The organism is Saccharothrix sp. NBAS 001 (genome assembly GCF_056640475.1).
In genome coordinates this window covers 8,662,639-8,889,317 of sequence record NZ_CM153251.1, presented here as the reverse complement: position 1 = coordinate 8,889,317, position 226,679 = coordinate 8,662,639, and the positions used below count along the sequence as shown (strand labels likewise).

At 71.5% G+C, this 226,679-nt stretch carries 229 protein-coding genes, 3 tRNA genes, 1 pseudogene and 1 riboswitch (2 of these 234 only partly in view); of the genes and pseudogenes, 110 read left to right on the top strand and 123 right to left on the bottom strand.

Annotation, left to right across the window (positions count from 1 at the left end):
* Window positions 1-958, bottom strand: the 5' portion of a protein-coding gene (gene dapC / locus AC0HI0_RS39750) for a succinyldiaminopimelate transaminase (RefSeq protein ID WP_480928620.1). Its footprint begins 125 nt before the window's first position; only the first 958 of its 1,083 coding nucleotides appear in the window; it begins with the start codon at window positions 956-958; its stop codon lies beyond the left edge, outside the window.
* Window positions 955-1,281, bottom strand: a complete 327-nt coding sequence (gene fdxA, locus AC0HI0_RS39745) for a ferredoxin (protein ID WP_480928619.1) — start codon at window positions 1,279-1,281, stop codon at window positions 955-957. Before fdxA ends, dapC begins: the two co-directional genes overlap by 4 nt.
* A gap of 147 nt (window positions 1,282-1,428) precedes the next feature.
* On the opposite strand from fdxA, the gene AC0HI0_RS39740 reads away from it, so the two are divergent.
* Window positions 1,429-2,160 (top strand): GNAT family N-acetyltransferase, encoded by a 732-nt coding sequence (locus AC0HI0_RS39740; RefSeq protein WP_480928618.1) that lies wholly within the window; start codon window positions 1,429-1,431, stop codon window positions 2,158-2,160.
* Between the two features lie 11 nt (window positions 2,161-2,171).
* Here AC0HI0_RS39740 and AC0HI0_RS39735 read toward each other — a convergent pair whose 3' ends face one another.
* The 10 genes from AC0HI0_RS39735 to typA form a co-directional block, all read right to left on the bottom strand.
* Window positions 2,172-3,026 carry a hypothetical protein gene (locus tag AC0HI0_RS39735; RefSeq protein ID WP_480928617.1) on the bottom strand — a complete coding sequence of 285 codons (855 nt, stop codon included), beginning with the start codon at window positions 3,024-3,026 and terminating at the stop codon, window positions 2,172-2,174.
* Entirely contained in the window at window positions 3,010-3,369 is a 360-nt protein-coding gene (locus AC0HI0_RS39730; protein WP_480934492.1) for a hypothetical protein, read from the bottom strand. The genes AC0HI0_RS39735 and AC0HI0_RS39730 overlap by 17 nt, the downstream gene beginning before the upstream one ends.
* A 92-nt stretch (window positions 3,370-3,461) precedes the next feature.
* Window positions 3,462-4,298: an N-acetyl-1-D-myo-inositol-2-amino-2-deoxy-alpha-D-glucopyranoside deacetylase gene (gene mshB / locus AC0HI0_RS39725; protein WP_480928616.1), complete on the bottom strand. Its 837-nt coding sequence runs from the start codon at window positions 4,296-4,298 to the stop codon at window positions 3,462-3,464.
* Between the two features lie 130 nt (window positions 4,299-4,428).
* Window positions 4,429-5,481, bottom strand: a complete 1,053-nt coding sequence (locus tag AC0HI0_RS39720; RefSeq protein WP_480928615.1) for an ABC transporter ATP-binding protein — start codon at window positions 5,479-5,481, stop codon at window positions 4,429-4,431.
* Entirely contained in the window at window positions 5,478-6,638 is a 1,161-nt protein-coding gene (locus AC0HI0_RS39715) for an ABC transporter ATP-binding protein (RefSeq protein WP_480928614.1), read from the bottom strand. The genes AC0HI0_RS39720 and AC0HI0_RS39715 overlap by 4 nt, the downstream gene beginning before the upstream one ends.
* A gap of 14 nt (window positions 6,639-6,652) precedes the next feature.
* Window positions 6,653-7,609, bottom strand: coding sequence for an ABC transporter permease (locus AC0HI0_RS39710; protein ID WP_480928613.1), 957 nt, complete (start codon window positions 7,607-7,609; stop codon window positions 6,653-6,655).
* Entirely contained in the window at window positions 7,602-8,600 is a 999-nt protein-coding gene (locus AC0HI0_RS39705) for an ABC transporter permease (RefSeq protein ID WP_015098290.1), read from the bottom strand. The genes AC0HI0_RS39710 and AC0HI0_RS39705 overlap by 8 nt, the downstream gene beginning before the upstream one ends.
* A gap of 147 nt (window positions 8,601-8,747) precedes the next feature.
* The gene (locus AC0HI0_RS39700) at window positions 8,748-10,520 is read right to left on the bottom strand and encodes an ABC transporter family substrate-binding protein (protein WP_480928612.1); all 1,773 of its coding nucleotides are present in this window, start codon (window positions 10,518-10,520) and stop codon (window positions 8,748-8,750) included.
* Window positions 10,521-10,875: 355 nt separating this feature from the next.
* Window positions 10,876-12,564: an ABC transporter family substrate-binding protein gene (locus tag AC0HI0_RS39695; protein WP_480928611.1), complete on the bottom strand. Its 1,689-nt coding sequence runs from the start codon at window positions 12,562-12,564 to the stop codon at window positions 10,876-10,878.
* 216 nt (window positions 12,565-12,780) lie between these two features.
* Window positions 12,781-14,682 carry a translational GTPase TypA gene (gene typA, locus AC0HI0_RS39690; RefSeq protein WP_480928610.1) on the bottom strand — a complete coding sequence of 634 codons (1,902 nt, stop codon included), beginning with the start codon at window positions 14,680-14,682 and terminating at the stop codon, window positions 12,781-12,783.
* A gap of 145 nt (window positions 14,683-14,827) precedes the next feature.
* Between typA and AC0HI0_RS39685 the strand changes: the two genes are divergently transcribed.
* Entirely contained in the window at window positions 14,828-15,004 is a 177-nt protein-coding gene (locus AC0HI0_RS39685) for a hypothetical protein (RefSeq protein ID WP_480928609.1), read from the top strand.
* Window positions 15,005-15,047: 43 nt separating this feature from the next.
* On the opposite strand, the gene AC0HI0_RS39680 is transcribed toward AC0HI0_RS39685, so the two are convergent.
* Window positions 15,048-15,347: a YciI family protein gene (locus AC0HI0_RS39680; RefSeq protein ID WP_480928608.1), complete on the bottom strand. Its 300-nt coding sequence runs from the start codon at window positions 15,345-15,347 to the stop codon at window positions 15,048-15,050.
* Window positions 15,348-15,543: 196 nt separating this feature from the next.
* On the opposite strand from AC0HI0_RS39680, the gene trpS reads away from it, so the two are divergent.
* Window positions 15,544-16,509 (top strand): tryptophan--tRNA ligase, encoded by a 966-nt coding sequence (gene trpS, locus AC0HI0_RS39675; protein WP_480928607.1) that lies wholly within the window; start codon window positions 15,544-15,546, stop codon window positions 16,507-16,509.
* A gap of 76 nt (window positions 16,510-16,585) precedes the next feature.
* Here trpS and AC0HI0_RS39670 read toward each other — a convergent pair whose 3' ends face one another.
* Genes AC0HI0_RS39670 through AC0HI0_RS39660 form a run of 3 tightly spaced genes read right to left on the bottom strand, consistent with a single transcriptional unit; the run spans window position 16,586 to window position 19,412 of the window.
* Window positions 16,586-17,407 carry an NUDIX domain-containing protein gene (locus AC0HI0_RS39670; protein ID WP_480928606.1) on the bottom strand — a complete coding sequence of 274 codons (822 nt, stop codon included), beginning with the start codon at window positions 17,405-17,407 and terminating at the stop codon, window positions 16,586-16,588.
* A 17-nt stretch (window positions 17,408-17,424) separates the two neighbouring features.
* Window positions 17,425-18,693: a sensor histidine kinase gene (locus AC0HI0_RS39665; protein ID WP_480928605.1), complete on the bottom strand. Its 1,269-nt coding sequence runs from the start codon at window positions 18,691-18,693 to the stop codon at window positions 17,425-17,427.
* Window positions 18,690-19,412 carry a response regulator transcription factor gene (locus AC0HI0_RS39660; protein ID WP_480928604.1) on the bottom strand — a complete coding sequence of 241 codons (723 nt, stop codon included), beginning with the start codon at window positions 19,410-19,412 and terminating at the stop codon, window positions 18,690-18,692. Before AC0HI0_RS39660 ends, AC0HI0_RS39665 begins: the two co-directional genes overlap by 4 nt.
* Window positions 19,413-19,568: 156 nt before the next feature.
* On the opposite strand from AC0HI0_RS39660, the gene AC0HI0_RS39655 reads away from it, so the two are divergent.
* The 4 genes from AC0HI0_RS39655 to AC0HI0_RS39640 all read left to right on the top strand — a co-directional run bounded on the left by AC0HI0_RS39655 (window position 19,569) and on the right by AC0HI0_RS39640 (window position 24,279).
* Window positions 19,569-20,699, top strand: coding sequence for a LolA family protein (locus AC0HI0_RS39655; protein ID WP_480928603.1), 1,131 nt, complete (start codon window positions 19,569-19,571; stop codon window positions 20,697-20,699).
* Window positions 20,700-21,598: 899 nt separating this feature from the next.
* Window positions 21,599-22,609 carry an ABC transporter ATP-binding protein gene (locus tag AC0HI0_RS39650; RefSeq protein WP_480928602.1) on the top strand — a complete coding sequence of 337 codons (1,011 nt, stop codon included), beginning with the start codon at window positions 21,599-21,601 and terminating at the stop codon, window positions 22,607-22,609.
* Window positions 22,609-23,442, top strand: coding sequence for an ABC transporter permease (locus AC0HI0_RS39645; protein WP_480928601.1), 834 nt, complete (start codon window positions 22,609-22,611; stop codon window positions 23,440-23,442). The genes AC0HI0_RS39650 and AC0HI0_RS39645 overlap by 1 nt, the downstream gene beginning before the upstream one ends.
* 294 nt (window positions 23,443-23,736) lie before the next feature.
* Window positions 23,737-24,279, top strand: coding sequence for a GNAT family N-acetyltransferase (locus AC0HI0_RS39640; protein ID WP_480928600.1), 543 nt, complete (start codon window positions 23,737-23,739; stop codon window positions 24,277-24,279).
* Between the two features lie 28 nt (window positions 24,280-24,307).
* Here AC0HI0_RS39640 and AC0HI0_RS39635 read toward each other — a convergent pair whose 3' ends face one another.
* The 3 genes from AC0HI0_RS39635 to AC0HI0_RS39625 form a co-directional block, all read right to left on the bottom strand.
* Window positions 24,308-25,459 (bottom strand): ABC transporter ATP-binding protein, encoded by a 1,152-nt coding sequence (locus tag AC0HI0_RS39635; protein WP_480928599.1) that lies wholly within the window; start codon window positions 25,457-25,459, stop codon window positions 24,308-24,310.
* Window positions 25,460-27,043 (bottom strand): ABC transporter permease, encoded by a 1,584-nt coding sequence (locus tag AC0HI0_RS39630; protein ID WP_480928598.1) that lies wholly within the window; start codon window positions 27,041-27,043, stop codon window positions 25,460-25,462.
* 254 nt (window positions 27,044-27,297) lie between these two features.
* Window positions 27,298-28,332 carry a thiamine ABC transporter substrate-binding protein gene (locus AC0HI0_RS39625; RefSeq protein ID WP_480934491.1) on the bottom strand — a complete coding sequence of 345 codons (1,035 nt, stop codon included), beginning with the start codon at window positions 28,330-28,332 and terminating at the stop codon, window positions 27,298-27,300.
* Between the two features lie 137 nt (window positions 28,333-28,469).
* Here AC0HI0_RS39625 and AC0HI0_RS39620 point away from each other — a divergent pair, with 137 nt between their 5' ends.
* Window positions 28,470-28,763 (top strand): 4a-hydroxytetrahydrobiopterin dehydratase, encoded by a 294-nt coding sequence (locus AC0HI0_RS39620; RefSeq protein WP_480928597.1) that lies wholly within the window; start codon window positions 28,470-28,472, stop codon window positions 28,761-28,763.
* On the opposite strand, the gene AC0HI0_RS39615 is transcribed toward AC0HI0_RS39620, so the two are convergent.
* From AC0HI0_RS39615 to ychF, 4 genes are all read right to left on the bottom strand, one after another.
* Window positions 28,719-29,909, bottom strand: coding sequence for a mannosyltransferase (locus tag AC0HI0_RS39615; protein WP_480928596.1), 1,191 nt, complete (start codon window positions 29,907-29,909; stop codon window positions 28,719-28,721). The two genes, AC0HI0_RS39620 and AC0HI0_RS39615, sit on opposite strands and share 45 nt — an antisense overlap.
* Before the next feature lie 342 nt (window positions 29,910-30,251).
* Window positions 30,252-30,506, bottom strand: coding sequence for a Txe/YoeB family addiction module toxin (locus AC0HI0_RS39610; protein ID WP_480928595.1), 255 nt, complete (start codon window positions 30,504-30,506; stop codon window positions 30,252-30,254).
* Window positions 30,503-30,784: a type II toxin-antitoxin system Phd/YefM family antitoxin gene (locus tag AC0HI0_RS39605; protein WP_480928594.1), complete on the bottom strand. Its 282-nt coding sequence runs from the start codon at window positions 30,782-30,784 to the stop codon at window positions 30,503-30,505. Before AC0HI0_RS39605 ends, AC0HI0_RS39610 begins: the two co-directional genes overlap by 4 nt.
* Window positions 30,785-30,866: 82 nt before the next feature.
* Window positions 30,867-31,946 carry a redox-regulated ATPase YchF gene (gene ychF, locus AC0HI0_RS39600; protein ID WP_480928593.1) on the bottom strand — a complete coding sequence of 360 codons (1,080 nt, stop codon included), beginning with the start codon at window positions 31,944-31,946 and terminating at the stop codon, window positions 30,867-30,869.
* A 79-nt stretch (window positions 31,947-32,025) separates the two neighbouring features.
* Between ychF and AC0HI0_RS39595 the strand changes: the two genes are divergently transcribed.
* From AC0HI0_RS39595 to AC0HI0_RS39585, 3 genes are all read left to right on the top strand, one after another.
* Complete coding sequence (locus AC0HI0_RS39595) at window positions 32,026-33,294, top strand: DNA-3-methyladenine glycosylase 2 family protein (protein ID WP_480928592.1); 1,269 nt, start codon at window positions 32,026-32,028, stop codon at window positions 33,292-33,294.
* Window positions 33,291-33,797 (top strand): methylated-DNA--[protein]-cysteine S-methyltransferase, encoded by a 507-nt coding sequence (locus AC0HI0_RS39590; protein ID WP_480928591.1) that lies wholly within the window; start codon window positions 33,291-33,293, stop codon window positions 33,795-33,797. Before AC0HI0_RS39595 ends, AC0HI0_RS39590 begins: the two co-directional genes overlap by 4 nt.
* A gap of 115 nt (window positions 33,798-33,912) precedes the next feature.
* On the top strand, window positions 33,913-35,811 hold the full coding sequence (locus AC0HI0_RS39585) for an ABC transporter ATP-binding protein (protein WP_480928590.1): 1,899 nt from the start codon (window positions 33,913-33,915) through the stop codon (window positions 35,809-35,811).
* A gap of 50 nt (window positions 35,812-35,861) precedes the next feature.
* Here the strand turns inward: AC0HI0_RS39585 and AC0HI0_RS39580 are convergent, their stop codons facing one another.
* Window positions 35,862-38,756, bottom strand: coding sequence for an AAA family ATPase (locus tag AC0HI0_RS39580; protein ID WP_480928589.1), 2,895 nt, complete (start codon window positions 38,754-38,756; stop codon window positions 35,862-35,864).
* A complete protein-coding gene (locus AC0HI0_RS39575; protein ID WP_480928588.1) occupies window positions 38,753-39,892 on the bottom strand; it encodes an exonuclease SbcCD subunit D in 1,140 nt (379 codons plus the stop codon). The genes AC0HI0_RS39580 and AC0HI0_RS39575 overlap by 4 nt, the downstream gene beginning before the upstream one ends.
* A 99-nt stretch (window positions 39,893-39,991) precedes the next feature.
* On the opposite strand from AC0HI0_RS39575, the gene AC0HI0_RS39570 reads away from it, so the two are divergent.
* Together AC0HI0_RS39570 and AC0HI0_RS39565 are read left to right on the top strand one after the other, a co-directional pair.
* Window positions 39,992-40,927 carry a DNA recombination protein RmuC gene (locus AC0HI0_RS39570; RefSeq protein ID WP_480928587.1) on the top strand — a complete coding sequence of 312 codons (936 nt, stop codon included), beginning with the start codon at window positions 39,992-39,994 and terminating at the stop codon, window positions 40,925-40,927.
* A 41-nt stretch (window positions 40,928-40,968) separates the two neighbouring features.
* Entirely contained in the window at window positions 40,969-41,691 is a 723-nt protein-coding gene (locus AC0HI0_RS39565) for a DUF6542 domain-containing protein (RefSeq protein ID WP_480928586.1), read from the top strand.
* Window positions 41,692-41,878: 187 nt separating this feature from the next.
* On the opposite strand, the gene AC0HI0_RS39560 is transcribed toward AC0HI0_RS39565, so the two are convergent.
* On the bottom strand, window positions 41,879-42,823 hold the full coding sequence (locus tag AC0HI0_RS39560) for a 4-hydroxy-3-methylbut-2-enyl diphosphate reductase (RefSeq protein ID WP_480928585.1): 945 nt from the start codon (window positions 42,821-42,823) through the stop codon (window positions 41,879-41,881).
* Window positions 42,824-42,887: 64 nt separating this feature from the next.
* Between AC0HI0_RS39560 and AC0HI0_RS39555 the strand changes: the two genes are divergently transcribed.
* From AC0HI0_RS39555 to AC0HI0_RS39520, 8 genes are all read left to right on the top strand, one after another.
* Window positions 42,888-43,487: a lipid droplet-associated protein gene (locus AC0HI0_RS39555; protein WP_480928584.1), complete on the top strand. Its 600-nt coding sequence runs from the start codon at window positions 42,888-42,890 to the stop codon at window positions 43,485-43,487.
* Complete coding sequence (xseA, locus tag AC0HI0_RS39550) at window positions 43,484-44,737, top strand: exodeoxyribonuclease VII large subunit (protein WP_480928583.1); 1,254 nt, start codon at window positions 43,484-43,486, stop codon at window positions 44,735-44,737. The genes AC0HI0_RS39555 and xseA overlap by 4 nt, the downstream gene beginning before the upstream one ends.
* Window positions 44,718-45,125 (top strand): sugar ABC transporter substrate-binding protein, encoded by a 408-nt coding sequence (locus tag AC0HI0_RS39545; protein WP_480928582.1) that lies wholly within the window; start codon window positions 44,718-44,720, stop codon window positions 45,123-45,125. The genes xseA and AC0HI0_RS39545 overlap by 20 nt, the downstream gene beginning before the upstream one ends.
* The gene (locus AC0HI0_RS39540) at window positions 45,122-45,331 is read left to right on the top strand and encodes an exodeoxyribonuclease VII small subunit (RefSeq protein ID WP_015098253.1); all 210 of its coding nucleotides are present in this window, start codon (window positions 45,122-45,124) and stop codon (window positions 45,329-45,331) included. Before AC0HI0_RS39545 ends, AC0HI0_RS39540 begins: the two co-directional genes overlap by 4 nt.
* Before the next feature lie 49 nt (window positions 45,332-45,380).
* On the top strand, window positions 45,381-46,436 hold the full coding sequence (glpX, locus tag AC0HI0_RS39535; RefSeq protein ID WP_480928581.1) for a class II fructose-bisphosphatase: 1,056 nt from the start codon (window positions 45,381-45,383) through the stop codon (window positions 46,434-46,436).
* Between the two features lie 119 nt (window positions 46,437-46,555).
* Window positions 46,556-47,323 (top strand): S1 family peptidase, encoded by a 768-nt coding sequence (locus tag AC0HI0_RS39530; protein ID WP_480934490.1) that lies wholly within the window; start codon window positions 46,556-46,558, stop codon window positions 47,321-47,323.
* A 480-nt stretch (window positions 47,324-47,803) separates the two neighbouring features.
* Window positions 47,804-48,166 carry a L,D-transpeptidase gene (locus AC0HI0_RS39525; protein WP_480928580.1) on the top strand — a complete coding sequence of 121 codons (363 nt, stop codon included), beginning with the start codon at window positions 47,804-47,806 and terminating at the stop codon, window positions 48,164-48,166.
* Between the two features lie 56 nt (window positions 48,167-48,222).
* Window positions 48,223-48,648: a L,D-transpeptidase gene (locus tag AC0HI0_RS39520; protein WP_480928579.1), complete on the top strand. Its 426-nt coding sequence runs from the start codon at window positions 48,223-48,225 to the stop codon at window positions 48,646-48,648.
* A 15-nt stretch (window positions 48,649-48,663) separates the two neighbouring features.
* Here the strand turns inward: AC0HI0_RS39520 and AC0HI0_RS39515 are convergent, their stop codons facing one another.
* Window positions 48,664-49,635: an NAD(P)/FAD-dependent oxidoreductase gene (locus tag AC0HI0_RS39515; RefSeq protein ID WP_480928578.1), complete on the bottom strand. Its 972-nt coding sequence runs from the start codon at window positions 49,633-49,635 to the stop codon at window positions 48,664-48,666.
* Window positions 49,636-49,716: 81 nt separating this feature from the next.
* Here AC0HI0_RS39515 and AC0HI0_RS39510 point away from each other — a divergent pair, with 81 nt between their 5' ends.
* The gene (locus tag AC0HI0_RS39510) at window positions 49,717-51,111 is read left to right on the top strand and encodes a class II fumarate hydratase (RefSeq protein WP_480928577.1); all 1,395 of its coding nucleotides are present in this window, start codon (window positions 49,717-49,719) and stop codon (window positions 51,109-51,111) included.
* Here the strand turns inward: AC0HI0_RS39510 and AC0HI0_RS39505 are convergent.
* Window positions 51,050-51,949, bottom strand: a complete 900-nt coding sequence (locus AC0HI0_RS39505; RefSeq protein WP_480928576.1) for a DMT family transporter — start codon at window positions 51,947-51,949, stop codon at window positions 51,050-51,052. The genes AC0HI0_RS39510 and AC0HI0_RS39505 overlap by 62 nt on opposite strands.
* 47 nt (window positions 51,950-51,996) lie before the next feature.
* Here AC0HI0_RS39505 and pdxR point away from each other — a divergent pair, with 47 nt between their 5' ends.
* The 5 genes from pdxR to AC0HI0_RS39480 all read left to right on the top strand — a co-directional run bounded on the left by pdxR (window position 51,997) and on the right by AC0HI0_RS39480 (window position 58,416).
* Window positions 51,997-53,367, top strand: coding sequence for a MocR-like pyridoxine biosynthesis transcription factor PdxR (gene pdxR, locus AC0HI0_RS39500; protein ID WP_480928575.1), 1,371 nt, complete (start codon window positions 51,997-51,999; stop codon window positions 53,365-53,367).
* A gap of 93 nt (window positions 53,368-53,460) precedes the next feature.
* Window positions 53,461-54,993 carry an ATP-dependent DNA ligase gene (locus tag AC0HI0_RS39495; protein ID WP_480928574.1) on the top strand — a complete coding sequence of 511 codons (1,533 nt, stop codon included), beginning with the start codon at window positions 53,461-53,463 and terminating at the stop codon, window positions 54,991-54,993.
* 152 nt (window positions 54,994-55,145) lie between these two features.
* The gene (locus AC0HI0_RS39490) at window positions 55,146-56,585 is read left to right on the top strand and encodes a GuaB1 family IMP dehydrogenase-related protein (protein WP_480928573.1); all 1,440 of its coding nucleotides are present in this window, start codon (window positions 55,146-55,148) and stop codon (window positions 56,583-56,585) included.
* A gap of 95 nt (window positions 56,586-56,680) precedes the next feature.
* Entirely contained in the window at window positions 56,681-57,652 is a 972-nt protein-coding gene (locus tag AC0HI0_RS39485) for an ABC transporter ATP-binding protein (RefSeq protein ID WP_480928572.1), read from the top strand.
* Entirely contained in the window at window positions 57,649-58,416 is a 768-nt protein-coding gene (locus AC0HI0_RS39480) for an ABC transporter permease (protein WP_480928571.1), read from the top strand. Before AC0HI0_RS39485 ends, AC0HI0_RS39480 begins: the two co-directional genes overlap by 4 nt.
* An 84-nt stretch (window positions 58,417-58,500) precedes the next feature.
* On the opposite strand, the gene AC0HI0_RS39475 is transcribed toward AC0HI0_RS39480, so the two are convergent.
* Window positions 58,501-59,790, bottom strand: coding sequence for a PhoH family protein (locus AC0HI0_RS39475; RefSeq protein ID WP_480928570.1), 1,290 nt, complete (start codon window positions 59,788-59,790; stop codon window positions 58,501-58,503).
* A 453-nt stretch (window positions 59,791-60,243) separates the two neighbouring features.
* Window positions 60,244-61,482, bottom strand: coding sequence for a DUF885 domain-containing protein (locus AC0HI0_RS39470; protein ID WP_480928569.1), 1,239 nt, complete (start codon window positions 61,480-61,482; stop codon window positions 60,244-60,246).
* Window positions 61,483-61,721: 239 nt separating this feature from the next.
* Between AC0HI0_RS39470 and AC0HI0_RS39465 the strand changes: the two genes are divergently transcribed.
* Both AC0HI0_RS39465 and AC0HI0_RS39460 read left to right on the top strand, forming a co-directional pair.
* Window positions 61,722-62,021 carry a hypothetical protein gene (locus AC0HI0_RS39465; protein ID WP_480928568.1) on the top strand — a complete coding sequence of 100 codons (300 nt, stop codon included), beginning with the start codon at window positions 61,722-61,724 and terminating at the stop codon, window positions 62,019-62,021.
* Between the two features lie 190 nt (window positions 62,022-62,211).
* Entirely contained in the window at window positions 62,212-62,541 is a 330-nt protein-coding gene (locus tag AC0HI0_RS39460; RefSeq protein ID WP_480928567.1) for a hypothetical protein, read from the top strand.
* Between the two features lie 161 nt (window positions 62,542-62,702).
* Here the strand turns inward: AC0HI0_RS39460 and AC0HI0_RS39455 are convergent, their stop codons facing one another.
* Window positions 62,703-63,482, bottom strand: coding sequence for an isoprenyl transferase (locus tag AC0HI0_RS39455; protein ID WP_480928566.1), 780 nt, complete (start codon window positions 63,480-63,482; stop codon window positions 62,703-62,705).
* 133 nt (window positions 63,483-63,615) lie between these two features.
* Between AC0HI0_RS39455 and trhA the strand changes: the two genes are divergently transcribed.
* Complete coding sequence (gene trhA, locus AC0HI0_RS39450) at window positions 63,616-64,242, top strand: PAQR family membrane homeostasis protein TrhA (RefSeq protein WP_480934489.1); 627 nt, start codon at window positions 63,616-63,618, stop codon at window positions 64,240-64,242.
* Window positions 64,243-65,509: 1,267 nt separating this feature from the next.
* On the top strand, window positions 65,510-65,851 hold the full coding sequence (locus AC0HI0_RS39445; protein WP_480928565.1) for a hypothetical protein: 342 nt from the start codon (window positions 65,510-65,512) through the stop codon (window positions 65,849-65,851).
* Here the strand turns inward: AC0HI0_RS39445 and AC0HI0_RS39440 are convergent.
* From AC0HI0_RS39440 to AC0HI0_RS39430, 3 genes are all read right to left on the bottom strand, one after another.
* Entirely contained in the window at window positions 65,829-66,833 is a 1,005-nt protein-coding gene (locus tag AC0HI0_RS39440) for a M1 family aminopeptidase (protein ID WP_480928564.1), read from the bottom strand. The genes AC0HI0_RS39445 and AC0HI0_RS39440 overlap by 23 nt on opposite strands.
* Window positions 66,834-66,878: 45 nt before the next feature.
* Window positions 66,879-67,436: a hypothetical protein gene (locus AC0HI0_RS39435; protein WP_480928563.1), complete on the bottom strand. Its 558-nt coding sequence runs from the start codon at window positions 67,434-67,436 to the stop codon at window positions 66,879-66,881.
* Between the two features lie 126 nt (window positions 67,437-67,562).
* On the bottom strand, window positions 67,563-69,530 hold the full coding sequence (locus AC0HI0_RS39430) for a thioredoxin domain-containing protein (protein WP_480928562.1): 1,968 nt from the start codon (window positions 69,528-69,530) through the stop codon (window positions 67,563-67,565).
* 110 nt (window positions 69,531-69,640) lie between these two features.
* Here AC0HI0_RS39430 and AC0HI0_RS39425 point away from each other — a divergent pair.
* Window positions 69,641-70,375, top strand: a pseudogene (locus AC0HI0_RS39425) (metallophosphoesterase); the annotation flags it as partial.
* A 10-nt stretch (window positions 70,376-70,385) separates the two neighbouring features.
* Here the strand turns inward: AC0HI0_RS39425 and AC0HI0_RS39420 are convergent.
* Window positions 70,386-70,691, bottom strand: a complete 306-nt coding sequence (locus tag AC0HI0_RS39420; protein WP_480928561.1) for a hypothetical protein — start codon at window positions 70,689-70,691, stop codon at window positions 70,386-70,388.
* Entirely contained in the window at window positions 70,688-71,569 is an 882-nt protein-coding gene (mca, locus tag AC0HI0_RS39415; RefSeq protein WP_480928560.1) for a mycothiol conjugate amidase Mca, read from the bottom strand. The genes AC0HI0_RS39420 and mca overlap by 4 nt, the downstream gene beginning before the upstream one ends.
* 111 nt (window positions 71,570-71,680) lie before the next feature.
* Here mca and AC0HI0_RS39410 point away from each other — a divergent pair, with 111 nt between their 5' ends.
* Both AC0HI0_RS39410 and greA read left to right on the top strand, forming a co-directional pair.
* Window positions 71,681-72,091, top strand: a complete 411-nt coding sequence (locus AC0HI0_RS39410; protein WP_480928559.1) for a DUF4307 domain-containing protein — start codon at window positions 71,681-71,683, stop codon at window positions 72,089-72,091.
* Window positions 72,092-72,274: 183 nt separating this feature from the next.
* Entirely contained in the window at window positions 72,275-72,772 is a 498-nt protein-coding gene (greA, locus tag AC0HI0_RS39405) for a transcription elongation factor GreA (protein ID WP_085983579.1), read from the top strand.
* Between the two features lie 70 nt (window positions 72,773-72,842).
* Here the strand turns inward: greA and AC0HI0_RS39400 are convergent, their stop codons facing one another.
* Complete coding sequence (locus tag AC0HI0_RS39400; RefSeq protein ID WP_480928558.1) at window positions 72,843-73,337, bottom strand: Lrp/AsnC family transcriptional regulator; 495 nt, start codon at window positions 73,335-73,337, stop codon at window positions 72,843-72,845.
* A gap of 74 nt (window positions 73,338-73,411) precedes the next feature.
* Between AC0HI0_RS39400 and hppD the strand changes: the two genes are divergently transcribed.
* From hppD to AC0HI0_RS39385, 3 genes are all read left to right on the top strand, one after another.
* Complete coding sequence (hppD, locus tag AC0HI0_RS39395) at window positions 73,412-74,593, top strand: 4-hydroxyphenylpyruvate dioxygenase (RefSeq protein ID WP_480928557.1); 1,182 nt, start codon at window positions 73,412-73,414, stop codon at window positions 74,591-74,593.
* A gap of 142 nt (window positions 74,594-74,735) precedes the next feature.
* Window positions 74,736-74,972: a hypothetical protein gene (locus AC0HI0_RS39390; protein ID WP_480928556.1), complete on the top strand. Its 237-nt coding sequence runs from the start codon at window positions 74,736-74,738 to the stop codon at window positions 74,970-74,972.
* A 90-nt stretch (window positions 74,973-75,062) separates the two neighbouring features.
* The gene (locus AC0HI0_RS39385; RefSeq protein WP_480928555.1) at window positions 75,063-75,332 is read left to right on the top strand and encodes a DUF2277 domain-containing protein; all 270 of its coding nucleotides are present in this window, start codon (window positions 75,063-75,065) and stop codon (window positions 75,330-75,332) included.
* 46 nt (window positions 75,333-75,378) lie between these two features.
* Here the strand turns inward: AC0HI0_RS39385 and AC0HI0_RS39380 are convergent, their stop codons facing one another.
* The 3 genes from AC0HI0_RS39380 to AC0HI0_RS39370 form a co-directional block, all read right to left on the bottom strand.
* A complete protein-coding gene (locus tag AC0HI0_RS39380; RefSeq protein ID WP_480928554.1) occupies window positions 75,379-76,536 on the bottom strand; it encodes a cystathionine gamma-synthase in 1,158 nt (385 codons plus the stop codon).
* Window positions 76,537-76,653: 117 nt separating this feature from the next.
* Window positions 76,654-77,772 carry an RDD family protein gene (locus tag AC0HI0_RS39375; protein WP_480928553.1) on the bottom strand — a complete coding sequence of 373 codons (1,119 nt, stop codon included), beginning with the start codon at window positions 77,770-77,772 and terminating at the stop codon, window positions 76,654-76,656.
* Window positions 77,773-77,877: 105 nt separating this feature from the next.
* The gene (locus tag AC0HI0_RS39370) at window positions 77,878-79,248 is read right to left on the bottom strand and encodes a cystathionine beta-synthase (protein ID WP_480928552.1); all 1,371 of its coding nucleotides are present in this window, start codon (window positions 79,246-79,248) and stop codon (window positions 77,878-77,880) included.
* Window positions 79,249-79,375: 127 nt separating this feature from the next.
* Here AC0HI0_RS39370 and AC0HI0_RS39365 point away from each other — a divergent pair, with 127 nt between their 5' ends.
* The gene (locus AC0HI0_RS39365; RefSeq protein WP_480928551.1) at window positions 79,376-80,164 is read left to right on the top strand and encodes an SGNH/GDSL hydrolase family protein; all 789 of its coding nucleotides are present in this window, start codon (window positions 79,376-79,378) and stop codon (window positions 80,162-80,164) included.
* 63 nt (window positions 80,165-80,227) lie between these two features.
* Entirely contained in the window at window positions 80,228-81,448 is a 1,221-nt protein-coding gene (locus tag AC0HI0_RS39360; RefSeq protein ID WP_480928550.1) for an acetyl-CoA C-acetyltransferase, read from the top strand.
* A 1,482-nt stretch (window positions 81,449-82,930) separates the two neighbouring features.
* Here the strand turns inward: AC0HI0_RS39360 and AC0HI0_RS39355 are convergent.
* On the bottom strand, window positions 82,931-83,731 hold the full coding sequence (locus tag AC0HI0_RS39355) for a Bax inhibitor-1/YccA family protein (RefSeq protein ID WP_480928549.1): 801 nt from the start codon (window positions 83,729-83,731) through the stop codon (window positions 82,931-82,933).
* 284 nt (window positions 83,732-84,015) lie between these two features.
* Here AC0HI0_RS39355 and AC0HI0_RS39350 point away from each other — a divergent pair, with 284 nt between their 5' ends.
* Genes AC0HI0_RS39350 through AC0HI0_RS39340 form a run of 3 tightly spaced genes read left to right on the top strand, consistent with a single transcriptional unit; the run spans window position 84,016 to window position 87,312 of the window.
* Complete coding sequence (locus AC0HI0_RS39350) at window positions 84,016-85,422, top strand: MSCRAMM family protein (RefSeq protein WP_480928548.1); 1,407 nt, start codon at window positions 84,016-84,018, stop codon at window positions 85,420-85,422.
* On the top strand, window positions 85,419-86,120 hold the full coding sequence (locus AC0HI0_RS39345) for a class F sortase (protein ID WP_480928547.1): 702 nt from the start codon (window positions 85,419-85,421) through the stop codon (window positions 86,118-86,120). The genes AC0HI0_RS39350 and AC0HI0_RS39345 overlap by 4 nt, the downstream gene beginning before the upstream one ends.
* 37 nt (window positions 86,121-86,157) lie before the next feature.
* A complete protein-coding gene (locus AC0HI0_RS39340; protein ID WP_480928546.1) occupies window positions 86,158-87,312 on the top strand; it encodes a polysaccharide deacetylase family protein in 1,155 nt (384 codons plus the stop codon).
* Between the two features lie 242 nt (window positions 87,313-87,554).
* Here AC0HI0_RS39340 and AC0HI0_RS39335 read toward each other — a convergent pair whose 3' ends face one another.
* Window positions 87,555-88,577, bottom strand: coding sequence for a PQQ-dependent sugar dehydrogenase (locus AC0HI0_RS39335; protein ID WP_480928545.1), 1,023 nt, complete (start codon window positions 88,575-88,577; stop codon window positions 87,555-87,557).
* A 216-nt stretch (window positions 88,578-88,793) separates the two neighbouring features.
* On the opposite strand from AC0HI0_RS39335, the gene pqqA reads away from it, so the two are divergent.
* The 8 genes from pqqA (at window position 88,794) to AC0HI0_RS39295 (ending at window position 95,773) form a co-directional block, all read left to right on the top strand.
* Complete coding sequence (pqqA, locus tag AC0HI0_RS39330; RefSeq protein ID WP_480928544.1) at window positions 88,794-88,898, top strand: pyrroloquinoline quinone precursor peptide PqqA; 105 nt, start codon at window positions 88,794-88,796, stop codon at window positions 88,896-88,898.
* Window positions 88,899-89,156: 258 nt separating this feature from the next.
* The gene (gene pqqC / locus AC0HI0_RS39325; RefSeq protein WP_480928543.1) at window positions 89,157-89,873 is read left to right on the top strand and encodes a pyrroloquinoline-quinone synthase PqqC; all 717 of its coding nucleotides are present in this window, start codon (window positions 89,157-89,159) and stop codon (window positions 89,871-89,873) included.
* Window positions 89,870-90,139, top strand: coding sequence for a pyrroloquinoline quinone biosynthesis peptide chaperone PqqD (gene pqqD / locus AC0HI0_RS39320; protein WP_480928542.1), 270 nt, complete (start codon window positions 89,870-89,872; stop codon window positions 90,137-90,139). The genes pqqC and pqqD overlap by 4 nt, the downstream gene beginning before the upstream one ends.
* On the top strand, window positions 90,132-91,202 hold the full coding sequence (pqqE, locus tag AC0HI0_RS39315) for a pyrroloquinoline quinone biosynthesis protein PqqE (protein ID WP_480928541.1): 1,071 nt from the start codon (window positions 90,132-90,134) through the stop codon (window positions 91,200-91,202). Before pqqD ends, pqqE begins: the two co-directional genes overlap by 8 nt.
* Window positions 91,199-92,074, top strand: coding sequence for a pyrroloquinoline quinone biosynthesis protein PqqB (gene pqqB, locus AC0HI0_RS39310; RefSeq protein WP_480928540.1), 876 nt, complete (start codon window positions 91,199-91,201; stop codon window positions 92,072-92,074). The genes pqqE and pqqB overlap by 4 nt, the downstream gene beginning before the upstream one ends.
* 129 nt (window positions 92,075-92,203) lie before the next feature.
* Entirely contained in the window at window positions 92,204-93,484 is a 1,281-nt protein-coding gene (locus tag AC0HI0_RS39305) for a sensor histidine kinase (RefSeq protein ID WP_480928539.1), read from the top strand.
* Window positions 93,436-94,083 (top strand): LuxR C-terminal-related transcriptional regulator, encoded by a 648-nt coding sequence (locus AC0HI0_RS39300; protein WP_480928538.1) that lies wholly within the window; start codon window positions 93,436-93,438, stop codon window positions 94,081-94,083. The genes AC0HI0_RS39305 and AC0HI0_RS39300 overlap by 49 nt, the downstream gene beginning before the upstream one ends.
* Window positions 94,084-94,141: 58 nt before the next feature.
* Complete coding sequence (locus AC0HI0_RS39295) at window positions 94,142-95,773, top strand: DUF885 domain-containing protein (protein WP_480928537.1); 1,632 nt, start codon at window positions 94,142-94,144, stop codon at window positions 95,771-95,773.
* Between the two features lie 220 nt (window positions 95,774-95,993).
* Here AC0HI0_RS39295 and AC0HI0_RS39290 read toward each other — a convergent pair.
* The 12 genes from AC0HI0_RS39290 to AC0HI0_RS39235 all read right to left on the bottom strand — a co-directional run bounded on the left by AC0HI0_RS39290 (window position 95,994) and on the right by AC0HI0_RS39235 (window position 105,412).
* Window positions 95,994-96,067: transfer RNA gene (locus AC0HI0_RS39290), tRNA-Leu, on the bottom strand.
* Between the two features lie 87 nt (window positions 96,068-96,154).
* The gene (locus AC0HI0_RS39285; RefSeq protein WP_480928536.1) at window positions 96,155-97,225 is read right to left on the bottom strand and encodes a SagB family peptide dehydrogenase; all 1,071 of its coding nucleotides are present in this window, start codon (window positions 97,223-97,225) and stop codon (window positions 96,155-96,157) included.
* Complete coding sequence (locus AC0HI0_RS39280) at window positions 97,206-98,324, bottom strand: ATP-grasp domain-containing protein (protein ID WP_480928535.1); 1,119 nt, start codon at window positions 98,322-98,324, stop codon at window positions 97,206-97,208. The genes AC0HI0_RS39285 and AC0HI0_RS39280 overlap by 20 nt, the downstream gene beginning before the upstream one ends.
* 2 nt (window positions 98,325-98,326) lie before the next feature.
* On the bottom strand, window positions 98,327-98,449 hold the full coding sequence (locus AC0HI0_RS39275) for a hypothetical protein (protein WP_015098199.1): 123 nt from the start codon (window positions 98,447-98,449) through the stop codon (window positions 98,327-98,329).
* 188 nt (window positions 98,450-98,637) lie between these two features.
* Window positions 98,638-99,963 carry an NAD(P)/FAD-dependent oxidoreductase gene (locus tag AC0HI0_RS39270; protein ID WP_480928534.1) on the bottom strand — a complete coding sequence of 442 codons (1,326 nt, stop codon included), beginning with the start codon at window positions 99,961-99,963 and terminating at the stop codon, window positions 98,638-98,640.
* A 182-nt stretch (window positions 99,964-100,145) separates the two neighbouring features.
* Window positions 100,146-100,694 (bottom strand): hypothetical protein, encoded by a 549-nt coding sequence (locus AC0HI0_RS39265; RefSeq protein ID WP_480928533.1) that lies wholly within the window; start codon window positions 100,692-100,694, stop codon window positions 100,146-100,148.
* Window positions 100,691-102,013, bottom strand: a complete 1,323-nt coding sequence (locus tag AC0HI0_RS39260; protein ID WP_480928532.1) for a DUF58 domain-containing protein — start codon at window positions 102,011-102,013, stop codon at window positions 100,691-100,693. The genes AC0HI0_RS39265 and AC0HI0_RS39260 overlap by 4 nt, the downstream gene beginning before the upstream one ends.
* On the bottom strand, window positions 102,010-102,969 hold the full coding sequence (locus AC0HI0_RS39255) for an AAA family ATPase (protein ID WP_480928531.1): 960 nt from the start codon (window positions 102,967-102,969) through the stop codon (window positions 102,010-102,012). The genes AC0HI0_RS39260 and AC0HI0_RS39255 overlap by 4 nt, the downstream gene beginning before the upstream one ends.
* A complete protein-coding gene (locus AC0HI0_RS39250) occupies window positions 102,966-103,451 on the bottom strand; it encodes a hypothetical protein (RefSeq protein ID WP_480928530.1) in 486 nt (161 codons plus the stop codon). The genes AC0HI0_RS39255 and AC0HI0_RS39250 overlap by 4 nt, the downstream gene beginning before the upstream one ends.
* A complete protein-coding gene (locus AC0HI0_RS39245; RefSeq protein ID WP_480928529.1) occupies window positions 103,448-104,131 on the bottom strand; it encodes a DUF4129 domain-containing protein in 684 nt (227 codons plus the stop codon). The genes AC0HI0_RS39250 and AC0HI0_RS39245 overlap by 4 nt, the downstream gene beginning before the upstream one ends.
* A gap of 152 nt (window positions 104,132-104,283) precedes the next feature.
* Window positions 104,284-104,616: a hypothetical protein gene (locus tag AC0HI0_RS39240; RefSeq protein ID WP_480928528.1), complete on the bottom strand. Its 333-nt coding sequence runs from the start codon at window positions 104,614-104,616 to the stop codon at window positions 104,284-104,286.
* 61 nt (window positions 104,617-104,677) lie between these two features.
* Window positions 104,678-105,412 carry a uracil-DNA glycosylase gene (locus AC0HI0_RS39235; RefSeq protein WP_480928527.1) on the bottom strand — a complete coding sequence of 245 codons (735 nt, stop codon included), beginning with the start codon at window positions 105,410-105,412 and terminating at the stop codon, window positions 104,678-104,680.
* A gap of 30 nt (window positions 105,413-105,442) precedes the next feature.
* Here AC0HI0_RS39235 and AC0HI0_RS39230 point away from each other — a divergent pair, with 30 nt between their 5' ends.
* A complete protein-coding gene (locus AC0HI0_RS39230) occupies window positions 105,443-106,930 on the top strand; it encodes a S10 family peptidase (RefSeq protein WP_480928526.1) in 1,488 nt (495 codons plus the stop codon).
* Window positions 106,931-106,997: 67 nt separating this feature from the next.
* Here AC0HI0_RS39230 and AC0HI0_RS39225 read toward each other — a convergent pair whose 3' ends face one another.
* The 12 genes from AC0HI0_RS39225 to AC0HI0_RS39170 all read right to left on the bottom strand — a co-directional run bounded on the left by AC0HI0_RS39225 (window position 106,998) and on the right by AC0HI0_RS39170 (window position 119,997).
* Window positions 106,998-107,405 carry an SEL1-like repeat protein gene (locus AC0HI0_RS39225; protein ID WP_480928525.1) on the bottom strand — a complete coding sequence of 136 codons (408 nt, stop codon included), beginning with the start codon at window positions 107,403-107,405 and terminating at the stop codon, window positions 106,998-107,000.
* A 30-nt stretch (window positions 107,406-107,435) separates the two neighbouring features.
* A complete protein-coding gene (locus tag AC0HI0_RS39220; protein WP_480928524.1) occupies window positions 107,436-108,503 on the bottom strand; it encodes an ABC transporter ATP-binding protein in 1,068 nt (355 codons plus the stop codon).
* Window positions 108,496-109,476 carry an ABC transporter ATP-binding protein gene (locus AC0HI0_RS39215; protein ID WP_480928523.1) on the bottom strand — a complete coding sequence of 327 codons (981 nt, stop codon included), beginning with the start codon at window positions 109,474-109,476 and terminating at the stop codon, window positions 108,496-108,498. Before AC0HI0_RS39215 ends, AC0HI0_RS39220 begins: the two co-directional genes overlap by 8 nt.
* A 9-nt stretch (window positions 109,477-109,485) precedes the next feature.
* On the bottom strand, window positions 109,486-110,385 hold the full coding sequence (locus AC0HI0_RS39210; protein WP_480928522.1) for an ABC transporter permease: 900 nt from the start codon (window positions 110,383-110,385) through the stop codon (window positions 109,486-109,488).
* Complete coding sequence (locus AC0HI0_RS39205) at window positions 110,378-111,301, bottom strand: ABC transporter permease (protein WP_480928521.1); 924 nt, start codon at window positions 111,299-111,301, stop codon at window positions 110,378-110,380. The genes AC0HI0_RS39210 and AC0HI0_RS39205 overlap by 8 nt, the downstream gene beginning before the upstream one ends.
* Window positions 111,302-111,367: 66 nt before the next feature.
* Window positions 111,368-112,993, bottom strand: coding sequence for a peptide ABC transporter substrate-binding protein (locus AC0HI0_RS39200; RefSeq protein ID WP_480928520.1), 1,626 nt, complete (start codon window positions 112,991-112,993; stop codon window positions 111,368-111,370).
* Between the two features lie 167 nt (window positions 112,994-113,160).
* Complete coding sequence (locus AC0HI0_RS39195) at window positions 113,161-114,111, bottom strand: Ppx/GppA phosphatase family protein (protein ID WP_480928519.1); 951 nt, start codon at window positions 114,109-114,111, stop codon at window positions 113,161-113,163.
* Between the two features lie 644 nt (window positions 114,112-114,755).
* Window positions 114,756-116,078, bottom strand: coding sequence for a lytic transglycosylase domain-containing protein (locus tag AC0HI0_RS39190; protein ID WP_480928518.1), 1,323 nt, complete (start codon window positions 116,076-116,078; stop codon window positions 114,756-114,758).
* 112 nt (window positions 116,079-116,190) lie between these two features.
* Window positions 116,191-116,682: a DUF501 domain-containing protein gene (locus AC0HI0_RS39185; protein ID WP_480928517.1), complete on the bottom strand. Its 492-nt coding sequence runs from the start codon at window positions 116,680-116,682 to the stop codon at window positions 116,191-116,193.
* The gene (locus AC0HI0_RS39180; RefSeq protein WP_480928516.1) at window positions 116,679-117,356 is read right to left on the bottom strand and encodes an FtsB family cell division protein; all 678 of its coding nucleotides are present in this window, start codon (window positions 117,354-117,356) and stop codon (window positions 116,679-116,681) included. Before AC0HI0_RS39180 ends, AC0HI0_RS39185 begins: the two co-directional genes overlap by 4 nt.
* Entirely contained in the window at window positions 117,356-118,642 is a 1,287-nt protein-coding gene (eno, locus tag AC0HI0_RS39175) for a phosphopyruvate hydratase (RefSeq protein WP_480928515.1), read from the bottom strand. The genes AC0HI0_RS39180 and eno overlap by 1 nt, the downstream gene beginning before the upstream one ends.
* Before the next feature lie 86 nt (window positions 118,643-118,728).
* Window positions 118,729-119,997: a cytochrome P450 gene (locus AC0HI0_RS39170; protein ID WP_480928514.1), complete on the bottom strand. Its 1,269-nt coding sequence runs from the start codon at window positions 119,995-119,997 to the stop codon at window positions 118,729-118,731.
* A gap of 14 nt (window positions 119,998-120,011) precedes the next feature.
* On the opposite strand from AC0HI0_RS39170, the gene AC0HI0_RS39165 reads away from it, so the two are divergent.
* Window positions 120,012-120,719, top strand: coding sequence for an alpha/beta fold hydrolase (locus AC0HI0_RS39165; protein WP_480928513.1), 708 nt, complete (start codon window positions 120,012-120,014; stop codon window positions 120,717-120,719).
* Between the two features lie 63 nt (window positions 120,720-120,782).
* Complete coding sequence (locus AC0HI0_RS39160) at window positions 120,783-121,163, top strand: tetratricopeptide repeat protein (RefSeq protein ID WP_480928512.1); 381 nt, start codon at window positions 120,783-120,785, stop codon at window positions 121,161-121,163.
* 227 nt (window positions 121,164-121,390) lie between these two features.
* Here the strand turns inward: AC0HI0_RS39160 and AC0HI0_RS39155 are convergent, their stop codons facing one another.
* On the bottom strand, window positions 121,391-121,972 hold the full coding sequence (locus AC0HI0_RS39155) for a hypothetical protein (RefSeq protein ID WP_480928511.1): 582 nt from the start codon (window positions 121,970-121,972) through the stop codon (window positions 121,391-121,393).
* Window positions 121,973-121,979: 7 nt separating this feature from the next.
* Between AC0HI0_RS39155 and AC0HI0_RS39150 the strand changes: the two genes are divergently transcribed.
* A complete protein-coding gene (locus AC0HI0_RS39150) occupies window positions 121,980-122,306 on the top strand; it encodes a hypothetical protein (protein ID WP_480928510.1) in 327 nt (108 codons plus the stop codon).
* A 29-nt stretch (window positions 122,307-122,335) separates the two neighbouring features.
* On the opposite strand, the gene AC0HI0_RS39145 is transcribed toward AC0HI0_RS39150, so the two are convergent.
* Complete coding sequence (locus tag AC0HI0_RS39145; RefSeq protein ID WP_480928509.1) at window positions 122,336-123,175, bottom strand: lytic transglycosylase domain-containing protein; 840 nt, start codon at window positions 123,173-123,175, stop codon at window positions 122,336-122,338.
* Window positions 123,176-123,359: 184 nt separating this feature from the next.
* Between AC0HI0_RS39145 and efeU the strand changes: the two genes are divergently transcribed.
* From efeU to AC0HI0_RS39120, 5 genes are all read left to right on the top strand, one after another.
* Window positions 123,360-124,181 carry an iron uptake transporter permease EfeU gene (gene efeU, locus AC0HI0_RS39140; protein WP_480928508.1) on the top strand — a complete coding sequence of 274 codons (822 nt, stop codon included), beginning with the start codon at window positions 123,360-123,362 and terminating at the stop codon, window positions 124,179-124,181.
* A 15-nt stretch (window positions 124,182-124,196) separates the two neighbouring features.
* Window positions 124,197-125,309: an iron uptake system protein EfeO gene (efeO, locus tag AC0HI0_RS39135; RefSeq protein ID WP_480928507.1), complete on the top strand. Its 1,113-nt coding sequence runs from the start codon at window positions 124,197-124,199 to the stop codon at window positions 125,307-125,309.
* Window positions 125,306-126,553 (top strand): iron uptake transporter deferrochelatase/peroxidase subunit, encoded by a 1,248-nt coding sequence (gene efeB / locus AC0HI0_RS39130; protein WP_480928506.1) that lies wholly within the window; start codon window positions 125,306-125,308, stop codon window positions 126,551-126,553. Before efeO ends, efeB begins: the two co-directional genes overlap by 4 nt.
* A 65-nt stretch (window positions 126,554-126,618) precedes the next feature.
* Complete coding sequence (locus AC0HI0_RS39125) at window positions 126,619-127,596, top strand: GlxA family transcriptional regulator (protein WP_480928505.1); 978 nt, start codon at window positions 126,619-126,621, stop codon at window positions 127,594-127,596.
* Window positions 127,593-128,204: a DJ-1/PfpI family protein gene (locus tag AC0HI0_RS39120; protein WP_480928504.1), complete on the top strand. Its 612-nt coding sequence runs from the start codon at window positions 127,593-127,595 to the stop codon at window positions 128,202-128,204. Before AC0HI0_RS39125 ends, AC0HI0_RS39120 begins: the two co-directional genes overlap by 4 nt.
* Here the strand turns inward: AC0HI0_RS39120 and AC0HI0_RS39115 are convergent.
* The 4 genes from AC0HI0_RS39115 to AC0HI0_RS39100 form a co-directional block, all read right to left on the bottom strand.
* Window positions 128,171-128,716: a hypothetical protein gene (locus AC0HI0_RS39115; RefSeq protein WP_480928503.1), complete on the bottom strand. Its 546-nt coding sequence runs from the start codon at window positions 128,714-128,716 to the stop codon at window positions 128,171-128,173. The two genes, AC0HI0_RS39120 and AC0HI0_RS39115, sit on opposite strands and share 34 nt — an antisense overlap.
* A 141-nt stretch (window positions 128,717-128,857) precedes the next feature.
* Window positions 128,858-132,043, bottom strand: coding sequence for a S41 family peptidase (locus tag AC0HI0_RS39110; protein ID WP_480928502.1), 3,186 nt, complete (start codon window positions 132,041-132,043; stop codon window positions 128,858-128,860).
* A gap of 36 nt (window positions 132,044-132,079) precedes the next feature.
* The gene (locus AC0HI0_RS39105; RefSeq protein ID WP_480928501.1) at window positions 132,080-132,250 is read right to left on the bottom strand and encodes a DUF397 domain-containing protein; all 171 of its coding nucleotides are present in this window, start codon (window positions 132,248-132,250) and stop codon (window positions 132,080-132,082) included.
* On the bottom strand, window positions 132,247-133,089 hold the full coding sequence (locus AC0HI0_RS39100; RefSeq protein ID WP_480928500.1) for a helix-turn-helix domain-containing protein: 843 nt from the start codon (window positions 133,087-133,089) through the stop codon (window positions 132,247-132,249). Before AC0HI0_RS39100 ends, AC0HI0_RS39105 begins: the two co-directional genes overlap by 4 nt.
* Window positions 133,090-133,180: 91 nt before the next feature.
* On the opposite strand from AC0HI0_RS39100, the gene AC0HI0_RS39095 reads away from it, so the two are divergent.
* Complete coding sequence (locus AC0HI0_RS39095; protein WP_480928499.1) at window positions 133,181-133,390, top strand: hypothetical protein; 210 nt, start codon at window positions 133,181-133,183, stop codon at window positions 133,388-133,390.
* On the opposite strand, the gene AC0HI0_RS39090 is transcribed toward AC0HI0_RS39095, so the two are convergent.
* The 5 genes from AC0HI0_RS39090 to AC0HI0_RS39070 all read right to left on the bottom strand — a co-directional run bounded on the left by AC0HI0_RS39090 (window position 133,375) and on the right by AC0HI0_RS39070 (window position 140,094).
* Window positions 133,375-134,319 carry a nucleoside triphosphate pyrophosphohydrolase gene (locus AC0HI0_RS39090; protein ID WP_480928498.1) on the bottom strand — a complete coding sequence of 315 codons (945 nt, stop codon included), beginning with the start codon at window positions 134,317-134,319 and terminating at the stop codon, window positions 133,375-133,377. The genes AC0HI0_RS39095 and AC0HI0_RS39090 overlap by 16 nt on opposite strands.
* The gene (locus tag AC0HI0_RS39085; RefSeq protein ID WP_480928497.1) at window positions 134,316-135,251 is read right to left on the bottom strand and encodes a SurA N-terminal domain-containing protein; all 936 of its coding nucleotides are present in this window, start codon (window positions 135,249-135,251) and stop codon (window positions 134,316-134,318) included. The genes AC0HI0_RS39090 and AC0HI0_RS39085 overlap by 4 nt, the downstream gene beginning before the upstream one ends.
* Before the next feature lie 13 nt (window positions 135,252-135,264).
* A complete protein-coding gene (gene mfd / locus AC0HI0_RS39080) occupies window positions 135,265-138,828 on the bottom strand; it encodes a transcription-repair coupling factor (RefSeq protein WP_480928496.1) in 3,564 nt (1,187 codons plus the stop codon).
* A gap of 192 nt (window positions 138,829-139,020) precedes the next feature.
* On the bottom strand, window positions 139,021-139,647 hold the full coding sequence (locus AC0HI0_RS39075) for a DUF6928 family protein (protein WP_480928495.1): 627 nt from the start codon (window positions 139,645-139,647) through the stop codon (window positions 139,021-139,023).
* Window positions 139,648-139,662: 15 nt separating this feature from the next.
* Window positions 139,663-140,094 (bottom strand): hypothetical protein, encoded by a 432-nt coding sequence (locus tag AC0HI0_RS39070; protein WP_480928494.1) that lies wholly within the window; start codon window positions 140,092-140,094, stop codon window positions 139,663-139,665.
* On the opposite strand from AC0HI0_RS39070, the gene AC0HI0_RS39065 reads away from it, so the two are divergent.
* Window positions 140,069-140,479 (top strand): DUF4291 family protein, encoded by a 411-nt coding sequence (locus AC0HI0_RS39065; RefSeq protein WP_480928493.1) that lies wholly within the window; start codon window positions 140,069-140,071, stop codon window positions 140,477-140,479. The genes AC0HI0_RS39070 and AC0HI0_RS39065 overlap by 26 nt on opposite strands.
* A gap of 13 nt (window positions 140,480-140,492) precedes the next feature.
* Entirely contained in the window at window positions 140,493-141,587 is a 1,095-nt protein-coding gene (locus AC0HI0_RS39060; protein WP_480928492.1) for a PQQ-dependent sugar dehydrogenase, read from the top strand.
* A gap of 40 nt (window positions 141,588-141,627) precedes the next feature.
* Here the strand turns inward: AC0HI0_RS39060 and AC0HI0_RS39055 are convergent, their stop codons facing one another.
* Together AC0HI0_RS39055 and AC0HI0_RS39050 are read right to left on the bottom strand one after the other, a co-directional pair.
* Window positions 141,628-142,224 carry a TetR family transcriptional regulator gene (locus tag AC0HI0_RS39055; protein WP_480934488.1) on the bottom strand — a complete coding sequence of 199 codons (597 nt, stop codon included), beginning with the start codon at window positions 142,222-142,224 and terminating at the stop codon, window positions 141,628-141,630.
* Between the two features lie 103 nt (window positions 142,225-142,327).
* Window positions 142,328-143,287: an acyl-CoA desaturase gene (locus tag AC0HI0_RS39050; protein WP_480928491.1), complete on the bottom strand. Its 960-nt coding sequence runs from the start codon at window positions 143,285-143,287 to the stop codon at window positions 142,328-142,330.
* A gap of 155 nt (window positions 143,288-143,442) precedes the next feature.
* On the opposite strand from AC0HI0_RS39050, the gene AC0HI0_RS39045 reads away from it, so the two are divergent.
* The 8 genes from AC0HI0_RS39045 to pth all read left to right on the top strand — a co-directional run bounded on the left by AC0HI0_RS39045 (window position 143,443) and on the right by pth (window position 151,083).
* Window positions 143,443-144,588 (top strand): alpha/beta hydrolase family protein, encoded by a 1,146-nt coding sequence (locus AC0HI0_RS39045; protein ID WP_480928490.1) that lies wholly within the window; start codon window positions 143,443-143,445, stop codon window positions 144,586-144,588.
* Window positions 144,589-144,715: 127 nt separating this feature from the next.
* A tRNA-Gln gene (locus AC0HI0_RS39040) sits at window positions 144,716-144,786 on the top strand.
* Between the two features lie 98 nt (window positions 144,787-144,884).
* The gene (locus AC0HI0_RS39035) at window positions 144,885-146,528 is read left to right on the top strand and encodes a GGDEF domain-containing protein (protein WP_480928489.1); all 1,644 of its coding nucleotides are present in this window, start codon (window positions 144,885-144,887) and stop codon (window positions 146,526-146,528) included.
* A gap of 71 nt (window positions 146,529-146,599) precedes the next feature.
* Window positions 146,600-148,078 carry a bifunctional UDP-N-acetylglucosamine diphosphorylase/glucosamine-1-phosphate N-acetyltransferase GlmU gene (glmU, locus tag AC0HI0_RS39030; protein ID WP_480928488.1) on the top strand — a complete coding sequence of 493 codons (1,479 nt, stop codon included), beginning with the start codon at window positions 146,600-146,602 and terminating at the stop codon, window positions 148,076-148,078.
* 13 nt (window positions 148,079-148,091) lie between these two features.
* On the top strand, window positions 148,092-149,063 hold the full coding sequence (locus AC0HI0_RS39025; protein ID WP_480928487.1) for a ribose-phosphate diphosphokinase: 972 nt from the start codon (window positions 148,092-148,094) through the stop codon (window positions 149,061-149,063).
* Between the two features lie 283 nt (window positions 149,064-149,346).
* Complete coding sequence (locus AC0HI0_RS39020) at window positions 149,347-149,949, top strand: 50S ribosomal protein L25/general stress protein Ctc (RefSeq protein WP_480928486.1); 603 nt, start codon at window positions 149,347-149,349, stop codon at window positions 149,947-149,949.
* A 59-nt stretch (window positions 149,950-150,008) separates the two neighbouring features.
* Complete coding sequence (locus AC0HI0_RS39015; RefSeq protein ID WP_480928485.1) at window positions 150,009-150,524, top strand: DivIVA domain-containing protein; 516 nt, start codon at window positions 150,009-150,011, stop codon at window positions 150,522-150,524.
* Complete coding sequence (gene pth / locus AC0HI0_RS39010) at window positions 150,514-151,083, top strand: aminoacyl-tRNA hydrolase (protein WP_480928484.1); 570 nt, start codon at window positions 150,514-150,516, stop codon at window positions 151,081-151,083. Before AC0HI0_RS39015 ends, pth begins: the two co-directional genes overlap by 11 nt.
* Window positions 151,084-151,180: 97 nt before the next feature.
* Here pth and AC0HI0_RS39005 read toward each other — a convergent pair whose 3' ends face one another.
* Complete coding sequence (locus tag AC0HI0_RS39005; RefSeq protein ID WP_480928483.1) at window positions 151,181-152,830, bottom strand: fatty acyl-AMP ligase; 1,650 nt, start codon at window positions 152,828-152,830, stop codon at window positions 151,181-151,183.
* A gap of 105 nt (window positions 152,831-152,935) precedes the next feature.
* On the opposite strand from AC0HI0_RS39005, the gene AC0HI0_RS39000 reads away from it, so the two are divergent.
* The gene (locus tag AC0HI0_RS39000; RefSeq protein WP_480928482.1) at window positions 152,936-154,129 is read left to right on the top strand and encodes a DivIVA domain-containing protein; all 1,194 of its coding nucleotides are present in this window, start codon (window positions 152,936-152,938) and stop codon (window positions 154,127-154,129) included.
* Window positions 154,130-154,195: 66 nt separating this feature from the next.
* On the opposite strand, the gene AC0HI0_RS38995 is transcribed toward AC0HI0_RS39000, so the two are convergent.
* Both AC0HI0_RS38995 and AC0HI0_RS38990 read right to left on the bottom strand, forming a co-directional pair.
* Window positions 154,196-155,995 (bottom strand): ABC-F family ATP-binding cassette domain-containing protein, encoded by a 1,800-nt coding sequence (locus AC0HI0_RS38995; protein ID WP_480928481.1) that lies wholly within the window; start codon window positions 155,993-155,995, stop codon window positions 154,196-154,198.
* A 23-nt stretch (window positions 155,996-156,018) separates the two neighbouring features.
* Window positions 156,019-156,984 carry a 4-(cytidine 5'-diphospho)-2-C-methyl-D-erythritol kinase gene (locus tag AC0HI0_RS38990; RefSeq protein WP_480928480.1) on the bottom strand — a complete coding sequence of 322 codons (966 nt, stop codon included), beginning with the start codon at window positions 156,982-156,984 and terminating at the stop codon, window positions 156,019-156,021.
* 390 nt (window positions 156,985-157,374) lie between these two features.
* Between AC0HI0_RS38990 and AC0HI0_RS38985 the strand changes: the two genes are divergently transcribed.
* From AC0HI0_RS38985 to AC0HI0_RS38975, 3 genes are all read left to right on the top strand, one after another.
* Window positions 157,375-157,599, top strand: a complete 225-nt coding sequence (locus tag AC0HI0_RS38985) for a hypothetical protein (protein ID WP_480928479.1) — start codon at window positions 157,375-157,377, stop codon at window positions 157,597-157,599.
* Window positions 157,596-158,120 carry a HEAT repeat domain-containing protein gene (locus AC0HI0_RS38980; protein WP_480928478.1) on the top strand — a complete coding sequence of 175 codons (525 nt, stop codon included), beginning with the start codon at window positions 157,596-157,598 and terminating at the stop codon, window positions 158,118-158,120. The genes AC0HI0_RS38985 and AC0HI0_RS38980 overlap by 4 nt, the downstream gene beginning before the upstream one ends.
* Before the next feature lie 571 nt (window positions 158,121-158,691).
* Entirely contained in the window at window positions 158,692-159,423 is a 732-nt protein-coding gene (locus AC0HI0_RS38975; protein ID WP_480928477.1) for a DUF4184 family protein, read from the top strand.
* 2 nt (window positions 159,424-159,425) lie between these two features.
* Here AC0HI0_RS38975 and AC0HI0_RS38970 read toward each other — a convergent pair whose 3' ends face one another.
* The 7 genes from AC0HI0_RS38970 to metG form a co-directional block, all read right to left on the bottom strand.
* Window positions 159,426-160,232 (bottom strand): MetQ/NlpA family ABC transporter substrate-binding protein, encoded by an 807-nt coding sequence (locus tag AC0HI0_RS38970; protein WP_480928476.1) that lies wholly within the window; start codon window positions 160,230-160,232, stop codon window positions 159,426-159,428.
* A 27-nt stretch (window positions 160,233-160,259) separates the two neighbouring features.
* Window positions 160,260-160,916 carry a methionine ABC transporter permease gene (locus AC0HI0_RS38965; protein WP_480928475.1) on the bottom strand — a complete coding sequence of 219 codons (657 nt, stop codon included), beginning with the start codon at window positions 160,914-160,916 and terminating at the stop codon, window positions 160,260-160,262.
* A 23-nt stretch (window positions 160,917-160,939) separates the two neighbouring features.
* Window positions 160,940-161,950 (bottom strand): methionine ABC transporter ATP-binding protein, encoded by a 1,011-nt coding sequence (locus AC0HI0_RS38960; protein WP_480928474.1) that lies wholly within the window; start codon window positions 161,948-161,950, stop codon window positions 160,940-160,942.
* A gap of 201 nt (window positions 161,951-162,151) precedes the next feature.
* Window positions 162,152-162,244: riboswitch (SAM riboswitch) on the bottom strand.
* Window positions 162,245-162,333: 89 nt separating this feature from the next.
* Window positions 162,334-163,209: a 16S rRNA (adenine(1518)-N(6)/adenine(1519)-N(6))-dimethyltransferase RsmA gene (rsmA, locus tag AC0HI0_RS38955; RefSeq protein ID WP_480928473.1), complete on the bottom strand. Its 876-nt coding sequence runs from the start codon at window positions 163,207-163,209 to the stop codon at window positions 162,334-162,336.
* A gap of 9 nt (window positions 163,210-163,218) precedes the next feature.
* Entirely contained in the window at window positions 163,219-164,661 is a 1,443-nt protein-coding gene (locus AC0HI0_RS38950; protein ID WP_480928472.1) for a transglycosylase family protein, read from the bottom strand.
* Between the two features lie 275 nt (window positions 164,662-164,936).
* Entirely contained in the window at window positions 164,937-165,776 is an 840-nt protein-coding gene (locus AC0HI0_RS38945; RefSeq protein WP_480928471.1) for a TatD family hydrolase, read from the bottom strand.
* A gap of 28 nt (window positions 165,777-165,804) precedes the next feature.
* Window positions 165,805-167,595: a methionine--tRNA ligase gene (gene metG / locus AC0HI0_RS38940; RefSeq protein WP_480928470.1), complete on the bottom strand. Its 1,791-nt coding sequence runs from the start codon at window positions 167,593-167,595 to the stop codon at window positions 165,805-165,807.
* A gap of 274 nt (window positions 167,596-167,869) precedes the next feature.
* Here metG and AC0HI0_RS38935 point away from each other — a divergent pair, with 274 nt between their 5' ends.
* Together AC0HI0_RS38935 and AC0HI0_RS38930 are read left to right on the top strand one after the other, a co-directional pair.
* Entirely contained in the window at window positions 167,870-168,319 is a 450-nt protein-coding gene (locus AC0HI0_RS38935) for a hypothetical protein (RefSeq protein WP_480928469.1), read from the top strand.
* 2 nt (window positions 168,320-168,321) lie between these two features.
* Window positions 168,322-168,720, top strand: coding sequence for a hypothetical protein (locus AC0HI0_RS38930; RefSeq protein ID WP_480928468.1), 399 nt, complete (start codon window positions 168,322-168,324; stop codon window positions 168,718-168,720).
* Here AC0HI0_RS38930 and AC0HI0_RS38925 read toward each other — a convergent pair.
* The 4 genes from AC0HI0_RS38925 to AC0HI0_RS38910 all read right to left on the bottom strand — a co-directional run bounded on the left by AC0HI0_RS38925 (window position 168,676) and on the right by AC0HI0_RS38910 (window position 170,077).
* Window positions 168,676-168,864: a DUF397 domain-containing protein gene (locus AC0HI0_RS38925; RefSeq protein ID WP_480928467.1), complete on the bottom strand. Its 189-nt coding sequence runs from the start codon at window positions 168,862-168,864 to the stop codon at window positions 168,676-168,678. The two genes, AC0HI0_RS38930 and AC0HI0_RS38925, sit on opposite strands and share 45 nt — an antisense overlap.
* Complete coding sequence (locus AC0HI0_RS38920) at window positions 168,861-169,034, bottom strand: DUF397 domain-containing protein (protein WP_480928466.1); 174 nt, start codon at window positions 169,032-169,034, stop codon at window positions 168,861-168,863. The genes AC0HI0_RS38925 and AC0HI0_RS38920 overlap by 4 nt, the downstream gene beginning before the upstream one ends.
* An 11-nt stretch (window positions 169,035-169,045) precedes the next feature.
* Window positions 169,046-169,159 (bottom strand): DUF397 domain-containing protein, encoded by a 114-nt coding sequence (locus AC0HI0_RS38915; protein ID WP_480934487.1) that lies wholly within the window; start codon window positions 169,157-169,159, stop codon window positions 169,046-169,048.
* Between the two features lie 72 nt (window positions 169,160-169,231).
* Window positions 169,232-170,077 (bottom strand): helix-turn-helix domain-containing protein, encoded by an 846-nt coding sequence (locus tag AC0HI0_RS38910; protein WP_480928465.1) that lies wholly within the window; start codon window positions 170,075-170,077, stop codon window positions 169,232-169,234.
* Between the two features lie 88 nt (window positions 170,078-170,165).
* Between AC0HI0_RS38910 and AC0HI0_RS38905 the strand changes: the two genes are divergently transcribed.
* Window positions 170,166-170,414: a hypothetical protein gene (locus AC0HI0_RS38905; protein ID WP_480928464.1), complete on the top strand. Its 249-nt coding sequence runs from the start codon at window positions 170,166-170,168 to the stop codon at window positions 170,412-170,414.
* Window positions 170,415-170,417: 3 nt separating this feature from the next.
* Here the strand turns inward: AC0HI0_RS38905 and rsmI are convergent, their stop codons facing one another.
* Window positions 170,418-171,272, bottom strand: coding sequence for a 16S rRNA (cytidine(1402)-2'-O)-methyltransferase (gene rsmI, locus AC0HI0_RS38900; RefSeq protein WP_480928463.1), 855 nt, complete (start codon window positions 171,270-171,272; stop codon window positions 170,418-170,420).
* 15 nt (window positions 171,273-171,287) lie between these two features.
* On the opposite strand from rsmI, the gene AC0HI0_RS38895 reads away from it, so the two are divergent.
* Entirely contained in the window at window positions 171,288-172,859 is a 1,572-nt protein-coding gene (locus AC0HI0_RS38895) for a dolichyl-phosphate-mannose--protein mannosyltransferase (protein WP_480928462.1), read from the top strand.
* Window positions 172,860-172,881: 22 nt separating this feature from the next.
* On the opposite strand, the gene AC0HI0_RS38890 is transcribed toward AC0HI0_RS38895, so the two are convergent.
* Window positions 172,882-173,340 carry an Lrp/AsnC family transcriptional regulator gene (locus AC0HI0_RS38890; RefSeq protein WP_480928461.1) on the bottom strand — a complete coding sequence of 153 codons (459 nt, stop codon included), beginning with the start codon at window positions 173,338-173,340 and terminating at the stop codon, window positions 172,882-172,884.
* A 110-nt stretch (window positions 173,341-173,450) separates the two neighbouring features.
* Here AC0HI0_RS38890 and AC0HI0_RS38885 point away from each other — a divergent pair, with 110 nt between their 5' ends.
* A complete protein-coding gene (locus tag AC0HI0_RS38885) occupies window positions 173,451-173,843 on the top strand; it encodes a DUF2000 domain-containing protein (RefSeq protein WP_480928460.1) in 393 nt (130 codons plus the stop codon).
* Window positions 173,840-174,988, top strand: coding sequence for an APC family permease (locus AC0HI0_RS38880; RefSeq protein ID WP_480928459.1), 1,149 nt, complete (start codon window positions 173,840-173,842; stop codon window positions 174,986-174,988). Before AC0HI0_RS38885 ends, AC0HI0_RS38880 begins: the two co-directional genes overlap by 4 nt.
* Here AC0HI0_RS38880 and AC0HI0_RS38875 read toward each other — a convergent pair.
* The 21 genes from AC0HI0_RS38875 to AC0HI0_RS38775 all read right to left on the bottom strand — a co-directional run bounded on the left by AC0HI0_RS38875 (window position 174,939) and on the right by AC0HI0_RS38775 (window position 196,265).
* A complete protein-coding gene (locus tag AC0HI0_RS38875) occupies window positions 174,939-176,912 on the bottom strand; it encodes a serine/threonine-protein kinase (protein ID WP_480928458.1) in 1,974 nt (657 codons plus the stop codon). The two genes, AC0HI0_RS38880 and AC0HI0_RS38875, sit on opposite strands and share 50 nt — an antisense overlap.
* 16 nt (window positions 176,913-176,928) lie before the next feature.
* Complete coding sequence (locus tag AC0HI0_RS38870) at window positions 176,929-177,498, bottom strand: TetR/AcrR family transcriptional regulator (RefSeq protein ID WP_480928457.1); 570 nt, start codon at window positions 177,496-177,498, stop codon at window positions 176,929-176,931.
* Between the two features lie 268 nt (window positions 177,499-177,766).
* Window positions 177,767-178,948: an alpha-lytic protease prodomain-containing protein gene (locus AC0HI0_RS38865; RefSeq protein ID WP_480928456.1), complete on the bottom strand. Its 1,182-nt coding sequence runs from the start codon at window positions 178,946-178,948 to the stop codon at window positions 177,767-177,769.
* Window positions 178,949-179,368: 420 nt separating this feature from the next.
* Window positions 179,369-182,371 (bottom strand): UvrD-helicase domain-containing protein, encoded by a 3,003-nt coding sequence (locus tag AC0HI0_RS38860; protein WP_480928455.1) that lies wholly within the window; start codon window positions 182,369-182,371, stop codon window positions 179,369-179,371.
* Window positions 182,372-182,459: 88 nt separating this feature from the next.
* On the bottom strand, window positions 182,460-182,945 hold the full coding sequence (locus tag AC0HI0_RS38855) for a pyridoxamine 5'-phosphate oxidase family protein (protein ID WP_480928454.1): 486 nt from the start codon (window positions 182,943-182,945) through the stop codon (window positions 182,460-182,462).
* Between the two features lie 10 nt (window positions 182,946-182,955).
* On the bottom strand, window positions 182,956-183,762 hold the full coding sequence (locus AC0HI0_RS38850; RefSeq protein WP_480928453.1) for a PIG-L family deacetylase: 807 nt from the start codon (window positions 183,760-183,762) through the stop codon (window positions 182,956-182,958).
* 183 nt (window positions 183,763-183,945) lie between these two features.
* Window positions 183,946-184,656: a hypothetical protein gene (locus tag AC0HI0_RS38845; RefSeq protein ID WP_480928452.1), complete on the bottom strand. Its 711-nt coding sequence runs from the start codon at window positions 184,654-184,656 to the stop codon at window positions 183,946-183,948.
* A 36-nt stretch (window positions 184,657-184,692) separates the two neighbouring features.
* Entirely contained in the window at window positions 184,693-185,415 is a 723-nt protein-coding gene (locus AC0HI0_RS38840; RefSeq protein WP_480928451.1) for a Crp/Fnr family transcriptional regulator, read from the bottom strand.
* A gap of 180 nt (window positions 185,416-185,595) precedes the next feature.
* Window positions 185,596-186,150: a hypothetical protein gene (locus AC0HI0_RS38835; RefSeq protein ID WP_480928450.1), complete on the bottom strand. Its 555-nt coding sequence runs from the start codon at window positions 186,148-186,150 to the stop codon at window positions 185,596-185,598.
* 84 nt (window positions 186,151-186,234) lie between these two features.
* Entirely contained in the window at window positions 186,235-186,945 is a 711-nt protein-coding gene (locus tag AC0HI0_RS38830) for a Crp/Fnr family transcriptional regulator (protein ID WP_480928449.1), read from the bottom strand.
* Window positions 186,946-187,757: 812 nt separating this feature from the next.
* Window positions 187,758-188,138, bottom strand: a complete 381-nt coding sequence (locus AC0HI0_RS38825; protein WP_480928448.1) for an RNA polymerase-binding protein RbpA — start codon at window positions 188,136-188,138, stop codon at window positions 187,758-187,760.
* A 34-nt stretch (window positions 188,139-188,172) separates the two neighbouring features.
* Window positions 188,173-188,246: transfer RNA gene (locus AC0HI0_RS38820), tRNA-Leu, on the bottom strand.
* Window positions 188,247-188,340: 94 nt separating this feature from the next.
* Window positions 188,341-188,757: a hypothetical protein gene (locus tag AC0HI0_RS38815; protein ID WP_480928447.1), complete on the bottom strand. Its 417-nt coding sequence runs from the start codon at window positions 188,755-188,757 to the stop codon at window positions 188,341-188,343.
* Window positions 188,754-190,157, bottom strand: a complete 1,404-nt coding sequence (locus tag AC0HI0_RS38810) for a hypothetical protein (RefSeq protein WP_480928446.1) — start codon at window positions 190,155-190,157, stop codon at window positions 188,754-188,756. Before AC0HI0_RS38810 ends, AC0HI0_RS38815 begins: the two co-directional genes overlap by 4 nt.
* 246 nt (window positions 190,158-190,403) lie before the next feature.
* Window positions 190,404-190,940, bottom strand: coding sequence for a hypothetical protein (locus AC0HI0_RS38805; RefSeq protein ID WP_480928445.1), 537 nt, complete (start codon window positions 190,938-190,940; stop codon window positions 190,404-190,406).
* Window positions 190,937-191,359, bottom strand: a complete 423-nt coding sequence (locus AC0HI0_RS38800; protein ID WP_480928444.1) for a hypothetical protein — start codon at window positions 191,357-191,359, stop codon at window positions 190,937-190,939. Before AC0HI0_RS38800 ends, AC0HI0_RS38805 begins: the two co-directional genes overlap by 4 nt.
* A 343-nt stretch (window positions 191,360-191,702) precedes the next feature.
* Window positions 191,703-192,899: a helix-turn-helix domain-containing protein gene (locus tag AC0HI0_RS38795; RefSeq protein WP_480928443.1), complete on the bottom strand. Its 1,197-nt coding sequence runs from the start codon at window positions 192,897-192,899 to the stop codon at window positions 191,703-191,705.
* A gap of 588 nt (window positions 192,900-193,487) precedes the next feature.
* Window positions 193,488-193,946 carry a hypothetical protein gene (locus AC0HI0_RS38790; protein WP_480928442.1) on the bottom strand — a complete coding sequence of 153 codons (459 nt, stop codon included), beginning with the start codon at window positions 193,944-193,946 and terminating at the stop codon, window positions 193,488-193,490.
* Between the two features lie 172 nt (window positions 193,947-194,118).
* Window positions 194,119-195,252 carry an MAB_1171c family putative transporter gene (locus tag AC0HI0_RS38785; protein WP_480928441.1) on the bottom strand — a complete coding sequence of 378 codons (1,134 nt, stop codon included), beginning with the start codon at window positions 195,250-195,252 and terminating at the stop codon, window positions 194,119-194,121.
* 4 nt (window positions 195,253-195,256) lie between these two features.
* Window positions 195,257-195,838: an ImmA/IrrE family metallo-endopeptidase gene (locus AC0HI0_RS38780; RefSeq protein ID WP_480928440.1), complete on the bottom strand. Its 582-nt coding sequence runs from the start codon at window positions 195,836-195,838 to the stop codon at window positions 195,257-195,259.
* Window positions 195,813-196,265 (bottom strand): hypothetical protein, encoded by a 453-nt coding sequence (locus tag AC0HI0_RS38775; protein WP_480928439.1) that lies wholly within the window; start codon window positions 196,263-196,265, stop codon window positions 195,813-195,815. Before AC0HI0_RS38775 ends, AC0HI0_RS38780 begins: the two co-directional genes overlap by 26 nt.
* A 380-nt stretch (window positions 196,266-196,645) precedes the next feature.
* Here AC0HI0_RS38775 and AC0HI0_RS38770 point away from each other — a divergent pair, with 380 nt between their 5' ends.
* The 5 genes from AC0HI0_RS38770 (at window position 196,646) to AC0HI0_RS38750 (ending at window position 200,132) form a co-directional block, all read left to right on the top strand.
* Window positions 196,646-196,963: a hypothetical protein gene (locus AC0HI0_RS38770; RefSeq protein ID WP_480928438.1), complete on the top strand. Its 318-nt coding sequence runs from the start codon at window positions 196,646-196,648 to the stop codon at window positions 196,961-196,963.
* Window positions 196,960-197,424, top strand: a complete 465-nt coding sequence (locus tag AC0HI0_RS38765) for a hypothetical protein (RefSeq protein ID WP_480928437.1) — start codon at window positions 196,960-196,962, stop codon at window positions 197,422-197,424. Before AC0HI0_RS38770 ends, AC0HI0_RS38765 begins: the two co-directional genes overlap by 4 nt.
* A 73-nt stretch (window positions 197,425-197,497) precedes the next feature.
* A complete protein-coding gene (locus AC0HI0_RS38760; protein ID WP_480928436.1) occupies window positions 197,498-198,778 on the top strand; it encodes a hypothetical protein in 1,281 nt (426 codons plus the stop codon).
* Window positions 198,775-199,365, top strand: coding sequence for a zinc finger domain-containing protein (locus tag AC0HI0_RS38755; RefSeq protein ID WP_480928435.1), 591 nt, complete (start codon window positions 198,775-198,777; stop codon window positions 199,363-199,365). Before AC0HI0_RS38760 ends, AC0HI0_RS38755 begins: the two co-directional genes overlap by 4 nt.
* The gene (locus AC0HI0_RS38750; protein ID WP_480928434.1) at window positions 199,362-200,132 is read left to right on the top strand and encodes a DUF7341 domain-containing protein; all 771 of its coding nucleotides are present in this window, start codon (window positions 199,362-199,364) and stop codon (window positions 200,130-200,132) included. The genes AC0HI0_RS38755 and AC0HI0_RS38750 overlap by 4 nt, the downstream gene beginning before the upstream one ends.
* A 227-nt stretch (window positions 200,133-200,359) precedes the next feature.
* On the opposite strand, the gene AC0HI0_RS38745 is transcribed toward AC0HI0_RS38750, so the two are convergent.
* Complete coding sequence (locus AC0HI0_RS38745; protein ID WP_480928433.1) at window positions 200,360-200,692, bottom strand: hypothetical protein; 333 nt, start codon at window positions 200,690-200,692, stop codon at window positions 200,360-200,362.
* Window positions 200,693-200,981: 289 nt separating this feature from the next.
* Here AC0HI0_RS38745 and AC0HI0_RS38740 point away from each other — a divergent pair, with 289 nt between their 5' ends.
* On the top strand, window positions 200,982-201,419 hold the full coding sequence (locus tag AC0HI0_RS38740) for a hypothetical protein (protein ID WP_480928432.1): 438 nt from the start codon (window positions 200,982-200,984) through the stop codon (window positions 201,417-201,419).
* 184 nt (window positions 201,420-201,603) lie between these two features.
* On the opposite strand, the gene AC0HI0_RS38735 is transcribed toward AC0HI0_RS38740, so the two are convergent.
* From AC0HI0_RS38735 to AC0HI0_RS38720, 4 genes are all read right to left on the bottom strand, one after another.
* Window positions 201,604-201,987: a hypothetical protein gene (locus AC0HI0_RS38735; protein WP_480928431.1), complete on the bottom strand. Its 384-nt coding sequence runs from the start codon at window positions 201,985-201,987 to the stop codon at window positions 201,604-201,606.
* Between the two features lie 2 nt (window positions 201,988-201,989).
* Window positions 201,990-202,709, bottom strand: a complete 720-nt coding sequence (locus AC0HI0_RS38730) for a hypothetical protein (RefSeq protein WP_480928430.1) — start codon at window positions 202,707-202,709, stop codon at window positions 201,990-201,992.
* Between the two features lie 62 nt (window positions 202,710-202,771).
* Window positions 202,772-203,194 (bottom strand): hypothetical protein, encoded by a 423-nt coding sequence (locus AC0HI0_RS38725; protein ID WP_480928429.1) that lies wholly within the window; start codon window positions 203,192-203,194, stop codon window positions 202,772-202,774.
* Window positions 203,195-203,284: 90 nt separating this feature from the next.
* Complete coding sequence (locus AC0HI0_RS38720) at window positions 203,285-203,737, bottom strand: hypothetical protein (RefSeq protein WP_480928428.1); 453 nt, start codon at window positions 203,735-203,737, stop codon at window positions 203,285-203,287.
* Between the two features lie 596 nt (window positions 203,738-204,333).
* Here AC0HI0_RS38720 and AC0HI0_RS38715 point away from each other — a divergent pair.
* From AC0HI0_RS38715 to AC0HI0_RS38680, 8 genes are all read left to right on the top strand, one after another.
* A complete protein-coding gene (locus AC0HI0_RS38715) occupies window positions 204,334-205,854 on the top strand; it encodes a DUF932 domain-containing protein (protein WP_480928427.1) in 1,521 nt (506 codons plus the stop codon).
* A 673-nt stretch (window positions 205,855-206,527) separates the two neighbouring features.
* On the top strand, window positions 206,528-206,689 hold the full coding sequence (locus AC0HI0_RS38710; RefSeq protein WP_480928426.1) for a hypothetical protein: 162 nt from the start codon (window positions 206,528-206,530) through the stop codon (window positions 206,687-206,689).
* 23 nt (window positions 206,690-206,712) lie between these two features.
* On the top strand, window positions 206,713-207,462 hold the full coding sequence (locus AC0HI0_RS38705; RefSeq protein ID WP_480928425.1) for an adenine nucleotide alpha hydrolase family protein: 750 nt from the start codon (window positions 206,713-206,715) through the stop codon (window positions 207,460-207,462).
* Window positions 207,446-207,859 carry a hypothetical protein gene (locus tag AC0HI0_RS38700; RefSeq protein WP_480928424.1) on the top strand — a complete coding sequence of 138 codons (414 nt, stop codon included), beginning with the start codon at window positions 207,446-207,448 and terminating at the stop codon, window positions 207,857-207,859. Before AC0HI0_RS38705 ends, AC0HI0_RS38700 begins: the two co-directional genes overlap by 17 nt.
* Window positions 207,860-208,574: 715 nt before the next feature.
* Window positions 208,575-209,045 carry a phage terminase small subunit P27 family gene (locus tag AC0HI0_RS38695; RefSeq protein ID WP_480928423.1) on the top strand — a complete coding sequence of 157 codons (471 nt, stop codon included), beginning with the start codon at window positions 208,575-208,577 and terminating at the stop codon, window positions 209,043-209,045.
* A gap of 199 nt (window positions 209,046-209,244) precedes the next feature.
* Window positions 209,245-210,783 (top strand): terminase large subunit, encoded by a 1,539-nt coding sequence (locus AC0HI0_RS38690; RefSeq protein WP_480928422.1) that lies wholly within the window; start codon window positions 209,245-209,247, stop codon window positions 210,781-210,783.
* Between the two features lie 2 nt (window positions 210,784-210,785).
* Window positions 210,786-212,342, top strand: coding sequence for a phage portal protein (locus AC0HI0_RS38685; protein WP_480928421.1), 1,557 nt, complete (start codon window positions 210,786-210,788; stop codon window positions 212,340-212,342).
* Between the two features lie 7 nt (window positions 212,343-212,349).
* A complete protein-coding gene (locus tag AC0HI0_RS38680; RefSeq protein ID WP_480928420.1) occupies window positions 212,350-213,336 on the top strand; it encodes a hypothetical protein in 987 nt (328 codons plus the stop codon).
* Between the two features lie 29 nt (window positions 213,337-213,365).
* Here the strand turns inward: AC0HI0_RS38680 and AC0HI0_RS38675 are convergent, their stop codons facing one another.
* Complete coding sequence (locus AC0HI0_RS38675) at window positions 213,366-213,611, bottom strand: hypothetical protein (RefSeq protein ID WP_480928419.1); 246 nt, start codon at window positions 213,609-213,611, stop codon at window positions 213,366-213,368.
* A gap of 28 nt (window positions 213,612-213,639) precedes the next feature.
* Here AC0HI0_RS38675 and AC0HI0_RS38670 point away from each other — a divergent pair, with 28 nt between their 5' ends.
* Genes AC0HI0_RS38670 through AC0HI0_RS38655 form a run of 4 tightly spaced genes read left to right on the top strand, consistent with a single transcriptional unit; the run spans window position 213,640 to window position 215,953 of the window.
* Window positions 213,640-214,323, top strand: a complete 684-nt coding sequence (locus tag AC0HI0_RS38670) for a hypothetical protein (protein WP_480928418.1) — start codon at window positions 213,640-213,642, stop codon at window positions 214,321-214,323.
* A 16-nt stretch (window positions 214,324-214,339) separates the two neighbouring features.
* Window positions 214,340-215,326, top strand: coding sequence for an SU10 major capsid protein (locus AC0HI0_RS38665; RefSeq protein WP_480928417.1), 987 nt, complete (start codon window positions 214,340-214,342; stop codon window positions 215,324-215,326).
* Window positions 215,323-215,502, top strand: coding sequence for a hypothetical protein (locus AC0HI0_RS38660; RefSeq protein WP_480928416.1), 180 nt, complete (start codon window positions 215,323-215,325; stop codon window positions 215,500-215,502). Before AC0HI0_RS38665 ends, AC0HI0_RS38660 begins: the two co-directional genes overlap by 4 nt.
* Window positions 215,503-215,524: 22 nt before the next feature.
* Entirely contained in the window at window positions 215,525-215,953 is a 429-nt protein-coding gene (locus tag AC0HI0_RS38655; RefSeq protein WP_480928415.1) for a hypothetical protein, read from the top strand.
* On the opposite strand, the gene AC0HI0_RS38650 is transcribed toward AC0HI0_RS38655, so the two are convergent.
* The gene (locus AC0HI0_RS38650) at window positions 215,875-216,144 is read right to left on the bottom strand and encodes a hypothetical protein (RefSeq protein ID WP_480928414.1); all 270 of its coding nucleotides are present in this window, start codon (window positions 216,142-216,144) and stop codon (window positions 215,875-215,877) included. The genes AC0HI0_RS38655 and AC0HI0_RS38650 overlap by 79 nt on opposite strands.
* A 72-nt stretch (window positions 216,145-216,216) precedes the next feature.
* Here AC0HI0_RS38650 and AC0HI0_RS38645 point away from each other — a divergent pair, with 72 nt between their 5' ends.
* The 12 genes from AC0HI0_RS38645 to AC0HI0_RS38590 form a co-directional block, all read left to right on the top strand.
* Entirely contained in the window at window positions 216,217-216,546 is a 330-nt protein-coding gene (locus AC0HI0_RS38645) for a hypothetical protein (protein ID WP_480928413.1), read from the top strand.
* A 3-nt stretch (window positions 216,547-216,549) separates the two neighbouring features.
* Entirely contained in the window at window positions 216,550-216,867 is a 318-nt protein-coding gene (locus AC0HI0_RS38640; RefSeq protein WP_480928412.1) for a hypothetical protein, read from the top strand.
* Window positions 216,864-217,286: a hypothetical protein gene (locus tag AC0HI0_RS38635; RefSeq protein ID WP_480928411.1), complete on the top strand. Its 423-nt coding sequence runs from the start codon at window positions 216,864-216,866 to the stop codon at window positions 217,284-217,286. The genes AC0HI0_RS38640 and AC0HI0_RS38635 overlap by 4 nt, the downstream gene beginning before the upstream one ends.
* 13 nt (window positions 217,287-217,299) lie before the next feature.
* Window positions 217,300-218,004 (top strand): phage tail tube protein, encoded by a 705-nt coding sequence (locus AC0HI0_RS38630; protein ID WP_480928410.1) that lies wholly within the window; start codon window positions 217,300-217,302, stop codon window positions 218,002-218,004.
* On the top strand, window positions 218,001-218,282 hold the full coding sequence (locus AC0HI0_RS38625) for a hypothetical protein (protein WP_480928409.1): 282 nt from the start codon (window positions 218,001-218,003) through the stop codon (window positions 218,280-218,282). The genes AC0HI0_RS38630 and AC0HI0_RS38625 overlap by 4 nt, the downstream gene beginning before the upstream one ends.
* 122 nt (window positions 218,283-218,404) lie before the next feature.
* Window positions 218,405-218,680, top strand: a complete 276-nt coding sequence (locus tag AC0HI0_RS38620; RefSeq protein ID WP_480928408.1) for a hypothetical protein — start codon at window positions 218,405-218,407, stop codon at window positions 218,678-218,680.
* Between the two features lie 117 nt (window positions 218,681-218,797).
* Window positions 218,798-221,602 carry a phage tail protein gene (locus AC0HI0_RS38615; protein ID WP_480928407.1) on the top strand — a complete coding sequence of 935 codons (2,805 nt, stop codon included), beginning with the start codon at window positions 218,798-218,800 and terminating at the stop codon, window positions 221,600-221,602.
* 3 nt (window positions 221,603-221,605) lie between these two features.
* Window positions 221,606-222,409 carry a hypothetical protein gene (locus AC0HI0_RS38610; RefSeq protein ID WP_480928406.1) on the top strand — a complete coding sequence of 268 codons (804 nt, stop codon included), beginning with the start codon at window positions 221,606-221,608 and terminating at the stop codon, window positions 222,407-222,409.
* Complete coding sequence (locus AC0HI0_RS38605; RefSeq protein WP_480928405.1) at window positions 222,396-224,606, top strand: hypothetical protein; 2,211 nt, start codon at window positions 222,396-222,398, stop codon at window positions 224,604-224,606. Before AC0HI0_RS38610 ends, AC0HI0_RS38605 begins: the two co-directional genes overlap by 14 nt.
* A gap of 490 nt (window positions 224,607-225,096) precedes the next feature.
* Window positions 225,097-225,411 carry a hypothetical protein gene (locus tag AC0HI0_RS38600; RefSeq protein ID WP_480928404.1) on the top strand — a complete coding sequence of 105 codons (315 nt, stop codon included), beginning with the start codon at window positions 225,097-225,099 and terminating at the stop codon, window positions 225,409-225,411.
* 77 nt (window positions 225,412-225,488) lie between these two features.
* Window positions 225,489-226,454 carry a GH25 family lysozyme gene (locus tag AC0HI0_RS38595; protein WP_480928403.1) on the top strand — a complete coding sequence of 322 codons (966 nt, stop codon included), beginning with the start codon at window positions 225,489-225,491 and terminating at the stop codon, window positions 226,452-226,454.
* Window positions 226,451-226,679, top strand: the 5' portion of a protein-coding gene (locus AC0HI0_RS38590; RefSeq protein ID WP_480928402.1) for a hypothetical protein. 182 nt of this gene lie beyond the right edge of the window; only the first 229 of its 411 coding nucleotides appear in the window; its start codon is at window positions 226,451-226,453; the stop codon falls past the right edge of the window. The genes AC0HI0_RS38595 and AC0HI0_RS38590 overlap by 4 nt, the downstream gene beginning before the upstream one ends.

The following is a 226,679-nucleotide window of genomic DNA, read 5'->3' as shown; positions in this document are numbered from 1 at the left end:
GCCACCCCACCGTGTCCCACGCGTTCTCGTCGCGCGAAGACCACAGGTACAACCCGGCCTCCGAGTGGTCGACCGCGAACCCGGCCGCCTTCAACGCCGGCAGCAGCAGTTCCCGCCGACGCCCGTACCGCGACCGCTGCACCGCCACGTGCGCGTCGTCGCCCAACGCCGCGGTGATCGCCGCCTGCACCGGCCGGGGCACGATCATCCCGGCGTGCTTGCGCACCTCCAGCAGCGTCGCCACCAACCGGGGGTCGCCGGTCACGAACCCGGCCCGGTACCCGGCCAGGCTGGACGACTTGGACAGCGAGTGGACCGCCAACAGGCCCTCGAACGACCCGTCGCACACCACGTCCCGCAGCACCGACACCGGAGCCGAGTCCCACGGCAGCGCGAGGTAGCACTCGTCGGACGCGACGACCGCACCCACCTCGCGGGCGTCCGCGACGGCCTGCGCCAGCGCGGCGGCCGACTGCACCCGCCCGGTGGGGTTGGACGGCGAGTTGAGCCAGAGCAGCTTCGTGCCGACCGGCGGCGGCTCGCCGTCGGCCAGCCGCGCCACGGTCGCCCCGGCCAGCCGCGCGCCGACCTCGTAGGTCGGGTAGGCCAGGGCCGGGATCGCCACCACGTCGCCGGGGCCGATCCCGAGCAGCGTGGGCAGCCAGGCGACGAGTTCCTTGGAGCCGATGGTCGGCAGCACGGCCCTCGGGTCCAGGCCCGTCACGCCGTGCCGGCGGGCGAGCGCGCCCACGACGGCTTCGCGCAGTTCCGGCGTGCCGTGCGTGGTCGGGTAGCCCGGTTCGGCGGCGACCGAGGACAGGGCGGCCTGGATGATCTCCGGCACCGGGTCGACCGGGGTGCCCACGGACAAGTCGACCACGCCGCCGGGGTGCGTGCGCGCCTTGGCGGCGTGGTCGGCCAGTGAGTCCCAGGGGAAGTCCGGGAGCCGCTTCGTCACTCGTGCGACGCCTGCGGCGGGAGGACCTTCACGAAGTCCGGGTCCGCGCTGACCTTGCCCACCTTGGACGCGCCGCCGGGAGAGCCGAGTTCGTCGAAGAAGTCCACGTTCGCCTTCGTGTACTCCTTCCACTCGTCCGGGACGTCGTCCTCGTAGTAGATGGCCTCGACGGGACAAACCGGCTCACAAGCACCACAGTCGACGCACTCATCCGGGTGGATGTAGAGCATCCGGTCGCCTTCGTAGATGCAGTCGACGGGGCACTCTTCGATGCACGCCTTGTCGAGCACGTCCACGCACGGCTGGGCGATCACATAGGTCACTGCTGCTCTCCTGCTCTTGTTCTGGTCCACACCGCGCAAGCCGGAGAGTACGCGGCGAGTCCGATTGTCCAACGCTCAGGCTTGCCTTATCAGCACCGTGCTCCACCTCACAGGACACCGTCTACCAGGGCGGAGGACGATGCGGGGGTGAATCAGTCGAACGAACTGGAGCACCGGTGCGCGGACGCCTGGCCCGCACTGCGGGACGTGCCCCTGGGCGAGTGGCGGCTGCGCGCCGCCGGCGGTTTCACCGGTCGGGCGAACAGCGCCCTGACCACCGGTTCCCCGGGCCTGCCCATCCCCGAGGCGCTCCGCGAGGTCCGCGAGTTCGCCGCCCGCAACGCCATCGGGCCCACCGCCCACGTGGTCGTCGGCTCGCCCTCCGAGGCCGCGGTCGAAGCCGCCGGGTGGCGGGTCGACGTGGACCACCCCGGTGGAGCGGAATCCCTGGTCCTGACCGGCCGGCCGGATGCCTTCGCCACCCCGAAGGGCCGCGGGGTGGGCGTCTGGACCACCCCGACGTCCGCATGGTGGGAACTCACCGCCCAGCACGAGCCCACGCCCGCCCAGCGGCACGTGCTGGGCAGCGGCGACGTGGTCGGCTTCGGATCGGTGGTGCACGACGGCCGGCTGGTCGCGGCGGCGCGCGGCGCGGTCGTGGGCGACCTGCTGCACATCGCACGGCTGACCGTCCGGCCCGAGGCCCGTCGCAGCGGTGTGGCACGTGCCCTGATGGGCGGGCTGGCGTCGTGGGGCGTGGCGAACGGGGCGGCGCGCTGCGCGCTCCAGGTGGCCGAGCACAACACCCCGGCCCTCAAGCTGTACGCCTCTTTGGGCTGCACCGAACACCACCGCTACCGGTACTGGGTCCCCGCCTAGGGGCGGACCGGCTACTCGGGCTCCGGCTGCTCGGCCTGCGTCCCCGCCTCGCTGACGCCACCCCCGCCGACCACCTCGCCACCACCGGCAGCCGTGTCCACCACCGGGTCCACCACTGGGTCCACCACGGGCTGGGCCGCGAACCACTCGTACGCCGCCGCCCGCACCCGCCGCAGCGCCGACCGCTCCCCCAGGTAGTCGCCCACCACGCCCACCAGCGGCAACATCCCCAACGCCTGGTGGTAGAACCGGCCCTGCGGCCGCTTGTCCAGCTCGTTCTCCAGCCGCCACAGCACCTTGGCGAGCTTCCACACCGTCCGCCCGATGGCCCGCAACGTCGAGCGCCGCCCCGGCTCCGAGGTCAACTCCGAGGTCAGCTCCTCGGTCGCCCGGTCCTCCGCCCGGACGTCCACCGCGAGCCCGTCGACCTCCCGCTGGAACAGCACCCAGGCGAGCAGCCGCACCCGGTCCTCGACCGAGGTGAACCCGTGCTCCCCGGCCATCGCCGACAGCAGCAGCCCCTGCCCGGCGGCCCCGAGCGTCGACTGGATCGGCAACCGGTCGGCCAGCGCACCGCCCACCCCGGGCAGCGCCGCGAGCAGCGACAGCAGCCGCCCCACCCGGTCGAGCCACCAGGAGTCGCGCTGCTCGACGGTCATGGCGGCCCACGCCGCCGTGCCCGGCACCTTCACCTTCGCGAGCTGGTCCCACAGCCGCTCGACGAGCTGCCGGTCCGCCCCGGCCTCCGCCGTGCGGTCGCGCAGGCCGAGCAGGTTGGTCTCCCGGAGGGTGTCCAGCAGGGGCCCGGTCGCCCGCACGAACGGCCGCAGCGCCCGCACCACGTCCCGATCAGTGATCGCCGGCACGGGCCACCCTCCCCAGGAACGCCCCGAGCGCGACCGCGCCCGGCAGCGCGCCGCCCGCGAACAGCACCAGCGTCCGCCAGTCGTTGAGCAGGACCACGTCACCGCCCGGCCCGAACAGCCCGAAGAACAGCAGCGTCGCGAACCACACCAGCAACGGCGCGGCGGCGGTCAGCGCCCGGTCGGCGTACCAGGACGCGAACACCACCAGCAGCGGCGTGGTCACGATCGCCACCAGCACCGTCACCGGGAACTGGTAGTCGGAGACCTTGGGCAGCAACGTGCCGTCGAAGCGCATCGGCAGGAAGAACAGCTCCAGCACGGCCAGCACGAACGCCTCGACCATCAGCACCCCGACGGCCACCCGCCCGCCGACCCGGTCGCCCGCCCGCCGACCCTCGGGCGGCCCGGACCGCTCACCCACCTCGACGCTCCGACTCAATCGAGACCTCCGAACAGGTCCGTCTCCGCTCCGTCCGCCGAGCCCCGCGCGAGCACGTAGTACTCCGCCTGCACGACGGGCTGGGCGATGCCGTTGGACAGCGCGTACGCCGCACGTGCGCCGTCCTGCCACACGCTGACCTGCGTCGAGTGCGCGCGCAAGGCCCGCAGCTTCGCGACCAGGTGGTCGGAGACGTCGATCGTGGTGGTGATCCCGGCGTCGTCGGTGACCGGCAGCTCGCCGGGCTCGGGCAGCCGCCACGGCAGGTCGTCCCAGGTCGCCAGCGCCGCCGCGCCGGCCTCGGTCGCCGACCGGGAGGTCACCGCGTGGAACACCCGGTCCACGTCGCCGGCCGCCGCCGTGGTGATCTCGTGCGCCCGGATGTGGTCCGGGTGGCCGTACCCGCCGAACGCGTCGTAGGTGACGACGACCTGCGGTCTCACCGACGCGATGATCGCCGACAGCTCGGCGGCCTGGTCGTCCAGCGACCCCCGGGTGAACGCGCGCGGGTGGTCGTTGGCGGGCACGCCGGCCATGCCCGAGTCCCGCCAGCGGCCGATGCCGCCGAGGAACCGGTGGTCGGTCACGCCCAGGGCGGCGCACGCGGACCGGAGTTCGGCGACCCGGTAGCCGCCCAGCTGGTCCGCCGCGCCGGCGGCCAGTTCGCCCAGTGCGGGCGGGATGATCTCGCCCTCCTCGCCGAGGGTGCAGGTGACCACGGTGACGTGCACGCCGGTCGCCGCGTAGCGGGCGATGGTGCCGCCCGTCCACAGGCTTTCGTCGTCAGGGTGTGCGTGTACCAGCAGCAGCCGTGGTGGAGCAGTCAGCGTCACCGGATCAGCGTAGAGACCTGGTCCGACAACGACGTCGGGGCCACCGCCAAAAGCGATGACCCCGACATCCGATCCCAACCCGCGCACCGCGCCGACCCGTCGCGAAACGGACCGGCGCGCCACTGCGGGATCAACCCACCACGGAACGCACCTCGGCGAAGTGGCACGCCGACAGCGTGCCGAGCTTGTCGCCCCGCAGCTCCAGCTTCGGCTCCTCGACCGCGCAGATGTCCTGCGCCTTCCAGCACCGGGTGCGGAAGCGGCAGCCCGAGGGCGGGTTCACCGGCGACGGCACGTCGCCGGTGAGCACGATCCGCTGCCGGCGGCGCTCCAGCTTGGGGTCGGGCACCGGCACCGCGGACAGCAGGGCCTGCGTGTACGGGTGCATCGGCCGGGCGTAGATGTCCTCGCGCTCACCGAGTTCGATGATCTTGCCGAGGTACATCACGGCGACCCGGTCGGAGATGTGCCGCACCACCGACAGGTCGTGCGCCACGAACAGGTAGGCCAGGCCCAGCCGCTCCTGGAGTTCCTCCAGCAGGTTGACCACACCGGCCTGCACGGACACGTCCAGCGCGGACACCGGCTCGTCCAGCACGATGAGCTTCGGGTTCAGCGCCAGCGCGCGGGCGATGCCGATGCGCTGCCGCTGGCCGCCGGAGAACTCGTGGGCGTAGCGGTTGCGGTGCTCGGGGTTGAGGCCCACGAGTTCCATCAGCTCGTTGACCCGGTGCTGGACGTTCTGGCCGTTCTCGGTGCCGTGGATCTTGAACGGCTCGGAGATCAGCTCGTTGATCTGCCAGCGCGGGTTGAGCGACGCGTACGGGTCCTGGAACACGATCTGCATGTCCCGGCGCACACCGCGCAGGTTCCGGGCGCCGAGCTTGGTCAGCTCCTTGCCCTGGAACTTGACCGACCCGGAGGTCGGCTTGTGCAGCTGGAGGATCGCCCGGCCGGTCGTGGACTTGCCGCAACCGGACTCGCCGACCAGGCCGAGCGTCTCGCCCTCGCGCAGGTCGAACGACACGCCGGACACCGCCTGCACCTGGCCCACCGTGCGCGGGATGATGCCGCCGCCGCGCACCGGGAAGGACTTGACCAGGTCCTTGACCTCAAGCAGCGGCGCGCCGCCGGCGCCGGCCGGGGTGGCCCCGGCCCTGGGGTGGGATTCCGTGGTGGTCATGAGGTCGGGTTCTCCTCTTCGTGCCGCCGCGCCTCCACGACACCGAGGTCCTCGGCGACGGGGATGTCCGGGTTGGCCATGGTGAGCGACGCGGGGTTCTCCACCACGCCGATCTCCTCGGTCGCGAACAGCCGCTGCGGGTGCTCGATGGTCGCCAGGTGCGCGGACCGGTGGCAGCGCGCGAAGTGGCCGTGCCGGTCGGTCTCCAGCAGCAGCGGCTCGGTCTCGCGGCACTCGTCCACCGCGAGCGGGCAGCGCGGGGAGAACGAACAGCCCTTCGGCAGGTTCATCAGCGAGGGCGGCGCGCCCTTGATCGGGGTGAGCCGCTTGCCGAGCAGCTGCGGGTTCGGGATCGACCCGAGCAGACCGACGGTGTAGGGCATCCGCTGGGCCTCGAAGACCTCGTCCACGCCGCCCTGCTCGACCACCGTGCCGCCGTACATGACCTGCACGCGGTCCACCATGCCCGCCACGACGCCGAGGTCGTGGGTGATGATCATGATGCCCGCGCTCGTCTCGTCCCGGATGCGCAGCAGCGTGTCCAGGATCTGCGCCTGCACGGTCACGTCCAGCGCCGTGGTCGGCTCGTCCGCGATGATCACGTCCGGGTCGTTGATGATCGCCATGGCGATCATCGCGCGCTGCCGCATGCCGCCGGAGAACTCGTGCGGGTACTGCGCCGCGCGGCGGTCCGGCTGCGGGATGCCGACCAGTTCGAGCGATTCGACGGCCTTCGCGAACGCCGCCTTCTTCGACACGTCGTGGTGCGCCAGGTACGCCTCGGCCAGCTGCCACCCCACCGTGTAGACGGGGTTGAGCGACGTCATCGGGTCCTGGAAGATCATCGAGATGCCGTTGCCGCGCACCGGCTGCATCTGCTTGTAGGTCAGACCCACCAGCTCGCGGCCCTTGAACCGGATCGAGCCGCCGATCTGGGCGGTCTTGGGCAGCAGGCCCATGATCGCCATCGACGACACGGACTTGCCGGAGCCGGACTCGCCGACGATGCCCAGGACCTCGCCCGCGCCGAGGGAGAACGACACGTCGCGCACGGCGTGCACCACGCCGTCGTCGGTGGGGAAGTCCACCGACAGGTTCTCGACCTTGATCAGCTTGTCGCCGGTCACGCCGCCGGTGGCGGACTCGGGTTCGTTCATGACATCCACCCCACTCATGCCTTCACCCTCTTCTGGCGCGGGTCGAAGGCGTCCCGCAGACCGTCGCCGATGAAGTTCACCGACAGCGAGATCAGCACGATGAACACGAACGTGGCGATGAACAGCCACGGGTGCAGCGTCAGCTCGTTCTTGTTCTGGCTGATCATGAGGCCGAGCGAGGTGTCCGGCGACTGGACGCCGAGGCCGATGAACGACAGCGCGGCCTCCAGCAGCACCGCCTGCGCGATGGCCAGCGTCGCGTTGACGATGATCACGTCGACGGTGTTGGGCAGGATGTGCCGGAACACGATCCGGAACGTGGACGCGCCCAGCGCGCGGGCGGCCTCCACGAACTCCTTCTCGCGCAGCGAGAGCACCATGCCGCGGATGACGCGGGCGATCGACAGCCACCCGATCAGGCCCAGGTAGAGGGCCACGATCATCCAGTTGGAGCTGCCGCCGTTGCCGGCGACCGAGACCACGAAGCTGTTGCGGACCAGCACCGCCGCGATGACCAGGCTGGGGATGACCAGCAGCAGGTCGATGAACCGGCTGATGAAGGTGTCGACCCAGCCCTTGAGGTAGCCGGCCAGCGCGCCGAGCACGACGCCGATCACGGTGGACAGCACGGCCACCACGAGGGCGATCTGCAACGAGAACTGGGTGCCGCGGATCAGCTGGGCGACCATGTCGCCGCCCAGCCGGTCGGTGCCGAACGGGTGGTCCAGGCTGGGCGGCAGGTACCGGCGGAAGCTCAGGTCGGTGTAGGAGTACTTCCAGATCGCGCCGCCGAGGAACGCGAACAGCGCGAGGATGACGAACAGCACCAGCCCGAACACCGCGGCCTTGTGCCGCAGGAAGCGGCGCAGGATGACCGTGGACTGCTTGCGGGCGGCGGTGCTGTCGAACTGGCTCGCCTCGCCTGAGGTGGGCGCGGGTGCCTGCGCCACGGGGGAACCGATCTCAGTCAAGGCGGATCCTCGGGTCCAGGACCGCGTACATGATGTCCGCGATCAGGTTGAACACGATGATGAACACGGCGGTCACCATCATGAATCCGAGCACCTGGTAGGGCTCGATCTTCGTGATGGCCTCGATCAGGAACTTGCCCATTCCGGACCAGCCGAAGACCGTTTCGGTGATCACCGCGCCGCCGAACTGGGCGCCGATGTTCAGCGAGGAGACCGTGACGATCGGGATGAGCGCGTTGCGGAACGCGTGCCGGAAGATCGCGCGGCCTTCGGAGACGCCCTTCGCCTGTGCGGTGCGCACGTAGTCGGCGTTCAGGGTGTCCAACATCGAAGCCCGCTGGAAGCGGCTGTACAGCGCGAACTGGATGGCCACCAGACAGATCGTCGGGAGGATGAACGCGCCGGTGTACTGGTAGATCTGCTCACCGATGTTGCCCTTGAACCCGTCACCCGGCGGCCCGGCCATGGTGAGCCACCGGCCGGCCCCGATCGACTCCAGCCAGTCGTTGAACTTGATACCGCCCGCCTTGATGATGAGCGCCACGCAGAACAACGGCATGGAGAACATCGCGAAGGCTATGCCCGTCGCCGTGTAGTCGAATATCGAATATTGTCTGACCGCGCCGATGACGCCGACGGCCATACCCAGCACCAGCGCGACGATCTCGGCGATCAAGATCAGCCGCAGGGTGATGCCGAAGGCCGTGATCAGCTCTTCCTTGACCGGCTTGCCCGCGTTGCCGGGGACGACGGACTCGCCCCAGTCGCCGGTCACGAAGTCGCCCGCCCAGTTGACGTAGCGCTCGAAGAACGGCTTGTTGTAACCCGTCCGCTCGTAGGCGGCGGTGATCTCCGCCGGCGTCCGGGGCTTCTGGAGCTTCCACTCGCCGAGGGGGTCACCCATGGCATTGACGAGCCCGAAGCAAAGGAATGAAGCGACGATCAACAGCGGAATCGAGATCAACAACCGCCGGATTATGTAACGGAACATGACAAGTCTCTAGTCTCCCTAGGCGCCCCCGCCGTCCAGCGGGCCAGCCTACCCGACGCGGACACCGCCCGGGGGGCCGGTGCTTGTGGCACCGGCCCCCCGGTCGGATTCAATCAGTTTGGCGTCGCGAGCTGGTGGCAGCTCGACTTACTTCTTGATCTGCCAGGCGTACAGGTTCCAGGTGACGCCACCACCGACACCGATGTAGGAGATCGGGCCGATGTCCGCGGTGCTGGCCGCGAAGTCGGTCAGCTGGAACAGCGGGACGCTGTGCAGGTCGTTGCGCATCTCCTTGTCGATGTCGTTCATCATCTTGGTGCGCTTCTGGAAGTCGAGCTCGCCGTTGGCGGCCTTCCACTGCTCGGTCACGACGGCCGAGTCGTAGTTGTTGTAGTTCGCCGTGCCGCCCTTTTCCTTCTGGGCGTAGTTGCCGTACGCGCCGGCCTTCAGCGGCTGGCCGACCCACGCGAACAGCGCGGCGTCGAACTCCGACGCCGGGAGGCGCTTGTCGTTGAAGTCGGCGGCCTGGTCGTCGACGATCTCGATACCGGCCTGGCGGCACTTGTCCTGCAGGATGCGGACGGTGTCCGCACGGCGCTGGACGATCTTGTGGCCGAGCTTGAACGACGCCCGGTACTCGCCCTTGGTGTAGATGCCGTCGCCGCCCTGCTTCCAGCCGGCGTCGTCGAGGGTCTTCTTGGCCGCGGCCACGTCACCCTTGCCGACGTCGCCGTAGTGGTCCTCGTAGCCGACCTCGGTGGGCATGAAGGTGAACGAGCCCAGCGGCTTGGCGTTCTGGTCGACGTCCTTGACCAGCTTCTCGACCAGGTCCTCGCGGTCGAAGCACTGCGCGATCGCGGTCCGCAGCTCCTTGTTGTTCTTGAACAGCGGGCGCGCCATGTTGAAGTCGACGTGCTCGTAGGTCTGGCCACCGGCCGCGTAGACCTTGAACGCGCTGTCGCCGCGCAGCTGCTGCGCCACGGCCGGGTCGGCCTGCGGCGCGATGACCACGACTTCCTTGTTCTGGAGCTGCTGGGCCGACGACTGGGCGTCGGTGTTGGTCTTGAGCACGACCTTCGAGGCGGCGGGCTTCTCGCCCCACCACTTCGGGTTGCGCACGAGGACCGTCTGGTCCTTCAGGTCCGAGGACTCGATCAGGTACGGGCCACCGGAGAGCGCGACCGAGGCGTCGAAGCCCAGCCAGCCCTTGGTGTAGAACTCCGCGACCTTCTTCACCGTGTCGTCGTTCTGCGACGGCAGCACCTTGGTGATGTCCGGGACGCCGGCCTTCTCCTCCAGGATGTGCGCCGGGAGCAGGCTGTCGCTACCGACCTGGGAGAACAGCGCGCGGTAGTCCGCGAACGGCTTGTCCTTGAAGAAGGACGTGGTGATCGTCTTGTCCTCGTTCGAGCACTCGAGCTTCTCGATGTTCTCGTAGCCCGTGGGGGACGAGTCGAAGATGGAGGCCTCGGAGCCGTCCTCACCCTTGGTCGTCGCCTTGCTGGTCGCCGCGAGCCACTTCAGGTAGAAGTCGTCGCAGTCGATCGGCTTGCCGTCCGACCAGACCGCGGCCTTGTTGACCTTCCACTCGATGACCTGCGGGTCACTCGAAGTGACCTTGATCGACTCCATCAGGTCGCCGTCGATCTTGATGACGAACTTGCCGTCGACCAAGTCGGTGATGTACGGCGAAGGCTGCACGTTCGACAGCGCGATGGTGCTGGAGAAGTTGTTCGTCGCGCCGAGGTTGTTGTTGTAGTTGTGGAAGCCCTCTTCGATCGCGACCGCGATCTCACCGATGTCGTCCACCTTGGGACGCTTGAACAGCTCGTCCTGACCACCGATCTTGCCGGGGTCGGCGTTCTGCTGGCCACCTTGGTCGCCCTCACCGGCACCGCCGCCGCCACACGCACTCAGCAAGAGTGCGGCACCGGTCAGCAGCGCAAGCGCCGAGACAGCCTTTGATCTCCTCATCGACACGTGCCCTCCTAGCACTGGGTTGGAGCGCCCGTTTGGGTCTAACTCCACCCATAACCGTGATGTGCCAAACGCGCCCCGAACCGACACACCGTTGCAGCACGATAAGAACCAGCCGCGATCAGGGTCACGACCCATCGGCCGATCGTGACCAAAGGGTGACACGCTGGTAGCAGCAAGCTACTCCGTCGTTACCGGGCGGGAGCGTTTGTTAACCGGGCGACGGGAATACTGTCAATATTGCCCGGGGAACGCATCCGGAGGCAGGGTGAACTCACCCGATTAGCCGAGTCAACGGTCAACGGCCTTCCCGCCGCCACGTCGCGGCGTCGCTCAACGGCCCCGCGAAGGGGGCCCCGGCGGTCACGTTCTGAGCCTGCGGCAGGACCACCAGCAGGTCTGCTACCTGGAACAACGGCAGTGCGACGGCCTGCTGCCAGAGCACCGGCTCGACCCGGGCCAGCACGTCGGACAGCAGTGCCCGGCCGGCCAGCGCCTCGTCGATCGAGGTCTGCACGGACTGATCACAGAAACCGGAGAGATTCGCCGGAATGGGTGTACTTGAGTCCCCCGACGTGGCGCGGCACCCGAACGAGGAAGCGAGCGTGGTGGCCGAATCACCGGTGTCCACACGCGGCACGACCGCAATGTCGACCACCTCGGCGTTGTTTGTCGCCAGTCCGGAGAGATCGCGACCGAACAACTGATTGGGGGGCGTTGTCAGGAGCCGTCCGGCGATTCCGGACAATGACAGTTGACGTTGCACCTGGCTCGCGACGGTCACATACGGCTCCACGCCGGCGGGTGCGGCGATGGTGAGCGAGAGTTCTTTGCCGTCCCGCACCCACTGGCCGTTCTGCTGGGTGTAGCCGGCCTCGGTCAGCAGCTGGGCGACCGGCGTGGTGTTGGGCTGGTAGGTGGGCTGGTACCCGGCCTTCGTGGGGGGGATGACCTGCGCGTCCGCCCGCAGCTTCGCGCTCGGGCCGTTGCGGCTGCCGATGGCGATCAGCTCGTCCCGGTTCAGCGCGTTGAGCACGGCCTGGCGGACCCGGACGTCGGACATCTGCGGCGCGGCCGGCCGGGCCAGCACCTGCACGACCTCGGCGCGCGGGGCGTCGGCCGTGGTCAGCGGCGTTGTCCGGCCGAGTTCCTCGATTTCTTTCAACGCGATGGCCTCGGCGCGGATCAGCGCGGCCTGGTCGTCACCGGACTTGAGGGCCTCGATCGTGTCGTGCTGGCTCGCCCGGCGCAGCACCACCCGGTCGAGCGCGGCGGGCCGTTCCCAGAACCGGTCGTTGCGCTCCAGGATGATCTCGCCGCGCGGCTGGTCGAGGGTGCGGACGGCGAACGGGCCGGCGCTGGCCGGGAAGCTGTCGGTCAGCGCGGAGGCCCACCCGCCGGGTGCGTCCTTGAGCAGGTGCGCCGGCAGCAGGTTGGCGAACAGGCTCCGCCAGCCCGGGTAGGGCGCGCCGAACACGACCTCCACGACCTTGCCGCCCTCGCGCGAGGCGATGTCGGAGATCAGCCGGTAGCCGGCCGGGTCGACCACGCCGGGCTCCTCGCGCATCCGCTCCCAGAGGTAGACGAAGTCCTCGGCGGCGATCGGCGCGCTGTCCGACCAGGAGGCGTCCCGGCGGATCGTGTAGGTGACGGTGTACGGGTCGGCCTTGGTCACCTCGGCACTGGCCAGCAGGTCGAGGTCCATGCGCGGGCTGCCGTCGGTGTTCGCCCGGAACGCGCTGGGCAGCAGCAGCGAGGACAGCGCCGTGCTGATCGTGGACTGGCCGGCGAACGTGTGCGGGTTGTAGCTGCCCTTGATGTCGTCCACGCCGACGACGACCTCGTTCAGCTTCTCCTTCGGCACGACGGTCATCCCCGGCGTGGACGGCACCAGCGGCGGAGGGGGCGTCACGGAGCACGCGGACAGCACCAAGAGCGCGACCACCGCGACGGCCGCGCGCACGCGGTTCCCCCCAGACCGAGTCATGCGCACGAGACTGCCAGAACGTGTCGACAGTTGACCGAGGACCCCGGGCTTCACACCACTAGGACGCACCCGGGCCCGTTCCGGTTGGGCGCTGTGGCCCGGCGCACGCCTACCTTATTAATGGGGTGCGCTGCGAGCCGCACCGAGCAGAACCCCGCTGAACAGCGAAAACGCCCCCGGCACCGAGGTGCCGGGGGCGTTCGCGCAGACGATCGGTCAGCCGCGCAGCTTGTTGCGGTTGCGCTCACGACCACGCAGGTTCGCGTCCAGGGTGACCTTCCGCACCCGGACGACCTCCGGCGCGACCTCGACGCACTCGTCGGCGGCGCAGAACTCCAGCGCCTCCTCCAGCGAGAGCTTGCGCGGCCGGGCCAGCGTCTCCATGACGTCGGCGGTGGACGTGCGCATGTTGGTCAGCTTCTTCTCGCGGCACACGTTCACGTCGAGGTCCTCGGCGCGCGGGTTCTCGCCCACGACCATGCCCTCGTACGCGTCCGCGCCCGGCTCCACGAAGAACGTGCCCCGGTCGGCGAGCTGGATCATCGCGTACGCGGTGATCGAACCCGAGCGGTCGGCGACCAGCGAGCCGTTGTGCCTGGTCCGGATCTCGCCGGCCCACGGGGCGTAGCCCTCGGACACGGCGTTGGCGATGCCGGTGCCACGGGTCTCGGTGAGGAACTCGGTGCGGAACCCGATCAGGCCGCGGGAGGGCACGACGTAGTCCAGCTTGATCCGGCCGCTGCCGTGGCCGGACATGTTCTCCATCCGGCCCTTGCGGTTGGCCAGCAGCTGGGTGATCGCGCCCAGGTGCTCCTCGGGCGCGTCGATGGTCAGCCGCTCGAACGGCTCGTGCAGCTTGCCGTCGACGGTCTTGGTCACCACCTGCGGCTTGCCGACGGTCAGCTCGAAGCCCTCGCGGCGCATCTGCTCGACCAGGATGGCCAGCGCCAGCTCGCCTCGGCCCTGCACCTCCCAGGTGTCCGGGCGCTCGGTCGGCAGCACCCGCACCGACACGTTGCCGACCAGCTCGGAGTCCAGCCGCGCCTTGAGCACGCGGGCGGTCAGCTTGTTGCCACCGCCGCGACCGGCCAGCGGCGAGGTGTTCACGCCGATGGTCATCGAGATGGCGGGCTCGTCGACGGTGATCCGGGGCAGCGGCTCCGGGTTGTCCACGTCGGCCAGCGTGTCGCCGATGGTGATCTCCGGGATGCCGGCGATGGCGACCAGGTCGCCCGCCCGCGCCTCCTCGGCGGGGACGCGCTCCAGCGCCTCGGTGATCAGCAGCTCGGTGATGCGCACCTTCTGCACCGAGCCGTCCTCGCGGCACCACGAGACCGTCTCGCCCTTGCGGATCCGGCCGGCCTCGATCCGGCACAGCGCGATCCGGCCCAGGAACGAGGACGCGTCGAGGTTGGTCACCAGCGCGCGCAGCGGCGCGTCGGCGTCGCCGGTGGGCGCGGGGATGTGCTTGAACAGGACCTCGAACAGGACGTCGAGGTTCTCCTCGTCCGGCAGGCCGCCGTCCTCGGGCTGGGTCAGGCTCGCCCGGCCGGCGCGGGCCGACGCGTAGACCACCGGCAGGTCGAGCACGGAGTCGTCCGCGCCGACCTCGGTGGCCAGGTCCAGCAGCAGGTCGTGGGCCTCGTCGACGACCTCGGAGATCCGGGCGTCGGGCCGGTCGACCTTGTTCACCACGAGGATCACCGGCAGGCCGGCGGCCAGCGTCTTGCGCAGCACGAACCGGGTCTGCGGCAGCGGGCCCTCGGAGGCGTCCACCAGCAGCACGACGCCGTCGACCATGGACAGGCCGCGCTCGACCTCGCCGCCGAAGTCGGCGTGGCCGGGGGTGTCCACCACGTTGATGGTCACCACGCCGTCCGCCGTGCGGCGGCGCACGGCGGTGTTCTTGGCGAGGATCGTGATCCCCTTCTCGCGCTCCAGCTCGCCGGAGTCCATCACCCGGTCGACGAGTTCGGCTCGCTCCGAGAAGGCTCCGGACTGGCGGAGCATGGCGTCCACCAGAGTGGTCTTGCCGTGGTCAACGTGCGCGACGATCGCGACGTTGCGCAGGTCGTTGCGGACCAGCGTTTCCTTGATCGACGCGGTGGCCGTGGGCACGCGGAACTCCTAGAGCTGTCTGTCGAGGATGGGCAGGCGCCGGACAGAGAACGCGCGCAGCCTCCAGACAGCGTACCGGTCCGGTAGTCAATACCACACACGAGAGCGGGGTGAGGTCAGCCTCACCTAGTGTGAGGTCACCCGGATGAGGGGAAGACGACGCGTGGGCAAGATCAAGGTGAAGAAGAAGTGCTGCCGGTCGAAGCCCCGCTGCAAGCGGTGCCCGGTGACGGCGCTGCTCGACGCCCGCGCGAAGAAGATCAAGAAAGCGGAGAAGGCGGCCCGCAAGGCGGAGCGGAAAGCGGCGAAGAAGGCCGCCTGATCCCACGCCACCCGGTGGACCGGGTGGCGGGTCGTGACGCACGTCAGGCCAACGCGGCTTCGTTGACCTTGGTCAGCTCCGGGGCGGTCCTGGTGGCCTGGAACTCCACCACCCGGTAGCGGGCCAGCTTCTGCACCGCAAAGGGATCGGTCGCGAGCAGCGCGTCGAGCTTCCCGCGCAGCATGGGCCGAGCGATGATGACCCCGCCGACGCGGGGCTTCTGACGGCCGGACGCAAGGAAGTAACCGGCTTGGTACTGCTTGTTCAGCCAGTCCACGTGGTCCGGTAGGGCGTAGTCGACTTCGTCCAGTGGCTTGATGTACTCCAGCAGCACGATGTACATAGAAGAAATGTAGACCCGTGACACACGGGTAAAACACGCTATGATCGCGGCTATGCGCACTCTTTACCCGTTCTGGTGGTCCGCCTCGCGGCGGCCCTAGAACTGTGCGTTGACGAAACGCCGGCCGCCCCGCTCAGGGCGGCCTTCGTGCGTTCGGGGGTCGGTCGGGCGGGCACACCTCGAAGGGAAGCCACCCATGATCCGGCTGTCCGCGATCACCCCGTCCGGTCCCGTCCAGTTGGGCAACTACCTCGGCGCCATCCGCCGGTGGGCGGCCGAGGGCACCGATGAGGACGTGTACTTCATCAGTGACCTGCACGCCATGACGACGTCGCACAACCCGGCCCGGTTGCGCGCCCTGACCAGGGAACAACTGGCCGTGCTGATCGCCGCCGGGGTCGATCCGCGCTCCGTCTCGGTGCAGTCCGACCTGGTCCGCGAGCTGGGCGCGCTGACCTGGGTGCTGGAGTGCACCTGCACCTACGGCGAGGCCGCGCGGATGATCCAGTTCAAGGAGAAGTCGGCCGGCCGGTCGTCGGTCCGGCTGAGCCTGCTCACCTACCCGGTGCTGATGGCGGCGGACATCCTGCTCCAGGGCGCGCACGAGGTTCCGGTGGGCGACGACCAGGCCCAGCACGTCGAACTCGCACGCGTGTTGGCCCGCCGGTTCAACGGGACCTACGGCGAGGTGTTCGTGATGCCGAAGTCCGTGGTCCCGCCCACCGCCGCCCGGGTGCGCGATTTGGCGGACCCTTCCCGCAAAATGGCGAAAACCGCAAAAGACGCGGCCGGCACGGTATTCGTGCTCGACTCGCCCGACCTCGTCCGGCGGAAGATCAAGCGGGCGGTGACCGACGACATCGGGGTCGTCCAGTACGCGCCGGACGCGCAACCGGGCGTGGCGAACCTGCTGGAGATCCTCGCCGCGTGCACCGCGAAGGACCCGGAGGAACTCGCGGCCTCGCTGTCGGGCTACGCCGAGCTGAAGGAGGCCACGGCGGAGGCGGTGGTCGAGGAGCTGCGCGGCGTGCGGGAGCGGACGCAGGCCCTGCTCGACGACCCGGCCGAGCTGGACCGGGTGCGCGCGCACGGCGCGGAGCGGTCGTCGGAGCGCTGCCGGCACCGCCTGGACGCCGCGCTGCGCATGTCCGGCCTGGGCTGACCGGTCGGGCGTTCCCGGCCTGGTTCCTCGGCACCTGCCCCGGAACCAGGCCGGAACGCGCCCGATCGGGTGAACTTCAGGACTGGGGGTCCAGCAGGTCGTGCAGCGCGGGCAGCACCACGCGGTCCGCGGGCAGCCAGCGCAGCCCCGCCAGGTCGCCCGCGCCGACCCACCGCACCTCCGCGTGGTCCAGCGCCCGTGGCTCGCCGCTGACCAGGTCGGCGCGGTACACCCGCAGCAGGTGGTCGGACCTCAGCGGGATGTCCGGGCCGAGCTGCTCCCCCGCCACCACCTCGACGCCGAGTTCCTCGGCGCACTCGCGCGCCACGGCGGCCCGGTCGTCCTCGCCCGGCTCGACCCGCCCGCCGGGCAGCTCCCAGCCGCCGGCCAGGTGCGCCGGGTAGCCGCGCTGCTGCGCGAGCAGCGACCGGTCGCGCACGATCGCCGCCGCGACCACGACCTTGGCGTCCACCAGCTCACGGCTGCGCGCCGACACCGCCTCGGCCCGCGCCTGGAGCACCTTGAGCGCCAGGCCCCGGCCGACGATCACGTCCGCCAGCCGGCCGAACGGCCCGCCGGGGCTGGTCCACTCCACCGAGTCGACCACCATCGTGCCGCCGCCGGTGTGCAGCAGGTCGGTGATCAGCACGAACCTCGGCAGCGGCCCGCCGACCAGCTCCGCCGACACGCCGGTGGTGTCCGCCCTGGTGACCAGCAGCGTCCCGTTGACCGGACCGACCGAACCGGCCAGCTCCGCGCCCGCGTAGAGCACCGGGCCGCCGCCGATCCGCACGCCCAGGCCCCGGATCGACCGGGCCAGCAGCCGGGCGTCCAGCAGGGCCGCGGCGACCGTGCGCAACGGGGCGTCGACCAGCGTGGTCGCTCGTAGCTCGGGCACGGGAGATGATCCTGCCATCACCGGTAGGCGGGCCAGCGCACCTCCAGGCGTGCGCCCCCTTCCGGCGACTCCATCGCCCGGACCGTGCCCTTGCGCCGCGCCACCAGGTGCGCCACCAGCGCCAGGCCCAGGCCGAACCCGCCGGTGGCCCGGCCCCGGTCGGACTCGACCCGGTAGAACCGGTCGAACACCTTCTCCCGGTGCTCGGGCGGGATGCCGTGGCCGTCGTCGTCCACGACCAGCCGGATCTCGCCGGGCGCGGGCAGCACCGAGATCCGGATGAACGTCTCGGCGTAGCGGCCGGCGTTGCGGATCAGGTTGTCGAGCACCAGCTCGACCTCGGACCGGGCGACCTGGATCAGGCACGCGGTCATCGGCGCGTGGACGGAGATCAGCAGTTCGCTCTTGGGCGCGCGCTGGACGGCGGCCTGCGCCTGGAGCACGACGTCGACCGGCTCGGCGCGCGGCAGGTCGCCGGTGTCCGCGCGGGCCAGCATGAGCAGCGCGTCGACCAGGTTCGACAGCCGCTCGGACTCCTCGACCACGGACTCCAGCACCTCGATGGAGAAGTCCGGGTCCGGGTGGGCCACCGCGACCTCGGCCTGCGCGCGCACGGACGTGACCGGGGAGCGCAGCTCGTGCGCGGCGTCCCCGGTGAACCGGCGCAGCCGCTCGCTGGCCTCGTCCCGCCTGGCCAGCAGGGCGTTGAGGGCTTCGGCGAGGGCCTGCAGCTCGTCGCGGGTGGGCGGCACCGGCAGGCGTTCGCCGCCGGGCAGCTCGCCGGCCGCGATCCGCATCCGCTCCACCGGGCGCAGCGACGACCGGACGGCCAGCCAGGTGGCGATCCCGACCAGGCCCGCGACCAGCACCGCGGCCACCGCGAGCCACTTCGTGCCCAGGTCGTTGGCCTGCCCGTAGCCGACCAGGGTGTCGCCCGCGACGTGCAGCCGCGGCGTGCCGTCGGGGGCGAAGACGACCTGGCCGATCCAGCGGTGGGCGCTCGCGCCGTCCAGTCGCAGCACCTTCTCGCCCGCCTTGAGCTGCCGGACGTCCTGCGCGGTGAGGTCGGGGCGCGGGCCGCCGTCGAGCGGGTTGCCGGCGATGTCGAGCACCCGCACGGTCGCGGCCCGCTCCAGCTCGGCGTCCACCGCGCGGACCTGCACCATCCCGATCAGGCTCGGGGCGAGCAGGGTCAGCGCCAGCAGGCACAGCAGCGCCACGCCGGTCGCGACGACGGTGATCCGGAACCGCAGCGTGCGCCGCAGCCACCAACGGCGCGGGCTCACCTGCGGCGGGCCGCCGTCGAGTCCAGCGCCGCGTCCAGGTCGGGCGTCGAGGCCAGGTAGCCGTGACCGCGCACGGTGCGCACCACCTCCCCCGCGCCCATCGCGTCCAGCTTGCGCCGCAGGTAGCCGACGTAGACCTCGACCGCGTTGCGGGTCGCCGCCTGCTCGTCGCCCCAGACCGTGCGCAGCAGCTCGTCCTTGGTGACCACCGAGCCGGCGCGGCTGGCCAGCACGTCCAGCACCGCGTACTCGCGCGGCGACAGGCTGACCGGCGCGCCCGCCCAGCTCACCTCGCGCACCGCGCGGTCCACCACCAGGTCGCCGAGCTTGAGCTTGCGCCGGGCCAGGTCCGCCTGGTTGCGCCGCAGCAGCGCCCGGACCTGCGCGACCAGCACCACGAAGCTGAACGGCTTGACCAGGTAGCCGTCCGCGCCCAGGTCCAGGCCGTCGGCCTGGTCGACCTCGCCGTCCTTGGCCGAGACCATCAGCACCGGGGTCCGCACGCCCTCGGCGCGCATCCGCTGGAGCACCCGGTAGCCGCTCAGGCCGGGCAGCATGATGTCCAGCAGCACCACGTCGAACGCGCCGGTCAGCGCCACCCGCAGGGCGTTCGGGCCGTCGGCGGCGGTGACCACCTCCATGCCCTCGGCGGACAGGCCGCGTTCGAGCGCGCGTCGCACGCCCACCTCGTCGTCTACTACCAGCACCCGTGGCCTCACGCACCACAGGATGCCCGGAAAGGAGGACACTCCGCGCAGGATCCTCAGTCCGTTCTCAGCGTCGGGGCGACTCTCAGCGTGATCTCAGCCCCACCGGAGGAAGGTCTGTGGTGTCGGACCGGCACCCCGTCGGCCGACGCCCTTGGAGGAGGGGACATGAACCGGAGAAGGGTGACCGTGGTCACCGCGGCGGTCGGCGTGCTCGCCGGAGCCGCGGGCCTGGGGGTGCTCGCGCTGCCCGCCGGTGCGGGTCCCGCTCCCGTCCTGCCGGACGTGAGCGCGGAGTCGCTGGTCGAGTCGGTGCTGACCGCGAAGCCGGCGGCGTTCGGCGGCGCGGTCGAGGTCCGCAACGACCTCGGCATCCCCGCGCTGGCGGGGCTGCCGCAGCTGTCGGACGGCGATTCCGGGCTGCGCATGTGGACCGACGGCGAGGGCCGGGTGCGCGTGCAGCTGCCCGCCGGCGACTCCGAGCGCACGTTCGTGGACGACGGGCAGACCGGCTGGCTGTGGAACTCGGCCGACCAGACCGTGACCAAGCTCCCGCACGGTTCCGTGCAGGAGCCCAGGATCGACCTCGACCCGAAGGGCGCGCAGCAGCTCCCGCCGGACCCGGTGTCGCTGTCGCGCGAGGTCGTGGCGAAGATCAAGGAGTACAGCGAGGTCACCGTGGACGGCACCGCCCGCGTGGCCGGCCGCTCGACCTACGAGCTGGTGCTGACCCCGAAGCCGACCGAGCGCACGGTGCTGCGCGAGGTCCGGGTGGCGATCGACTCGGAGCTGCGGGTGCCGCTGCGGCTGGCCGTGCTGACCAACGGCACGAACAACCCGGCGGTCCAGGTCGGCTTCGCGGACCTGAACGTGGGCCCGCAGGACGCCGCGCTGTTCAACTTCACCCCGCCCGCGGGGGCGAAGGTGGAGCAGCCGGAGGTCAAGAAGCCGACCGACGAGGAGAAGAAGCTGGCCGAGGGCCTGCTCGCGGAGGCGTCTCCGCAGGTCCACGGCGAGGGCTGGGACGTGGTGCTGACCGCGAAGGTCCCGGCGGCGGCGCTGAGCGCGCTGGCGGGCCAGGAGCGGCCCGCCGACCGGCCGGGCCGGGGCGAGCGCCCGGAGGGCGTCGACGTCCAGGGCCTGCTCAAGCAGCTGGGCAAGCAGGTCAGCGGCCCGTGGGGGAGCGGGACGCTGATCACCACCCGGGTCGGCGGCGTGCTGCTGGCCGACGACGGCCGGGTGGCGCTCGGCCCGGTGCCCGAGCAGGTGCTCACCGAGGCCATCGCCGCAGTCAAGTGATCAACCAGTAACCACCGGGTGCCGCCCGCCCCACGGCCGGGCGGCACCCGACCCACCACCCAGCCCGACCGCACACCCAGCCCGACCGCACACCCAGCCCGACCGCACACCCAGCCCGACCGCACCAGCCAGCCCGGCCGCACCAGTCAGACCAGCCAGACCAGCCGCACCAGCCAGACATCACCAGCCCGGCGGCACTCGGCCCGGCAACCCGACAGACACCGACCGAAGCCACCCAGGTCACCTGACACCGAGCCCACCGCCCAACCAGGCAACACCCGACCAGGCAACACCCGGCCAAGGAGCCCCCAAACCAACCGACCGACCAGACCCAACATGGGCCAAGCGCCACACAGCCAAGCCGACACTCGACCCGAGCCTGAACGGGCACTGCCCGAAGCCACCCAGGTCACCTGACCACCGAGCCCGCCGCCCAACCACGCAGCACCCGGCCACGCAGCACCTGGCCAGCCGGCACCCCGACCAACTGGCCCGCCAGACTCACCGTGGGCCAAGCACCACCCCAGCCAAACCGACGCTCGACCCAAGACCCGAACAGGCACTGCCCGAAGCCACCCAGGTCACCTGACCACCGAGCCCGCCACCCAACCGGGCAGCACTCCAACCACGCAGCGCCAGCCAGGCAACACTCAGCCACACAGCACTCAGCCAGGCAGCGAACGGCCAGGCAGCGAACGGCCAGGCAGCGAACGGCCAGGCAGCGAACGGCCAGGCAGCGAACGGCCAGGCAGCGAACGGCCAGGCAGCGAACGGCCAGGCAGCTGAACGGGGCGCGGCCGCTGCCACCACCCGAGTCACCCAGACAACCGGGCTCGACACCTCGCCGCTCAGCCGGGGATCGGCCCCCTAGCGCGGACCTAGTTCAAGGGGAGAACCGCATGACCACCTCGACCAGCGTGCGGGCGGAGCCGGCCGACACCGGAGCCGCCCCGGTCCTCGTCGCCCGGACGCGGGGGCTGCGCAAGGTGTACGGGAGCACCGTCGCGGTCGACCGGGTCGACCTCGACGTGCCGAAGGGGGCGGTGCTCGGGATGCTCGGCCCCAACGGGTCGGGCAAGACGACCACGATCCGGATGATGCTCGGGCTCGTGCGGCCGACCGCGGGGGAGGTCGAGCTGCTGGGCAAGCCGCTGCCGGACGGTGCCGCCGCCGCGTTGCCGCACGTCGGCGCGCTGGTCGAGGGGCCGGGGTTCCACCCGTTCCTGTCTGGGCGGGAGAACCTGCGGCGGGTCGCCGCGTTCGAGCCGCTGCTCGCCACCGGCTCGGTCAAGCAGGCGGTGGAGGACGCGCTGGAACGCGTCGGCCTGGCCTCCGCCGCGCACCGCCGGTACCGGGGGTACTCGCTGGGCATGAAGCAGCGGCTCGGCCTGGCGTCGGCGCTGCTGGTCGAACGGCGGCTGATCGTGCTGGACGAGCCGACCAACGGCCTGGACCCGGCGGGCACCCGCGAGGTGCGCAACGTGATCGCCGAGCTGAGGAACAACAGCACCAGCGTGGTGGTGTCGTCGCACCTGCTCAGCGAGATCGAGGCGACGTGCACGCACGTGGCCGTGCTGCACCGGGGCACCGTGGTGGCGCAGGGCGGCCTGGCCGAACTGCTCCAAGCCGAGAGCAGCGCCCTGCTGATCACCACACCGGACTGGTTGCAGGCGCTCAACGTGCTGCGCGACGCCCGGATCTCGGCCCGCGCCCTGGTGGACGGGCTGCGCGTCGAGCTGATCGGGACCACGCCGCCGGCCGTGCTGGAGGCGCTGGTCAAGGGCGGCATCAACGTGTGGGAGGCGCGTCGGCAGCGCACCGGCCTGGAGGAGCTGTTCGCGCGGCTCACCGAGGCCGAGGAAGCCGAAGAGGGGTTGTCCGCGGTGGACACCATCGAGGAGGGGGCGTGATGACCACACTGGTCGCGACTCGGGCGCCGTTGAGCCGCCAACTGAGGTCGGAGCTGCGGTGGATCGTGCGCCGGCCGCGGACCGTGATCGGCCTGTCGGCGCTGTGCCTGGTGCCGATCCTGGCGGGCGTGGGCCTGTGGGTCGCGCTCGACGGCAACGGCCGCGCGGGTCCCGGCCTGGCCGCGATCATCTCCGGCAACGGCCTGGTGCTCCCGGTGTTCACCCTGTTCCTGGCGCTGCCGCTGCTGCTCCCGCTGGTGGGTGCGATCTGGGCGGCCGACGGCCTGGCGGGCGAGGCGCAGCACGGCACGCTGCGCGGCCTGCTGCTGTCCCCGGTGGGCCGGCTGCGGCTGCTGGCGATCAAGACGTTCGGCATCGCGACCATGACGCTGCTCGCGGTGACGCTGCTCGCCGTCGTCGGCACCATCACCGGCGTCGTGCTGTTCGGCGGCCAGGGCATGCTGACCCTGTCCGGCACCACGTTGTCGGTCGGTGCGGCGCTCGCCCGGATCGCGCTGACCATCGTGCTGGTCACCATCCAGGTGTGGGGCGTGGCCGCGATCGCCCTGGCGATCTCCGCGTGCACCGAACACCCCCTGGTGGTGATGGCCGCGACCCTGGCGGGCGTGATCGTCTCCGGCGTCCTGAACGTGTTCAGCGCCCTCGACTGGCTGCACCCGTACCTGATCACCTCGGGCTGGCAGAACCTGAGCGACGTCATGCGCGACCCGCTGCCCACCGGCGAACTCTGGAACAGCACAGCCCTGGCGGGCTGCTACATCCTGATCGGCCTCTCGCTGGCCGCGATGCGCCTGGCGACCAAGGACAACTAGTGCGTTGACCACGGACGTTCGCCAGGTCGGGGACCCGGCACGTGAGGTCCGCGACCGGTAGCAGGGTCGATCTATCTCATGCTCGGTGGTGACGTAGTCGCCACCGAGCATGAGAGGCGTCGTCTGCTACCCCGAGCGGTCAACGCACTAGCGGGCACCGCATGGGTCTGGGGTGGTGGCCACGGTTGCTGCCCGGCCACCGCCTCGGGCATCCGGTCATCGGCCGCCGACCGCCGCCTCCGGTCGCCGAAAATCTCGCGGCGACTCCGGACGGGATAGGGCAGGGTGGGGTCCGTGTTCCTGGAGACCGAACGGCTGGCCCTGCGCGACTTCGCACCGTCCGATGTGGATGCCCTGGTCGAGCTGCACGCCGACCCCGCCGTCATGCGCTACCTGGTCGGTGGCCGCCCTCTCGACCGCGCGGCCATCGAGAACGACCTGCTGCCGCGCTACCTCCGGCGGATCGGGTGGTGGGCGGGGGTGGCGAAGGCGACCGGCGAGCTGGTGGGGGCGTTCGCGTTCCGCGAGACCGAGCCGGGCGTGCGCGAACTCGGTTACCGCCTGCACTCCCGCCACTGGGGGCTCGGCTACGCGCCCGAGGTGTCCCGGGCCTTGGTGGACAAAGGTTTCCGCGACTTGGGCGTGCTCCGCGTGTACGCCACCACGATGGCCGTGAACCACAACTCCCGCCGCGTGATGGAGAAGGCCGGCCTCCGCTTCCGCCGCACGTTCTTCCAGGACTGGCCGGAGCCGATCCCCGGCTCCGATCAGGGCGAAGTCGAGTACGACCTCACTCTCGCCGAGTGGTCGGCCGCCCGATCCGAACCCTCAAGCTGACCGCGCCCTCGGACCGGCCGCCCGCGAGCTACCCGATGACGGCCACGCCGTCGGGATCGACCGACAGCCGCACCCGCGCCCCGACCTCCGGCGGATCCGCGATCGCCGCCACCGCCTCGAACTCCCCGCCGAGCAACCCCTCGGCCCCGGACTCCCCCGCCTCCGAGCCGACCCGCTCGGCACCGGACTTCGCAGCGGGCTCGGCACCGGACTTCGCGCCGGGCTCGGGACCGGACTTCGCGCCGGGCTCGGGACCGGGCTCCGCTCGGTCAGTCGCAGGTGTGGTGGTTGTGGCGGGGGTCGGGGCGGCGGTCAGGCGGACCAGTAGGCGGACGTGGTCGCGGCGGTGGGCTCGTTCGAGCACCTCGGCTTCCAGGGGGCCGTTCGGGTCCGTGCGCAGTGCGGTCGCGCGCAGGCCCACTCGGGCCGGCACGCCCACCAGGCGTTCCGCTTCGCTCGGCCCCAGCACCTTCCCGCAGCCCAGGAACCTCGCCACCTCGACGTCCGCCGGTGAGCGCCACACCTGCGCGGGCGGTCCCACCTGGCGGATTCGGCCCGCCCTCATCACGGCCACCCGGTCGGCCAGGGTGAACGCCTCGTCGTGGTCGTGCGTGACCACCAGCGCGGTCGCGCCCGCCTCCCGCAGCAGGCGCGCCAGGTCCACCGCCAGCGATTCGCGCAGCGCCCGGTCCAGGGCCGAGAGCGGCTCGTCCAGCAGGAGCAGCCTCGGGCGCGGTGCCAGTGCCCTCGCGAGCGCGACGCGCTGCTGCTCGCCGCCCGACAGCTCCGTCACCTTCCGGCGCTGGTAGCCGCCCAGCCCGACCAGCTCCAGCAGCTCCGCGACCCGCTTGCTCCGCGCCTCCCGCTCGACCCGCCGCATCCGCAGGCCGAAGGCCACGTTCCCGGCCACGTCCCGGTGCGGGAACAGCTGGCCGTCCTGGAACACCAGGCCGAACCCGCGTCGGTGCACGGGGGTCCCGGCCAGGTCCTCGCCGTCCCACGTCACCGCGCCGGCCGAGGGCACCTCCAGGCCGGCGACGGCCCTGAGCAACGTCGACTTCCCGCACCCGGACGGCCCGAGCAGGGCGACGACCTCGCCGTCGCCGACCGCCAGGTCGACCTCCGACACCGCCGCCACGTCCCCGTACCGGACGCTGATCCCGTTCAGCCCCAACGACATCTAGAACTCCCCGCCGGCCGGCACCCGCAGCCGCTCGATCAGCAGCACCGCCGCCGTGGTCACCACCATCAGCAGCGCGCACGCCGCGTACGCCATCTGGCTGTTCAACTCCCCCGGCCGCGCCATCAGCCGGGCGATCACCACCGGCAGCGTCGGCGCGTCCGGCCGGGCCAGGAAGCTCGTCGCGCCGAACTCGCCCAGCGCCACCACGAAGCCGAACCCGGCCGCCGCGACCAGCGAACGCGACGCCAGCGGCAGGTCGACCTCGCGCCACACCCGCCACGGGCTCGCGCCCAGCGACGCCGCCGCCTGGCGCAACCGCTCGTCCACCGCCCGCAGCACCGGCAGCACGATCCGCACGATCAACGGCGTCACCACCAGCGCCTGCGCCAACGGCACCAGCAGCGGCGACGTCCGGAAGTCGCCCGGCAACGCGTCCATCGTGATCAGGTACCCGAAGCCGACCGTCACCGCCGACACGCCCAGCGGCAGCATCAACGCCGTGTCCAGCGCCTCGGCGAACCACGACCCCTGGCGGCGCAGCCCGACCAGCACCACCGCCGACACGACGCCGACCAGCAACGCCACCAAGGTCGCGTCCGTGGCCACCCGCACCGAGTTCACCGCCGCCTGCCAGCCGGACACGGCGAGCGTCCCGCGCTCCCCCGTCCCGGCCAGCGCCCGGTACCCGGCCAGGCTCCAGCCGTCCTCGGTGGACAGCGAGCGGACCACCAGGCCCACCACGGGCAGCAGCAACGCGCACACCACCAGCCACGCCGCCGCGACCACGCCCCACTCGCCGCCGACCGGCCGCCGGGTGCTCTCCTCCCGCAGCGCCAGCGCCTTCTCCCGCCGTCTCCGCGCCGCACCACCCAGCAAGAGCACCGCCAGCACCGCCGCGAACTGCAACAACGACAGCGCCGCCGCGCCCGACAGGTCGAACAGCTCGACCGTGCGCAGGTAGATCTCGGTCTCCAACGTCCGGTACCGCGCGCCGCCCAGCACCAGCACCACGCCGAAGCTGGTGGCGCAGAACAGGAACACCACGGACGCCGCCGACCCGATCGCCGGGGCGAGCGCCGGCAGCACCACGGAGGTGAACGCGCGCAGCCGGGACGCGCCCAGCGCACGCGCCGCGTCCTCGGCCCGCCGGTCGACCTTCGCCCACAGCCCGCCCACGGTCCGCGCGACCACGGCGACGTTGAAGAACGCGTTGGCCAGCACGATCGGCAGCACGCCGCCGTCCGGCCACAGCGCCCGGAACGCCAGCCCGACCACCACCGTCGGCAGCACGAACGGCACCATCACCGCCGCCCGCACCACCCCGGTGCCCCGGACCCGGCACCGGGCCAGCAGGAACGCCACCGGCAACCCGGTGACCAGCGCCAACGTCGTGGCGGCGGCGGCCTGCCCGAGCGTGAACCCGATCAGGCCCCACGTGCGCGGGTCGACCAGCGCGGGCCAGACCCCGCCGTCACCGAGACCGAGCCCGATGATCGCGGCCACCGGCCACGCGAAGAACACCCCGAGGAACGCCAGCGGCAGCAACGCCGCGGCCGTCCAGCCCAGCCGGGCCCCGGACAACCCGCGCCCAGACCCGCGCCCAGACCCGCGAACACCGAACAGCCGGCGGCCCGCCCTCCGACCACCGGACGCCGGGCCGTCGGACGCAGGACCACCGGACGTCGGGCCGCCGGACGACAGGCCCCCGGACGACAGGGCTCCGGACGACGGGGCACCCGACGACGGGGCTCCTGACGACGGGGCACCCGACGACGGGGCTCCTGACGACGGGGCTCCAGCCGGGTGGCGATCCGCGGTGGGCGTGCCGTCAGCGCTCAGCCCTGGACCAGGGTGCGCCACTGCTGGACCCACTGCTCGCGGTTGGCGTCGACCTGGCTCGCGGGCAGGGTGCGCGCCTTCGCCGGCAGGGGTGCGGCCTTGGTCCACGCCTCGGGCAGCGCCACGCCCTCGCGCGACGGGTAGACGTACATCTTCCCGGGCACGTCCGCCTGGAACTTCTCGGACAGCAGGAAGTCCACGACCTTGCGCGCGTCGTCGGCGTTCTTCGCGCCGGAGAGCACGCCCGCGTACTCGACCTGCCGGTAGCAGGTGTCGAGCAGCGCCTTGGTGCGCGGGTTGCCGTCGTCACCGATCTCGGCGGACGGCGAGGACGCGTAGGACACCACGGCCGGGCGCGGGCCCTTGCCGCTGGAGCCGGAGAAGTCCTGGGTGTAGGCCTCCTCCCAGCCGCTGACGACCTTGACGCCGTTGGCCTTCAGCTTCGTCCAGTACTCCGCCCAGCCGGATTCGCCGAACTCGGCGACCGTGCCGAGCAGGAACGCCAGGCCCGGCGAGGAGGTGGCCGGGTCCTCCACGACCAGCTTGTCCTTGTACTTCGGGTCGGCCAGGTCGGCGTACGACTTCGGCTCGCCCAGGTCCTTGAACGCGGCGACGTCGACGTTCACGCACACGTCGCCGACGTCCACCGCGTGCAGCCGGTTCGGCGGGTCGAGCTGGTAGCGCTGCGCGCCCTTGCCCGCCTCGGGCGAGGCGTACTCGGCGAACACGCCCTCCTTGAGCGCCCGGGACGCGAAGGTCGAGTCGACGCCGAACGCCACGTCGCCGAGCGGGTTGCCCTTGGTGAGCACGAGCTTGTTGGTCAGCTCGCCGGCGTCACCCGAGGCCAGCGGCTTGACCGTGATCCCGGTCTCGGCCTTGAAGGCGTCGAGCACCTCCTGCGAGACGCCGAACGAGTCGTGGGTGACCAGGGTCACCACCCGCTCGCCGGCCGGAGCCGGGTCGTTCGCGGTCACCGAGCACGCGGTCAGCACGACCCCGGCGATGGCGGCGGTCAGCACGCGTCGAAGCATCATCTCTCCCTACACCGGCATGATCCGGATCAGGTGTGGACGGTCGAGGGCTTGCGAGCCCTCCTCTCAGCCCGGCGCAGCACCGGACTCCCGTGGTGACCTCGCACCCTACGCGACGCGGTGGGACGATCGAGGACATGGCCGAGCTGCTGACCGACGACCAGGTGACCGCTGCCCTGTCCACCCTCCCCGACTGGACCTCCCAAGACGCCGCGCTGGTGCGCACGGCCGAGCTGGCGAGCTTCCCGCAGGCGATCCAGGTGGTGAACCGGGTGGCGGAGATCGCGGAGAACGACGACCACCACCCCGACATCGACATCCGCTGGCGCACGCTCACCTTCCGGTGCAGCACGCACTCCAGCGGCGGGATCACCGCGCTCGACGTGTCACTGGCGGGCGAGATCGACGGCGTGCTCGACGCGCTCGGGTGACTTGCGCCGCAGCGACACGGCGATCGTCACCAGCGTGAGCAGCCCCACCGCCGGGTAGACCCAGCCGAGCAGGGACAGGTACCACGGGCGCGGGATGATCCAGATCGATTCCTGCAGGATCAGCAGGATCGAGATCAGGTAGCTGCCGATCGCCAGCAGCCACGCCCACGCCGTGGCGGTGACCAGCCGGCCGCGGGCCTTGCCGTAGACCAGCCAGAGCAGCGCCGGGATCGCCCACACCCAGTGGTGGCTCCACGAGATCGGCGACACCAGCAGGCCGAGGAACTGCACGACGACGAGCATCGCCAAGGTGTCCTTGGCCTTCACCGCGGCGTGCAGCGCCCACGCCGCGAGCCCGACCGCCACGGCCGCGCCGACCAGGAAGATCGGGCCGGTCTGCACGTCGTAGCCGACGGTCCGGGACAGCGCGCCGCGCAGCGACTGGTTGATCGCCGACCCGACCGGGCCGACCCGGGTGGCGTCGCCGAGCAGCTCGAACCAGAACTGGTCGGACTGGCGCGAGGAGAGCAGGTAGCCGAGCCCGACCGTGCCGCCGAACGCGGCGATGGACCACGCGGCGGCCTTGAAGTTGCGGGTGACCAGGAAGTACAGGCCGGTGATCGCGGGGGTGAGCTTGATGCCTGCGGCGATGCCGACGCCCGCGCCGCCCACCCACGGGCGCGCGCTGACCACCGTGCCGATCAGCAGGGCGGCCAGCACGAGGTTGATCTGGCCGTAGTTGAGCGTGGTGCGGACCGGCTCGACCCAGACGAACAGGCCCGTCCACAGCATCGCGCGGCGCGGGTCGTTGCTGCCGACCAGCGACAGCGATTTGCGCACCAGGAACCACAGGCAGAACAGGCACAGCAGCTGCCAGACCCAGCGCGACGCCTCCCACGAGATCCAGGACAGCGGCAGGAACACGAACGCCGCGAACGGCGGGTAGGTGAACGGCAGGGCGAACTTGTCCGAGAACTCGCTGAGCCGCCACTGGTACAGCTCGCCGGTGAACAGCTCCGGCGACCCGTTGCGGTAGACCATCAGGTCGATCATGGTCATCTGGGTCTGGAACGCCACCATCACCAGGTGGCCGGCCAGCGAGAGCCCGAACAGCCACGGCGCGACGGCGAGGACCCGAGCCTCCACAGCCCGCAGGTTCACAGCCAGTACCTCCACGATCGTGTGAATTGCACGACTGCCGGGCCACGAAACGGGGTACCCGGACGTCAAGACGAGTGGGAGATCAACGCAAGGGGATTCGCATGACCGCCGACATCGTCGTGTTCACCGTCGCAGCACTCGGAATGCTGGCCACCGCCGGGGGCGTGTTCGCGCTCGCCCGGCACAGCCGCAACCAGGTGCGCTGACGCCGCAACCAACCGACATGGCAATCAGGGGCCTCCCGGCGCACGGCGTCGGGGGGCCCGTCTCGGTCACCACGGGTCGTCATCGGGACAGCACGGTACAGGCCGGCGGCCGGACTGCGGATCAGTAGTGGTAGCGAGCGGCCAACACGATGATCTCCTCGTCGGTGACGAGGTAGACGAGGCGGTGCTCGGCGTCGATGCGCCGCGACCAAGCCCCGGGCAGGTGGAACTTCAACGGTTCCGGCTTGCCGATCCCCTCGAACGGGTCCTGCAGGACGTCTTCGACGAGCTTGTTGATCCGGTGGAGCATCTTCCGGTCGTTCTTCAACCAGGACGTGTAGTCCTCCCAGCCCTGGTTCTCGAAACCGAGCCTCACGCGCCGCTGCGCTCCGCATCCGCCTGGTCGGGCTCGATCAGCTCGCGCTCGGACACATCGGCGCGCCCGAGCGCATTCTCGTATGCCTTGAGCAGACGACGGGCGTTCGCCGGCGAGCGGAGGAGGTACGACCCTTCGCGCAAGGACGCGTAGTCCTCGGCCGAGACGAGCACCGCGTTCCCGTGCTTCGAGACGATCTCGATCGCGTCGTGATCCTCGTTGACCTTCTTGATCAGCGGGAACAGATCTCTGCGTGCGTCGCTCGCGGTGATGGACACGACTCGCCCCCTTCGGTGAGTGGTACCACATACCGTACCACTCACCGAAGGGCGTAGGCGTTGCGCGCGGTCGTCCGCTCGATCAGACGTTGAAGCGGAACTCCACCACGTCGCCGTCGGCCATCACGTAGTCCTTGCCCTCCATGCGGACCTTGCCGGCGGCCTTCGCGGCGGCCATCGAGCCCGCCTCCACGAGGTCCGCGAACGACACGACCTCGGCCTTGATGAAGCCGCGTTCGAAGTCCGTGTGGATCACGCCCGCCGCCTGCGGCGCGGTCGCGCCCTTCGGGATGGTCCACGCGCGGGACTCCTTCGGGCCCGCCGTGAGGTAGGTCTGCAGACCCAGGGTGTGGAAGCCGGCGCGGGCCAGGGCGTGCAGGCCGGGCTCGTGCTGGCCGATGGACTCCAGCAGCTCGCGCGCGGACTCCTCGTCCAGCTCCAGCAGCTCCGCCTCGACCTTGGCGTCGAGGAACACCGCGTCGGCGGGCGCGACCAGCTCGCGCAGCTCCTTGACCTTCGCGTCGTCGGTCAGGATGCCCTCGTCCGCGTTGAACACGTAGAGGAACGGCTTGGTGGTCAGCAGGCTCAGCTCGCGCAGCAGCTCGCCGTCCACTTCGGACTGGGCGTGGAACAGGGTGCGGCCGGAGTCGAGGATCTCGCGGGCCTTGACGGCGGCCTCCAGCGCGGGGCGGCGGTCCTTCTGGGTCCGCGCCTCCTTCTCCAGCCGGGGCACGGCCTTCTCCAGCGTCTGGAGGTCGGCGAGGATCAACTCGGTGTTGATCGTCTCGATGTCGGCCGCCGGGTCCACGCGGCCGTCCACGTGCACCACGTCCGAGTCGTCGAAGACCCGGATGACCTGGCAGATGGCGTTGGCCTCGCGGATGTTGGCGAGGAACTTGTTGCCCAGCCCGGCGCCTTCGGACGCGCCCTTCACGATGCCCGCGATGTCGACGAACGACACCACCGCCGGCACCTCGCGCTCGGAGCCGAAGATCTCCGCCAACTTGCCCAGGCGGGAGTCCGGCAGCGGCACCACGCCGACGTTCGGCTCGATGGTCGCAAACGGGTAGTTCGCGGCCAGCACGTCGTTGCGCGTGAGGGCGTTGAACAGGGTGGACTTGCCGACGTTGGGCAGGCCGACGATACCGAGGGTCAAACTCACGGGGGGTGAGTCTACGCGCCCGGACGCCGTGTCCGATTCCCGCGAGACCGCTGGTGCCGGCGGTGGCAGAGTGAGTGCCATGTTGGTCGACGCCGAACGCGCCTACCGGGCCGTCGCCGCCCGTGACGCCCGCTTCGACGGGTGCTTCATCCTCGCCGTGCGGACCACCCGGATCTACTGCCGGCCGTCCTGCCCGGCGGTCACCCCCAAGCAGCGCAACGCCGAGTTCTACCCGACCGCCGCCGCCGCGCAGTCGGCCGGCTACCGGGCGTGCCGGCGCTGCCTGCCCGACGCCGTGCCCGGCTCGCCGGAGTGGAACCTGCGGGCCGACCTCGCCGCCCGCGCCATGCGGCTGATCTCGGACGGGGTCGTGGAACGCGACGGCGTGCCCGGCCTGGCCCAGCGCCTCGGCTACTCCGAACGCCACCTGACCAGGGTCTTGACCGCCGAACTCGGGGCCGGGCCGCTCGCGCTGGCCCGCGCGCACCGGGCGCACTCGGCGCGGCTGCTGATCGAGACCACTGACCTGTCGTTCACCGACATCGCGTTCGCCGCCGGGTTCGCCAGCGTCCGCCAGTTCAACGACACCATCCGCACGGTGTTCGCGTCCACGCCGTCGGACCTGCGCACGGCGCGGTCGGTGGTGGGCGCGGCGGGCCGGATCACGCTGCGCCTGCCCTACCGGCCGCCGTTCGACGCGGCGGGGCTGCTGGCGTTCTTCCGGGCGTCGGCGATCCCCGGCGTGGAGCACGTGACGGAGACCGCCTACGCCCGGTCGCTGCGCCTGGCGCACGGCCAGGCGACGGTGATCCTGGAGCCCGCCGACGGGTACGTCTCGTGCTCGCTGCGGCTGACCGACCTGCGCGACCTGGGCAGCGCGGTGAGCCGGGTGCGCCGGCTGCTGGACCTCGACGCCGACCCGCAGGCCGTGGACGAGTTCCTCGGCGGCGACCCGGTGCTGCGCCCGCTGGTGCTGTCCCGGCCGGGCGTGCGGGTGCCGGGCAGCGTGGACGGGGCGGAGACCCTGCTGCGCGCGCTCGGCCACGTATCGCCCGGCAAGCCGCTGGACGTGCCGGACGGCGAGGTCACCCACCTGTACCCGGAGCCCTCGGCGATCGACTCGCCGGTGGCCGCGGCGCTGGCGGAGGGCAGCCTGGTGGTGGACGTCGGCCGGGACGCCGACGAGCTGCTCGCCGAGCTGGCCGCGTTCCCGGGCGTCGGCCCGGACGTCGCCCGCGTGGTCGTGATGCGCGTGCTGGGCGCGCCCGACGTACCCCAGACCGACGACGACGCGGCGTGGCGCCCTTGGCGCTCCTACGCCGCCATGCACCTGAGGAGGATCGCTTGAGCACCGCACACACGTCCACCCTGGAGACCCCGATCGGCCCGTTCACGGCCGTGGTCGCGGCCGACGGGGCCGTCCTGGCCAGCGGCTGGACCGCGTCCCCGGACGACCTGCTGCCGCAGGTGTCGCCGTCGCTGCGGCCGGTGGAGCTGACCGAGCGCCGCGACCTGGGTCAGGTGACCAAGGCCGTGCGCGACTACCACGCGGGAGTGCTGGACGCGATCACCGACGTCCCGGTGCGCCAGCGCTCCGGCGAGTTCCTGCAACAGGCGTGGGAGGCGCTGCGGGAGGTGCCGGCGGGCAAGCCGGTCAGCTACGCCGACTACGCGCTGCTGGCGGGCCGCCCGGCGGCGGTCCGCGCGGCGGCCACGGCCTGCGCCCGCAACGCGGCCACCCTGTTCGTGCCCTGCCACCGGGTGATCCGGACCGGCGGCGCGATCGGCAACTTCCGCTGGGGCGTGGACACCAAGCGCTGGCTGCTCGACCACGAGCAGCGCGCGGCGTAGCGGTCCGCCGCCAGCCTGCCACAGGGGTACGACAGTCCGGCCCGCACCGGGCTCCTGCCTGCGCCGACCGGGTTACCCGGTTGGCGCGCGCGGGGTTTGCCGGTTCGCTGGCGGCATGAGTCCGGTGTTGATCGGCGTGGAGAACATCGCCACGCCCAAGTGGGCCAGGATGGGGCGGCGGGCCGCTTCGGTGAGCCTGGGCAAGGCGTTGCGCAGCCTGCCCGAGGCCGTCCGGATGGTCCTGCGCCTGGCGTGGCGGACCTCGCCCCGGTTGACGCTGCTGGCGGGGGCGGTGCACGTGCTGTCCGGGTGCGTCACCGCGTTCGGGCTGCTGGCCACGGCGGACGTGTTCGCCGCGCTGCTGCGCGACGGGCCGACCCCGGACCGGGTGGCGGCGTCGCTGCCCGCGTTGGCGGTCGTGGTGGGCTCTTACGCCGCACGGGCCCTGCTCGACGCCGCCGTGGCGGCCGTGGAGAGTTCGCTGCGGCCACGGGTCACGCGGGCCGCCAACGACGAGGTGACCGCCGTCCTGGTGCGGGCCGACCTGCTGGCGTTCGAGGACGCGGACTTCCGCGAACTGGCCCGCCAAGGCGGCCGGCACGGGGTGCGCAGCCTGGAGAACAGCCTGCGGTACCTGGCCGACCTGGTGTCCTCCTGCATCACGATGGTGGCGGCGATCATCACGGTCGGCCTGCTCAACCCGTGGCTCGCGCCCGCGCTGCTGCTCGCCGCGTTCGCGAACGCGTGGGCGTCGGCGCGGGTGTCGAAGCTGCGCTACGAGCACTTCCTCGACTCGGTGACGCGCAACATCCGCAAGAGCGTCGTGGAGGAGGTCGCCACGCACCGCGAGTTCGCGCTGGAACGGCACGCGCTGACGTTGCAGGAGCAGCTGCTGGGCGAGCACCGCCGGATCGCGGACTCGCTGGTGGACGACGAGATCCGGATGGCGCACCGGACGAACCTGGTGCGGCTGGTCGGGCGGGCGCTGGCCGGGCTGGGCACCGGGATCGCGTACGGCGTGCTGGGTCTCCTGCTGCACGGCGGCGGCATGGAGCTGGCGCTGGCGGGCACCGCGCTGCTGGCGATGCGGACCGGGTTCTCGTCGCTGTCGACCACCACCCGCGCGGTGAACTCGCTCTACGAGGACTCGTTCTACATCGACTTCTACCGCAAGCTGCTGGTCGAGGGCGCGGAACGGGCGCAGACCTCGTCGTCGGTGCTGCCGCCGCAGGACCCGGAGCTGATCACGCTCACCGACGTGACGTTCAGCTACCCCGGCAAGGAGACGCCGGCGCTGGACCAGGTGAGCTTGACCGTGCGGCGCGGCGAGGTGGTCGCGCTGGTCGGCGAGAACGGCTCCGGCAAGACCACCCTGGGCAAGGTGCTCACCGGCCTGTACCCGGCGACCGGGGGCACGGTGCGCTGGGACGGCGTGGACCTCGCGGAGGCGGACAAGACGTCGGTGCACTCGGCGATCGCGGTCATCGCGCAGGACCCGGCGCAGTGGCCGATGACCGCGCGGCGCAACGTCACCGTGGGCCGGCTGGACCGCGACGACGAGGACGCCTGGCAGGACGCGGTGGCCAAGTCCGGCGCGGACGAGGTGCTCGACTCGCTGCCCGCCGGGCCGGACACCGTGCTGTCGCGGCGGTTCAACGACGGCCAGGACCTGTCCGGCGGCCAGTGGCAGCGGATGGGCATCGCGCGCGGCATGTACCGGGACGCGGCGGTGCTGATCGCCGACGAGCCGACGGCGGCGCTCGACGCCAAGGCCGAGGCTCGGGTGTTCGAGGGCCTGCGGGAGGCGACCGCGCGGCGCACCACGATCCTGGTCACGCACCGGCTGGCGAACATCCGCAACGCCGACCGGATCGTCCTGCTGGACCGGGGCCGGATCGTCGAGCAGGGCACGCACGAGGAGCTGATGTCCTTGCGCGGCCACTACTTCGAGCTGTTCGAACTCCAGGCGTCGGCGTACCGGGGCGGTCTGCTGGCCCAGCCCGCCCAGCCCTGACCGCCCGACTCCGACCGCCCGACTCCGACCGCCGGGGTCAGGCCGCCGGGTCAGGCGACGACTTCCAGCGACGAGCCGCCGCGCGCCTTGCGCACCCGCAACCGGGTGGGGATGCGCTGGCGCAGCTCCTCCACGTGCGAGACCAGGCCGACCACCCGGCCGCCTTCGCGCAGTTCGTCCAACGTGGACATGACGAGTTCGAGCGCGCCCGCGTCGAGCGTGCCGAAACCCTCGTCGATGAACAGCGTGTCCAGCACCGCCCCGGCCGACACCACGTCGGACAGGCCGAGCGCGAGCGCCAGCGACGCCAGGAACGACTCGCCGCCGGACAGCGTCTTGGCGGGCCGCTGCCGGCCCGAGTAGTCGTCCAGCACGTCCAGCCCCAGGCCGCCCCGGGTGCCGCGCGGCCCGGCCTCGACCGAGTGCACGAACCGGTAGCGCCCCTGGCTCATCCGCTCCAGCCGGGCGCTGGCCGCGACCGCGACCTCCTCCAGCCGGGCGGCCAGCACGTAGGTGCGCAACGTCATCCGGTTGTTGTTCTGCCCCAGGCCGTTGATCACGTCGGTCAGCGCGTCCAGCTCCGCGTACGCCGCCGCCACCGGCTCCAGCCGCACCCACGCGGCGGTCAACCGCCCGGCCAGCTCGTTCGCGCGGGCCAGCCGCCGGGCGGCCGAGGTCCGGCCGGCGGCGGCCTGCTCGGCCTGGTCGCGGGCGGCGTGGTAGCGGACTTCGGCGGCGGGCAGGTCGATCTCGGCGGCCGGGTCCACGTCCGGCAGTTCGGCCAGCACCGCCTCGGCGGTCAGCTTCGCGTCCTCGACCCGGCGGATGCGCGCCTCCAGGTCGGCCACGGCGGTCTCCGGGCGGGCGGCCGCCAGCGCCTCCTCGACGTCGGCGAACCCCGCCCCGGCGGCCAGCCCGGACGCCTCGACCCGCTGTTCGGCGAGCCGTTCCCGGTGCTCGGCCACGGCGGCGCGCCGGTCGGCCAGCGCGGTCAGCGCGTCGGCCAGGTCGAGCAGGTGGGCCCGCCGCGCGGTCACGTCGGCGAACCCGCCGCGCGCGGCCTCCAGCCGGACCTCGCGCTCCCGGACGGTCTCGGCCAGCTCGCGCCGGCGCGCGGACAGCTCGGCGGTCTCGCGTTCCAGCGCGGCCCGGGTCTCCTCGGCCGCCTCGACCTTGCGCTCCAACCCGGCCAGCGCCTCGACGTGCGCCTCCCGTCGGGAAGCCAGGGCTTGCAGCGCGCGGTGCTCGGCGATCAGGTCCGCCGGGTCGTGCTCGCCGACCACCCCGCGCAGGGTCGTCACGCGGCTCGTCGCGTCCTGGAACGCCTTCTCGGCGGCCGTGCGGCGCTCTTGCGCGACCTGTTCGACGGCGGTGGCGCGCTCCTCGTCGGCGGCGGTCACCGCGTCGAGCATCGGCGCGGCGGGCCTGGGGTGCTCGGCCGAGCCGCACACCGGGCACGACCGGCCCGCGCGCAGCTCGGCGGCCAACTCCACGGCCATGCCGTCCAGCCGCTGCTGCCGCACCTGCAACAGCACTTCCTTGGCCTTCTGCTGGGCGTCGACCGCGACGCGCCGGGCGTCGTCGGCCGTGCGCAGCAGCTGTTCGGCCGACGGCAGGTCACCGGCCGCAGCGGCCTTCGCGGCCACGGACTCCAGCCGGGCGGCGGCCAGCGCGGACTCCTCCGCGTCGGCACGGGCCGCGGCCAGCCGGTCCGGCACCGAGGCCAGGTTCGCGACCAGCCGGTCCAGCCGTTCGGCCGCCGTCTGCGCGCGCTGCGCCAGGTCGGCTTCCCGTCGCCGGTCCTCGCGCTGCCGACGGGCCTCGTCGGCCAGCGCGGTCAGCCCGCCCGCCTCCTCGCGCAGGCGCTCGCCGTCCGCCCGCAACTCGGCCACGGCCGCCTCGGCGACCGGCCGGCCCGACGCCGCCACCGCGTCGAGCGCCGCGCGCTCCTGCGCCAGCACCCGGTCCAACGCCTGGTCCAGCCGCCGCACCCGCTCCTGCGCGGGCACCACGGCCGACGCCCGCCGGGCCGCGTCGCGTTCCCGCACCCACGCCACCCGGCGCGGCTCGGCCTCGGCGCACCGCGCCAGGTCGGCCCGCGCGCCGCGCACCCGACGCACCCGGTCGGCCAGGTCCCGGGCCTGCCGCCAGGCCGTCTCGGCGCGGGCCCGCGACCCGGCGGCGAGCACGGCCCGCGCGTCGGCCTCCCGGTTCGCCTCGCCCAGCCGCTTGAGCAGCGAGCTGAGCCACTCCGGGTCGCCGCCGCCCTCCGGCGGCTCCTCGTCGGCGACCTCGGCCACCCGCTGCACCAGGTCGCGGTTGGCCCGGCCGAGTTCGTCCAGCTCACGGCCCTTGGCCTTGCGCCGCTCCCGGAACCAGCGCTCCACGTCGAGGAACCGCTCGGTGCCGAACAGCTTCTCCAGCAGCTTCTCCCGCTCGGCGGTCTCCGCGCGCAGGAAGTTCGCGAACTCGCCCTGCGGCAGCAGCACCACCTGGAAGAACTGCTCGGCGGTCATCCCCAGCAGCGCCTCGACCTCGCGGGCCACGTCGTCGATCCGGGTGTGCCCCTCGCCCTGCCACCCCTCCAGCCAGGTCAGCGACACCTTGGCCGGCTGGCGGGTCACGCCGTCGCCGCGCTTCTTCGGCCGGTCGTACTCGGGGGCGCGCACCACCCGGAACCGCCGGCCGCGCACGGTCAGCTCCAGCTCGACCTCGGTCGGCGTGTCGCGGTCCGCGTAGTCGCAGCGCAGCCGCTTCACCTGGCCGCGCGCGCCCGGCACCTTGCCGAACAGCGCGAACGCCACCGCGTCCAGCAACGTCGTCTTGCCCGCGCCGGTGTCGCCGTGCAGCAGGAACAGCCCGTCCGCGCCGAGCAGGTCGAAATCGACCTCCTCACGACCGGGGTACGGGCCGAACGCGCTCACCGCCAACCGGTGCAGCTTCACGAATCCCCCTCGCGCGCGGCGTCCGCGATCGCTTCCCGCAACAGCTCCAGCTCACGCCCGGCGGGCGGTTCGCCGCGCACGTCCTCCAGGAAGCAGCAGGCGATCTCCTCGTCGCTGCGCCCGCGCACGCGTTCCGCGAACCGCAGTTCGGTGTTGCGCCCGCCTTCCGGACGCCACTCCACGTGCACCGCGTGCGGGAACCGGACCTGCAAGCGCCGCAACGCGTCCAGCGGCCGCACCGGATCGGTCAGCACCACGGACAGGAAGTGGTCTTCCACCGCCGTGTGGTCGGGATCGAGCAGAAGGTCTTCCAGCGCACCGGACACCGCGGACAGCTCACGCGGCACCGGCAGCAGCCGACGCTCCACCCCGGACAGCCCGGAGGCGTCGAGTTCGGCCAGCCACACCGACTTCACGTGCCGCGCCTCGGAGAACGAGTACGCCACCGGGCTGCCCGAGTACCGCAGGTGCCCGGCCAGGGTCTGCTGCCCGTGCAGGTGGCCCAGCGCCACGTAGTCGATGCCGTCGAACACCGCGCCCGGCACGTCCTGCACGCCGCCCACCGCGATGGTCCGCTCCGACTCGGACGGCTCGCCGCCGGTCACGAACGCGTGCGCCAGCACCACCGAACGCCCGCCGCGCGCCGCCAGGTCCGCACGCACCCGGCGCATCGCCTCGGTCAGCACGGCCTCGTGGCCGCGCTTGTCCACGCCCAGCACGTGCCGCGCCGTGTCCGGCTCCAGGAACGGGATGCCGTACACCGCGACCGGCCCGTGCGCGTCCTCCAGCAGCACCGGTTCGTGCAGTTCCGCGACCTTGGTCTTGAGGTGCAGCCCGCCGGCCGCGGCGAACCCGCCGAACAGGCCCAGCCGCGCCGCCGAGTCGTGGTTGCCGGGCGTGATCACCACCCGCGCGCCGGCGGACCGGATGCGCTCCAGCACCCGCGCGCACACCGCGACCGCCTCCGGGTTGGGCACCGCCCGGTCGAACAGGTCGCCGGACACCGCGACCACGTCGACCCGCTCGTCGCAGACGAGGTCGGCCAGCCCGCCCAGCACCGCTTCCTGCTCCGCGAGCAGGTCGCGGCCGTGGAACGTGCGTCCCACGTGCCAGTCGGACGTGTGCAGCAACCTCATGACCGCCCACGCTAGGGGCGATCACCGGCAGAACCCCGCCATCCGACCCGGCGTGTCGCTCGAACGTGTGATCGGGTCGACGTGCGCGATGATCGGGACATGACGGAGGTCCTCAGCACGGCGGCGGTGGTCGTGGCGCTCCTGCTCGCCGGTGCGCTGGTGTTCCTGTGGCGGCTCTACCAGGACGGGGTCCGGCGGGTGGACGCCGCGCTCGCCGCCGTGCAGCGGGAACGCGAGCGCGGCGACGCGACCCGGGTCGCGCTCCAGCGCTACGAGGTGGCGTTCTCGTCCGTCAGCGGACGCGGTGAGCTGGGCGAACAGGTGCTGGTGGAGACCGCGCGGGCGCTCGGGCTGCGCGAGGGCGTGCACTTCCGGCTCCAGGTGGACGTGGCCGGCGGCGGCTCGGTGCGGCCCGACCTCGTGCTCGACGTCGGCGGGGGCCGACAGGTGCCGGTGGACGCCAAGATGAGCATGGCGACCTGGGCGGAGGCGGTGGAGACCGACGACCCCGCCGAGCGGGCCGACGCGCTGCGCGTGCACGTGCGCAACATCCGGTCGCGCGCCGCCGAGCTGGCCGGCAAGGGCTACCAGCGCTGGGCGGACGCCATCTACGGGACGATCATGTTCGTGCCCAACGACGGCGCCGTGGTCGCCGCGCTGGACACCGACCCGGAGCTGCTGCGGTGGCTGCTGGACCGGCGGATCTTCCTGTGCGGGCCGACCGGGTTCGCGGTGATCGCCTCCGCCGCGATGTTCGCGGTGACCGACCGCGCGCTGGCCGACGACGTGGAGCAGGTGCGCGCACAGGCGTCCCGTGCGCACCGTGCGGCGGACAGCGCCATCGACGCGGTGAACCTGTCCAGCACGCACCTCCAGCGCTTCCTTTCGGCACGTCGGCGCGAGCTGGACGCGCTGGAGGGCTTCCGCGCGGCGGTGGAGCCGTTGACGGCGGCGTCGTCCAGTCCGACGCCCATCGGGGTCGTCCGGCGAACCGACGAGGGCATCAGTGCACCCTTGGACGCCCGCGAGGCGTAATAGAGTGTGTGGCCGGAGTCGAAGCCGAACGAGGAGTGGGCGTGACCGCTGCAACGCGCGAGCCGGAGGACGAGGAACTCGACCCCGTCCGCTGGAACGACCGCGCCCTCTTCGGCTCGTTTCGCGGTCTGCCCTGGTGGGCGGCCGTGCTGGGGACGTTCGTGCTGGCCATCGTGGGCACCTACATCGACGTCAGCTCCGCGGCGAAGACGATCGGCTGGGTGTTCGCCATCACGTTCTTCGTGGGCGCGGTGGGCGCGGTGGTGTTCGTGGAGCGCCGCTCGATGTTCGGTCCGGTCGTGCAGCCGCCCCTGGTCCTGGCCATCGTGGTGCCGGCGATGGTGATCTTCACGCAGGGGCTGCCGTCCGGCGGTCTGGCCGCCGTCGGCCTGACGCTGATCGACGGGTTCCCGGCGATGGCGATCACCACGGCGTGCACGGTGATCCTGGGCATCGTCCGGGTGACGATCCAGAAGGACCCGAACCGCCTCACCAAGGACGAGCGCCGCGAGGCGAAGGAGGACGTGCGCGCCGCCAAGCGCAGGCCCGCCCCGGCCGAGGACCGCCCGAAGCGCCCGGCCGCCGCCCGCGAGGCCGCTGCGCGCGACGACGAGGCCCGTCCCCGCCGCAAGCCCGCACCCGCGGGCGACGAGCGCCCCAAGCGCCCCCGCCCGCAGTCCGGCGACCGGCCCCGCCAGCCCCGCGAACCGGGCAAGGCAGGCCGGCCCCCACAGCGCCGTCCACGTCCGCGCGACGAGGACTGAGCCCCCGCCGAGCGCCGGCCGCCGCACAGGCCCGCAGCGCCCGCCTGACGGCCCGTAGACCGCGTGTGGCGAACGACGGGCCCGGCACGAGAACAGCCCGTCGACCGCACGGACCCTGGTCGGAACGGACAGCGAAAGGCCCCCGCAGCGCACGTGGCGTCGCGGGGGCCTGCTGCGTTTCACCGCGTCAGCGCACCATGTCCTTGCGGAGTTCACGGGGCAGCGCGAAGGCGATCTTCTCGTTGGCGGTGGTGATCTCCTCGACGTCGCCGTAGCCGTGACCGGCCAGGAACTCCAGCAGCTCCATCACCAGGATGTCGGGCACCGACGCGCCCGAGGTCACGCCGACCGTCGTCACGCCCTCCAGCCACGCCAGGTCGACCTCGTTCGCGTAGTCGACCAGGTACGACGCCCGCGCGCCCGCCTGCAGCGCGACCTCGACCAGCCGCACCGAGTTGGACGAGTTCTTCGACCCGACCACCAGCACCAGGTCGCACTCGGGCGCCATGGTCTTCACCGCGGTCTGCCGGTTGGACGTGGCGTAGCAGATGTCGTCGGACGGCGGCTCCTGCAAGTCCGGGAACCGCTCCTGCAGCTGCCGCACCCGGATCATCGTCTCGTCCACCGACAGCGTCGTCTGGGAGAGCCAGACCACCTTGGACGGATCGCGCACGACGACCTTGTCCACGTCCGCCGCGGTGTCCACGAGCTGGATGTGCTCGGGGGCCTCGCCCGCCGTGCCCTCGACCTCTTCGTGTCCTTCGTGGCCGATCAGCAGGATGTCGTAGTCCTCGCGCGCGAAGCGCTTGGCCTCGTTGTGGACCTTGGTCACCAGCGGGCAGGTCGCGTCGATGGTGCGGAGCTGACGCGCGGCCGCTTCCTGGTGCACCATCGGCGACACCCCGTGGGCGGAGAACACCACGAGCGCGCCCTCGGGCACCTCGTCGGTCTCGTCGACGAAGATCGCGCCGCGCTTGGACAAGGTCTCCACGACGTGCTTGTTGTGGACGATCTCCTTGCGCACGTACACCGGGGCGCCGTACTGCTCAAGCGCCTTCTCGACGGTGACGACCGCACGGTCCACACCGGCGCAGTAGCCGCGCGGCTTGGCCAGGAGCACTCGCTTGTCCATGCCACCAGGGTACGGGCGGGCCGCAGGTAGGCATCGGCCGCCCGACTGCGGCAGGCTAGAGGCCATGAAGCCACTTCCGCTGCCCGTCCGCCTCGCCGCGGGACTGGCGGTCACCGCCGTCGAGCAGGCCCGGAAGCTCCCGCAGCAGCTGGCGGGGCTGCCGGTGACCGTGGTCAGCGAGGCGTTGCAGCTCTCCATGCGGATCCAGCAGCAGGTGACGGAACTCGCAATCAAGGGCGACGACGCGCTCGCCGGGCTGCGGCCGGTCGAGGAGGAGCCGGAGTGGGCCACGTTCGACGAGGACGACGAGCCCGCCGGCGGCCCCTCGGGCGAAGCGGACGAGGACCCGTGGGAGGCCGAGGAGCACGCGCTGGCCGCCGACGAGCAGACCGCGCCGCCCACCGTGCTGCCGAACTACGACGAGCTGACCCTGCCGCAGTTGCGCGCCCGCCTGCGCACGCTGTCCGCGCCGGACCTGGAGCTGCTCCTGCGGCACGAACGCGCCCACGCGGCCCGGCCGGAGTTCACCGGCATGCTCGCCCGGCGGATCGCGAACCTCGACGCGACCGGCGGCACCGGCGCCGAAGGCCCGGAAGTGAGCCCGGAAGTGAGCCCGGAAGCCGGCCCGGAAGTGAGCCCGGAAGTGAGCACCGACACCCCGTGACCGACGAGAAGTCCAGCCCCGAGAACCCCTGGCCGGTCCGGACCGTCGCGCGCAAGATCTTCGACTGGATCAACCGCCTCGGCGACGTGTGGGTGGAGGGCCAGGTCACGCAGCTCAGCGCGCGCCCCGGCACGGCCACCGCGTTCCTGACCCTGCGCGACCCGTCGGTGGACATGTCCATGACGCTGACCGCGCCGGTCAACCTGGTCCGCGACCTCCAGCTCACCGAGGGCAGCCGGGTCGTGGTGCACGGCAAGCCCAACTTCTTCCCCAACCGGGGCACGCTGAGCCTGCGCGTGGACGAGATCCGCGCGGTCGGCATCGGCGAGCTGCTGGCGCGCATCGAGCGGTTGAAGAAGCTGCTCGCCGCCGAGGGCCTGTTCGACCCGCGCCGCAAGCGCCGGCCGCCGTTCCTGCCGAACAAGATCGGGCTGATCACCGGGCGCGCGTCGGCCGCCGAGCGGGACGTGCTGACCAACGCCCGCAACCGCTGGCCGGGCGCGCGCTTCCGGGTGGTCAACGTCGCCGTGCAGGGCCCGATGGCGGTGACGCAGATCCTCACCGCGCTCTCGACCCTGGACCGCGACCCCGAGGTGGACGTGATCGTGCTGGCCCGCGGCGGCGGCAGCGTGGAGGACCTGCTGCCGTTCTCCGACGAGGCGCTGTGCCGCGCGGTGTCGCAGGCCCGCACGCCGGTGCTGTCCGCGATCGGCCACGAGCCGGACAGCCCGCTGGTCGACCACGTGGCGGACCTGCGCTGCTCGACGCCGACCGACGCGGGCAAGCGGGTGGTGCCGGATGTGGCGGAGGAAACCCAGAAGGTCCGCCAGTTGCGCGACCGCAGCCGGCGCGCGTTGCACGGCTGGGTGGACCGGGAGCGCAAGCTGCTCACCGCGCTGCGCACCCGACCTGCGCTTTCCGACCCGCACGGCCCGCTGGAGCGGCGCGGGCAGGACGTGCAGCAGTGGCGGGAGCGGGGTCGGCGGGCGATCCGGAACCGACTCGATTCAGAGCGGTCCGGGCTGATCGCGACCACTGCCCGCTTGACGACCCTCGGACCGGCCGCCACGCTGGCCCGTGGGTACGCCGTGGTGCAACTGGTCACCCCCGACGGGGTGGACGGTGTGCTCCGGTCGGTCTCCGACGCGCCGGCCGGCGCCCACCTCCGGGTGCGGGTCGCGGACGGCGCGGTGCACGCGGTCGTCCGGGAAGCCGAGGAAGGAGGCGGTGGTGCCGAATCCGGCACGTGAACCCACGTTCCTGCCCTTGACGACGGCCGCCGCCGGCAGCGCGGACGACGACGGGGCGCGCACGGTGCGTGACCGCGCGGAGGCGGCGGACCGCGCCGCGGCGGACTGCTGGCTGTCCCTGGTGGCGGGCTGCACGTCCGGCGGCCAGGTGTTGATCGGCCGGCTCCAAGCCCTCTCCGAGGCGACCTCGGCCTACGCCGGGACGCGCTGGTGGCTCTCGCACGGCTCGGTGCACCGGCGGCGGGTCGCGGAGGCCGAGCGCCGCATCGACGACGCGGTGCGAGAAGGTGACGGCGCCGAGTTCGCGGAGGCGTTCGTCGGCTACGACCAGGCCGTGGCGACCGTCGTGGTGCACGTCCGCAACCGATTGGGGAAGCTGTCCAGGTGAGCGAGCCGGGCTACGAGGAGGCCAGGGACGAACTGGTGGAGGTGGTCCGCAGGCTGGAGGCGGGCGGCCTGTCGCTGGAGGAGTCGCTGGCGTTGTGGGAGCGCGGCGAGGCGCTCGCGAAGACCTGTGAACGGCAGCTCGCGGGAGCCCGTGAACGGATCGATCAAGCACTCGCTGTGACCGAGGAGGACGTGGCCGACGCCTGACACCGTGCGAGGATTGGTCTACCGGCCGGTAATCGCATGGAGGAACGTCATGGTGTCCAGCAGCAGCCCGTCCGAGCGTCGTCGCGAAGCCCCCGACCGGAATCTCGCGCTCGAACTCGTCCGGGTCACCGAGGCCGCGGCGATGGCCGCCGGGCGCTGGGTGGGGCGCGGCGACAAGAACGGCGGTGACGGCGCGGCCGTCGACGCGATGCGCAAGCTGATCGGCACCGTGTCGATGCGCGGTGTGGTGGTGATCGGCGAGGGCGAGAAGGACGAGGCGCCCATGCTGTTCAACGGCGAGCAGGTCGGCAACGGCGACGGCCCCGACTGCGACGTCGCGGTGGACCCGATCGACGGCACGACGTTGATGGCCAAGGGGATGCCCAACGCGCTGGCGGTGCTCGCGGTCGCCGAGCGGGGTGCGATGTTCGACCCGTCCGCCGTGTTCTACATGGAGAAGCTGGCCGTCGGGCCGGAGGCGGCGGACGTCATCGACATCACGGTGCCGATCGGCGAGAACATCCGCCGGGTGGCCAAGGCCAAGCACAGCGACGTGTCCGACGTGACGGTGTGCATCCTGGACCGCCCGCGGCACGAGTCCATCGTGGCGGATGTCCGGAAATCGGGCGCTCGTATCCACTTCATCTCCGACGGCGACGTGGCCGGCGCGATCTCCGCGGCCCGCCCGAACACCGGCATCGACCTGCTCGTCGGGATCGGCGGAACGCCCGAGGGGATCATCGCGGCGGCGGCGCTCAAGTGCATGGGCGGCGCGATCCAGGGCAGGCTGTGGCCGAAGGACGACGACGAGCGCCAGAAGGCGATCGACGCCGGTCACGATCTGGAGCGAGTGCTCCTCACAAATGACCTGGTCAGAGGAGACAACGTGTTCTTCTGCGCGACCGGCGTCACCGACGGTGACCTGGTGCGCGGGGTGCACTACCGCGCCGGCGGGTGCACCACCCAGTCCATCGTGATGCGGTCCAAGTCCGGCACGGTCCGCATGATCGACGGCTTCCACCGGCTGACCAAACTGCGCGAGTACTCCTCGGTCGACTTCGACCCGCACCCCGCCGACGAGTCCGCACTGCCCCCACTCCCGTAACCGTCTGTTAACAGTCAAGGGGGCGTTACCGGCCGAACGGCTGTAGTCACAGAGCGCCATACGTCCCTAGTTTCCGATTCGTGCCCTGGCCTCCCTGCTCCGGGCACGGAGAGGAAATGATGAAGGTTCGTACCCTGCTCACCGCCTTCGCGGTCGCGGCCGGTGCCGCGCTCGCCACCGTCGGTAGCGCGGCGGCGGCCCCGACGACGGACGGCGGCGTGACCCCGTACATCGTCGGCGGCGGCAACGCGACCCAGGTCTACTCGTTCATGGTCTCGCTCCAGAGCACCTCGGGCAGCCACTTCTGCGGCGGCTCGCTGATCAAGGCCAACTGGGTCGTGACGGCCAAGCACTGCCTGCAGGGCCAGTCCGCGTCCGGCGTCCGCGTCCGGGTCGGCTCGACCAACCGCTCCAGCGGCGGCTCGACCGCCTCCGGCGCGCAGATCGTGCTGCACCCGAGCTACGACATCGCCCTGCTGCGGCTGTCCACGAACGTGACCCAGACGCCGATCGCGGTGGCGTCGGCCTCCGGTGCGACCGGCACCGCCACCCGCATCATCGGCTGGGGCCAGACCTGCGCCCCGCGCGGTTGCGGCGGCGCGCCGGTCACCCTCCAGGAGCTGAACACGTCGATCGTGGCGGACGGCAGCTGCCAGGGCATCAGCGGTGCCTACGAGATCTGCACCAACAACCCCGGTGGTCGCGCGGGCGCCTGCTACGGCGACTCCGGTGGCCCGCAGATCAAGCAGGTCGGCGGTGCGTGGCAGCTGATCGGCGCCACCAGCCGCGCCGGCAACAGCAGCTCCACCTGCGCGACCGGTCCGTCGATCTACATGGACGTCCCGTCCTTCCGCTCGTGGATCAGCCAGTACGCGGGCTCGGTGTAACCACGCGGTGAAGCCGTGCACCACAGCTAGACAACCGGTGTCCTGACGAGAGGGCCGTCCCGTCCACGCGGGGCGGCCCTCTTGTGCGGTGCGGAACCGTCGCGTCCCGGCGGCCGATTCGTTATCGGCGCACGGCAACCAACCCCTGATCGATGGCGTCTCCAGGGCAGAACAGCAACAACCTTGGGGGTGCGCGAAATGCGTAAGACAGCGCTGGTGGCAATCGCTTTCCTGGGACTCACCGCGTGCGGTACGGCCCAACCGGCCGCCTCGGGCCCGTCGCCGACACCACCCCCGTCGTCCGACGCGCCCCCGTCCACCTCCCCGGCCGCCACTTCCCCGGCCTCCGGTTCGGCGGAGCAGCCCACGTCGGCTCCCGCCTCATCGGCTCCCGTCCCGACCGCTCCGGTCTCGACCGAGCCCGCGCCCACGTCGTCGTCCGCCACCCCCACGCCCCAGCCCGCTCCGCCGCCTCCTCCGGTGACCGTCGAGGGCACGCCGTGCGACATCACGGAAGGCGCGTGCATCCGGCTCTCGACCAACGAGTCGTGGCTGATCGGCGGCGGCAAGGTGGAATACGGCCCGGTGCCCATCACCTCCGGCCGGCCCGGCTACGAGACGCCCACCGGCTACTTCCCCGTGCTGTACAAGGTGAAGGACGAGTGGAGCCGCCCCTACAACGCACCGATGCCGTACTCGACGTACTTCACGAACTACGGCATCGCGTTCCACGAGGGCAGCCTCACGGACCCGTCGCACGGGTGCATCCACCTGTCGATGGAGGCGGCCATCACCTACTTCGAAAACCTCCGAGTGGGTGAACAGGTTCAGGTGGTCGCGTAAGGCCGCAGGTTGGATCATGCCTCGAACGGGTACACGACGATCGAGGGGTGATTCGGATGAGGAAGCTCGGCACTGTCATCGCCGCGCTGGCCCTGGTATTCGGCTTCGCGGCACCCGCTCAGGCAGCACCCGGCACGCCCTGTTCGATCGACAACGGGGCGTGCCTGAGGCTGTCCACCAACGAGGCGTGGCTGATCTACAACGGCACGTTGAGCTACGGACCGGTCCCGGTCACGCACGGTCGGCCGGGCTACGAGACGCCGACCGGCACGTTCCCGGTGTTGCGCAAGGTGAAGGACGACTGGAGCGTGCCGTTCAACGCGCCGATGCCGTACTCGGTGTACTTCACCAACGACGGCATCGCGTTCCACGAGGGCAGCCTGTCGGACCTGTCGCACGGCTGCGTGCACCTGTCGCACGAGGCCGCGGTGACGTTCTTCGACAACCTGTTCGTGGGTGAGCAGGTCCAGGTCGTCCCGTAGTCGGACCCGGGCCGGTCAGCCCGCGTTGCTGGAGTGCCCCGGGAACAGGTGGGCTTCGGGGTTGAGCGCCACGGCGATGTTGTTGACCGCCGTGGCGGCCTCCCCGAAGCCGGTGGCGATGAGCTTGACCTTCCCGGGGTACTGCGCGACGTCGCCGGCGGCGTAGACCCGGTCGCGGGCGGTCCGCATGGTCGAGTCGACCACGATCGCCCGGTGGTCCAGCTCCACGCCCCACGTCTCGATCGGCCCGAGGTCGGCGGTGAACCCGAGGGCGGCGACCACGGCCTGGGCGGGCAGCACCTTGCGGTCGCCGCCCTTGAGGCCCAGTTCGACCTCGGCCACCCGGCCCTCGCCGCGCAGGGCCAGCACCTCGGCGTCGGTGATGATCTCCACGCCCAGGTCGCGCACCTGCCGCACGGTCGGCGGGTGGGCGCGGAAGGTGGCCCGGCGGTGCACGACGGTCACGCTGGCGGCGATCGGGTGCAGCGCCAGCGCCCAGTCGAACGCCGAGTCGCCGCCGCCGACCACCACGACGTCCTGTCCGGTGTGGACGTTCAGGGTGGGCACGAAGTGCACCACGCCGCGGTCGAGCCAGCCGTCGCCGGCGGGCAGCGGACGTGGCTTGAACTCGCCGATCCCGGCCGTCACGAGCACCGAGCGGGCGTGCACGACGCCGCCGTCGGCGAGCCCGACCGCCAGCCGTTCGTCCACAGTGGACAGCGTGCGGGCCTGGCGGCCGAGCAGGTAGGTGGGCTGCCACTGGTCCGCCTGCCGGACCAGCGCGGTGACCAGTTCGCGCCCGCGCACGGCGGGGAACCCGGCCACGTCGAAAATCATCTTCTCCGGGTACATGGCGGTGATCTGACCGCCGGCCTCCGGCAGCGAATCAACCAGCGCCACGGACAAGTCTCGGAATCCGGCGTAGTAAGCCGCGAACAGCCCCGTGGGTCCGGCTCCGACGATGAGCAGGTCGACCTCTAGGTCCATGACTTCGACCATAGGTGTCGCAGCCCACTGTGCCCATCCTTTACTGGGCCAAGCTCGAAATCGCGGTGCAAACTCGGTGGTATGGCTGAACAGGAGTACCGCGTCGAGCACGACACCATGGGCGAGGTCCGGGTGCCCGCCGCCGCGTTGTGGCGCGCGCAGACGCAACGCGCGGTGGAGAACTTCCCGGTGTCCGGGCGCGGCCTGGAGAGGTCCCAGATCAGGGCCCTCGGTCTGCTCAAGGCCGCTGCCGCGCGGGTGAACCAGCGGCTCGGCGTGCTGGACGCGGACGTGGCCGGCGCGATCGCGGCCGCCGCCGACGAGGTCGCCGAGGGCGAGCACGACGCGCACTTCCCGGTGGACGTGTTCCAGACCGGGTCCGGCACGTCCTCGAACATGAACGCCAACGAGGTCATCGCGACCCTGGCGACCCGCGCGCTCGGCCGTGACGTGCACCCGAACGACCACGTCAACGCCTCGCAGTCGTCCAACGACACGTTCCCGACGACGCTGCGGGTGGCCGCGACCGAAGCCGTGGCGACGGACGTGATCCCGGCGCTGGAGCACCTGGCGGGCGTGCTGGAGACCCGCGCCGCCGAGTGGTCCGACCTGGTCAAGTCCGGTCGCACGCACCTGATGGACGCGGTGCCGGTCACGCTCGGCCAGGAGGCGGGGGCGTGGGCCGCGCAGGTCCGGTACGGGGCCGAGCGGCTCGCCTCCAGCCTGCCCCGGCTGGCCGAGCTGCCGATCGGCGGCACGGCGGTGGGCAGCGGCCTCAACGCGCCCGAGGGCTTCGGCGCGGCCGTCTCGGCGGAGCTGGCCGAGGTGACCGGCCTGCCGCTGGCCGAGGCCCGCGACCACTTCGAGGCGCAGGCCACCCAGGACGGCGTGGTCGAGATCTCCGGCCAGCTGCGGACCACCGCGGTCGGCCTGTTCAAGATCGCGAACGACCTGCGCTGGCTGGGTTCGGGACCGCGCACCGGTCTGGGCGAGCTGGCGCTGCCGGACCTCCAGCCGGGCTCCTCGATCATGCCGGGCAAGGTGAACCCGGTGATCTCCGAGGCCACGATGATGGTGGTCGCCCAGGTCATCGGCAACGACGCCGCGGTGGCGTTCGCGGGCTCGCAGGGCAACTTCCAGCTCAACGTGATGCTCCCGGTGATCGCCCGCAACGTGCTGGAGTCCGCGCGCCTGCTGGCCGCGGTGTCCCGGCTGCTCGCCGACAAGGTGCTGGCCGGGGCCGAACCGCAGGTGGACCGGCTGCGCGAGTACGCCGAGTCGTCGCCGTCGATCGTGACCCCGCTCAACCGCTACCTCGGCTACGAGGAGGCGGCGTCGATCGCGAAGCAGTCCCTCAAGGAGCGCAAGACCATCCGCGAGGTGGTGCTGGAACGCGGCCACGTGCCCGCCAAGCTCACCGAGGCACAGCTGGACGAGGCTCTGGACGTGCTGCGGATGGCGCGGGGCGGTCGCTGACCCGGCGCAGCCCGATCACGCACCCCAGGGCGACCGCCGTCGCGCCCAGCACGGCGACGGCGGTCGGCTCCTGGACCCCCATGACCACCGACGCGGCCAGCCCGGCGATCGGCATCAGCCCGATCAGCACCCCGGCGCGGTCCGCGCCCAGCCGGTCCACCGCGAAGTACCAGAGCCCGAAGGCCACGGCGGTCAGCACGACCCCCAGCACCGCCAGCGACGCGCCCTCGGTCGGCGTCGGCACCTGCCACCCGCCGAAGAACGTCCCCAGCACGCCGCCCGCGACCGCCGCCAGCAGGCAGCACCAGGTGGCCACCGCGACCCCGCCCAGCCGGCGCACGACACCCACCGCGAACAGCGTGAACGACGCCTCGCCGAGCATCGTGAGCACCGCCAGCACCAGCCCCGGCCCGTGCCACGCGCCCCCGCCGGACAGCAGCACCACGCCCGCCACCACCACGGTCGCCCCCACGACGGCGGCGGGCGCGGGCCGCCTGCCCGCCACCAAGGGCGCGACGAGCGCCAGCACCAGCGGGCTCGCCCCCAGCACGGCGGCCACGAAACCGGGTTCGGCGTACCGCTGCGCGTAGAGCACGCACGCGTTGAACCCGAGCATCCCGGTGACCACCAGCGCGCCCAACGCCACCCAGTCGCGCCCGGACGGCACCACGAGCCGTCCGCCGCGCGACAACGTCCACACGAGCAGCACGATCCCGCCCAACGCGTACCGCATGGCCTGACCGGTGAGCAGCGGGTAGTCCTGGAGCAGGCCGGTGACGGGCACGGACGCGCCCACGATCACCGAGGTCAGCGCGCCGGATGCGATGGCGATTCTCATGCCGCTCACCCTCACCGACGAGTGGTCCAGGATTAAGCTCCACTTCGATGGCCACCAACTGGACCACTTATCGCGAGCTGCTGCTCCCCGGGCTGACCGGCCGACGTGCCGTGGAGTCCGGGCTGCGCCGTGCGGTCCGCGACGGCCGGCTGCGGCCGGGCACGCGGCTGCCGTCCAGCCGCGACCTCGCCGACCAGCTCGGCGTCGCACGCGGCACGGTGACCTCCGCGTACACGCAGCTCATCGGCGAGGGGTACCTGGTCGCCAAACGCGGCTCCGGCACCACGGTGACCGCTGCGTGCTCGTGGCCCGACACCTTCGAACGGGCGCCGGACCCCGCGCAGCGGTGGCGGTTCGACCTGCGCCCGGGGTTGCCCGCGCTCAACGCGTTCCCGCGCGACGAGTGGTTGCAGGCGCAGAAGACCGCGCTGCTCGCCTTGTCCACCGACGAACTCGGCTACCCCGACCCGGCCGGGTTCCCGCTGCTGCGCGCCGAACTGGCCGACTACCTGGGCCGGGTGCGCGCGGTCGCCACCCGGCCGTCCGAGGTGGTCGTGGTGAACGGGGCCGCCGAGGGCATCTCGCTGATGGGCCGGGTGCTCAAGGCCGCCGGGCACACCAGCGTGGCGATCGAGGAGCCCAGCCACTTCGGCGCGGCCGACATGCTCGCGTCGCACGGCCTGGCGATCGAGCCGATCCCCGTGGACGACAAGGGGATCCAGGTCGACGTGCTGTCCACGACGGACTGCCGCGCGGTCCTCGTGACCGCAGCGCACCAGTTCCCGCTCGGTGTCGTGCTGCACCCGGAACGGCGGCACGCGCTCTTGGACTGGGCGCGCGCCCACGACGGCGTGGTCATCGAGGACGACTACGACGCCGAGCACCGCTACGACCGTCCCGCGATGGGCGCGATGCAGGCGCTCGACCCGTCCCGCGTGATCTACCAGGGCAGCGCCAGCAAGGTCCTCGCGCCCGCGTTGCGGCTCGGCTGGCTGGTGCTGCCGCCCGACCTGCGCGACACCATCGTGGAGCGCAAACGCCTGGACGACCTGGGCACCGGCACGCTGCACCAGGCGGCGTTCGCGCAGCTGCTCAAGACCGGCGGCTACGACCGGCACCTGCGGCGCACCAGGCAGCTCTACCGGGCGCGCCGGGACGCGCTGCTCGACGAGCTGTCCCGGGTGCTGCCCGACTGGACGCCGATCGGCGTCGCCGCCGGCCTGCACGTGGTGGTCCGGCTGCCGGACGGCGTGGACGACCTGGCGGTCCAGGAACGGCTCGCGCGGCGCGGCGTGAACGCCCCGGCGCTGGCGAACTACAGCCGGCGGCCGACGTTCCCCGGCCTGGTCCTGGGCTACGCCGCGCTCACCCCCGACCGCCTCCGGCAAGCCGTCCACGAACTGCCGGAAGCGCTCTGACCTGCCGAAACCGACCCACCCCCGTAGTTCACCCAGAAGTGTTCACCGGTGCTACGCGCGGAATTGTCGGTACCCCGGTGCACCATGGTCGGTGTGTTGTTCAGCGAGGTAGTCGAGACGTCCGCCACCGTGGGGGCGACGCGTTCCCGCCTGGCCAAGGTCGCCGCCCTGGCCGAGCTGGTGCGCCGGATGAGCACGCCTGCCGTCGTGTCGTTCCTGATCGGCGTGCCCAGCCAGGGCCGCATCGGGGCCGGCTACCGCACCGTGTTCGACATCGCGCCGCCGCCCGCCGCCGAGCCGGGCCTGACCGTCGAGGAGGTGGACGCGGCGCTCGGCGAGTACGCGTCGATCTCCGGCAAGGGCGCGGTGCAGCGCCGCGCCGAGGCGCTGACCGCCCTGTTCACCCGCGCGACCGCCGCCGAACAGGACTTCCTGCGCAGGCTGCTCACCGGCGAGCTGCGCCAGGGCGCGCTGGAGGGCGTCATGGTGGACGCGATCGCGCGGGCCGTCGAGGTGCCGGGCGAGGTGGTCCGGCGGGCGTTCATGCTCTCCGGCAGCCTGCCCGCGACGGCGGTGGCGGCCCGGGAGGGCGAGGCGGCGCTGGCGGCGTTCCGGCTGGAGGTGGGCCGCCCGGTGCGGCCGATGCTGGCCTCCCCCGCCGAGTCGCTGCCCGAGGCGCTGGCCGAGCTGGGCGCGTGCGTGGTGGAGCACAAGCTCGACGGCGCGCGCATCCAGGTGCACCGCGCGGGCGAGGAGGTGCACGTCTTCACCCGCACCCTGCGGGAGATCACCGACACCGTCCCCGAGCTGGTGGAGCTGGTGCGCGGCCTGCCGTGCGAGTCGGTGGTGCTCGACGGCGAGACGCTGGCCCTGACCGACGACGGCAAGCCCAGGCCGTTCCAGGAGACGATGAGCAGGTTCGGCGCGCTGCTCGGGGCCGAGGGCGACACCCGTTCCCTGCTGCTGAGCCCGTTCTTCTTCGACTGCCTGCACCTGGACGGCGTGGACCTGCTCGACGACCCGCTGCGCGAGCGCCTCACCGCGCTGCGCAAAGCCGCCGGCGACCACGTGATCCCGGGCGTGGTCGAGCCCGACGAGCCCCGGGCCGCCGCCGTCCTCGACGCCGCCATGGCGGCGGGCCACGAGGGCGTCATGGTCAAGTCGCTGGACTCGGTCTACGCCGCCGGCCGCCGCGGCCGCGCGTGGCAGAAGGTGAAACCGGTGCACACCCTCGACCTGGTGGTGCTGGGCGTCGAGTGGGGCAGCGGTCGCCGCAAGGGCCTGCTGTCCAACCTGCACCTGGGCGCGCGCGACCCGGAGGGCGGCCCGCCGGTCATGGTGGGCAAGACGTTCAAGGGCCTGACCGACGAACTCCTGGCGTGGCAGACCGGGAAGCTCCAGGAGATCGCCGTGGACCGGGGCGACTGGGTGGTGACCGTCCGCCCGGAACTGGTGATCGAGATCGAGCTGGACGGCGTCCAGGTGAGCCCCCGGTACCCCGGCGGCGTGGCCCTGCGCTTCGCCCGGGTGCTCCGCTACCGCCCCGACAAGGACCCGGCCGAGGCCGACACGATCGACACCGTCCGCGCCCTGCTCCCCCGGGCGGGCACCGCCGCAGCCACCTGACCCCGCCCGGACCGCGAGGGGTGCTCGCGTCCCGGGGCGCCGGCACGCCCCGGCTTGGAGGATCCTCCAATCCCACGCCGGTTTTCCGCGGCCCGAACAGGTGGTCGCGGCCAAGGGCGAAACCGGCCGGCGGCGGGTAGTGTCAAAGTCTCGTGCGATTCATCGAAGGCCATGGGGCCGGCTACGACTTGACCTACGACGACGTCTTCCTGGTGCCCGGCCGATCGGCCGTGGAATCCCGGTTCGGCGTCGACCTCTCGACCTCCGACGGCACGGGAGCCACCATCCCGGTCGTGGTCGCCAACATGACCGCGGTCGCGGGCCGGCGGATGGCCGAGACCGTCGCCCGGCGCGGCGGGCTGGTGGTGCTGCCGCAGGACGTCGCGCCCGACGCGGTCGCCGAGATCGTCTCCTGGGTGAAGGACCGCCACGCGGTCTGGGACACCCCGCTCACCCTGCACCCCGGCGACTCCGTCGCCGACGCCCACAACCTCTTGCACAAGCGCGCGCACGGCGCGGTCGTCGTGGTCGACGAGGACGGCCGGCCCGCCGGCGTGGTGGACGAGGCCGCGCTCTCCGGCGTGGACCGGTTCACCCGGCTGCACGACGTCGCCGACGAGCGGATCGTCACGCTGCCGCTGGACACCCCGCCGCGCGAGGTGTTCGCCCGCCTGCACGGCGGCACGCAGCGGGTCGCGCTGGGCGTCGACGCCGAGGGCCGGCTGCGCGGCGTGATGACGGCGCTGGGCGCGCTGCGCGCCGACGTCTACACGCCGGCGGTGGACACCGAGGGCAGGCTGCGGGTCGCGGCGGCGATCGGCGTCAACGGAGACGTGGGCGCGAAGGCCGCCGAACTGCTGAAGGCGGGCGTCGACACGCTCGTCGTGGACACCGCCCACGGCCACCAGGAGAAGATGCTGTCCGCGCTGCGGGCGGTCCGCGCGGCCTCGCCGACGGTCCCCGTGGTGGCGGGCAACGTGGTCACCGCCGAGGGCGTGCGCGACCTGGTCGAGGCGGGCGCGGACGTGGTGAAGGTCGGCGTCGGACCGGGCGCGATGTGCACCACCCGGATGATGACCGGCGTGGGCCGGCCGCAGTTCTCGGCGGTCGCCGAGTGCGCGGCGCAAGCGCGTGCGCTGGGCAAGCACGTGTGGGCGGACGGCGGCGTCCGGCACCCGCGCGACGTCGCCCTGGCGCTCGCGGCCGGTGCCAGCGCGGCCATGGTCGGGTCCTGGTTCGCGGGCACCTACGAGTCGCCCGGCGACCTCCAGCGCGACGAGTCGGGCCGGCTCTACAAGGAGTCGTTCGGCATGGCGTCGAAACGGGCCGTCAGCGCGCGGACGCAGGGCGACAACGCGTTCGAGCGGGCCAAGAAGGGCCTGTTCGAGGAGGGCATCTCGACCTCCCGGATGCGGCTGGACCCGACCCGCCCCGGCGTCGAGGACCTGCTGGACTCCATCACGGCGGGCGTGCGGTCGGCGTGCACGTACGCGGGCGCGGGCACGCTGGAGGAGTTCCACGAACGGGCGACGTTGGGCATCCAGTCCGCCGCCGGGTTCGCGGAAGGACGGCCGCTGCCCTCCGGCTGGTGACCTCGCGTTCCCCGCCGCTGGTCGCGGGCTTCCCGCGCCGGTCGGGGTTTCGCGATCCCCCGAACCGGTTGCGCCGCCTGCCTAGGCTGTTGCCCGTGGACGAAGCCGTAGTGGTGTCGGACCTGGTGAAGGTCTACAAAGGCGGCCGGAAACCGGCGGTGGACGGCCTCGGGTTCACGGTGCACCGGGGCGAGGTGTTCGGCCTGCTCGGCCCGAACGGGGCGGGCAAGACGACCACCGTGGGCGTGCTGACCACCAGGGTCCGGCCGACGTCGGGCCGTGCCCTGGTGGAGGGCGTCGACGTGGTGGCCGACCCGCAGGGGGCGCGCCGGCTGCTCGCGGTCGTGCCGCAGCGCAACAACCTGGACCGGGCGCTCAACGTCCGGCAGAACCTGCTGTTCCACGCCGCCTACCACGGTCTGGACCGCGCCGAGCGCACCCGGCTGGCGGACGGGCTGCTCGACCGGATGGGGTTGGCCGAGCACGCGAAGTCGCTGGTGGACAAGCTGTCCGGCGGGCAGGCGCAGCGGCTGATGATCGCCCGCGCGCTGATGCACCGGCCGAAGGTGCTGTTCCTCGACGAGCCGTCGACCGGTCTCGACCCGCAGGCCAGGCTGTTCGTGCACGATCGGGTGGCGGCGCTGCGCGGCGACGGCGTGACCGTCGTCCTGACCACCCATGACATGGACGAGGCCCAGAAGCTCTGCGACCGGGTCGGCATCGTGGACCACGGCAAGCTGCTCGCCCTCGACTCCCCCGCCGCGCTCACCGGCACGCTGCCCGGCAGCACCACGCTGAGCGTCACGGTCACCCTCGACGACGCGGGCCACGACCCGCTGAACCGGGCGCTGTCCGAAGTGCGGGGCGTGCGGCGGGTCGAGCGGATCGCCGTCGCCGACGAGCACGCCCGCCTGTTCCGCCTCTACACCGACACCACGCCGGCCGTCGCGCTGCCGGACGTCCTGCGGATCGTCGAGGAGCACGGCGGCGCGGTGGCCGACCTGGCCATCGGCAAGCCGAGCCTGGAGGACGTGTTCATCCACCTGACCGGCCGGGAGCTGCGATGACCGCGCTGCGCACGTTCAACGCCATCCTCTGGCGGGACGTCTTCGTCACCGGCCGGGAACTGCCCGCGTTCCTCGCGCAGGTGATCATCCAGCCGTTCTTCATCCTGTTCATCTTCGCCAAGGTGCTCGGCGACATCGGGTTCGTGCAGGGCGACTTCGCGGCCGTGCTGCTGCCCGGCATCGTGGCCATGAACGGCTTCCTGGGCGCGTTGCAGAACACCACCCTGCCGCTGGTGCTGGACTTCTCCTGGACCCGCGAGATCGAGGACCGGCTGCTCGCGCCCATCCCGATCCCGCTGGTGGCGGTGGAGAAGATGGTGTTCGGGGCGCTGCGCGGGCTGCTCGCGGCGGTGCTGATGATCCCGATCGGGTTCGTCATGCTCGACGTCTCGTGGCCACTGGCCGGGATCGCGCCCGCGCTGCTGGTGATCGTCCTGGGCTCGCTGGCGGGCGCGGCGGTGGGCATGGTGATCGGCACGGCGGTGTCGCCTCGGCACATCAACGTGATGTTCGCGGTGATCCTCACCCCGTTGCTGTTCACGGGCTCGGCGCAGTTCCCGTGGCCGCAGTTGGGGAGCCTGCGGTGGTTCCAGGTGCTGTGCGCGCTCAACCCGCTCACCTACGTCAGCGAGGGCACCCGGGCGGTGCTCGCGCCGGGCGTCCCGCACATGCCGCTGTGGGTGTGCCTGGTGGTGCTGGTCGCGTCGATCCTCGGTTTCGGCGCGCTCGGGATGCGCGGGTTCATGCGCCGCGCCCTCGACTGACCGCGCCCCCGGCTGACCGCGCCCCCGGTGGACGACGGCGGAAGGGGGCTCCCCCGCCGGGGAGCCCCCTTCCGCCAGGTCGGATCAGGACGCGTAGTCCTCCAGCATCTCGGTGACCAGGGCCGCGATCGGCGAGCGCTCCGACCGGGTCAGCGTGATGTGGGCGAACAGCGGGTGCCCCTTCAGCTTCTCGATCACCGCCGCCACGCCGTCATGCCGCCCGACCCGCAGGTTGTCCCGCTGCGCCACGTCGTGGGTGAGCACCACCCGCGAGTTCGTGCCCAGCCGGGACAGCACGGTGAGCAGCACGTTGCGCTCCAGCGACTGCGCCTCGTCGACGATCACGAACGAGTCGTGCAGCGACCGGCCCCGGATGTGGGTCAGCGGCAGGACCTCCAGCATCCCCCGGTCCATGACCTCCTCCACCACGTCCTGGCTGACCAGCGCGCCGAGCGTGTCGAACACGGCCTGCGCCCACGGCTGCATCTTCTCGGACTCGGAACCGGGCAGGTAGCCCAGCTCCTGGCCGCCCACCGCGTACAGCGGGCGGAAAACGACGACCTTGCGGTGCTGGCGGCGCTCCATGACCGCCTCCAGGCCCGCGCACAGCGCGAGCGCCGACTTGCCGGTGCCGGCTCGTCCGCCCAGCGAGACGATGCCGACCTCGGTGTCCAGCAGCAGGTCCAGCGCGACCCGCTGCTCGGCGGACCGGCCGTGCACGCCGAACGCCTCGCGGTCGCCGCGCACCAGCCGGATCCGCTTGTCGGCGGTGACCCGGCCCAGCGCGCTCGACGTGCCCGCCAGCAGCCGCAGGCCGCTGTGGCACGGCAGCTCGGCGACGTGCGCGAGGTCGTACTCGGCCGGGTCGACCACGCTGTCCCGGTAGAGCGCGTCCACCAGGGACTGGTCGACGTCGACGTCCGACATGCCGGTGTGCCCGGACAGCGTCACGTCGTGCGCGCGGTACTCCTCGGCCGCCAGGCCCACCGCGCCGGCCTTGACCCGCAGCGGCATGTCCTTGGTGACCAGGGTGACCGTGTTGCCGTCAGCGGCCAGGTTGAGCGCGCAGGCCAGTATCCGGGCGTCGTTGGAGTCCGTGCGGAAACCCGCGGGCAACACCTCCGGGTCGGAGTGGTTCAGCTCGACGCGCAGGGTGCCACCGAGGTCGCCGATGGCGACCGGGTGGTCCAGCCGGCCGTGGCTGAGCCGGAGGTCGTCGAGCAGGCGCAGCGCTTCCCTGGCGAACCAGCCCAGCTCGGGGTGGTGCCGCTTGCCCTCCAGTTCGCTGATCACCACGAGCGGCAGCACGACCTCGTGCTCGGCGAACCGCGTCATGGCCAGGGGGTCGGAGAGCAGCACGGACGTGTCCACCACGTAGGTGAGGGTCGTCGGCGCGCCACGGCGCCGGGAAGTGCTGCGCGATGAGCCTGAGGAACGGCTCGCGGGTCGTCGTGCGTTCACGGCAACTCCTTCACGAACGCGGCACCCGCGTCCGCTCCTCGCTGGGCCAGGCACCACCCCGATCGACCAGCACGCCTCAGGCGCGCCGACCACGAGGGCCGGGTGCCGGCCCCCTCGTGCTCATCGCCACGTTCGGGGCCTCCCTGCGCGGTCCGCAGTGGACGCGGCCCGCCAGTCGGAAGTTACCTCCGCAAGCACCCGGTTTGCAGGCAGCCACACAGGTGATTCGCCAATTCGTCACGAACCCGCAAATCGGCGGCAAGATCACCGGATCGGCCCTGCGGCTACGGCAACCGGCCGTCACCACCCCCGGACCGGACGTCGTCCACGCAGCTCAGCGGCCATCCGCCGGACGGCAGTCGCCGACTACCCAGGGTCGCGCGGCAGCCGGGGAACCCCCTCCCGAAGCTCCTCCCGCAGGGCTTCGGGAACCAGCGGCTCGTCCAAAAGTCTCAGGTAACGCTCAGCCGGCGTCCCAGTCGGTGGGCGCACGTCCAGCCACGCCCGGACCAGCCGCGCGCCCTCCACGTAGGTGGTGGTGTAGGCCCGCCACAGCGGGTCGCCGAGGAACCGGAGCATCTGGCGCGCCCGGCTCTCCGGGATCAGCAGCCAGTGGCGCAGGAACGCCACCACGTCGTCCTCCGACGCCCGCCGGTCGTGCAGCATCAGCGCCGCGTCCTGGCGCACCCCGACCAGCCCGGACACCGCCTCCTCGACCCGTTCGGCCTGGTCGCCCTCCATCCGCAGGCCCACCCCGCGCAGGATCCGCTCGGTCCAGCGGCCCCAGCCCGGCCCCACCGCGGCGTACAGGCCCAGTTCGGCCATGCCCTCGGCCATCAGGCACTGCGGCGTGTTGATGACGAACAGGGACTGCTCCGAGTGGCCGCGCTCGCCGACCAGCCCGACCTCCTTGCGGCAGTGCTCGGTGTGGTGGCCGGGGTACGCCTCGTGCGCGACCAGGTGCGGCAGGCCCGACATCCGGTGGCCCAGGTCGGCGTTGATCGCCACCCGCGACCGGAAGTCGCCCAGGTAGTAGTTGAACCCGCTCCACGGCTTGTCCTTGACCACCCGGTACTCCACGGCCTCGTGCTCGGGCAGCGCGTAGTGCCGCCGCACCTGGTCGCGCAGGGCCTCGGACAGCTCGCGCACGGCGGCGTCGAGCTTGCGCGGCGGCACCGTCTCGTCCACCCGGTGGTCGGCCAGCCGCTCGCGCAGCGAGCCGTGCCCGGGCAGCACCTCGTCCAGCCGGGCGTGCGCGCGGCGGTACTCGTCCGGGTTGCCGGGCACCACGTCCACCTGGAAGTAGGCCCGCACCTCCTCCACGAACCCGACGCGCACGCCGGCGAGCTTGCGGGCGGTGCACTCCAGGGCGGTCAGGTGGGCGGCCAGGAAGCGCTTGCGTTCGGCCGCCAGCCCGGTGCCGGGCAGTTCGCGGCGCAGCAGGCCGGCCCGTTCGGCGAGCGCGGCGGGGTGCGGTCGGGTTTCGTTGTCGACGGCGCGCCGCAGCGCCTGGTCGCCGGTGTACGAGTCGACCAGGCCGGGGTGCAGCCGGTCCAGGCGCAGCCCGAGGGCCAGGTACTCCCGCACCAGCGCGTTGCCGTCCATGAGCAGAGGAGCTTACGAGTTGATCGGCGGCGGTACCACGGTGAGGTGCGTGGCGGCGAACCGCAAAAGAAAGAACATCCGAACAGGGGACAGTGGCCAATCCCGGGGTCACACAATGGTGTTATAACGCCCCAATCGGCGTTGCCCTTCGGTAACTTTTCCGCCGAGGACCCCAGCGTCCGGAGATCCCCGAAGACTCCGGAAAGGTACGGGGAATTCCCGACACGAAGGAGATTGAAGTGCTGAAGAAGGCAGGCGCTGTCGCCGCCATCGCGGCGGGCCTCATGATGCTCGGCTCCCCCGCGTTCGCCGCGGGCCACGACGCCGAATACGACGTCCACCAGTGGAACAGCGGGCCGCTGATCAGCGCCCTGAACGGCAACAACGTGAACGTCCCGATCGGGCTGTGCGGCAACAACATCGGCGTGCTCTCCGCGATCGTGCCGGCCGCGTCCCCGCAGATCACGGGCAGCTGCGCGACCGGTGGCATCCTCGACGGCGACGACAACAACGTCGGCGGCAACCACGTCGGCGGCTGACTCTCAGCCTCGCGTAGAACACCCGCCAGGGGCGTCCCGGTAATCACCCCGGGTGACGCCCCTGGCGGTCGTTCACAGTCGGCAACGCACGACGCGCCGATATTCACACAATAGTGTTGGAATGCACGGCCCTGCACCGGATGTCGGATATTTTTCCGCCCGGTCGGACAACTACCCCAAGGAGACTGACGTGCTGAAGAAGGCAGGCGCTGTCGCCGCCATCGCGGCCGGTCTGATGATGCTCGGTTCGCCCGCGTTCGCCGGCGAGCCCGCGGACCACGACTGGGACGACTCGACGAGCCACAGCCACTCGGGTGACGCGCACCAGTGGAACAGCGACGGCTTGCTGTCGGTGCTGAACAACAACAACGTGAACGTCCCCGTGGGCGTGTGCAACAACAACGTCGGCGTGCTCGCCCTCGTCGCCCCGGTCGGCTCGCCGCAGGCGGCCCAGAACTGCTCGACCGGCGTCATCATCGACGGCAACGACGGCAACGTGGGTGGCAACAGCGCGGGCTGACCCTCGCGGACAAGTCCGGGGCTCATCCCGGATCACGGAGGGGCGCCTCAGCGGGGCGCCCCTCCGGCGTCCAGCACACCCGGACCCCGCAGCACGCCACACCACCGCACGCCACAGCCCCCGACACCGTCAGCCCCGGACAGCGTCAGGACCCGACACCGTCAGGACCCGAACCTCCGGTGCCGGATCGCGTAGTCGCGCAGCGCACGCAGGAAGTCCGTCCGCCGGAACTCCGGCCAGTACGCCTCGCAGAACCAGAACTCCGAGTGCGCCGACTGCCACAGCATGAACCCCGACAACCGCTGCTCACCGGACGTGCGGATGAGCAGGTCGGGATCGGGCTGCCCGGACGTGTAGAGGTGCTCGGCGATGTGGTCGACGTCCAGCACCTCGGCGAGTTCCTCGATCGTCCCGCCGGACTCCGCGTGCTTCTGGAGCAGCTTGCGCACCGCGTCCGCGATCTCCTGCCGACCGCCGTACCCGACCGCGACGTTGACCTCCAGCCCCGTCCGCCCCCTGGTCCGCAGGGACGCGGCGGACAGCCGGGCCGCCGTCTCCGTCGGCAGCAGGTCCATCGCCCCGACGTGCCGGACCCGCCACGGGTTACCCGGCTCGGCGATCTCGTCCACGATGTCGGCGATGATGTCGAGCAGCGGCCCCAACTCCTCGGCGGGCCGGTTGAGGTTGTCCGTGGACAGCATCCACAGCGTGACCACCTCGACCTCGGCCTCGCGGCACCAGGTGAGCAGCTCCAGGATCTTCCGCGCGCCGGCCCGGTGCCCGTGCGCGACGTCGGTGAACCCGGCCTCCTTGGCCCACCGCCGGTTCCCGTCGAGCACCACGCCGACGTGGCGTGGTCGTTGCTTGCCGTCGAGCCATCGGTTGAGGCGGAACTCGTAACCCTTGAGGAGGACGCTCTTGACCCGTTCGCGAAGACCCACGCTGGAAGAGCGTACGCCGGGTGGGCGCGGTCACGCCGTCGCGTGCTGACCCGCTTCCCTACGCTCCCGTAACCTCGGGCTGGTGACCACGTCGACCTTCCCCCAGCCGCCGGCACCCGCCCTCCGCCCGCGTATGCGGGGTTGGCTGCACTTCTGGTCCTTCGTCGTGTCGGTGGCGACCGGCGCGACCCTCATCGCCCTGGCCGCCGCGACGGTGTCCGCGAAAGCGGCCCTGGCGACGTCCGTCTACGGCGCGACGGTAGTCGGCCTCTTCGGCGTCAGCGCCCTCTACCACCGGGTGAACTGGGTCAGCGTCCGCGCCCGGACGTGGATGAAGCGCCTGGACCACTCGATGATCTTCGTGTTCATCGCGGGCACCTACACCCCGTTCGCACTGCTGGCCATGCCGGAAACCACCGGCAACGTCGTGCTGGCGGTCGTCTGGGGCGGCGCGCTCGGCGGCGTGACCCTGAAACTGGCCTGGCCCCACGCCCCGAGGTGGCTGGGCGTGCCGATCTACATCGCGCTCGGCTGGGTGGCCGTGTTCGTCCTCCCGGACATGCTCGAATACGCGGGCGTCGGCGCCCTGGTCCTGGTCATCGTCGGCGGTCTGCTCTACACGGCCGGCGCGATCTTCTACGCGTCCCGCTGGCCGAACCCGTGGCCCCAGGTCTTCGGCTACCACGAGTTCTTCCACGCGGCGACCGTCATCGCCGCGATCTGCCACTACATCGCCATCTGGTTCGCGATCTACTCCTGACCAGCGCTTTCCCCCTCTCACCCCCCGATTTCCACGATCAGGCCGCCTCCAGGCCGTCAGGCCGCTCTCGCGGCTCGACGCGCCGATCGCGGCCCAGCGGCTCCAGCCGGGCGTGACTGGTCGGCGTGAGGTGGGTGCAGGCGCGGAGCGTGCAGCCCCCGAATCGCGGTGCCCGAGGTTTCAGCGACAGCGCCTTGATGACGACGCCGTTCCCCAACTGACGGGTCGCCCAACTGGCTGGTCGCGCGCGGGTGCCGGAGCCCGCGCGTCCCGCCGTCGTTCGGCCGGGCCGGACCGCCCCAAGGCAAGGCGACCTCAACCGGCAGGCAGGTCGCCACGCGGCCATCTAGGGCGCTTCGAAAAGACCCACGACTTTTTGACGCGTCCGGCACCACCTCGCACACCACCATTGACATCCGGCTCCGTTGGTGCCCGGCTCTGCGGTTGGTGTCCGCGCCGCTGTCAGCCTCCCTGCTCCGCAGACCACGCTCCGCAGAGCACGCCGGTGTTCCGCGCAGGCGGCGACGCAGGCGCGCGCTGAGCTGACCGGAGCCGGATGGGCGGCACGCATCGATGCCCGGTGGCGCGTGCCAACCGTCCGAGCGTGACCGGCGGGCGCATGCCTGGCGGCACGGCCCCGACGGCACGTCCCGCGGCGGCACGTGCCAGCCGAACTGGACGTGTCAGCCGAGCTGGACGTGCCCGGTGACGCGCGCCCGGTGACGCGCGCGAGGGGGTGGTCCGGCGGGGCGGTCCGGCGGGGCGGTCCGGCGGGGCGGTCCGGCGGGGTGCGCCAGCGGGGTCGGTCCGGCGGGGTGCGCCGGGTTCTTGCTGTTGGCGGGCTGGTCCACGTCGGGGCCTGGGGTGTGGGAGTGGTCGGCGTGAGGGTGGCTGGTGGTCGAGTTGGTCGGGGTGTGGGGGTGAGTCAGTGAGTTGCCCAGGGGGTCGTGTGGTCCAGGGGGTCAGTGGGTGGGCGGGGGTCGAAGGTGGGGATGGTCTCGGCTGTGGGTTCGCGGCGTCGGTATACAAACCGAGTGGCGAGAACACTGTTATCGTACGTTTTTCGGGATGATCACTCGATCGTGTGACCACATACCGCAGTTGGTTCGCGGCGGTCCTGGGGAGACGTCGAGGACGTCGACACCTCGCCTGGATTCTATCGTCAAAGTAGACGGCGGACTGCTCAAAGGTTGCGGGAGAACTGGGGGTGTTGCGGGCGGTGGATGGCGTTCATGCTGGTGGGGTGCACTCACCGGGGTTCGTTTCCATGCTTGCCGTCGCCTGGGTGGATGACGGTTTCCCGGGCTGGGTCGAGTTGCGGCTGACGGACGTCTTCGGCGTCGAATGGCGATTTGTCGAGAAAGCGCCTGTCCTCGACGGCGGCGACGTGCTGCGGTCCGATGCCGACTACCCGTTCCCGTTTCCGGTTCGCTGCTTCGTGCTCGGGCGGAAAGCCGTGGACGGGGTCGAGGTGGTGACCGTGTCCACCAACGCGCACGGGGTCGAGGCGGTCGACGGCGGTGTGGAGTTCCAGGTCGATGCGGGACTGGTGACAACGGGGGCGGGCATTTCACAGAATGGCCCGGCTACTCCCGCAGGCACGCCTTGAACTCGGCCCAACCCGCGTTGGTGTGCGCGTACCGGCGAAAGTACATCGTGAGCGCGCGTAACAACGCCGGCCGGCCCAGCGCGTCTTCCATCGCGCGCACGCGGGCCAGGTGCGGGGCGTAAGGGCGGTCCGGCCACGGGGCGTTGTCCGGGATCTGCCACGGGTCCGTGCCGGGGAGCAGTTCCTCGGTCGCCAGCCTGCTCAGGTAGGTGGCCATCGCTTCCACCAGCCACGGCTCGGCGTCCACCAGGTTGCCCGACCACGCGTGGGCGACCTCGTGGCTCAGGACCGTTGTCGCGTACAGCGGCTCGCGGGTGGCCAGGGCGTCGAACACCGCGTCGTCGAACATGATCAAGCCCGGCGACGAGAACGCCAGGTGCGGGATGTCCGGGACGAAGACCGCATCGCACTTGCCGTAGGGGAACGGCACGCCCAGTAATGCCTCGAAGAACGCGATGGACTCGCGGATCCTGCGGGACACCGCAGCGCCGCGCGCCCGCTCGCCCGACCTCGCCCTGGTCACGTAGACCTGTTCGGCGATCTCCGCCCACGGGCCCGCCGCGACGGTCAGCGCGTACGGGGCCATCGGGGTTTCGGTGCTGCTGGCCAGGACCAGCCCCGGTGCGTTGACGGTCAGCGCGAACTCGCTGCGGGCGCGCTGGTCCAGTGCGCAGAAGCTCCACTGCGCGCGGTCGGGGTACTGCAACGTGTACAGGTACGTCGCGCCGTCGACCACCACCCGGCGGAAGCCCCGGTCCTCCGCGTACGCGAAGTCGGCGTCGACCTCCAGCACGCCGGCTTCGTCCAACCGGACCTGCGTGCCGTCCCACGGCACGTCACGTCCGTTGAGCCGGACGTGGCGCACGTCCGCGGCGGCCAGCTCCGCGTGGGAGGTCGTGCCGCGGAATCGCACGGACGTCCGGCTGCGGAAGGTCGGCCGGGTCGGGTCGAGGTCCCACGTGATGTCGTACGAGATGGTCATGATCCCCCGGTTCCCGAAGCTACCAGCGGAACCGGGGGATCGGCATCAGGCCAGATCGGGCCCTTGGTTGCGCAGGTCGTCCACCCGGGTCATGGCTTCGCGCAACTCCGCCAGCCAGGTGTCGGCGTGCTCCCCGACCAGCCGGACGGCCCACGCCAGCGCCTCCGAGCGCGACCGCGCCACGCCGGCCGCGACCAGCGTGTCGAGCACCTTGCGCTCCGGCTGCCGCAGCCGCGTCATGACCGGCACGGACAGCGTGGTGAACAGTTCTTCGGTGCCGCCCAGCCGCGCTCCCCACGCCACCTTGCGCCGGTAGCGGTGTTCGGCTTGGCGGGCGATCTCGATCCGGGCTTCCCGGGTCTCCTCGCGGAACCGGCTGATCCGCCCGGACTCGGCGGCGGCGCGGGCGGCGTCGTCGGCGAACTCGCCTTCCAGCGGCTGGAGTTCGCCGACCACCAGGATCTCCTCGCGGTCGACGGTGACCGCCGGGTGCTCGGTGAACCAGCCTTCCGGGAGCCGGCCCGCGAACCAGGCCGCCGCGTCGTCGGCGGGCGGCTGGTCCGCTTGCTGCCAGCCTCCGCGCCCTCCCCATCCTCGTCGCATCACAACCACCTCGGCATCACGATTACACGATTACAGTGATACTGACGCTACGCCTGCAAAACCGCTGGGTGGTCGGCGTTCGCTACCGGTGAAGGGCCGGGGAGCGGGCAGGTGTTCCGGGGCGGGCTAGCGGTGCAGGGCGGTGGCGAGGGCGTCGGGGGTGGTCACGGGGCGGTCGCAGACGTAGCCGCGGCACACGTACGCCGCTGCGCCGCCGTCGACCAGCGGCCGGTCGGCCAGGAGCGGGGCGGAGTCGGGGGCTCCGGCGACGACCACGCCGCCGCCGTGCACGTCGTGCCACGCGGTGGCGGCCAGCTCCGACGACTCGCCGACGACGGCCACCTGCACGGGGCCCAGGGCCAGGGCTTCGGCGACGCTGAGCCAGTTGCCGGCGAACCGGGGTTCGCGGGCGGCCAGCAGGCCGGCGCGGGTCACGGCGGCTTCGGCGGCGGCGCGGTACTCGGCTTGCCGGGGCGCGCCCAGCACGGACGCGGTGAGCAGGGCGGACGCCAGGGACGACGCGCCGGACGGACTGGCGTTGTCCGCCGGGTCGGAAGGCCGTTGCACCAACGCTTCCGCGTCGTCGGCGGTGTCGTAGTAGACGCCGGGCTCGGCGCCCGCGAACCGGGCGAGCGCGGTGTCCAGGAGTCCACATGCGACGGTCAGCCACCGGGTCTCCCCGGCGGCCTGGTGCAGGGCGAGCAGGCCGTCCGCGAGGCAGCCGTGGTCTTCCAGCACGCCGGCGGCGGTGCCGGCCACGCCGTGGCGGGAGGTCCGGAGCAGCCGCCCGTCGACCAGGTGCACGTCGAGCAGCAGGTCCGCCGCGCGCTCGGCGGCGGCGACCCAGCGGGGTTCGCCGAACACCGACCCGGCTTCGGCCAGGGCCGCGACGGCCAGGCCGTTCCACGCGGTCACTACCTTGTCGTCACGGCCGGGCTGTGGGCGCAGTTCCCGGGCCGCCAGCAGTTTCGCGGCGATCTCCGGGTCGGGTTCGCCGAGCATCCGCAGCGTCGACGTGCCGTGCTCGAACGTGCCGTCCTCCGTGACGCCGTACAGCACGGCGGCCCGCGCGCCTTCGACCGGGCCGAGCACGTCGGCGAGCTGCTGCCGCGTCCACACGTAGGTGGAGCCCTCGACGCCGTCGGTGTCGGCGTCGAGCGACGCGGCGAACCCGCCTTCCGGCGTGCCGAGCGAGCGGATCAGGAACTCGGCGGTCTCGCGCACCACGGCCCGGTACCGCTCGGCCGGGTCGCGGCGGCTCAGGTGGGTGTAGAGGCGCAGCAGCAAGGCGTTGTCGTACAGCATCTTCTCGAAGTGCGGCACGACCCAGCCGGCGTCCACGCTGTAGCGCGCGAACCCGCCGGCCAGCTGGTCGTACAGCCCGCCGTCGGCCATCGCGTCGCAGGTGGCGTGGACCATGGACAGCGCCTCGACCGACCCGGTCCGCTCGTGGTCGCGCAGCAGGAACTCCAGCGCCATCGACGGCGGGAACTTCGGTGCGCCGCCGAACCCGCCGTGCGCGCGGTCGAAGTGGCCCAGCAGCGAGACCACGGCGCCGTCCAGCACGTCTTCGTCCACAGTGGACTGAGGGAGGGGTTTGAACTCCAGCTGGGAGACGATGCTCGCGGCCGACTCGCGCACCTCGTCGCCCTGCTCGTGCCACGCGTGCGTGATCGCCTCCAGCACCTGGCGGAACGACGGCGTGCCGGGCCGGGGCGCGGGCGGGTAGTAGGTGCCCGCGTAGAACGGCTCGCCGGCCGGGGTGAGGAAGCACGTCATGGGCCACCCGCCGTGCCCGCTGAGCGCCTGGGTGACCGCCATGTAGACGGCGTCGACGTCCGGCCGCTCCTCGCGGTCCACCTTCACGTTCACGAAGTGCTCGTTCATGTACTCGGCGGTCACCGCGTCCTCGAACGACTCGTGCGCCATGACGTGGCACCAGTGGCAGGCCGCGTACCCGACCGACAGCAGCACCGGCACGCCCCGCTCCCGCGCCTCGGCGAACGCCTCCGGCCCCCACGGGTGCCAGTGCACCGGGTTGTCGGCGTGCTGGAGCAGGTACGGGCTGGTCGCGGACGCGAGCCGGTTCGTCATGGCACCACAGTAATTCCCGTCCGGATCCCGGACCGGTCGACCAGACTGGTCGCATGGACACCGCCGTGCCCCACGACGACCGACCTCGGCCCGACGGCCCCTTCGCGGGCGAGCCGCTGCCGAACGACCTGCGCCACCTGACCGGGCCGTTCGACGCGATCGGCGACGTGCACGGCTGCCACACCGAACTCGCCCACCTGCTGCGGGAACTGGGCTACCGGGTCGAACCGGACGGCGCGCACCACCCGGAGGGCCGCACCGCGCTGTTCCTCGGCGACCTGGTCGACCGGGGCCCGGACACGCCCGGCGTGCTGCGGCTGGCGATGGGCATGGTGAAGGCCGGCACGGCCTACGCGGTGCGCGGCAACCACGAGGACAAGCTGGTCCGCGCGCTCAAGGGCCGCGACGTCAAGGTCACCCACGGGCTGGAGAAGTCGTTGGCGCAGCTCGCGGACGAGTCGCCGCGGTTCCGCCGCGAGGTGCTGGAGTTCTGCGACGCCCTGGTGCCGCACTACGTCCTGGACGGCGGCCGGCTGGTCGTCGCGCACGCCGGCCTGCCCGAGCGGTTCCACGGCGTGGAATCGGCCCGGATGCGCAGCCTGGCGCTGTGGGGCGTGAGCACCGGCGAGGTGGACGAGCGCGGTTTCCCGGTCCGCCACCCGTGGGCCGAGGAGTACCGCGGCACCGCGACCGTCCTCTATGGACACACGCCGGTGGAGGAACCCCGCTGGGTCAACGGGACCCTCTGCCTGGACACCGGCTGCGCGTTCGGCGGGCGGCTGACCGCGCTGCGCTACCCGGAGCGCGAACTGGTCTCGGTACCCGCCCGCCGCACCTGGTACGAACGCTGACCGGCTACTCGGCGGCCTTGTCGGCGGCCTTGCCCTCCGGTTCGCCGGCGCGCTCGTCCGCCGGCACCGCGACCTGCGCGGCCGGCTCCGCGCCCTGCTCCTCCGCCGGGTCGAACGACGCCGGCAGCTTCTTCAAGTGCTTGTTCATGGACTTGACCAGGAAGAACACCGCGATGAAGAACAGCACCAGGATCAGCAGGCCCAGCGGGGAGGACTTGCCGAAGTCCTCCTGCTGCCCGCCGGGGTCCTTGGTGGTCGAGGGCTGCACCAGCACCATCGCCGTCGTCTGGTCCCAGGGGACCGGGTTCACGCCGTCACCTTCTCCCTCACGCCCGCGAACAGGTCGTCCTCGGGCAACGTGCTGTCGACCAGCGACCGCGCCAGTTCGTACTCCTCGGTCGGCCACACCGCGCGCTGGGTCTCCAGCGGCACGGCGAACCACCGGCTGGTCGGGTCGATCTGCGTGGCGTGCGCCTTGAGGGCTTCGTCACGCTGCGGGAAGTAGTCGGCGCACTCCACCCGGGTGGTGACGCGGTCGATCACGTCCGGCTTGTCGGCGTCCCAGCCGGCCAGCCACTCCGCGTACGGCGACTCCTGGCCGGCCGCGGTCAGCGCCTCGTGGAACGCCACCAGCTTCGCGCGGGAGAACCCGTGCGAGTAGTACAGCTTCAGCGGCTGCCACGGCTCACCGGCCTCCGGGTACCGCTCCGGGTCGCCGGCCGCGTCGAACGCCGCCACGGACACCTCGTGGCACCGGATGTGGTCCGGGTGCGGGTAGCCGCCGTTCTCGTCGTAGGTGACGATCACGTGCGGGCGGAACTCGCGGATCACCTCGACCAGCGGGGGCACGGACTCCTCCAGCGGCACGAGCGCGAAGCAGCCCTCGGGCAGCGGCGGCAGCGGGTCGCCCTCGGGCAGGCCCGAGTCGACGAAGCCCAGCCAGCGGTGCTCGATGCCGAGGATCTCGGCGGCGCGCGCCATCTCCCCGCGCCGGATCTCCGCCATGTTCGCGAGCACCTCGGGGCGGTCCATGGCGGGGTTGAGCACGCTGCCCGCCTCACCCCCGGTGCAGGTCACCACCATCACCTCGTGGCCCTCGGCCACGTAGCGCGCCATCGTCGCGGCACCCTTGCTCGACTCGTCGTCGGGGTGCGCGTGAACCGCCATCAGGCGCAGCTTCTCAACCATGACGGTCGTGGTCCTCCTTGGCCCCTGCCGGACGGAGCCCCCGCGGCCCCTGCGACACTCAACGTGGTTTCGGATGGCCATTGTTCCCCACGGGCAGGAAGGCGTTGGCAAGTGGCACTGCCCGAGGGTCGGTACGGCAGCCCGCGACGCACCCTGCCCAAGTGGGCCCGGTGGTCACTCCCGGTAGTCGGGGTGCTCGTCGGGGCGGTCGTCGCGTGGGTCGGCTTCGAGAACCTGGGCACCAAACCGGTCGAGGCCAAGCAGACCGCGTTCGAGGTGCTCGACGGGCAGTCGGTGGAAGTCACCTTCGAGGTGCTCCGCAAGACGCCGGAGCAGGCCGTGGTGTGCGTCGTGCGGGCCCGCTCGGACGACGGGGACGAGGCCGGCCGGCGCGAAGTGCTGGTTCCGCCGGGCCCCGCCACCGTTTATGCGACGACAGTTGTCCGGACGTCGAAAGAACCGACCACCGGAGAGGTGTTCGGATGCTCCTACCAGGTCCCGGCTTACCTGTCCACGAGGTAGCGGCCAAGCGGGTGATCTGCGGCTTTGTGGTCCCATTCGGGAACAAAACGCCGTAGCCGAACGTTGTAGACGTGTTACTCTGGCCTTTCAGCACGGCCCCGGCGTGGGCCGTGTTTTTCCGTTCCGGGCGCGTGCGTCCGGGAACTACCAGCCCACCGCGTGGGCCTGGAGCAAGACGAGGAGTTGGTGACCGTGAGCGACACTGAGGTGACCTGGCTGACCCAGGAGGCCTACGACCGGCTCAAGGGAGAGCTGGACGAGATGATCGAGAATCGCCCGGTCATTGCTGCGGAGATCAACGCGCGCCGCGAAGAGGGCGACCTCCGCGAGAACGGCGGCTACCACGCGGCCCGCGAGGAGCAGGGCAAGCAGGAAGCCCGGATCCGCCAGCTCCAGGAGCTGCTGCGGGTCGCCAAGGTCGGCGAGGCGCCCACCGTCGCCGGTGTGGCCGCCCCCGGCATGGTGCTCACCGTCCGTTACGAAGGCGACGACGAGACCGAGGAGTTCCTGCTCGCGACCCGCGAGGAGGGCGCGCACGGCGCGCTGGAGGTCTACTCCCCCTCCTCCCCGCTGGGCAAGGCCCTCAACGGTGCCAAGGACGGCGAGACCCGCGAGTACGAGCTGCCCAACGGCAGCGTCCAGAAGGTGACGCTCATCAAGGCCGTGCCCTACGCGGGCTAGCCCCACAGACACGGGGAGGGGCGGCCACCGACGCGAGGTGGCCGCCCCTCCACTGTGTCCGGCGCCCGCACTACCCGATGCGCTCCAGCAGCGGGCGCACCCTGGGCGGCACCGGCGTGGACAGCGCGATCGACGTCGAGAGCCGCTGCACGCCCGGCACGTCGACGATCGAGTCGATCACCTGCTGGAGGTCGGCGTTGGACCGCGCCACCACCCGGACGAACAGGTCGCCCTGCCCGGTGGTCGCGTGCACCTCGCAGACCTCGTTGATCGCCGCGAGCCCGTCGGACACCTCCTGCCGCCGCCCCTGCGCGATCTCCAGCACGGCGAACGCGGTCAACCCGTAGCCCATCGCGGCCAGGTCGAGCGCGGGCGGGAACCCGGTGAGCACGCCCCGGTTCACCAGCCGGTCCAGCCGCGCCTGCACCGTCCCGCGGGCCACGCCCAGCCGGCGGGAGCACTCCAGCACGCCGAGCCGGGGTTCGTCGGTGAGCAGCAGGAGCAGTCGGGCGTCCAACCCGTCGACCACCTGGTCAGAGTGTTCAGCTTGTCCGTCGAAGACCATGGATCACTGTACAACCTGACCAGTGGAAAACGGGACTGTTGCTCATCCTGCTCACCCGACACATGCTGTGAGCCATGACGCAGCAGCTTGACGACGTGAGCTACGACCAGCTCCGCCAACTCGTGGGTCTGGTCGACTACGACGGGACGCGGGACCCGTTCCCCGTCCGCTCCATGGACGCCGTGGTCTTCGTGGTCGGCAACGCGACCCAGACCGCGTGGTTCTACCAGGTCGCCTTCGGGATGCAGCTCGTCGCGTACGCCGGACCGGAGACCGGGCAGCGGGACCACAAGTCCTTCGTGCTCAAGTCCGGCTCGGCGCGGTTCGTGATCAACGGCGGCGTCGCCCCCGACAGCCCGCTGCTCGACCACCACCGCAGGCACGGTGACGGCGTCGTCGACATCTCACTGGAGGTCGCCGACGTCGACAAGTGCGTCGAGCACGCCCGCGCCCAGGGCGCGACCGTGCTCGAAGAGCCCCACGACGTCGAGGACGAGCACGGCGTCGTGCGCCGGGCCGCGATCGCGACCTACGGCGAGACCCGCCACAGCCTGGTCGACCGGTCCCGGTACAGCGGCCCCTACCTCCCCGGCTACGAGGCCCGGGAGAGCACCGTCGTCCGGCCCGAGGGCGCGCCGAAGCGGCTGTTCCAGGCGGTCGACCACTGCGTGGGCAACGTCGAACTCGGCAAGATGGACTACTGGGTCGAGTGGTACAACCGCGTCATGGGCTTCGTGAACATGGCGGAGTTCATCGGCGACGACATCGCCACCGACTACTCCGCGCTGATGAGCAAGGTGGTGTCCAACGGCAACCACCGGGTGAAGTTCCCGCTCAACGAGCCCGCGGTGGCCAAGCGCAAGTCGCAGATCGACGAGTACCTGGAGTTCTACGAGGGCGCGGGCGTGCAGCACATCGCGCTCGCCACCAACGACATCGTCGCCACGCTGACCGCCATGCGCGCGGCCGGCGTCGAGTTCCTGGAGACCCCGGACTCCTACTACGACGACCCCGAACTCCGGGCCCGGATCGGCGAGGTGCGCGTGCCGATCGAGGTGCTCAAGGAGCACAAGATCCTGGTCGACCGCGACGAGGACGGGTACCTGCTGCAGATCTTCACCAAGCCGATCGGCGACCGGCCGACCGTCTTCTACGAACTCATCGAGCGGCACGGCTCGCTCGGCTTCGGCAAGGGCAACTTCAAGGCCCTGTTCGAGGCGATCGAGCGCGAGCAGGAACGTCGGGGCAACCTCTGACTTCGTGCTGACGAAAGCCGGCCCGCCAACCCCGGGCCGGCTTTTCGCATCTGTGAACGGGGATGATGTCGCTCACCGCACCCCGCGCTACCGGTACGCTCGGTGCGGGGACTTTTCACGCAGCACTCACCGGGGAGGTGGCATGGCTCTCACGCGACGGGTGACCACGGTGTTCCCGCTCGTCGGAGCGGTGGCCACGGCCGTGGCGCTGACCGGTGCGGCCTTCTTCACCGTGGCGCACGCGGACGACTGCGCCGACACGGGCCGGTTCGTGGTCCAGGACAACGGGGCGGTCGAACTCGTCGGCGGCTGCGTCGACGGCAAGGACCTGCCGGCCGTGCCGAAGCTGGACAACGTCCGCTACGCCGTCCAGCCCTGACCCGGCACCGACCCGGCCCGCCCCAGGCACAGGCCCCGGCACCGACCCGGTCCCCGCACGCCCGCGCCCGACATCGGCGATAGTGGACGCATGTGCCGAAACATCCGGGTGCTCCACAACTTCGAGCCGCCCGCCACCGAGGACGAGATCCGGGCGGCGGCGGTCCAGTACGTGCGCAAGGTGAGCGGGTCGACCAACCCGTCCACGGCCAACCAGGAGGCGTTCGACGCCGCCGTCGAGGCGGTCACCGAGGCCACTCGGACCCTGCTGGAAGCCCTCGTCACCAAGGCCCCGCCGCGCGACCGCGAGGTCGAGGCCGCCAAGGCCAAGGAGCGCTCCGCCGCCCGCTTCGGCCGCTAGCGACGGCTCCCCCGCCGGACCCCGGGGCCCGGCGGGGGAACGGGCATCAGCCCTGGTCCAGGGCCTGCACCAGGTCGGCCACCAGGTCCTCACCGGACTCGATGCCGACCGAGAGGCGGATCAGGTCGGCCGGCACCTCCAGCAGCGAACCCGCCGTGCTGGCGTGGGTCATCCGGCCGGGGTGCTCGATCAGCGACTCGACGCCGCCCAGCGACTCGGCCAGCGTGAACAGCCGGGTGCGCGAGCAGACCCGCAGGGCCGCTTCCTCGCCGCCGCGCACGGTGAACGAGATCATGCCGCCGAACCGGCGCATCTGCTTGGCCGCGATCTCGTGGCCGGGGTGCTCGGGCAGGCCGGGGTAGAACACCGACGTGACCCGGGGGTGCCGCTGGAGCGCCTCGGTGACCAGTTCCGCGTTGTCCGAGTGCTTCTCCATGCGCACTTCGAGGGTCTTGATGCCGCGCAGGGTCAGCCACGCGTCGAACGGGCCGGGCACCGCGCCCGCGCCGTTCTGGAGGAACCCGAAGGCCGCGTGCAGCTCGTCGTCCGAGGTGATCAGCGCGCCGCCGATGACGTCGGAGTGGCCGCCCACGTACTTGGTGGTGGAGTGCAGCACGACGTCCGCGCCCAGCGCGAGCGGGCTCTGCAGGTAGGGCGAGGCGAAGGTGTTGTCCACCACCAGCAGTGCGCCCGCCGAGTGCGCGACCTGCGCGAGCAGGGCGATGTCGGCGATGTTGAGCAGCGGGTTGGTCGGGGTCTCGATCCAGACGACCTTGGTGTTCGGGCGGATCGCCGCGCGCACCGCGTCGACGTCCGACAGCGCGACCGGCGTGTGCTCGACGCCCCAGTGGCTGAACACCTTGTCGATCAGCCGGAACGTGCCGCCGTAGGCGTCGTTCGGGATCACCACGTGGTCGCCGGGCCGGCACAGGGCGCGCAGCGCGGCGTCGGTCGCGCCCATGCCGGAGGCGAACGCGCGGGCGTGCTTGCCGCCTTCGAGCGCGGCGAGGCACTCCTCCAGCGCGGCGCGGGTCGGGTTGCCGGTGCGCGAGTACTCGAAGCCGTTGCGCAGCCCGCCGACGCCGTCCTGGGCGTAGGTCGAGGTGGCGTGGATGGGCACGATGACCGAGCCCGTCGTGGGGTCCGGGTCCTGTCCGGCGTGGATGGCCCTGGTCGCGAAACCGTAGTGGCCGGTGTCCGTCATGGACTCAGCCTAAGGGAGCAGCGCCGCCCGCCGCCTCCGGTCCACGACGCCCACGACGCGCATCGGCCGGCCGGGGAATCCCCGACCGGCCGATGCCGAACGCGTGTCAGGCCGTGCTCACCACTGGGGCGGCTGCTGGCCGTAGGGGTTCTGCTGCTGGGGCTGGCCGTACGGGTTGGCCTGCGGCTGGCCGTACTGGCCCGGCTGCTGCTGGGGCTGGCCGTAGGGGTTCGCCTGCTGGCCGGGGTAGCCACCGGGCATCCCGCCGCCGGGCATCCCGGTGTCCGGCGCGTTGACCACGATCGTGCCGAGGATCTTGTCCGCCCAGGTCTGCTTCTTGACCTCCCACAGCGGCGCGAACCAGCCCGCGTAGCAGGGCAGCGAGTCGACCAGGTGGCACAGGTGCCGGACGAACGCGTTGCCGAAGCCGATCGGCTGCCCGGTCTCCTCCTTGATCAGCTTGATCTTCGCGATCTTCTTGCCGTACGACTGGCCCGTCGTGCCGGCGAGGTACCACGAGTTGTAGATGATCCAGCCGAGCAGCGCCAGGTAGCCCACGCCGCTGAGCAGCAGCGCGATCGTCGGGTCGCCGGTCGCGGTGCCGATGCCCACCAGCACGCCGACCACCACGCCGGGTGCCGCGTAGTCGATCAGGGCGCCCACCGCGCGGGTGCCCCACTCCGCGTACCCGCCGGCGGGCGGCGCGAACGCGGGCTGGCCGTAGCCGGGCTGCGCGCCCCACGCCTGCTGCTGCGGCGGCTGCGGCTGGCCGTACGGGTTGGCCTGCGGCTGGCCGTACTGGCCGGGCTGCGGCTGGGCGTACGGGTTGCCCTGCGGCGCGCCGTACGCCTGCGGCTGCTGCGGCTGGCCGTACTGGGCGGGCTGCCCGTACTGCTGCTGCGGCGGCTGGCCGTAGGCGGGCTGCTGCTGGGCCGGGAAACCACCGGAGGCCGGCGGCTGCGCCGGGAAACCGCCCGACGCCGAAGGCGGCTGGCCGTAGGGCTGCTGGGTCGCGCCCGGCGGCACGACCTGCGTCGCGTCCGGGTTGCCGCCCTGCGGCTGACCACCTGCGGAGGGCACGACCTGGGTCGCCTCCGGGGGCGGGAACGCGGGGCTCGCACCACCGCTCGGCACGACCTGGGTCGCGTCGGCGTTGGGGGGCTGGGCACCCTGCCCCTGCTCCTGCTGGTATTGGCCGCCGAATTGCTGGTTCTCGGGCGGCTGCGGAGCGTTCATCGGAGTTTCCAACCCCCTTGGCGTGGGCCGTAGGCGTATGAGTCGGGGGCCAACGCTAGCGGATAAGACCACGTCCGCTACCGGCAACCGGCCAATGTGTCGTGATCAGCGTCCGGCGAGGAAACCCAGGATGTCCTGCCGGGTAACCACGCCCGCGGGCTTTCCGTCGTCGAGCACCAGAGCACCGTCCGCCGAGGACAGCGCCTGCATCGCGGCGCTGATCGACTCGCCGGAGCCGATGGTCGGGAGCTTGAGCGACATGTGCGCGTCGAGCCGGTCGGTCAGCTGCGCCTTGCCGGTGAACAGGGCGTCGAGCAGGTCGCGTTCGTTGACCGCGCCGGACACCTCGGCGGCCATCACCGGCGGCTCGGCGTTGACCACGGGCATCTGGGACACGCCGTACTCGCGCATGATCGCCACCGCCTCGGCCACCGTCTCGTTCGGATGCCCGTGCACCAGGTCCGGCATGGTGCCGTCCTTGCGCCGCAGCACGTCGCCGACCGTCGCGCCGGAGGTGTCCGGCGACAGGAAGCCGTACTGGGCCATCCACTTGTCGTTGAAGACGCTCGACAGGTAGCCGCGCCCGCCGTCGGGCAGCAGGACCACGACCACGTCGTCCGGGCCGCAGCCCTCCGCGACCCGCAGCGCCGCCGCGACCGCCATCCCGCAGGAGCCGCCGACCAGCAGGCCCTCCTCGCGGGCGAGCCGGCGGGTGAGGTCGAACGAGTCCTTGTCGGACACCGGCACGATCTCGTCGCACACGGTCCGGTCGTAGGCGGCGGGCCAGAAGTCCTCGCCGACGCCCTCGACCAGGTACGGCCGCCCGGAACCCCCGGAGTACACGGAACCCTCCGGGTCCGCGCCGATCACCTTGACCGCGCCCGACGACACCTCCTTGAGGTAGCGCCCGGTGCCGGAGATCGTGCCGCCGGTGCCCACGCCCGCGACGAAGTGGGTGATCCTGCCCTCGGTCTGCCGCCACAGCTCCGGCCCGGTGCCGTGGTAGTGGCTGGCCGGGTTCTCCGGGTTGGAGTACTGGTTCGGCTTCCACGCGCCGGGGATCTCGGCGACCAGCCGGTCGGACACGTTGTAGTAGGAGTCGGGGTGCTCGGGCGCGACGGCCGTCGGGCACACCACCACCTCGGCGCCGTACGCCTTGAGCACGTTGCGCTTGTCCACGCTGACCTTGTCCGGGCAGACGAACACGCACTTGTAGCCCTTGCGCTGGGCCACCAGCGCCAGCCCGACACCGGTGTTGCCCGAGGTGGGCTCGACGATCGTGCCGCCCGGCTTGAGCTCGCCGGACCGCTCGGCGGCCTCCACCATGCGCAACGCGATCCGGTCCTTCACGCTGCCACCGGGGTTCAGGTACTCGACCTTGGCCAGGACGAGCGGCCGGAGCCCCTCGGCAACCGCGTTCAGCTTCACCAGCGGCGTGTTGCCGACCAGGTCTACGACGCTCTCGACGTACTCCACCGAAGGTCCCTTCCCACCGTGCGAGATGACGGATCGAGAGTACTTGTTGAGGTGCCTGACCGGCGCGACTCGCGGATGGCGGTAATCCGCGCGTCCTTCCGGACGATTGACCCAGGGGGTGGTCGACATGAAGTGGTGGCGTCTCGTCACGGTCGCGGGGGTGGCCGCGGGCGGACTGACCGGGCTGGCGTACGGCCTGTTCACGACGCAGTCCAAACGGGCCAGGGTGGTGATCGGCGTCCCGGACGCGCCCCCGCTGCGCGCCGACGGCGTGTACGGCGACCACGACGGCCGGCCGGTCCGGTTCGCCGTGCTGGGCGACTCGATGGCGGCGGGCCTCGGCGTCGACCACGAGAGCGAACTGCCCGGCGTCCTGCTCGCGCGGGCGCTCGCCGAGGAGATCGAGCACCCGGTCCGCCTGGAGACCTACGCCGTGAGCGGGTCGACCACCGACGACCTGCCGCCCCAGGTGGACCGCGCGCTCGCCGACCCGCCCGAGGTGGCCCTGGTGATCGTCGGCGCGAACGACGTGACCACCCGCTCACCGATCACCAGGTCGGCGGCGACGCTGGGGACCCAGGTGGCCAGGCTCCAGGACGCGGGCGTCGCCGTCGTGGTGGGCACCTGCCCCGACCTCGGCTCGATCCGCCCCATCGCCCAACCGCTGCGCGCGGTGGCCAGTGAGTACAGCCTCCGGCTGGCCAGGGCGCAGCGGCAGGCGGTGATCAGGGCCGGCGGCATCCCCGTCGCCCTCGGTGACCTGCTGGCCGCCGAGTTCAGCACGCGCGGCCGGGACTACTTCAGCCGCGACCAGTTCCACCCCAGCGCCGCCGGGTACGAGGCGGCCACGTCGATCCTGCTCGCGCCGCTGTACGAAGCGGTGATCACGCACCACGACGTGCGTCACGAGTGGTAGCCGGGCTGAACAGGCGTTAACTAGGCTCAAGGCAACGTTGCGGCGAAACAAAGGAGTTCCGTAATGCCTGAGGCCGTCATCGTCTCCGCAGCAAGGTCGCCCATCGGACGCGCGGGCAAGGGCTCGCTCAAGGACGTCCGGGCCGACGACCTGACCGTGCAGGTGCTCAAGGCGGCGCTGGCGAAGGTGCCGCAGCTGGACCCGCACGACATCGACGACCTGATGCTGGGCTGCGGCCTGCCGGGCGGCGAACAGGGCTTCAACATGGGCCGCGTGGTGTCCGTGCTGGCCGGGTACGACACCCTGCCGGGCACCACCGTGACCCGGTACTGCGCGTCGAGCGTGCAGACCACCCGCATGGCGCTGCACGCGATCAAGGCGGGCGAGGGCGAGGTGTTCATCAGCGCCGGCGTCGAGACCGTGTCGAGCTTCGCGCGCGGCAGCTCCGACAGCTGGCCGGACACCCACAACCCGGTCTTCGCCGACGCCGAGGCCCGCACCAGGGCGACCGCCGAGCAGGGCGCGTCCACCTGGACCGACCCCCGCACCGCCGGCAACGTGCCCGACGTCTACATCGCCATGGGCCAGACGGCGGAGAACCTGGCGCTCGCGAAGGGCGTGACCCGCGAGGACATGGACCACTTCGGCGTCCGGTCGCAGAACCTGGCGGAGAAGGCCATCGCGAACGGCTTCTGGGCCCGCGAGATCACCCCGGTGACCCTCCCGGACGGCACCGTGGTGTCCGCCGACGACGGCCCGCGCCCCGGCGTGACCTACGAGGGCGTCTCCGGCCTCAAGCCCGTGTTCCGCCCCGACGGCCGCGTCACCGCGGGCAACTGCTGCCCGTTGAACGACGGCGCGGCCGCCCTGGTGATCATGAGCGACACGAAGGCCAAGGAACTCGGCATCACCCCGCTGGCCCGCATCGTCTCCACAGGCGTGTCGGGCCTGTCACCGGAGATCATGGGCCTGGGCCCGGTCGAGGCGTCGAAGCGCGCACTGGCCCTCGCGGGCCTGTCGATCGGCGACATCGACCTGGTCGAGATCAACGAGGCGTTCGCCGCGCAGGTCATCCCGTCGTACCGCGACCTGGGCATCGACCTGGACCGGCTGAACGTGAACGGCGGCGCGATCGCCGTCGGCCACCCCTTCGGCATGACCGGTGCACGGATCACCACGACCCTGATCAACTCACTCCAGTTCCACGACAAGCAGTTCGGTCTGGAAACGATGTGCGTAGGCGGCGGCCAGGGCATGGCGATGATCCTCGAACGATTGAGCTGACACGCGTCACAGCCGGCCGGAGCCGACGTCCCTACCTATGAGTAGGGGAGGTCGACACCAGATGCCGTACGTGTGGTGGCACAGCGGGTACGACTCGCTGTGCCACGCATTCCCAACAACCCAGCCGTCGGACGCGTACTTCGAAGCCGCGTGCACGCACTCAGTGCCCCCGGAACAGCTTTTACGAGAACCCAACGGCCCGTTATGCGTACCGTGCCTGATCAAAGTCGGCTCGGAACTACCGACAGAAGACCCGACCACCGCAGGCAACACGTGGCGGGACTAAAGCGCAGCAAACACATCTCCCCCCGCGTCGTGTCATCCCCGTATGGCCCGCGCGCAGCGAACCGCGCTTGAGTAGGGAGCGCAAGCACGCTTTTCGCTTGCGCTCCCTACTCAAGGGTGGTTGTCTCCGACCGGGCCGTACGGGGATGACACGACGCCCGCCCGTTCTCTTGTCATCCTTGGCGGCTCGCCCGTCCGGCGAGGACTCTTTCAAGCCAAGACCTCACAGCCAGCCCACCCAGCCCACCCAAGCCCCAGCACCCTCCGCCGGGCGCGGACAGCACGAACTCGGCGCGCAAGACAAGAAAGCCCGTGCCCAGGTGCGGGAAGCGCCCCACCACAGCCAAACAAAGACTTCCAACAGAAAAGCGCTGGTCAACGCCTTGCCGTCGAAGCGACGGCCGGCCTCCGGCCCCCGACACCATTATCCCACGGGGGACCGACAATCATCCCGCACACCCGCCTGCACTCCTGCACGCCCGCTTGCCTGCCTGCACGCCCACACGCCCACACGCCCACACGCCCACACGCCCACCACACTCACACGGCCGCCTGCATTCCCGGCCGCATGCATGCATGCCCGGTCACCGCATTCCAGCCCGCATGCCCGATCTCGCCTGCATTCCCGATCGAGCAAACGGACAGAGTTGACCAGACGGCCAGTCGGCGGTCTGCCGGTCTGGGGAATGGGCGGTTGGGCGGTTGGGCGATTGGGCGATTGTGTGGACGGCGGGCGGTTATCGATCTGTTGGTCAGGCGGCTGGGCGGTCAGGTGGCCGGGCGGTCGGGTGAATGGGCGGATGGGCGGTCGGGCGCGGGGCCTCACAACCGCGCACAGAGCCGATCGCGCAGATCGACCGCGCACAGGCCGGCTCCACGATCAGGCGACCGACAAGCCGCACGAGTCGCCGACAACCCACTCAGATGGATGGCACCGAACCGCCCGCAGAACCGCTTGCCGGGCCGTCCGCGCACCCCGATCGCGCAACGCCACACCGACACCGACAGTAACCGTCAGCACCTGCTCCCACCGCTCCCAACGACGCCAACCGCCCCAACCACGCCCACCACACCGCAGCCAACCGCGACAGGCGTCACAGCACACACCCCGCACACCCGCACACACCCCCGCAAACAAAAACGAAGGGCGCCCGGCACGAAGCCGGACGCCCTCCCCTCAACCCGTGACCGACGAGGTCAGTCGCGCTGGAGGTACGACAGCAGTCGGAGGATCTCCAGGTACAGCCACACCAGCGTGGTCATCAGACCGAACGCCGCCCACCAGGCCCACTTCGCCGGCACGCCGGAGCGGATCATCTCGTTCGCCGCTTCGAAGTCGAGCAGGAAGTTGAACGCCGCGATGCCGATCACCACGAGGCTGAACACGATCGCGAGCGTCCCGCCGTCACGCAGGCCGAGGTTCACGCCGAACAGGCCGAGCACCAGGTTGCCGAGCATCAGCACGGCGGCCCCGACGGTCGCGCCGATGATCCACTTGGTCAACCGGGGCGTGACGCGGATCGCACCCGTCTTGTAGACGACGAGCATGGCGATGAACACACCGAACGTGCCGAGGATGGCCTGCCAGGCGATGCCCTTGAACGCGCCCTCGAACACACCGGTGATCGCGCCGAGGAACAACCCCTCGGCCGCCGCGTAGATCAGCACGAGCGGCGCGCTCGGGGTGCGCTTGAAGATGATGATCAGCGACACGACCAGGCCGACGATCAGACCCGGCAGCATCAGCGCCAACGGCTTGGCCTGGCCGGACAGCACCAGCCACGCCGAGATGAAACCGGTGGCCAGGGTCGTGGCCAGGGTGATCGCGGTCTTGGTGACCACGTCGTCGATGGTGATGGGGCGCTCGCCGGTGGTCGGCGGCGCGCTCTGGTAGCCGCCGTACTGCTGCGCCTCGTACGGCTGGCCGAAGCCCGCGTAGCTCCCGGAACCGCCGCTGGTCGGCAGGTTGCGGAACGCGGGGTTGCTGGTGGTACGCACCTCGTCCTCCTGTGGCGTTTTGACGCCGTCACGGGGTTCAACGACCACACGAGTCGATCGGTTCCCGTCGGGTAAAACTGACTTTACTCGGGCTGTCGATCTCGAATCCACACCCCACGCTGCGGAGCGTAGTCGGAAAGCCCACTCCCTCGGAGGCTTGTCCACACCGGACCCGACCCGTAAGGCTGCCCCAGGCAGCGCGTCGACAGGCTGCCCGCAGCATCCGGTCCCTAAGCTCTTCCCGAAGCTCGTCCCGAACTGCCCGAGGGGTCAGGTTCATAACTATGGGGTGGAGACGACTCGCCGGCGCGGCGCTCGCCGCCGGCGTGGCCCTGCTCGCCGTTCCCGCAACGTCCGACGCCCAGGTCCAGGAGGGCATCGGCTACACCACACCCGCCCAGGGGTACCGGGGCAAGCCCGGCACCACCGACTGGCTCGGGTCCTACATCTGGCAGGGCAAGCACGTCTGGTGCGTGGAGTACTCGCTGCTCGCGCCCGACAGCTCCGAGGAGTACAAGCCCGGCGACGAACTGCGCACCAAGGCGGGCGACGCGCTCGCCCCTGACGTCGCGGCGAACATCTCCTACCTGCTCCTGCGCTACACGACCAACCCGTCCGTCGACGAGGCCGCCGCGCTGGCGCACCTCCTGCACTCCTGGACGGCGTTCCCGCACGGCGGGATCTCGCTCGACCCGAGCAACGACTTCCGCCACATCGCCTACAACGAGCAGTTCCACTTCGACGCGCTGCCGCAGTCCGCCAAGGACTCGGTGACCAAGCTGCGCGCCGACGCCGAGGCGAACCGCGGCCCGTGGACGGCGAAGGTGACCGCGCCCGACAAGGAGCAGCTGATCGGCTCCCCGGGCGACTGGGCGGTGAACATCGCGAAGGCCGACGGCAGGCTGGTCTCCGACGTCCCGGTCACCGTGGAACTCGACCAGGCCACCCTGGAGGACGGCAAGACGACCGTCGAGCTGCGCACGCCCGCCGACGGCAAGCCGCTCAACGTCAAGGTCATCCCGACCGGCGTCAAGCCCACGTTCAAGGTCCGCCTGGACAGCCCGGCCGACAAGCCGGTGGTGCACGTGCCCGGCAACGCCGACATGCAGCGGATCGTGACGACCGGTGGCGAGAAGAAGCTCGCGGCCGAGGCGTCCGGCACCGCCCGCACCCAGCCCGGCATCGTCAAGGTCGGCAAGACCGACTCCGAGACCGGCAAGCCGATCTCCGGCGTGGCGCTGCGGGTCACCGGCCCGGACGGGGTCAAGCCCGCCCTCAAGCAGGACGACTCCCCGCTGACCGGGCCGGACGGCAAGCCGATCGTGCTCCAGACCGGCGCGGACGGCACGGTCGCCGTGCCCGACCTGCGGACGCCGCAGGAGATCTGCGTCGTCGAGGTCGCCGCGCCGAAGGGCTACGAGGAGAACTTCGACCCGAACGCGCCGCCCAAGGCGTGCGGCAAGGTCGAGCCGGCGCAAACGCTTGCCCTGGCGATCGCGAACAAGCCGAACAAGCCGATCGTCCCGATCACGATCCCGGCGGGCGCGGACGGTGCGGGCGTGGTGGCCACCGCGTCCTTCACCACCGAGCTGGACTCCGGCGCGCTGGTCGGGTTCGGCGGGCTGGTCCTGGTGGGCTCCGCCCTGGTCGGCTTCTTCGTCCGCCGCAAGGCAGTGGCTGCCCGCTCGTGATCGGAGCGGACGCCAGATCGATCACGACCGGCGCGGTGGTGGCGGGGCTCCTCGTCGCCGCCGCGCTGGTGTTCGCCCCGGCCGCCGAGGTCGTGCGGGGTTCCGCGCGACCCGGCGACGCGGTCGTGCCGTTCCCGCTCGGCGACAGCATGAGGTCCGGGCGCGGCTCGGACCTGGCCGGGATGCCCGCCGGCGGCAACCCGCCCGAGAACCCGACCACGCCGTCCGCCGAGCAGCCGCCCCCTCCCCCGGCCGTGCAGGCCCCGGGCACGGTGAAGCTGCCGCAGGGCGGGCTGGCCACGCTGGTCCGCAAGGAGGTCACCGCCGACGGCGTGCTGCCGGTCCCGGAGGGCGTCGGCGAGGCGACCTGGTGGGGCGTGGACCTCGGCGCGTCCGAGGGCGCGACGGTGCTCGCCGGGCACGTCAACTGGAAGGGCATGACCGGCCCGTTCGACGAGCTGTGGCGCGCCTCCGCCGGCCAGGACGTGACCGTGGTGGACACCGCGGGCAAGGCGTTCCGGTTCCGGATCAGCCAGGTGATCACCGTCCGCAAGGACGACCTGCCCGCGCGCGCGGTCGAGCTGTTCGGGCCGCGCGGGGAGCACCGGCTGGCGCTGGTGACCTGCGGCGGTCGGTGGGTCGGCGGCAGCACCGGGTACGAGGAGAACCAGGTCGTCGTGGCGACGCCGGTGGCGTAGAGGCAACCGGCGGACGCGCCGAGTCGTCTTGCCCTGTGTGAAGCGCAGGCGTTTGATCACCACCGGTATCGCGATGGCGCTCGTGCTGGCCGTGCTGGCCGTGCTCGGTGCGCGGGAGCCCCGTCCCGACGAGGACTTCGGCGAACTCGCCGCGCCGCTGCCCATCGCGCCCCGCGCGCCGTCCAGCGCGAACGCGCCCACCCCGTCGCTGCCGCCGCCGGCCGCCGCGCCGAAGTGGATGAAGCGCATGCAGCCCGGCGAGAAGCCGCCGCAGTTCGTGCTGTTCTCCTTCGACGGTGCCGCGTCCAAGGAGCACTGGGACCGGGTGATGCCGATCGCGCAGCGGACCGGCGCGCACGTCACCGGCCTGCTGTCCGGGGTGTACCTGGTCGCCGACGCGGACGCCGCGACCTACGCCGGGCCCGGCCACCGGGCCGGGTACTCGGCCATCCAGTTCGGCGGCACCCGCCAGGACGTGGCGAACCGGATCGCCTACCTCAACGCCGCCCTGGCCGCCGGGCACGAACTGGGCACCCACTACAACGGCCACTTCTGCGACACCGACGAGCCGAGCGTGGGCCGGTGGCGCACCGCCGACTGGGACCTGGAGCTGGACCAGTTCTTCGCGATCCTGGACAAGGCCCGCCAACAGGGTTTCACCCTCGACCCGGCGGCCGTGCGCGGTGGGCGCACACCGTGCCTGGAGGGCGACTGGGGGCAGGCGTTCCCGTCCATGCGGGCGCACGGCCTGGCCTACGACACCAGCCACGTGAGCCTCGGCGTGACGTGGCCGACCGTGCAGGGCGGGATGTGGGAGTTCCCGCTGCCCGAGGTCCGGGTGCCCGCGCTGGGCCGGCAGGTGGTGATGATGGACTTCAACCTCTGGTACGCCTTGAACCGCGCGCAGGACGACCCCGGGCCGCCCGGCGAGTACGCCCGGATCGTGCTGGACACCTACCGGTCGGTCTACCAGGCCACGTTCAACGGCAACCGCGCTCCTCTGGTGGTGGGCAACCACTTCAACGAGTGGGCCGGCGGCGCGTTCAGCGAGGCCGTCGAGCGGTTCATGGAGGAGGTGTGCGCGCGCGAGGAGACCGTGTGCGCCACCTACACCGAGGTCATCCAGTGGATGCAACTGCAAGACCCCGTTGTCCTGGAACAGTTCCGCCGAATGCCCGCCTCGCTCAACTGAGCCCACGGCCGAAAAACACCACACACCGCCAAAAACCACACAGGCCAAACACCACTGACGGCGAAACCCAGGCGCACCAACACCACGCACAGCAACACACACCAGCGCACCCGGACCACACCGCACCCAGAACACCACCGTGCCAACGCATCGCACCGTGCCGGGTGCCCGCGACCGAAGCCGCGAGCACCCGGCTCGGCTCAGCCGTCAGTGCTCAGCCGTCAGTGCTCAGCCGTCAGTGCTCAGCCGTCAGTGCTCAGCAGCCGGTCGTCGTCGGCCGCCGGGGTGCCCCGACCGTCCTGGTTCGACGTACCCAGCCACAGCGTCCCGTCCGGAGCCGCACCGGCGGCCCGGACCCGGCCGTAGCCGGTGAACACCGCCTGCGGCGTGCCCAACTCGGTCCCGGTCACCGGGATCTTCCAGACCCGCCGCCCGGTCACGCACGCGACGTAGAGCGCGTTCTTGTAGAACGCGATCCCGGAAGGCCCGGCCGAACTGGTCGGCCACGACTTCACCGGGTTCACGAACCTGGTGTCGTTGCACGGCCCTTCGCACGTCGGCCAGCCGTAGTTCTTGCCGGACTGGATCCAGTTCAGCTCATCGGTCCGGTTGTTGCCGAACTCCGTGGCGTACGCCCGGCCGTTGGCCCACGTGATGCCCTGCGGGTTGCGGTGGCCGTAGGAGTACACCCGGCTGTTGAACGGGTTGCCCGGCGCGGGCGCGCCGGTCGTGGTGAAGCGCAGGACCTTGCCCGCGAGCGAGGACGTGTTCTGCGCGTTGGCGCTGTTGCCCGCGTCGCCCGTGGTCGCCCACAGGAGTCCGTCCGGGCCGAATTCCAGGCCGCCTCCGTTGTGGAACCGGTTCTTCGGGATACCGGTCACGATCGGTTCCGCGGCCCCGCCGCCGCCGATCTTCACGCGGGAGACCCGGTTGTCGGCGGCGGCCGTGTAGTAGACGTAGACGGTGTTGTCGGTGGCGAAGGTCGGCGACACCGCGATGCCCAGGAGTCCGCCTTCGCCTCCGGGCACGGCTTCGTTCACGGTGTGCAGGGTGGTCACCGCGGTTCCGGTGATCTTTTTGATCTTCTTCGTGTCGCGTTCGGTGTAGATGCCGCTTCCGTCGGGCAGGTAACCGATGTCCCACGGGACTGCCTGGCCGGTGGCCAGCGTTCGCACCGCGAGTTGCGCCGGGCCGGCCTGGGCGGGAGCGACCACGGTCGCGCCCAGTGTTGCCAGGGCCAGTACCGCGCCTAGACGAGCACGCATGTGCTGCCTCCATGTCCGCACTGTCACGGCGGCGGAACGGCGGTCACCACGACTCAACCACGCCCGCACAAATCGGGCAACATTCATCGGAGGACAGACCACTACCTGGTTGGGCAACCCTCCTTACGATCTAGCGCGGTGACCCCCGAACGCTCTACCTTGGAGACACCGCCGCCGACCCACGGAGAGCCACACCCCAATCCGAGGAGTCGCGCAATGTCAGCCGAGAAGACGCCGCAGCCGAAGCGCACCTGGGTCAAGCCGGACTTCCGGGACATCGACACGCCGATGGAAGTCACCGCGTACGCCGCGCGCGGCTGAGCGGAACGCCCTGGCGTCGTGGCTCCGGGCGCGTACTCGCGGGCGGGGCCACGACGTGGTGCGCGGCGACCCACCCGGCCGCACGCGGCCACCCCGCACCCCGCCACCCCGCACGCTGCCACCCCGCACCACGCCACCCGCGCCGTGCGACGGACCGGTGCCACGCGGGCACGTCGCGACGCCGCCGGTCGCGGGAACCGCGGTCGGGAGGGCACTGGCCGAACGCGGAAGCAGACCGGAGACCCTGGAGGCGCGCGCATGCCCGAGCCGTTGACCGAGGAGAAGTTCACCGCCCGCCTGCGGGCGCTCTCCGCCCGCTACTGGGACAGCCACCCGTTCCACCTCCGGCTGCACGCGGGCGAGCTGTCCGAGGACGAACTGCGGCTGTGGGCGGCGAACCGCTGGTACTACCAGCGCTGCATCCCCCGCAAGGACGCCTCGATCCTGGCCAACTGCCCGGACCCGGACGTCCGCCGGCAGTGGCGGGAGCGGATCGTCTGGCACGACGGGGAGCGCGCGGGCGAGGGCGGGGCGGAGAACTGGCTGCGGATGGCCGAAGCGCTCGGCCTGACCCGCGAGGAGGTGCTCGACGAGCGGCACGTGCTGCCCGGCACCAGGTTCGCCGTCGACGCCTACGTGACCTTCGCGCGCACCAGACCGTGGGTGGAGGCGGTCGCCTCCGGGCTCACCGAGATGTTCTCCCGCGGGCTGATGACCCGCCGGTTGGCCGACATGCGGGAGCGGTACCCCTGGATCGCCGAAGAGGGCTTCGCCTACTTCACCACGCGCCTGAAGGTGATCGAGGGCGAGGGGAAGTCCACTTTGGACCTCGTGGTGCGCAACTGCCGGACCAGGGAACAACAGGACGCCGCGGTCGCCGCGCTGGCGTTCAAGTGCGACGTGCTGCGGGCGATCCTCGACGCAGTCGACTACTACGCGGTCGGCACGGCCGACCGGACAACGGGACGATCATGACCGATCTCGATGCCACACCACGGCTCGGCAAGGGCGTGAAGACCTCTTACGACCAGACCCGGGAGAGCCACGTCGTGCTGTTCCCCGAAGGTGTACTGGTGCTCAACGAGACCGCCGCCGCGGTGGTCGGGCTGTGCGACGGGCGCACCACGATCACCGGCATCGCGGCGAAGCTGGCCGAGGAGTTCGACGGCGTGCGGCCGGAGGACGTCGCCGAGCTGGTGGACCGGCTGACCGCGCGCAAGGTGGTGCGGACCGATGGCTGACGCCCCGTTCGGGCTGCTCGCCGAACTCACCCACCGCTGCCCGCTCCAGTGCGGCTACTGCTCCAACCCGCTGGAGCTGGTGCGCGGTTCGGCCGAACTCGACACCGCCGAGTGGTGCTCGGTGTTCGACCAGGCGCGCGCCATGGGCGTGCTCCAGTTCCACCTGTCCGGCGGGGAACCGCTGGCGCGCAAGGACCTCCCGGAGATCGTCGGCCACGCCGCCGGACTCGGCGGGTACGTGAACCTGGTGACCAGCGGGCTCGGCCTGACCGCCGAGCGGCTCGCCGACCTGGTCGCCCGGGGCGTCGACCACGTGCAGCTGTCGGTGCAGGACGCGGTGCGCGCCAACGCCGACCTGATCGCCGGGGTGAAGGCGTTCGACCACAAGCTCACCGCCGCGCGCCTGATCGGCGAGGCGGGGCTGCCGCTGACGGTCAACGTCGTGCTGCACCGCCGCAACCTCGACCACGTCGCCGAGATCATCGAGCTGGCCGAGCGGATGGGCGCGGACCGGCTGGAGCTGGCCAACACCCAGTACTACGGCTGGGCGCTGCGCAACCGGGCCGCCCTGCTGCCCACCCGGGACCAGCTGAGCCGGGCGGACGCGGCGGTGGCGCGGGCGCGCGAGCGGTCCCGGATGGAGATCGTCTACGTGATCGCGGACTACCACGAGGCGCACCCCAAGCCGTGCATGTACGGGTGGGGCGCGCAACAGCTCACGGTCGCGCCCAACGGGGACGTTCTGCCCTGCCCGGCGGCGGGCGTGATCGACAACCTGGGGGTGGAGAACGTGCGGGACCGGCCGCTGGCCGGGATCTGGCACGAGTCGGGTTCGTTCAACGCGTTCCGCGGGGTCGACTGGATGCGCGAGCCGTGCCGGTCGTGCGTCCGCAAGGAGATCGACTTCGGCGGGTGCCGGTGCCAGGCGTTCCAGCTGACCGGCGACGCGGCGAACACCGACCCGGTGTGCTCGCTGTCCCCTCGGCGCACCGAGGTGGACCTGATCCTCGCCGCGGAGACGACGGCTCCGGCGGCGCTGACGATGCGGAAGGTGGCGCGGTGAAGGTCGTGCTGCTCGGAACGGCCGCCGGTGGCGGCGCGCCGCAGTGGAACTGCGCGTGCGGGCCGTGCGCGAAGGCGCGGGCGGGCCTGCTGCCCGCGCGCACCCAGGACTGCCTGGCGGTGAGCGGGAACGGCGAGGACTGGTGGCTGCTCAACGCCTCCCCCGACATCCGGACCCAGATCACCGCGACGCCGCTGCTCGACCCCGGCCCCGGTCCCCGGGACACGCCGGTGCGCGGTGTGCTGTTCACCGACGCCGAGGTGGACCACACGCTCGGCCTGCTGACGTTGCGCGGCGCGGTCGGGCTGCGGGTGCACGCGCCGGCGACCGTGCTGCACGCGCTCACCGACACCCGCGCGATGCTGGACAAGTACGCCGAGTGGACGTGGCGGCAGGTCGAGCCGGAGCAGACCTTCGCGCTGTCGGGCGGGCTGGAGGTGACCGCGTTCCCGGTCAGCGGCAAGCGCCCGAGGTACGCGGGCGAGTCCCCGGTGGCCGGGCACTGGGTGGTGGCCTACCGGGTGTTCGACCCGGAGACCGGCGGGATCGTGCTCTACGCGCCGTGCCTGGCGGGGTGGCCGCTGGGGTTCGACGACCTGGTCGCCGAGGCGGACGCGGTGCTGCTGGACGGCACGTTCTACGCGCCCTCGGAGATGGGCGCGGCCACCGGCCGGTCCGGCGGCCAGTCCGCGATGGGCCACCTGCCGATCACCCACACGCTGCCCGAACTGCGCCGCCACCCCGGCGTGCGGCGGATCTACACCCACCTCAACAACACCAACCCGGTGCTCGACCCGGACTCCGACGAGCACGCCAAGCTGCGCGAGGCCGGGGTCGAGGTGCTGCCCGACGGCGCGGTCCTGGAGGTCTGACCGGGGGACGCCGGCGGCGGCCCGGGGCACCGGCCCGCCGGCGTCCCGGGCCCGAGGGGCCTGCTCCCACGGCCGATCGGGGGGTTAGACCCACCGCCCGCACCCCGGCCACCCGGAAGAATCACCCGCATGACGGACCACGACCTCGTGCGCGGCGCGGGGACCCGGATCAAGGCCGCGGCGCTGGCCTTCGCCCGGGTGCCGCTGTGCGTGATCGGACTGCCCCTGATCCCGCTGCAGCTCTACACCTACCCGCTGGTCCTGGTGACGGTCGGCGTGCCGATGCTGCTGCTGGTCACCGCGCTGACCCGGGGCTACCTGGGCCTGCACCGGCGGTGGGCGGGCCGGGTGCTGGGCGAGGCGATCCCCGCGCCCTACCGGGTGCCCGCGAACCGGGGCCCGATGACCAGGGTGCGGGCCATCGCCACCGACCCGGCGACGTGGCGGGACATGGCGTTCCTGCCGCTCAACGCGTTCGTCGGGGTGGCCTGCGGGGCGCTGCCGGCGGCGCTGTGGCTGGGCGGCGCGTTCGGCTTCGTCACACCGCTGCTGTGGATGGCCGGCGCGGACGCGGTGAACTACAACGGGATCGACTCGGACCTGCCGGGCAACTTCCTGCTCGCGCCGCTGATCGGCCTGGCCCACCTGGCGCTGGCGTGGTGGGCGACGCCGCGCGTGGTGCGGCTGCACGCCCGGTTCGTGCGGTTCTTCCTGGCGCCGAGCCAGACCGAGGCGCTGACCAACCGGGTGCGGGTGCTGGCCGACTCGCGGGCCGAGACGGTGGACGCGCAGGCCGCCGAGCTGCGCCGGATCGAGCGCGACTTGCACGACGGCGCGCAGGCCCGGCTGGTGGCGCTGGGGATGAGCCTGGGCATGGCCGAGGAGCTGCTGGCCCGGGACCCGGACGCGGCCCGCGACCTGCTGGTCGAGGCGCGCCAGTCGTCGTCGCAGGCGCTGTCCGAGCTGCGCGACCTGGTGCGCGGCATCCACCCGCCGGTGCTGGCCGACCGGGGGCTGGACGGGGCGCTGCGCGCGCTGGCCCTGACCAACCCGCTGCCGGTCGAGGTCGACCTGGTGCTGGACGGGCGGCCGGAGGCCCCGGTGGAGTCGGCGGCGTACTTCGCGGTCGCCGAGACGCTGACGAACGTGGCCAAGCACAGCGGTGCCGGCAGCGCGTGGGTGCGGGTGCGGCACGAGAACGGCCGGCTCGCGCTGATGATCGGCGACAACGGCCGGGGCGGGGCCGAGGCGACCGAGAACGGCGGACTGCGCGGAATCGAGCGCAGGCTGGCCGCCTTTGATGGCACGCTCGGGATCGCGAGCCCGGTCGGCGGGCCGACGATCGTGACCATGGAGCTGCCGTGCGCGTTGTCCTCGGTGAAGACCTCGTCCTCCTCCGGGACGGCCTGATCCGGCTGCTGCAGGCCTACGACTTCGACGTGGTGGAGGCGGTCGACTCCGGTCCCGCCCTGCTCAAGGCCATGGTCGACCACCGCCCGGACGTGGCGGTGGTCGACGTGCGGCTGCCGCCGACGTTCACCGACGAGGGGCTGCGGGCGGCGATCGAGGCGCGCAAGCGGGTGCCCGGCCTGCCCGTGCTGGTGCTCTCCCAGTACGTGGAGCAGCTCTACGCCCGCGAGCTGCTGTCCGATCGCGGCGGCGGCGTCGGCTACCTCCTCAAGGACCGCGTGTCCGACGTCACCCAGTTCGTGGACGCGATCCGGCGGGTGGCGGCGGGCGGCACCGCGATGGACCCGGAGGTCATCACCCAGCTGCTGGCGCGCAGCGGGCGGGACCGGCCGCTGGCCACGCTGACCCCGCGCGAGCGGGAGGTGCTCTCGCTGATGGCGGAGGGCCGGTCGAACGGCGCGATCGCGGCGCGGCTGTTCGTGACCGAGAAAGCGGTGGGCAAACACACCGCCAACATCTTCGGCAAGCTCGACCTGCCGCTGTCCGAGGACGACAACCGCCGGGTGCTCGCGGTGCTGGCCTATTTGGACCGGCTGTAAATCGTTATTTAGGCTAAGCACCGTTCTGACTTTCCCGCCAACGCCCCAGGGGTGCCCGATGGATACGACGGCCGCGCTCGCCGCAGAACTGCTCGACCTGATGTCCCGGCTCTCGCCGCTGGGCGCGACCGTGTGGGGCCTGCCCGGATATGACCACCTGCTCGCCGACCACCGGCCGGAGACCGAGGAATCGACCAGGGCCGCCGCGCTGCGGATCGCGGAACGCGCGCGGGCGCTGCCCGCCGACGACGACCCGGTCACCCGCGCGGTGATCGTGCAGCAGGCCGAATCCACCGTCGACCTGCTCGACGCGCGGTCGGTCGAGTACACGATCACCGATTCGTTCTTCGCCCCGGCCGGCGAGCTGCTGTCCGTGCTGCCGATGGTCGTGCCCGCCGACGAGGAGCAGGAGCGGGCCTACCTGTCCCGGCTCGCGGCCATCCCGGAGTTCCTGCGGGTGGTCGCCGAGCGCCAGGTCGCCGGTTCCGCCGCCGGCCGCACGCCGGTCCAGCACCTCCTGGACGCGACCGTCGCCTACCTGGACCGCTACCTGGCCGCCGAGCAGGACCCGCTGGCCCGGCCGCAGGGCGGCGCGGCGTTCACCGCCGAGCGCGACCGGCTGATCGCCGAGCGGGTGCGGCCCGCGTTCGCCGCCTACCGCGACGCCGTCGCGGCCCTGAGCGGCCGTCCCGCCGACCAGGCGGGCCTGTGCTGGCTTCCCGACGGCGAAGCCGCGTACGCCGGCCTGGCGCGCGCTCAGACCACCACAACGCGGTCTCCCAAGGAGTTGCACGAGACGGGGCTGGCCATCATGGCCGAGCTGGCCGAGGAGTACGCCGAACTCGGCGAGCGGGTGTTCGGCACCCGCGACACCGCCGAGGTCTTCGAGCGCATGCGCGAGGACCCGGCGCTGCGCTGGCGGTCCGAGGACGAGCTGATCTCCGCCGCGCGCGAGGCGGTGGCGCGGGCCGAGCAGGCCGCGCCGCGCTGGTTCGGCCGGATCCCCGCCAAGCGCTGCGAGGTGGAGCCGGTGCCCGCGGTGGACGCGCCGGGCGCGCCCACCGCGTTCTACGCGCCGCCGTCGATGGACGGGACGCGGCCGGGCACCTACTACGCCAACACGCACCGCGTGGAGGAGCGCTTCCGGTACCAGGCCGAGGCCATCGCGTTCCACGAGGCGGTGCCGGGGCACCACTTCCAGGTCGTGCTGGCGCAGGAGCTGGCCGACCTGCCGGTGCTGCGCCGGGTCGCCTCGGTCACCGGGTACCTGGAGGGCTGGGGCCTGTACTGCGAGCGGCTGGCCGACGAGATGGGGCTGTACTCGGACGACGTGGCGCGGCTGGGGATGCTCGCCATGGACTCGATGCGGGCCGGCCGGCTGGTCGTGGACACCGGGCTGCACGCGCACGGGTGGAGCCGCGAGCGGGCCGTGGCGTACCTGCGGGAGAACACGCCGCTGGCGCAGGTCGAGATCGAGTCCGAGGTGGACCGCTACATCGCCGCGCCCGGCCAGGCGCTGGCCTACATGGTGGGACGGCTGGAGATCCAGCGGGTGCGGGCCGAGGCGGAGCGGGCGCTGGGCGACCGGTTCGACATCCGGGCGTTCCACGACCTGGTGCTGGGCGGCGGGCCGCTGCCGCTGGCCGTGCTGGACGAGGTCGTGCGGGACTGGGTGACCTCGCAGGCGTGAGCGCGGCTCAGGTGTGAAACCCCTGCGGGTGGCCCGGACTCCCGGGCCACCCGACCCGGCTTCACTCCACCGCCGGGGGTCGAGCGCTGCCCTTTCGGGGCATTGACAAGGGAAAACTCCGATATCCCACCGGCACAACTCAAGTAGCCAGTGTTGGCTTACTCGGCCGCCCGTTCGTGATCACTCGGCAGTCGAGTGACTACGAAGGTTGCGGCGCACGTGCCCCCGACGGGATTCGAACCCGTACTGTGACTCTTTTAAGGAGCCTGCCTCTACCGATTGGGCTACGGGGGCAGCAAGGAGCCTAAGCCGTTACCGAGCGTTCGTGGGGCCGGTTCGACACAAGTCCCCCGCACGGCTCAATGCGATCCGCTATTGCGCTCATTCAGGTAATGGACCCACGGCGCTCATGCCAAGTACGACTTCGTGATAAGCATCACAGTGCAGTGCCTGTTCTACGAGTTCATCCCGCAATGCTGCGGTGAAGCCGATACCAAAACCCATTGCGGTAGCAACCAGATAAGCGGTTTGCGACAGGTGGCCCACGTCCATTTGCACAACCCGATAAGCCCGTGACGTGTCGTAACGCCACCTGGTCCGTTCGAGGACCGCCGTGTACGCGAGGACCAACGGGGCCTGTCCCACCCACTCCTGGTCACCGGCCGCCTCGGCCATCGCGGCCGGCGACCACACCGCGCCCAGCGGCTCCAGCGCGTGCGCGAGCCCCTCGTAGTGGTGCCACCCGTCGGCGATGCCCGTCACCCCCCGGGTGTGCGCGTAGATCTCCACCGGGTGCCGGCCGCCGCCGGACGGGCTGGTCTTGAACACCGTGCCGGTCCGCCCGATCCGGGGACGGGCGGGCGACGGCGCGGCGAGCACGCCCAGTAGTTCACCCACTCGGCCCAGCCCGATCGGGCCGCCGCCGAACTCCCGGGTGGTGCGCCGGGACAGCAGCACGTCCAGCAGGCCGCTGGCCGCCCAGTCCGGTTCCCGGGGCAGCGGCGGCAGCGGCACGGCGGACCCGCCGAACGTGCGGAACGGCGCGGGCGGCGGCTCCAGGGTCAGCTTCACGTCCAGGATCGCGTCGTGCTCGTCCGAACCCTGGTACGGCGCGTCGGCCAGGGTGCGGCTGGCGAAGTGGAAGTGCCGCGCGGACGCGCCCCACGGCCCCCAGCCGGCCAGCATCCGGCGCTCCGCGTCGTGCTGGGGCGAGCCCTCCACCAGCAGCACGCCCGCGTCCACGAGTTCGTCGAGCACCTTGCGCAGCGCGGCCTGGTCGGCCTCGCCGAGCGGGCCGAGCAGCACGTCGACGTCGGTGAACTCGGTGAACTTGCGGCACAGCAGCTCGGCCGTCTCGCTGATCGCGAACTGGCGGTGGTGCAGGTAGTCGTCCCACACCACAGCGCCGTCCTGGTAGAACAACGCCGCGTGCTCAGCGACCTTTACCCGCACTCAGCAGCTCCTCGAAACGCGCCGCGACCCACTCGTGCACGGCGTCGGACACCCGTTCGTCCTCGGCGCGGTGTTCGAACCAACGCCAATCGCAGTTGACGTTGACCTCCAGGAACACGTGGTCACCGCCCGCGACGAGCAGGTCGAAAGCCGCGACCTGCAACCGCCAGTGCCGGGCTAAGGCGAGCAGGCGCTCGGCGAGCCTCGGCGGCGTGTCCACCGGGGTCACCCGGACGGCCTCCGGATCGACCCACAACTGGGCCGGATCCAGCTTGTCGACCTGGAACGAGAGGGTGCGCTCCCCCACCACGAACACCCGGAGCTCGGTGTCGGCGGGAACGTACTCCTGGACGATCACCGGTGCGGACTCCGGCACGTCGCCGTAGCGACTGGTCTCCAGGGGACGGGGGAACAGGCCGTGCTGCGTACCGGGGCGCGGCTCCAGCAGGTGCCGGCCGGTGGTCTTGACGATGCACCGCGCGCCACCGGGCCGGGTCCGGCCGGGGCGGGTGGTGACGGTGGTGCGCGGGACCCGCAGCCCGAACGCGGCCGCGTCCGAGAGCTGGGTGAGCCGGTCGAGGTGGGCGGTGCTGCGGGCCGGGTTGACGTGCGCCCAGTCGCCCCGGGTGGTCAGCCAGTTCGCCACCGCGCCCCACTGGTCCACGGCGTAGGCGCCGGCCAGGGTGCCCGGCTCGACCTGGAGCGCGGAGAGTTCGAAGTGCCTGCGCCACACCAGCAGCGGGCGCAGCAGCCAGCGGTCCAGTTCCAGCAGGGGCGCGTCGGTGTAGACGGTCAGCGGCAGGTCGACGCAGCGGTCGGCGTCGATGCGGGCCATCCGGATGCCGCGTTCGGCCAGCGCGATGGAGAGCGCGTTCATCTCCATGTCGGTGGCGCGGGCGAGCACCAGCACGCAGGGCACGGGGCCGCCGTCACCCTCGTCGACCATCCCGAGGCGGTGCACCTGCTCCTGGAAGTCCAGGTTCTTGGCCGGGGACCGGAAGATGTAGTCCTGACCTTGCAGCAGCAGTGGGGTGGGCTTGACGGGCTTGGCGGCCTCGGGTGGGGGAACCGACTCGTTCCCCCACCCGGAAGCGGGCATGCTCAGTCGTCTTTCTTGCTGCGAAAAACCTTTCCGGCGGTGGCGTACTCGGCGGCGTACTCCGCCAGGGCACGGTCCTCGATCTCACCGCGGCGAAGCTGTGCGGCCAGCTCCTCAAGCGACATCGCGGTCACCTCTCTCCCCACTGGCGCATCACACTTTTGGTGGCGCGCCAGTCGTAGTCTCGGGTTCACGTTACGCAATGTCAAGGTCACGCGCTGCCCATTACGCTATTTGGGGGCTCAAGTTACGGCCCTAAGCCAGACGGGTGCTTGCCCACCGCGACCGAACAGCGCAGCGGGCAAGCCGCTGATCAGCTCTTCGTGGCCCGGTCGAACTCCGCCTTCGGCTCGTGGATCTGCCCGAGCGCGACCACCTCGCGGCCCGAGAACAGGGCCTGCGTCCAGTCCACGAACACCCGGAACTTGCGGTTCACCGTGGGCATGAACATCACGTGGTAGCTGCGGTGCATGAACCAGGCCACGACCCCCTTGAAGCGCAGGCCGAACACGTCGCCGACGCCCTTGTACAGGCCCAGGCCCGCGACCGAGCCGACGTACTTGTGGAAGTACTCCTTCGGCTGCTTGCCGCGCAGGGTGGCGATGATGTTCTTGGCCAGCAGCTTCGACTGGCGGATGGCGTGCTGCGCGTTGGGCACGCAGGTCGCCGTCGGGTCCTCCTCGGTGCGCGAGAGGTCCGGCACGGCCGAGCAGTCGCCCGCCGCCCACACCCCGGGCAGGCCCTGGACCTGCATCGCGGCCGTGCAGCGGACCCGGCCGCGCTCGTCGAGCGGGAGGTCGGTGTTGCGCAGCATCGGGTTGGCCTTCATGCCGGCCGTCCAGATGATGGTCTCCGAGTCGAACTCGGTGCCGTCGTCGAGGACGACGTGGCCGCCCTCCAGCGACTTGACCCGGGTGTCCAGGTAGCAGGTGATGCCGCGCTTCTCCAGCTGCTCGACGGTGTACACGCCGAGCTTCGCGCTCACCTCGGGCATGATCCGCCCGGCCGCCTCGACCAGCACCCAGTGCATGTCGTCGGGCTTGAGGCCCTCGTAGTAGCGCAGCGCGTAGCGGGCCATGTCCTCCAGCTCCGCCAGCGTCTCGATGCCCGCGAAGCCGCCGCCGATGACCACGAAGCTGAGCAGCCGCTTGCGCATCTCCGGGTCGTTCGTGCTGGCCGCCTGGTCGAGCCGCGACAGCACGTGGTTGCGCAGGTAGATGGCCTCGCCGATGGTCTTCATGCCGATGCCGACCTCGGGCAGGCCGGGGATCGGCAGGGTGCGCGAGATCGCGCCCAGGGCCGAGACGAGCACGTCGTACTCGATCTCCTCGACGTGGCCGTCGGCGAGTTCGACGGTGACCGCCTTGCGCGCGTGCTCGATCTTCGTGGCGCGCCCGGTGACGATGTGGCAGCGCTTGAGGACCTTGCGCAGCGGCACCACCACGTGGCGCGGCTCGATCGAACCGGCCGCCGCCTCGGGGAGGAACGGCTGGTAGGTCATGTGGGGCTGTGGGTCGATGACCGTGACCGACGCCTCACCGGAACGCAGCTTCTTCTGCAATCCCAGCGCGGTGTACATGCCGACGTACCCACCGCCGACAATCACGATCCGTGTGGGTTGCGACTTCACAGCAGCCATACGCCTATGGTCGCACCGGAGGGCCGTTTCCGACGCGTCCGCGAGCCCCGTTGTGACCACGGTCGCCGGGTGATGCGGAACACCCAGCGCTCTGACCAGCCACGGCACCGCCCAGGTGGGTGAACGTGCTGAGAGGAACGATCCAGACACTCAGCTTTCCCTGAGCTTTCCCGGCCCGTTCCTCAGCTCCGCCGGCGCAGCAGCGCGACCGCCCCGGCCACCAGCCCGACCGCGCACACCACCCCGATCACCTCGACGACCTCGTCCGTCCGGCCGCCCGGCAACAGGCCCACGAGCGCGGCCAACAAGAGCACCCCGGCCTGCACCAGCACGAATCGGAGCGCTGCCGGGCGTAGTGCCTTGGGGTGAATGCGCGCCCGGACGGGTATGAGCGCCGCGTAAGCGCTCAGCACGTGCAACAGGTGCACGAGAGCGACCAGGACGAGTACGCCCGGCCGCACCGGAGCGCCTCCGACCACCACTATCGCCACCGCCGGATAGGCCACGACGAGCATGACGGCGGCCGACGCGGGAATCGCGGCGGTCACCCCGGCCAATCCGAGGTACAACACCAATGGAGCAATCATCACTCCTTCGGCGTAAAGAACGCCGGCGACGGCCAAAGCCACCACGCCGATCGCCGCCCGCAACACCCAGCCGGGCACGCCGGTGTCCAGCCGGACGACCTCCGGCTCCTCGAACTCCGCCCCGACCGGCGCTCCCGCCGTCATCGCCGCCTCCCCGGCCGGGCCGCTTCGCGCAGCGCGCCGGAGATGGCCGCCGCCCGCGCGTCCCAGGTCACCACGGGCACGCCGTGCCGCCGCATCGCCTCCAGCCGCACCTCGTGCTCCAGTTCCAGCACCTTCAGCGTCGCCGCGCCCCACTCGGTCTCCCGGTCCGGGCGCAGCCCGTCGGGCAGCACGTCCACCGCCAGCACCACGTTGCCGCGCCGCGCGGCGTGCACCGTCAGCTCGACCACCTCGGCGTCGAGGAACGGCGAGAGCACCACGACCAGCGCGCCGTGCGGCACCTGCTCCGGCCGCAGCACGGGCTTCTGCGCCCACCCGGCCGACCGCGCGCACACCACGAGCTGGTTGCGCAGCCGCAGCAGCTGCCGCCGGCCCGCGCCCGCCCGCACGCCGAGCTGCGGCCGGCCCAGGTCCACCAGCCCGACCCGGTCGCCCTGCCGCAGGTACCCGGCGGCCAGCGAGGCCGCCGCGCGCACCGCCAGGTCGAGGCTGCCGCCGGGCCGGGTGGTCACGCCCTTCGCGCCCACCGACCACTCGCCCAGGTCCGGCTCGACGTCGAGCCGGGTGTCCAGGGCGAGCACCACGTCCGCGTCGGCCTCCGCGTGGTGCTCGCGGACGTGCAGGGTGCCCGCCCGCAGCGAGACCCGCCAGTCGATCCGGCGCAGCCGGTCGCCCGGCTGGAACGCCCGGATGTCGCGCAGCTCCACCGAATCGCCGGGCCGCAGCGCCCGGTGCGCGCCGACCAGGCCGCGCGCCCGCGCGGGCAGCAGCCCGGCGGGCAGCTGGTGCACCGGGGGCAGCAGCACCCGCCCGCGCTCCGGCGCGGTGACCGGTCCGTGCGCGAACAGCCCGTCCGGCCCGGCCACCAGGTGGTCCGGCCGCAGGTCGACGCCCTCGCCCCAGGCGTTGCGGCGCAGCACGACCTCGATCGAGGTGGCCGTCGCGGGCAGCAGGTGCACCGGGCCCAGGCCCGTGCCGCCGGAGGGCAGCCGGATCGCCAGCACCTCGGCGCCCTCGCCCGGGTCGACGTCCACCACGGACTTGGCCGCGCCGACCTCGCCGGTGCGGGCCAGGCCGCGCACCCGCACGTCCGGCCGGCCGCCGACCCCGGCGACCAGCGCGATCAACGTCGACAGCAGCAGCGGCGCGCCGAACAGCACCAGCTCGACCCGGTGGAACAGCCCGCCGAACACGACCAGGCCCACGCCCAGCGCGGCCCCGCGCACCAGGGCGTCGGTCGGGTGCCAGTGCGCGCCCCGCCCGCCGGTCAGCCCCTCCCGGATGCGCTGCGCCCGGTTCATGAGCGGGTGGTGGCGGGGCCGGGCACGCGGTCGAGCAGCTCGGTCACGACCTCCACCCCCGTGGTGCCCGACGTCCAGGTCTCCGGGCGCAGCGTCAGCCGGTGCGCCAGCGCCGGGATCGCGCACTCCTTGACGTCCTCGGGCAGCACGAAGTCCCGGCCGTCCAGCACCGCCAGCGCGCGGCCGACCAGCACCAGCGCCTGCGCGCCGCGCGGCGACGCGCCGACCTCGACGGCCTGGTGGGCGCGGGTCGCGGCGGCCAGGTCCACGCAGTAGCGCAGGACGTCGTCGTCCACCGCGACCTGCTCCACGCCCTGCTGGAGGGCGAGCAGCCGCTCGGTGTCGAGCACCGGCTCGACGGTCGCCTCCTCCTGCCGGCGGGCCAGCCGCCGGCGCAGCACCTCGACCTCCTCCTCGGCGGGCGGGTAGCCGACGTCGAGCCGCAGCAGGAAGCGGTCCAGCTGGGCCTCGGGCAGCGGGTAGGTGCCCTCGTACTCGACCGGGTTGGCGGTGGCCAGCACGTGGAACGGCCGGGGCAGCGGGAACGTCCGGCCCTCGACCGTGACCTGCCGCTCCTGCATGGCCTCCAGCAGCGCGGACTGGGTCTTGGGCGGCGTCCGGTTGATCTCGTCGGCCAGCAGCAGGCCGGTGAACACCGGCCCGGCCCGGAACGCGAACTCGCGGTCGCCGGGGTTGTAGATGAACGAGCCGGTCACGTCCGCCGGCAGCAGGTCGGGCGTGCACTGCAGGCGCTTGAAGTCCAGCCTCAGCGCCTGCGCCAGCGAGCGCGCCATGAGGGTCTTGCCCAGGCCCGGCACGTCCTCCAGCAGCACGTGCCCGCCGGCCAGGATCGCGGCCAGGGCCAGCCGCACCGAGCGGTGCCGGCCGACGACGACGGCGCCGACCGCGTCCAGGACGGCCTTGCCCTCGGCTCCGATGTGGGATGCAGTCGTCACAGGTTCTCCAACAGCCGGGTGAGCGTGCGGTGGTCGGGCAGGGTGGCGCCCGGATCGGTGACCAGGCGGTGCAGGTCGGGGTCGAGCAGGGCGGCGGCGCGCGGGTCGGCGAGGTCGGGCACGCCGTGCCGCTGCCGCAGCCGGGCCTCCACCAACCGGCGCAGCCGGGGCTGGATCCGCACGGCGAACCGGTCCTGGTCCGCGGCGGCCTCCGCCAGCCGGCTCGCCAGGTTGCTCGCCTGCACGGAGCCGGCGGTGGAGAAGTGCGCGGGCGGCGGGGCCCACACCACGTCGGTGGCCCTGGGCAGCCGGGCCACCAGCACGGCCAGCGCCAGCGCGGGCACCGCGACCAGCACCGCCCAGTGCACCGGGGCGCCGGCCCGGACGAGGGTGAACGCGGTGGCCGCGCCGACGACCACGCCGACCGTGATCGCGCCGCCCAGGCCCAGCAGCGGGACCATCTCCCGCTTCTCCTCGCTCATTCCGGGCTCGTCGCGGGGCTCGTCGCGGGGTCGCCCAGGTCGCGCACGATCCGCTCCAGGGCGTCCTCGGCGGTGCGGGCGTCGGCGTCGGTGACCTCGGCGGTGCCGAACCGGGCGCGCTGGTAGGCCGAGCGCAGCGCGCCGGCCGCGGCCTCGTCGACCCGGTGCCGGACCAGCAGCGCGCCGGTGAACTCGGTGGGCGTCTCGTGCGGCCGGCGGGCCGCGCCGCTGTCCGCGGCGGCCTGCTCCAGCCGCACCCAGGACAGCACCACCGCGTCGCGCGGCGGCCCGCCGGTGCGGGTGCGCAGTTCGCGCAGCGCGTCACGCGCGCCGCGGACCAGGACGTCGGGTGCCGATTCGGCCCCCGAATCGGCGGCCTCGACCGCGCCGCCGACGCCCCGCCGGCGGCGTCTGGGCAGCCGCAGCGTGGCCAGCAGGCCGACGACCACCACCAAGGCGGCCACGACCAGCACCAGGAACACGGCGACCAGCGAGCCGCCGGCTTCGGACGGGCCGATGTCGTCGAGGCCGGTCGGGCGCGGCGAGGGCACCAGCGTGGGCACGGCCTCGTCGGCGGCGCGGGTGTCCTCGTACGGGACGGGCGAGGTCCCGTTGGCGGCGATCGCGACCACGACGAGCGCCGAGCCCACCAGGAGCGCGAGCACGAGCCGGGGTTTCATGACGGCATGATGCCCGCCACACCGGCCCGAAGCGCGCGTATTTGACCAAGGGTTGAGGTTGGGGCGTGTTCAAGCGGGACTCGCCGGGCCCGGAAGCCGACCGTTCAGCCGTGCGCCGGCCGCCTTCCGGGCGAAAACCCGCAAAAACGGGGTCAGGAGAAGACGACCGACCGGAACAGCAGCCGCGTGGACGCCTTACCGCCCGGCCTGAGGCTGTAGTAGGCACCCGTGCACTCGCTGTCCTTGAACAGCGTCACGGTCGCGTTGGTCTTGTTGCGCGGGCGGTAGGCGTAGGCGTCGGAGATGTCCTCGACCACCGGGATCTCGATGCACTCCCGACTCTCCGGGTTGGACAGCTCCGCCTCGCCCAGCGTGTGGCCGGCGAACCCGTACTCGTACTCCAGGTCGCCCGTGGCGGCGAACGCGGTGGAGGGTGCGGCGAGCGACAGGACGGCGGCGGCGATGACGACGGCGCGGAAGCGCATGATCACTCCAATGCGTCAGGGGACGCACCCACCTTGGAAGCGGTCACCGGACCCCGCACGATCACTCATCCGTTAGTGCGCCAAGTCCACCTCGGAGGGTGATGCCGGCGGTGCCGGCCGCCCGGCGCAGCACGTCCTGGAGCATGTCCGGGGTCAGCCGCCGGGTGTAGGTGTTGTGCGGCGAGACGTGGTAGCTGCCGAAGACGGTCAGCGGCGGCCCGTCGTCCAGCGCGGCGAGTTCGACCGACACGCCGTGGCCGAACTTCGGCGCGGGCTTCGGCACCGTCCACACCGCGGCCAGCACGGGCAGCAGCGCCTGCCAGCCGAACCCGCCCAGCACGACCACCGCGCGCAGCGTCGGCCGCAGCAGCTCCAGCTCCTCCACCAGCCACGGGCGGCAGTTGTCGCGCTCCTCGGCGGTCGGCTTGTTCGCGGGCGGCGCGCACTTCACCGGGGCCGTGATCCGGGTGCCGTACAGCTCCAGCCCGTCGCCCGCGCGCACCGACGTGGGCTGGGAGGCCAGGCCCACCGCGTGCAGCGCGGCGTACAGGAAGTCGCCGGAGGGGTCGCCGGTGAACATCCGGCCGGTCCGGTTCGCGCCGTGCGCGGCCGGGGCCAGGCCGACCAGCGCCAGCCGGGCGTCGGCCGGGCCGAAGCCCGGCACCGGGCGGCCCCAGTAGGTCTGGCCGGCGTACGCGGCCCGCTTGACCAGCGCCGCCTCCTCCCGCCAGGCGACCAGGCGGGGACACGCCCGGCAGGTCGCCACCCGCCGGTCCAGGTCGGAAAGAGAACGCACGGACCCCTGCCCCAAACGTAGAGTTCGACCATGACCGACAAGGACACCGGGGACGAGCAGACCCCAGCGGACAAGGCCGCCGACGGCAAGGACACCCCTTCCGACGACCTGGTCACCACCCAGCACAGCATCACCGTCAAGCGGCGCAAGCTGAACTACACCACGACCACCGGTCGGGTGGTGCTGCGCAGGGAGGTGCTCACCGACGGGAAGTTCGACGGGCACGTGGCCAAGGCCGAGGTCTTCCTCACCTCCTACACCCTCGACGGCGCGGAGCCCGGCAAGCGCCCGGTGACCTTCGCGTTCAACGGCGGGCCCGGCTCGTCCAGCGTGTGGCTGCACCTCGGGCTGCTCGGCCCGCGCCGGGTGGTGTCCGGCGACGTGGGCGAGCTGGCGCCGCCGCCGTACGACCTGGTGGACAACCCGGAGACCCTGCTGGCGCACAGCGACCTGGTGTTCATCGACCCGGTGTCCACCGGGTTCTCCCGCGCGGTGAAGGGCGAGAAGCCCGGCGAGTTCCACGGGTTCCAGGGCGACGTCGAGTCCGTCGGCGAGGTGATCCGGCTGTGGACCTCGCGCAACGGCCGCTGGATGTCGCCGAAGTTCCTGGCCGGCGAGTCCTACGGCACCACCCGCGCGGCGGCGCTGGCCGAGCACCTCCAGGTGCGCTACGGCATGTACCTCAACGGGCTGATGCTGATCTCGTCCGTGCTGGACTTCGCCACCTTGGACTTCAACGAGGGCAACGACCTGCCGTACGCGCTGTTCCTGCCCACGTACGCGGCCATCGCGCACTACCACGGCCTGCACGGCGACCGGTCGCTGTCGGACGTGCTGGCCGAGGCGGAGGACTTCGCGTCCCGGGACTACCCGTGGGCGCTGGCCCGCGGCCACCGGCTGTCCGAGGAGGAGCGCGCGTCGGCGGTGGCCCGGTACGCGGCGCTGACCGGCCTGTCCGAGGACTACGTGGACCGGGTGAACCTGCGGGTGGAGCACGTGCGGTTCTTCACCGAACTGCTGCGCTCCCAGCGCCGGGTGGTGGGGCGGCTGGACTCCCGGTTCACCGGGGCGGACGTCGACTACGGGCGCGAGATGTTCAGCGAGGACGCGTCGTTCTCGGCGATCATGGGCCCGTACACGGCGGCGCTGAACCACTACCTGCGGGCAGACCTCGGGTACGAGAACGACCTGCCGTACGAGATCCTCTCGCGGACCGTGCACCCGTGGTCGTTCAAGGAGTTCGAGGGTTCGCACGTGACGGTGGCGAACAAGCTGGCGGCGGCGATGCGCGCCAACCCGGACCTCAAGGTGCACGTCGCCTACGGCCACTACGACGGCGCGACGCCGTACTACGCGGCCGAGCACGTGTTCGCGCACTTGAACATCCCGACCGAGCTGCACGAGAACATCGAGTCGGCCTACTACCCGGCCGGGCACATGATGTACGTCCACGAGCCGTCGCGGGTGCAGCAGTCCAAGGACCTCGCGGCGTTCGTGCAGTCCGCCTCGAACCGTTAAGGCGCAAGGAGTTCCCGACGTCGGGGCGGCTCGCTACGGGCGAGCCGCCCCGGCGTCTCGGGACCGGTCAGCCGGTGAGGCGGTCGAGGGCGGCGAGGTTGTCCCGCGCGTGCGCGTCGCCCAGGTCGGCCGCCGCCTGGTACCAGCGCTTGGCCAGGGTGATGTCGCCGAGGAAGTCGTAGACGTCGCCCAGCACGGCCATCGCGTCCGCCTGGCCCGCGTCCGCGGCCCGTTGCAGCCACGGCAGGGCGGCGTCCTCGTCCTTCCAGACGTGCCACAGGAACGAGCCGAACTCGGCGACGCCCCGCACGTGGCCGGCCGCGGCGGCCCGGCTGAGCCAGCCGCCGACCTCGTCCTGGAGTTCGTCCTCGTCGTCCTCGCCGGTCAGGTCCTCCTCCAGCAGCAGGGCCAGTTCGACCATCGATTCGACATCCCCGCCCTCGGCGGCGGCGCGGAGCGCGGTGGGGTCGGTCATCGGGTGTCCTCTCCTGTGTCCGCCGTCGGGTCAGGGTACGACGGATCGTTGTTCGGCGAAGTGGCACGCGCTCAGGTGGCCACCCCGGTCGACCAGCTCGGGTTCCTGTTCGGCGCACAGGTCCTGCGCCTTCCAGCACCGCGTCCGGAACCGGCAGCCCGAGGGCGGGTTGATCGGCGACGGCACGTCACCGGTCAGCCGGATCACGTCCCGCTGCCCGCGCAGCGCCGGGTCGGCGACCGGCACGGCGGACAGCAGCGCCTGGGTGTACGGGTGGGTGGGGTTGCGGTAGATCTCGTCCTCGGTGCCGATCTCGACGATCTTGCCGAGGTACATCACCGCCACCCGGTCGGACAGGTGCCGCACCACGGACAGGTCGTGCGCGATGAACACGTAGGCCAGCCCGAACTCGGTCTGCAACTCCCGCAACAGGTTCATCACCTGCGCCTGGATCGACACGTCCAGCGCCGACACCGGCTCGTCGCACACGATCACCTTGGGCCGCAACGCCAGCGCCCGCGCGATCCCGACCCGCTGCCGCTGCCCGCCGGAGAACTGGTGCGGGTAGCGGTTGATGTGCTCCGGGTTCAGGCCCACCACGTCGAGCAGGTCGCGGACCTTCGCCGCGCGCGAGCCCTTCGGCGCGACCTCCGGGTGGATCTCGAACGGCTCGCCGACGATGTCGCCGACCGTCATGCGCGGGTTCAGCGACGTGTACGGGTCCTGCAACACGATCTGCACGTCCCGCCGCAACGCGCGCAAAGCGTTGCCGCGCATGGCGAACATCGACTGGCCCTCGAAGTACGCCGCGCCCGACGTCGGCGGTTCGAGCAGCATCAGCACCTGGGCGAGCGTGGACTTGCCGCAGCCGGACTCGCCCACCACGCCGAGCGTCTCGCCGGCCGACAGCGTGAACGAGACGCCGTCCACCGCCCGCACCTGGCCGATGGTCCGCCGGAACAGCACGCCCCGGGTCACCGGGAAGTGCTTGACCAGGTCGCGCACCTCCAGCAGCGCCGACGGGTCCGGCGGTGCCAGGTCCGACGGGTGGCCGCCGCCGGCCGCCGCGCCGGGGTCCGGTTTGGTCCGGTCAGCCATTGAGCACCTCCGCCGCGAAGTGGCACGCGCTGGTCCGGCCCAGGCCCAGCCGCTCCTGGGCCGGGACCTCCACCGTGCACACGTTCCGGGCGCGCGGGCAGCGCGGGTGGAACGGGCACCCCGGCGGGATCCGCAGCAGGCTCGGCGGCAGGCCCTTGATGGTGTCCAGCACCGTGCCCTTGGAATCCAGGCGCGGCAACGACTTCATCAACGCCTCCGTGTACGGGTGGCCGGGCGAGCGGAACAGCGACAGCGCGTCGGCCTGCTCCACGATCCGCCCGGCGTACATCACCACGATCCGGTCGGCCACCTCCGCGACCACGCCCAGGTCGTGCGTGATCAGGACCAGGCCCATGTGCCGCTCGCGCTGGATCTCCGCCAGCAGGTCCATGATCTGGGCCTGCACCGTGACGTCCAGCGCGGTGGTCGGCTCGTCCGCGATCAGCACCTCGGGGTCCAGCGCCAGCGACATCGCGATCATCGCGCGCTGCCGCATCCCGCCGGAGAACTGGTGCGGGTACTCCCGCACCCGCTGCTTCGCGTGCGGGATGCGCACCAGGTCGAGCAGTTCGACCGCCCGCGCCCGCGCCTCGGAGCGGCTCATCCCGCGCCGCAGGCGCAGCTGCTCCTCGATCTGGAACCCGACGCTGAACACCGGGTTCAGCGCGGACAGGGCGTCCTGGAAGATCATCGCGACACCCTCGCCGCGCACCTCCCGACGCCGTTCCGCGTTCGCGGTCAGCAACTCCTCGCCGTGGAACCGCACCGAGCCGCGCGTGACGAACGCCGGCGGCGTGTCCAGGATGCCCATGACCGCCTGCGCCGTCACGCTCTTGCCCGAGCCGGACTCCCCCAGTACCGCGAGGGTCTCCCCGGCGTCGACGTGGTAGCCCACGCCGTTGAGGACCCGCGCCACCCCGTCCCGGGTGCGGAACTCCACGTGCAGGTCCTCGACCTCCAACAAGGCCGTCACCAAGTCCTCCTACCGCAGTTTCGGGTCGAGGGCTTCGCGCACCGCGTCACCCAGCATCACGAACGCGAGCACGGTGGCGGTCAGGAAACCCGCCGGGAACAGCAGGGCGTGCGGTGCGACCCGCAGGTAGTCCTTGGCGCTGTTGATCATCACGCCCCACGACACCACCGGCTGCCGCAAGCCGATGCCCAGGTACGACAAGGTCGCCTCGGCCCCGATGAACGCGCCGAGCGCGATCGTCGAGTACACCAGCACCGGCGCGACGCAGTTGGGCAGCATGTGCTTGGTGATGATCCGGCGCGGCGAGGCCCCCAGCGCCCGCGCGGCCTTCACGTAGTCCTGCTGCTTGGCCGCGATCGCCGTGGACCGCATGATCCGCATCGACACCGGCCACGACAGCACCGCGATCGACAGCACCACCTGCGCCACGATCCGCACCGGACCGGCGTCGCCGCCCGCGTTCAACGTCGTCAGGATCACGATCGCGCCCAGCACGAACGGCACCCCGACGAAGATGTCCGCGATCCGCGACACCACCGCGTCCAGCCACTTGCCGTAGAACCCGGCCAGGATGCCGACCGCGGAACCCACCAGCACCACACCCACCGTGGCCAGCACACCGACCACAATGGACGCGCGCGCGCCGTAGATGACCCGCGTGTAGATGTCGTAGCCCTGGTTGTCGTAGCCGAACCACGCGTCGGCGGACGGCGTCTGCCGGCTGCGCGACAGCACCGCCGCCGCCGGGTCGCCCGAGGTGAACAGCCCCGGGAACAACGCCATCAGCACCACGAGCAGGATGATCGACACCGACACCCAGAACACCACCCGGGAGCGCAGCGCGTGCCACGCGTCCCCGAACAGCCCGCGCGGTTTGTCCAGCGCCAGCACCGTGATTTGCTCAGTCATAGCGGATCCTCGGGTCGAGCACGGCGTAGAGCAGGTCCACCAGCAGCGTCATCAGCAGGTAGACCAGCACCAGGACGGTGACCACGCCGGTCACCATCGCGCCGTCCTTGGTCAGGATCGAGCGGAACACCAGCCCGCCCACGCCGGGCACGTTGAAGATGCCCTCGGTCACGATCGCGCCGCCCAGGAACGCACCGAGGTCCGTGCCCAGGAAGGTGATCACCGGGATCAGCGAGTTGCGCAGCATGTGCACACCCACCACCCGCTTCTGCGGCAACCCCTTGGCCAACGCCGTGCGCACGTAGTCCGCGCGCCGGTTCTCCGCGATGCTGGCGCGGGAGAGCCTTGCCACGTAAGCCATCGACAGCGACGCCAGGACGAAGCCCGGCACGATCAGGTTGCCCCACGTCGGGGACGTCACGGTCGGCGAGATCAGGCCGAGTTGGAGGCCGAACACCAGCTGCACCACGTACCCGGTGACGAACACCGGGATGGAGATCAGGAACAGCGTCGACACCAGCACCAGGCTGTCCAGGAAACCCCGGTTGCGCAGCCCGCTCACCACCCCGGCGGTGATCCCGATGACCGCTTCGATCAGCAGCGCCACCAGCGCCAGCCGCAGCGTCACCGGGAAGGTGGCGGCGATCCGCGCGCCCACCTCCAGGCCCGCCGAGGTCTGGCCGAAGTCGCCGCGCACCAGGTTCCCCAGGTACTTGAGGTACTGGAGCCACAGCGGGTCGTCGAGGTTGAACTTCGCCCGCATCGCCGAGACGTAGGCCGCCGGGCAGTCCCGTTCGCCGCACTTGCCCTCGAACGGGTCGCCGGGCACCGCCCACACCAACGCGTAGATCAGGAACGTGGTCCCGATGAACACCGGGACCATCTGGAGGAGTCTGCGCAGCACATAAAAACCCATGTCACGCTCTTTCAGCGGCGGAGAGCCGGCCCGCGGTCCAGCGGGCCGGCCCTGGAAACCGGAGTGCTAGGCGACTTCCACCGAGTCGAGGTCCAACTTGCGGAACGGGTGCAGGTTGGCCACCTTGAGCCGGTTCGACTTGCCGGCGATGGTCTTCTGCGTCCACAGCGGGATCGACGGCATGTCCTCGGCGAGCATCTTCTCCGCCTCCAGGTACAGCCGGATGGCCTCGTCCTCGCTGGGCGCCTTGTCCGCCTCGGCGAGCTTCGCGTCGAACTTCGGGTTCGAGTAGAGCCCGTCGTTGGACGAGGCGCCGGTGCGGAACAGCGGCGTCAGCCAGTTCTCGATCGACGGGTAGTCCGCGATCCAGCCCGACCGGTACATGCCGGTCATCTCGTGCGCGTTCACCTTCTGCCGGAACTCGCCGAAGCTGGTCGTCGGCGCGAACCGCGCCTCCACCCCCAGGGTGCTCTTGATGCCGTTCGCGACCGCCTCGGCCCACTCCTGGTGCCCGCCGTCGGTGTTGGACAGCAGGACGATCTCCCCGGTGTAGCCCGACTTCGCGAACTCCTCCTTGGCCTTCTGCGGGTTGTACTTGCAGTACTCGCCGCACTGGCCGGGCTTGTAGCCCTTCATCAGCGGGTGCACCCAGCCGTCGGCCGGCTTGCGGGTGCCCTCGAAGATCCGCTGGGTGATCTCCTCGCGGTTGATCGACATGGAGATCGCGCGCCGCAGCGCCGCGTTGTCGTAGGGCTTGGTGTAGAAGGGGAACGCGATCGTCTGGTTGTTCAAGGTCTCCCGCGTGACGACCCGGTCCCCCAGGTCCGACTCGTACTTCTGGCCCGCCAGGGCGTTGGGCGGCAGTTCCTCCATGAAGTCCAGGTTGTTCGCCACCAGGTCGGCGTAGGCCGACTCGCGGCTCTGGTAGACCTTCAGCGTGAGGTCCTTGAACTTCGGCTTGTCGTCGCCCTGGTAGTCGTCGTTGCGGGTCAGCTTGATCTCGGTGCCGACCGTGCGCGAGACGTACTTGAACGGGCCGTTGCCGATCGGGTTGGCCTCGAACGCCTTCTGGTCCTTGAAGAACGCCTCCGGCAGCGGCGCGAACACCTCGTAGCCGATGGTCACCGGGAACACCGCGAACGGCTCGGACAGCGTGATGGTGAACGTGGTGTCGTCCACGACCTTCAGGCCGGACAGCTTCTCCGCCTTGGGCGCGGGGGGCTTCTCCGGGCCGTCCGGACCGTCCGGGTCCTTCGGGTTGACGTCCTGGTAGCCCTCGATCTGGGAGAAGAAGCTCGCGCCCTGCGTGGCGTTGGGACCGTAGGCGGTCCAGTTCCACGCGTCCACGAAGCTCTTGGAGGTCACCGCGGTGCCGTCGTGGAACTTCCACCCCGACTTGATCTTCACGGTGAACAGCTTCGAGTCCTTGGTCTCGATCTTCTCCGCCATCGCGTTGACCGGCTGGGCGTCCTCGTTGCGGTACTCCACCAGCCCGGTGAACAGCGCGTCGAGCACGCGGCTGCCGCCGACCTCGGTGGTGTTGCCGGGCACCAGCGGGTTCTCGGGCTCGGTGTTGAAGATGCTGATCCCGGCGTCGGTGTTGGACCCTCCGGCCGGCGTCTCCGGGGTCCCGCAGCCGGTCGCGATCAGTGCCACCGCGACAGCCACCGGAACTATACGTGCACGTGACATGCGTCCTCCCACCTGTTCGGGGGTAACCGAGCAGAGTCGACCGCTCTCGCAGCGTGTCAGAGGACGCTAATCGGACAGTGGTGCACGCCACATGGGTGACGCGGTTACAACCCAGTCACGAACAATGCCAGTTGACATTCCAGTGAAGTAGGAAGATCCACTCGCAATCAGGCTAGCGAGAACGCGATCCCGTCGAGGATGTCGTGCTCACTGGCCACCAACCCGGTGATGCCCCGGGTCGCCAGGTGCTCGGCCAGGGTCCGCACCACGAGGGCCCCGCCGTTGATCACGTCCACCCGGCCGGGGTGCATCGGGCCGAGCGCGGCCCGCTCGTCGTGACTCATCGTGAGCAGCCGCCCGGTGATCTCCCGGATCTCGTCGAGCGACAGCCGCGCCAGGTGGATCTCGTCGGAGTCGTAGGCGGGCAGCTCCTTGGCCAGCGCCACCAGCGTGGTGACCGTGCCGGCCACGCCGATCCAGGTCTTGGCCTCGGCGGTCGGCACGGCGGCGAACGCCTCGCCCAGCACCTCGGTGGCCACCGCGACCGCGCGCTCCACCTGCGCCTCGGTCGGCGGGTCGTCGCGCAGGCAGCGCTCGGTCAGCCGCACGCAGCCGATGTCCACCGACCGCGCGGCGGCCACGTCCGCCCGCACGCCGTCCCAGGAGCCCAGGACCAGCTCCGTGGACCCACCGCCCACGTCGGACACCAGGAACGGGCCCTCGGCGGCGTCCAGGTCCGCGACAGCGCCCGTGAAGGACAGCCGGGCCTCCTCGTCGCCGGTGATCACCTCGGCCTCGACGCCGAGCACGGCGCGGGTCATGTCGAAGAACTCGTCCCGGTTGCGGGCGTCGCGGGTGGCGGAGGTGGCGACCATCCGGACCCGCTCGGTTCCCTTGCGGCGCAGGATGTTCGTGTAGTCGACGAGCGCCGACCGGGTCCGCTCCAACGCCTCGGCACCCAGCACACCGGTCGCGTCGACCCCGGCACCGAGCCGGACGACCCGCATCTCGCGGTGCACGTCCCGCAGCCACCGCGACCCGTCGTCGGACACCGTCACGTCGGCCACCAGCAGCCGGATCGAGTTCGTCCCGCAGTCGACAGCGGCCACCCGGCCCATGGCACCCCTCCGTTCCACCGACGGCCCGACGCCGCCGCGACAGAAGTTACGCCGCCCCCACCACCGCGCCGCCCGAAGGTCCACCCGGCGCTGTCCGGCCAGGTCGCCGATGCCGGACAACCCGAACACCCACCGGACAACGAACTCGGCCCGCCCAGCCGCCCAGCCGCCCAGCCGCCCAGCCGCCCAGCCGCCCAGCCGCCCAGCCGCCCAGCCGCCCAGCCGCCCAGCCGCCCAGCCGCCCAGCCGCCCAGCCGCCCAGCCGCCCAGCCGCCCAGCCGCCCAGCCGCCCAGCCGCCGGAGCGTGTGGCCGCGAGGCGGCGTGAGTCAAGAGCTAGATCGTGTGGCGAGGGCGTGGGGGCATTCGGGCCATATATGCAGTGCGGTGCGGGCGCTCGTTGGGGTGCGGGCGGCACGTGCGTGCGCGCACCGCGGTGAGCGGCCAGTCGTGCGGCCCAGTCGTGCGGCCCAGTCGTGCCGCCCGGTCGTGCGGCGAGGTCGTGCCGAAGGCGTGCGGTGGAGGCGACGGGCGGGCCTAGTCGTGCGGGTGCGCGGCGTGCGGTGCGGTGTGCGGGCGCGTACCCCCGAACGTGCGACGGCCCCGCGCACCGGGTGGTGGCGGGGCCGTCGGGACGATCCGGGAACTACGCGGGCTTCATCGACGACGTCGGGTGCGGGACGTAGCCGGCCGCCGAGCCCGACGTGCCGCTGTCGGCCGGCGGGGCGGAGGCCGTCGTGGTCGTGGTCGTCGTCGTGCACGTCGGCGGGACCGACGTGGACGTCGGCGTCGGGGTCGTCGTCGTGGTCGGTGCCGGGGTGTCGCACGTCGTCGTCGTGGTCGTCGTGGTGGTCGACGTCGTCGTGGTGGTGGTCGTCGTGGTCGGCTTGCTCGACGTCGGCGGCGTCCACGTGATCGTCGTCTGCGTCGTCGTGGACGTCGGGGTCGTCGTGGTGGTCGTCGTCGGGTTCGTCGGCTGGACCGGCGGCGTGGTGGTGCCGGTGCCGTCGTCCGGCGGGTTCGTGCCGCCCGACCAGTCGTCCTCCGGCGGCAGGAAGTCGTCGTCCGAGCCGGGCAGGCTGGGCAGCGGGCTCACGCCGTCGGCGTACGCGTCGGCCCAGAACAGGACCGTCCGCACGTACTCCTCGGAGTGGTTGTAGCGGAACACCGCCTTGGCCCGGCCCTCCGAGGTGCCCAGGTCGCCGCCGTCCGCGCACAGGTAGTTGCCCGCGCCCACGGTGGCGTCGTAGACGTTGTTCGGGTTCGCCTCGCCGTCGTTGTTGCCGTCCGCGGCGTACCCGGCCCACGTGGAGGGGATGAACTGCATCGGGCCGACCGCCCGGTCCCACGTCTTGTCGTAGTCGAACCGGCCGCCGTCGGTGTCCCGGATCGCGGCCATGCCGGGCCCGCCGTTGAGCACCGGGCCGAGGATCGGGTTGACCGTGTTGCCCCGGCCGTCCACCCGGCCGCCGCGCGCGTGGCCGGACTCGATCCGCCCGATGCCGGCCAGCAGCGACCAGTGCAGGTTGCAGCTCGGCTTGGTGGTGGCCAGCCGGTCGGCGGCCTTCATGTACGCGTCCAGCATCACGCCGGGGATGCCGAGCTGGCCCGCGACGAGTTCCGGGTCCGCGCCGTCGAACGGGAGGTCGTCACCGAACGAGGACGGGTCGTCGGCGTCGGCGAGCAGCGCGGCGCTCAGCTCGTCCGCCTCGGGCAGCTTGCCGTTCACGCCCAGCGCGCCGGACTCCTGCAACCGCATGGTGCCGAGCACGTCGCCCGCGCCGGGCGGCATCGCCTCGATGCCGGAGTGGCCGGACACGTTCACCCAGTCGAGGCCGCCCGCCGAGTGCAGGAGGGTGGGCGCGAGCATCGCGCAGGTGGCCGTGGCCGCCAGCCCCCATTGGCGCGGCGTCAGGGTCGGCCGTCGTGTTGCCTTCCGCTTGCGTCCCCGTCGCTTCGGCACAGCCACGAACTCCACTCCTCGGCGAATCCCGCTTCGGCCCCCGGACCCAGACTGCCTGATCCGATCAGCCGTGTCACGGCCGCGCGTCGTTTCTCTGTCCAAAGAACTGCCCGTACGGTCAGTTTTTCACCTTTGACGCGCAGTCACCGCTGGGCCACCACTGCGCCAGCTGCTCCAGAGCTTCGTCCCCGAACGGGTTCACCCCCGGCCCGACGGCCAGCGAGTGCGCCACGTGGACGTGAAGGCACTTCACCCGGTCCGGCATGCCGCCCGCGGTGACGGTCGTGCCCAGCGGTTCGATCGCGTCCCGCTCAGCCAAGTACGACTCGTGGGCCGAGCGGTAGCGTTGTGCCAACTGTTCATCCGTCGCCAGTCGATCGGTCATCTCCTTCATCAGACCGGCACCTTCCAGCCGGCTGACGTACGAGTTGAGCCGCGAGCAGGTCAGGTAGTACAGGGTCGGGAACGGCGTGCCGTCCTCCAGCCGAGGACTGGTCTGCACGACCGCCGGGTGCCCGCTCGGGCAGCGCGCCGCCACCTCCCGCATGCCGCGCGGGGCGCGTCCCAGCTGCTCGGCGACGACCGCCCTGTCCTCTTCGCTGACCGTCATCGCGCCGCCACCGAATCCCACAACTGCTCGTACCAGGCCCTGTCCGCCGCCGGCGCGGTGGCCGGCCGCTCGTCTTCGGGTTTGCGCTGCGCGTCACCGGGGAGCTGGACGATGTAAGGCGTCTCGCCGGGCCGCACGTAGTGCAGCCGCCGGCGCGCCTCCGCCTCCAGGTGCCCGGGATCGGCCAGTTCCCTCTTGCGCTGCTCCAACTGCCCGACCTCGGCGCGCAGCGTCTCCTGCGAGGCGGTCACGCCGCGCAGCTCCTCGCGCTGGGCCAGGTAGGTCCGCAGCGGCACGGCGATGCTCAGCGCCAGCGCGCACACCACCATCGCCAGCAGGGCCGCCCGCCGGGTGCCCGTCATGCCGAACGCGCCGCCGGTGCCCTCGCGCGACCGCGCCCGGGACTGGGGTCGCGCGGCCCGCGCCGCCCGTGCCGCCTGGGTGGCCCGCGCCTGCTCGGCCAGCCGCGCCGAACGCGCCGACCGCGCGCCCCGGCGCGACTCGCCCAGGCCGAACCGGACCTTGCCGCCGCCGCTGGTGCTCGCGGCCCGCGCGCCGGACCCGGTCGCGCGCTCCGGCTCGGACCGGGTGGACCGGGCCGAGCGGGAGCGGTCCGGGCGGGCTCCCGACGCGGCCTTGCCGCCGCGCCGGGAGCCCCGTTCCCGATCCGCCATCAGCTTTCCGGCGTGTACCGCGGGAAGGCCAGGTCGCCCGCGAAGCGCGCCGCGTCGCCCAGGGCCTCCTCGATCCGCAGGAGCTGGTTGTACTTCGCGGTGCGCTCGCCGCGCGCGGGCGCGCCGGTCTTGATCTGGCCCGCGCCGGTCGCCACCGCCAGGTCGGCGATGGTGGTGTCCTCGGTCTCGCCGGACCGGTGCGACATCATCGACTTGTAGCCGTACGAGGTGGCCAGCGCGACCGCGTCCAGCGTCTCGGACAGCGTGCCGATCTGGTTGACCTTCACCAGCAGCGCGTTCGCCGCGCGGCGGGAGATGCCCTCCTCCAGCCGCTCCGGGTTGGTCACGAACAGGTCGTCGCCGACGATCTGCACCTTCTCGCCCAGCTCGGCGGTCAGCTGCACCCAGCCGTCCCAGTCGTCCTCGGACAGCGGGTCCTCGATGGACACCAGCGGGTAGTCCCGGACCAGCTCGGCGTAGTAGCCGGTCATCTGCTCGGCGCTGCGCTTCTGCTTCTCGAACGTGTACGCGCCGTCGCCGTGGAACTCGGTGGCGGCCACGTCCAGCGCCAGCGCGACCTGCCGGCCCGGCTGGTAGCCGGCCTTCTCGATCGCCTGCAGGATCAGGTCCAGCGCGTCGCGGTTGCTCGACAGCGCGGGCGCGAACCCGCCCTCGTCGCCCAGGCCGGTGCTCAGGCCCTTGGACTTCAGCACGGACTTGAGCGAGTGGTAGACCTCCGCGCCCCAGCGCAGCGCCTCGCGGAAGGACTCCGCGCCGATCGGCGCGATCATGAACTCCTGGATGTCCACCTCGGTGTCGGCGTGCGCGCCACCGTTGAGGATGTTCAGCATCGGCACCGGCAGCACGTGCGCGTTCGGGCCGCCGACGTACCGGAACAGCTCCAGGCCGGAAGACGCCGCCGCCGCCTTCGCCACGGCCAGCGACACGCCGAGGATGGCGTTCGCGCCCAGGCGGGACTTGTCCGGCGTGCCGTCCAGGTCGACCAGCTTCTGGTCGACCACCCGCTGCTCGACGGCTTCGATGCCGACCAGCTCGGGGCCGATCTCGTCGAGCACGGCGGTGACCGCCCGCTCGACACCCTTGCCCAGGTAGCGCTTGGCGTCGCCGTCGCGGAGTTCGACCGCCTCGTGCTCACCCGTCGACGCGCCGGACGGAACGGCGGCGCGCTCCAGCGTGCCGTCGTCCAACGCCACCTCTACCTCGACGGTGGGGTTGCCTCGCGAGTCCAGGATCTCGCGGGCGCCGACCTGCTCGATGACCGCCACGTGACGCTCCCTAGTCAGACCATCTCTGTATCGGTGACGAGCCTAGTTGGTGCCGCCCCCGGGGGCGCTCGACCCCGTTGCCGAAGTCACCGGAACAGGGCTCCCGGGGGCCTCCCGGTCCGGGCGAGCCGGACCGGGAGGTGCTTCACGCCGTTCTGGAAGTTGGAGCGCAGCCGGACCGGCGGGCCGGCGGGGACGAGCCTGCCGGGCAGGTCGAGGACGGCGGTGAACAGGGCGCGCAGTTGGACGCGGGCCAGGTGGGCGCCCAGGCAGAAGTGCGGGCCGTGGCCGAACGACAGGTGCTCGACCCGGGGCCTGGTGACGTCGAAGCGGTCCGGGTCGGGGAAGGCGCGTTCGTCGCGGTTGGCCGAGGTGAACCAGACCACGACCTTGTCGCCGCGCGCGATCGGGACGCCGGACAGCTCCGCGTCGGTCGTGGCGGTGCGGCGGAAGTGCATGACCGGGGTCCACCAGCGCAGCATCTCCTCGACCGCGCGGGGCAGGGCCGTGCGGTCCTGTTCGAGGTGTTCGTACTGGTCGGGGTGCTGCATGAGGGCGATCAGGCCGCCGGGGATGCCGTTGCGCAGGGTCTCGTTGCCCGCCACCGAGAACAGCCAGAACAGGGTTTCGAACTCCTCCACGGCCACGTCGTGGCGCATCAGGTTGCTCATCACGTCGTCGCCCGGCTCGCGGCGCTTCAACTCCCCCAACGCGTGCGCGTAGGCGTAGAGGTCGGGCATACCGCCGCGCGCCCGCGGGTCGGGCTGTGGGTCAGGGCGCAGTTCCAGCGCGCGTAAGGCCATCTCGCTCATGCCCGTGGTGTCGCTGGCGCTGTGCGCGTAGTCGTCGTCCTGGTAGCCGATGACGCGGTTGCTCCAGTCGAACATCAACGCCCGGTCGCTCCTCGGCACGCCGAACACCTCGGCCAGGGTGAGCAGCGGCAGGTCCGCGACGACCTTCGCGAAGTCGACCGGTTCGCCGTCGGCGAGCGGTGTGACGAGGTCGCGCGCCCACTGCCCGATCTTGGTCTCCAGGTCGGCCACGGCACGCGGGGTGAACGCCTTGGTGAGCAGGCCGCGCAGCCGCGTGTGGTCGGGCGGGTCGGTGTTCAGCACCATCCGGCGCACGTAGTCGAGGTCGCCCGGCGTGGCCGGGTCGCGCAGCTGGGTGCCGCCGAGCCAGGACGAGAACACCTTGGGCGTGCGCAGCACGGTCCGCACGTCGGCGTGCCGGAAGACGCCCACCGCGCCGCCCGCCCGCACCACGCCCACGTCCCGCAACCGGGTGAGTGCGTGGTGCGGCACGCCCCGGGTGTACGTGTCCGGGTCGACGATGATCTCGGCATCACTGGACATGGGAGGATTCTGACGTGGTTCACGTGGAGCGCGGTGGCGACGGGCCGCTCCTGGTCCTCCTGCACGGCCTGGGCGCGACCGGCGAGGTCTGGCGGGGCGTGGCGGCGCGGTGGCCGGGGTCGTGGCTGGCGGTGGACCTGCCGGGGCACGGCCGGTCGTCGGCGCTGGACCGCTACTCGTTCGGCTCGTTCGCGGCGGCGGTGGCGAACGTCGTGCCGGCCGGCCCGGTCGCGGTGCTCGGGCACTCGCTGGGCGGGGTGGTGGCGCTGACGCTGGCCAGCGGCTGGTTCGGGGTGGACGTCCGGGCGGTCGCGGGCCTGGGCGTGAAGGTGCGCTGGTCGGCGGACGACCTGGCGCGGGCCGCCGCGCTGGCGGCCAAGCCCGCGCGGCTCTACCCGACCTCGCAGGAGGCCGGGGCGTGGGCGGCGAAGCTGGCCGGTGTGCCGTTGGCGCACGGCGTGGTGCAGACGCAGGCGGGCTGGCGCGCGGCTCTCGACCCGGCCGCGTTCGGGGTGGGCGCGCCGGACGTCGCCGGGCTGCTGGCCGCCGCGAAGGCACCGGTCCTGCTGGCCGCCGGCGCGCGGGACGCCCTGTGCCCGCCGGCCGACCTGCTGGACGCGCAGCCGGGTGGAATGGTGCTGGCCGGGGTCGGGCACAACGCCCATGTGGAGCAACCCGAGTCGATCACGCCGGTGCTGGAGCGGCTGTCCGCCGGGTGGTGAGCTTCCCGTCATCCGGTCGGCTGCTGAACAACGGCCGGTCGCGCAGGTAGCGTTGATCGGACCATGACCGACAGCACCTTCGAGGCGTTCCGCCGGGCCGAGGCGCTGCTCGCGGAACGCCGTCCGCTGGAGGCGCTGCGCGAGCTGCGGGTCGTGCTCGAAGCAGCCGGGGACCAGCCGAGCGTCCAGCTGCTGGCGGGTCGCGCCTACCTGGGTTCGGCGCAGCTCCAGCGCGCCGAGGAGGCGTTCCGCAAGGTCCTGGAACTCGACCCGAGCGACTACTACGCCCGCTTCGCCCTGGGCCGCACCCTGCAACGGCAGAACCGGTTGCCGGAGGCGCTGGCCCAGCTGCGGATGGCGGCGGCGATGAACCCGACGCCGGAGTACCAGGAGGCGCTGGGCGAGGTGAGCGCCCGGCTGGCCGTGGAACGCGACCGGCCGTAGCGCGACGGGCCCGGCGGACGACAGGTCCCCGTGGAGAACCTGTCCGAGGTGGAGTCCCGGTTGGTCTCGTGCGCCCGGGACGGGCAGCCCCTGGCGGGCCCGGTCGGACCGGACCTGGCGACCACCTGGGGACCCGGCCCGGGTGGTGCGCGGCGTGGTGGACGAGATCACCCTGATCGGGGCCGAGCTGCCGTGACCGGACGTCGCGGGCGGCGTGGTCGGCCCGATCACCGCGCGCGGGCTGCGCATGGGCGGCCGGCGGCGGCTCGACGGCGCTGGACCTCTACGGCGCGACGGTCGGCGACCTGGACCTGACCGACGTGGTGCTGCGCAGCGAATCCGGCCACGCGCTGGACCTGGGCCGGGCGACCGTGGTCCGGGAGTGCCGGTTCGAGGGGCTGACCGCCGAGTCGACGCGCCACAGCGCGGTCAGGCTCGTCCAGGCGACCGTCGAGGGGAACCTGACGTTCCGGCTCGTGCACGCCCGGATCGAGGCCGAGCTGGTCGCCGCGTCCGCGCGGGTGACCAACGAGGCCGGGCCCGCGCTCCTCGCCGACGGCATCCGGGTCGCCGGCAACGTGCACCTGGAGGCGGGCCTGACGGCCGAAGGCGTCGCCGGACCGGCCGACTTCGCCACGATCAGGCTCGCCGGGGCGGACATCAGCGGCGAACTGGTGGTCGACGCGCGGGTGACCAACGACCTCGACTTCCTGATCGACCTGGAGAGCGCCGCGATCGGGCACGGCTTCGCGTTCCGCGAGGACCTGGTCTGCCCGCACGCCGCCGCCGCGCAGCGCGCGTCCGGCCACGAGGGCAGTGCCCGGCACGTCCTCATCGCCCGGCAACGGGACCTGCGGGCGCGCGGTGACGTCGGCGGGCCGGCCGCGCGGTTCGCGCACGCCCTGTGGGGCCTGCCGGCCGGCTACGGCTACCCCGTGCTCGACGGTCGAGCAGGTCGGCCTGGGCCTGGACCGGGGTCTCCCGCTGTCCCCGACGGGCATCCGCACCCGCTGCGACCTGGACACCGCGACGGTCCCCGGCCATGGGTTCACCACCGCCGTCTGGACGCCGCAAGCCCTGGTCTGGGCGCTGGCCACGCTCGCCCTGGCCGGCTACACCGGCCTGATCCGCAAACCCGGCTGACCGGCGGCCCGCCCGGGAGGCGGACCCGGCTAACCCTGGCTGGCGCGGGCGTAGGCGTCCGCGCCGCTGTAGACGTTCTGGCCGTACTCCACCGAGTTGTTGTACGCCATGACCGCCGCCCACCAGCCCTCGCCGGTGGCCAGGTCGCGGCCCCCGGAGCACAGGTAGCGGGCCGCCGCCAGGGCCGCGTCGTCGATGTTCTGCGGGTCCGGCGGGGTTCCGTCGCCGTTCGCGCGCACCGCGTAGCGGGCCCACGTGGTCGGGATGAACTGCATGGGGCCGACCGCGCGGTCCCACGTGGTGTCCTTGTCCAGCACGCCGCCGTCGCTGTCCGGGATCGCCTTCACGCCGGGGCTGCCGTCCAGCGGGATGCCGATGATCGGCTTGGACGGCCGGCCGTCCTCGCCCAGCTTCAGGCCGCCGATGGTGCCGTGGTGCGACTCGATGCGGCCGATGCCCGCCAGCGTCGCCCACGAGATGCGGCACGAGGGCTGGTCGGACTGCATGATCAGGTCCGCGATGGCGTACGCGCGCAGCGCCCGCGCCGGCACGTCGATCTTCGACGACAGCGCCGCCGCCCACGCGGTGAGCGGCTCGGCGGAGACCGTCTCGCGGGCGGTCGACGCCTGCGGCGGCACGTCGCCCGCCGAGTTCGGGGCGGCCGAGCCGGGCTCGACCTGTTGGAACGGCACCGGGAACGGCGGGTCGGCGGCCCGCACGTCGCGCCGGTTGAACACGCTCAGCGCCCACGCGCCGCCGGCCACCACGGCGAGCAGGAGCGCGACCAGGGCGAGGCGACCGACGAGGTTGCCGACGCGCCCCCGTTGCGGCGGGGGCGGTGTCGTTTTCTCTGGCGGCGGGACGACCACGGCACCCAGGCTACGTGCTCACCGCGCGTCCTCGGCCGGAACAATCCGCATCGATCGCCCGAAATGACCGAATCCCCAGGTCATGTGACGTATCCGTGCCTGGACAGGCAGCTCAGCCTTGCCTAAGTTCGATGAGCCTAAGTTAACTCCGCGTGAGGGAAGTCGTCGTGGTGGTGGACAAGCCGTGTTGGTGAGCAACGGGCTCATCGGGTTGCGCGAGGGGCTGGAAGCGGCCCTGGTCGTCAGCATCCTGGTGGCCTTCCTGGTGAAGACCGACCGGCGGTCCAAGCTGCCGTTCGTGTGGCTGGGCGTCGGCATCGCCGTCGTGCTCTCGATCGCGGTCGGCGCGGTCGTCACGTTCACCACGGCGACCATGACCTTCGAGCAGCAGGAGGCGTTCGGCGGCGGGATGTCGCTGCTCGCGGTCGCCTTCGTCACCGGCATGATCTTCTGGATGCGGTCCACCGCCCGCACGATCTCCGCCGAGCTGCGCGGCAAGCTCGACCGGGCGATCGACGTCGGCCCGGTGGCGATCGTCACCGTCTCGTTCCTCGCGGTCGGCCGCGAGGGGCTGGAGACGGCCGTCTTCTTCTACTCAAGCGTGCAGAGCGCGGGCACCACGACCGAGCCGCTGATCGGGTTCGTGCTCGGCATCGCGGTGGCCGTCGCGCTGGCGTTCCTGCTCTACCGGGGCGCGATCCGGTTCGACCTGGGCAAGTTCTTCACGTGGACCGGCGCGCTGCTGGTGTTCGTCGCGGCGGGTGTGCTCGCCTACGGCCTGCACGACCTGCAGGAGGCCGCGATCCTGCCCGGCCTGAACACCCTCGCGTTCGACCTGGGCGACACGCTCCCCGAGGACTCGTGGTTCGGCGCCCTGCTCAAGGGGATCTTCAACTACTCGCAGCGCACCACCGTGCTCCAGGCCGCCGCGTGGTGCCTGTACGTCGCGGTCGTGCTGCCGCTCTTCCTGATCCGCCCCCGCGCCCGCGTCGCGGCGAAGAACTGAAACCGGAGAACTCCCGTGACCAAGCGAATCGTGGGCCTCGGCCTGCTCCTGCTCCTCGCCGCGTGCGGCAACCAGGCCCCGGCCGGCGCGGACGGCCCGATCGCGGTCGAGGCGTCCGACGACGCGTGCAAGGTGGCCCGCACGTCGGCGAACACCGGCAACGTCACGTTCGAGGTGTCCAACAAGGGCACCAAGGTCACCGAGTTCTACCTCTACGCCGAGGGCGACCGGATCCTGGGCGAGGTGGAGAACATCGGCCCCGGCCTGACCCGGCGGCTGATCGTCGAGGTCACCGACGCGGGCAAGCTCCAGACCGCGTGCAAGCCCGGCATGAAGGGCGACGGCATCCGGGGCGAGTTCACCGTCTCCGGCGACGGCAAGAAGTCCACCGACACCAACGCCAAGCTCGCCGACGCCACCAAGAGCTACCAGCGGTACGTGAACTCGCAGGCGGACAGCCTGCTCGTCAAGACCACCGAGTTCGTGAACGCGGTGAAGGCGGGCAAGGTCGAGGACGCCAAGGCGCTGTTCCCGGTGGCCCGGATCTACTGGGAGCGGATCGAGCCGGTCGCGGAGAGCTTCGGCGACCTCGACCCGAAGATCGACGGCCGCGAGGACGGGCTGGAGCCGGGGGCGGAGTTCACCGGCTTCCACCGGCTGGAGAAGGACCTGTGGAGCAGCGGCCTGCAGGCCGACTCGCCCGCGATCGCCGACCGGCTGCTGACCGACGTCAAGGAGATCGTGGAGAAGGCCAAGGCGGTCGAGCTGACCCCGATCCAGCTGGCCAACGGCGCGAAGGAACTGCTCGACGAGGTCGCCACCGGCAAGATCACCGGCGAGGAGGACCGCTACTCGCACACCGACCTGTTCGACTTCCGGTCCAACGTGGACGGTTCGCAGGCGGCCGTCGCGGCGCTGCGCCCGGCCGTGGAGGAGAAGGACAAGGCGCTGGTGGCGACCCTGGACGAGAAGTTCAAGGCGCTCGACGAACTGCTGGAGACGCACCGCAAGGGCGACGGCTTCAAGCTCTACACCGAGCTGTCCGAGGCCGAGGTCAAGGCGCTCGCGGCGGCCGTGGACGCGCTCGGCGAGCCCATCTCCAAGGTCGCCGAGGTCGTGGCCCCGTGACCGGGCTGCCCCGTCGCAGGCTGCTCGGCCTGGCCGGCGCGGGTGTCGCGCTGGCCGGGGCGGGCGCGGCGGTGGGCGCGCTCGCGACCGACCGCGAGGACGAGGTGCGGCCCGCGTCGCCGAGCGACGCGGTGCCGTTCCACGGCGAGCACCAGGCGGGCATCGTGACGCCCGCGCAGGACCGGATGCACTTCGTCGCGCTGGACGTGACCACGACCAAGCGCGCCGAACTCGTCGCCCTGCTCAAGGACTGGACCGAGGCCGCGCGCCGGATGACCGCCGGCCGGGAGGCGGCGGACGGCGGCGCGGTCGGCGGGCACCCGGAGGCGCCGCCGAAGGACACCGGCGAGGCGCTCGACCTGCCCGCGTCCGCGCTCACGCTGACCGTCGGGTTCGGGCCGTCGCTGTTCGACGGCCGGTTCGGGCTGGCCGACCGCAAGCCGCCGGGCCTGATCGACCTGCCCCGGTTCCCCGGCGACGACCTGGACCCCAAGCGCAGCGGCGGCGACCTGTGCGTGCAGGCGTGCGCGAACGACCCGCAGGTGGCCGTGCACGCCATCCGCAACCTGGTCCGGATCGGCTTCGGCCGGGTCTCCGTGCGCTGGTCCCAGCTCGGGTTCGGCCGCACGTCGTCCACGTCGAACGCGCAGGCCACCCCGCGCAACCTGTTCGGCTTCAAGGACGGCACCAACAACGTCAAGGCCGAGGACGGCGACGCGCTGCGCGACCACGTCTGGGTCGGGCCGGGCGACGGCCCGGACTGGCTGGTCGGCGGCAGCTACCTGGTGGCCCGCCGGATCCGGATGCACATCGAGATCTGGGACCGCACCTCGCTGGCCGAGCAGGAGGCGATCGTCGGCCGCACCAAGGGCGAAGGCGCGCCGATCGGCCAGCTCGCCGAGTTCGACCCGGTCGACCTGCACGTCAAGGGCAAGGGCGGCCTGCCGGCCGTCGCCGAGAACGCGCACATCCGGCTGGCGTCGGCGCAAGCCCTGGGCGGCACCAGGATCCTGCGCCGGGGCTACAACTTCACCGACGGCTCGGACGGCCTGGGCCACCTCGACGCGGGCCTGTTCTTCGTGTGCTTCAACCGCGACACCGGCAAGCAGTTCGTGCCCATGCAGAACGCCCTGTCCACCAAGGACAAGATGATGGAGTACCTGGAGCACAACGGTTCCGGGCACTTCGCGGTGCCGCCGGGCGTGCGCGAGGGCGGGTTCTGGGGCGACACCCTGCTCGGCTGAGGGATGTCGCGATCCGTGGGACGCGTGTCGTTGACGCCACCACGGGGGTCGCCGACGCTTGAGCTGTGCAACGGCGACGCGTCGGGTTCGTGGTCTTCGAGGGCTTCCAGCCGCTGGACCTGGTCGGCCCGTACGAGGTGTTCCAGCAGGCCGACCGGCTGGCCGGCGGCTACGACGTGGTCGTGGTGGCCCCGGCGGCGGGCCTGGTCCGATCGCGCAGCGGCCTGCCGGTGCACGCCTCGCACGGCGTCGCCGACGTGCCGCCGGCCGAGGTCGACACGCTGGTCGTGTCCGGCGGCCGGGGCGTCGACCGGGCGGTGGAGGACACCGCGCTCACCGGGTGGCTGGCCGCCGCCGCCACGCACGCCCGGCGGGTCACCTCCGTGTGCAGCGGCGCGTTCCTGCTGGCGGCGGCGGGCCTGCTGGACGGCCGCCGGGTCACCACGCACTGGGGCCGCGCGCGGGAACTGGCCGAACGCCACCCGGCCGTGCACGTCGACGCGGACCCGATCTTCATCCGGGACGGCCGGGTCTGGACGTCGGCGGGCGTCACCGCCGGCATGGACCTGGCGCTCGCCCTGGTCGAGGACGACCACGGCCGCGACGTCGCGCACGAGGTGGCCCGCCAACTGGTGCTGTTCCTGCGCCGGCCGGGCAACCAGGCCCAGTTCAGCGTCGCGCTGAGCACGAAGCCGCCCGCCACCGACCCGGTGCGCGCGGCGGTGGCCGCCATCCACGCCGACCCCGGCGCCCGCCACGCGCTGGACGACCTGGCCCGGCACGCCCGGCTGAGCCCCCGTCACCTGCAACGCCGGTTCACCGCCGAACTCGGCACCCCGCCCGCGACCTACGTGGAGCGGGTGCACGTGGAGGCCGCGCAGCGCGCCCTCGCGGAGAGCGGCGACCCGCTGGACGCGGTCGCCCGCCGCTGCGGTTTCGGCACCGCCGAGACGATGCGCCGCGCGTTCCACCGCAACCTGGGCATCGCGCCCTCCGACTACCGCGAGCGGTTCCGCTCGACCACCACCGAGGAGCACCCGTGACCACCTACGGCCTGCTGGTCTTCGACCAGGCGGAAGAACTCGACTTCGTCGGACCGTGGGAGGTGTTCACCGTCTCCTCCGCGCTCCGCGAGAACGCCGACACCGCCGTGCTCGTCGCCGAGCGCACCGACCCGGTGCGGTGCGCCAAGGGCATGCGGGTCCTGCCGGACCACCCGCTCGACGACCACCCGCCGCTGGACGTGCTGGTGGTGCCCGGCGGGGTCGGCGCGCGGCTGGTCGAGCCGCGCAACCCGGTGGTCACCGGGTGGATCGCCCGGACCTCGGCGCGGGCGGCGTGGACGTCGAGCGTGTGCACCGGGACGTTCCTGCTGCACGCCGCCGGCCCGGCGCGCGGTCGCCGGGTGACCACGCACCGCAACTTCACCGACGACCTCGCCGCGCTCGGCGAGGTGACCGTGGTCCCGGACGCCCGGTACGTGGTGGACGGCGACCTGCTCACCAGCCAGGGCGTGTCCGCCGGGATCGACAGCGCGCTGTGGCTGGTCGGCCGGCTGCACGGCCGTGACCACGCCCGCGCGGTCCGCCGGGCGATCCAGTACGAACCCGCGCCGCCCTACCTCGCCGACGAGCCGCTGCCGGTGGCCTGAGTCGTCGGCACCGGTGTCGCGGACGTCGTCGCGGTGGTGGTGCCGGGCGGGGTGGTGCCGGTCGCGGTGGGCAGCGACGGCCGGAGTTCCGTCGTGGTCGCCGGCGGGGACGTGGCCGTGGTCGGCGGCAGGCTCGACTCGGACGACGGGGACGACGACGGCCGGGACGGGACCGCCGAGGAGGCCGTGGCGCTCGGCGACCCGGGCGGACCCGGCCGATCCACCACCGGGTCCGGCGGCGGCGGCACCTCGCCCAGCCGGGGCAGCTCCCGGCCCGGCTGGAGCACCGGCTCCGACGTCGGCCCGTCGCGCACGTCCCGGGGCCCGCTCGACGGGCTCACCCGGGGCGTCGGCCCGGCGGGGCTGGTCCGGACGCTCACCAGGGTCGGCCGGGCGGTCACCTCCACCCGGTCCTGCCGCGACGGTGCCGGCGGGGCCGGATCCGCGGGCTGGCCGAACGTCAGGACCAGGACCAACGCACCGCCTAACGCCGCCACGGGCAGGAGGAGCACAGCCGAAAAACACCCGCGGCCACTGCGTGGCACCTCGCGATGACTCACCGAACCCCCGACCCGATCTTGCGTGGTACTCATTGGTCAGGTCGGGGGTCTCGGCCGCAACAACCGCCGCACTACACGGACAGGTGAAACCGCCTAGGCGAGCGGCGGGATCTGCGGCGGGGTGAACGCCGTGCGCCCCGCCAACGACTCCAACGCCATCCGCACGGCCGTCTCCAACTGCGGGTCACGCCCCGCCACGCGGTCCTGCGGCGTCATCACCACCTCGACGTCCGGGTCGACGCCGTGGTTCTCCACGCCCCACCCGTGCCGCTCGAACCACAGCGCGTACCGGGGCTGGGTCACCACCGTGCCGTCCACCAGGTCGAACTGGAAGTCGATGCCGATCACGCCACCCCACGTCCGGGTGCCGACCACCGGCCCGATGCCCATCTCCTTGATCGCCACGTTCACGATGTCGCCGTCCGACCCGGCGAACTCGTCGGCGATCGCCACCACCGGGCCGCGCGGCGCGTCCTGCGGGTAGCTCTCGAAGGTGGAGAACCCGCGCGCCACCTGCCAGCCGATGATCTTGCGCGCCAGCTTCTCCACGACCAGCTGCGAGGTGTGCCCGCCGCCGTTCTCCCGGACGTCGAGCACGACGGCCTCGCGCGCCAGCTCCACCCGCAGGTCGCGGTGCAGCTGCGCCCAGCCGTTGCCCATCATGTCCGGCACGTGCAGGTAGCCCACCCGCCCGTCGGACAGCTCGTGCGTCCGGGCCCGCCGGTCGGCCACCCACGCGTGGTAGCGCAGCGGCTCGTCGTCCTCCAGCGGCACGACCACGACCCGGCGCGGCTCGCCGCCGCCGCCGGGCCGCACGGTCAGCTCCACCGGCTTGCCCGCCGTGCCGACCAGCAGCGGCGCGGGCCCGGTCAGCGGGTCGACCCGGCGGCCGTCCACGGCCACGATCGCGTCGCCCGCGCGCACCGCGACACCGGGCGCGGCCAGCGGCGAGCGCGCGTCCGGGTCGGAGGTCTCGCCGGGGATCACCCGGGTCACCAGCCACGCGCCGGACTCGTCGCGCGCCAGGTCCGCGCCGAGCAGGCCCACCGACCGGCCGGCCGAACCGCCGGCCGGCACCACGTAGGCGTGCGAGGTGCCGAGTTCGCCCTGCACCTCCCACAGCAGGTCGATCAGGTCGGAGTACGCGCCCAGCCGGTCCACCAGCGGCCGGTAGCGGTCCAGCACGCCCGCCCAGTCCACGCCGCCCATGTCCGCGCGCCAGAACAGGTCGCGCATCAGCCGGCCCGCCTCGGCGTAGGACTGCCGCCACTCGGCGGCCCGGTCCACCACGACCCGGATCCGCGACAGGTCCACGTCCACCGAGTCGGAGTCCTCCGCGTCCACCTTCCGCTCGGCGGGCACCACCCGCAGGTCGATGCCGTCCTGGAGCACGATCCGCTGGCCGTCGCCGGTCACCTCGTAGGCGTCCACGCCGTCCACCAGCACCTCGGTGCGGGCCTTGGCGAGGTCGAAGCGCTCCAGGACCGCGCGCGGCGGCCGTGACGACGGGGTCGCCAGGTTGTCGCCGAGCACCCCGCGCAACGGGCTGCGCAGCCACAGCAGCCCGCCCTTCGCGGCGGTCAGCCCCGAGTACCCGGCGGCGGCCACCGGCACCGGGACCACCCGGTCGGCCAACCCGTCCAGGTCCACGACGGTGATCGGGTTGTCGTCGTCCTTGTCCTTCTCCTTGTCCTTGTCGTCGTCGCCCACCGGGCGGCCCAGCCGCAGCGGGTCGAACGGCGACGGCGTGGTCGCCGCGAGCGGCAGCAGGAACGGCCGGCAGCCGGTCGGGAAGGACAGGTCGAACACGTGCGCGTCGTAGACCGGGTCGAACGTCCGCAGCGACAGGAACGCCAGGTAGCGCCCGTCCTCGCTGAAGGTCGGCGAGTAGTCGGCGAAGCGCAGCGGCGTCACGTCCACCACGGACAGGTCGGTGGTGTTGGTCATCCTGATGTGCCGCAACGGACCCGGCCCCGGGTGCGACCAGGCCAGCCAGTTCGAGTCGGGCGAGAACGCCAGGTCCGAGACGTGCGGGTTGGCCTCCCGGAGCACCTCGCGGACCTCGCCGGACTCCACCTCGACCAGCAGCAGCCGGCCGTCGTGGGTGGCGACGGCGAGCCGCCGGCCATCCGGGGAGACTGTCAGTTCGAGCACCCGCCCGAGCTTGCCGACCGCGACCCGGCGCGGCGTGTTGCCCGGCTCGACCCCGCTGACGGGCGCGAACTCCAGGCCCTCCTCGCCCTCGGCGTCGGTCACCCAGACCACGCCGTCGCCGACGACCCGGGGCAGCCGGGCCCGCACACCGGGCGTCTCGGCCAGGGCGCGGGCGGGCCCGTCCCGGTGGGTCACCCAGTGCACGGTGCCGCGCACCTCGACCACACTGGCGCGCCCGGTCTTGTCCGGGTGGAAGTCGTCCGGGCGCGAGCCGACCGGCCGGGGCCGGGTCGCCGTGCGCGGGCCGGCCAGCTCGATGTCGAGCCGGCGCGGTGCCGCGTCGAGCGAGTCGAGCACCCACAGGTCGCCCGCGTGCTGGTAGACCACCCGCGAGCCGTCCGTGGTGGCGGCGCGGGCGAAGAACTCCTGCTCGGTGTGCCGGCGCAGGTCGGAGCCGTCGGGCAGGCACGAGTAGACGCTCGCCACGCCCTCGTGGTCGGACAGGAACGCGATCCGGCCGCCGTCGCCGGCGGCACCGATCCACATCGGCGAGTGCAGCGACGAGGTCAGCTCGGGCAGGATCCGGGTGAACTCGCGGTCACCGGTCGCGTCGACCCAGAGCTGCCCGGCCGAGCCGCCCCGGTAGCGCTTCCAGTAGGCGGGATCCTTGCCGTACATGGAGGTGACCACGACTTCGTGGGTCGGCCCGTGCGCGACGTCGCCGACCCAGCCGTAGGGCAGCCGGCGCGGCGGGCCGCCGTCGGTGGGGACGGCGTGCGCCCAGCGGCGGACGCGGGTCGCCTCGCCGGCGGAGGTGACGGCGACGACCTCGCCGTCGGGCGTCCAGTCCCGGACGCCGGTGGTCGCGTTGCCCCAGAAGGTCAACCGGTCGGCCGCACCGCCGGCGACGGGGGCGACGTGCACTTCGGGCGCGCCGTCGCGACGGCTGGCCCAGGCCAGCAGCGTCCCGGACCGGTCGAAACGCGGTGTGGACGCGGGAGCGCGGTCGGCGGACACCCGCCAGGCCCGGCCGCCGGCGAGCGGGGCCAGCCACACGTCGTCCTCGGCCACGAAGGTCACCAGGTCGCCGTGCAGGTGGGGGTAGCGGAGGTAGGCGTCGGTCACGTGATCGACGTTAGCGCGACACCCCGACGGCCGGCCTCAAGCTTGCTGAAGCCGCCCCAGGAAACTGACGGCGGAAACCATCGGGAACCGAAGCACCGGCCCCTCGGGATTCTTCGAGTCCCGCACCGCCATCACCGCACCCGATCGCGCCACCTCGACGCAATTCGATTCGGTGTTGCTCCGGCTCGACTTCCGCCAGTTCGTCACTTCGGGTGCCCTTCCAGGTCTTTGGCACACCGCAGGATCAGGTCCATCGAGTCCTCGACACCGACCGCTGCGGCCAACAGGCTCGGCTTGAGATCAGTGTATGCCTGCACGTCCTCGCGTTTGTCGAGAAACAAGTACGTCTTCAAGTTCTCCAGGTGCACCACCGGACTCGTCCGCGCGGTCTCCAGCACGACGAACGACCCGTAGAGCCCGAGGTGGTAGCCGCGTTCCTTCGGCACCACGCGGATGGTCACATTCGGCCGCTGCGCCATGGCGTGCAGGTGGTGCAACTGCCCGACCATCACCGTGCGCCCGCCGACCGGCCTACGCAGCACGAACTCGTCGACGATCGCCAGGTACGGCACCGGGTTGTCGCGGGTGAGCACCGACTGCCGTTCGAGCCGACGCCGCACCCGCTCCTCGGCATCGGCGTTGGACAGGCCGCCCTCCACCATGATCGTCCGGGCGTAGTCGGGCGTCTGCAACAGGCCGGGCACCAGCAGCGCCGTGACATCGGTGATGGAGGTGGCCACCTGCTCGTACTCGATCAACCCCTTGAGCTGTTGCGGCAGACCGGAACCGGTGGCGAGCCAGTTCGACTTGGCCGCCTCGCGGGCGAGGGCGAGCAGCTCCCGCCGCTTGGCACCGACCACGCCCAGCGCGCCGAGGATCGTGGCCACCTCGGTCTCGTCGGCCAGGCGTTCGCCGCGCTCGATGCGGCTGAGCATGCTCTTGCTGATGCCGACCTGATCTTCGAGCTGGATCATGCGCACGCGCTTGGCCTTGCGCAGGTCCCGCAGCTCCGCGCCCAGGGCCCGCGCCCGTGCGTTGCTCTCCATGCAGCTCAGCCTAAGGGTTCACCCAAACGTGGACTGTCGAGAATTCTTAGTCCTTGCCAAGATTGGTCCAAGAACCAGTGGAGGAGAGAGCATGCCGAAGCCCCGTGCGGAGATGCAGTCCTGGGTGCGGATCGAGGAGGAGACCAAGATCGAGTACCGGTCCGACCCGGCCGAGATCCTGCTCGCGATCGGGAACCTGCCCGAGTTCGAGATAGTCGCGACGCCCGCCGCGCTGCGCCGCTTCCTCGACCTCGGCGCAGCGGCCCTACGGGAACTCGAAGCCGCTCACGCGGGCCAGTGAGCCCGCCAGTCGTCGGCACCGAGCTTCTCGACGCCGGCCGCGCGCGCGGACCGTTCGGCCTCCCGCACCCGGCCCTCGAACTTCCGCGCCACCGCGCGCAGCTCGGTCTCCGGGTCCTCCCCCGCGAGCTTCGCCAGCGCGGCCACCACGAACAACGTGACCCCGGCACCGTCGCCGTCCGGCAGCAGCTCCACCGGCAGCCCGGCCCGCGCCGTCCGCTGGGCCAGCTTCCCGGCCAGCGCCACGGCCGGCTGGCCGAGCGCGACGCCGTCCAGGCTGGACTCGCGCTGCTTCTCGACCTGCTTCAGCTCCTCCCACCGGTGCTGCTGGGACGCCGCGTCCCGCACCGCCGGGTCGTTGCCCTCGAAGACGTGGGGGTGCCGGCCGACGAGCTTGCGCACCAGGTCGCCCGCCACCTCGTCGATCCCGAACGGCTCGACGTCCTCGGCCGCGATCCGCGAGTGGAACAGCACCTGCAGCAGCACGTCGCCGAGTTCCTCCCGCAACGCGCCCCGGTCGCCGTCCTCGATCGCCTCCAGCAGCTCGTAGGTCTCCTCCACGAGGTACTGCCGCAACGACTTGTGGTCCTGCTCCGCGTCCCACGGGCACCCACCCGGCGACCGCAGCCGGTCCATCACCGACACGGCGTCGACCAGCGCCGCGCCGGCCGGGTTGCGCAGCACGACCGCGCCCGCCTCGACCAGTTCGGCGGCGTAGTCGTCCGGCTCCGCCGTCAGGTAGACGACCGACCCGTCGACCGCGCCCACCGGGACGTCCCCGACCGGGGCCGCGCCCAGCCCGCCCCAGTACTCCGCGTCCAGCCCGCCCGAGACGAAAACCGCCGCCGCGCCCCGCAGAGCGGGCAACGCGGCGGCGGGCAGCACCGAAGTGCTGGGGCCCAGCAGGACAACGGTGTTCGCCACGCTCACGACTTGGGCTGCCGCACGGCGGCCTGGTAACCGGTCAGCTCCTCGGTGCGCGGGGCGAGCGAGATCGCCGTGGTGTCCCACACGCCGTAGCGCGGGTTCACCTTGATCTGCGGCTCGCCCGCGAGCCGCTGCACCAGCCGCAGCCCGATCTGCTCCAGCAGCTGGGGCGTGAGCTGCTCGGTGGACGAGTCGCTGCCGCCCTTCGCGTTGTCGTCGCGGTCGGTCACGTAGGCGACCAGCCACTGCGCGCTGCCGGGGTCCGGCGCGAACGCCACCACCGTGCCCGGCTCGACGCCGAACAGCGGCGAGCCCGCGGCCTGCGGCGACTCGGCCGACTTGACCTTCTGCCCGACCTTGGCCAGCTGCTGACCGCCCGAACCCTTGGGGCCCGCCTGGACGAACCCGGCCATCAGCCCCGGGTCGGCCGCGATCTGCTTGGCCTTCACGACGGCGTCCTTGCCGTCCTTGGTGAAGAAGTAGTCGAAGGTGACTTCCATCCGGTCCACGTACTTGCGCGCCAGCTCGACCAGCAGCAACTGGTCCTTGGCCCGCTCGCGGAACGTGGTGGCGTCGTAGACCGTGTTCTGCGAGGCGGCTTCCGCGCCGCCCGCGTTCTGCACGGACTCGGTGACGGCCTCCTCGGACACCGTCACGCCCTCGCGCTTCGCCGCCCGCTCGATCAGCTCGTGCTGCACGCTCAGGGTCACCAGCTGGCGGGACACCTGGTCGAGCTTGCGCTGCTCGTGCAGCTTCTGGGCCTCGGGCTCCTTCTTGAGCACGGTGTCCAGGCGCTGCTGGACCAGTTCGAGCGGGATCACGGTGTCGCCGATGATCGCGGCCGACCCCACCTGGCTCGGGCCGCTGCCGCAGCCCGCCACCAGCAGTGCGACGGCCGCGCCGATCAGGGTGAAGCGCCTCTGCACAGTCCTCACAGGAGCTACCTTCTCACGTCCCCGTGACGCCGCTCACGGGAGTACCCGCCAAAGACGCCAGGAACTGCGCGCACCAATCCAGCAGCTCCTGGTCCCGCAGCTGCGGTGCGCCCATCCGGCCGCCCGCGGCTCCCTCGGTCGGCCTAGGCACGCTGACCGTGTTCGCGACCTGCTTGTACACCGCCTTCGGGTAGAGCCGGCGCAGCCGGACCAGCTGCGAGTCACGCAGCTCCAGCGGGGCGAACCGGATGGTCGGCCCCTGCACGATCACCTCGGTCACGCCGTGCGCGCGGCACGTCTGGCGGAACCGGGCGACCGCGAGCAGCCGCTCCACCGGCAGCGGCGGGGTGCCGTAGCGGTCCTTCAGCTCGTCCCACACCGCTTGCAGCGCCGCCTCGTCGCCGGCCGCCGCGATCTTGCGGTACGCCTCCAGCCGCAGCCGCTCGCCGGGCACGTAGTCGTGCGGGATGTGGGCGTCCACCGGGAGGTCGACCCGGACGTCGGCCAGCTCCTCGTCGCCCTCGGTCTCCGCGCCCGCGTGCCGCCGGAACGCCTCCACGGCCTCGCCGACCAACCGGACGTACAGGTCGAAGCCGACGCCCGCGATGTGCCCGGACTGCTCCGCGCCGAGGATGTTGCCCGCGCCGCGGATCTCCAGGTCCTTCATCGCCACGGCCATGCCCGCGCCGAGTTCGGTGTTCTGCGCGATCGTGGCGAGCCGGTCGTGCGCGGTCTCGGTGAGCGGGGACTCCGGCGGGTAGAGGAAGTAGGCGTACCCGCGCTCCCGGCCCCGGCCGACGCGCCCGCGCAACTGGTGCAGCTGGGACAGGCCGAGCATGTCGCCGCGTTCCACGATGAGCGTGTTGGCGTTGGAGATGTCCAGACCGGTCTCGACGATCGTCGTGCAGACCAGGACGTCGTACTCGTTCTCCCAGAAGCCCTGGATGATCTTTTCGAGCTTGTCCTCGTTCATCTGGCCGTGCGCGGTGACCACCCGGGCCTCGGGCACCAGGTCCCGGATCCGGCGGGCGGCGCGCTCGATCGAGGACACCCGGTTGTGCACGTAGAACACCTGGCCGTCGCGCAGCAGCTCGCGGCGGATGGCCGCGCCGACCTGCTTGTCGTCGTAGCCGCCGACGTAGGTCAGGATCGGGTGGCGCTCCTCGGGCGGGGTGAGGATGGTCGACATCTCGCGGATGCCCGCGAGCGACATCTCCAGCGTGCGCGGGATCGGCGTGGCGGACATGGTGAGCACGTCGACGTGCGTGCGCAGCGCCTTGATGTGCTCCTTGTGCTCGACGCCGAACCGCTGCTCCTCGTCCACGATGACCAGGCCGAGGTCCTTGTAGCGCAAGCCCTTCTGCAACAGCCGGTGCGTGCCGATGACGATGTCCACCTCGCCGTCGGCGAGGCCCGCGATGGTCTGCTCGGCCTCCTGCGCGTCGGTGAACCGGGAGAGCCCCTTGATGTTGACCGGGAACGCGCGCATCCGCTCGGCGAAGGTGTTGAGGTGCTGCTGGGCCAGCAGGGTCGTCGGCACCAGCACGACGACCTGCTTGCCGTCCTGCACCGCCTTGAACGCCGCCCGGACCGCGATCTCGGTCTTGCCGTAGCCGACGTCGCCGCAGATGACCCGGTCCATCGGGACGGTCCGCTCCATGTCGGCCTTGACCTCGTCGATGGCCGCCATCTGGTCCACCGTCTCGGTGAACGGGAACGCGTCCTCCAGCTCGCGCTGCCACGGCGTGTCCGCCGCGAACGAGTGCCCCGGCGCGGCCTGCCGGGCGGCGTAGAGCTGCACCAGCTCGGCCGCGATCTGCTTGACCGCCTTGCGCGCCTTGGCCTTGGTGTTCTTCCAGTCGCTGCCGCCGAGCTTGTTCAGCGTGGGCAGCTCGCCGCCGACGTACCGGGACACCTCGTCGAGCTGGTCGGTCGGCACGAACAACCGGTCCCCCGGCTGCCCGCGTTTGGACGAGGCGTACTCCAGCACCAGGTACTCCCGGGTGGCCCCGGCGACGGTCCGCTGCACCATCTCCACGTACTTGCCGATGCCGTGCTGCTCGTGCACCACGAAGTCGCCGGCCTTGAGCGCCAGCGGGTCCACCGAGTTGCGCCGCTTGGACGGCATCCGCCGCATGTCCTTGGTGGACGTCCCGTGCCGGCCGCCGGTCAGGTCGGTCTCGGTGAGGACGACCAGCGCGAGGTCGGGCAGCGAGAACCCGTCCTCCAGCGCGCCGCGCACCACCGTGACGGTCCCGGCGGCGGGCGGCTCGTCCAGCACGTCGACGCACACCGCGGGCACCTCGGCGTCCTTGAGCTGCTCGACCGCGCGCTGGGCCGTGCCCGCGCCCGGCACGACCAGCACGGCCGTCCCGCCCGCCGCCGTGTGCGCCCGGAGGTCGGTGAACGCCCGGTCGATGTCCCCCTGGTACGCCTCGACGTGCTTGAACTCCAGCCGCACCACGTCCGAACTCTCGGTCGTGAGCTGGCTGAACGTCCACCACGGCCGGCCCTTGGCCTTCGCGGACTCCGCCACCTCGGCCAGGCTCCGGTAGGCCGAGGCCCCCAGGTCGATCGGGGCCTTCCCGCCACCGGCGGCGGCCATCCAGGAGGCCTCCAGGAACTCCTGGCCGGTCCGCACCAGGTCGTGCGCCCGGGCCCGGATCTTCTCCGGGTCGTTGAGCACGACGTGCGTCCCGTCCGGCACCACGTCGGTGAGCAGCTGCAACTCGCCCTCGCACAGCGCCGGGATCAGCGCCTCCATCCCCTCGGACGGAATCCCACTGGCCAGCTTGTCCAGCATCTCGACCAGCTGGGCGTCGTTGTGGTGCTCGACGGCCAGCGCCGCGGCCCGCTCCCGGACCCGCCCGGTCAGCAGCAGCTCCCGGCAGGGCGGAGCCGTGAACCGCTCCACCACCTGCGGCAACGACCGCTGGTCGGCCACCGAGAAGGGCCGGATCTCGGAGACCTCGTCCCCCCAGAACTCGACCCGCAACGGGTGCTCGGCGGTGGGCGGGAACACGTCGAGGATCCCGCCCCGGACCGCGAACTCGCCCCGTTTCTCGACCATGTCCACGCGCGTGTACGCGAGTTCGGCGAGGTCGTGCAGCAGCGATTCGAAGTCGTGCTCGCCCCCGACCACCAGGTCCACCGGCTTGAGGTCGCCGAGCCCGGGAGCCATCGGCTGGATGACGCTGCGAATGGTCGCGACGACGACCTGGAGCGGATTGCCCTCCGGGTGCCGCAACCGCCGCAGCACCTGGAGCCGGGCACCGACCGTGTCGGCCCGGGGCGAGAGCCGCTCGTGCGGCAGCGTCTCCCAGCTGGGGAAGATGGCCACGGCGTCGGCACCCAGCAGTTCCCGCAGCACGTTCGTGAGGTCGTCGGCCTCGCGCCCGGTGGCCGTGACGGCCAGCACCGGTGCCTTGCGCGCCAGCGCGGCCGCCACCAGCGGCCGGGCGGCGGGAGCCCCCTCCAGTTCGAGGTAGGGCGACCCGACGGAGTCGAGGAGGGCGCTGAGCGCCTTGTCGGACAGGACAGCGGTCAGCAGGCCGGACAACGGGCCGGGCTGGGGCATTGCGTGGCTCCCGAGGCAACGAAGACAGACCCCTGCCCGGGACCTGGTGCCCACCGGAGGGGTGCTCGCCTCCACCCTACGTCCCCACCCCGACCCCCCGCTCGCCGATTACCGGGTGACGCCCGGGTCGGGCCTGGTGGGCCGGCGTCCGCACCCTCCGTCACAGGTGCCCTCGACATCCGTCGAGGCGGATTACTCCCGCTGATCGGGCCGCGGGCGGAAGCCGGGCAGGGTGATTTCCTCCGGGTCGAAGCACGTGTCGTCCGGTCGGCCTTCCAGGATGAAGCCGAGGTGCGCCCTGAGGGCTTCGTTCCCCAGGTCGACGGGGTGAAAGGGGAACGGGTAGGCGGGCGCGTGGTGGACCCGGCGCTCCCCGTTCCAGAAGGGCTGCTCGAATTCCAGGCGGGAACCCACGTCCTCGATCACGCCGGAGTCCGGGCGCAGGCTCAGGGACCTGGTCAGCGCGTTCGCGGACCACGTGGCGAAGGCCGCCCAGTCGTCGCCGCCGTGCATGAAGACGGCGCAGGCGTCCCGACCGCCGGCCAGCGCCAGCACCTGCTCGGTGAGCCGGCTGGGGCGCGACTGGGCGAACTCCCGGGAGCAGACGAGGTCGAGGCCGGCGAAGGCGCCGACGTGGAGCACGCCCCGGTCCGGCCAGAGCGCGTCGAACAAAGTCCCGGTTCCGGACTCCTCCGCATTGGTGCGGAGAACGGCCTCGGCGAGTTTCGTCGCCCGGACGCCGTCAAAGGAGCGGTAATCCCGGCGCGATTTCCGGGATTTTTCGTCGAAGAACGCGATAACGGCGGCTTTGGAGCCCACGGAGTCCCCCGGTCCTCAGTGCCGACGGCCCGCGCCCCCGGGCAGGGGCAGGTTGTGGAACTCGCACACGGCCACCCGCTGCTCCTCCAGGGTCCCCACCTGTCCGGGGCTCGCCGGAGCGAAGACGTCCACTTCCTCGGGGACACCTCCGCGCTTCATCACGTACGCGCGCAGGCCGAGGTCCATCTGCCGTTGCATGCCGGACGGGTGGACGTCCGGCCGCGCACCTTGGCAGCACAGCAGCAGGCCGCGCTCCTCCAGCTCCTCGCGGGCCTGCGACAGGCAGGCGAAGAGGTCGACGCCGGTGAACTCCCGCCGACCCCGGTCGGTTTCCATCCGCAGCAAGGGGTCCGGCCGGGTGTGGATCTCGAACGTCACCGGAATCGGGGCCGAGTCGGAGCGGGGACGGGAGGGGTCGGGCATGGCGACGAGTGCGACGGTTTTCACGGTGGGATCCCTGTGCACCGGGACGGGTCGAGGGCGACCAGGCCGACGGTCGGCACTTTTCCGGTGGACCGATCCTCCACGCCGTCGGCGTGGAGTACAAGGAGATCGGGGCCGACTACGACGACCGGCACATCACGGTCTACCAGGCGTACAACGCGGACGCCGCTGCGGTTGGGCCCGGAAGCCGGACCAGGAAAGGGTTCTGGCGGTCCGCGTCGCGCGGGAGGGGTTCGACCACGCCGTGCGGCACGCGGTGTCCGGCTCCGAGGTCACCAGGGGCAGGCCCGACATCCGGGTGCGGTGCTCCCGGTCGAGCGGCCGTACCCGATGCCGGTCGCGGCCCCGGCGCGGCGCGCGCTGTAGGCCCGGTTCACAGGGGCTTTGAGAGGGTGGCGGGCATGCGCCGGGTCGTCGGGTTCGCTGCCGTGTTGCTGTTCGCCGGGTGTTCGACGCCCTCCGGGCCGGGCGGTAGCGCGCCGGCCGCCGACGCCCCCAAGGGGATCAAGGTCGAGGTGGTCACGGGCGGGCTCACGCACCCGTGGGAGATCGGGTTCCTGCCCGACGGGCGGATGCTGGTCACCGAGCGGCCCGGTCGGCTGGTGCTGGTCGACAAGGGGCAGCGGACGCCCGTGGACGCCGACCTCGGGGACGTCGTCGCCCAGGGCGAGGGCGGGCTGATGGGGCTGGTCGTCCACCCGGACTTCGCCTCCAGCAAGCGGTTCACCACGTGCTTCAACACCGCCGACGACGTCCGGCTGGTCACCTTCGAACTCGACGGCACCAAGGCCACCCGCGTGCGCGACCCGCTGCGCGCCGGGCTCCCGGGCAACTCCAGCGGCCGGCACTCCGGGTGCCGGCTCGCGCTGGGCAAGGACGGCGAACTGCTCGTCGGCACCGGCGACACCGCGAAGGCCTCCGCCGCGCAGGACCGCGACAACCTCGGCGGCAAGGTGCTCAAGCTCGACCTCGCCACCGGTCAGGGCGGCGTGCTCACCTACGGCCACCGCAACGTCCAGGGCATCGCGGTCCGCGCCGACGGCATGGTGTTCACCGCCGAGCACGGCCCGGACGTGGACGACGAGGTGAACGTCCTGCGGCCGGGCGCGAACTACGGCTGGGACCCCTCCCGGGGCGGCACGGTGGACAGCTACGACGAGAGCGTCCCGATGACCGACCTCGAACGCTTCCCGGACGCCGTGCCCGCCGTCTGGTCCTCGGGCAGCCCGACGGAGGCGATCTGCGACGCGGTCTTCCTCGACGGCGACCAGTGGGGCGACCTGGCCGGCACCCTCGCGGTCACCGCGCTCAAGGGCTCGAAGGTCCTCTTCTTCACCGTCACGGTGGAGGGCGGCGTGCACGCGGTCTCCATCCCGGAGCCGCTCGACGGTTCCTACGGCCGGCTGCGCGGCGCGGCCCTCGGGCCGGACCAGGCGCTCTACCTGACCACGTCGAACGGCTCGGACGACAAGATCCTCAAGGTGACCCGGGGCTGACCGGTGCCCCGTCCGGCCGGCCGGGGAAGCGCGGGCGGGATCAGCGGCGGGTGCGCAGGCGCGGCTTGTGGTCCATGTGCGACAGGCCCTTCCAGGCCAGGTTGACCAGGTGCGCGGCGACCTCGTCCTTCTTCGGCTTGCGCACCTCCAGCCACCACTGGCCGGTCAGCGCGACCATCCCGACCAGCGCCTGGCTGTAGAGCGCGGCCAGCTTGCGGTCGTAGCCCTGCCGGGAGAAGTGCAGCCCCAGGATCGATTCCACCTGGGACGCGATGTCGTTGAGCAGCGAGGAGAACGTCCCGGTGGACGACGCCACCGGCGAGTCGCGGACCAGGATGCGGAACCCGTCCGTGGAACCCTCGATGTAGTCCAGCAGCGCGCACGCGGCCTGCTCCAGCAGCTCTCGCGGGTGCCCGCCGGACAGGGCGTTGACGATGTGGTCCATCAGGTACTGCATCTCGCGGTCCACCACGACCGCGTAGATGCCTTCCTTGCCGCCGAAGTGCTCGTACACCACGGGTTTGGACACGCCGGCCCGGTGCGCGATCTCCTCGACGGAGGTGACCTCGAACCCCTTCTCGGCGAACAACGCCCGAGCGACGTCGAGCAACTGCTCGCGCCGCTCCTTCCCGGTCATCCGCACGCGCGGGACCGGGGTCTCGTCCTCGCGCCGTCGTCCCGCCACCTCGACCACCCTAAACGCCCGCCCCCCGCCGCAGCGGCGAGGGGCGGGCGAGGGATCACTTCTTGACGCTGATCCGGGCGAGCCGCTGCTGGTTGGGCCAGCGCACGTCACGCGCCCAGCCGAACTTCTCGAACAGCCAGATCAGCCGCGCCGAGGTGTCGATCTGGCCGCGCTTCACGCCGTGCCGCGCGCAGGTCGGGTCGGCGTGGTGCAGGTTGTGCCACGACTCGCCGAACGACAGGATCGCCAGCGCCCACACGTTCGCGGAGCGGTCCCGCGCGGCGAACGGGCGGTCGCCGACCATGTGGCAGATCGAGTTGACCGACCAGGTCACGTGGTGCAGGAACGCCACCCGGACCAGGCCCGCCCAGAAGAACGCGCTCAGCGCGCCGGCCCACGACATGGTGATCAGGCCGCCCAGCACGCCGGGTGCGAGCAGGCTGACGGTGGTCCACAGCACGAAGTACTTGTCGACCCAGACCAGGTCCTTGTCGGCCAGCAGGTCCGGGGCGAAGCGCTTGGCGTTGGTCTTGTCGCGGTCGAACAGCCAGCCCATGTGGGCGTGCCAGAAGCCCTTGGCCAGCGCGACCGGGCCGCTGCCGAACAGCCACGGCGAGTGCGGGTCGCCCTCGCGGTCGGAGAACGCGTGGTGCCGCCGGTGGTCGGCGACCCAGACGATGACCGGGCCCTGCAGGGCCATGCTGCCCGCGATGGCCAGGCCGATCTTCAGCGCCCGGTTCGCCTTGAACGAGCCGTGCGTGAAGTACCGGTGGTAGCCGATCGTCACACCCAGGCCGGCCAGGTAGTAGAACCCGACGAACAACGCCACGTCGACCCAGCCCAACCCCCAACCCCAGGCGAACGGAACCGCCGCGATCAGCGCCAGGAACGGCACGAGGACGAACACGTAGACACCGAACTGCTCCACGTGGCCGCGACGGCCGTCGATGATCGGCTTGGGTCCCTTGTCCTCAGGACCGGGCGGCGTGGACCTGCTCTCCAGGGTGCTGGTCATACGTGTACCTCTTGGTTATCCGGGGGCTACCTACGGGACCGTAACTTACGGCAGCGTAAGTTAGGACAACCTTGTGCCGCCATAGTCCGCGCCGAACTCACGGCGTGTTCTCAGGATTTCGGGCGTGTCGATCACGGGCGGAGCATCATTCGACAATGGGGTCTCCGAACGTTCGCCGCAGACGTCGCCTGCGGATCGCCCTCATCGCGTCGGGCGTGGTCCTGGTCCTGCTCAGCGCGGGTGTGTTAGGCATCGGCTGGTACTACAGCGGCCAGCTGCTCGAACCCGACCGGGCCCGGCCCGGCTTCCCCGACACGGTCGTCGGATCGGGTGACAAGTCGGTCACCCTGACCGAGTCCCGAATCACAGTGCAACCGGGCACCTGGGGCCTGGTGTGGCCGGGCGGTGAAGCCCGGGTCGGCCGGATCACCGGCCGGGCGAACGGCGCGGTGACCCGGGAGCTGACCGGCACGGCCCCGCCCGCCGGCACGAACGCCCGGCTGGAGGCGTCGGTGTGGACCACCGACCCGAAGGCCGCGCTCGGGCTCGACTTCCAGGACGTCCGGGTGCCCACCGAACTCGGCGACATGCCCGCGTGGCTGGTCCCCGCCGCCGCCCGCACCTGGGTGGTCGCCGTGCACGGCCGGGGCGGCACCCGCGCCGAGTCGCTGCGGATCACCCCCACCCTGCACCGGGCGGGCCTGCCGGTGCTCGCCGTGACCTACCGCAACGACGTCGGCGCGCCCGCGTCCCCGGACGGCCTGTTCCACCTCGGCGACACCGAGTGGCGCGACGTGGAGGCCGCCGTCCGGTACGCGCTCGACCACGGCGCGCGCGACGTCGTGCTCTACGGCTGGTCCATGGGCGGCGCGGCGGTCGGCCAGTTCCTGGGCCGCTCGGAGCTGGCCGGCAAGGCCGTCGGCGCGGTCCTGGACGCCCCGGTGACCAGCTGGACGAAGACGCTGGAACTCCAGTCCCGCAACCGGGGCGTGCCCACCTGGCTGGTCCCGGTGGCGGAGGTCGTCTCGGACTGGCGGGCCGACCTGGAGTTCGACCGCTTCGACCTGGTCGACCACCCGCCCGCGCACCGGCCGCGCACGCTGCTGCTGCACGGCGCGGTCGACGGGACCGTGCCGGTGCAGGGGTCACGCGACCTCGCCGAGGCGTCGATCCGGCTGGACTGGCCGTTGACCTACGTCGAAGCGCCGGCCGCCGACCACACCGCCGCGTGGAACGTCGACCCGACCGGCTACGAGCGGTCCGTGGCGGATTTCCTGGCCTCCCGAACGGGATCGAGCTGACCTGCGCAAACACGTAGGGTCATGATCGAATTACCGACGGATTGCGGCCAGTTGAGTGGTGGTGCTGACCTTCCGGGACCAGTCGTGACAACATGTCTTCGCGCGGTAGAGGGAGACCTCCGCCCGTTCCGCCATGGTGTAAAGGCAGCACCTCGGATTTTGGTTCCGATGGTCCAGGTTCGAATCCTGGTGGCGGAGCGAGTACGGCCGGACCGCACCCGGTCCGGGTCGCCCTGCGTCTGCCTGGGGGGTGTGAGTCGCTGCACGAGGAAGCGGTCGACGAGCAGGACAACGTGGTGCCGGCGCTCCACGAGATGTCCGACGCGTGGCTGGTCGGCCGCGCGAGCGAACTCGTGGCCGTGGCCCAGAGCAGCCACCTCTCCGACCAGCTGGACGCGTGCCACGAGGTGGACGAGCTGCTCGCCGAGGCGCAGGCGCGCGGCGAGCCCCGGATCGTCGGCCAGCTGCTGCGCGCGGCGGCCGTGGTGCGGCTGGTCACCCCCGGCCTGGTGGACCTGTCCGACACCCTGCTCGACGAGCTGGTCGCGCACACCCGCAGGCACGGCCTGGTCGTGCTGGAGGCGGAGGCGCACGCGCTGCGCGGCCGGCGGTACCTGCTCGGCGGGTTCGAGGACAAGGCGCTGACCGAGGTCGCGTCCGGCCTGGCCATGCTGGAGGAGAACCTCACCCCGGACCCTATGCTCGACAAGCGCACCTGGGACCGGATGCTCGCCAACGCGTTGCAGAGCACCGGCCTGGTGCTCACCCAGCTCGGCGTCTACGAGATGGCCGACGCGGTGCTGGCGCGGGCCCACAACGCGATCCGGGACAGCGCCGGGCCGCACCTGATCTACATCCACCTGATGAACCGCGCCCGGATGCTCATCGGCTGGGGCCTGCGGCTGGAGCGGGTGGAGAGCCTGGAGGAGGCGGCGACCAAGTTCGGCACCGCGTCCGCCATCGCCGAGGCCGTCGAGGGGCCGTTCCGCGAGTCGCTGCACCCCGGCCGGCGCGACCGCGCGGCCTCCGAGCAGGTGCCGATCATCGGCGCGGCGCACGCGCTGGCCAAGCCCGGCCCGGAGCACATCGCCCCGCTGTGGCGGCTGCGCGAGCTGTCCATGTACGCCCGCGAGCTGATCATCGTGTCCATCGCCCTGGCCCGCTGCCTGGAGCTGGAGGAGCTGCCGCAGCAGGCCCTGCAGGTGCTCGCCGACGCCCGCACCCGGCTGGAGCACGACACGTCCGAACCGACGCTGATGCTGTGCCTGACCCGCGAGTACGCGAAGCTGTCCGGCCCGCACGGCGAGCACACCATCTCCGCGCTCCAGACCTACGCCAACGCGCTGGAGGTCGAGCTGTGGCAGATGCAGGAGGCCCGCACGGCCACCCTGGTCACCCGGCGCGACCACGAGCGGCTGACCCGCGCGCACGGCGCGATCGCGCAGCAGGCGTTGCAGGACCCGTTGACCGGGCTGCCCAACCGCCGCGCCCTCGACGACCGGCTCGGCGCGCTGATCAGCGCGCAGACCCACCCGATGGCGATCGCGCTGGTCGACCTGGACGGGTTCAAGGTGGTCAACGACAAGCACTCGCACGCCGAGGGCGACGACGTCCTGCGCGTGATTGCGAGCACACTGCGCCAGGCGCTGCGAGGTGACGACCTGGTGGCCCGCTACGGCGGCGACGAGTTCGTCGTGCTGCTCCCCGGAGCGCCGCTGCACGCCGCCGAGGCGGCGCTCGGCCGGGCCGTGGATGCGGTGGCGGGCTTGCCAATCGACCTGTCCAGGGGGGTCACGCTGTCGGTCGGGGTGATCTCCGTGCGCCCCCGCGAATCGGCCAACCAGGCCCTCGCCCGAGCCGACTCGGCGATGTACGTGGCGAAGCGCAGAGGTGGCTGCCAGGTTGCGGCCGTGGAAGTCGAGCCGTCCTCGGACGCTTAGTATCAGCACCTGGCGGGAGCCAGGCTTTCCCGCTGGCACGCACGCACTTCGGTCAGCTAGGGAGAGCGCTGATGCTAGAGGGTGTCCCCACCCCGGTCAGCACGATCGTCCTCGCAGCGGGTGAAGGCACCCGCATGCGCTCAGCCACCCCCAAGGTGTTGCACCGGATCGCCGGTCGCTCCCTCGTGGAGCACGCGGTCCGCGCCGCCGCGGGGACCGATCCGGATCACTTGGCCGTCGTCGTCGGCCACGGCCGCGACGCGGTGAGCAGGCACCTCGACGGACTGTCCGCCGCGCTGGACCGCAAGGTCACCATCGCGGTGCAGGACGAGCAGAAGGGCACCGGGCACGCGGTGGGCTGCGGCCTCGCCGAACTGCCCGCCGACCTCGGCGGCACGGTCGTGGTCACCTACGGCGACGCCCCGCTGCTGGACGCGGCGACGCTGCGGGACCTGCTGGTCCGGCACGCCGCCGCGGGCAACGCGGTCAGCGTGCTCACCGCGGTGGTGCCCGACCCCACCGGCTACGGGCGCATCGTGCGCGCGGCCACCGGCGAGGTCGAGAGGATTGTTGAACAAAAGGACGCTTCCCCGGACGAGCGGGCCATCACCGAGATCAACTCGGGCGTGTACGCGTTCGACGCGGCGGTGCTGCGGGACGCGCTCGCGCGCATCTCGACCGACAACGCCCAGGGCGAGCTGTACCTCACCGACGTGCTCGCCATCGCGCGCGCCGACGGCCGGCGGGTGGGCGCGGTCGTGACGCCCGACCCGTGGCTGGTGGAGGGCGTGAACGACCGGGTCCAGCTCGCGCGCCTCGGCGCGGAGCTGAACCGGCGGATCGTCGAGCGGTGGATGCGCGAGGGCGTGACCGTGGTCGACCCGGCCACCACGTGGCTCGACGCGGACGTCCAGCTCGGCCGGGACGCCCTGGTCGAACCGGGCGTGCAGCTGCGCGACGGCACGGTGGTCGGCGAGGGCGCGGTGATCGGGCCGGACAGCACGCTCGCCGCGTGCTCGATCGGCGCGGGCGCGTCCGTGGTGCGCACCCACGGCACCGGCGCGGAGATCGGCGCGGGCGCGTCCGTCGGCCCGTTCGCCTACCTGCGGCCAGGCACCAGGCTGGGCGGCAACGGCAAGATCGGCACCTTCGTCGAGGTCAAGAACTCCGACATCGGCACCGGCAGCAAGGTCCCCCACCTGAGCTACATCGGCGACGCCACCATCGGCGAGCACTCCAACATCGGCGCGGCCAGCGTCACGGTGAACTACGACGGCGTGAACAAGCACCGCACGGTCGTCGGGTCGCACGCCCGGACGGGCTCGGACAACATGTTCGTGGCCCCCGTCACGGTCGGGGACGGCGCGTACACCGGAGCCGGCACGGTGGTGCGGAGGGACGTCCCGCCGGGCGCGCTCGCCGTGTCCGGCGGTCCGCAGCGGAATCTGGAGGGCTGGGTCGTGCAGCGCAGGCCCGGTACCCCGGCCGCTCAGGCGGCGCAGCAGGCGCTCGCGTCGCAGAATGCCGACACAACCGAGGAAGGGCGCTGACGTGAACCCCACCATGCCCGGAACACCGAAGAAGAACCTCATGCTCTTCGGTGGACGTGCCTACCCGGAGCTGACCGAGCAGGTGGCCAAGCACCTCAACGTGTCGGTGACCCCCCAGTCGGCGTACGACTTCGCCAACGGCGAGATCTTCGTCCGGTTCGAGGAGTCCGTGCGCGGCTGCGACGCCTTCGTCATCCAGTCGCACTGCGCGCCCATCAACCAGTGGCTGATGGAGCAGCTGATCATGGTGGACGCGCTGAAGCGGGCGTCCGCGAAGCGGATCACCGTGATCATGCCGTTCTACCCCTACGCCCGGCAGGACAAGAAGCACCGCGGCCGGGAGCCGATCTCCGCCCGCCTGGTCGCCGACCTGTTCAAGACCGCGGGCGCGGACCGGCTGGTCGCGGTCGACCTGCACACCGCCCAGATCCAGGGCTTCTTCGACGGCCCGGTGGACCACCTGTGGGCGATGCCGCTGCTCGCGGAGCACATCCGCGACAAGTACGCGGGCCGCGAGATCACCGTGGTCTCGCCGGACGCCGGCCGCACCAAGCTCGCCGAGAAGTGGGCGGACACCCTGGGCGGCACGCCCATCGCGTTCATCCACAAGACGCGAGACCCGTTGCGCCCCAACGAGGTCGTCGCCAACCGCGTGGTCGGCCAGGTGAAGGACCGGCTGTGCGTGGTGATCGACGACATGATCGACACCGGCGGCACCATCACCAAGGCCGTGGACCAGCTGCTCGCCGAGGGCGCGTCGGACGTGGTGATCGCGGCCACCCACCCGGTGCTGTCCGGCCCGGCGGTCGAGCGGCTGGAGAACTGCGGCGCGCGCGAGGTCGTGTTCACCGACACCCTGCCGATCCCGGCGGAGAAGCGGTTCGACGCGATGACCGTGCTGCCGATCGCGCCGCTGCTGGCGCGCGTCATCCAAGAGGTCTTCGAGGACGGCTCGGTGACCAGCCTGTTCGACGGCAACGCCTGACCCCTCCGCAACGGCCGGCAACGTCGCGTCCCGACGTGCCGGCCGTTCGGCTTTCCCGGCCCCGGCGGGCGCTCCACCACCCCCGATTAGGCCCCGCCCCCGGTCCGGCCTACACTGGTCGGGTTGCCTCGGCGAGGGCGAGCATCACGCTCGGCGTGATCGACGCGGCGGTTGTGATGCCGCGCGCGTGTTCACCTTCCGCGCCGCCCGCCGCCGCAGGCCAGCACCCCGCTCAGCAGCCCCGCCCGACGTACTAAGGCCAGACCGTTAGGAGAGCCCCACCGTGTCCGAGGTCCGTCTCGCCGCAGAGGAGCGCACCGAGTTCGGCAAGGGTGCAGCCCGCCGTACCCGTCGCGCCGGCAAGATCCCCGCGGTGCTCTATGGCCACGGCTCCGACCCGAAGCACCTGGCCCTGCCGGCGCTGGAGTTCGCCCGTGTCGTCCGCGAGCACGGTCACAACGCGGTGCTCACGCTGGACATCGATTCCAGCAGTGAACTCGCGCTGACCAAGACCGTCACCACGCACCCCATCAAGAACTACATCGAGCACGTCGACCTGCTGCTGGTGCAGCGGGGCGAGAAGGTCACCGTCGAGGTGCCGGTCGTCATCACCGGCGAGGCGGGCCCCGGCATCCTGGTGACCCAGGACCTGACCACGATCCAGCTCGAGGTCGAGGCCCTGCACATCCCCGAGCAGGTCGAGGTCTCCGTGGCCGGTGTCGAGGCCGGCACCCAGATCCACGCCTCGGACGTCGTCCTGCCGTCGGGCGCCTCCCTGGCGACCGACGCCGAGGCGCTGGTCGTCGCCGTCAACGCCGCTCCCACCGCCGCCCAGCTGGACGGCGAGGGCGAGGCCGCGGACGACGAGGCTTCCGAAGAGAGCTGAGCCCTATCACGTCGGGCTGGTCGAACGGCACGCCTCCCCCGCCTCACGGCTGGGGCGGCGTGCCGTTCCCGTCCCTGAGCCCGGCTCAGGTGCGCGGCACGACCTTCCCCCGCAAGCGCGGCGGGAAGGGGTACGACCCGGCGCAGGTGAACGCGTTCCTGCTCAAGATCGCGGACGCCCTGGCGGGCCGCACCCGGATGCACCCCGACGAGGTGCGCCGGGTGGTGTTCCACGAGCTGCCCGGCGGCTACGACCAGCGCCTGGTGGACGACTTCCTGACCCGGATGGAGTGGCAGCTCCGCGAGGGGCTGGTGCCGCCGACCGGGATGCGCACGGGCGCGGACGTGCTCGCGGTGAAGCTGCCGAAGGCGTCCAACGGCTACGATCGCGGCGAGGTCGACGCGTTCGTCGCGCGGGCCGCCGCGTCGCTGGACGGGCGCGGGCGGATGACCTCCAGCGAGGTCCGCCACACCAGGTTCAGCACGACGTCGGGTCTGCGGCGCGGCTACCAGACCCGGGCGGTGGACGCCCTGTTGGACGAGTTGGAGCAGGAGTTCCGGTCCCGTGGCCGATGACGTGAGCCTGGTCGTGGGACTGGGCAACCCCGGACCCAAGTACGAGGGCAACCGCCACAACGTCGGGTTCCTGGTGCTGGACGTGCTGGCCGAGCGGATCGGCGGGAAGTTCAAGGCCCACAAGGGCGGTGCCGAGGTGCTGGAGGGCAGGCTGGGCGGGCGCCGGGTGGTGCTGGCCAAGCCGCGCGGCTACATGAACACCTCCGGCGGCCCGGTCGTCGGCACCGCGAAGTTCTACAAGGTCGAGCCCGCGAACATCGTCGTCGTGCACGACGAGCTGGACCTCCCGTTCGCCACCGTGCGGATGAAGCTGGGCGGCGGCGAGAACGGCCACAACGGCCTGCGCTCGATCACCAAGTCCCTGGGCACCAAGGACTACCACCGCATCCGCTTCGGCGTGGACCGCCCGCCGGGCCGCATGGACCCGGCGGACTACGTGCTGCGCGACTTCTCCCCCACCGAGCGCAAGGAACTGGCGTTCGAACTCGACCGCACGGCCGACGCCGTCGAGGCGCTGCTGGAGCTGGGCCTGGAAGCCGCCCAGAACAAATTCCACTGAGCACAAATTCCACTGAGCAGAAGTTCCGCAGAGCCCGAGTTCCGCCGAGCCCGAGGTCCACCGAGCCCGAACCGCGTCCACGAGGGCGGAGCGGGCGTCACCCCGCGCTGGGCACCAGGGACGTCGCCGCGGAGCGCCTCAGCTTGCCCGAGGGCGTCTTGGGCAGGCTGCCCGGCTTCAGCACCACCACCGAGTACGGCCGCAGCCCCACGGCGTCCACGACGCGCGCGCTGATCTGCTTCGACAGCTCGCGCACGGCGGAGTCCTCCCCCGCCAGCCTCGACTCGACCACGACGGCGAACCGCTCCCGCCGGGTCCCCGCGTCCAGCCGGACGGCGACGGCGTTGCCCGCGCGCACGCCCTCCACGGACGTGGCCGCGCGCTCGATGTCGGTCGGGTAGATGTTGCGCCCGCCCATGATGATGACGTCCTTGCGCCGCCCGCAGACGACGACCTGCCCGTCCACCACGTACCCCTCGTCGCCGGTGTCCAGCCACCCGTCGGCGTCCTGCGTGGCCACCGGGCCGTCGACGGTCAGGTACTCGGGCGTGACGGCCTCGCCGCGCACCCGGAGCTGCCCGACCTCGCGCTCCCCGCGCACCGCCCCGGCCTCGTCCACGACCCGCACCTCCAGGCCCGGCAGCGGCGGGCCCAGCAGCGGGAACGACCGCGCGTTCGGGCTGTCGGCCGGCACCGGCACGGCGCGCCGCCCGGCTTCCAGCTCGTCGGGGTCCACCACGTCCACCGAGATCCCGGTGAAGGCGGGCGCGAAGGCCACGCCCAGGGTCGTCTCGGCCATGCCGTACGCGCACAGGACGCACTCGGCGGGCATCCCGAACCGGGCACCGGCGTCGGTGAACGACTTCACCGCGACCGGGTCGATCGGCTCGGCCCCGTTGAGCGCGATGCGCAGCCGGGACAGGTCCCACGTGCCGTCCTCGACGCCCTCCATCCGCCGGGCGGCGATGGCGTAGGCGAAGTTCGGCGCGGCGGTGATCGTGCCCTGGTACCGGCTGATCAGGTCCGGCCACAGGGTCGGCCGGGCGAGGAAGTCGACCGGCGTCACCTTCACCAGGTCGATGCCGAACAGCATCGGCACGGTCAGGAACCCGACCATGCCCATGTCGTGGAACAGCGGCAGCCAGGACACCATGCGGTCGGTCGCCGGGTCGAGCTTCGCGGCGACCTCCATCGCCTTGGCGTTGGACCACAGGTTCCCGTGGGTGATCCGGACGGCCTTCGGGTCGGCGGTCGAGCCGCTGGTGAGCTGGAGCAGCGCGGTGGCCGACTCGTCGACGGCGACCGGGGCGGCCAGGGGCTCGCCGTCGAGTTCGTCGAGCTTGAGGTAGGAGACGCCGTGCTGGTCGAGGACCGCCGCCAGCGCGTCGAACGGCGAGCCGAGCAGCACCAGGCGCGCGCCGATCATGGCCAGCACCTTCAGGGTGTCCTCGGCCCACTCGGCGAGGTCCGTGCGCGCCGTCGGCTGGTGCAGCATGGTGATGCTGCCGCCGGCCAGCCACACCCCCTGCACGGCCGGCGCGATGGCCGCCGGGTCGCCCGCCAGCACGGCGACCGAGTCGCCGGGCGCGACCCCGCTGCCCGCCACCAGCGCGCCCGCCACCCGCGCGGCCCGCTCGTGCACGTCACCCCAGGTGCGACGGACGGGAGCGGTCGGCTCCCCGGTCGTCATCCCCCGTCCCTCGGCACTCGCAGCGGTTGCCACCATCGTGTCCACGAACCGGCTCATGGCCGTCAGGGTAGAACGATCTCCACCGCATTGAGCCAATAGGGCGAAACAAGTTCCCCACCATCCGGCGATACTCCCCGGTATACGACCAAAGGAGGCAGCGGGGTGGCCGGGTTCGAAGCGCGTCAGCACACGCCCGCACATCCGGCGCCGCTGTTGAGCGCGCAGGATCTGCGACAAGTCGCGTTCCACCGCCCGCCGCCCGGCCAACCCGGATACGACGAGCAGCAGGTGGACGACTTCCTCGACCGCATCGAGAACACCCTGCTGGGCCGCGACGACGTGGCCGAGCAGGACGTCCGCCGGATGCGCTTCCGCCCCGCGAGACCGGGTTACCACGCCGCCGAGGTGGACGTGTTCATGGACCTGGTCGCGGAAACCCTCAGGTCCACCCCGCAGCGCCGGCAGGCCGTCGCGCCGGCCCAGGGCGCGCACGCCACGTCGACCGGGATGCGCCCGGCGTCGGCTCCCCGGCTCACCCCCCAGGACGTCCGGGGCGTGCGCTTCCACAAACCGCGTCCGGGCAACCGGGGTTATCACGAAGACGAGATCGACGCTTTCCTGGACCGGATCGAGAACACCCTCGCGGGCCGGGACGACCTGACCGCGATCGAGGTGCAGGACGTCGAGTTCGCGTTCGCCCCGCCCGGTCGGGCCGGCTACGACGAGGACGACGTGGACACGTTCCTCGACCTGGTGGTCGTCACGCTGGAACGCACCCCGGCACCGCCGCCGGTCCGGCCCCGCCCCGGCGTGGGCGCCCGGCCGCTGACCGCGCGCGACGTCCGGACGGTCGGGTTCGGCAAGCCGCCGCGCGGCCGGCGCGGCTACCTGGAGTCGCAGGTCGACAAGTTCCTGGACCGCATCGAGAACACCCTGCTCGGCCAGGACGACCTGACCGCCCAGGAGATCCGCGAGGTCCGGTTCAGCCGCCCGGTGATCGGCCGGCGCGGTTACGACGAGAACGAGGTCGACACCTTCCTGGCGCGGGTCGAGAAGCAGTTCGGCGACGGCCCGAGGCGGCCGAGCGCCATTCCGCCCATCACGTCCTGGAAACAGCTCCGGCTGATCAAGATCCCCACCGCGGGCGCGACCCGGCGCGGTTACCGCACCTCGCAGGTGGACCGGGTGTTGGAAGAGATCGGCATCGCCCTGGACGGGATGATCGGCGCGAGTTCGACCGATGTGGCGAAGACGAAGTTCACCCTGTCGCTGATGAACGGCCAGGGCTACGACTGCGCGTTCATCGACGAACTCATGCCGTTGTTGGCCACCGAACTCCGCAGGCGCGGCCGATAGCGCGTTCGCGCGTCATCACCGTGCGGCGACGACGCGCGAACCCGACGTTCCTCCCGAGCCGGCGGACTACCCCTCGGCGGTTTCCGCGGCGACCAGCCACTGCGATTCGACGGAATGCACCTCGGCCAGCACGTCGCGCAACTCGGCGTCCAGCTTCAACAACCGGTCGGGGTCGGTGGCCGCGTCGGCGAGGGCGGCGTGCAGTTGCGCCTCCTTCTTCTGGAGCACCTCCATCCGGCGCTCCAGCCGGGACAGTTCCTTGCGGGCCGCGCGCTGGTCGGCCGCCGACGTGGGCGCGGCCTCCTTCGCGGCACCCCGCGCGACGCCGCCCTTCGGCGCGGTCGCGGACTCCGTCTGCGCGTCGCGCCGGCGCAGGTACTCCTCGATCCCGCCGACGAGGTCGGTCAGCCCGCCGTCCCCGAACAGCGCCACGACCTTGTCGCACACCCGCTCGACCAGGTACCGGTCGTGCGAGATCACCACCAGCGTGCCGGGCCACGAGTCGAGCAGGTCCTCCAGCTGCTGCAAGGTGTCGATGTCCAGGTCGTTGGTCGGCTCGTCGAGCAGCAGGACGTTGGGCTCGGCCATCAGCAGCCGGCACAGCTGCAACCGCCGCCGCTCGCCGCCGGACAGGTCGCCGACCGGCGTCCACTGCTTCTGCGAGGTGAACCCGAACCGCTCGGCCAGCTGGGACGCCGACAGCTCCTGCTTGCCCAGCACGACCCGCCGCGCGACCTCCTCCACCGCCTCCAGCACCCGCATCGACCCGTCGAGGTCGTGCAGCTCCTGGCTCAGGTGGGCGAGCTTCACCGTCTGGCCCTGGATCCGCTTGCCGGTGACCGGCTCCAGCTCGCCCGCCAAGGCGCGCAACAGCGTGGTCTTCCCCGACCCGTTGACGCCGACGATCCCGACCCGGTCACCGGGCCCGATCCGCCAGGTCAGGTCGCGGACCAGGGTCCGCCCGGACACCTCGTCGCCGACCGCGAGCGTCACGTCCTCCAGCTCCACCACGGTCCGGCCCAGCCGCTTCTTGGCGAAGGCCATCAGCTCGACGGTGTCGCGCGGCGCGGGCACGTCCGAGATCAGCGCCTCGGCGGCCTCGATCCGGTAGCGGGGCTTGGACGTGCGGGCGGGCGCGCCCCGGCGCAGCCAGGCGAGTTCCTTGCGGGCCAGGTTGCGCCGCTTCTCCTCGACCGCGTCGGCCAGCCGGGCCCGCTCGGCCCGCGCGAAGATCCAGTCCGCGTACCCGCCCTCGTACTGCTCGACCCGGCCGCCGACGACCTCCCAGGTCCGCGAGCACACCGTGTCCAGGAACCACCGGTCGTGGGTGACGACCACCAGCGCGGTCCGCCGGGCGAGCAGGTGCTCGGCCAGCCACCGCACGCCCTCGACGTCGAGGTGGTTGGTCGGCTCGTCCAGCACGACCAGGTCGAGGTCCTGCACCAGCGCGGCGGCCAGCGCCACCCGCCGGCGCTCCCCGCCGGACATCGTCCCGACCGTCGAGTCCAGGCCCAGCGCGGTGATGCCCAGGCCGTCCAGGATCGACCGGACGCGGGCGTCGGCCGCCCACTCGTGCTCGGCGTCGAACCCGAGCGGGTCGATCACCGCGTTGCGCACGGTCGAGTCCGGCGGCAGCTCGGTCCGCTGGGTCACCACGGCCATCCGCAGCCCCCGGGTCTGGCTGACCCGCCCCTCGTCCGGCGGGGCGAGCCCGGCGAGCACCTCCAGCAACGTCGTCTTGCCGCCGCCGTTGAGCCCGACGACGCCGATCCGGTCGCCTTCACCGACCCCGAGGGACACCCCGTCCAGCAGCGGACGCACACCGAACGACTTGGAGACGTTCTCCAAGTTGACCAAGTTGGCCATCAACACAACCTTCGTCTGGAAATTTACGCGTGGACCTCGGGCGGTGACGGCCGAGGCGCTTCCTCGGTCCCGATCACCCGCGCCCCGTGGACGGGCCCCTGCGCGACGCGCACCGTGCGGCACACTCCCGCACCGGCCAGCTCCGCCGCCACCCGGACCGCCGAATCGGCGTCCGTGCAGAGGAACGCGCAGGTGGGGCCGGACCCGGACACCAACCCGGCCAGCGCACCGGCGTTCACCCCGGCGCGCAGGGTGCGGCGCAGGTTCGGCCGCAGCGACACCGCCGCGGCCTGGAGGTCGTTGCCCAGCAGCAGGGCGAGCTGCCGGGGGTCGCCCGACGCCAGACCTTCCAGCACGGCCTCGGCCGCACCCACCCGGGGCGGGTCGCCGTCCGCGCGCAGCCGGTCCAGCTCGGCGAACACCTCGGGCGTCGGCAGACCGCGCCGGTCGAACGCCAGCACCCAGTGGAACGTGTGCCGGGCCAGCACGGGCACGATCTGGTCGCCCCGGTCGGTGCCCAGCGCGGTGCCGCCGTAGAGCGCGAACGGGACGTCCGCCCCGATCTTCCCGGCGAGCCCGGCCAGTTCGTCCCGGCCGATCTCCAGCCGCCACAGCGCGGCCAGCCCGACCAGCGTCGCCGCCGCGTTCGCGCTGCCGCCCGCCATGCCGCCGGCGACCGGGATGGCCTTGCGGATCGCCACCCGCACCTTCGGGTCGTCGGGATCGCGGCCGACGTGCCCGGCCAACACCCGCACCGCCCGCCACGCGAGGTTCGACGGCCCGGTGGGCACCGAATCCGCGCCCTCGCCGCTCACCTCGACACCGGGGTCGTCGGCGACGGCGACGGTCACCTCGTCGGTCAGGGACAGCGCCTGGAAGATCGTCACCAGGTCGTGGTAGCCGTCCGCGCGCGGGTCACCGACCGCCAGGTGCAGGTTGACCTTGGCCGGGACGCGGACGGTGACCGGGGGTGGGACTACGGCGAGCACGCCATGAAGCCTACGGGCGTTCGCCAGGTGCTCGCTGCCACCCGGCTCCCACCTGCGGTCGAAGCTACGGGTGCCCCCTGCGCCCCGAACCCGCCTCCCGGCCCCCAGACACCCCCGCAAACACCCCCCAATCGAAATCGCAGCGCTGCACGCCACAACGCAGCAACGCGGCACAACCGGCGGCCTGCACCACAACGCGGCACCACAAGGTGCGGCAATGCAGCACGATCGGCAGCCAGAATCGCAGCGCTGCACGCCAGAGCGTGGCATTGCATTTCGGACGACTGCGCGAGGACTTCGCACGGGCGGGGTGCCTCGCCTGGCTCCCCGGATAATGACGCCGGTCGCGCGCCGCGTCGGGGGCGTTCGGCGGACCGGATGAGGGGGCACGTGACGCAGCGGGAGGACGTCGGGACGGCGTCGGCGTGGGCGGCGATCGGCGGCCGGTCGCCCGCCGAAGTCGGGTTCGACCTGGTCCGGGGACTCACCGCAACCGACTCGCCATACGGCTCGCTCCGGCACGCGCCGTCCCCGATCGGCTACGACGGCGTGCTGCCCGCGCGGAACCGGCCGCCGGGCCGGTGGGGCGCGGCCCGGGCGGAGTGGCCCGCATGACCGGGCGGGACGAGGTGCTCGCCGTGGTCGCGGACCTGTCCGGCCCGCTCGGGCCGTTCCGCACGCCGGAGGACATGGACGACATCCGGCTCACGTGGCTGTCCGAGGCGGACTGGTCGGCGTTCGGGCACCTCGCGGACATCGCGTGCCGCTCCTGGCCGGAACTGGCGCGGCTGGACCCGGACGCCGTCCACTACGAGCTGAGCCGGCTGCTGACCGAACTCGGGCAACGGGACGTGGCCGCCGCAGTGGCGCGGCTGGCCGAGCTGCTGGAGGTCCCGGCTGCCCGGACGGTGGCCATCATGGCGCTGGGCGGCTTCGGCCCGGCCGCCCTGCCGGCGTTGGTCGGGCTGGTGGACGAGCCGTTGACCGTCTCCGACGCGGTGTGGCTGGCGTGCGCGCTGGGTGAGACCGAAGACGAACGGGCCCGCCCGGCGCTGCTCGCGTTGCGGGACCGGGCCGGCGCGCCGGAAGTGGTGCGGGAGGTCGCGACGGCGCTGGTCCACCTCGATAGCTGTTGAACCGGCCCGGCCGGACATTGCGGTTGTGGGCTCAACGCGTGAAACCGGGGATCGCGCCCGGCGTGCCGAGGAACAAGAACAGCGCGTCCATGCACGACGCTCGGGCCTTGCGGCAGCCTGCTGTCCGTCGGGCTGATCAGGTGAGACGTGTCAGTGGACTCCACGATCACGCGTGCTCATCGGCACGCCGCCGGCACACGGAACAACGCAGCTCCCAGGCCGAGCCACCCGACCACGGCGGAACCGAGCCCGGCAATCATCAGGCCGGGCCGCTCCCCACAGGTGGACCAGCAGGCCGCACCTGGCCTGTGAACAGGGACGGCGGCCCCGGTCGCTGCTGCTCACCGCAGGGCAGCGGGGCGACAGCCCGCAGTTCGTGCCGGTGCTCGAAGCGATCGGGGCAGGCCCACAAGCCGGGTGGAGAAGGCTGGGCAGAGCGGGCTGGGCAGAGCGGGCGGCGGTGAGGCGGGTGAGGGCTGCGGGAGGCGGATCGTGGAGGAGGCGTGGAGGTCCCGTGCCGGGTCGGTGCCCGCGCCGGTCGGCCGCGCGCCCGGGGTGGTCGAATGCCGGTATGCCGTTCACCGCCTCGCACATCGCCGCGGTCCTCCCGCTGACCCGCCGCCCGCTGGTGACCTCGGCGCTGGTCGCGGGCTCGATGGCACCGGACCTGCCCTACTTCGTGCTGCTCCACCCCGGCGGCGGCGAGTACACCCACACCTGGTGGGGGCTGGTCGTGGTGGACGTGCCGATCGCCCTGGTCGCGCTGCTGCTCTACCGCGCCCTGCTGCTCGGACCGGCCCTCGCGCTGGCCCCGGCCGCGATCCGGTCCCGGGTCGCGCACCTGCCCGCCCCGCGCCTCGGGGTCGCCGCCGCCGTGTCGGCGCTGGTCGGCTGCGTGACGCACTTCGTCTGGGACGCCTTCACCCACCACGACGGCTGGGGCGTGCGGCTGTTCCCCGCCCTCGGAACCGACGTCCTGGGGATGCCCGGCTTCGCGCTGGCCCAGTGGGCGAGCACGGTACTGGGCGCGCTCGTGGTGGCCGCGTGGTGCGCCCGGGAGCTGTCCCGGATGCCCCGCCGGCCGGTCCCGGCCCGGTTCGCGCCCCCGGCCCGTCCGGGCGTGGTCCTCGCCGCGCTGGCCGCGTTCACCGCCGTGTTCGCGGCGTTCACCACCACCGGCGACAACGGGACGGACCTGCTGGTCAGCGGCTCGATCACGGTGGTCACCGGGGCGCTGACCGCACTGGCCCTCTACGGCGCGTGGCGCGCCCTCCGGGGAGAGCGCGCCACGGTCGACAACTAGCCTCACACGGCCAGCACGGACCCCGAGAAGGTCGTCTTGATGTAGTCCTTGACCTGCTGCGACTGCAGCAGCGCCAGCAGGTCCTTGATCCGCTTGTCGTCCTTCAGCTCGGCGCGGGTGACCAGGCCGTTGGCGTTCGGGTTGCCCTCGGCCTTCTCCAGCACCAGCGCGTCCGAGGACGGCTTGAGCCCGGCGTCGATCGCGTAGTTGCCGTTCACCACGGAGGCGTCGGTGTCCTCCAGCGAGCGGGGCAGCTGGGCCGCCTCCAGCGCGACGAACTCCAGGTTCTTAGGGTTCTCCGCGATGTCCCGGATGGACGGGGTCTTCTCCGCGCCGGCCTTGATCTTGATCAGCCCGTTCTCCGCGAGCAACCGCAGGCCGCGGGCCTCGTTGGTGGCGTCGTTGGCCACCGCGACCTTCCCGCCCGCGGGCAGGTCGGTGAGCTTCTTGTGCTTCTTGGAGTACACGCCGAGCGGCTCGACGTGCACCGGCCCGATCCACTCCAGCTTCGCGCCGCTCTCCGCCTTGAACGTCTCCAGGTACGGGATGGTCTGGAAGTAGTTCGCGTCGAGCGAGCCGTCCACCAGCGCGGTGTTCGGCTGGACGTAGTCGGTGAACTCGACGACCTCGATCTTGAGGCCCTTGTCCTTGGCCAGGTTCTCCGCCACGTACTTGAGCACCTGGGCGTGCGGGACGGGGCTGACGCCGACCTTCAGGGCCGCTTCGGGGTCGGAAGCGGCACCGGTCTGGCCGCTTCCGCAGCCCACCGCGGTCAGCAGCACGGCGACGAGGGCAGCACGAATGCGCATTTCAATTCCTTAACTACGGAGAAGGCTTCAGACGGAGGCGTGCCGGCGGCGGTCGACGCCCCGGGCCACGCGGTTGCCGATGAACTGGATCAGGGTGGCCACGATCGCGAGCACCACGACCGTCGCCCACAGGTAGCGGTCGTTGAACCGCTGGTAGCCCTCGCGCACCGCGAGGTCGCCGAGCCCGCCGCCGCCCACCACACCGGCCATGGCGGAGTAGCCGAGCAGGGCGATGGCGGTCACGCCGATCGCGTTGACCAGGGCGGGCAGCGATTCGCGCAGCAGCACGCTGCGCACGATCCGGCCGGTGGAGGCCCCGGTGGTCACCGCGGCCTCGATCACCGAGACGTGCACTTCGGACAGGACGTTCTGGACCAGCCGCCCGACGAACGGGATCGCGCCGACCGCCAGCGGCACGATGGCCGCCGTCGGCCCGATCGTGCCGCCGAGGATCAACCGGGTGAACGACATCAGCACGATCAGCAGGACCAGGAAGGGCATGGACCGACCGAGGTCGACCACGAAACCGAGCAGTTTGTGCACCACGGGCCTGGGGCGCAGCCCACCGGGAGCGGTGAGCTGCAACCAGACGCCGAGCGGAATGCCGAGCAGAACAGCGATCAGGGTGGAGACGCCCACCATGTAGACCGTCTGGCCGGTCGCGACCAGCACGTCGTCGAACACGGTGGACCAGGGTGTTGCCGACCTCACGCAGCTACTCCCTGGGGCCCTGCCAGTGTCCGGCGCACCGCGCCACCCGCTTCCGAGATCCACTCCAGCGCCGAGTCCGCGCGCTCGCCGTTGAGACCGACGCGGAAGCGCGCCACCGGGGTCTCGCCGAGCCGCGTCAGACCGCCGCCGAGCAGGTTGAGGTCCACGCCGAACCGGCTGGTCGCCTCGGGCAGCAGCGCGCCGACCGCGGCGAACCCGACCAGCACCACGTCCGCGACGCGGTCGTACGCGCCCTCGGCGGCCGGGTTCTGGTCCACGGCGGGCAGCAGCGAGGCGGCCGTGCGCGAGCCCGCGTCCGCGACCAGGTCCAGCACCTTGCCGTGCTCGACCACGCGGCCGTCCTCCAGCACCGCGACGTCGTCGCAGATCTTGCGGACCACGCCCATGTCGTGGGTGACCACGAGCACGGTGACGCCGAGTTCGGCCCGCGCGCGGTCCAGCACGGTCAGCACCGAGCCGGTGGTGTCGGGGTCGAGCGCGGAGGTCGGCTCGTCGGCCAGCAGCACCGACGGGCTGGCCGCCAGGGCGCGCGCCACGGCGATGCGCTGGCGCTGGCCGCCGGAGAGCTGGTCGGGGTAGGAGCCCGCCTTGTCGGTCAGGCCGACCAGGTCGAGCAGCTCGGCGACGCGGGTGCGCCGCTGCGGGCCGGGCACGCCGGCCGACTCCAGCGGGAGCGCCACGTTGCCCGCGGCGGTCCGCTGGCGCAGCAGCGAATCCCCTTGCGGCACAACGCCGATCTGCCGACGGGCGGCGCGCAGCGCCGGGCCGCCGAGGGACACCAGGTCGGTGCCGTCGACGCGGATCGCGCCGCTGTCGGGGCGCTCCAGCAGCGCCACGCACCGGGCCAGCGTGGACTTGCCCGCCCCGCTGGGGCCGACGACGCCCAGGACGGTGCCGGCGGCCACGTCCAGGTTCACGCCGTCCAGCGCGCGAACCTGACCGGTACTTCCGGGAAAGGTCTTGGTGAGGTTCTCAACAGTGATCACGATTTCGCTCCACGACTGCACGCGGCAACGCACGCTCGTGGCGTGCGCGTCCGAAGGCCAGCTCAAGAAGGGTGTCCCGAGAGGGGACGACGAGGACTCGAAAATGCGCCTAGGGCGGAAGTTAGCTGCGACAGCCTGAAACCGTGCGGCGGCCGTGGTCGACGACTCGCCGGCGCGTGAGCAGCATCCTGGGCACGTGATCCTCCATCGATCCTGGCTGAAGCACCTGCCTCCGTGGGGAGGTGGTTGCTGCGGCGTCGTAGAGCCAGGTCTCTCAGCCGCTCGGGATGGCAGCACGAGTACACCTGACGCGGAGCCTTGAACGCAAGCCCGCATGAGGATCGTTCGTCAAATCACACTTATGGCCGAAAGATCATCGGCTATTACGGTGAGGAAACCTCGGCTATCCGGACGAAGTCTCCGACGCCCAATTGCTCCCCCCGGACGCCCGGGTCGACGCCTGCCTGCAGCAACAGCCGCTCGGCCGCGGCGGCGGAGCCGGCCCACCCCGCGAGCGCCCCCCGGAGCATCTTGCGGCGCTGGGCGAAGGCCGCGTCCACCAACGAGAACAGCACCTTCTGGTCCACAGTGGACAGCGGCGGGTGGCGGGTGAACGCGACGAGCGCGGAGTCCACGTTCGGCACCGGCCAGAACACCGAGCGCGACACCGGCCCGGCCCGCCGGGCGTCGGTGTACCAGGCGAGCTTCACGCTCGGCACCCCGTAGACCTTGCTGCCCGGCCCGGCCGCCATCCGATCGGCCACTTCGGACTGCACCATCACCAGCCCGGTGCGCAGCGACGGCAGTTCGGCCAGCAGGTGCAGCACCACCGGCACGGCCACGTTGTACGGGAGGTTGGCCACCAGCGCGGTCGGCGGCGTCGGGAACCGGTCGGCCGTGACGCGCATCGCGTCGGCCTCGATCACGGTCAGCCGGTCGGCCAGGCCCGGGGCGCGCTCGGCGACCGTCAGCGGCAGCCTGGCGGCCAGCACGGGGTCGATCTCCACGGCGACCGTCGCGGCGCAGGACGGCAGCAGCGCCAGCGTCAGCGAGCCCAGGCCGGGCCCGACCTCCAGGACCACGTCGTCCGGGGACAGCTCCGCCGCCGCGACGATCTTGCGGACGGTGTTCGGGTCGTGCACGAAGTTCTGGCCGAGCTTCTTGGTGGGGCGGATGTCCAGCTCGGCGGCGAGCCGACGAACGTCAGCCGGGCCGAGGAGCGAACTCCCCGGCCCGGTTGAAGAAGCAGCTTCGGTCACGCGCAAAACCTACGGCAGGCCCAGCTTCGCCCGGCAGGCAGGCCACGCCGAGTAGCCGCCGCGCGCGTCGCGCACCTTGGTGGCGATGGCGATCTGCTGCTCGCGGGTGGCCTGGTGCGGGTACGCGGCGTACTGGCCGCCGCCGTTGGAGTCCCAGGTGCCCTTGTCGAACTGGAGGCCGCCGTAGTAGCCGTTGCCGGTGTTGATGGCCCAGTTGCCGGTCGCCTCGCACTGCACGAGCCGGTCCCACACCTCGCCGTCGGGCGGGAGCTTCGTGCCGACCTTGACCTTCTTGGCCTTGGGCTCCTTGGTGACCTTGGCGCCCAGCTTCTCGCGCCCGGTCTCCTTGCCGTTCTTGATGGTCACCCGGTAGGTGACGATCTGCTCGCCGGCCTCGCCCGCCTCGACGGTCTCCTTGGAGCCCTTCATCATCGAGTCGTCCTTGACCTCCTCGACGGGCGGCTCGATCGCCTCCGTCGCGTTGATCACGGACACGCCGGTGCGGCTGATGTGGACCTCGGCGCCGTTGGTGATGCGCAGGTCCCCGGCGGATTCGAGCTTGTCCTCCGGGCCGAGCGAGATCTTCTCGGCCTTCATCAGCTCGTCGACGGTCAGCGCGGTCGTGCGCAGCTGCTTCGGCTCGTTGCCGCCGTCGTAGAGCGTGATGGTCTTGAGGCTCTTGACCTCCAGCGACATCCCGCCGAGCGGGACGGCCATGCCCCGGTCGGCGGAGAGCCACGCGCCGTCGTCGTTCACCTTGAGCTGGTCGAGCGCCTCGTCCACGGTGACCGAGCGGACCCAGCCCTCGCGCTGCTCGCCGTCGACGGTCATCTTGACCAGCCGGCCCCGGTCGAGCGAGATCTTGCCGCCGTCGCCGACCTTCGCCTGGGGGGACGGGCTGAGCGCGTCGTGCTCGCCGACCGCGATGCCCTCGTCGGCGAGGATCTCGCCCACGGTGGACTCGTAGGTGCGCACGGTGGTGGCTTCGCCGTCGATGTCGACGGTGATGGACTTGTCCATCGCGATGGCGGTCGCGCCGCCGCCGGCGATGGTCACCAGCACGCTGGCGACCGCGGCCTTGAGGAAGCGGCGCTTCCACTTCCCGGCGGCTTCGACCAGGGCGACGGGCGGGGCGCTCGGCTGCTCGGCAGCGAGTGCTCCGGCGACCCGGTCCTGGGAGACCTCGTCCGGGATGATGATCGGCGGCAGGAGCGTGGTCTCGGCGTTGATGAGCTTGATCAGCTCGTCGACGTCGACGTTGGCACTGGCCAGCAGGTCGTCGGCGTCGGGTCCGAGGACCTCCAGCACGTCGTCCGGCGTGATGCTGAAGACCGTGGTGTCCCAGTCGGACCAACCGGGCTCGGGTCTTTCCAGGACGTCCACACTGGTGGGCGGTGCCTGGTCAGGCCGCACGGGAGTAAACCAGTCGGTGTCCTCGTTGAACGAGTTCACGGGGTTCCATACCTCCTGAAGGCGCGAAGGTTTCGCGCACACGTTCGGTGTCGGCGGTCAGCAGGTGATCTCCGGCAACTCCTGTGTGTGGGGCGTCTTCTCGCTTCTGGTGTGTAACCCGCCCCGACTGCGGGCTGCGCCCCGGGGGAATCGAACTCGGGGCACGGTCACGGGACCGTAACGGGTCCTCGGGGGTTGTGCAAACACCCCTACCAACCTTGTGAGTTCAGTCACCCCCTCAGGGGAGCAGTGCCGTCGACCATTCGTCGTAAGCCTTACTGCAAGTGCACTACGTCACCGAGGTTGAAGACCCGTTCGGCGTTTCGGGTGACAGTTGACGCTAGATCCGCCAATTCCACGTGACGCAGCGTCGCGAGATCACGGAGCGTGTAGTTCGCGCAGTACGGCTCGTTGGGCCGACCCCTGAACGGGTGCGGCGTGAGGAACGGGGCGTCGGTCTCCACCAGCAGGTGCTCGGCCGGCACCCACGCCGCCGCCTCGCGCAGCGCCGCCGCGTTGCGGAAGGTCACCGCGCCCGCGAACGACAGCACGAACCCGCGCTCCACGCACGCGCGCGCGAAGTCGAGGTCGCCGGAGAAGCAGTGGAAGACCACAGTGGACGGAGCGCCCTGCTCGTCCAGGATCTTGAGCACGTCGTCGTGCGCGTCCCGGTCGTGGATCATCAGGGTCTTGCCGGACAGCTTGGAAAGCTCGATGTGCCAACGGAAAGCGTCGTGCTGCGCGGCCGGCGGCGAGTAGTCCCAGTAGTAGTCCAAACCGGTCTCGCCGATCGCCACGACCCGCGGCTGCGCGGCCAGCGCGGCGAGTTCCGCGCGGTCCGCGTCGGTGAAAGTGGACGTTCGCGTCGGGTGCAGCGCGACCGCCGCGAACACCCGCTCGTCCCACGTGGCGGCCCGCGCCGCCCAACGCGCGGACGCCAGGTCGTCGGCGACCGTGATCACCCGGTCGACACCGGCGGCGTTGGCCCGGTCGAGGATCTCCCGCACCTGTTCGGGTGTCTCCGCCCCGCAGGCGTCGAGGTGGGTGTGGGCGTCGACCACCGGCACCGGAAGTGCTTCCGGGACCGGTGGCCGCTCACCCCTGCGCTTGGTCACCCCGCGCCGCCCGCCGCCGTGCTCGCGCTCACTTGATGATCGGGGCCCACTCCGGGCCGGTCTCGGCCAGCTCCGGGTCGAGCTTGGCGAACAGCGGCGCGGGCTTGGCCAGCGGTCGCCCGACCGGGATCGGCGTGGACTCCCACTTGGCCTGCTCGTTGGCGTAGTCCCCGGTCAGCACCGGGTACTTGCGGTCCGGCACGTCGAGGTCGGTGACCTCGTTGACCTGCGGCTGCGCCGCCCACACGCCGGTGCCGCCCAGCGCCTCGTGCACCTTCTGCGCCGAGTGCGGCAGGAACGGCGTGAGCAGCGTGTTCGCGTCCTGGACGACCTGGAGCGCGGTGTGCAGGACGGTGTCCCGGCGGGCCGGGTCGTCCTTGAGCTTCCACGGCTCCTGGTCGGACAGGTAGCGGTTGGCCGCGCCGACCACCTTCATCGCCTCGCCCGAGGCCTGCTTGAACCGCGAGCGGCGCAGCGCGTCGCCGACGACGCCGAACGCGTTGCGCGACAGGGTCAGCAGGTCGTGGTCGGCGTCGGTGAGCGCGGTCGGCGTCGGGATCGCCCCGACGTTCTTGTGCGCCATCGAGATCGACCGGTTGACCAGGTTGCCCCACTCGTTGGCCAGCTCGAAGTTCGTCCGCCGGACGAACTCGTCCCAGGTGAAGTCGGTGTCCTGGTTCTCCGGGCCCGCGACCGAGATGAAGTAGCGCAGCGCGTCCGGGCCGAACTCGCGCAGGAAGTCCGTCACGTAGATGACGGTCCCGCGCGAGGTGGAGAACTTCGAGCCGCTCATCGTGAGGAACTCGCTGGAGACCACCTCGGTGGGCAGGTTCAGCGGCCCGAACACACCCGGCTCGCCGCCCTTCGCGCCCTGGCCGTTCTGCCCGAGCAGCAGCGACGGCCAGATCAGCGAGTGGAAGACGATGTTGTCCTTGCCCATGAAGTAGTAGCCCTGGGCGTCACCGGTCCAGAACTCCTTCCAGGCGTCGTCGTCCCCGGTGCGCCGGGCCCACTCGACCGACGCGCTGAGGTAGCCGATCACGGCGTCGAACCACACGTAGAACCGCTTGAGCGGCTGGTCGCGCCAGCCGTCCAGCGGGATCGGCACGCCCCAGTCGAGGTCGCGGGTGATCGCGCGCGGGCGCAGGTCCTTGATCAGGTTCTGGCTGAACTTGAGGACGTTGGGCCGCCACTCGGTGCGGGTCTGGAGCCAGCCGCCGAGCGCGTCGATGAACTGCGGCAGGTCCAGGAACAGGTGCTCGGTCTCGACGAACTTCGGCACCTCGCCGTTGATCCGCGAGCGCGGGTTCTTCAGGTCGATCGGGTCGAGCTGGTTGCCGCAGTTGTCGCACTGGTCGCCGCGCGCGCCGTCGTAGCCGCAGATCGGGCAGGTGCCCTCGATGTAGCGGTCGGGCAGCGTGCGGCCGGTGGACGGGCTGATCGCGCCCATCTCGGTCTTGGGGATGACGTAGCCGTTGCGCCACAGGGCGAGGAAGAGGTCCTGGACGACCTTGTAGTGGTTGCCGGTGGTGGTCCGGGTGAACAGGTCGTACGAGAGGCCCAGCCCGTGGAGGTCCTCGGCGATGACGCGGTTGTACTTGTCCGCGAGTTCGCGCTCGGTCAGCCCCTCCTTCTCCGCCTGCACGGAGATGGGTGTGCCGTGCTCGTCCGTGCCGGAGACCATCAGCACCCGGTTCCCCGACATCCTCATGTACCGCGAGAACACGTCGGAAGGGACACCGAACCCTGACACGTGACCGATGTGACGGGGCCCGTTCGCATACGGCCACGCCACCGCGGTCAGCACGGAAGCACTCATGTGCTAAGCCTACGGAGGTCCCGCCACCCGGTTTCGGGCGGCTCACGTGGCGGTCGGGTCCGGGCCCCCGCGCCTGGCCGTGCCCGCCCGACCGAGTCGCGCGGCACGGCTCGACGCGGCCCCGGAACGCGAGCCCTTGTCACCATACGATTCGATACGGTCACTCCGTGTCATCGATCGAGGCGGTTGTGGCCCAGGTCTACTCGGCGCTCGACACAAGGCGGAGCAGGTCCGAGCGCTCCTCCGCGAGGCAGCGGAATCGCTGACCGAGGTGGTGCCGGCGCTCGCCCTGGCGGTGGCGGGGACTGGTGATCCGGACAGCGAGGCGTTGCCCTCGGTGTTCGCCGGATTCGAGGTCACCGTGCGGGAGCTGATCCGCCACGCCGACGAAGGCGACGACCGGATTCGGGCCTGGGTCGCCCACGAGGTCGGTACCCACCCGGCGAGGTCCGCCGCACTGCCCGGCCGGCCGGGCGTGCGGTGGCGGGGCCTGGACGCGGCGGGGCACGCGCGTGACGGTGGACGCTCGATCGGTCGCGCCTCGGGCGGTAGCAAGAAGATGCCGACAAGGGAACTCCGCTCGCTGCGCGAGTTGGACGAGGTGTTCGCGTCACTGGCACGCGGTGCGATCCTCAAGGCCAAACCCACGTACCCGGGCTGGTTCTACCGCTTCCCGGACGGCTACCGCCTGAAGCTCCACGTCAACGCGAAGGGCTGGAACTGAGCGTGCAAGACCTGGTCGCATACCTCAGCGAGGAACTCGAAACCGACTGGATCGGCTTCGCCGAGTTCCCCGCCATCATCCGCGAGACGACGGACGCCACCACCGACCTCCTCCGCCGAGGAGGGGCCGCAGCCGCCCGACTCGTCCGTGACGGCGTGCTAGTGGCGGGAGTGGTGACCGACGAAGGCTTCGCCCCGTGGAAGGGCACGGCAGAGCAGTCCGCGCAACGAATCGAGCGCGCCACGGCCGACCTGTTGCGTGAAGGTGCGATGCCCGAGGTCGGGGACGTGTGCTGGTTCGACCTCCCGTCGCATTCCGCGAAATGGGCGAACCCGATCCCCTGGATCAAGGCGGACCTACGCCCCCAGTCGGGTGGTCAACGCCCGCCAGGCGGCGGATGAGAAGGCAAGCCAACCGGCGTCGGGGCTCTTGGAGTCACGCGCCAACACCTCCCCAGCGGCGAACGCCACTTCGACGCAGGCCCCGTTGTTCGTGCTGTGGCTACTCCTGACCCAGCGGACCGTGGACACCTCCGGGCCCCTCATCGGGCAAGCCGGGCGGTCAGGGCGCGCCACGCAGCAGGCGGAAACGACAGACGACCGGCGTCAGGGCTCTTGGAGTCACGCGCCAGCACCGCTCCGGCGGCGAACGCCACCTCCACGCAGTCGCCATTGTTGGAGCTGTAGCTGCTCTTGGCCCAGCGGACCGTGGACACGTCCGGGCCCCTCATCGGGCAAGCCGGGCGGTCAGTGCCCGCCACGCAGCAGGCGGAAATGACAGGTGACCGGCATCGGGATTCTTGGAGTCACGCGCCATGGCCACGTGAGGCGTGACCGCCACTTCGACACAGGCCCCGTTGTTGGCGCTGTAGCTGCTCTTGACCCATTGGAGCCCAGACACGGGGACCTCCTGCTAGCTGCCGTCGATCAACGTCTGGATGTACGCGGAGGACTGCTGCGCCGACAACGCGACCGTACGCAGGTTCTCCACCGCCATCTTATAAGTCCGCACGTCGTCCTGATCCTGCACGTAGACCGCACCGTCGAGCCGTTCGGCGTATGCCACCGACTGTGCTTGGGCAAAGTCGAGCACGAAGAAGCCACCGCTCGTCGCCGTGTGCGGACCATCCTCGGGGCGGAGGACCTGGATCGTCACGTTCCGGCGCTTGGAGAGAGTGAGCAGGTGCTCGTACTGGGCGCGGCGGACCTCCGGCGTGCCGACCTCCAGCCGCAGCGCGGCCTCGCCGATCACGGCGTGCAGCTCCAGCGGTTCGGGCTCGGTCAGCCGCTTGGCCCGCGCGACCCGGAACGACACGAACCGCTCGCTGTGGTCGCGCCGCACGAACCCGGTCGCCTCGGTGATGGCCTGCGCGTAGTCCTCGGTCTGCAACAGGCCCGGCAGGACCATCGGTTCGAAGCAGAACTCCGCCTCTGCCAGACCTTCCAGACCGACGAAGGTCTTGAACCAGTCCGGCACGAGGTGTGACCACGGGGCCCACCAACTCCTGCCCTCGGAACTGCCGGACAACGACGCCAGCCGCTCGACGTCGGCGCGGCTCGCCCCGTACAGGGTCATCAACTTGGTGACGTCGTCCGGGAACTGCTGGTACCGGCCCGTCTCCATGTGCCCGACCTTGGCGCGCGTGATGCCGGTTTCCTCGGACGCTTGGACGAGCGTGAGTCCGCTGAGCTTCCGGTAGTGGGTCAGCTCCACACCGACCAACCAGCGCAGGGCCGAGGGATCACTTCGAGTCGTCATGCACCGATCATCTCCTAGACGTCTCGCTCGCACATTCACACGATCGGGCAATATCGCCGATGCTAGCTTTCTAGCTACCGTCACCGTCATGGATCTTCTCGGGGATTTGGAATACGAGGCCAGGACGTTCGCGCCGAGGCTGTTCGCGCTGGTGGGCGTGAGCGCACGCCAAGCCGACGACCCCGGTTTCGTCGCCTGGGGGCTGGAGTTCGAGGAGCCGCGCAGCGCCGTCCTCTGGTCCGAGGGCGGCGGGACGTGGCAGTCGACCAGCGCGGACGCGCTCCTCGCCCGTCACCGGCTGCTCGGCGACGCCCGCCTGGTCTGGCTGGACGACTGAGCGTCAGCCGGCGCTCACCGCCGCGTCGTACAGGGCTTTCTTGCTCACCCCGGCCGCCGCCGCGACCTCGGCCGCCGCCGACTTCATCCGCTCGCCGTCGGCCACCCGCTGCCGCACCTCGGCCACCAGCGACTCCATGGACGGCCCCTCGACCGGCGCACCGGGCGCGAGCACCACCGTCACCTCGCCCTTCACCCCCTCCGCCGCCCATTCGGCCAGCTCACCGAGCCCGCCGCGCCGCACCTCCTCGTACGTCTTGGTCAGCTCCCGGCACACCGCCGCCCGCCGGTCGGCGCCCAACACCTCCGCCGCGTCGGCCAGCGTCGCCGCCAGCCGGTGCGGGGACTCGAAGAACACGACCGTGCGCGGCTCCGCGAGGAGTGCTCCGAACCAGCGTTGACGTTCACCGGATTTCCGGGGCGGGAAGCCGTCGAAGCAGAACCGGTCCGACGGCAGGCCCGACACCGCCAGCGCCGTCGTCACCGCCGAGGGCCCCGGCAGGCAGGTCACCCGCAGCCCCTCCTCGACGCACGCGGCCACCAGCCGGTACCCCGGATCCGACACGCTGGGCATCCCGGCGTCGGTCACCAGCAGCACCATCTGCCCCGCGTGCAGGGCGTCGACCAGACCGGGCAGCCGACTGGTCTCCACCTGGTCGTAGAAGCTCACCACGCGCCCGCCGACCTCGACGTCGAGCGCGGCGGCGAGCGAGCGGAGCCGTCTGGTGTCCTCGGCGGCCACCACGTCGGCGGTCGCCAGGGCGGCCACCAGGCGTGGCGAAGCGTCACCTACGTCGCCGAGCGGAGTAGCGGCGAGCACAAGACGGCCTGATCCCGATACAGGTCTCACACCGTTCACCCTACGATCGGCCCCGTGAGCCTGATCGCACCGCAGTCCGCAGACGACGTGGTCGACGTCGGGGAGCTGCCCCCGACCAGCCCGCCTCCGGGCAACGACCGCGAACAGCGGGCCCGGCAACTCGACCCCGGCCCGCTGAGCAGCGCGCTGCGCGGGTGGCTGGTCACCCTGGCCGTGGCGCTGGTCGGCGGCGTGGTGCGGTTCTGGAACCTGGGGTCGCCGACCGACAAGGGCACCCCGGTCTTCGACGAGAAGCACTACGTGCCGCAGGCCGCGCAGGTGCTGCGCAACGGCGGGTACGAGGACAACCCCGGCTACGAGCTGATCGTCCACCCGCCGCTGGGCAAGCAGCTGATCGCGATCGGCGAGTGGCTGTTCGGCTACGACGGCGTGGGCTGGCGGTTCGCCTCGGCTCTGGCCGGGACGATCGTGATCCTGCTGGTGGTCCGGGTCGCGCGCAGGCTGACCAGGTCGGACCTGCTGGCCGCGATCGCGGGCATGCTGCTGATCGCGGACGGCATGAGCCACGTGCAGTCGCGGATGGGGATGCTCGACAGCTTCCTGGTGCTGTTCGTGGTGGCGGCGTTCGCGTGCCTGGTGGTCGACCGGGAGCAGGTGCGGGCGCGGCTGGCCGTCGCGGTGCGCGAGGGCTGGGTGAACAACTCGGTGTTCGGGCCGTCGCTGGGCTTCCGGTGGTGGCGGTTCGCGGCGGGCCTCTCGCTGGGCCTGGCGTGCGGCGTGAAGTGGTCGGGTGCCTGGTACATCGCGTTCTTCGGCGTGCTGTCGGTGCTGTGGACCGCGACGGCGCGGCGCTCGGCGGGCGTGGAACGGCCGTGGCTGGGCGCGTTCGTGCGCGACCTGCTGCCGTCGCTGTTCGCGCTGCTGCTGATCCCGATCCTGGCTTACCTGGCCACGTGGTGGTCGTGGTTCGCCAGCGAGACGGGCGTCGACCGGCACGTGGCGGGCGTGAAGATCCCGGAGAACTCGTGGATCCCGGAGCCGTTGCGCGCGCTCTGGTACTACAGCGGCAACGTGCTGGACTTCCACACCAAGCTGGTGACGTCGGAGACGAACAAGCACCCGTGGGAGTCGAAGCCGTGGACGTGGCCCATGGGCCTGCGCCCGATGCTCTACTACTACGAGGGCGAGCTGACCGGCTGCGGCACGGCGACGTGCGTGGGCGCGATCATGCTCGTCGGCACGCCCGCGATGTGGTGGCTGGCGTTCCCCGTGCTGGCGTGGGCGCTGTGGAAGGCGATCGCCAAGCTGGACTGGCGCTACACCGCGATCCTCGTCGGCTACGGCGCGGGCTTCCTGCCGTGGTTCACCAACGTGGACCGGCAGATGTACTACTTCTACGCGATGCCCATGGCCCCGTTCCTGGTGCTGGGGATCGTGCTGGCGCTGGGCGAGATCCTCGGCAAGGCGTCGGCGGGCCAGGAACGCCGGGGCACCGGTCTGCTCGTCGTGGCCCTGTACGTGGGTCTGGTGGTGGCGAACTTCGTGTGGCTGTGGCCGATCCTCAACGGCGTGCCGATAACACCGGAGATGTGGGAAGCGCAGCGCTGGCTGCCGTCCTGGCGGTAGCGGCGCGGCCGGGAGGGCCCGGTCAGCGCGGGAGTTCGGTGAGGACCGGGTTGCGGGTGCTCTCGAAGATGACCGAACTGCGGAAGCTGACCACCTCCCGGCGTTCGCTGAGCCGGTCGATCAGGAACTCGTGCAGGTGTTCCAGGTCCTGCACGGCGACGTGGATCAGGAAGTCGTCGTCGCCCGCGCACACGTAGGTCGCCAGCACCTCCGGCAGGCCGATCAGCGCCGCCTTGAAGTTGTCGATGACGGCCCGGCTGAGCGGGCGGATCCGGCACGCCACGAACGCCTCCACGGGGCGGTTCAGGGCGGGGAGGTCGATGTCGGCGTGGTAGCCCTTGATGATGCCGCGCTCGCGCAGGAGGCGGACGCGTTCCAGTGCGGTGGACGGTGCCACGCCCAGCCGTCTGGCCAGTTCGCGGTTGGTCAGCCGGGCATCTGTCTGGAGATGGCGGATGATCGCCGAATCTAGTTCGTCCACGCGGCGATCATGCCAGGACGTGCCGAATTAGGTTCGGCGACAGGCGGTGAGCGCCGTGCGGATCGCTAGCTTCGACGGTATTCCACCGGTCGAATGAACGGATTCCCGCTGTGCTGGCCACCAAGATCGCTCTCGTCCTGCGTGCCGACCTGCCGTCGAACCTGGCCGCCAACGCGGCCGTCGTCCTCGGGCTGAGCCTGGGCGCACGACTGCCGGACATCCTCGGCGAGGACGGTGAGGACGGCGACGGCACCACCCACCTCGGCATCACCGACCACCCCGTCCCGGTGCTCACCGCGTCCGCCGGGCGGTTGACGGAGCTGCACGCGGCGGACGGGGTCACCGCCGTCGGCTTCACGGAGGTCGCCCGCCGGGCCCGCGCGTACGACGCCTACCTGGCGGACCTGGCCGGCGCGGAGGACCCGGAGTTCGTCGCGGTCGCGCTCTACGGGCCCCGGGACGTGGTCACGCGGCTGACCCGCAAACTCCCCCTGATGGCGTGAAGCTCACCGCGATGTACCTGGGCGCGGTCCTGGGTCCCGGCGTGCTGGTGCTGCCCGCGCTCGCCAACCGGGCCGCGGGGCCGGCCGCGCTCGTCGCGTGGGTGCTGCTGCTGGCGCTCAGCGTCCCCGTCGCGCGGTCGTTCGCGGCGCTGGGCGAGCGCTACCCCGGCGGGCACGGGGTGGCGGGGTACGTGGGGCGCGCGTTCGGGCCCCGGCTCCAGGCGGCGGTCGCGTGGTGGTTCTACTTCATCGGCGTGCCGGTCGGGGTGCTGGGCGGCGCGCTGGTCGGCGGGCGGTACGTGTCGCACGCCGTCGGGGGCGACCCGACGTTGACCGGTATCGCGATCCTCGTCGCCGCCTTCGTCGCCAACTACCTGGGGGTACACCTCTCGGCCCGAATCCAGGTACTGCTCGTCGGACTGCTCGCGCTGCTGATCGCGATCGGTATCGCGTTCCAGGTGCCGCACGTCTCGGCGCGCGATTTCGAGCCGTTCGCGCCGCACGGGTGGCTCGCGGTCGGGACGGCCGCGACGGTGTTGTTCTACGCGTTCGCGGGGTGGGAGGCGGCGAGCCACCTGTCCGGCGAGTTCACCGACCCGCGCAAGGCGACGAACCGCACGCTGGCCGTCGTCACCGTGCTCTACCTGGGGCTCGCGGTGACCACGGTGGCCGTGCCGGGAGACGTGCCGCTGGCGGCCCTGCTGGAACGCGCGTTCGGGCCGGCGGCGCGGGTCGTCACGGCGGTCGCGGCCGTCCTGCTGACGTTCGGCGCGGTCAACACCTACCTGGCCGGTGGCGCGAAACTGGGCGCGACCCTGCACGCCAAGCCCATCGCGAGGCACGGCCTGAGCACGCTCGCGGTCCTGTGCGCGCTGCTGATCGCGATCACGATCGCGGCGGAGGTCGGGCTGGACGTGCTGATGGCGGTCACGTCGACCGCGCTGACGGCGGTGACGGCGGCGGGCATGGCGGCGGCGGTGAAGCTGCTGCCGAACCGGGTGCTGCCCGCCGTCGCCCTCGCGTCCACCGCCGTGGTGCTCGCGTTCACCGGCAGGTGGCTGCTGGTCCCGCTGGTGGTGGGGGTGGTCGCGGCGGTCAGCGCACCGGTCGGGTCGGCGGCTCGGGCCGGTCGATCATCCGGGTGACCGGGCCCTCCTTGCTCACGCCCGCCTGGGACAGCCACGACCCGAGTTCGGCCCGGATCGCGGCCAGCGCCGGGCGGCGCTTCGGGTCGGCGTCCAGCGCGGTGGTGAGCAGCCGGTGGTGGGCGCTGCGCTGGGGCAGCTTCACGCACGGCTCGCCCTGCGCGGCGGCCATCAGCGACGAGATCGGGTTGTCCCGCGACCCGCGCGGCGGGTGCCCGGTCAGCGCGTAGCTCACCGTGGCGGCGAGCTGCCAGGCGTCCGACGCGGGGCTGGCCGCCTCGCCGCGCGCGGTCTCCGGGGCGAGGAAGTCGGGCGTGCCGACCATCATCCCGGTCGCGGTGAGCGTGCTGTCGCCCTTGGACCGCGCGATGCCGAAGTCGATCAGGTGCGCGGTGCCGCTGCCGTCCACGATCACGTTCGACGGCTTCACGTCCCGGTGCAGCACGCCCTGCTCGTGCGCGGCGGCCAGCGCGTCGGCCATGTTGACCCACAGCCGCGCGGCCAGCGTGTCCTGCAACAGGCCGCTCTTGAGCACCACGTCGGACAGCGGCCGGCCGTCGATGTACTCCATGACGATGGCCAGGCCGTCCGGGTCCTGCACGATGTCGAACACCCGCACGCAGTTCGGGTGCCGCACCGCCGCCAGGGCCCGCGCCTCGCGCAGCATCCGCTGCTCGGTGTCGTTGTCCGGGGCGTGCGCGAGCTTCACCGCGACCGTGCGGTCGAGCTGGGTGTCCACGGCCAGCCACACCGTGCCGAACCCGCCGCGCCCCAGCTGCCGGACGCGCCGGAACCGGCCGCTCGCCGGGTTCCACACCTTGCCGTCGGCGGTGGTGGGCGTGGGCATCGGCGAACTCGCGCCGGGGCCGAACGGCAGCGGGCCGGGGGTGTCGGCGAGCTGCGCGGGCTGCTGCTCGACGCGCGTGGGGCGCGGTCCGCTGGGCTGCTCGACGCGCGTCGGCCTCGGCCCGCTGGGCTGCTGGTGGGGCGGCTGGCCGGGCTGGTGGGCGGGCGGCTGCTCGGCGGGCGGCACCTCGGCGATCCGCGTCGGCGGGTACTGGCGCGGCTGCGGCGAGGGCTGCTGGGCCGGCGGGTTCGGGTTGTACGGCGGCACCGGCCGGTACGGCGGGATCTGCGCCGGCTGGTACGGCGGCGGCTTGGGCGGCCCCTGGTAGGGCGGCGGGTTGTGGCGCGACGACGCGGCGGCGGACGACGGCTGCTGCGACTGCGGGGAGTTCGGCGCGCCGCGCTCCCGGCCGGGGCGGTTGAGCATGGCGGTAGTCAACCCGAAAATCCGCACCACCAGTGAGCCGATCAGCGCAACCGGGAAGAATCCGAGCAGCAGGTGGCCCACCAGCGTCACGGGCAGTGCCGAGGTGGCTACCAGGAGGACCAGGAACGGCGGCCAGAACACCCGGCGCGGCCAGTTCGGGCCGAGCCGGAAGGCCGAACCCGCCTGCAGCATCACGAAGATCAGGCACAGCAGCGCGAGCACGCCGGTGATGCAGGCGGCGATCAGGAACGGCACGCCGGCCTGGCCGGTGATCACCTTCACGATGGACGGCGCGCGGACCAGGTACTCGTCCTGGGTGAGCGCGAAGCACGGCGACTCGCTCAGCGACTCCAGGCCGTCGAGCGAACCGGTGCGCAGCGCGTTGAACGTGCCGGAGAACAGGACCCACGGCAGCACCAGCGTGCTGGAGACGCCGAGGACGGCGAAGATCGCGCCGGTGACCGGGCCGTAGGAGTTGCCGACCACCCGGCGGACGGTGATCGCCAGCAGGGCCGCCACGGTGGGCAGCACGCCGATGAGCGCGCCCAGTGCCGTCGTGGTCCACGCCCAGTCACCGGGGCAGATCGGGACGGCGGTCCAGCCGTGCAGCCATGCGAGCAGCGACGTCGCCAGCTCCACGCCCTCCACCACCCCTTCTCGTCGCCTCTCAGGGTACGGGTGCGGGCCAGGCCGACAGGGCCGCACGGGCAACGTGGCCGAGTTCTTCGCGCGTCGCGCCGTCGCGGGCGAGCCCGGACATGCCGCGCACGGTCGCGGCGACGAAGACGGCCAGCCCGTGCGCGTCGGTGGTGCCCGGGAGCACGCCGGCGGCGACGTCGGCGCGGATCTTGGCCTCGAAGGCGTCCAGCGCGGCACGTCGGTGACCGGCCAGCTCGGGCGCGCTGAGCAGCAGGCAGCCGCGCGGGCGTCGCGGGTCGGTGTACTCGGCGGCGGCCTCGCGCAGGATCCGCCCGACGGCGGCGCGGGCCGTGGGTTCCTCGTCGAGCGCGCGGGCGGTGAACGCGCCGTAGGTGCGCTGGTAGCGCTCCACGACTTCGGCGAACAGCGCCTTCTTGTCGCCGAACGCGGCGTAGAGGCTGGGCGGGTTGACGCCGGTGAGCTTGGTGAGGTCCGCCACGGACGTCGCGTCGTAGCCCGTCCGCCAGAACGCGCGCGTCACCTGGTCCAGCACCTCGTCACGGTCGAACCCACGCCTGCGCCCCGCCACGGCCACCATTTTATAACGAGCGCTACAGTCCGCCGGGTGGTGGCCGGCGCACCACCGGGACCGCGAGACCCCCGGCCACCACGCGCCGGGAGCTTTTCCTTGCCCGACAACGGGTGCACCACCCGAAAAGCCGGGAACGGCCAGGTGAGGGACCTGGCCGTTCCCGGTGGTAGTGGGGGCGGGGCGCCTCCGCAAACGCCCCGTCATCCCCGGTAGACGCGTGGGGAAGGGGGGCCCGACGGCCGTCGAGCCCCACCCCCGCGCGTGTAGCTTGCCGCTAGCCCACGCGCGCCCACAGGGCGGGCACGGAGGGCGGATCCCAGCCGGTTTGGGACGTGTGCCCCTGCAAGCACCTGTACCCGACGCCGCTGTACGTGACGTTGGTGCCGGCCGCGTACGCGACGCCTGGCTGCCAGGAGGTACCGCCGCCGGGGTTGCTGGTCGTCGTGGTCGTCGGCCCGGTAGTCGGAGTGCCGCCGCCGTCGAGGACCAGCTGGAGGCCGTACGCCTGGAGGATCGGGTTCACCGGCTGGAAGTACGTCGTGCCGCCGGAGGAACAGTTCCCGGAACCGCCCGAGGTGACGCCCTGGGCCTGGTCGCCGGAGATCCACGAGCCGCCGGAGTCGCCGGGCTCGGCGCAGGCGTTCGTGCGGGTGACTCCGGAGATGGTGCCCTCAGGGTAGGTCACTGAGGTGTTCTTCTGCTGGATGGTGCCGCAGTGCCAACCGGTCGTGGAGCCGGACCGGCAGACCGAAGCGCCGACGGCGGCCTCGGTGGAACCCTTCACCGGAACGGTGCCGGGGTAGCGGTTGACCAGGCCGCGCGGGGTGTTGCCCGCAGCGACGCGGACCCACGCGTAGTCCCGACCCGGGAAGGTCGAGCCGGCGAACGTGCCGCTGGGCTGCGTGGTCGAGGCACCCGTGGTGCCGCAGTGCCCGGCGGTGACGAAGCCGCCGTTGACCGAGAAGCCGACCGAGCAGCGGGAACCGCTGCCGATGTAGTAGGCGTTGCCGCCGATCACGTCGATCAGGGCGCGCGGGTTCTCGGTGGACCGCTCGATCCGCACGTCGGCCGCGTCCACGCCGCTGGCCTGGATGAACGACTTCGCGCTGTCGGTGTTGCGGGCGAGCACGACCACGGAGTTGGACTGCACGTCCACGTACCACGCGGGCACGTCCTTGGGCGCGTTCTTGTTCGCGTCCAGCTTGGCCTTCAGCCCGTCGAGCTGGATCTGGCTGCGCTTGACCACCTTGGGGGTCGCGCCGGCGTCCTTGACCGCCTGGATCTGCGCCTGGCTGGTGACCGCCACGGTGAACTCGGTGGCGTCGCCGTTGAGCCACGAGCCGGCGTAGTCCGCGCCGAGCCTGGTCTTCAGGGACTGCTCGGTGGTCGCGGCCTTGGCTTCGCGGCCGATGCGGTCGCGGGCCTGGTCCGGGCTGATCTTGAAGTCACGCGCCATCGCGGCGATGACTCCGTCTTCCTGTTGCGCTGTGGGTGGGCCGGCGGTCGCTGAAGTGGTGAGAGCTGCTGCCACGCCGGCAGCACTCAGTACCGTGACGGCGACGGCGGCGGCGATACGTCGAGTCATCCGCTGTCTCCTTGCAGGGGTGGTGACACAGGATGCGGGGCCGTTGCGACCGACGCTAGCCGGCTGAGGGAGACGGCGGATATGCCAGTAGAGTCATAACGTCGGGTTATGGTCCAGTCCACTTGTGATCTTCTGGATCGGATTTTCGCAGGTGGAGCGCACACCCGGACACCCGGCAAACCGTTAAGTCGCCAGTGATGAGTTAACAGGCGACGACGGCCAAGCTACGCCCGGGGGCTGCCCGGCGGCAGTGGTTGGACGGTTCGGCGGCGGTCCGCGCCGCCGCCGGCGTCAGAGCAGGCTGAGCTGGGTGCCGCCCCGACGCCGCTTCGACCGGCCGTCGCCGATGCGCTCGACCCCGGTCAGCTCGGCCAGGAACGGCGACCGCGCGCGCTCGCCGGCGTGGCTGAGGAACAGGTGCCGCTGCGCCCGCGTCATCCCGACGAACATCAGCCGGCGCTCCTCGTCCACGTCGTCGTCGGCCGCCGAGCCGGGCCAGCGCAGGGGCAGCAGGCCGTCCTCGCACCCGACGATGAACACGACCGGGAACTCCAGGCCCTTCGACGCGTGCAGGGTGAGCAGCGAGATCCGGTCCGCGCGCGGGTCCCAGGTGTCGACCTCGACGCCCAGCGCCAACGTCGTGCCGAACCGCTCGAAGTCCTGGCCGCACTCCTGCGCCAGCGGCTTGAGCAGCTCGTAGGCGGTGTGGTCGTCGCCGGCCGCCGCGCGCACCCGGTCGAGCACGCGGTCCCCGGCCGTGAAGGCCATGTCGCGCACGATCCGGGCCACGCCGGGCCGGTCCGCGAGCCGGTCGTGCGACCGCTTCTGGAACGGCAGCCCGGACTGGGTCAGCGCGTCCACCAGCGCCCGAGACTGCCGGTCGGTCCGGTAGAGCACGGCGAAGTCGGAGAACCCCAGGCCGTGCGCGCCCTCGGACACCGACACCCGGCCGCTGTCGAACGCGTGGAACGACGCGCCGCCCAGCACCTGCTCGACCGTCCGCGCCACGAACACCGCCTCGGCCTGCTCGGACGACGCGTGGTGCACGGCGATCCGCGCGTCGCCGTGCTCGCCCACCGCCCGCAGCTCCCGTCCCGGCACCAGCGACGTCGGCGCGATCACCTGCATGGCACCGGCCACGACCAGCGCGCTGGACCGGTAGTTGCGGGTCAGCTGCACGCTGCGGGCACCGGGGAAGTCCTCGCGGAACCGCAGGAAGAACCCGACGTCCGCGCCCCGGAACCGGTAGATCGCCTGGTCCGGGTCGCCGATCGCGGTCAGGTTGCCGTCGGCCGGCGCGAGCAGCCGCAGCAGCCGGTACTGCTGCTCGTCCACGTCCTGGTACTCGTCCACGGAGATCCACCGGTACCGCGCGCGGTAGGCCGCGACCAGCTCGGGATCGTTCTCCAGCAACGACAACGGCACCGCGATCAGGTCGTCGAAGTCGACCAGGTCCAGCGCCCGCAACGCCTTCTTGTACTGCTCGCCGCCTTCGGCGACCAGCCGGCGCGCTTCCTTGTCCTCGCCCGCGACGGTGAGCGCGACCTCCAGCTGCCGGTCGGGGTCGGCGATCCCGAAGTCCGCGGACAGGCCCGCCGCGGCGTGGTGCTCGCGCAGGATCCGCACGCCCAGCGAGTGGAAGGTGGCCACGGTCAGCCGGCGGGCGTGCCCCGGTGCCAGCGCGGCCAGCCGTTCGGCCATCTCCTCGGCGGCGCGGCGGGTGAACGTGATCGCCAGGCACTCCTCCGGCGCGACCCCGCGCTCGGTGACCAGGTGCGCGATCCGGTGCGTCAGCGTGCGGGTCTTGCCCGTGCCCGGCCCGGCGATGATCAGCAACGGCCCGCCGGCCGACGCCGCCGCCGCGCGCTGCTCCGGATCAAGCCCGTCCAGCAACGACCTCCCACCGTCCACAACGGACTCTTCGGCGGGCTCGGGCTCGGCGGCCTCGGGCTCGGCGGCCTCGGGCAGGGCGGCCGGCGCGCGCGTCGGCTTGGCGGGCGCGGGTGCCGGCGGCTCGAAGTCGAACAGGGACAGCGACGCGCCGCGCCGGTCCAGCTCGCCCGGCTCGAACAGCCGGATCACGCCGTACTCGCCGTCGTAGCCCGCGTCGCGCACCACTTGGCCGCGCCGCAGCCGCTCCACGGCCTCGCCCAGCAACGTGGAGTGCGCGGCCAGGTCGTCCACCGGGACGTCCTGCAGGATCCCCAGTTCCGGGCCGAGCGCGGCGGTCAGCTTGTCGATCTCGCCGACCACCTTCTTGCTCTTGGGGCCGGTGCCCAGGATCTCGCTCATGATCTCCGGCAGCGGCACCAGGTTGCGGAACCCGGCGGCACCGTCCGGCCGGAAGCCCTCCGGGCGGTCCGCCAGCTCCTCCACCCGGCTGAGCACGCCGACGGTCAGCGGCTTGCCGCACTCGGGGCAGATCCCCCGGTGCGCCAGCGTTTCCGCGGGCTCCATCCGGACGCCGCACTTGCGGTGCCCGTCGACGTGGTACTTGCCCTCCTCCGGGAAGAACTCGATCGACCCGGCGAACCCCTCGCCGGTCTCCAGCGCGTGCTTGACCGAGTGGTAGTCCAGGTCGGTGTCGAACACCGTCGCCTCGCGGCCCAGCATCGGCGGCGAGTGCGCGTCGGAGTTGCTGACCAGGCGGTACCGGTCGAGGCCGGAGACCCGCCAGTTCATCTCGGGATCGCTGGACAGTCCGGTCTCCACGGCGAAGATGTGGTCGGCCAAGTCGACGTAGCAGTCCGCGATCGCGTCGAACCCGGATTTCGAGCCCAGCACGGCGAACCACGGCGTCCAGACGTGCGCGGGCACCAGGTAGCCGCCGCACTCCAGGGTGATCTCCAGCAGGTCCCGGGAGTCCAGGCCGAGGATCGGCCGCCCGTCCGAGCCGATGTTGCCGATCTTGGCCATCCGCCGGTTGAACACGGCCGCCGAGTCCAGGTCCGGCATGTAGACCAGGTGGTGCACCTTGCGGGTGCGGTCGCCGCGCTTGTAGATCGTGGAGATCTCCACGGACAGCATGAACCGGACCGGGGTCGCGGCGAGCGACGGCGCGAGCGTGCGGTCGATCTCGCGGTCCAGGTCGGCGCGCAACCGGAACAGGCCGGGCTCGGCGGGCACCAGGTTCTCCCGCAGGTGGTCGTGCCACGCGGGGTGGGTGAAGTCGCCGGTGCCGACCAGCGAGATCCCCTTGCGCCGCGCCCACCAGGTCAGGTGTTCCAGGTCGCAGTCCCGGCTGCAGGCTCGCGAGTACTTCGAGTGGATGTGGAGATCGGCCACGAAGCGCACCGACCAGATGCTAGCCCTGGCGCGGAATCCGCCGGGTGGCGGGACTCGCGCCCCCACCCGCGCGCGCCCACTCCGCCGACTTGCGGCTTCACGCGTCCGGCTTGCGGAACCCGATCATCCGGGTGGGCTCGATCCGGGCCCACGGCAGCGCGCTCATCCAGCCGTCCCACGCCTCCCGCCCGTAGACGCCGACCAGGAACTCCCGCAGGTCGCCCTCCGGAACGACCTCGTGCGCCGTCCCGTGCACCGTGACCTGCGCCCGCTCGCCGTCCACCACCGAGGCCGAGACCGCCGGCCGGGCGCGGATGTGCCGGAACCGCAGGGAATCCGCGCCCGAACCGAAGTGCAGCCGACCCCGGTGGAACAGCCCGTCGACCGGCCCGACCCGGGGCTGTCCCGCAGCGGTCACCGTGGCCAGCGCCATGACCCGCATCGCGCCCAGCTCCGCGACGACGCCCGCCGCGTCCAGCCGGCGCTCCGGCGTGACGACCGACCGCAGGTGCCGGCCCGCCGCCGCGTAGGAGTCGTCCAGCAGGCGCTGCAACCACTTCAGGTCCTCGGCCGTCTCGTGCACGTCCGCCAGGCTAGACGTCGAAGTCGTCCGGCGGCGTCCACGGATCGCCCACCTCGAACACCCGCTCGCGGTACTGGCGGTCCATCACGTTGTCCCAGTCGCCCGGTCCCAGTTCCGGGTCGTGCGACCGGTAGGCGTGCCACACGGCGGTCTTCTCGTCCTGCCAGAAGCCGTCGAAGTTCGGCGGGTTCCCCCGGATCACGTACCCGTCGTACTCGTCCCGCCGGATCCGGGTCCGCTTGCGCTCGTCCAGGTCCGCCATCGCCACCAGGATCGCGCCCGCCGTGTGGTCGACGTGGTCGCGGTCCCCCTCCCGGTGCCCGACGGTGCTCAACGTCCGGATGTACTCCGGTTCGGCCCGCGCCAACAGGTCCCGCAGCACCCGGACGAACGTCCGGCGGGTGTAGGACGGCCGGCCGTCGATCGGCTGCGCGACGAAGACCGGGTCGGTCACCATCCGCGCCAGGTCCCCGGTCTGGTCGCTGCCCCCGGCGGCGTGCACGTAGGTGAACACCAGCCGCACCCCGGTCCCGTCGAGCGTGTTGCTCGCGAGGTGTCGCCCGCCCAGCGCCAACGACTCGAAGCTCCACCGGTTCTCGACGTTGGCGGCCCGCGCGTACGCGGCCCGCGCCCCCTGGATCCGCATGTCGGCGTAGTCCATCCCGCACGCGGAGAACCCCTCCCCGCACGGGAGGTCCCCGGCGGTCAGGTACACCACCCACACCTCGAACCCGGCCCGCACGTCGGACAGGACGTCCGGGTTCATGAACAGCAGATCGTCGTCCGGGTGCGCCACGAAACTCACCGTGGTGGTCATCGGCCTCCCTCCCCTCACCCGGAGAAGAGGCCGCACCCCCCGCCCCGAATACCGAGCCGAGGTCACCAATACTCCCGCCCGCCGGCGGGCGCTACGGCCAAAGCGGGACAACCGCTCGTCAAAAAGCCCCCCGTTGCCCCGAACGGCGCTGTCGGGCCGGCCGCGGCCCGGCCGCCGGGGCTCTCACTCGCCGAGCCCGAGCACCACGTCCGGCGGCCCGTCGACCCGGAAGAGACGAACGGCGTCCGCGAGCTTCACGGACGCCGGTTCCGGCTTCGCCCTGCGACCGGGCCGGGGCGCGGGTTCGCCGCCGGGCGGCACCCAGAGCCAGCCCAGCCGGCGGAAGTCCTTGGCGGGCACGTGGATCGGCCGGAACCCGACCTGGTCGAGCCCGCGCTCGCCGCGGCGCACCACCTCGTTGTAGAACCGGTCGGACACGATCACGCCGAGGTCCTGCGCCGGTGAATCGGCCAGCGCCTGACGGAACCGGGGCGCGTCCACCAGCCGCGCGGTCGCCACCACCGGGTCGCCGCCCACGTGCGGCACGTCCATCACCGTCTCGCCGTGGTCCACGGCGACCCGCAGCCGCAGCCGGTGCTCCGGGTTCGTCACCCGGTTCACCTGGCCGAGCGCGATCGGGACCTCCCGCAGCACGAAGTCCGCGAGGATCCACGACTTCGCGACGCACGCCTCGATCACCAGCGTCGCGCTGTCCCCGTCGGCCCGCCGGAACGAGCCGCCGACCGGGTACCGGGGATCCCGGACCGCGTCGAACGCCAGGTCCAAAACGGACTCCAGCGCGCGGTCCAACAACACCTGCCGGCCGAGGTCCCCGGCGCCGGAGCCGACGACGTCGAACCGCAGCACCGTGCGCGCGAGTGCGAGTGTGCTCACGTTGCCTCACTGGAGGGGAAGGAGTCGCGGATGTGATCACCCTTGGGGGCAGGCACCGCGGCCACCACATCCGCTGACGTCTTTCGCGGAGTTCAGACCGGACAGTGCCGCGAAGCAGCCCAGGCAGGGGATGTCGACCCGGCCGTACCCGGTGACGACCAGCCGGCGCGCCCGCAGCCCCCGCAACGCGCGCTGCGCCGACACGTGCGACGCCGCCGCGAGCTGCGCCAGTTCCTCCTGTCCCAACGGCACGGACGCCCCGCGCGGCGCGAGCGCACCGTCCTCGGCGAACAGCCCGGCCAGCTCCGTCAGCACCCGCGCGACCCTGGTGTCCACGCTGTCCGAGGTCAGCTCGGACTGCTTGCGCTCGGCGTCGCGCAGCCGCTGGGACACCTGCCGGACGACCTCTCGGGCGAGCGCGGGCCGTTCGACCATGATCCCCATGAACCGGGCCTTGGCGATCTTCGTGGCCGACACCGGGTCGTGCGCCACCACGGACGCGGAGCGCGGCCCGTCGTCCACGCAGGCCATCTCGCCGAGCAACTCGCCGCTGCCCCGGATCCCGAGCAGCCGCTCGTGCCCGGCGCCGTCCCGGGCGACCACCTTGACCCGACCGGACCCGACCAGCAGCACGCAATCCCCCGGATCGCCCTGCCGCATGAGGTGGTCCCCGGCCGCATAGCGGACCGGCCGCCCCGATTCCACCAAAGCCCGCAAATCAGCGGCCCGAACCCGGACCGCGAACACTTTTCCGACCATCCCGCCACCCCCGCCCACGGCCCCACCCGCCGACGTCGCCACCACGCGCTGTCGCCGCAACACGATGCCCCGACCGGAGTCGGATTTCCAGTCGCCCCGTCGAGAAAACCCGGGTTGTTCCGCCGAATCCGAAATACCAGGGAGAAACGCGGCCCGGAGTCGCGAAGACTCCGGGCCAGGTCACCGTTCCCGCTTGGGCACGAAGACCCACGCGGAACACCGGGTGCCCTTCACGGACACCTCGACCGGGCGGAACGGGACCCGGTCCAGGCCGCGTTCGCCGTTGAGCACGACCTCCTGGTGGAGGCGGTCCGACACGATCACGCCGAAGTCCTCCTGCGGCGCGTCGGCCAGTGCTTGGCGGAACGGCTCGGCGTCGATCAGCCGGGCCGTGCTGATCACCGGGTCGCCCGCGATGTGCGGCGGGTCGATCACGGTGGGCCCGACGTCCACCGCGATCCGCAGCCGCAGCCGGTAGCGGTCGATCAGCGGCTTGTTGACGTCGGCGAGCGCGAGGTCGAACTCGCGCAGCACGATGTCCGACAGCACCCACGTCTTGGGGATGTCGGCACCGAACGCCAACGTCACGCTGTCGCCGTCGTCGCGCTTGAAGCGCCGCGCCGGCGCGTACAGGTTGTGGTGGTCGAGGATCGCCAGCGCGTTGTCGAGCGCCTCGGTCAGCGCCTGGTCGAGGTGTCGCTGACGGCGCCTGCCCCCGGACCCTGAGTCGACCACGTCCAAACGCGCTACGGTGCAGTCGGTGGCAAGGAGAGCGTTCACAATGCCTCGCTGGATGGGTTCGTCGCGGAAACGTCGCCGTCACTGTTCAGGGCAGGAGCCGACCCCGTAACATCCGTTGATACTTCCGGGCAACTTTCCGTACTTCTGCGTTGACAAGGCAGCCCGCTGAAGGCAGGCGAGGCACGGGATGAGCACCGCTCCCTTGCGCGCCCGGCCGTCCACGATGCGCTGGTCGCGCAGGACTTTCATGCCGCGCAGCACGGACAGGTCGGAGATCCCGGCCAGACCGCCGAGCTGGGGCTGGGTCAGCGGCACCAGCAGCCGCCCGGACGTCGGGTCCTCGGTGAACCCCTCGGCCGCCTGCACGAGCGCCCGGACCAGGGCCGCGCCCGAGGTCGCCTTGGCGTGCCGCGCCTCGGCGGCCCGCAGCTTGGCGATCACCAGCCGCAGCAGGTCCTGCTGGATGCGCGGGTTCGCGTCGAGGTAGGCCAGGAAGTGCTTGCCGGGGATCTTCACCACCGTCACCTCGTCGTGGGCCTGCACCGAGGCCGTGCGCAGCCCGTCTTGGAAGAACGCGAACTCGCCGAGCAGCTCGCCCCGCCGCCGGACCGCCATCAGCCCGTGCTCGCCGCTGTGGATCGTCACGTGGCCGTGCAGCAGCACCATCACGCAGTCGCTGGGCTCCCCCTGCCTCATCAGGAAGGCCCCGGCCGGGTACCGCGCCTTGTGCCCGCGACCGACCAGGTCCTCGAATTCCTCGGGACGCACTCGCGTCTCGAAGGTGTTCATACGCCCGATCCGCCCCTCGTCAGATAATTCCACCCGACTCCGCCAGAAAACCCGGACAAGATCACCGACCGGCCCCGCCCGACCATTGGTCCGAGTGCCCACAGAATGCCCCGCGATCGCCCCGGATTCCAGTCATCCCGACAACAGCGGGGACAACGCAACGAATCCTCACAAGAATTGCGCCGTCCCGGACCCGGACCGCCCGAAGACTCCGGAACTCCGCAGCGAGTTGCGCACCAGCGCGGATCCGGGCGAAGCCCTGCCAACGGGCGAACCGGGCCGACGCGAGGGGGCGTCCAACGGGTGGCCGTCGAACCGGTCGTGCGCAGTCGCCATCGTCCGGTCCGGAGGGCGAGGCGGACGGAGACGGCCCGCGAGCTGACTACACCACAGGAGAACCCCACACCGCCGAACTCAACCAGAGCCGGGGGTCCGGGGGCGGAGCCCTCCGGGCGGGGTGTGGGGGTTGCACCCCCACAAAACACTACGAGACGAGGCGGTCGACGCTTTCCGTCGACACACCTCGCCCCGAGACGAGTGGACCTAAGTACACCCCATGAGAACCCTCTTGTGGCTGCTCAAGGCCCTGAGCAGCTCATTAGGGCTGTTGGCCCCCGTGGCACCAACTAGGTAGCTGGTGAGGGGGACACCGGTCCCCCTCACGGCTCCCACCGTCGCGTTCGAGCCTTCTAAGTGCTTGCCACCGCCCAGACCAGCATTGAGCACGGGCGGTTTGGCCGGTGCAGATCGGCCCCGCGATTCACCGTCACGGGACCGACGCTTCCAGGTTGCGGTTGGCGTGTGTCATGCGGTCAGCCCTCCTGTTGTAAGGGAGGTGGAGCAGGTTCCGTGCTGCGGGACAACGCGAGCGCCGCTAGGCGTTCGTCTAGGAGTTCCTGTAGCTCGGCGACGGTTCGTCGGCTGTACAGATCGTGTTCGTGCCTGCTGTGGGCGGGTGCGGCGGCCGGTTCAGGGGTGGAGGCGGTGCGGTGGCCGGTTGCGCCGTGGTGGACGCGACAGGGCCACACCCCAGGTACCTCCGCCTCCGGCGCGAAGGGCACGGTGAAGTCGTGGCCTGCGGGGCAGTGGTAGGCCGTCTCCCAGGCGGCGGACTGGACGCCGCGGTCGCTCTCGATGACGAACGTGCCGCCGCCTCCCGGTCGTCGTCCGGCGAAGTGCGGGCGGTCGTGCACGTGTCCTCCCGGACGTAGGTGTGTGGTTCCTGGGTACCCCTGAACGGATTCGAACCGTCGCTGAGACCGTTTTAAGCGGCTGCCTCTGCCAAGCTGGGCTACAGGGGCTGGGTGGAGCGCGTCGGAGTCAGAGCTGTGGGGGGTGCTCCGGCCTGGGGCGACAGGCCGGAGCACCCTTCACCGGGGGAGGGGTCGCCCGGTGTCAAAGGGGTGGTGGCGGTTCGGGGGTTTGGTCGTCGGTAGTTCGGTCGAGGTGGCGGGCGAGGCCGACCGCGACCGTGAGGCCATGGTCCCGGCTGGGCCAGATGTTGAGCGCGAGCCAGAGTGCGAAGACCGCACTCAGCGCGGTCAGGATGAACCCGAGCTGGATCGGGCCACCTTCCAGGACCACGAACACGCCAACAGCCAGGGTTGCGACGGATGTCCACAGGACGTTGCGGCGGAAGGCGTCGAGGTGTGCCCAGCGTCGCAGCACCGGGCTGTGGACGCTGAGTCTCACCACCGTGCGCAGATAGCTGAACGTCGTGTCCTGGGCACCCACGCGCTGCCAGACGGCGATGTACCGTGCAGCTCTTTCGGCAGCGAACAGCGACACGTCGGGCTCAGGGTTATCGGTCATCGCTGCCTCCGACGTTGCCCTGGTTTGAGCACACCCGCTCGGATCAGGTAACGCCCGATGGTCCCCACATGGACCTGGTGCACCCTCGCCAGTGCCTCGCGACTCTTGCCCTTGGTGAACTCGTGGGCGATCAACGCCTCACCCTTGGCTCGGACCGGGTCGGCCAAGTCGCGGTAGCGGATCTGGGGGCCGATCGGAAGTTCAGGCACCAGGTGGTCGCCGGTGGCCAGCAACCGGATGGGATCGCGGTCCGAAGCGGACGCTTCCACGTCGGGCGCACGAGGCCGCACCGGCACCAAACGGGCCTCACCCTGACCGGGGGTGAACGTCGACCGCGTTTCCTCGGCGCTCATCCCGGCCAGGTACGCGTGTCCGTCGACTGTGAGCACGTGCATGCGATCCGAGAACTCCAGGCACCATCCCACGATCCGCAGATAGTCGTTGGCCTCGTCCACCTCGACCACGGCCGCAAGCCTCGGCGCACACTCGTTGACCGCCAGGTCCAGGAACTCGGCGAAAACCCGCTCGTCACGAACGGACGCCGTCGACTTGCGTGGCGTGGAGTCGTTGCCGGGCAAAGGCGGTGCGGGCCAGCACGGATAGCCGAACCAGTCCACCGCGATCACCTTCGCCGCAGGCAGCTCGACGGTGTTTGTCGAGACCGCGAGCAACAAGGCGACTTCCTCGCGCTCCGCCTCTGCCCCCTCGGACAGAACGGTCAAGGCACGCCGGAACTTCTTCCGTGCCGCGCTCCGATGACCGTCCGCCCACAGTGCACGCCCCAGGGAGACCAGGACGCCTGCCAGGAGATCACCGCAGGGCGACACAGACTTCCGCGCCGACAGCTTCACGACGGCACGAAGCGCCCGTTCGCAGTGCCAGACACCATCGGCGGCACGGCCGGCCTCGACGTAGAGCGCCCCGAGCACGAGGTCCGCCCGCGCGATGCCCCACTGGTCGCCGTAATACCGGTAGGCATCCCGCAGATGCTCGGCACAGTCCACCAACCGATCCAGACGACCCATGTCGTTCACGGCCCTCTCGGAACGGAAAAGTCGGGCGCGCGAGTGGAGCGCGTCCACGAGACCGATCAGGTCACGAGCCTTCTCCCACACCACCACCTCCCTCGACACCGCGTAGTCAGCGCGCTGAAACTGGCCCTGTCTGGCGAAGAAGTCCGCACACGACCGCCACGCGCCAGCCACATGTTCGGAATCCGGCGCGAGTCCGCCCACCCAGTCGGTGAGTCGGCAGAGCCCGTCCAGTTCCTCCGGCGTCCCGGCCTGCTCCGCGACCCTCCACATACCCGCCACCATCACGGCGGCAGACTCGACGTCACCGGAGTCGGCGAACGCCACGGCCCGAGGCATCTCAGCGAACGCCGTCGTCATCGTGGTCACTAACCCAACCCTTCGCCTTCCGCCCCGTCCGGGCTTGACGTGCTCTCCGTCCGGCCAACCGGCGCAACCTGCCCCACGGCATCACACACAGCACAAAAGCAAACGACAGAACCACCAGAACAACGGTCCACATCCACGCCTCGGCGGAGTTCAACTTTCCATCGCCGACAAGGACCGCCATCACCACGTGCGGTATCTATGACCACCACCGGGAGCGGCGGCCTGTCGGGGCCGGCGCGCTCACGACTAATCCTGACGTGGAAGAACACTCCGCGACGGCACCGTCATGTCCTGAGGTGACGTACCCGGCGGATACGCCAACGTCACCAAAGCCGAAGGGTCTCCCCCGCCGTCGGCGAGCGACACAGCTTCTGCAAGTCGGCGATCGAAGGCGAGTGCGGCGGCCTCGTCCTCGGCTGCTGCCGCAGCTTGCTCCGGCTCAACCACCTTCACCACATCCAGTTCACGCGCCAGCTGAAAGCCGGCCAACCCGAGCCGGGTCGAGACGTCGGACACCTCGTGAAGCAACGCCCCCAACGGCTTAACAGGTTGGTCAGACTCGACTTGCCGTCGACTAAGTTCATTCTGCAATCGCGTTTGTGCAACGACGAGCAATGGCAAAACCTGGTTGACGAACCCCAGAACCCGTAGCAACCCGTGGGTTCGGTCGTCCGTTTCTGCCCAGCCATCAAAATCCAACTCTTCTGGTGCCTGCAACCACGCAGGACGGCCTTCCCCAGATGGGGGACCGACCTCTGGCACATCGTGCAACAATTCGCTCATGGTGCCGCCTCCTCTTCTTCCTCGTCATCGACCACTACAATCTGGGAAGCCGCGCTAAGAATCTGATCCGTCAACTCCCGCTGCATCACCCCGGTATCAGCCAGGTTCCCCCAGGACGGGATTACTACGGAGACAGTCATTCGCAGCAACAAAACGTCCCTCAACGCCAGGAAACCCACACCGTTGACCTGGCGGTCCGAGAACACCGCACTCAACCGGTAACCGCGCCTCTCACAAAAGTCGCGGACGTACTGCCGTCCCGCTTCGACCTCGGACTGCAACTGGGCAAAGATGTAGCCGTAGACCGTGACCGGTTCCCCACCAGTGGACTGAACAGGCGATCGCAACATCTCGACGATCCGCAATTCATCTGGCCCGTCGTCGCTGCCGGCTTCACCTACCAACACGACAGGCCCCACGACATGACTGCCCAGGGGGCGGGCGAACGACGGAGCAAACCCCTAGGCCATGTGCTCGGAACGTCGCCACCCGCCACGAAACCCGGCGCTACCCCCGCCAGGTAAGCCTCGTTGCACAACGTCGAGACCGACACAAAAGCCGTCATTTGGATCGCCACCCATCCACATGTCCACGCATCTCGAATGCAACTGATCACAGCTAGCTGTGATCAGTTACGCGAGGCTTGACGGGGGCTGACGCGACACCAAAGACGCCCATAGCGTCACCTCCCGTATTGGAAATGACGCTATGGGCGATCGCAACAAGTCAGGTAGGACACAGTGTCCTACCCGTGTCCCCCAATCAGGTGGAGTGCACACCCAGTCTGCGCGCAAGACCGAGCAGCGATGACGTTTTGACTGAGCGCTTGTGGTTCTCCACCAGTTCACCGACTACGAGCCGAGGCAACGTCTGATAACGAACCCAGTCGGGCGCCAACCGTTCCATCGTCAGCAGAGTGTCCAGCGCCTTCTGGTCATGGCCCAGTCGCGCAAGCGCGTAGGCACGGTCAGCTAGGTGCCGAGCACTGGAAGCTAGGGGCAACACGGCATCTTTGGGCATCGTTTTTGCGACGTTCAGGGCGTCGGTGTAGTTCTCCGTTACCACACATACGTCCACGGTCTGCATCACAACCTGGCTCGGCCCGAAGGCCGTTTCATAGTCGTCTCGGTCGTGGCCGATCCGCTGGGCAACTTCGCTAGCCGATCGCATGAAATCCCTTGCTTCGTCCCCTTTTCGGGCACGCCCAGCCGCAGTCGCAGCAGTGATTAGCAGGCTGCCATATGCAGATAGGTGTTCCGGCGGGACATCGCCACTTGGTTCGATGCTCACGGCAGTCGAGGTCGAGACCCTGACCGACTCATCAAAGCGGCCTTGCACCAAGAGTTGCCACGCGACCGAGCCGCGCAGCGTCGCGTCCAACAACAGGTCATCTGCATTCTTCGATGCCGACAGGGCCAGTCTGATCGCCAGGTACGCCGAGTCAGGTTGGCCCATGTGAACTAGCGTGCAACCCGCAACCCAGTACAGCCGGGCCATCAGGTGGTTGGCCTGACTTAGTTCCGCAGAGTGGGTCGCATGTACCGTGCCACGCAACTGGGAAATTGCCGTCGGAAGGATAGACGCCAGCAGTTCATACTTACCGCCCCAGTAGGCACCCCAGGCGTAATCCACCGTGCGCCTGGCCTCGACCATCGGCAGGGCCTCATCACCGAAGTGTCCGAGAAGATCATCAACCGAGGTCAGGGCATGTCGAATCGCCACGACGCCAGCGTTCGGCTCGGCTGACGGCACTGCTGCACTCTTGGCAAGCAACGTCGACGTGTCCACGTCGAGTGCTAGCGCGATCAGGTGCAAAGTAGCGATCGATGTGCCCCGCCGCTTCTGTTCAAGCTTGCGGATCACATCGACGCTGACCCCCGCCCTGGTGGCCAGTTCCTGCTGGGTCATCCTGCCACGGAAGTGACGGATGCGATCTCCGATCGTGGTTTCCTGATCCATCGACGGAACCTCCCGTTTCGCGAACAACACCCACGGTACGCACTACACGGTCGAGTGAGAGGAGTGTGCCGGGCCTTACTTCGGAGGAAGGAGGCCGCTGCGCCGACCGAAGTCACGCTCCGTTACGAAAACTCATCACACCAAGATCGTCCGTTGCCCAGGACACGGTTCGCGATCGTCCACGTGACCAGGCCGCTTCGAGAGGTAGGCCGATCGGCGCATGAAACTTTCACATTCTTGGTCGGTCGGGCACACCGCCGGGTGCGAGACGTAACGCTCCGCGGGGCCCGGTCCTTCGCCAGTGTGCGGCATGGGTCCAGACCCAGATCGACAGCAAGCTGCTGCCCGCCCTCAGACACGTTGGCCATGCCCTCATCCATCTCCTGCGGGACGAGTGTTCGACTGCTGGAGTGACAGCTCCAGCAGTCGAACACCCTGGCGAACGGGGTGGAAAGCTGCTCAGTGGCGAGGTCGAGCGCAGCAGCGACCTTGTTGATGATTTCCAGATCGGGGAAGGTACCGAGGCTTCCCTTGCGCAGCCGATGGCACAGGGGCATTCACGGCTAGGTCGCAAGCTAGCGATTGCCTTCAAGCGAGCAGGTGGACCAACATCAGATGCGATACGCCACCGATGGCGACACCCACAACCGAGCCCCATGTGACCTGTGCGGCAGTGTGGTCACGGAGTTCGACGCGCGACCAGTCAACCAGGATGACAGCGAGGGCTGACAGAGCGAGCCATGGACCGTAGGAAACGACGAGAATCCCGGACGCACCCGCCGCCACGGCTGCGTGCATCGAGATCTTCCAGCCCCGCGCACCGCCGACAGGTAGTGCGAACGTGATGGCCACGCACACCACCAGGGTGGCAAACATCGCCAGGGCGAGAGCCAGCATCTCCCGAGGCGCGTTCCCTATCACCAAGATGAGGACGCCGACGCCCAATGAGCCGATGCACGCGACGAACGGCACCACGCGACCCTCTCGGTTGGTCACGTGGTGGCTGTGCCACTTCCCTCGGCGTGCGCCTCGCACGATGATGACCATCGGTATCACCGAGCCAGTGATACCGACGACGAGTCCCCACAACAGGGTTGGCCACATCTGTTGAGTGGCGTGCCAGGCGATGGCAAGCGGGAGTCCGAGAACCCAAACCCATGGGGCGAGGACTTCGGTGGCGAGCCGAGCCAGCTTGCTCCGCGCAGTCCTAGCGGATGTGTTAGTGGTCATGCTGGCGTCGACACTCCTTGACTGCGGCGGTCACGAGAGAGGATTCGGAAAAAGCCGTTGAGATGCGGACGAGTTGAGCAACTTCTTCGTCGTCAGGTGTTTCGCCGATGGTGACCGGCGTGGTCGTCGCAGCCGGAAGGTTGTGGCGCTTGGACTCAATTGCGACAGCGATGGCTGCTGCCTCTCCGGTCGCGCGGGCCTGCGGTGTGGGCTGTCCTTGTGCTGCGGCCTGGTGTGTGACGTCCTCGACGACTGAGGCGTCCAGGTAGGCGTGAAGGGGGCCGATTAGCACGTCGCGGATCTCGGTGATCCGGACGCGCAGCCTGTCAGCGACGTTGCTGCGGTTGCCATACACGAGTTCAGGCGCAACAGCGGTGACCGCCTCCCAAAGGGGAGCGAGGTGGTTGTACGCCTGGCGTGCCTCCCAGCGCACGACGAATGGCGGAACAAGAATTCCTGCCATAAGCAACATGATCGCCCCGAAGATCAGCCAGCCGGTCGTGGGAACGAGGAACGAATCCGGAGTGATAGGTCCACCGAGAGCCACAATGACGCTGACGCCAAGTCGCAGTGCCGAGTACAGCAATCCCAGGAAACTACCGGCACCGAGCAGGCGCAGGCCCAGTCTGAGTCCAGGACGGCCGACGTGCCGCGCAAGCCGGGACATGAGTAGCACGTCCAACATCGCCCAGCCCAGATAGAGGGTGTAGGTGGCGAGGTATTCGGTGACGAACTGACGATCGCCGAGGGTGGACAGTACAGCCACAATTCCGAAGCGCAGTGGTCCCAGCAGGTAGAAGACGACCAGCAGGCCACACGCCACGATCAAGGTCCGTCTCCTACGCCGGATCTTTGCGGGCACCTGGTCATGCCCGGTGGTGAGGTGGAGGCAGAACACCTGGAGCTGGTAGGCCGAAACCATGACGCACAGGTGCTGTAGCCATTGCAGCGGCCAGTCCAGCCCGGCGAAGGACAGGATGCCGATCAGGAGGGCGATGTCCAGCAGCACCAATGCGAAGCACATCGCGAGAACACCACTCTTGCGGCTGTACCGGTAGGAGGACAGCCAGAACGCGATGGCAGCGGTCACGGCTGCCATCAGCGCGAGGTTGAAGATCGGCACGGACCTATCCTTCGAGAATCGAGCCGTAGCGGTCGACGGCGCAGTTGATCTCGGCGTTGCCGGGTTGGCGTCCACGTCGGACGCGTACAGGACCGAGGCGGCGCTCGAACTCGTATGCGAACGCCTCCGCCGCCTGCTCGCGCGCGTCGTCATACGTGCTTCGGTGCGCCCACAGCGGTTGCCCAGATTCCGCGCTGACGTGCCCGCACAGCAGATGGCCGATCTCGTGCAATATCGAGTGCCTCTGGTGGTCGGGGGTCGTGTCAGCGCGGTAGAACACGAAGACCCGGCGCGGAAGCGAGACGCAGACGGCTGCCGGAAGTGCTTCACCCGCGCGCCGGGCCTTGGCGATGGTGTCCTCGGGGTACGGGGCGAGCCCGACCGGTTTGCCGATGGTGTCGGAGACCTCGGTGATCAGCCGGTCGAAGTCGAAAGGGTCGGGCACGGACACGCTCCGGGCGATCCGAACGACGGTGCGTTCGTCCAGGACCGGTTCGCTCCGATCATGGGCGCGGCGTTGCCGCAGGCTTCTTCGCACCCGGCCGAGGACCCCGCCAGTGTCAGGAGTCGCGTCCCTCGTGCCCATGGTTCCTCTCCCACTCGACCACCTGCTGGACCAGACCGAACATCAGCTCGCGGCCGGCGTCACTGAGGTCGTCCACGGTGCGCAACAGCACCTGTGCTGGCACGGCTTGGCTGGGGATCGACGGATCGTCGACGGCGCCGGGTGGCGGGTTCCCGAACTGGGCTTCGGCTTCCCAGAAGACGTCGGGGTCGAGGAAGTAGGCGGGTCGGTAGCCGAAGAACCTCGCGATGACCTTGAGGTGACTGGCACGCGGGTCCACCGCCTTGGACTCCTGGCGCAGGTTCCACAGGTGCGTCTGCGACATCTCGACGCCGTGGGCGGTGCACCACTCCGCGACTTCCTGGTTGCTGAACGGTCGACCAGGCTTTTGGCTGCCTGACCGCCCCTTGCGATGCCGCTCGAACAACGCGTTCAAGATCGTCGGCACGCTCGGCATGTCACGTTCGCCCCGGTCGTCCCACATGCACTCCCCCAGATTTTCACCAGCGTGAAGAGTCTTGTCGCTCCTTCTTCATACTGGTTGACAACACGGATCTGCAACCTATTCTCGGGCCGTGAACTTCAGCAACGTGGTTATAAATCTTCACAAGTGTGAAGATTTGTACCCTTGTAGGCCATGACCTCGATCGCCCCCCAAGCCGCAGAATCGCGGCCCCACCACACCACGTTAGCCGGGCACCACAGACGGTGGCGAAGATCGCATCCCGCCCTGCTGTCTAGATGGCTGGCCGCCTTAGCCGCTCGCGGGCGGAGTTCGGATACCCGTAGTCCACAAGCACGTAGAGCCTCCGGGGAGGGCGGCTTCCCATGTCCAAGACCACGACCACACCCGATACCGAGTCGGCCGAGCTTGACGACCTGGCCGCGCAGCTCGATCTGCTGCGCTGGGTCGAAGACCAGCTCGACGCGCTGAAGAAGTTCCGCGCCGACGTGCAGCGCACCGTGAAACAGCGTCTCGGTGACATCGAGGTCGGCACGATCAACGGTGTTCCCGCCGTCACCTACCGCACAGCCCTGCGGATCACGCTGAGCACCCGCCTGGTGCGCGAGCTGCACCCCGAGGTCGCGCGCAGGTGCGAGGAGATCAGCGAAGTACGGACGTTCCTGCTGGTGGACTCACCGTGAGCAAGCGCCAGGGCTCCGGCCGAACCCGCAGCCGCACCAGCGATCCCCGCACGGTCGGCGAGCTGACCGCCGAGGTCTCCCGGCACCTGGTCGGTCTGCCGCTGGACTACGGCGGCACGGTGGACCAGATCGCCGCGCTGCTTGCCGCAGAGCCGCGCAACGCCGCGCACCTGGCCGCCGTGGTCCGGGTGATCGTCACCGACGCGATGGGCGACCCGTTCCGGGAGACGCACGCGAACCGGTGGCGCGACACGTTGCCATCCTGGGTCCGGCCGCAGATGGTCGGCGCGACAGTGCGCCGGCTGCTGGCCGCCGGGCTGCTCGTGGGGACCGGCCGCTACGTCCGTTCGACCGACGCGCGGGGCGGCAACGGCGGCAAGCTCATGCCGGTCTACGCAGTGAACCTCGCGGTGCTCATCGAGCACCAGGCCGCCGAGCCCGACCGGGCCGCGACCGCCTGACCTCTCACCATCGCCGCGCATCGACGCGCGGTCTGTTCGAGCTGCCCGAAAACTCGTTGGGGGATGACCTTCCGTGGCGCGTGATCACGCCCGTCTGTACGTGCACATCTGGACCGACCCGGACTTCATCGAGCTGTCAGCCGTCGCCAAGCTGATCTACCTCCAGTTGTTCTCGCAGCCCAAGCTGGCCTACTCCGGGGTACTCGATCTCGCGGCCAAGCGTTGGGCGCGGTCGCACCCGGACCTGGACCTGTCGGCCGTGCGGTCGGCGCTGGCCGAGTTGGACGCGGCCCGCTTCCTCGTGGTCGACCAGGAGACCGAAGAAGTTTTGGTGCGCAGCTTCATCCGCCGTGACGAGCTGTGGAAGCAGCCGAACATGCTGCGCGCCGCGCTCAGGACCGCGTTCGAGATCGTGTCGCCGATCCTGCGCGCCGCGCTGGCCCGCGAGCTGCGCCGGCTGCCGGTCGAGGTGACCGGCCCGGCCCCGTTGGTGGCGGCCGACGAGCTGGAGGCCGGGGTGCGGGAGCTGCCCGCGTCGGTGATGGCCGCGATGAACACCCGCACGGCGCGGAAGCTGGCCACCGGCCCCTCACCCCGCCGGGAACCGGTCACGGACACCACGGCGGACCTTGCGCCGAACCTTGGGGAGAACCCTGCCAGCAGCCCCTCCGCGAACCCTTCGGCGAAGGACGGGGGAGAAGGGAGTAGGGAGCGGGAGACCGGAGAACCTGTTCTTCCGTCGGTTGACGAGAAAGTGGGTGACCCCGCGCCTGCGCCCGCGCGCCCCGGCGCCCACCCGCGCCCGCGCGGCGAGGAGTCCGCGGGCAGGGACGCCCAGGACGCCGGGACCGAGTCGGGCTCGGTGCGGCAGGCCCGGCGCGCGGAGGCCGAGCGGCTGGTGACGGTGCACTGCCCCGCCCAGCCCCAGCGGGTGGTGCAGTTGCTGCGCGGGCAGGTGATCGGCCTGTTGAGGGAGGACATCGAGCCCGCCGTGATCGCGGTGGGGCTGCGGGTCTGGGTGGGCAAGAGCCTGCCTCCGACGTGGCTGCCCGAGTTGGTGGGCGAGCTGATGCGTGCCCGCCGGGTGCCCGGCGACCCCGAGTCCCGCAGGCGGGCGTTGGCCCGCGAGTTGGCCACGGCGCAGACGTTCGAGCAGATCCGCGCCGACGCGGTGGCCGAGGACGACCGCTCGCCGCTCGGCCTGGCGGTACGCGGTGAGCTGCCCGCGCACGCCGACGCCGCCACCCTGCAACGGCTCCTCGACCAGGCGTTGGCCGCGACGGTCGGCACCGGCACAGCCAAGGACGCCGAGGACGGGAACACCTCCGGGGACGTGGCGGAGGTGGCCGCGTGACCACCCGGCCCGCCCTGACCCGCTCGGAGGTCCGCGCGCTGCTATGGCACTACCGCATCGCGGGGGAAGGCCACCCGATCGCCGAGGACGTGGTGACCGCCTGGTGGCGGGAACTGCGCGTCTTCACCGCCGCGCAGTGCCACGCCGCGCTGGCCTCGATCAACCCGCAGCGGGTCCGCCACACCACCCCGGCCGAGGTGGCGACGCTCGCCGCGTCCGCCCCGCCGGACGGCACGACGGGTTCGGTCCGCACGCCGGTGCCCCGCACCCCGTCCGACCTGACGCGGGACCGGGCGCGGTTCGCCGCCGCCGGACAGCGCGGCATCCGCGCCGTCTACGACGCGATGGGCTGGCAGCGCCACCCGGACACCGATCTCGCCGGGACGGTCGTGTGCCCGTTCTGCCGCGCCCAGAACGGCCAGGTGTGCCGGCCGCTCGTGCGCACCCGCTCCGGCAAGCGCGAACAGCGCGACCCGACGACCCGGATGCACCCCTCCCGCCTCGCCAGGGCCCGCGCCGACCAGGCTGCGGGCACGACCACACGCAGCGGCTCGAACTCGTCCGCGCCGCAAGGAGTCTCCGTATGACCGCCGCCCTCAACCACGACGACGCCCCTCGCCGCTTCGCCTACGACGGGGTTGTACCCAGGTTCGTCCACAACGGGGACAACCCCGACCAGGAGGAGCTGGCCGCCCCGCCGACGCGCGACCAGGCCGCCGCCGCCCGCTTGGCGTGGGAAGTCGCGGTCGACCAGTTGGTCATGCCCGGCCTGTACGTGCTGCACCGCCAAGACGACGACCAGGAGGTGGCCGAGGTCCTGCCGCTGCTCGTCCAGGTCCACGAGGCCGTGACGCCGGGCAGCAAGCGCGCGGGTGCGACCGGCAAGCTCGGCAGCCGGCCCCCGGCGAGTCTGGGCGCGCTGGAGCTGCTGGCCGAGGTCCGCCGCGAGGTCCGCCGCGTGTGCGTGGGCCACCGCCACCCCTACCGCGCCGGCGGCCTGCTGGAGATCGTGCGGACCTGGGGGGAGCACGCCGAGGACTGGCAGCACACCGCACCGGACTACGTGCTGTGGGCGGCCGACCTCGCGACCGGTTGGGTGCGCTCCGCGCGGCTGCTGCTGGACCCGGTCCCCCGCTACCCGTTGCGCGGGCGCGCGTGCCCGGCCTGCGGGGTCGCCACGGTGCAGGTGTGGTCCGACGACGAGGGCGACTTCCTGCGCCGACCGGCGTTGAGCATCGACCCCGAACAGGTGGAAGCCGTGTGCGATGGGTGCGGGCAGCGCTGGCCCCTGGACGTCTGGGCACAGCTCGCCCAGACCCTGGACGACCAGCTCCGGCGCGAGACCTTGGCGTGACCGGCATCACGTCGTCGTGAGCACGATCGCGGTTGACCTTCAATGGTTTCAGCACGCATGATGGTCGAACTGGGTACACGTGTGCCCGAAAGTTCCCCGTCGAAGACCCGCCCGCCTCGCCGCGCGGCGGGTCTTTCGGCATCTCCGGGCGTCGACGGCGCCCACAGACCGGGCGTCGAGCCCCCGCGATCGCACCCCCTCGATCGCGGGGGCTCCGCCCTCCATGCTCAGAACGGCGGTTCGCTCTCCCCCTGCCTCCGCTTTGAGATCGCCCCGCCGGGGACCAACTGCCGCACGGCGATCACGCCGAATCCGGCCCAGGACACCTCGAAGGACACCAGGGCCAGCCACGCGCCTCCCACGGTCCGCACCCACGCGTGGAGGCCGCCGGTCACCGTGCCGTCGAGCACGAGCCCGCGGTGACGCACGATCGGCGAGACGCCGCCTTCGATCGTGTGCGCGCCCGGCTTGTGGATCTGCGACAGGTCCACCCACACCGGCCGCGCGGGGTCGAAGGCACGACCGAGCGCCGGGGGCAGCTCCACGGGATCGCCGAACATGTGTTCGATCCTCGTTCCGGCACGTCGTCCAGGCAAGTCCGGGTCACGTGGACTGAGACGGCCGCCGCCCCGGTCCGCGCGGCCCCCGATCCCTTCGCCGTTCCGATCGCGCACCTCGTTTCCGCAGGTCCGGAAAACCGGCAAAAATGGGCGGTAGTTTATTTCCCAAACACGGTTCTCTCAGTTGCCTCAAACTCTCCGAATAGGGGATTATGAGGGGGCAGGACCGGAAGCCCGGTGCAGCAACACCAGGGCTCCGGAACCACCACTGAAAGGACACCCGGAACTCATGACCACTCTCAAATACCCCAGTACGGAGATCAAGGTGACCGGCCTTGACACCCGACTGTTTGGTTCCCGGTGCCTCGACACCGTCAGCGTGGCGACCATCGCCGATCTGGCCGAACTCATGCTGGACGCCGTGCTGGGGATCGCGGTGGAATGCCGGTTCGAGGTCCGTTACCACTACCGCAACCACGTCACGCTGCTGGTCGGCGGCGCGCTCAGCAAGGACGAGCCAGACGCCTACGAGGTCGCCTGGGCGACGGCGTCGTTCACGGCCGCCGTGAACCAGTTCAACTGGATTGACCCCGGCGACGATCTGAATCGTCGTTTCACGTTCTGCGGCGTGATGTTGCTCGACTACGAGCTGTCCGAGGCCATGTCAGAAACCGGCAAGGTGACGATGGCGGAGGATCAGCCGTGCGCCTGTAGGTACCGCGACTGACCGGTAGCCACAGACAGGACCGGGGCCGGATGCCGTGGGCATCCGGCCCCGTGCCGTTCCGCCCGTGGCCCGTACCGCCGTGAGAGCCGCTGTCTGGCCCTGAGAGCCGTTCTCCGGGGCCGGACATGCAGGAGGGGGCCGGTGGTCACCGGCCCCCTCACATCACCCCGTCAACGTGTCGCGGTCAGAACCCCGCGAACGGGCCGAAGTGGTGTGGCAACCAGCCGGCGTCGGGCAGGTCGTCCGGGCCGTCCGCGTCCCCGTTGCGCCACCAGAACACCGCCTCCTCCGTCGCCGCGTGGTCGCGCTCGTGCTCGCTGTCGAACGCGTGCACCTCCACGTCACCCTCGGTGTAGGTGGCGTAGGCCCAGACCTCGGACCGGGGCCGGTCCAGCAGCGCCAGCACCGTCAGCGGCCACCGGCCCAGGTTCCAGCCCTGACCCCACAGGCCGGGCACGTTCCACCCGGCCTCCCGCATCGCGTCGCGCCACTCGTAGCCGTCCTGGAAGTCCACGTGCTGCACCGGCAACGGCGGCAGGTCCACCTCGTCCACGTCGAGCTTCGCCATGATCAGACCTCCCACTGGAACAGGGTCGTCGCCACGTGCAGGACCGCGTCGTCGTGCCGGCCGTTGCGCACCCGGAACGGCGTCACGGCCGTCCACTCGTTGCGCTCGAACGCGAAGTAGGCCGCGCCGATCGGGTCGTCCGCCTCGGCTCCGACGAGCAGCACTTCGTGGTGCTCCTCCCGGCTGGGAGCCAGGGCGCGCAGGGCCGTGATCACCTCGGCGCGCAGGTGCGACCGCCAGGCGTTGTGGGCCAGGGTGTCGATGTAGCTGGCGTGCCGGTCCTCGTCGAGCAACCCGACCTCGCGCAGCCGCTCCACCTCCTTGATCAGGCGGTGCAGGGCGCTGTTGTCGGCGTCATCGCCGGGCAGCGGCCGGCACACCGGCAGGGCGATGCCCCGCGCGCCGTCACGGGCGTTGTGCAGGTGGACGAACACCCGCGCGTCGAACTCGCCGATCAGGTACTGCTGGTTGACCACGTCGAGGTCGCTGCCTTGGGTGTCGGAGTAGCGCACCGGCAACTCAACCAGGTCCGAGGTCCACTCCGACGTGCACACGTCGTCGTAGTCGACCAGGTCGGAGTGCTCGGCGGTGACGTGCTCCCCAAGCCCTTCGCGCAGGCGCAGGAAGCGGCAACCGTGCGGCCGCAGCAACAGGAACTCCGCGTGCAACTCGCGGTCGTCGTGCCCGTCGTGCTCGTGGGCGGGGCTGATCGGATCGGTCATCGTGTCGTGCCTTTCTCAACGTGCCGCCCGGTGTTGCTGCACCGGGCGGCGGTGGGCAAACCTCAGCCGTCCAACCCGTGGACGTGCTGCCACATCGGCGCGTACTCGGGCAGTTCGCGCAGCGGCGAGACGAAGTCCCGCCACCTCGACAGGGCGCGCTGACCCCTGCCGGTGAGTACCGGGCACCCGGTGTCCAGGTCGGTGCCGACGTGCCCGCGTTCGCGGGCACGGGCGAGTGCTTCGGGGGTGGTGACGCGGTCGATCGCGTCACTCCAGCCGTAGCCCACCGACAGCGCGTGCAGCGCGCGGACCTCGGCGGCCTCCTCGGCCAGCACCTTGCGCATGGCCTCGGCCTGCGGGCTGGGCCGCGTGGCCAGCCTGGTCACCGCGCGGACGAACTGGTCTCGGGCGATCTCCAGCACGCCGTGGGTGAGGAACACCGCGCCTTCGTCGGGATTGCTACTCTGCGGCTCGTCGGGACTCACGTTTGTCCTTTCTCAGGTTCCGACGGCCACGCCCCTGGGATGGTGTTGCTGCACCGTTCGACCAGGGGCGCGGTCGTATCCAGGGGTCGATCAGTCGCAGGCCACGGGCAGGTACGGCCGGAACCGCCGCCCCAGCAGCCGGCCCAGCCAGCGCCGGTAGAACCGCACCCGCCCCGACCGGCCTCCGCGGGCGCGCTCCTGCGCCTCGGTGCACAGGAAGACCGCGCCGCCGCCGAACCGGCGGTCCGCCGGGTCGTCGGGGTCGCCCCAGTTGTACTGCGACACCAGGTGTTCCAGCTCGGCGCGCAGCCGCGCGCACCACCGGACGTCGCGCAGGTGGTTGTCGGCCATGCCGTAGACCTCGAAGTCGATGCACTCGCCGCGCCGGGTCCGGTAGACCCACGCGGTGATGCCGAACGGCCGGTCCGGGTCCAGCGGCTCGTGCGCCACCCCGTACTCCAACTCCAGGTCCAGCACGATGCGCCGGGCCAACTCCGTCGTGCGCCCGATGCCCGCAGTCCGCGAGTACCGCTCGCCGTACACACGCCACGCCGGAATACGCTCGATAAAAGATTCACGCCAATCGAGTTCGATCGCCATTCGTTTGCTCCGTTTCTCATCGCCCTTTGTCCGTGGTGTTGCCGCACCAGGACAGGACCATTTCCGCACAATGACAGATGACCCATTGCCGGACAATGCAACCGGAAAAGACCACCCAAATGGAGCAGGATTCCTCCCCTGACCCGCGAAATCGCCCCGAGAAAGGCGCCCGCACAGCGTGCGACGTGCCGGTCGTGGCCACGGCCCGCGCCGACTGTCGCCGTATCCGCAGGCCAAGACGACGGGTCGACAGGCCGGCGCGGCGTGCGGCAGGATGAGTGGCGTTCCCATCGGGTTTTGGTGACGCTAGATCCGACGAGAACAGGAGGGGTCGCGGACACCGTTCGCGGCCCCTTTTCCATTCCCGGGCGACCACGACGAAGATCATCCGTGAAGGCGCTGGGCCATTCGTCGTCACTTTGTCCGGAGATTCCCGACCAGGCTTGAAAGGGGTTGTCCCGCAGGTAATGTCTGGGGTGTCACCAAAACCCGACCGCCAAGCACCCGTGATGAGTGCTGGCCGTTTCTAGGGGAATCCCATGACTGAACCGCAGACCCCTGCCGTTGCCCCCGCCCCGGTGGAGGCACAGCAGGAACCCCCCAAGCCCGCACCCGCCGAGGCAGCTCCCGCCAAGCCCGCTCCGATCAAGGCAGCTCCCGCCAAGCCCGCTCCGGTCAAGGCAGAGGACAAGCCCGCACAGGAAGGTGAGGCCAAGCCCGCCAAGGCACCGGCCAAGCCCGCCAAGCCCTCACCCGCCAAGGCACCGGCCAAGCCCGCCAAGCCCTCACCCGCCAAGGCACCGGCCAAGCCCGCCAAGCCCTCACCCGCCAAGGCACCGGCCAAGCCCGCCAAGCCCTCACCCGCCAAGGCACCGGCCAAGCCCGCCAAGGCAGAGGACAAGCCCGTTCCCGCCGAGGGGGAGGCCAAGGCCGGACCGACCACGCCCGCCAAGCCGAAGATGGTGGAACCGGCCCAGATCCGGCCCGACCGGGACTCGTGGGCGCGGCTGGCGACGGCGGTCAACGGCTCGCGGTCGGTGAACGAGCTGCTGAAGAAGGCCGGACTTTCCGGGTGGAACGTCACCCGCCAGCCGATGGCCGCTCTCGTGCCGTCCGGCCGGTGCACCGAGTGCGACCAGCCGGTGGGCGGGAAGCACAAGGCCGGCTGCCTCATGCTGGCCGAGCTGCCCAATGACACCGGGCTGGTGGACGCCGACCACTCCACCGTGCCGGTAGAGGCACCGGGGGTGTGGTCCCTGGTCAAGGTGGACCCGTCCGCCGAGGTGGGGTTCGTGCACATCGGGCACACCACCCGGGAGGCCAACCCGGTCCCGATCGAGACCAGGGCGGCGATCCTCGCGGAGGTCATGAAGGCCACCGGGGGCAAGACCGGACCGGCCGGCCCGCTGTGGGAGGGTACGGGTTCGTTCGCCAGTGTGCGGGTGCCGGACATGGTGTCCGTGGGCAAGGTGGACGCGGTGGAGATGAGGGCTGTCCTGGTCAACTCCCTGGTGTCCGGCCGGGGGTCCGTGGTCCGGGTGATGCCCGTACACACCGCCACCCAGACGGTGATCCCGGTGACCCTGCCCGACCTTCCCGACCGGGTGGAGCTGACCCCGGACAACGACGCCGACGCGCGCACCACCGAGGCCAGTGAAGCCCTGGACCTGGTCAACCGGTTCGCGGAGGAGTTCGGCGAGCTGGCCTCCAAGCTCTACCGCCGGAAGATGACCGTCAAGGACTTCGAGAAGTTCGCCGACGCGGTGCTCAAGGACAAGCCGGTCCCGCCGAACGACGGCCCGACCAGGCAGCAGCGGTACGCGGTCCGGTCCAGCGTGGTGGGCAAGATCTTCCGGGGTGAGGTCGACCTCACCGAGAAGATCAAGAACACCCGGTGGTCGGCCCTGGTCGCCGTGTTGTGCTGGGTGCAGCACATGAACCCGCCGAAGGTGCCCGGTGACCGGGGCGTGCAGGACCGGGCCATGTCCGTGCTGTTCCCCTCCCGGGAGAGCCTGAACACCGCACAGACGGCTCTGACCCTGCTGTCCGAGGGTTTGTAGACCGCCACACCGGCCCGACAACCCGACTGCCCCCGGCTTCCCGCCGGGGGCAGTCCCGTGCTCGGGGGTGGACGCGCTGCCCGCCCGTGCCTCCCGCCCCTGCACCCGCCCCGGTTGTCCGAACCGCACCGGCACCGGGGGCATGTGCCCCGACTGCCGCACCCGGTCCCGCCGTGCCCACGGCACCAGCGCCCAGCGCGGTTACACCGCCGGGCACCGGTCCCGCTTCCGTCCCGGAGTGCTCTCCCGCCCCGGTGACCGGGTGTGCCGCTGCGACCTCACCGACTGCCCCGACCATCCGGGCACCGGCTGTAGCTCTCCGTCCACCGTGGCCGACCACTGGCCGCTGACGCGGCGCGAGCTGGTGGCCGCTGGCCTGGACCCCGACCACCCGGACCGGGGCAGGGGGCTGTGTGGGCCGTGCCATGCCCGGATCACCGCCCGTGACCGCCGGACCCGAGGAGGTTGGAACAGCCCGTGAGCCGCCCGGCCGCGCTCGCCGTGTAACGGGCCGCGCCACCCCAGGGGGTGACCCTTGAACCACGCGGAGGCCCACAAGCCACTGAGGCCCGGTTCCGTCCGGTCAGGTTTCCGAGACCGCCGCTCCCACGTCCGCCGACCCGTTGCCGAGGACAGCGAAGCCGGGCGCGAACTGGCCGCGATCCTCGACCGCTTGGCACTCGCCGCCAACCAGGTCCACGCCTGGATGGACGAGCACGAATCCCTTGTGCGCCAAGCCTACGAGCTGGGCGCGACCCAACACGAGATCGCGCCTCACGCCCAGGTCGCGCAGTCCACGGTGAGCCGGATGCTCGCCCGCGACACGCACGCCTGAACCCAACCGCCCGGTGATGCAGCGTGCATCACCGATGCGCCACGCATCACGACCACCGGAGGTGCGCCGTACCGATCACCATCGAGGGGATCACCCCGTCCGACCAGATCCGCGCCGAACTCGCCGCCGAGGGGAAACCGGTTTTGCTCGGGTTCTCGCGCGGCAAGGACTCGTTGGCCGCGTGGCTGGCGATGCGGGAAGCCGGGATCGAGGTCGTCCCCTACCACCTGTACCAGGTACCCGGTCTGCGGTTCGTGGACGATTCTTTGAGGTTCTTCGAGGACTTCTTCGGCACGCCGATCCTGAACCTGCCGCACCCCTCGCTGTTCCGCTGGCTCAACGCGCTGGTGTTCCAGTCGCCCGAACGCGCGGCGGTCATCGAGTCCGCCCAGCTCCCCGAGCCCACGTATGAGGAACTGGCCGACCTCATCCGCGCGGACCTCGACCTGCCTGCGGCCTGGAACGCCGACGGCGTCCGCGCCGCCGACAGCCCCAATCGCCGGATGGCGACGGTCACCCACGGACCGAAGCGCGAACACCTGCGCAAGGTGTCGATCGTGTGGGACTGGCGCATCGCCGACGTCCGCGACGCCCTGGCGCGGTACAACTGCCCGCTGCCCGTGGACTACGAGTGGTTCGGCCGCAGCGTCGACGGACTGGACTTCCGGTTCCTCGACCCGATCCGGCGTCACGCCCCCGACGACTATGCCCGCATCCTCGACTGGTTCCCGCTGGCCGACCTGGAGGTGTTCCGCCGTGACCTCGCCCGCTGACCCCAACGTCGACCTCCTGGCCCAACTCCAGGCCACCGCCGCCATCGGCGGCCCGACCTCGAACACCGACCTGTTGGCCCAGCTCAACGCCGAACCCGAACCCGACCCGCTGTCCGATGTGGAGTACACCGGCGACCTCGCCACCGACTCGGCCGCGGAGCTGGACGCGCTGGCCATCGGGTTCCGCGAACGCACCAGGCGCGAGGACGAACGGTTCCGCCTGGCCACGGACTCGGAGTACTGGTTCGTCCTGTGCTTCAAGACCCGTGAGGAGAAAGACGCCTTCCTGTACGCCGCGCGGCTGTTCCACATCGGGGACAAGTACCTCGACGGCCGCGCCGCCGCGTCGATCCTCGGCGTCGACCTACCCGACCCCGACACCGGAGAGGAGGACTAAACGATCATGCGAGGCCGACTCGGACGACTTGTCGCCGGTGCCCGCCGCGCGCTGTCTCGGCGCGCGGCAAGCCCGTCGCGTGGCCGCAGCGGCGGTTCCTGAGTTTGGGTATCCGGCGTTGAACCCAAACTGTAGATCTGCGCTACAGTTTATCTGCTTCATATGTACATATGGAGCCGCTAGTGGACGGCGTTGAAGCAGTTCAGACGCCGTTCTAGGCGAAGGGCGGATGACGCGCCATCCGGTGCGTCACCCGACCCGTTCACCTGGACCACACGTCGCTGATCGTCCTTACCAGGAGCGTGACGAGGCCCAGGACACGGAGGACGACGACGGCCCGGTTGGAGTGGCCACTCCGGTCGGGTTGTCGTCCGTCGCGCCGTCTACGGCGCTTGTCCTTCCGCTTTTTTCGTCGGACCACCAGTTCCTCCTTCGGCTGCCCACTCGCGTGGGCTGGGCCGGGACTGCTTCCCGACCCGTGCGCACAAGGCCGGGACCGTTGAGGAGCGGTGATCCGCGCTGACTATATCGGGTGATCACTCGCGACCCAGCGGGCGAACGCGCGCCTGTGGACGGACACGCTGCCTGTGGACAACCGGCCCGATTGCGTCTGCCCTGTTCGCCCGTCGTCGGTTCCCGTCACGACGTTGCCGCCACGCGCCACAGCGTCACCCAATCGTGCTGGCAGGGCGGACCGCCCAAGAACATCCGGGGGGTGGTCGAGCTGGGCAAGCGCGGTCCGGCTGCCAAGCCGACCACACTGCGCGTCCTGCATGGTGACCGGGCCGACCGGATCAACGACCGGGAGCCGGTGCCGCCGACACAGGAGATCACCTGTCCGGACTGGGCCTCCGACGGTGCCCGCGAGACCTGGGCACGGCTCGCGCCGAGCCTGGAGACGCGTGGAGTCCTCACGGCCTGGGACGTTGACGCGTTCCTCGTGCTGTGTGAGGCGTTGAACCGCTACCGCAATGCCACCGCGCTGGTGAACGGCTCGGCCCTGTTGGTGCAGGGCGGTTCCGGCCTGACGAAGAACCCGGCATTGCAGGTGCAGGCCGAGGCCGAGCGCACGTTCCTGACCTACGCCGCCCGCTTCGGCCTGACACCGTCGGACCGCCAGTCCATCAAGGTGGAGGTGGGCGGCGACCAGGACCACCAAGGCGGACCGGGCCGCCTCCTCAGCTAAGCCCCGCGCCAACCCGCAGCGCACCCAGACTCGCTCGCGCACCGGCACCGCTACGCCCCGAACAACCACCAAACCCACTCGCGGGGCGCGGTTGCCGGTGTGCGGGCGCACCTTCGACGGCCACACCTGCCGCAAGCGCGGCGAGCACTTCTGTGCGTCTCGGGCGGATCACGCCCAGGCGTTCGCCGAGGAAATCTGTGTGCACACCAAGGACCGATGGGCGCGCACGCCGTTCATCCTCGCCGACTGGCAGCGCGACGACATCGTCCGGCCGCTGTTCGGCGAGGTCCGCTGGGACGACGAAGCCCTCCGCTACGTCCGCCGGTTCCGGATCGCGTGGGTGGAACTCGCCCGCAAGAACGGCAAGTCCGAACTGCTGGCGTTCGTCGCGCTGTACCTGCTGGTCGGGGACGGCGTCGAGTCGGCCGAGGTCTACGGCTGTGCCCGCGACACCGACCAGGCCAAGTTGGTGTTCAACGTCGCCGCGCGCATGGTCCGGTTGTCGCCAGTGCTGTCCAGGCGGCTGCGGGTCATCGAGCACTCGGCGCGCATCGTGGACGAGAAGACTAACTCCGTCTACGCCGTGGTGCCCGCCGACGCGCTGGGCAACCTGGGTTCCAACCCCTCGTGCGTGATCTTCGACGAGGTTTTGACCCAGCCGTCCGGCGACTTCTGGAACGCGATGCGCACCGGTATGGGCACGCGGCTGGAGCCGCTGCTGATCGCGGCCACGACCGCGGGCAACGACCCGGCCAGCTTCGCCAAGGGCGAGCACGACGAGTTCGTGAAGATCGCCGAGGACCCGGCGCGGGCACCGCACCGGTTCGTCTACCTGCGCAACACTCCGGCCGACGCCGACCCGTGGGACGAGGCCAACTGGTACTTCGCCAACCCGGCGTTGGGCGACTTCCTGTCGCTGGCCGCGCTGCGGGAAGAAGCCCTCGAAGCCCGCAACGACCCGCTCAAGGAGAACGCGTTCCGGCAGTTCCGGCTGAACCAGTGGGTCAACCAGGCGTCGCGGTGGATGCCGATGCACCTCTACGCGGCGTGCGCCGGAAGCTCCCGCGACGAGCCCGCGCAGCTCCGTGACGCCGTGGCGCGTCGACCGGCCTGGGGTGGCCTCGACCTGGCTTCCAAGCTGGACTTGACCGCCTGGTGCCTGATCGTGCCGGAGGGCATCGACGGCCACCCCAGCGCCTTGTGGCGGTTCTGGCTGCCCGAGGCCGGGGTGAGCTTCTTGGACGAGCGCACCGAGGGCCGCGTGTCACGGTGGGTCGAGCAGGGCTGGATCACTGTCACGGACGGGGAGGTCATCGACTACGAGAAGGTGGAAGCGGACATCGTCGCCGACACCGCGTTGCTTCGGGTCGCGGACATCTCCTACGACGAATGGTCGGGCGAACCGGTCCGCCAACGCCTGGAGAAGCGCACGGGTGTGCCCATGTTCCCGGTCGCCCAGACCTACAAGGGCATGACGGCCGGGATGACCGAACTCATGGCCCTGACCCGCTCGCGCGGCTGGTCCCACCACGGCAATCCCGTCGCGCGGTGGTGCTTCGATTCCGTGGAGGTCCGCCACCCGCCCGGCGAACCCGACCTCATCCGCCCCGACAAACCCGAACGAGGCAAGACCGGCCGCCGGATCGACGCCGTTCCCACCGCCGCCATGGCCGTGGGTGGCTGGAAGCTGCGCGGCGCGAAGCCTATGAAGTCGAGTCGCATGGTGGTGATGGGCTGACCGTGATCTCCACGAAGAGCACCCTCACTTCCGCCCAGTGGGTGGCGCGGTTGGCGCGGCTGCACAACGCGCAGCTCCCCGAACTGGAGTTGCTGGACTCCTACTACGAGGGCGAACAGTCCCTGTCCTACATGCACCCGGAGTTGATCCGCCGCCTGGACGGCCGCGTCCGTCAAGTGGTGATCAACTGGGCTCAGCTCGTCGTGGACAGCCTTGACGAGCGCCTGGACCTGACCGGGTTCCGGCTCGGTGGTCAGCAGGCCGCCGACGCCGACCTGTGGCGCATCTGGCAGGCCAACCGCCTGGACCTGCACGCCGAACAGGCCCACGTCGACGCCTTGGCCCTGGGTCGTGCGTTCGCGATCGTCGGAACCGACGAGGACCGGCCGAACACCCCGCTGGCCACGGTCGAGTCGCCGTTGGACGTCCACGTGGACCTGGACCCGCGCACCCGCAAGGTGCGTGCGGCGTTGAAGCGGCAGTTCTCCGACGACGCCGAGGACGGCATCACCGAAGCGTGGGCGACGCTGTACCTGCCGAACGAGACCATCTGGTACTCCTCGGAGGACGGCGGCGGCACCTGGACCGAGGACGACCGCGACGAACACGGCATGGGCCACGTCCCGGTGGTGCCGATCGTCAACCGGCCGCGCACCCGCCGTCGCCGCACCGCCCCGCCGCGGCTCGGGCGCTCCGAGTTGGCGGCCGTGCTGCCGCTGTCGGACGCCGCGTCGAAGATCGCCACGGACATGATGATCAGCGCGGAGTTCCACGCGATGCCCAGGCGTTACGCCTTGGGTTTCGACAAAGAGGACTTCGTCGACGCGCAGGGTCGGCCGCTGTCCCCGTGGGAGGCGGTGGCCGGTGTCCTGTGGGCCTCGCCCAAGAGCCCGAAGGACGACGGGGTCAGCGTCGGGCAGTTCCCCGAAGCCGACCTCGCGAACTTCCACGCGACCCTCAACGCCCTGGCGCGGTTGGTCGCCAGCCTGACCGGGTTGCCGCCGCACTTTCTCGGCTACAGCACGGAGAACCCCGCCAGCGCGGACGGCATCCGCTCCTCGGAGTCCCGCCACATCAAGCGCGCCGAACGCCGCCAACGGTCTTTCGGGGACGGGTGGGAGGAGGTCATGCGCACCGTGCTGCGGGTGCGGGATGGACGAGTGCCGGAAGAGGCGCTGCGCATGGAAGCCCAGTGGGTCGACGCGGCAACGCCGACTTTCGCCGCCCAGGCCGACGGTGTGGTGAAGCTGTTCAGCGCGGACCGGCTGCTGCCGCGTCGCGCGTCGCGTCGCGCACTGGGCTACTCCGATACCCAGATTCGGGAGATGGAGACCGAGGACGCCGAGGCGTACTCGCGCGCCGTCGGCGACCAGGCCGAGGACTTCGGCCCCAAACCGCCGCCCGTCCCGCACGAATCGGCAGACGACCCCCCGGAGGACGAGCCGGAGTGCGGGCCGGTGCCCGCGCCGCGCCGACGCGGCCCGGTCCGACTGGGCCCGGAAGCGGCGATACCGCCGTTGGCGGTGCAGTTCCGGGAACCCGCGCTCGCCGGGAGGTGACCGCCTGGTGACCGCTCCAGCGGCAACGCCCCACGCCACCGATTCCGACTACTACCGGGCACAGCAGCGCATCGTCCGCACCGCCGTCGACCAGGTCCAGTACGCCTGGTCCCGGCTCGATCCGCGCGACCCGTCCGCCTCGTGGGTGCAGGAGGTCCGGCCGCAGGTCGTCACGGCGGTGCGGGAGGCGCAGCAGGAGTCCGCCTCGCTGGCGCCGCTCTACATCGCGGGCGCGCTGCTCGCCGCGGGGGCGGTGTCGGCTCCGCTCGCGCTGCTGGTCGGCTCGGCGTTCGTGGGTCTGGCCGCCAACGGCCTGGTGCTCGACGCGCTGATGGACTTCGCGTTCGGCTACTACCGCCGCGCCCGCGCCGCCGACCTGCCCGAGACCGACGCCCGCGCCCTCGGCCTGGCCAGGCTGCTGACCTACGTGTCCACCGAGACCAACGACACCGCCCGCCTCGCGCTGCACGTCGGGTCCGTGGTCGAACCCGACATCGCCGGCTACGAACGGGTGGTGACCCTGCCCGCGTGCGGACGCTGCATCCTGCTCTCCGGCCGGTTGTACCGGTACACGAGCGGGTTCCTGCGACACCCGCGCTGCGACTGCTCGATGCGCCCGGTCACCTCCGAGCAGTGGCACCAGGGCGGCACCAGCCGATCCCCGCACGCCCTGTTCGGCTCGATGACACCGGCCCAGCAGGACAAGGCGTTCGGCAAGGGTGAAGCCGCCGCGATCCGGGCCGGTGCCGACATCGGCCGCGTGGTCAACGCCCGCCGCCGGGGTCAGGTGTACGTGGCCGGCGGTCACGAATTCACCCGCGAGGCGACCACCACACGCGGCATCGGACGCCAACTCGGCGCACTGGCCAAAAACGGCGGCCGATACCAGCGCTCCCAGGTACCCAGGCCGACCGCCGCCCAGCTCGTCAACGCCGTAGGCGAGAACCAAGAGGAGCTGATCCGGCAGCTACGCCGCTTCGGCTATCTCCGCTAACCGTCTGAATCAGAGTTAAGACGTTTGTATCAACACTGTTTCAGCAGTCGGAGACGGCTACGTACCGTCCATCCCTGCTCGCGCGGGGAGCGTTTTTTTGAAGCAACAGGAGCGCCCGTCAGCATCCCGGCGGCTCCTGCGGCGACGACCGTTCCCGCCAACCAGGCCACCAACCACGCGGTCATCTCCCCGTCCACACCGGCCATCACCTGGGCACCCGCCGAGGTCGCGAGCAGCGCCGCGACAGCGAGGGTTCGCACCGGCCGGTTCTTCACGCCCGGATCTTCCCACTTCCGCCCATCTGTGCACGTCACACGAAAGGGGGTTTCCGCCCTGTCCGACAACCCGACCACCCCACCCGCCCCGGAACCACCCGCACAGCCGCCCTCAGCCGCCCCACCGGCCCCGGAACCGTCCGCCCCGACCCCACCGGCCGAGGGCACCGGGCAGGACTCCGAGCCCGACTACCGGGCGCTGTACGAGGAGACCCGCACCAGGCTGACCCGCGCGGAGCAGACCGCGCGGGAGCACAAGACCAAGGCCACCCGGCTGGACGAGATCGAGGCCGAAGCGGAGAAGGCCGCCGAACGCGCCACCGCCGCCGAAGCGCAGCTCGCCGCGCTGCGGCGCACGGCGGTGGACGCGGAGATCCGCGCCACCGCGTCCGGCTGGGCCGACCCGACCGACGCACCCCGCTACCTGGACGAGCGCGACCGCTACCTTTCACAGGACGGCACGGTCGACACCACCGCCATCACAGCCGACCTCGCCGCGGTGCTCGCCCGGCGTCCGCACCTCGCGCGCGTCGACGGGCCGCGTCGCCCCGCCCCGGACCCTTCGCAGGGCCAACGGCAGGGCGGGCCGTCCGGCGTCACGGAGCAGATCCGCGAAGCGGAGTCGCGCGGCGACTGGGCCACCGCCATCTCGCTGAAGAGCCAGCGCCTCGCCGAGCAGGCCCGCGCGGCGGCGGCACCCCGAACCCCCTGACACGCAAGGAGAATCCGTGCCCGGTGTCGCAGCCATCGCGAACACCTACAACAGCCCCAACTACGTCGGCGAACTGTTCGGCCTGACGCCCACGGACACCCCGTTCCTGTCCGCGATCGGTGGTCTGACCGGCGGGCGGCGCGCGAACGCCGTGGTCCACACCTGGACCGTGTACGACCTGCGCCCGCCGGACCCCAACCGCCAGCGCCTCGAAGGCGCGGACGCACCGCCCGCCGAGACCCGCGTGCGCGGCCAGGACCGCAACGTCCTGGAGATCCACCAGGAGACGGTGGGCGTGACCTACACCCGCCAGTCCACCCAGAACATGTTCGCCGGGACCGGCGCGGCCAACCCCAACGCCGCCGCCATCGGCGGCACCAACGCCGTCCCCAACGAGATGGACTGGCAGACCCGCCAGGCGCTTGTGCAGATCGCCCGCGACGTCGAGTTGGGGTTCCTGGTCGGCAAGTACCAGGAGCCCACCGACAACAGCACGGTGCGCAAGACGCGCGGCATCCTGGAGGCCACCCGCACCAACGTGATCACCAACGCCACCCCGAAACCACTGACCGAGGCGATGGTGATCGACCTGCTCCAGAAGGTGTGGGAGAACGGCGGTATCCAGATCAGCGAGACGGCCACGCTGATGTGCAACGCGTGGCAGAAGCGCATGTTGACCAACGAGTTCGTCACGAAGAAGAACTACCGCGAGGAGACCCGCAACGTCGGCGGTGTCAGCGTGAGCACGATCGAGACCGACTTCGGCCGATTGTCGATCATGCTCAACAGGTACATGCCCACCGACGTGGTGCAGGTGGTCAGCCTCGACCAGTGCGCCCCGGTGTTGATGGAGAAGCCGGGACAGGGGTTCCTGTTCTCCGAACCGTTGGCGAAGACCGGTTCCAGCGACCGGGCGCAGATCTACGGAGAGATCTCCCTGGAGTACGGGCCGGAGATCTCCCACGGCAAGATCACCGGCCTGACCACGGTCGGTGGTGCGTGAGGTTCACCAGCAGCCACTACAGGGAACTGGTCGTCCACGACCTTGGGGTCACGTTCGTGGACGGCGAAGCCGAGGTGACCGACAAGACCACGATCGAGGCCCTGCGCGGGTTGCCTGCCGAACTCGGCGTCCGGGCGACCGGCGGACGTCCGCCCAAGGACCCGGCGCAGTCCTGAACCGGTGGTGGTGCGGGCGTGCGTGTCCCGCACCACCACCCGGCACCGACACCCGATGGTGCCGGTGCCCGTCCTGCGGCGGGAGGTGGTCACTCTGACCACGCCCGTCCCGCTGGCGACGGTCGCCGATGTCCAGGCGCGCACCGAGGTACCGCTGACCGCCGAGCAGCAGGCCCGCGCGGCGGTGCTGATCGGCGACGCCTCGGCGATCATCCGCGCCCGCGTCCCGGAACTGTCGGCCCCGCCACCCGCGACCGCGCCCGGTGTGATCGCCACGGCCGTGTTGCGCGCGCTGGCCTCCCCGCCGGACGGCAACAAGTCCGAGAGCGTGGGCGCGCACTCACGGGTCGCGGCGCACGAGGGCGGCGGGCTCTACCTCACCGACGACGAGTTGGCCCTCCTGCGCCCGTCCGCCGCGCCCCCGCGTGGCGCATTCTCCATCTGGACCTGACCCCGCGTGTCCGGCCACGCCACACCGACCAGCAGCGCCACGAGCAGGCAGCCGCCGGCCACCCACCACGCCCACGTCACCGCCTCGACCACCGCCACCACGGCGTTCGTCGCGCCGGCCCCCATCAACCCGGCCAGCGCGAACAGCGTCACCGCGCCGCCGTGGCCCGTTCTCGCGTCCTGTCCGTCCATCGCGTCCCCCCCGAATCGCGTCCCCTCGGTGGTTGTCGGCCGGTCGGACGCACCGGTTACCCGGAGCCCCCGTTGCAACTGCCGCACCGCTTCCTGATAGTCACCCCGAACCCCGTCACCGACGCCTACGACAACCCCACCCCGGACCTCGACTACGGCCCCGACGCCGCCCGCCGGGTGGCCTGGGGCAACCTGCAACCCGCCGGGTCGAACGAGACCGCCGAACCCGGCCGCCACCCGGTGGTGACCGCGTGGCGGCTGTTCAGTATCGAACCCGTCACCGCCCGCCAGCGCATCGAGTGGCGCGGCCTGGTGCTCGAAGTCGACGGCGAACCCGACCGGTTCGAGCCCCGCTTCGGTCACGTGTCCTACGAGATCCGCCTACGCCACGTGCAGGGCTGAGCCGTGGACGCGTTCGAGGGCTTCCGAGTCGACCGCGACGGCGTGCGCGGGCTGCTGAACTCCGATGGGTTCCGGGACGCGGTGCAGGCCGCGGCCGAGCAGACCGGCGCGACCGCGCGCGGCGCCGGTCACCGCGTCACTTCGGGCGAGCCGGTGCCGGTGGAGGTGTTCGCCGACCCCAACCACGACCGGCCAGGGTTCACCGTGGCGGTGCGCCACCCGGCCGGGACCGGCATGGAGGCGCGCTACGGGCTGCTCAAGCGCGCGGCCGAGGCCACCGGGCTGGAGGTCACCGGTCTGGACGCGGGCAGCGAGTCATGACCGGCGCGCTGCCGGTCCCGGTCGACGTGGCCGGGCTGGTGGTCCGCACGCTGCGCCCCCAGCTCGCCACCCGACCCGAACCCGAACTCGCGGGCATCAAGGTCTCCACCCAGGTCGGCGACGGCCCGGACGGCGGGCCGCCGTCGTTGCCGTGGCTGCTGGTCGCCGAGGACGGCCACACCTGGGCCTGGCCCGCGCTCCAGCGCGTGGTGATCCGGCTGACCTGCTGGCACCGCACCGAACACGCTGCCAAGGCCGCCGTCGCCATGGCGTTGGCGCTGCTGTGCCTCCCGCGACCGGCACCCGGCCTGACCGGCGGCGAACCCGTGACAGGGCCGCTGGGCGGCCTCGACCCGCACACCGACCGACCGCTTGCCACCGCCGCCGTGGTGGTGCGCGCCCGCACCACCACCCGCTGATCCCTCGTACCCGATGCCGGGAGGCTGCCCGCCTCCCAGCGCACGACATCCGGGAACGCGTCCCTCCCGCGCCCTCCTGGAGGTCGTCCGCTTGGCCCCTCGTCCAACCCTCGTCCGCGTCCCCGGTACCGGGGAAATCTCCCTCGCGCCTCCGGGCACACCCGAACCGTCCGACTCCACAACCCCGCTCCCGACCGCGTGGAACGGCCTGGGGCTGTCCACCGAGGACGGGGTGACCATCCGCCGCGCGATCGAGAAGTCCGGCACCAAGCACTGGCAGCAGGTCACCCCGGCGCGGTTCATCTACACCAGCCAGGAATTCGGCGTCAGCTCGGTGTTCCAGGAGACCAAGGCCGTCGTCCTGGGCGCGTACTTCGGCGGGATGGTGTTCACCGAGACCACGCCTGGTGCGAAGAAGTACCGCGCCGAGATCTCGTCCGTCCCGCGCGGCGACGAGCGCGCGCTGTGCGTGGACTGGGTCGACCAGATCTCGGCGACCGAGATCTACCACCACCGGCTCTACGTCCCGCGCGCCGAGGTCTCCGAGACCCAGGACGCCCAGTGGACGCGCACCCAGGAATCCCGCTGGGGCATCAGCTTCGCCGCGCTCGCCCCGTCCAGCGGATCGACGCTGGCCGTGTGGCTCACCGACGACCCCGCCGTCCTGCTCGCCGCACCCGGCGGCGGCACGCTCGCCATCGAGGAGAACACGAAGTGAGCCGATCCCAACGCCGCGAGGCCACCGACCGCCCGGCCGACACCACGCGCAGCGAGCACGCGGTGATGTGGCGCGGCAAGCGCTTCACCCTCCCGTCCGCCTCGGAGTTCCCGCTCGCCGCGATCGAGGCCGAGGAGGAGGGCAAGGTCCTGCTGTCGCTGCGGATGATCCTGGGCGAGGATCAGTACAGGGCCTGGCGCGGCCTGGCGACCACGGCCGCTGACGCGGAGCACTTCTCGCAGACGATTATGCGGGAGCTGGGGCGGGGAAACCCCTGATCGTCGCCCGCCTCCTGGCGGACGACACCACCGCGACCGCGCTCGAAACCGACCTCCTCCGGTACGGCCTGGACCTGCTGGACCTCTACCGGGGCACGCTGTCGTTCCGGCGGGTGTGCGCGGTGGTCGCGCACCTCCCGGACGACGCCGCCGTGTGGCGGGCGACCGGACCCGACGCCGGATGGACCCGGCCCGAAGTCCTGCTCGCCGCACTCGAACGCCGCGTCACCCTGCTGTGGGCCACCGTCGCCACCGCCTTGGGCGGAAAGGTCACCGACGCCGACGTGGCCGCGCCCCTCGCCCTCGCCGACACCTCCCCGCCCGCACCGGCAGGGGGTGAACCCGGACCGGAAGTGCGTTCGCTGCGCGAGATCGCGCTGTGGATGCGGGGAGCGTGAGCGCTCCTGGCAACCGTCGGCCACGCCTACCTCAAGGTCCTCCCGTCCCTGCAAGGACTCGGACGCCACGTCCGGGAACAGATCAACCAAGCCGAACGCGGCGCCCCTGACATCTCGTTGGGCGCGCAGATCCAGACCGCGCTGGTGCGCGCCCAGCTCGCCGAGCTGGCCCGCGCGGGCGACCGGACCGCCATGCGGCTACTCGCCGAACTCGACGCCGCGCCCGCGCGCGATGCGTTCGCCGACCTCAAGCGCCGGCTGTCCGGGCACACGGTCACCATCCGCACGGCGCTGGACCGCTCGGTGGGCGCGTCCGTGCGCGGCCTGGCCCAGCTCGACAGCGGCGTCACCCGCCTGACTGGCTCCATCGCCAGCCACACCGCCACGGTCGGCGCGGCCACCCTCAAGTACGCCGCGCTGGCCGGTGCGCTCGCGCAGGCCATCAGCCTGACCGGCGGCCTCGGTGCCGCCACCGCAACCGCGTCCGGCTCGCTGCTCGTCCTCCCGGCGGTCGGGATCGCGGCGGCCGTCGCCGTGCAAACGCTCAAGCTCGGCGTGGACGGACTGTCCGACGCGCTCAAGGCCGACACCCCGGAGAAGTACGTCAAGGCGGTCAAGGACTTCCCGCCCGCGATGCGGGAGACCGCCGACGCCGTCCGCGCGCTCAAGCCCGAGTTCGACGGGCTCAAGCTCGACATCCAATCGGCGCTGTTCTCCGGACTGTCGGGCGAGGTCTCCGCGCTGGGCGCGCGCTACCTGCCCGTCCTGCGCACCGGGCTGACCGGGATCTCCGGCGGGTTCAACGCCGCGGCGCGCGACGCCGCCGGGTTCGCCTCCGAGGGCCGCACCCTCGACGACGTCCGGTCCATCCTGGACAACACCGGGCAATCCGTGCGCGAACTGGCGCGCGGGACCGGGCCGCTGCTGTCCGCCGTGCGCGACATCGCGGCGGTCGGATCGGAGTTCCTCCCCGGCTTCGCGTCCGGGATCGCCGAGAGCGCGGGCGCGTTCTCCCGGTTCATCGCCCAGGCACGCGAGTCCGGCCGGCTGCACGAATGGATGTCCGCCGGGCTGTCCGCGCTCGGCGACCTGGCCCACCTGCTGGCCAACCTCGCCCGCATCGTGTTCACGGTCTTCCAGGCCGCGAACACCCAGGGCGCAACCCTGTTCCAGACCCTCAACACGGCCACCGGCTCACTGCTCGCGTTCCTCCGGTCCGCCGAGGGAACCCTTGCGCTACAACAGATTTTCGGCGGTCTGGGCGCGGTCGCGTCGGCGCTGCTGCCCCTGCTGGCCGAAGCCGCGCGCGTGGTCGGCTCGATCCTGGCCCCGGCGATCGCGCAGCTCGGGCCGATGGTCGCCGCAGCGCTCGGCGTGCTCCAGGCCGGGCTGGCCCCCGCCGGCCAGATCCTCGCCGCCCTCGCGCCCCTGGCCGGCACAGCGGCCCAGGCGCTGGCGTCGGTGCTGGTCCCGGCCCTGTCCGCCGTCTCGGGCATCGTCTCCGCGCTGGCCCCGGCCGTCCAGGTCGTGGTCGGCGAGCTGGTCGGCGGCGCGCTGGCCGACGGGGTTCGCGAGCTGTCGCCCGCGCTGATCGACCTGGCCCGCGCGGTCGCCCCGCTCGTCGTGCAACTCGGCGGCCTGCTCGCCCAAGCGGTCCGCACCGCCGCACCGCTTTTTGCGAATCTTCTTCGCGTCCTGACGCCCATCGCGGTGCAGATCGGCGGTGCGCTGCTCACCGCCGTCTCAGCCCTGCTACCGGTGTTCGCGCAGCTCACAGAGCTGTGGACGGGCGCACTGGTCGCCGGACTCCAGGCCGCGCTGCCCATCCTGCCGGTCGCCGTGGAGGTGATCAGCCAGCTGGCGTCGGTGCTCTCGGTCGGGCTCGCCGCCGCCCAGCCCACTTTGGTCCAAATTGGACAGTTGATCGGCGAGGTTCTCTCCGTTGGCCTGCAAGGGCTTCTGCCCCTGTTGCCACCACTCGCCGAGGGGCTGTTGCGGATCAGCACGGAAGGGCTGCTGCCCCTCCTGCCGCCGCTGCTGGAGCTGGGCGTCACCCTGCTGCCGTCGGTGATCTCGCTGGTCCAGGCGCTGCTGCCCGTGGTCGTGCAGGCCACGGACGTGCTCGCGGTCTGGACCGCCATGCTCGCCGGGGTCACCGCCGAGATCACCGGCAAGCTGGCCCCGACCCTGACGTGGCTGATCGACAACGTCGTGCGGCCGGTGTTCGACAACATCGTCTCGATCGTGTCCGGCGCGCTGACGTTCCTGCGCGGCCTGCTCGACGTCGCCATGGGCCTGCTCACCGGCGACTGGTCGCGCGCCTGGGACGGGCTCAAGCAGATCGTGTCCGGTGCGCTGCAAGCACTCTGGGGCGCGGCGAACACCGCCACGGGCGGCCTGCTCGGGCTGATCGCCGACCTGCCCGGCGGCATCGTCCGAGCCCTCGGCGACCTCGGCGGCCTGCTGGTCGAAGCCGGGAAGGACATCATCCGGGGCCTGGTACGCGGCATCGAGTCCGCCGTCGGCTGGGTCAAGGACAAGCTGAACCAGATCACGGACTGGCTGCCGGACTGGAAAGGACCACCGGAGCGCGACAAGACCCTGTTGCGCCGCAACGGTGTCCTTGTCATGCGTGGCTTCCTGACCGGGTTGGAGGACGGCGAACCCGCCGTCCGCGACTACCTGTCCGACCTCACCGCCAGCATCCCACGACAGGCCGGAAACCCCGACACCACAACAGGTTCTCCACCCGGACGTGTCATCGTCCCGACCCCTAGGGCGGACCGGCAGCCGGACGTGGACGTGGCCGCGCTGGTGGACGCCGTGCGCGAGCTGGCCGCGCGCCCGGTCGTGGTGCAGATCGGCGCTACCGAGATCGCCCGTGCCACCGCAGACGGGCAACGCGTCCTCGCCCGGAGGTGACCCGTGGACAACCTGTGGATCGGGCCACCCGGCCGCCTGCGCTCCGTCGCCGACAGTGCCACGGAGTTCGACCGCTCCGTGTCGCTCGGAGTGCAGGAGTTCGCCGCCCTCTCCGGCGGGATCACCGTCACCAGGCTGGCCACCCCACCCCGCCGGCTGTCGCTGTCCTGGTCGGCACTGCCACTTGAGGACGTGCGGTGGCTGGACGCGCTGGCCCGGCGCGTGTTCGGCCCCGCCCCCCTGGCGGTGCTCGACCCCGCCGCCGACAACCTATTGGGCGGCCCACAGTCGCAGGGCCTTGCGCCTCGGGAGGGGATCGCGCTGACCGGGTTCGGCACGCTCGCAGACCAGCCGGACGGGACGATCACCTTCACCGGCACGCAGGACACCAGCAGCCAACTCGTCTACGGCCACCCCCACTGGGTCGGCTTCCCCGTCGCGTCCGGCCTGGCCGTCTCCTTCACCACCACCCTCACCCGCGGCCTCGGTGCCCGTGGCGTGCTGGAGTTCTACGACCGCACCGGGACCTTCCTGGACTCTGTCGGGCCGACCGCACCCGTCGTGTCGCTGGTGCCGCCTGGCGGCGCGGCGTTCGTCCTGCCCAAGGTCCGGCTGCCCACGCTCACCACGCCCACACCGATCGGGGCCGCGCTGCTGCGCATCGGCTCGCCCGTGACCGCCGACGAACCCATTCCCTTGGGTGACGGTTGCCCCGCGATGACCATCACCGGTTACACCGACCGGCCGCGCCTGCCGCACCGGGACCTGTCGCTCACCCTCGTGGAGGTGCGCCGTGCTAGCAGCTGACCCGCGACTCGTCGCCGCGCTCGGCGAGGCCGAACGGGTCCACTCCGGCCTCACCAGGCTGGGCGGCCGTGACCTGACTGCGCAGGTCACCGAGTGGTCGGTGGACCGGGCCTACGCCTCCGATCTGCCCGCCCCGATGCGCGCCACCAACGGATCGGCGGCGGCCGAACTGCGGTTGACCCTGTCCGGGACCGACACCGCCACGGCCGCCCAGCTCTACAGCCCCTACGCCCCGCACGCCACCTCCGACATCGCCCGGCCCGGACAGTCCGCCCTGCACGGCTGGGGCCTCGGCGGGGACGCGCTGCCCGCGTTCCGGGGGACCGTCCGCGACCGCACCGCCGACTCCCGCACCGGCACCGTGCAGGTCTCCGCGCTCGACGGCGCGGAACGCCTGCGCGACGCAGCCCGGCTGCCCGCCGTGATGTCGGTCAACGACGGCCCGATCGCCTCCGGCCACTGGATCGTGGACCACCTGCTGCGCGAAGCAGGCATCCACACCAGTCCGCCGCCACGGCCGGACTGTCTGCTGCACGCCTCGCTGCACGGCGGGATCGTGCCCGGCATCGGCTTCTACCGCAGCCACAACTCCACCTCCCACTCCTACCGCGCCACCGACACCCCGTGGTCGCTCGCCCTGGAGCCCTACACCCAGCCGTTCGTGGTCCGCTGGGAACCCCGCACCCGCACCACCACGGGCGGACGCTCCCTGTTCGTGGAGGCATGGACCCAGAACGCGACCCTCAACCAGGCCACCGGCCGAACGCGGCTCTCGCTGGTGTTCCAGGCCGACAGCGCCGTGGACACCCTTTACGTCGAACTCGACCTCAACGCCGACACCATCACCGTGGGCACCACCGGCAGCACGACCGCCGGCCGCACCGACACCGGCGTCGGGCTGCGCGCCAAGGGCAGCTACCACCTGGGCGTGCACTGGACCTGGTCCGGCACCGCGCCCACCGCCCGCTACCACCTCACCGGCCCCGGAATCCCCGGCGGCTACAAGGAGATCGGGTTCGCCGCGTTCGCGTCGATGACCTCGGCCCAGCTCCTCCACGTCGAACTGAGCGCCGGACTGGTCACCGAATCCGTCCAGCTCTCCTCACGCCTCACCCCCATGACCCGCGCCGAGTTCGAGCCCGCCTGGACACGCGGCGCGGTCGTGGAAGGACTCGCCTCCCAGTTGCGCGCGATCCCGCCCGTCCAGGCCAGCGCGTGGGAACTGATCAGCGACATCGCCACTGCGGAACAGTCCACCGCCGAGTTCGACGCCTACGGCATCTTCCGCTACCGCAGCAACTTCCGGTTCCGCGCGCCCGGACAGCCCGTGCTCACCGTCACCAGCGCCCGCGAGATCGCCTCCCTGCGCGTCTCCGACGCCATCGACTCCGTCCGCAACGTCGTGGACGTGCCGTACACCGTCTACCAGCCCGGAGCCACCAGCGAACGGTTCACCGACACCGGAGTCCGCTCCATCAGCGTCGGCCAGACCCTCACCCTGACCTTCGACTACGACCGCGACGAGTTCGACGCCCCGCCCCCGGTCCTCTACGCGAACAACCTCCCCGCAGGCACCAGCCGCGTCCGGTTCTCCACCACCGCCGCAGGCACCCTCGGACTGCTCGGAGCGATCGAGGCCACCACCGAACGCGACGGCGCGAGCCTGCGCCTGTCCTTCCGCAACCTCTCGGCCGGCACCGTCTATATGGTCACCAGCGGCGGCGTGTCCTCTCTGTCGGTGTTCTCGCCACGACAGGCCACCGGCAGCCCCGCCCGCCTGTCCCTGCGCCGCTACACCGATACCAGCCGCACCCGCTACGGCGCACAGGTCTACCAAGTCCCCGCCACACCCTGGATACAACGGTGGGAGACCGCCGCCCAGATCGCCACCTACCTGCTCGACATGGCCTCACTGCCCCTGCCGCTGCTCGGCGACGTCGAAATCCTGCCCGACCCGCGCATCCAACTCGGCGACCTCGTCCGTGTGGTAGACGCCGTCGGCGCAGCCCTGTCCACGCCCGCCTGGGTCATCGGCATCCGCACCAGCGGCGACGACACCGGCAACGTCCGCCAAGTGCTCACCCTGCGCGCCACCAACGGAACCGGAACACCCACCGACACCGGACTCACCCCCGACCCCGCCGTCGACCCCGACGCGCGCGCCGTCCTCGGACGTGAGGGCGTCCGCGTGCCGTAGTCCCGGTCCGGCTTCCATCTCACGTTCCATGTGCAGGCCGGCGAAGATTTTCGGCCCGCCCGCCCGCAGACTCAAGCTTTTGATCTTGGGATCGCGCAGCCACACGACAGAGGCCAGCACTGCCAGAACGACGATCATCAGGGCGACTGCCCAGACCTCGGACACACCACACTCCAGTACCGGCAGTCAGGCCGAGCGCTGACCGCCTACTGGATGAGTACGGCGATCAAAGCAGTGTTGTCTCCAATTGCCGTTCCGGCTCGGCTGGCCCTCAGTGAGAGGTAAGGACCCCGGAACGGGTGCCGCTCGTATATGGGTACCGCTCGTATATGGGCACAGCTTGACACTCTTGCTGGGCGGTGCGAGTTGTGGCAATCCCGCTGGTTTGGCGACAGCGCGTAGCGATTGCGCGCTGAGGGTAGCAGTCGCCCCGGCTCCCTACGTCTCGGAGGTGGTCTCCGTAGACCTCTCGCTTCTACCCAGTTTCGGTGTGGCCGGTGCGCTGGTGCTCGTCGTCGGCTACCTGCTCACCGCGAACCACAGGCTGATGACGGCGAACCGCAGCGACCGTGCCGAGTACCTGGCGGCGTTGGCCGCGCGGGAGACCGCGCACGCCGCCGGGACCGCCGCCATGCGCACCGCCCACGCCGCAGAGCTGGCCGCGTTGCGCACGCGCATCACGAAGTTGGAACGCCGCCTCGCCGGTCTTGAGACCGAGTTGGACGCCGAGCGGGACCGCCGCCGCGCCGCCGAGGACGCCGCAGCCGCCGCACGGCGCGGCACCCCGTTCCCACCCACCACCTGACCCACCCGAACCCGCGCGCCGACACCACCACCCGGTGCTTCGGCCGCTTCGTCATGCCCGCAAACGGAAGGACACGCTTGACCGACTACGGAATCGACATCAGCTCGTGGCAGGGCTCCCAGATCGACTGGGACGCCTTGCGGGGCAACAACATCTCCTACTGCTCGGTGAAGGTCACCGAGGGAACCGGGTACATCAACCCGCACGCCACCGCGCAGGCGGACGGGGCCCGCAACGTCGGCATCGCGAGCGGGGGCTACCACTACGCCCACCCCGGCGACGCCGGCGGCCAAGCGCAGCACTTCGTGGACCAGCTCAACGCCCGCAGCCTGCTGGGCTCCGGGTCCCTGTGGCCGATGCTCGACATGGAGGCGGACGGGTTCGGCGACCCCAACGGGTTCGTCGGGGAGTTCATCCGCGAGTACCGCGCCCGCTCCGGCCGCCGCGAACTGCTCGTCTACGCGAACCAGTACTGGTTCACCCGCCGCCTGCGCCCGGACGAGTGGGCCGACGACGGCGTGCTGCTGTGGTGCGCGCAGTACAACGGCGACCCCGGCAACGTGGACTACGCGCACAGCCGGCTGGCGATCCACCAGCACACCCAGGAGGGCGTCGTCCCGGGGTTCGGCGGGTTCGTGGACCGCAACGCCACCGTGGGCGGCTGGACGCTCGGCGCGTTCGTGCTCGACGGCGCGGCCCCGGCACCCGTCCCTCAGCCGACGCCGCAGCCCGCGCCCTCGGACTGGGTGCCCTACGTGATCCAGTACGGCGACACCCTGTCCGGCATCGCCGCCCGCACCGGGACCACGGTCCCGGAACTGGCCCACCGCAACGGGATCGCCGATCCCGACATCATCCGCGCAGGCGACACCATCAGCGTTCCCGGAACCGACGGCGGCGCCGAGCGGTACCAGCTCCAGTACGGCGACACCCTGTCCGCGCTCGCCGCGCTCTGGGGCACCACCGTCGCGGCCATCGCCGGCCGCAACGAGATCGCCGATCCTGACCGGGTCTACGCGGGCGACTGGATCACCCGGCCGTGACCCACGAGCCTGCCGGAATCCAACCCGGCGGCGGCTCGCTCGTGGTCTCCCTCGCCCTGCTGCTCTGGCTCGCCACCAAGGGCGCGTACCGCTTCGTCCTGTGGTTCGAGCGGAATAGCGGCGACCATCCCCAACCGCACCAAGGAGAACCCTTGTCCGAACCCCGTCCCCGCCCGTTGCGCGTCGCCGGGTCCGTCGTCGGCGGACTCACCGCGCTGATCGCCG

Bases quoted from the DNA above. Each gene is read 5' to 3' on its own strand.
- AC0HI0_RS38850 (WP_480928453.1), bottom strand. From the start codon at position 183,762: ATGACCACCACGGTGAGTTTCGTGGCGCACCCGGACGACGATCTGCTG.
- AC0HI0_RS39595 (WP_480928592.1), top strand. From the start codon at position 32,026: ATGTTGGTCGACGCCGAACGCGCCTACCGGGCCGTCGCCGCCCGTGAC.
- AC0HI0_RS38910 (WP_480928465.1), bottom strand. From the start codon at position 170,077: ATGACGACTCGAAGTGATCCCTCGGCCCTGCGCTGGTTGGTCGGTGTG.
- AC0HI0_RS39440 (WP_480928564.1), bottom strand. From the start codon at position 66,833: ATGACCATCTCGTACGACATCACGTGGGACCTCGACCCGACCCGGCCG.
- AC0HI0_RS39715 (WP_480928614.1), bottom strand. From the start codon at position 6,638: ATGAACGAACCCGAGTCCGCCACCGGCGGCGTGACCGGCGACAAGCTG.
- AC0HI0_RS39365 (WP_480928551.1), top strand. From the start codon at position 79,376: ATGAAGTGGTGGCGTCTCGTCACGGTCGCGGGGGTGGCCGCGGGCGGA.
- AC0HI0_RS39685 (WP_480928609.1), top strand. From the start codon at position 14,828: ATGAGGGGAAGACGACGCGTGGGCAAGATCAAGGTGAAGAAGAAGTGC.
- AC0HI0_RS38870 (WP_480928457.1), bottom strand. From the start codon at position 177,498: ATGGTGGCCGTGGCGGGGCGCAGGCGTGGGTTCGACCGTGACGAGGTG.
- AC0HI0_RS39695 (WP_480928611.1), bottom strand. From the start codon at position 12,564: ATGACTCGGTCTGGGGGGAACCGCGTGCGCGCGGCCGTCGCGGTGGTC.
- AC0HI0_RS39560 (WP_480928585.1), bottom strand. From the start codon at position 42,823: ATGGACAAGCGAGTGCTCCTGGCCAAGCCGCGCGGCTACTGCGCCGGT.
- mfd (WP_480928496.1), bottom strand. From the start codon at position 138,828: ATGCCCCAGCCCGGCCCGTTGTCCGGCCTGCTGACCGCTGTCCTGTCC.
- pdxR (WP_480928575.1), top strand. From the start codon at position 51,997: ATGGCCACCAACTGGACCACTTATCGCGAGCTGCTGCTCCCCGGGCTG.
- AC0HI0_RS39055 (WP_480934488.1), bottom strand. From the start codon at position 142,224: ATGACCGGGAAGGAGCGGCGCGAGCAGTTGCTCGACGTCGCTCGGGCG.
- AC0HI0_RS39100 (WP_480928500.1), bottom strand. From the start codon at position 133,089: ATGGAGAGCAACGCACGGGCGCGGGCCCTGGGCGCGGAGCTGCGGGAC.
- AC0HI0_RS39225 (WP_480928525.1), bottom strand. From the start codon at position 107,405: ATGACCGACCCCACCGCGCTCCGCGCCGCCGCCGAGGGCGGGGATGTC.
- AC0HI0_RS39385 (WP_480928555.1), top strand. From the start codon at position 75,063: ATGTGCCGAAACATCCGGGTGCTCCACAACTTCGAGCCGCCCGCCACC.
- hppD (WP_480928557.1), top strand. From the start codon at position 73,412: ATGACGCAGCAGCTTGACGACGTGAGCTACGACCAGCTCCGCCAACTC.
- trpS (WP_480928607.1), top strand. From the start codon at position 15,544: ATGATCCGGCTGTCCGCGATCACCCCGTCCGGTCCCGTCCAGTTGGGC.
- AC0HI0_RS39730 (WP_480934492.1), bottom strand. From the start codon at position 3,369: ATGGTCGAGGCGTTCGTGCTGGCCGTGCTGGAGCTGTTCTTCCTGCCG.
- AC0HI0_RS38715 (WP_480928427.1), top strand. From the start codon at position 204,334: ATGACTGAACCGCAGACCCCTGCCGTTGCCCCCGCCCCGGTGGAGGCA.
- AC0HI0_RS39635 (WP_480928599.1), bottom strand. From the start codon at position 25,459: ATGTCGTTGGGGCTGAACGGGATCAGCGTCCGGTACGGGGACGTGGCG.
- AC0HI0_RS39265 (WP_480928533.1), bottom strand. From the start codon at position 100,694: ATGACGGCGGGAGCGCCGGTCGGGGCGGAGTTCGAGGAGCCGGAGGTC.
- AC0HI0_RS38995 (WP_480928481.1), bottom strand. From the start codon at position 155,995: ATGGCCAACTTGGTCAACTTGGAGAACGTCTCCAAGTCGTTCGGTGTG.
- AC0HI0_RS39045 (WP_480928490.1), top strand. From the start codon at position 143,443: ATGGGGTCTCCGAACGTTCGCCGCAGACGTCGCCTGCGGATCGCCCTC.
- mca (WP_480928560.1), bottom strand. From the start codon at position 71,569: ATGGTTGAGAAGCTGCGCCTGATGGCGGTTCACGCGCACCCCGACGAC.
- AC0HI0_RS39210 (WP_480928522.1), bottom strand. From the start codon at position 110,385: ATGACTGAGCAAATCACGGTGCTGGCGCTGGACAAACCGCGCGGGCTG.
- AC0HI0_RS38790 (WP_480928442.1), bottom strand. From the start codon at position 193,946: ATGGTCATCATCGTGCGAGGCGCACGCCGAGGGAAGTGGCACAGCCAC.
- AC0HI0_RS39065 (WP_480928493.1), top strand. From the start codon at position 140,069: ATGGCGACGAGTGCGACGGTTTTCACGGTGGGATCCCTGTGCACCGGG.
- AC0HI0_RS39220 (WP_480928524.1), bottom strand. From the start codon at position 108,503: ATGGCTGACCGGACCAAACCGGACCCCGGCGCGGCGGCCGGCGGCGGC.
- AC0HI0_RS39240 (WP_480928528.1), bottom strand. From the start codon at position 104,616: ATGCGCTTCCGCGCCGTCGTCATCGCCGCCGCCGTCCTGTCGCTCGCC.
- AC0HI0_RS39520 (WP_480928579.1), top strand. From the start codon at position 48,223: ATGAGGAAGCTCGGCACTGTCATCGCCGCGCTGGCCCTGGTATTCGGC.
- AC0HI0_RS39625 (WP_480934491.1), bottom strand. From the start codon at position 28,332: ATGCTTCGACGCGTGCTGACCGCCGCCATCGCCGGGGTCGTGCTGACC.
- AC0HI0_RS39390 (WP_480928556.1), top strand. From the start codon at position 74,736: ATGGCTCTCACGCGACGGGTGACCACGGTGTTCCCGCTCGTCGGAGCG.
- metG (WP_480928470.1), bottom strand. From the start codon at position 167,595: ATGAGTGCTTCCGTGCTGACCGCGGTGGCGTGGCCGTATGCGAACGGG.
- pqqA (WP_480928544.1), top strand. From the start codon at position 88,794: ATGTCAGCCGAGAAGACGCCGCAGCCGAAGCGCACCTGGGTCAAGCCG.
- AC0HI0_RS39270 (WP_480928534.1), bottom strand. From the start codon at position 99,963: ATGGCTGCTGTGAAGTCGCAACCCACACGGATCGTGATTGTCGGCGGT.
- AC0HI0_RS38730 (WP_480928430.1), bottom strand. From the start codon at position 202,709: ATGACCGATCCGATCAGCCCCGCCCACGAGCACGACGGGCACGACGAC.
- AC0HI0_RS39260 (WP_480928532.1), bottom strand. From the start codon at position 102,013: ATGAACCGGGCGCAGCGCATCCGGGAGGGGCTGACCGGCGGGCGGGGC.
- AC0HI0_RS39380 (WP_480928554.1), bottom strand. From the start codon at position 76,536: ATGACGGACACCGGCCACTACGGTTTCGCGACCAGGGCCATCCACGCC.
- trhA (WP_480934489.1), top strand. From the start codon at position 63,616: ATGCGGGGTTGGCTGCACTTCTGGTCCTTCGTCGTGTCGGTGGCGACC.
- AC0HI0_RS39195 (WP_480928519.1), bottom strand. From the start codon at position 114,111: ATGGGCCGGGTGGCCGCTGTCGACTGCGGGACGAACTCGATCCGGCTG.
- AC0HI0_RS38805 (WP_480928445.1), bottom strand. From the start codon at position 190,940: ATGAGCGAATTGTTGCACGATGTGCCAGAGGTCGGTCCCCCATCTGGG.
- AC0HI0_RS38925 (WP_480928467.1), bottom strand. From the start codon at position 168,864: ATGAGGGGCCCGGAGGTGTCCACGGTCCGCTGGGTCAGGAGTAGCCAC.
- AC0HI0_RS39585 (WP_480928590.1), top strand. From the start codon at position 33,913: ATGAGTCCGGTGTTGATCGGCGTGGAGAACATCGCCACGCCCAAGTGG.
- AC0HI0_RS38635 (WP_480928411.1), top strand. From the start codon at position 216,864: ATGACCGGCGCGCTGCCGGTCCCGGTCGACGTGGCCGGGCTGGTGGTC.
- AC0HI0_RS38980 (WP_480928478.1), top strand. From the start codon at position 157,596: ATGACCGGGCGGGACGAGGTGCTCGCCGTGGTCGCGGACCTGTCCGGC.
- AC0HI0_RS39555 (WP_480928584.1), top strand. From the start codon at position 42,888: ATGAAGCCACTTCCGCTGCCCGTCCGCCTCGCCGCGGGACTGGCGGTC.
- AC0HI0_RS39530 (WP_480934490.1), top strand. From the start codon at position 46,556: ATGAAGGTTCGTACCCTGCTCACCGCCTTCGCGGTCGCGGCCGGTGCC.
- AC0HI0_RS38905 (WP_480928464.1), top strand. From the start codon at position 170,166: ATGGATCTTCTCGGGGATTTGGAATACGAGGCCAGGACGTTCGCGCCG.
- glmU (WP_480928488.1), top strand. From the start codon at position 146,600: ATGCTAGAGGGTGTCCCCACCCCGGTCAGCACGATCGTCCTCGCAGCG.
- AC0HI0_RS38840 (WP_480928451.1), bottom strand. From the start codon at position 185,415: ATGGTCGGAAAAGTGTTCGCGGTCCGGGTTCGGGCCGCTGATTTGCGG.
- AC0HI0_RS39435 (WP_480928563.1), bottom strand. From the start codon at position 67,436: ATGCGACGAGGATGGGGAGGGCGCGGAGGCTGGCAGCAAGCGGACCAG.
- AC0HI0_RS38630 (WP_480928410.1), top strand. From the start codon at position 217,300: ATGCCGGGAGGCTGCCCGCCTCCCAGCGCACGACATCCGGGAACGCGT.
- AC0HI0_RS39480 (WP_480928571.1), top strand. From the start codon at position 57,649: ATGACCGCGCTGCGCACGTTCAACGCCATCCTCTGGCGGGACGTCTTC.
- AC0HI0_RS39430 (WP_480928562.1), bottom strand. From the start codon at position 69,530: ATGACGAACCGGCTCGCGTCCGCGACCAGCCCGTACCTGCTCCAGCAC.
- AC0HI0_RS39335 (WP_480928545.1), bottom strand. From the start codon at position 88,577: ATGCGTGCTCGTCTAGGCGCGGTACTGGCCCTGGCAACACTGGGCGCG.
- AC0HI0_RS39720 (WP_480928615.1), bottom strand. From the start codon at position 5,481: ATGACCACCACGGAATCCCACCCCAGGGCCGGGGCCACCCCGGCCGGC.
- AC0HI0_RS39575 (WP_480928588.1), bottom strand. From the start codon at position 39,892: ATGAGGTTGCTGCACACGTCCGACTGGCACGTGGGACGCACGTTCCAC.
- AC0HI0_RS39025 (WP_480928487.1), top strand. From the start codon at position 148,092: ATGCCCGGAACACCGAAGAAGAACCTCATGCTCTTCGGTGGACGTGCC.
- AC0HI0_RS38740 (WP_480928432.1), top strand. From the start codon at position 200,982: ATGACCACTCTCAAATACCCCAGTACGGAGATCAAGGTGACCGGCCTT.
- AC0HI0_RS39470 (WP_480928569.1), bottom strand. From the start codon at position 61,482: ATGGACGGCAACGCGCTGGTGCGGGAGTACCTGGCCCTCGGGCTGCGC.
- AC0HI0_RS39160 (WP_480928512.1), top strand. From the start codon at position 120,783: ATGACCGACAGCACCTTCGAGGCGTTCCGCCGGGCCGAGGCGCTGCTC.
- AC0HI0_RS38970 (WP_480928476.1), bottom strand. From the start codon at position 160,232: ATGCGCATTCGTGCTGCCCTCGTCGCCGTGCTGCTGACCGCGGTGGGC.
- AC0HI0_RS39400 (WP_480928558.1), bottom strand. From the start codon at position 73,337: ATGGTCTTCGACGGACAAGCTGAACACTCTGACCAGGTGGTCGACGGG.
- AC0HI0_RS39645 (WP_480928601.1), top strand. From the start codon at position 22,609: ATGACCACACTGGTCGCGACTCGGGCGCCGTTGAGCCGCCAACTGAGG.
- pqqC (WP_480928543.1), top strand. From the start codon at position 89,157: ATGCCCGAGCCGTTGACCGAGGAGAAGTTCACCGCCCGCCTGCGGGCG.
- AC0HI0_RS39445 (WP_480928565.1), top strand. From the start codon at position 65,510: ATGCTTGCCGTCGCCTGGGTGGATGACGGTTTCCCGGGCTGGGTCGAG.
- AC0HI0_RS38975 (WP_480928477.1), top strand. From the start codon at position 158,692: ATGCCGTTCACCGCCTCGCACATCGCCGCGGTCCTCCCGCTGACCCGC.
- AC0HI0_RS38780 (WP_480928440.1), bottom strand. From the start codon at position 195,838: ATGGGCACGAGGGACGCGACTCCTGACACTGGCGGGGTCCTCGGCCGG.
- AC0HI0_RS38815 (WP_480928447.1), bottom strand. From the start codon at position 188,757: ATGACCGATAACCCTGAGCCCGACGTGTCGCTGTTCGCTGCCGAAAGA.
- AC0HI0_RS39185 (WP_480928517.1), bottom strand. From the start codon at position 116,682: ATGACGGTCAGCGAAGAGGACAGGGCGGTCGTCGCCGAGCAGCTGGGA.
- AC0HI0_RS38735 (WP_480928431.1), bottom strand. From the start codon at position 201,987: ATGGCGAAGCTCGACGTGGACGAGGTGGACCTGCCGCCGTTGCCGGTG.
- AC0HI0_RS39280 (WP_480928535.1), bottom strand. From the start codon at position 98,324: ATGCCCGCTTCCGGGTGGGGGAACGAGTCGGTTCCCCCACCCGAGGCC.
- AC0HI0_RS39275 (WP_015098199.1), bottom strand. From the start codon at position 98,449: ATGTCGCTTGAGGAGCTGGCCGCACAGCTTCGCCGCGGTGAGATCGAG.
- AC0HI0_RS39510 (WP_480928577.1), top strand. From the start codon at position 49,717: ATGGCTGAACAGGAGTACCGCGTCGAGCACGACACCATGGGCGAGGTC.
- AC0HI0_RS39515 (WP_480928578.1), bottom strand. From the start codon at position 49,635: ATGGACCTAGAGGTCGACCTGCTCATCGTCGGAGCCGGACCCACGGGG.
- AC0HI0_RS38865 (WP_480928456.1), bottom strand. From the start codon at position 178,948: ATGGCGCGTGACTTCAAGATCAGCCCGGACCAGGCCCGCGACCGCATC.
- AC0HI0_RS38745 (WP_480928433.1), bottom strand. From the start codon at position 200,692: ATGTTCGGCGATCCCGTGGAGCTGCCCCCGGCGCTCGGTCGTGCCTTC.
- AC0HI0_RS39305 (WP_480928539.1), top strand. From the start codon at position 92,204: ATGACGGACCACGACCTCGTGCGCGGCGCGGGGACCCGGATCAAGGCC.
- AC0HI0_RS39250 (WP_480928530.1), bottom strand. From the start codon at position 103,451: ATGAGCGAGGAGAAGCGGGAGATGGTCCCGCTGCTGGGCCTGGGCGGC.
- AC0HI0_RS39200 (WP_480928520.1), bottom strand. From the start codon at position 112,993: ATGTCACGTGCACGTATAGTTCCGGTGGCTGTCGCGGTGGCACTGATC.
- pqqE (WP_480928541.1), top strand. From the start codon at position 90,132: ATGGCTGACGCCCCGTTCGGGCTGCTCGCCGAACTCACCCACCGCTGC.
- AC0HI0_RS39570 (WP_480928587.1), top strand. From the start codon at position 39,992: ATGACGGAGGTCCTCAGCACGGCGGCGGTGGTCGTGGCGCTCCTGCTC.
- AC0HI0_RS39050 (WP_480928491.1), bottom strand. From the start codon at position 143,287: ATGACCAGCACCCTGGAGAGCAGGTCCACGCCGCCCGGTCCTGAGGAC.
- AC0HI0_RS39505 (WP_480928576.1), bottom strand. From the start codon at position 51,949: ATGAGAATCGCCATCGCATCCGGCGCGCTGACCTCGGTGATCGTGGGC.
- AC0HI0_RS39705 (WP_015098290.1), bottom strand. From the start codon at position 8,600: ATGTTCCGTTACATAATCCGGCGGTTGTTGATCTCGATTCCGCTGTTG.
- AC0HI0_RS39350 (WP_480928548.1), top strand. From the start codon at position 84,016: ATGGGGTGGAGACGACTCGCCGGCGCGGCGCTCGCCGCCGGCGTGGCC.
- AC0HI0_RS39245 (WP_480928529.1), bottom strand. From the start codon at position 104,131: ATGAAACCCCGGCTCGTGCTCGCGCTCCTGGTGGGCTCGGCGCTCGTC.
- AC0HI0_RS39095 (WP_480928499.1), top strand. From the start codon at position 133,181: ATGCCGAAGCCCCGTGCGGAGATGCAGTCCTGGGTGCGGATCGAGGAG.
- AC0HI0_RS39295 (WP_480928537.1), top strand. From the start codon at position 94,142: ATGGATACGACGGCCGCGCTCGCCGCAGAACTGCTCGACCTGATGTCC.
- AC0HI0_RS39005 (WP_480928483.1), bottom strand. From the start codon at position 152,830: ATGAGCCGGTTCGTGGACACGATGGTGGCAACCGCTGCGAGTGCCGAG.
- AC0HI0_RS39680 (WP_480928608.1), bottom strand. From the start codon at position 15,347: ATGTACATCGTGCTGCTGGAGTACATCAAGCCACTGGACGAAGTCGAC.
- AC0HI0_RS38770 (WP_480928438.1), top strand. From the start codon at position 196,646: ATGTCCAAGACCACGACCACACCCGATACCGAGTCGGCCGAGCTTGAC.
- AC0HI0_RS39375 (WP_480928553.1), bottom strand. From the start codon at position 77,772: ATGAACGCTCCGCAGCCGCCCGAGAACCAGCAATTCGGCGGCCAATAC.
- AC0HI0_RS38750 (WP_480928434.1), top strand. From the start codon at position 199,362: ATGACCGCCGCCCTCAACCACGACGACGCCCCTCGCCGCTTCGCCTAC.
- AC0HI0_RS39060 (WP_480928492.1), top strand. From the start codon at position 140,493: ATGCGCCGGGTCGTCGGGTTCGCTGCCGTGTTGCTGTTCGCCGGGTGT.
- glpX (WP_480928581.1), top strand. From the start codon at position 45,381: ATGGTGTCCAGCAGCAGCCCGTCCGAGCGTCGTCGCGAAGCCCCCGAC.
- AC0HI0_RS39230 (WP_480928526.1), top strand. From the start codon at position 105,443: ATGACCGACAAGGACACCGGGGACGAGCAGACCCCAGCGGACAAGGCC.
- AC0HI0_RS39180 (WP_480928516.1), bottom strand. From the start codon at position 117,356: ATGGCGGATCGGGAACGGGGCTCCCGGCGCGGCGGCAAGGCCGCGTCG.
- AC0HI0_RS38650 (WP_480928414.1), bottom strand. From the start codon at position 216,144: ATGGACGGACAGGACGCGAGAACGGGCCACGGCGGCGCGGTGACGCTG.
- AC0HI0_RS39620 (WP_480928597.1), top strand. From the start codon at position 28,470: ATGGCCGAGCTGCTGACCGACGACCAGGTGACCGCTGCCCTGTCCACC.
- AC0HI0_RS39650 (WP_480928602.1), top strand. From the start codon at position 21,599: ATGACCACCTCGACCAGCGTGCGGGCGGAGCCGGCCGACACCGGAGCC.
- AC0HI0_RS39655 (WP_480928603.1), top strand. From the start codon at position 19,569: ATGAACCGGAGAAGGGTGACCGTGGTCACCGCGGCGGTCGGCGTGCTC.
- AC0HI0_RS38830 (WP_480928449.1), bottom strand. From the start codon at position 186,945: ATGAACACCTTCGAGACGCGAGTGCGTCCCGAGGAATTCGAGGACCTG.
- AC0HI0_RS39170 (WP_480928514.1), bottom strand. From the start codon at position 119,997: ATGTCCAGTGATGCCGAGATCATCGTCGACCCGGACACGTACACCCGG.
- pqqD (WP_480928542.1), top strand. From the start codon at position 89,870: ATGACCGATCTCGATGCCACACCACGGCTCGGCAAGGGCGTGAAGACC.
- AC0HI0_RS38795 (WP_480928443.1), bottom strand. From the start codon at position 192,899: ATGGATCAGGAAACCACGATCGGAGATCGCATCCGTCACTTCCGTGGC.
- AC0HI0_RS39205 (WP_480928521.1), bottom strand. From the start codon at position 111,301: ATGGGTTTTTATGTGCTGCGCAGACTCCTCCAGATGGTCCCGGTGTTC.
- AC0HI0_RS39360 (WP_480928550.1), top strand. From the start codon at position 80,228: ATGCCTGAGGCCGTCATCGTCTCCGCAGCAAGGTCGCCCATCGGACGC.